The organism is Bradyrhizobium forestalis (assembly GCF_002795245.1).
In the GTDB taxonomy this organism is placed as follows: domain Bacteria; phylum Pseudomonadota; class Alphaproteobacteria; order Rhizobiales; family Xanthobacteraceae; genus Bradyrhizobium; species Bradyrhizobium forestalis.
In genome coordinates this window covers 225,008-449,664 of sequence record NZ_PGVG01000002.1, presented here as the reverse complement: position 1 = coordinate 449,664, position 224,657 = coordinate 225,008, and the positions used below count along the sequence as shown (strand labels likewise).

Below are 224,657 nucleotides of genomic sequence, written 5' to 3'. Positions count from 1 at the left end.
ATCGCCGGGCAAGGCCGACGAGCTCGCCGCGCTCGGCCGTCAGATCGCGATGCATGTCGCGGCCACCAACCCGCTGGCGCTCGATCCGTCCGGCCTCGACCCGGCCGTGGTCAAGCGCGAGAAGGACGTGCTTGCCGACAAATACCGTCAGCAGGGCAAGCCCGAGAACGTGATCGAGAAGATCGTCGAGTCCGGCCTCAAGACCTACTACAAGGAAGTCTGCCTGCTCGAGCAGGCCTTCATCCACGACACCGGCAAGTCGGTGGCGCAGGCGGTGAAGGAGGCCGAGGGCAAGGTCGGCGGCGCCGTGAAAATCGCGGGCTTTGTGCGCTATGCTCTCGGCGAGGGAATCGAGAAGCAGGAAAGCGACTTCGCGGCCGAGGTCGCCGCGGCCAGCGGCAAGAAGTAAGCGCCGGAACACCTCCTTCCGGCGTGCCGCCGGAGGCGGCGCCCGGACAAGGAAAGTGCTCATGACTGATCCGGTCTATCGTCGCGTCGTGATCAAGCTGTCCGGCGAATATCTCGCGGGACAGCAAGGCTTTGGCATCGATCAGCCGACCGTCGACCGGGTTGCGGACGATCTGATCGCGGCCCGCCATCTCGGGACCGAGGTCGCGGTCGTGATCGGCGGCGGCAACATGGTCCGCGGCGTCGAGGTCTCCTCCCGCGGGGTGTCGCGCACGACCGGCGACACCATGGGCATGCTCGCCACCGTGATGAACTGCCTCGCGCTGGAAGCGGCGATCGAGCGCAAGGGCACGCCGGCACGGACGCTGTCGGCCTTCGTCATGCCCGAGATTTCCGAGCTGTTCACCCGCGCTGCGACACACAAATACCTGGCCGAGGGCCGGATCGTGCTGCTCGGCGGCGGGACCGGCAATCCGTTCTTCACCACCGATACGACCGCGGTGCTGCGGGCCGCCGAGATCGGGGCGGAGGTGGTCCTGAAGGCGACCAATGTCGACGGGGTCTACTCGGCCGACCCGAAGAAGGATCCAACCGCCACGCGGTTCGACCGCCTGACGCATTCCCAGGCGATCGAGGGCGGCTACAAGGTGATGGATGCGACCGCCTTCGCGCTTGCCCGCGAGACATCGCTGCCTATCATCGTATTCTCGATCGCGGAGCCGGGGTCGATCGGCGCGATTCTGCGTGGCGTCGGCCACGGAACCATCGTCGCCGGCTGACAGCTCGTCTGGCGCGCCCGAAAGGGAAGGGCGCAGAGCGGTCGCCGGGATTTTGAAGGAGAAACGTGATGCCCACGGGTAATTTCGACCTCAACGAAGTGAAGCGCCGCATGCAAGGCGCCGTCCAGTCCCTCAAGCACGAGCTCGGCGGCCTGCGCACCGGCCGCGCCTCCGCCTCGATGCTCGATCCGGTGCAGGTCGAGGCCTATGGCAGTCACATGCCGCTCAATCAGCTCGCCACCGTCAGTGTGCCGGAGCCCCGGCTGATCTCGGTGCAGGTCTGGGACAAGTCGATGGTCAAGGCGGTGGAGAAGGCGATCGTCGATTCGAATCTCGGCCTATCGCCGGCGACCGAGGGGCAGGTGCTGCGCCTGCGCATCCCCGAGCTCAACGAGGAGCGGCGCAAGGAGCTGGTGAAGGTCGCACACAAATATGCCGAGGCCGCCAAGGTCGCCGCGCGCCATGTCCGCCGCGACGGTCTCGACGTGCTCAAGAAGCTCGAGAAGAATCACGAGATGTCGGAGGACGATCAGAAGCGTCACGCCGACGAGGTGCAGAAGGCGACCGACGGCACCATCGCCGAGATCGACCAGTTGCTGGCCGCCAAGGAAAAAGAAATTCTCACCGTTTAAGGCATCGCCTTCATGTCCAACGCCGCCGCGCCCGCAACGGAAGGGCCTGACAGGTCCGAGGCGCCTGCGCATGTCGCCATCATCATGGATGGCAACGGGCGTTGGGCGGCCGCGCGCGGCTTGCCGCGTGCGGAAGGACATCGCCGCGGCGTGGACGCGCTGCGCCGCGTGGTGCGCGCCTCGCACGAGCTCGGCATTCGCTATCTCACCATCTTCTCGTTCTCCTCGGAGAACTGGTCGCGCCCGGCGAGCGAGATCGGCGACCTGTTCGGCCTGCTACGGCGCTTCATCCGCAACGATCTGGCGAGCCTGCACCGCGACGGCGTCAAGGTTCGCATCATCGGCGAGCGCGAGGGGCTCGATAACGACATCTGCACGCTGCTCAACGAGGCCGAGGAGCTCACGCGCGACAACACGCGCCTGACGCTCGTCGTCGCCTTCAACTACGGCTCGCGGCAGGAGATCGCGAAAGCGGCGCAGAAGCTCGCCCGCGAGGTCGCGGAGGGCAGGCGCGATCCTGCCACGATCGACGCCGAGACCCTGGGCGCGCATCTCGACGCGCCCGACATTCCCGATCCCGATCTCATCATCCGCACCAGCGGCGAGCAGCGCCTGTCCAATTTCCTGATGTGGCAGGCCGCCTATAGCGAGCTCGTGTTCGTGCCGATCCACTGGCCCGACTTCGACAAGGCGGCACTGGAAAGTGCGATCGCCGAATTTGCCAGGCGCGAGCGCCGTTTCGGCGGCCTGGTCGCGAAAACCGCCTCGTGAGCGAACCCGACGCCGCACCGGCGGGCTCTCAGCCTGCCCCGAGCAATCTCGTGCTGCGAGTCCTCGCAGCTCTGGTGCTGGCGCCGCTTGCCATTGCGCTCGCCTACGCCGGCGGCTGGCTTTGGGCACTTCTCGTCACCCTGGTGTCGATCGGGCTGTTCGCGGAATGGCTGACGGTGGTGGGCGCAGGCTCGGCCGCGCTGACCGGGGCAGGGACCGTGGTCATCGCCATGATGGGGGCTTCCGTCGCTTTCGGTGCGCTCAAGACTTCCGTCATCGTTGGCTGTATCGGCGGCGCGATCGTCACGCTGATCGCGCGCGGCAAGTTCGTCTGGGCTGCCACCGGATTCGCGTATGCAGCGGCGGCGCTGCTGGCCTCGATCCTGGTGCGGAAGGATCTCGTCAACGGCTTCTCCGCGCTGATGTTCGTGCTGCTCGTGGTGTGGGCGACCGATATCGGTGGTTATTTCGCCGGCCGCAGCATCGGCGGGCCGAAGCTGTGGCCGCGCGTGAGCCCGAAGAAGACCTGGGCCGGAGCGCTCGGCGGCTTTGCGGCGAGCCTTGCGGTTGCGGCCGGCTTTGCCGCGGGTGGGATCGGGAAGGCGGTTCCACTGCTGCTCGTCAGCGCCGTCCTCTCGGTGGTCTCGCAACTCGGCGATCTGTTCGAATCCGCGGTGAAGCGGCGCTTCGGTGTCAAGGATTCCAGTCACTTAATTCCCGGCCATGGCGGGCTTATGGACCGCCTGGACGGTTTTGTCGCCGCCATCCTGGCGGCATGGATTATCGGCTTTGTCCGCCATGGTGTGCATAGCGCCGGAAGCGGTCTTATGGTTTGGTGAGGATATGAGCGCGGTCCCATTGCGTAACAACAAACTTGCTGCGTCCGACGTCCGCAGCGTCACGGTTCTCGGCGCCACCGGCTCGATCGGCGACAGCACGATGGATTTGCTGCGCGCTTCGCCCGAGCGCTACCGTGTCGAGGCGCTGACGGCGAACGGCAATGTCGCAGCGCTGGCCAAGCTCGCCAGGGAATTCTCCGCGCGCTTTGTGGCGATCGCCGACACATCCAAGCTCGCCGAGCTCAAGGCCGCACTGGCGGGCACCAGCACCGAATGCGGCGCCGGCGAAAGCGCGGTGATCGAGGCAGGCGCGCGTCCGGCCGACTGGGTGATGGCGGCCGTGAGCGGCGCTGCCGGACTGAAGCCGGCGCTGGCAGCAGTCGACCGCGGCGCCCATGTCGCGCTCGCCAACAAGGAGTGTCTGGTCTGCGCCGGCGATTTCTTCATGCAGCGCGCGGCAAAGGCGGGCGCCTGCATCCTGCCGGCCGATTCCGAGCACAATGCGCTGTTCCAGGCGCTGAGCTCAGGCAATCGCGACGAGCTCGTCCGTGTCATCATCACCGCGTCCGGCGGCCCGTTCCGGACCTGGAAGCCTGCCGACATCGAGCAGGCGACGCTCGAGCAGGCCCTGAAGCATCCGAACTGGAGCATGGGCCAGAAGATCACGATCGATTCCGCCTCGATGATGAACAAGGGGCTCGAGGTGATCGAGGCATCCTATCTGTTCGCGCTCTCGCCGGACGAGATCGACGTCCTCGTTCATCCGCAGTCGATCATCCACGGCATGGTCGAGTTTTCCGACTGCTCAGTGGTCGCCCAGCTCGGCGCGCCCGACATGAGGACGCCGATCGCCCATTGCCTCGGCTGGCCCGACCGCATCAAGGGACCGGCGGCCAAGCTCGACCTCGCCAAGATCGGCCAGCTGAGCTTCGAGGCGCCGGACTTCGAGCGCTTCCCCGGACTTCGCTTGGCTTACGATTCGCTCCGGATCGGGAAGGGCGCGACCACCGTTTTCAACGCCGCCAACGAGGTCGCGGTCGCGGCCTTCATCGCCGGCAAGATCCGGTTCGGCGCGATTGCCCGGCTGGTCGAGGCGACCCTTGACGACTGGGTCAAAGGCGGGAACCAGGCCCCCCTGACGTCCGCCGACGATGCAATCTCCGTTGACCATGTTGCTCGAAATAGGGCTGCCGCCCTATTGCCTCAAATTGCCTTAAAGGCATCCTAGTTGGTTCGGGACCAGGGCCTTGCGGCGCTGGGTGAGAGAAATCGATGATCGACTTTTTTGTCCATAGTTTCAATACGTTGAGCCATGGGCTCCTCGGCTACGCGGTTCCCTTCCTGTTCGTCCTGACCATCGTCGTGTTCTTCCACGAGCTCGGCCATTTCCTGGTCGCGCGCTGGGCGGGCGTGCGCGTGTTAACCTTTTCGCTCGGGTTCGGGCCTGAGCTGGTTGGTTTCAACGACCGCCATGGCACCCGCTGGAAGATCTCGGCCATCCCGCTCGGCGGCTACGTCAAGTTCTTCGGCGACGAGAGCGAGGCCTCGACCCCGTCGGCCCAGACGCTGGCGGCCATGACGGCCGAGGAGCGCGCCGGCAGCTTCCACCACAAGAAGGTCGGCCCGCGTGCGGCCATTGTCGCGGCCGGACCGATCGCCAATTTCATCCTGGGCGCGCTGATCTTCGCCGGCATGGCCCTCTATTACGGCAAGCCGAGCACGATCGCGCGCGTTGATGGTGTCGTCGCCGATGGCGCGGCGGCTGTGGCCGGCTTCAAGGTCGGGGACATCGTCGTCCAGATCGACGGCAAGCCGATCGAGAGCTTTGCGGACATGCAGCGAATCGTTGCGATGAACGCTGGTTCGGCGCTTACCTTCCAGGTGAAGCGCGACGGCGCCGTCGTCTCGCTGACCGCGACCCCGGCGCTGCTCGAGCGCAAGGATCCGTTCGGCAACAGCCATCGTCTCGGCGTGCTCGGCGTCGAGCACAAGTCGCAGGCCGGGGAGGCCTCGACCACGCCGGTCGGCATCGGTGAAGCGCTCAAGATCGGGGTCGACCAGGTCTGGTTCATCATCACCAGCACCTTCAAGTTCCTGGGCTCGCTGTTCGTCGGGCAGGGTAATCCGAATGAGGTCAGCGGCGTCCTGGGAATCGCGAAGATGTCGGGGCAGGCGGCCAGCGCCGGGTTCCAGTTCGTGATCAACCTCTGCGCGGTGCTGTCGGTCTCGATCGGCCTGTTGAACCTGTTCCCGATCCCGCTGCTCGATGGCGGCCACCTTATGTTCTATGCGGCCGAGGTGGTCCGGGGCCGGCCCTTGTCCGAGCGGACTCAGGAGATGGGGTTCCGAATCGGGCTCGGCTTGGTGCTGATGTTGATGGTGTTTGCGACCTACAACGACATCCTGCGGATGGCCGCTTCCTGATAGGGGCTTTTTTGTGGCGTTGCTGTTGAGCAACGTCTTGGAATGAATTTGAAATTACGGCGCTTTCGGCCGTTTGCGGCGTCGGCGAAATTGGCTACAAGCGGCCTGAACTTGGGGAATCTCCGGACCGGCGTTGGGGTTGGGTCTGGCACGGAATGATAAGGGCGCGTTGCGCGATGAAGTTTGGACTGCGACTCCGGGGGGGCTTGCTCGCAACCCTGATCTTGTTCGGCGCGCCGGTGGTTGCCCCGGTTGGGGCTGTTTTGGTGTCTTCGTCTGCGCTTGCTCAGACCGTTCAGTCGATTTCCGTCGAAGGAAATCGCCGCGTCGAGGTGGAGACGATCCGCTCCTATTTCAAGCCGGGTCCGGGCGGCCGCCTGGATCAGGCCGCCATCGACGACGGCCTCAAGGCGTTGATCGAGACCGGCCTGTTCCAGGACGTCAGGATCAATCGCGGTTCCGGCGGCCAGCTCATCGTCTCCGTGGTGGAAAACCCGGTGATCGGCCGCATCGCCTTCGAGGGCAACAAGAAGATCAAGGACGAGCAGCTCACCACTGAAGTCCAGTCCAAGGCGCGCGGCACCTTCTCCCGCGCCATGGTGCAGTCCGACACGCTGCGAATCGCCGAAATCTACCGCCGGTCCGGCCGCTATGACGTGCGCGTCACGCCGGAGATCATCGAGCAGCCGAACAACCGCGTCGACCTGATCTTCACGATCGAGGAGGGCGCCAAGACCGGCGTCAAGTCGATCGAGTTCGTCGGCAACAGTGCCTTCTCGTCCTACCGCCTGCGCGACGTCATCAAGACGCGTGAATCGAACCTTTTGAGCTTCCTCGCCAGCGGCGACATCTACGATCCCGACCGCGTCGAAGCCGATCGCGACCTGATTCGTCGCTTCTACCTCAAGAACGGCTTCGCCGACGTCCAGGTGGTGGCCGCGCTCACCGAATACGATCCGGAAAAGAAGGGCTTCAACGTCACCTTCAAGATCGAGGAAGGCGCGCAGTACCGCGTCGGCGCGGTCGACTTCCGCTCCAGCATTCCGAACTTCGATCCGTCCACGATGCGCGCCTATTCGCGCGTCAATGTGGGCTCGCTCTACAACGTCGAATCGGTCGAGAAGTCGGTCGAGGAGATGCAGATCGAGGCCTCGCGCCGCGGCTATGCCTTCGCCGTGGTCCGGCCGGGCGGCGACCGCAACTTCGAAGCGCACACCGTGTCCGTCGTGTTCAACATCGACGAGGGCCCGCGCACCTATATCGAGCGCATCAATCTGCGCGGCAACACCCGCACCCGCGACTACGTGATCCGCCGCGAGTTCGACATCTCGGAAGGTGACGCCTACAACCGCGCGCTGGTCGACCGCGCCGAGCGGCGCCTGAAGAACCTCGACTATTTCAAGAGCGTGAAGATCACGACCGAGCCGGGCTCCTCGAGCGACCGCGTCATCCTGATCGTCGACATGGAAGAGAAATCGACCGGCGACTTCTCGATCTCGGGCGGTTACTCCACCACCGACGGCGCGCTGGCCGAAGTCTCGATCTCCGAGCGCAACCTGCTCGGCCGCGGCCTGTTCGCGAAGGCGTCGGTGACCTATGGCCAGTACGCCCGCGGCTACTCGCTGTCGTTCGTCGAGCCGTATCTGCTCGACTACCGCGTCGCGCTCGGCCTCGACCTCTATCAGCGCCAGCAGCTGTCCAACAGCTACATCTCCTACGGCACCAAGACGCTCGGCTTCTCGCCGCGCCTCGGCTTCTCCTTGCGTGAAGATCTGGCGCTCCAGCTGCGCTACTCGATCTACCAGCAGGAAATCACGCTGCCGTACTACCTGGCGAACTGTAATAACAACCTGGGCACCTCGGCGTTCAACCCGAGCCCGGCCTTCGCTGCGTCGCAGACGCCGCCGATCGACCTGACCTCGACCGGCGGTCTCGGCTGCTACAGCGACGGTGAAGCCTCGCTGCCGGTGCGCAAGGAGCTTGCCAACGGCAAGACCCTGACCTCGGCGCTCGGTTACACGCTGACCTACAACACGCTGGACAACAACAAGAACCCGACCGACGGTCTGCTCATCGACTTCCGGCAGGATTTCGCCGGCGTCGGCGGCGACGTCTCCTATCTGAAGTCGGTCATCGATGCGAAGTACTACACTCCGCTGGTCTCCGACATCGTCGGCCTCGTGCGCCTGCAGAGCGGCATGCTGAACAAGATCGGTAGCGATCTGCGCATGCTCGACCACTTCCAGATGGGCCCGAACCTCGTCCGCGGCTTTGCCCCGAACGGCATCGGCCCGCGCGACCTGAACCCGTTCGGTACGCAGGACGCGCTCGGCGGCACCAAGTACTGGGGCGCTTCGCTCGAACTGCAGATGCCGTTCTGGTTCCTGCCCAAGGAAGTGGGTCTGAAGGGCGCGGTCTATGCCGACGCCGGCGGCCTCTACGATTACAAGGGACCGACGAGCTGGACCGCCACCAACGAGGTCAATGCGCCGGGCTGTATCCCGTCGACCATCAATCCGTCGAGCGCGGGGACCTGTACCGGCCTCGTGTATGACGACAGCAAGGTGGTCCGCTCCTCGGTCGGTGTCGGCCTGATCTGGCAGTCGCCGTTCGGTCCGCTGCGCTTCGACTACGCCGTGCCGCTCAGCAAGGGCAAGTACGACCGTACCCAGGAGTTCCGGTTCGGCGGCGGCACCACGTTCTAGTTCGATCAGCACGGCACGATCCGGATCACTGGAGCCGGTTTCCGAAAGGGATCGTGCCAATCCAAGACATGGGGCATGATGCGGCCTGACCGCTTCATGCCGAAGCCGGACCGCGACGGGGTGGAATGGCGCAGCCGACCTTCTTCACAAAGCCGCCTGCCACAGCGTTGGCCGAGATCGCCACGCTGACCAAGGCGCAGCTGGTCGACCCCGAGAGGGGCGGCCACGTCATCACGGGCCTTGCTTCGCTCGACGAAGCGGGCCCGATGCATCTGGCATTTTTCGACAACCTCAAATATGCCGATCAGCTCAGGGCGACCAAGGCGGGGGCTTGTCTGGTCAGCCCGCGCTTCGAGGCCGAGGTGCCTGCGCATGTGGCGGTGCTGCGGGTGACGCAGCCGTTCCGCGCCTTCGTCCGGATCGCGCGGGAGTGGCACGGCGACGCGCTGAGGCCGCAATCCTGGGTCGGCAATGACGGTATCGCCCCCTCGGCGATCATCGACCCCTCGGCCCGGCTCGAGGACGGCGTGATCGTCGATCCCCTGGCCGTGATCGGCCCGGAGGTCGAGATCGGCAGCGGCACCGTGATCGGCGTCGGAGCGGTGATCGGCCCCGGCGTCAAGATCGGCCGGGATTGCAATGTCGGCGCCCGCACGGCGATCCAGTGCGCCCTGATCGGCAACAATGTGCTGATCCATCCCGGCTGCTCGATCGGCCAGGACGGCTACGGCTTCATCTTCTTCGGCCCCGAGGGCCATCTGAAGGTGCCGCAGACCGGACGGGTGCTGATCCAGAACGATGTCGAGGTCGGGGCCAACACCACGATCGACCGTGGCTCCTTGCGCGACACCGTGATCGGCGAGGGGACCAAAATCGACAATCAGGTCCAGATCGGCCACAATGTGACGATCGGCCGGCACTGCCTGCTGGCGGCCCAGATCGGCCTCGCCGGCAGCCTGACCATCGGCGACAACGTGGCGCTGGGAGCGAAGGTTGGCATCAACAACCACCTCAAGATCGGTGACGGGGCTCAGGTGACGGCGATGAGCGCGGTCAAGGACGACATTCCGCCGGGCGGCCGCTGGGGCGGACATTTCGCCAAGCCGACCAAACAGTGGTTCAAGGAGATCATCGCGGTGGAGCGCCTGGTACGCGACAGCAAGGCCGATCCGAAGGACGAGGGACGGGAATGACGGCGGAATCACCTGTTAAGTTCGAGCTGGTGGATATCAACGCGATCCTCCAGACCCTGCCGCACCGCTTTCCGATGCTGCTGATCGACCGCGTGATCAACATCCGCGCCGATTACAGCGGCATCGGCATCAAGAACGTCACCTTCAACGAGCCGGCCTTCCAGGGGCATTTCCCCGAGCGCCCGGTCTATCCCGGCGTCATGATGATCGAGGCGATGGCGCAGACGGCGGGCGTAATCGGCATCAAGTCGGTCGAGGGTACCGAGAAGCCGCGGGCGGTGTATTTCCTCACCATCGACAAGTGCAAGTTCCGCAAGCCCGTGCTGCCCGGCGATACCATCGAGTATCACATGCGCTCGCTGGGCCGCCGCAAGTCCATGTGGTGGTTTCACGGCGACGCCAAGGTCAACGGCCAGGTCGTCGCGGAGGCCGACGTCGGCGCCATGCTGACGGACTGAGCGGGCTCAACCGTTCTGGACCGGCTCGCGCGTCGGGCATGTGTAGCGCCCGGCGGTCGTCTCGCGCTTGATATTCCGGTTGAAGAACTGGCCCATCGACGGCGCGCCCAGGAGGCGTTCGACCGTCTCGGCCGTCACGCCGCAATAACGGTCATAGGTGCCATTGCTCGCGACAATCAGGTCCTGCCGCGCGCGATCGTAACAGACGCGCTGAAGCACCGTGCTGCGGGTAATGTCCCGGCATTCGAATGGCCCGAGATCGACGAGACTGTGTTCGGCCGTCTCGACCGTCTCCGACACGATCGGCGTAGCCGCGAGCTGTGCAATCAGAAGGACCAGGGCCCTGACCACGACCGTTGAAGCTCCGCATGAACTTGTTGATGGGCGGGGACGGCCGCCTCATCCAGCACTTGAAACACGGCGAGATGATACGTCACTGGACAGATCGGGCATAGTCGCGCTAACCAGCCGAAAACCAAGCGACTTCAATACATAACCAGACCTTCTTGACGAGTAAGATTGGCTTGATGAGCAAGATTGATCCCACCGCACGGGTCGCGGACGGCGCCGTGATCGGCGAGGGCACCGAGATCGGACCTTATTGCATCATTGGCCCGAACGTCGTGATCGGCGAGAACTGCAAGCTGATCGGACAAGTCACCGTCATCGGCCACACCACGCTCGGCGATGGTTGCGTGATCTCGCCGTTCGCAGTGCTCGGCGGCGCCCCGCAGGACCTCAGCTACAAGGGGGAGCCGACCCGGCTCGAGATCGGTTCTGGCTGCACCATCCGGGAAGGTGCGACGATGAACGTCGGCACGATCAAGGGTGGTGGGCTGACGCGCGTCGGCAGCGGCGGCTACTTCATGAACAACAGCCATGTCGGCCATGACTGCATGGTCGGCGACAACGTGATCTTCGCGACGTCGGCGACGCTCGGCGGTCACTGCGAGATCGGCGATGCCGTTTACATCGGCGGCCTGTCCGCGGTGCATCAGTTCACGCGCATCGGCCCCTATGTCATGGTCGGAGGCGTGTGCGGCGTGCGCGACGACGTCATCCCCTATGGGCTGGTCAACGGCCAATATGCGGTGCTGGAGAGTCTCAACCTGATCGGCATGAAGCGTCGCAAATTCACCAAGCAGCGGCTCGCGACCGTGCGCGCTTTCTACCAGAGGCTCTTCCACGGGCCCGGCACCTTTGCCGAGCGGCTGGAGGCGGTGCGGCCGCTTGCGGGCGAGGACCCCGCCATCGCCGAGATTCTCGACTTCATCGGCAAGGGCAAGCGCCCGCTCTGTCTCCCTGCCATTTCGAAGTGAACCTGGGATGGCCGCGGGCATGACATCGGCGGCTGCGGAGATCTCATCGCCGGTCGGTATCGTCGCCGGCGGCGGCGCCATGCCGTTCGCGGTTGCCGAGTCGCTCGTCGCGCGCGGCATCACGCCGGTGCTGTTTCCGCTGCGCGGGGCCTGCGATCCGGCGCGGGTGGAGCAGTTCCGCCACCGCTGGATCTCGGTCGGCCAGCTCGGCCGCGCGATGCGGCTGTTTCGCCAGGAGGGCTGCCGCGACCTGATCTTCATCGGCACCTTGGTGCGGCCCTCGCTGTCCGAGATCCGTTTCGACGTCAAGACGCTGCGCCTGCTCGGCAATGTCATCCGCGCCTTCCGCGGCGGCGACGATCATCTGCTGTCGGGGGTCGGGCGCATCCTCGAGCAGGACGGCTTCCGCATGGTCGGCATCAAGGATGTCGCACCGGATCTCCTGATGCCCGAGGGCTGCATCAGCCGCGCCTGGCCGAGCGACACCAGCAAGACCGACATCGAGCGCGGCCGGGCGGTGCTGACCGCGCTCGGTCCGTTCGACATTGGCCAGGCTGCGGTGGTTATCGACGGCCATGTGGTCGCGGTCGAGGACATCGAGGGCACCGACGCTCTGCTCGCGCGCGTCGCACGGCTGCGTGAGGAGGGTCGCATCCGTGCCGCCACGGGACGTGGCGTGCTGGTGAAGGCGCCGAAGAGCGGCCAGGATCTGCGCTTCGACCTGCCGACGATCGGCCCGCGCACGATCGAGGGCGTCGCGGCCGCCGGCCTTGCGGGCATCGCTGTCATCGCCGGCAACACCATCGCCGCCGAGCCGCAAGCGATGATCGCGTTTGCCGACGCAAAATATCTCTTCATCATCGGCCTGCCCGCGTGATGAAGGACCGAGATCCCAAGCGCAAGATCTTCCTGATCGCGACGGAGGAATCCGGCGACAGGCTCGGCAGCGCCTTGATGAAGGTGCTGCGCCAGCGCCTCGGTGACGGCGTAGAGTTCGTCGGTGTCGGCGGCCGCACCATGGCGCGCGAGGGCCTGGACTCGCTGTTTCCGATCGAGGAGCTCTCGATCGTCGGGTTTGCCGCGGTGGTGCAGCAACTGCCGAAGATCCTGCGGCTGATCCGAAAGACGGTTGACGCCGTGACCGAGGCCGCGCCCGACGCGCTCGTCATCATCGACAGCCCCGACTTCACCCACCGCGTCGCCCGCCGCGTGCGGGCTCGCAGTCCCGCGATCCCGATCGTCGACTACGTCTCGCCGCAGCTCTGGGCATGGCGGCCGGGACGGGCGCGGACCATGCTCGGTTATGTCGACCACGTGCTCGGCCTGCTGCCGTTCGAGCCGGAGGAATACCGCAAGCTCGGCGGGCCGCCATGCAGCTATGTCGGCCATCCCCTGATCGAGCAATTGGGCTCGCTGCGTCCGAGCGCGGAGGAGCAGAAGCGCCGCGACAGTGAGCCGCCGGTGCTCCTGGTGCTGCCCGGCAGCCGCCGCAGCGAGATCAGGCATCACCTCGAGGTGTTCGGCGCAACGCTGGGCCGCTTGCAGGCGGAGCGGCGCGCGTTCGAATTGATGCTGCCGACCATGCCGCACCTCGAAGCCACCATCCGCGAAGGCATCGCGCATTGGCCGGTCAAGCCTCACATCGTGATCGGCGAGAACGAGAAGCGTGCCGCCTTCCGCATCGCGCATGCCGCGCTGGCCAAATCCGGCACGGTGACGCTCGAGCTCGCACTGTCGGGGATTCCGATGGTGACGGCCTATCGCGTCGGCGCGATCGAGGCCTTCATCCTGCGCCGCGCCATCCGCGTCTCCTCGGTGATCCTCGCCAATCTCGTAATCGGCAAGGATGTCATTCCGGAGTATTTGCAGGAGGAGTGCACGCCTGAGAAGCTGGCGCCGGCGCTCTCCGCGCTGCTGACGGATTCGCCGCTCCGCCGGGAGCAGGTCGAGGCATTCGCCAAGCTCGATCAGATCATGTCGACCGGCAACAAATCGCCGAGCGTGCTCGCTGCCGACATCGTGCTCGCGACCATGCGCAAGGGCAGGCGGGCGAGCTAGGGCGAGTACTTCTAAATTCCGCTTGCGACAGCCCAGCGGAAGTCACCTGGCTTGGCCGCGATCGGCGGCTCATGGACCCGGAAGGGGCTTTTGGTCGGCGGCAGGTGACCGCTAAGCCCCGGGCTCGAACGCGAAGTGCGGAGCTGGCCACTTCTGGGCGCCACGCAACTCACCACCGACACCGAGCGCATCGCCAAGTGTTCTATTTCGGAGGGCTGGTCTGGCCGCCCGCACCCGTGGTTTGCTCACTTCCCGGTCGGCCCGGAGGATGCGCAGACGCGGCCGGCTTGTCTTGATCGGCCACGTATCCGGACTCTCCGGAGTTGCGGGTCTTGATCCCTTTGTCCGCATCACGCTGCATCTGCTCGTTGGGCTCGCCAGCCTTGAGCCCTTGGTCTACATCACGGTTCATCTCCTCCTTGGTCTGCTCACTGGGGGCGGCCTTTTGCTGTTGGGCCGTTGCTTGGAACGTAATTGCGCTTCCGGCAACTACAATCAACGCGAGAATAGCTGTTCGCATGGTTCTCCTCCACGGCATGCTCCGGCCCCTAAACGCGCGAACTTCACAAGGTTTCCTAGTTCCAATCGCTATTCTCGAAAGGCACGTCTTGCGATCAGCTGGGCTGCGCTCAAGCCGCCGATTGGCCCTCACCCTCGGTGAGCAACGCGGACCCAAGCGATTTTATGAGCACACGCCCTAGCCGAGGCCCGCGTCGACCCGGAAACACTGGCTGGTGATACGCTGGCTCTCGTCGGAGGCGAGGAACAGCGCCATGTTCGCGATGTCCTCGGGCGTCACCGCATCGGGAACGGCCTGGCGCGCGCGCATCTCGGCGATGAGCTGCTCGTCGGGATACCACATCCGGCGCTGGCGCTCGGTGATCACCATGCCCGGCGCAATCGCGTTGACGCGAATGCGCTTGGAGCCGACCGACCGCGCCAGCGAGTTGGTGAAGCCGACGATGGCTGCCTTCGCCGCGGCATAGACCGGCAGCGCCGGCGCGCCGCGCATCCATGCGATCGACGACATGTTGATGATCGAGCCGCCGCCGCGCGCCTGCATCTGCGGCACCACCGCTTGCGCCGCGAAGAAGACGTGCTTGAGATTGACGCCGATCATCCAGTCGAACTCGGCCGGCGTCACCTCGGAGAGAACCTGGCGCTGATCGTTGGCGGCGTTGTTGACGAGCACCGCGGCGTCACCAAACGAACGATGAACCTCTGCCATCGCGCTGCGCAAGGCATCGATGTCGAGGAGATCGCAGGGCGCGAACAGCGGCGCCGTCCCGCCCGCGGCCGCTATCTCCCTCACCAGCGCTTCGCCGGCGTCCGTCTCGATGTCGAAGAAGGCGACCCGGGCGCCCTGGGCCGCGAAGGCCCGGACGAAGGCGGCGCCGATGCCGCTCGCGCCTCCGGTGATCAACACCACGCGGCCTGCAAGGCCTGAATAGGTCGTCTTCGTCATGCGATCAGTCGCTCCGTCTCGGGGTCGAATAGGCAAATGCGGCGTGTGTCGAGCGCGAAGGCGGCGGAGGTGCCGGGCGCGGGGCGGATATCCGGCGAGATCCGCGCCATTGCGGGCTCACCTCCGAGCCGCAGCAGCACCATCGTCTCGGCACCGGTCGGCTCGACCAGCTCCACCGGCGCCTCGACGCGGACAGGCGCGTCGCTGGAGAACGTGCGGCTGCCCTCGGCAATGCATTCCGGCCTGATCCCGAACACCACCTCTCGCCCAACAAAAGGGGCTGCGGCGTCGTATCCCCTGAGGCGCAGACGAACCTCGTCGGGCCGCCCCGCGCCGACCACGACCACCGGCCCGTCACTCGCGGCCTCGAGCCGCGCCGGGATCGTGTTCATCGGCGGCGAGCCCATGAAGCGCGCCACGAACAGATTGGCGGGATAGCGGTACACGGTATCGGGGTCGGCGAATTGCTGCACGCTGCCTTGATGCATCACGGCGATCCGCGTCGCCATCGTCATCGCCTCGATCTGGTCGTGGGTGACATAGACAATGGTGGCGCCGATGCGCTGGTGCAGGCGCTTGATCTCCATCCGCATCTCGACGCGCAGCTTGGCATCGAGATTGGAGAGCGGCTCGTCGAACAGGAAGAGCAGGGGGTTGCGCACCAGCGCGCGCCCCATCGCCACGCGCTGGCGCTGGCCGCCGGACAGTTGCGACGGCTTGCGGCCGAGCAGCGGTTCGATCTGGAGCAGCTTGGCCACGTTCGCGACCGCCTTCTCCTGCTCAGCCTTGGCGACGCGTCGGCATTCCATGCCGAAGGTGATGTTCTGGCGCACCGTCATGGACGGATAGAGCGCGTAGGACTGGAACACCATGGCGATGTCGCGGTCCTTGGGCGCGACGTCGTTGACGACGCGTCCGCCGATCTCGACCGTTCCCGCACTCGGGTGGTCGAGCCCGGCGACGATATTGAGCAGCGTGGACTTGCCGCAGCCTGACGGTCCGACCAGCACGGTGAACTCGCCGCTCTCGATGTCGAGATCGATGCCCTTCAGCACCTCCAGATTGGCGTAGCGCTTGGACAGGGCGCGAATGCTCAGTGCTGCCATGATGGCCTCATCATTTCACGGCCCCGGCGGTGAGGCCGCGGACGAAGTACTTGCCGCCGAGGAGGTAGATCAACAGAGTGGGCAGCGCCGCGATGATCACCGCAGCGCTCTGTACGCCGTGCTGCGGGATATCCGCGACTGCGGCTGATAGTGCGATCAGAGCCGCCGTGACCGGCTGCTGCTGGCCGGTCGTGAATGTCACGCCATAGAGAAACTCGTTCCAGATATGCGTGAACTGCCAGATCACGGTGACGATCAGGATCGGACCCGAGAGCGGCAGGATGATGCGCCAGAAGATGCGAAAGAAGCCGGCGCCATCGATGCGCGCGGCCCTGATCAATTCATGGGGAATGGCGACATAATAGTTCCGGCAGAACAGCGTGGTGAAGGAGAGCCCCTGGATGGTGTGAATCAGCACGAGGCCCGTCAGCGTGTTGATGAGACCGATGTCCCGCAGCACGATGGTCCAGGGCAAGAGGCGCATCTGCTGGGGAAGGAACAGGCCAAGGGTCACGATGCCGTAGATCCAGTTGTCGCCGCGAAAGCGCCAGAGCGACACGGCGTAACCGGCGATCGCACCCAGCAGCGTCGAGAAGATCGTCGCGGGGATCGTGACGAGCGCGGAGTTCAGCATGTACGGCCGGATGCCGGCGCAGGTCTCGGCGACGCAGAAACCGCTCCAGGCTGCGGCGTAATTGCTCCAGGCCCATTGTTGCGGCCAGCCGATCATCGAGCCCTGCGCGATCTCCTCGTTGCTGCGGAGCGAGTTCAGCACCACAACGACCAGCGGCGCGAGCCAGGCCGCGGCGATCAGCGAAACGGCGAGATAGATCAAAATCCGGCTTGGTGCGAAGCTGCGGTCAGGCATGATTGGCCCGCCGTCGCTGGATATATCGCCACGCCGCATACGGCAGCAGCACCGCGAGAAGGATGAGCAGCATCAGCACCGCCGCCGCCGCGCCCCGGCCGAGCAGGCTGCGCTGGAACATCAGGTCGTAGACGACGAGCGCCGGCAGCTGGGTCGCGATTCCCGGGCCACCGTTGGTGAGCGCGCGCACGAGGTCGAAGGTCGAAATCGCGAACTGCAACTGGATCACGACGACAGTGATGGTGATCGGCCAAAGCGATGGCAGAATGATGCGCCGGTAGATTCGGACCGCTCCCGCGCCGTCGATCTGCGCGGCCTTGATGATGTCGGCGTCGACGGACCGAAGGCCGGCAAGGAAGAGCGCCATGGCGAAGCCGGAGGATTGCCAGATCGCGGCGATCACGATGGTCCAGATCGCCATGTCGCGGTCGATCAGCCAGTCGAACTTGAAGGAGGTCCAGCCGAGGTCGTGAACCAGCTTCTGGATCCCGAGGCCAGGATTGAGCAGCCAGCTCCAGACCGTGCCCGTGACCACGAAGGACACGGCAAGGGGGTAGAGGAAGATGGATCGCAGCACGTTCTCGGCCCGAATGCGCTGATCGAGCAGGATCGCAAGGATGAGGCCGGTCGCCGCGCTCAGCAGCACGAAAGCGCTGCCAAACAACAGCAGATTGTCGAAGGCGATCTGCCAGTTCCGCGATGCCGCGACCGCCGTGTAGTTGCGCAAGCCCACCCAGCCCGAGACCGGGACCAGAGTGGACGGCGTGAACGATATCCAGAGCGTCCACAGCGAGAACGACACGAGATGCGCGGCAGACAGCAGCAGCGGCACCCAGATCATCAGATATTCGGGCAGCCGGCGCACCAATTCGGTAGCCGCCGACCGCCCCGGTCTTGTTAGGACGGCACTGGTCAACGTGCGCCCTCGACGGCCTCGGCGAGGCGGGTGGCCGCTTGCTCGGGCTTGATCGTCTTGTTCTTCACGTACTCCGTGATCACGTCGATCATCGCCGCGGTCATTCCGTTTTCCTGCGCCATGTTGTGCGCAAGGCTCAGGACCGCCTGATTGCTGGCGATAGCGTCTTTCAAAGCTGCTGCGGTCCGCCGCTGACCGTCCGACCAGCCTTCGCCGGAAAGGTCGACATCGGTGCGCACGGGGATCGATCCCGTGATCTGCGAATACATCGTCTGGATCGCCGGATCCATGACGAGCTGGGCCATCAGCGTCTGGCCGGCTTGCAGGTCGGGCTCCTTGCGCTGCCAGAAGATGAACGCATCGGCATTCAAAAGGAATACCGGCTTGCTGTTGTCGCTGGGGCCCGGCGCAATCATGAAGTCCTCGAACTTGAAGCCGGCGTTGCGCAACACGCCCTGCGCCCAGCCGCCCATGATCATCATGCCCATGTCGCCGTCGACGAAGCGCTTCAGGTTGGTCGAAAAATGTTGGGCGCCGACGTTGGGGTCCATCCAGTCGGCGATCTTGCGCACTTGCGCGAACGCGGCCTTGATCTCGGGACCGTCAAGAGCCTTCTTGTCGAGATTCATGATGGCCGCGCGGTATGCGAGGGGACTGATGCCGGCCAAGGCGGCCTCGAATTTTTGCCCGTCGTCCGGACGGGTCCCACCGTTGGCGACGGGATAGGCGACGCCAGCCGCCTTCATCTTCTCGGCAAGGTCATTGAAGTCTGCCCAGGTGACGGGAACCTTGTCGGCCTTGGCCTTGTCCATCGCGCGCTTGGAGAGAAACAGCATGTTGGTGCTGTAGATCTGCAGCGGCAGTGCAATCCATTTGCCTGCCGGCTTGTGCAAGCGCGCAAGATCGGGAGCGACGACCTTCTCGTAACCGGCGGCTGCGACGACGGCGTCGAGATCGACGGTCGGGGCAATCTTCGACCAGGCTGCAATCTCGGGACCCTTGAGTTGCGAGCAGGCCGGCGGATCGCCGGCCATGATCTGCGCGCGCAACTTGTTCATCATCTCGGTGGTGAAGCCGGGGACGGGCGAGTGCTGCCAAACGCCGCCTTTCTCCTCGAACTTCTTGCCGAGCGCCGTGATGGCCGCCCCGTCGCTGCCCGCCGACCATTGCGAGATCGCGGTCAGGCGCGGCTTGACCGCGCCCTGCGCGCGGGCAAATGCCGGCAGCGCGAGTGCGGCAGCAGATCCAGCGAGCAGACGACGCCTTGTTGTTGTGATCGGCATGGCAGGTTCCTCCCGGTGTGAAGTACTTTGCGCAGTTCTTGACGCAGTTTTTTGGCGCATTCAGGCCGCGCGGCTCAGGGCATGTCAGGCAGCCTCCGTCGAGGTGGCGGGCATGCCGCCGCGGCTGGCGAGACAAAACGCGGCGAAGGCAAGGGCGGCCTGCGGATCGTTGCCGGTCGAGGGCGGCACGAAGGCGAGGGATACTTGCGCCAGTTTGCGTCCGCCCAGCAGGCAGGCGTCGATGCCATCGACCACCGCCTTCCGATCTTCTTCAGAGAGAAGCGACGGCCAGCCGCTGATCGCGACGCCTCCGCACGGCTTCACGTTCAGGGTGTTGCCGATCGCAAGGCCAAGCCGGAACAACCGCCGCCGCAACTCCTGGCGCACGCGCGCCGAGAGCGGGATCGTGTGGACCCATTCGTTGCCGAGCTGGAGCAACTCGGCGCCGGACACGCCGAGGAGCTCGGCCAGAGCAGGAAGCGAGGTATAGGCCTCGACGCAGCCGTGATGGCCGCAGCGGCAGCGCGGTCCATCAGGCCCGAACACCATGTGGCCGAGTTCGATCGGTTGCAGGGCATCGGCCTCGACCGGATCATCCATCCACGCGCCGGCAACGCCGTGGCTGACGAGGACGAACAGATGCGTATCGCTGAACGGATAGTTTTGCGTGCGGCAGCGGTGAAAGGTGGCGTGCGCCACCACAGAATTGGTGAATTCCAGCGGCACGCCGGCAAACATCTCGCCGATCATGCCACTGAGGCGCCCGACATCGCAGGGGATAATCGGATTGCCGGATACGGTGAGCCGGCCAAGGCCCGGAATGGAGACGCCGATCTGTGAGAGCGTGATGTGGCGGCGGCGTGTCCAATCGCGCAGCAATGTCATCACCTCGCCGAACACGCGGCCGACCGTTTCGACCGTGGGCGCCTTCGGCAATGGCAGACGCTCGGTGTAGTGCAGTTCGCCCGAGAGGCTACCGACGCCGACGCTGAGCCATTGCGCGGTCAGCTCGACGGCGGCGAGCGCCACCGAGCCGTCGAGTGCCACCAGACCGGTCGGGCCGCCGACGTAAGGGGCAGGGCGCCGCACTTCCTCGATCAGGCCCTCGGCCTTCAGGTCGAACAGGATGCGCGACAGGCTCGCTTCCGACAGGCGCACGGCCTTCGCCAGCGGCGGACGAAATGAGCCGCCCGACTGGAGCAAGTGAGTCAAAATGGCAGCGCGCGTCTGCCGCCGACTTCTCGGCCGCTCCGGCATTTCCATCCCTGTCGTCATTCTTACTTAGTGTAAGAATTTGCGCGCGAAGCGTTTCGGCTGTCAAGCGGTGGCCGGCGCGATGTTCCAACTTGTTGTTGTGCACGGCAGCACGGTTGGCGGTGCAACCGCCAAGGAAATCGGTGGGCAGCTGCGCTTTGCCCATCCGACGGGGTCCCCGCAAACAAAAACGGCGCCATCATGAGATGGCGCCGTTTCGAAAGCTGGACCGTTGCGCTTAGCGCTTGTCGATCGGCACGTAGTCGCGCTTGGCGACGCCGGTATAGAGCTGGCGCGGGCGGCCGATCTTCTGATGCGGATCCTCGATCATCTCGCTCCACTGGCTGATCCAGCCGACGGTGCGGGCGACCGCGAACAGCACGGTGAACATCGAGACCGGGAAGCCCATCGCCTTCAGCGTGATGCCCGAATAGAAGTCGACGTTCGGGTAGAGCTTGCGATCGATGAAGTACTGGTCGCTGAGCGCGATCTTCTCGAGCTCCATCGCCACGTTCAGCATCGGATCGTTGCCATGGCCGGTCTCCTCGAGCACGGCGTGACACATCTTCTGCATGATCTTGGCGCGCGGATCGTAGTTCTTGTAGACGCGATGACCGAAGCCCATCAGGCGGACTTCAGAGTTCTTGTCCTTCACCTTGGCGATGAACTCGGGGATCTTGTCGACCGTACCGATCTCGTAGAGCATGTTGAGCGCGGCTTCGTTGGCGCCGCCGTGCGCCGGGCCCCACAGGCAGGCGATGCCCGCCGCGATGCAGGCGAACGGGTTGGCGCCCGAGGAGCCGGCGATGCGGACCGTCGAGGTCGAGGCGTTCTGCTCGTGGTCGGCGTGCAGGATGAAGATCTTCTCCAGCGCGTCGGCGAGAACCGGGCTGACCTTGTAATCCTCGCAGGGTACGGCGAAGCACATGTTCAGGAAGTTCTCGGCAAAGCGCAGCGAGTTCTTCGGATAAACGAAGGGCTGGCCGACGGTGTACTTGTAGGCCATCGCGGCCAGCGTCGGGATCTTGGCGATCATGCGCATGGAGGCGACCATGCGCTGCTTGGGATCGTTGATGTCAGTCGAGTCGTGATAGAACGCGGCCAGCGCGCCGACGGCCGCCACCATGATCGCCATCGGATGGGCATCGCGACGGAAGCCCTGGAAGAAGCGGGCCATCTGCTCGTGCACCATCGTGTGATGGGTCACGCGATAGTCGAAATCCTTCTTCTGCGCGGCGGTCGGCAGGTTCCCGTAGAGCAGGAGATAGCAGGTCTCCAGGAAGTCACCGTGCTCGGCGAGCTGCTCGATCGGGTAGCCGCGGTATTCCAGCACGCCCGCATCGCCGTCGATATAGGTGATCTTGGACTGGCAGCTCGCGGTCGAGGTGAAGCCCGGATCGTATGTGAAAAGGCCGGACTGGGCGTAGAGCTTGCCGATATCGACGACATCAGGCCCGATGCTGCCGCTGAGGATCGGGAGATCGTAATTCTTGTTTCCGACCGTCAGCGTCGCGGTCTTTGAGCTTGGTTTTGCGTCCATCAGAGGTCCCCGATGTGTGGTGAAACGGGCCGGAGCCGGAGGCCCCTAGGGAGATCATGGGGGCAGGCCGGATGTTCCAGAATGTACGGGGGAGATGGGTATATTATTGCTATGTGCGCTGCAAGATCGCCGCACGCATGGTCGACTTACGTCGTAGACTGATCCTTAAGCCGGGCGAGGCTTTCCTGGCGGCCCAGGACGTCCAAAACCTCAAATATGCCAGGCGATGTCGTCCGCCCGGTGAGCGCCGCCCGCAAGGGCTGGGCGACCGCGCCGAGCTTGAGACTATTTTCCTCGGCAAAGGCGCGCAGCGCGGCCTCGGTGCTGGTGCCGCTCCACGTCTCGGCTTTCTCCAGCGCGGAATGAAGCTGGCCGATCAGCTTGCGGTTCTCGGGTGTCAGCAACCCCTGCGCCTTGGGATCGAGCGTCAGGGGCCGGTCGGCGAAGATGAAATGGGCGCCATCGATCAGCTCGATCAGCGTCTTGGCGCGCTCCTTCAGCGCCGGCATGGCCTTGAGGAGCTGCGAGCGCGTGGCGTCGTTTAATTTGGCCTTAATCTCGTCGCGGCTCGGCACGATGTGGTCGAGCACGTCCTCGAACATCTTCACGAGCGATTGATCGTCGGCGTGGCGGATGTAGTGGCCGTTGAGGTTTTCCAGCTTGGCGAAATCGAAGCGGGCGGCAGCGCGGCCGACGCTGGCGAGGTCGAACGCCGCGATCATCTCCTCGGTCGAGAAGATCTCCTGGTCGCCATGGCTCCAGCCGAGCCGGACCAGATAGTTGCGCAGCGCGGCCGGGAGGTACCCCATGGCGCGGTAGGCATCGACGCCCAGCGCGCCGTGCCGCTTCGACAGCTTCGAGCCGTCCGGGCCGTGGATCAGCGGAATGTGGGACATGCTCGGCAGCGCCCAGCCCATCGCGTCGTAGATCTGCTTCTGGCGCGCAGCATTGATCAGATGGTCGTCGCCGCGGATCACATGGGTGACGCCCATGTCGTGGTCGTCGACGACCACCGCGAGCATATAGGTCGGGTTGCCATCGCCGCGCAGCAGGACGAGATCGTCGAGGTTCTCGTTCTGCCAGACCACGCGGCCCTGGACCTGGTCCTCGATCACGGTCTCGCCGGTCTGCGGCGCGCGCAGGCGGATGGTGGGCTTGACGTCGCTCGGAGCCGTGGCCGGGTCGCGGTCGCGCCACATGCCGTCATAGAGGCGGGTGCGCCCTCCCGCGCGCGCCTTCTCGCGCATGGCGGCGAGCTCCTCGGCCGTGGCGTAGCAGCGGTAGGCCTTGCCGTCGGCGAGCAACTGCTCGGCGACCTCGCGATGGCGGGCGGCACGGGCGAACTGGTAGATGACCTCGCCGTCCCAGCCGAGCTCGAGCCACTTCAATCCGTCGAGGATGGCGCCTATCGCAGCCTCCGTGGAGCGTTCCCGGTCGGTGTCCTCGATCCGGAGCAGCATCTTGCCGCCGTGCTTCTTCGCATAGAGCCAGTTGAACAGCGCCGTGCGGGCGCCCCCGATATGGAGGAAGCCGGTCGGCGAGGGGGCGAAGCGGGTGACGACGGAATCGGTCATTCTTGGCAGGGCCTATGCATTGGAGGCGGTGGTGTATAGCAGGACCGGAGCATAACTAAAGCCCGACCGCGGACGGCTGAAGGTCGTACTTAAGCCCTTGGCGCGGCCACGCGAATTTGGCAGAAGAACCGCTGATTTCCCTACAGGATTTTCGTAATGACAGAACCGGTGGCAGCTGAGGTTGGGCGCGATTTCATTCGTGACATCATCCAGGCCGACCTCGATCAGGGCAAATACAAGGAGATCGTGACCCGGTTCCCGCCGGAGCCGAACGGCTATTTGCATATCGGTCACGCCAAGTCGATCGCACTCAACTTCGGCATCGCCCAGGAGTTTCCGGGCCGCTGCCACCTGCGTTTCGACGACACCAACCCGGTCAAGGAGGAGCAGGAGTATATCGATTCCATCCAGGCGGACGTGCGCTGGCTCGGCTTCGACTGGGGCAAGAACCTGTTCTTTGCCTCGGATTATTTCGACCGCCTCTACGAATGGGCGGAGCAGCTGATCCGCGACGGCCTTGCCTATGTCGACGACCAGACCCAGGAGGAGATCCGCCTCTCGCGCGGCACGCTGACCGAGCCCGGCAAGCACTCGCCGTTCCGCGATCGCAGCGTGGAGGAGAACCTCGACCTGTTCCGCCGCATGAAGGCGGGCGAATTCCCCAACGGTGCGCGCGTGCTGCGGGCCAAGATCGACATGGCTGCGGGCAACATCAACCTGCGCGACCCCGTGCTGTATCGCATCCTGCATGCGCACCATCCGCGCACCGGCAACGCATGGTGCATCTATCCGAGCTACGACTATGCCCACGGCCAGTCGGACGCCATTGAAGGCATCACGCATTCGATCTGCACGCTGGAGTTCGAGGACCACCGGCCGCTCTACGACTGGTTCATCGAGAAGCTGCCGGTGCCCTCACAGCCGCATCAGTACGAGTTCGCGCGGCTCAACCTGACCTACACGCTGCTGTCCAAGCGCGTGCTGACGCAGCTGGTCCGCGACGGCCATGTCGCGGGCTGGGACGATCCACGCATGCCGACCATGGCGGGGATGCGCCGCCGCGGCGTGCCGCCGGCCGCTCTTCGCGAGTTCGTCAAGCGCATCGGCGTGGCGAAAGCCAACAGCGTGGTCGACGTCGGCATGCTCGAGTTCTGCATCCGCGAGGAGTTGAACCGCACGGCGCAGCGGCGCATGGCGGTGCTGAAGCCGCTGAAAGTGGTGATCGAGAACTATCCGGAAGGGCAGACCGAGGAGCTCGAGGCGATCAACCACCCGGACGATCCGTCGGCCGGCACGCGCAAGATCACGTTCGGCCGCGAGCTCTATATCGAGCAAGACGACTTCATGGAGAACCCGCCGAAGAAGTTCTTCCGCCTGTCGCCGGGCAATGAGGTGCGGCTGCGCTATGCCTATTTCGTCAAGTGCACCGGCGTGATCAAGGACGACAAGGGCGAAGTGGTGGAGCTGCGCTGCACCTACGATCCCGCGACCAGGGGCGGCAACGCGCCCGACGGCCGCAAGGTCAAGGCGACCATGCACTGGCTGCCGGCGGCGGCATCGAAGCCGGCTGAGATCCGCATCTACAACCAGCTCTTCTCGAACCCGAGCCCGGATGCCTCGAACTTTGCGGCCGATCTCAATCCGCAGTCGCTGGAGATCCTGGCTGATGCCCGGGTCGAGGCATCGGTCGCGGAAAGCAATTCGATGGAGCCGATGCAGTTCGAGCGCCAGGGCTATTTCGTGCGCGACAAGGATTCGACGCCGGGCAAGCCGGTATTCTCGCGGACCATCGGCCTGCGCGACACGTTCGCGAAGGAAGTCGCGAAGGCGTGAGCTTGGACATGGGCAACGAAGCCGACGCCATCGTTTCCGCCATCATCGCGAAATGGTGCGCCGGCTTCGCCAGCCTCGACGCGGCGGCGCTTGCCTCGCTGTATTCGAAAGACGCGTTCTTTTTCGGCTCCAACCCAAAGCTCTATCGCGGGCGCGATGGCGTTGCGGTCTATTTCAACGACCTGCCGCGCTGGCGCGCTCCGAGCGCCGTGTTTTCCGAGGTGAGGGTGGCGCCGGCCGGCCCTGACATCCTCAACATGGCCGCCATCATCTCATTCGATCTCGCCGGCGAACGCCCGCCGCTCGAGGTCAAGATGAGCTGGGTCATCATCCGCGAGGACGGCGACTGGAAGATCGCCAATCACCATGCCTCGTCACTGGAGCCGTTGATCTAGCCGATTTTGCGCCTACCGCCTGTCCCACCACGTTTCGTGACCCATTGTCGTCATTCACGGGAACGCGGACTCATGCGCTCAAGCCATGCGGTGAGCCTTGATCTTTCCCGGACCAAGCCGTTCTGGTTGAAGTGGTGAACACAAAAATGCGCCCATGAATCTTCGAACGCCATCTCCATATCACCCGTGATCGAGGTCGTACCCAGCCCGATCTCGGCATAGGTAAACTCGAAACTGCCACTGGGCCGCGCCAGCGCAATGTGGAATGGTTGACCGTTAAATTCGTTGATCATCGGCCTGCCGATGCTTCGCATGATCCCGGGTATATCTACGCTGGCGGTTCTGAGCTCCAAGTCCGCTTCAAGATGAATCGGCAGGAACAATGTCTCGCAACGGTCAGAGCATGTCGAGGCGAATACGGAGAAGAGATTGCTCAATGGTTCGCATGCGCCGCCCGAAATGATCGCCTCAAGCGCGATCCGTTGAGCTTCATCCGCACGCTCGTCGATGACTATCTGGCGCCGGCCGCTTCCGTCCTTGATTTCGCCGGGCCATTTGTACAGCGCCGCCCAGTTCAGGCCTGCGATCGGGGTACCGTCGAAGTGGCCTTCAACAACGTTGCCAACGAAAGCCGACTGACAATAGCCGTGGGTACTCGGCAAATTGAACTGGCAACCACAATTCATAGCGCAATTGCAGTTATCGTAAGTCTCGCTCTTGAATAGCCATTGATCAGCCATCCCTCCGGTCCTCCCAAAATGCGACACGATTTGTCGATGTGAGAGGCAGCTCTTCACGATGAGCACCTCGATGTGGCCATCGTGGCTGCTTCATCCTCTCGAATGGGGCCGTCTCTGACCGGCTGCGTCTGCGGCCAAGCTCCGCCCTACGCGCGCTTCGCTCAGGGGACGCGCTCCTACCTTGGGTACGGAATAGACGAAAGCCTAGCAGGGTTGGCATGTGACTTCAACGGGGACCCGGATTCCGGTTATGGCTTTCGAATGGTGCGACGAATGCCGCGCTCCTGTCGACAGAGCTGCATGTTAGGCCGCCTGAAGTGATTGCAAGCAGCACGGGTGGCCGGTTTCGTTCCTTACCGCGATGGCCCCACCCGATATTTGCTCGTGTAGTGCTTGCCGAGAAGCTTGCGGGTCTGATCGGCCAGCCGCTTGTTGCCAGTCGCCGGCGGCTTGGCGTGGCGCGTCTGCGGCTTTGGCCAATCCGTTCCTGATCTCTGCTTTCTTGGCGCGCGCATAGCCGCAGACCACGTTGCGACATATCTAAGGGACAATCTCAACCGGGCTGCCGGTCGAAAGGCCAAGATCGCGGTCGGCACGGCCTTGGTTGACGGCGATTTCGGCGAGCCCGTTCGAATTCTCGTACCAGAAGGCTGAGCCTGGCGGCCGATCGCTGAAGGTTCTCTCGCGCTCCAATATGTGACCCGCCAAGGCAAGCCTGGCGTTGGGCGGGAGCACGGCGGCTCTCAATCCAGTCATAGCATTGCCGAAGTGGTCGACGTAAACGATCTCGCAGAGGTCGTCGGGCCAGTCTGCGCGGCGATCCCTGTCATCCGCTCGCGGCTGGCCGGGCGGGGGCTCGCCGCGCGCCAGCATGGCTGCGACCGGTGCGAAGAGGTCGCGCCCGTGAAAGCTGGCCGAGAGGCGCTCCGGCCTCCAGTCGATGTCCCAACTGCGCGTCCTTGTGGCACGGCGCTGGACCAGCTCAAACAAGCCGTTGCCGGGGCCGACATACCACCGGCCGTCGGCCTCGAGCACAATGGCCGGGCGCGTCCCGCCGACGCCGGGATCAACGACGCAGAGAAAGACTGTTTCCGGCGGAAACCAGGCCGCATAAGCCGCCAGGAGGTACGCCGACGCCTTGGGATTGCCCATGGGCGCATCCGTGAAGAGGTCGAAAGCGGGTATGCTAGGCGCCATCTGGTGCAGCACGGCCTTCATCTGGCCCGTATAGGGGCCGTGCAATCCGAAATCCGTGAACAGAACAATCATGCCAGCTGCTCCACGCTATGACGGCGCCGCCGCCCGGGCCGCTTCGTGGAACCGGCGGACTCGATCCAGGTCCTTGGCATGCGATCCGTCCTGATCCGTTCTCGTCTTGGAATCAACACCGGCTGGACGGACGGTTCGGATCGCTTCTGCGACGTTATCCGGTCCGAGGCCGCCGGCAAGGACAACAGGAACAGGGGCGAGGTCCACGATCCGGCGGCTGATGCCCCAGTCGTGCGTCACGCCGAGCGCGCCGATCTGCTTGTCCGTGGGCCGATAGCTGTCGAGAAGCAGAAAGTCTGCAATGCCAACGTAGCTGCGGGCAATCGCGACGCTCTCCTCGCCGAACACCGGTATGCTTCTCATCACGACGATCCCGGGCAACATGCGTTTGAGCGAAGCAACGTCTTGCGGGGAAAGCAGCTCGGCGCTGGCTCCCAAATGGACGATCGAGGGGGTGAGGTCGCGCGCCCATGATGCAATCAAGGAGAGATCGCAGGTCAGAAACAGTGCTGAGAACTTCGATGGCGGTACAATCGCCCCGCCGATTTCGGAAGCTGCCGAGATCGGCAACTCGCGCGGAAATCGGCCGTCTCCGACGAGCACGCCGATATGATCGACACCAATGGCTGAAACAGCGGACGCCTCTTCGATGGTGGAGATTTCATAAACCTGGGTCAGCATGGGGCATAGCTCCCGCGGCGGACATTGAGCATAAGATATCCGAAGGCGGCGTTTGGAAAAGCCTCAGCGTGCTCGCCCAGAGCGGACATTGCGTCGGTTTCAAGCCTCTCGTTTCTTGACGAAGCCAAAATACAAACAGAGCAAGAAGAGAACAAAATGGACGATGGATCGGCCACCGCTGATCTGAGGCGTTTCGACGAAACCTGTCCCCAATAAAGGCACCGAAACATCGGCGAGATAAAGATAGAACAAAATGCCCGATGACACGAAGAACGCGCCTGCCGCTAGGGTCGGGAACGGCTTCAGCCCAGCGCCCGCTTCTGGCGGCCCTTGGCTGCCATCGTGACCATCGAAGATTAGGTCAGCTGCCGGGCGGGAAGCAGTCCCCGCTGCGCTGGCACGCCAATTTGATCGGGGAGTGCTTGTTACGAGGGCCAGGTCATTGCCTCTGCGCGACGCACGCAAGCTGCTGTTCGGATTCAAAAATGACCTTCGTTCCGAACGGCCGGCATTCCCTATCCAGGGTTTGCCGGATCCATTCAATGTCGCGCCGCGATGGAATGGAGAGACGAAAGTTCTTGATCTGCATGGGAACCAGTCTGAGCGCATGGAGGCTTCCGCTGGTTGGATCCAGGTCGGCGAAATACATCAACGCCAGGTCGTCGCGGTAGCACTCGTAACCACGGATCCCCTCATAGTCGTTTAGAAAATCACCGCAGCCATAGAGTATGAGGCGGTCTCGATAGATTTCGATCGCTCTCGGATGATGCGAAGAATGCCCGTGAACGATCGACACGCCTGCTTGGTCGATCAGGGAGTGGGCAAAAATCCTTTGCTCATCGGGAATGTGATATCCCCAATTGGATCCCCAATGGATCGACACCACTGTGAGATCGCCCGGCCTTCTGGCCGCCATGACCTGGTCAGCGACCTCGAACGCGCTCGCACTGCTGAGGTCAGGTAGCAGGTTGACGCCCGGAGTGTCTGACGCCGCAGCCCACTTGAACGGGATTCCGCTCGATGTCGATCCGAACGCAAAGATCAGGAGCCGGGCGCCGTCAAGGTTGAGCACTGCGGGTGCGCGCGCCTCCAGATCATTGCGGCCTGCGCCCGCCGCCCTGATGTTGAGCTTCTGCAAAATCGTCAGCGTCTCTACCAGGCCGGCGCGGCCATAATCGAGGACATGGTTGTTGGCCAATAGGCAGCAGTCGATTCCCGCAGCCGCGAGACAGTCTGCGTTCTGGGGGCTCATGCGGTAGTTGATGCCCTTGGTCGCGCGGTCGTTGCTGCCCGTGACAGCCGTTTCGAGATTGATGATCCGCGCGTCCGGCTGCATGGACTCCAATTGGTCCAGCCCAGCGCCCCAGACGTAGGACGATCCATTGCACCGCGGAATAGGCCCGTTCGCCTGCTCGGCGAGCAGCACATAGCCCGTCGCCGATCGCATGTAATCTTCGTAAATCTCGGGGCTACAGGGGTGTGCCAGCACCTGGTCGATGCCGCGGCCGCACATGACATCTCCGCATAGGAAGAGCCGCACCGGTTTCCGATACCCAGCTGGCAGATGTCGCTCCTTGGACATGACTTTCCTCTCAGGTCCTGCCGCTCAGGTCTTTGCGTCAGGCGCGAGATGCGCCGAAGGCCGCCATCACCTCGGCCAGCATCCGCTCCTGTTCTCCCGCATAGCGCGGGGAGAAGTGAAAAGGCTCGACGCGGCGTACATTGGCTTGCCGCGCGATTTCTCCGGCAGCCGTGGTTGTAAGATGGGCACGCTCCCTCGCCAATACCGAGTCTGCCCCCGCAAACGTCGCCTCGATGAAGAGGATGTCTGCGTTCTGAATCAGCGCCGCGATCGCGGCACGATTGGCCGGCGTGTCGGCGGCATCGGTTACATAGGCAATTTTCTGGCCGGCAGTGACCGTCAGGAGATCGCGCAGGCTCGCGAGCGGAACGAGGCGATCCGACGGTGCCGCTTCGTCGATACGGATCAAGTGATCGTCGGCGCGACGCTCGACGACGGCCTTCTTGAGGGAGTGCAGCCAGGGACCGACGGGCAGTCCGCGTTCCAACAGCCGGTTCTTCCATACGTTGACATGGGCCGCCTCCTGCAGCGCGAACGCGAGGCAGGGCGTGCCATGTTCGAGGATCGCGGCTGACACGCGATGGGTCGGCTCATCGCAGAGTACACCGGCAAAGGTCTTGCGAGACACTGATGCCTCTGCTGCGAAAGCCTTCCTCAGTCGGAACCGCGTGGTGGATATGGAATCTGTCGTGCCGAGTTCGCTGACGTCGAAAACAAGATCGCATGGATATTTCTCGACCAGGTTCCAGCGATAGGCCTGAAGCTTGTGAAAGACGCGCTCAGCAAAGCCGGACGGACCGAAGAGCTGCACCGATTTCTCGTGGCCGATGAGCAAACGAAGCAGATGGTCGAAACCAACGAAGTGATCGAGATGGGCATGCGAGACAAAGACCTGGTCGACGCGCCGTATCCTCCGCGGCGACAGTGAAGCAATCTCTCCGATATCGAACAGCAGACTTCGCCTTTCGAATAGCGTCTCCACATAGACTGTTGGGTCGCCGTAGCGACCGTTGACCAGGCTCGGATGGAAGATCGGCCGCATGGCGAACTATTCCGCTGCAATAGCGCCCGATGGATTTCCTCCATTTAGACAAGGTCGACGGATTCCGCACCGGGCAAGATCGAGCTAGAATACCCCAATCGGATCGAGGAGAGAGCCATGAAACTCGTTTCAAGCGCCTTCGCCGATGGTGCCGCAATTCCGCGACGGTTTACCTGTGATGGCGAAAATCTTTCGCCGCCTCTGCAATGGAGCGACGCGCCGGAGGGGGCGCGGAGTCTTGTCCTGCTCTGCGACGATCCCGATGCGCCCGCCGGCAAATGGCATCATTGGGCAGTCTACGACATTCCGCCGGCGGTCACGGAATTTGCGATCAACGCCGTGCAGAACGCCAGAATGAAGCAAGCCGTCAACGATTTTCGGAAGGTGGGCTATGGCGGCCCGTGTCCGCCGCATGGCCATGGGCCTCATCATTATCATTTCCGACTGCTTGCCCTCTCGATGGAGGGCCTGCCGGCAAAGGCCAATGCATCCTGCGCCGACATCGAGCGAGAGGCGCGCAAGCACGTGATCGCGGAAGCGACCCTCGTCGGTTGGTATGAGAGGTAGGCGAAAGAATGCCCTAGATGTCGTAATACAAATGGAACTCGTAAGGATGCGGTCGCAGCCGGATCGGGTCGACCTCCTTCTTGCGCTTGTAGTCGAGCCAGGTTTCGATCACGTCGGCGGTGAAGACATCGCCTCGCTGGAGGAATGCGTGGTCGCGCTCGAGCGCATCAAGTGCCTGATCCAGCGATCCCGGCGTCGACTTCACCTCCTTCGCCTCCGCAGGCGGGAGGTCATACAGGTTCTTGTCGATCGGGCTGCCCGGATCGATCCGGTTGTCAATGCCGTCGAGGCCGGCCATCAGCATCGCGGCAAAGGCCAGATAGGGATTGCAGGATGGATCTGGCGTACGAAACTCGACGCGCTTTGCGCGTGGGTTTGGCGAATACATCGGAATCCGGCAGCAGGCTGAGCGATTGCGCTGGGAATAGACCAGGTTGATCGGCGCTTCATAGCCCGGAACCAGACGCCGATAGGAGTTCGTGGTGGGGGCGCAAAGCGCGCACAATGCCCAGGCATGACTCAATAGCCCGCCGATATAGTAGCGGCCGAGCTGGCTCAACTCGGCGTAGTCACCTTTGTCGTAGAACAGATTGGTCTCGCCATTCCACAGCGATTGGTGAACGTGCATGCCCGAAGCGTTGTCCTCGAACAGCGGCTTCGGCATGAATGTCGCGGTCTTGCCGTGCTGGTGCGCGGTGTTCTTCACCACGTATTTGTAGATCATCAGATTGTCGGCCATGCGGGTGAGGGTGGTAAAGCGCATATCGATCTCGTTTTGGCCGCCGGTCGCGACCTCATGGTGATGGGCTTCGATCTGGATCTCCAGAGCTTCCATCGTCAGCACCATTTCGGTGCGCAGCGCCTGCATGCTGTCGGTCGGCGGAACGGGGAAGTATCCCTCCTTCGGGCGCGGTTTGTGGCCCAGATTCGGTGCTTCCTCCGTGCCGGTGTTCCAGCTGCCTTCGCTGGAGTCGATTTCGTGCATGGCGTAGTTGATGCCCTGTCCGTAACGTACGTCGTCGAAGACGAAGAACTCCGCTTCCGGGCCGAAGTAGCTCGTATCGGCGCGCCCGGTGCCCTTGAGGTAGGTTTCGGCTTTCTGGGCGATGTAGCGGGCATCCCGGCTATAGGATTGGCCGGTCACCGGGTCTCTGATGTTACAGATGAGGACCAGGGTCTTTGCCTGGCTATAGGGGTCGACGAAGGCCGTCGCCGGATCTGCGACAACCAGCATGTCGCTTTCCTGGATCTCCTGGAAGCCGCGGATCGATGAGCCATCGAATCCAATGCCCTCAGTGAGGGCGTCGGCATTCACCGCGCTTGGCGGCACGGAAAAATGTTGCCACACCCCCGGCAGGTCAGTGAACCGCAAATCGATCATCTGGACGTCGTCGTCCTTGATCGCCTTCACGAGGTCTTCGGCTGTCGCACATTTTGGAAACATGGCTCGCTCCCAGCATCGTGGAGATACTTGCGGGTCGCGTTGCCGTTCAGCCGCAGCCGAACGGCCTGCGACGGATTGTGGTCCACACTCTGTGTTGCCGCCCCTCCAGCCTCAATCCGGCATGGCGGCATTTTCGGTCAGGCGCCGGCTGCTTCAGCTTTGGTGAGGCCCGCGCATCATCTTCATGGCGTCTTCGATATGCCGCCAGGTCTTGGCGAGCTCGAGCTCGCCCTTCTGCTCGAGATCGATGGCGTTCTGGGCGGCTTCCGCAATGGCCTTGGGGCCATGTGCTTCCAGCAACTGCCGCGCATAGTCGTGGATTTCCATTTCTCGCATGGCGTCATCTCCCTCTTGTCCCGGGCGCGAACTGGGTGGGCCGGGAACGGTAGACATTGACACCTGTCAAGCTCCGACAATCTGCATCCTGGTGCGCCGCACTCGCAAGGGCCTTTCCAGGGCATTGGCGGCCAGGATTGATCGCCGGCGCGGCAACACAACGCGGGCCGGAGGGATGATTCTTCAACGGTGCGCCCCATATGAATAACAGAGGGGAGGTGAGCATTATGCGCATCCAACATTGGCAGGACGCTGCGAGCCTGTTGGTGGGCGTGTGGCTGGTCCTGTCGTCCTTCGTCCTCGGCTTGTCCGGGGCAGCCGTCTGGTTCACCATCGCGCTCGGGCTCGGCGTCATGCTGTTTGCCGTAGAAGGCTTTGTCATCCCATCCTACCTGGAAGAGTGGGGCGAAATGCTGCTGGGCCTGGCGCTGTTGCTGGCGCCTTGGACCGTCGGCTATGAGTCCGCATCGGCCACGGCGAGCAGCGCATTGTCTGGCATATTGGTGATCTTGTTCGCTGGCTGGGAATTGATGACCGATCGCGACTTCACCGCTTGGTGGGACGATTACTGGCATCACCGGCCCGGCTGAGAAGAGACGTCGCCGGCTTTTCTCCGACCGCCATCGGCTGGCGGTCGGAGGAGAGATGATTATGTCACTAAGCGGCTCTGGGTTCGACACCATCACTTCATCGACAAGAGCCTCGTCGCCGACGTCGAAGGCAACAAGGTCCCGCCTGTCGGCCAAGGCGTGGGTGGCGGTGACGATGGAAGAGGAAAAGTAGGGCTCGCCCGACCTCGTTCCTGATTTGTGCCGCTATTCGCACATCAGCACGTTCCGGTAGCCTCCGCACCCGTCGCGTATCGTAAGGTGCAGGGGAATGGCGGAGCCGGGGCGGCAAGTACGCTCCCAGGGAGTTGCCGGGACGTGGCCGGTCGGCCGCGCCGCTCCGGCTGGCGGCTTTGCGCCGGCGGGCTTTGGCATCTGGCCGGCAATCGTCGAAACGCTGCGCGAATGGGCGCGCGCCGAGGCCGGGCCTGGTCGGCTGTTGCCGTGGGTGCCGGTCGCCTTCGGCGGCGGCATCGCCCTTTATTTCGCTGCCGATCATGAGCCGGTGCTGTGGGTGGTCGTTGCGACCGCCGCCGTTCTCGCGCTTGGCGCCGTGCTGTTGCGACGGAGCCGGCTGTTCGCCCCCGCGATCATGATCGCGGCAGTCGCGGCCGGTTTTGCCATAGCGACCTGGAAGACGGCGCGCGTCGCTCACCCCGTGCTGGCCAAGCCACTCTATTCGGTGTCGCTGTCGGGCTTCGTGGAAGCGCGCGACATCCGCGAGCGCACCGATCGTTTCGTGCTGCGCGTCAGCGCGATGGAGGCGCAGCGCAGCGACGTCAAGCTCGAGCGCGTCCGCCTCTCGGTGCGCAAAGGCACGGCGCCGGAGGTCGGCAGCTTCGTGCAATTGAAGGCGCGGCTGTTGCCGCCGATCTCGCCGGTGCGCCCCGGCAGCTATGATTTCTCGCGCGACATGTTCTTCCAGGGCATCGGTGCCTCCGGTTTCGTGATGGGCGCGATCACGGCTTCAGTGCCGCCGGATGCCGGCGGCTTGCGGCTGCGCTACGCGGCCTTCATGCAGGGCCTGCGCGATGCGATCGACGCGCGCATCCGCTCAACGCTCGAAGGTGACAATCGCGCGATCGCGACCGCGCTGCTCACGGGGCGGCGCGATGCGATCACCGCACCTGTCAACGACGCGATGTTCGTCTCGGGGCTCGGCCATGTGCTGTCGATCTCCGGCTACCACATGGCGGTCGTGGCCGGCGTCGTCTTCTTCGCGGTGCGCGCGCTGCTGGCGCTGATCCCGGGGCTCGCAGCCGGCTTTGCGATCAAGAAATGGTCGGCGGCCGCCGCGCTGGTCGCGGCTGCGTTCTACCTGCTGCTTTCGGGCGCTGAGGTCGCAACGCAGAGATCGTTCTTCATGACGGCGGTGGTGCTGATCGCCGTGATGGTGGACCGCCGCGCCATCACTTTCCGGACGCTGGCGGTGGCCGCGCTGATCGTGCTCGCGGTCGCGCCCGAGGCGTTGGTGCATCCGAGCTTCCAAATGTCCTTCGCCGCGACGCTCGGGCTGGTGGCGCTGGTGCAGATCGGCATGCCGAACCTGCTCGCATCGCCTGATCATTCCGCGACGGCGCGGATCGCGCTGTGGGGCGGCCGCGAGATCGCGATGCTGTTCCTGGCCTCGTTGATCGCGGGGCTTGCGACCACGCCCTATGCCGCCTTCCACTTCCATCGCGTGACGCCATACGGCGTGCTCGCCAATCTCGGCGCGATGCCGGTGGTCTCGGCGCTGGTGATGCCGGCGGGGTTGTTGGGACTGCTCGCGGCTCCCTTCGGGCTCGACGGCGTGTTCTGGGGACTGATGGGGATCGGCATCGACTGGATGGTCGCGGTCTCGCGCTGGGTGGCGGCTCTGCCGGGCGCAGTTGGCCGCATTCCGGCGTTCGGGATCGCGCCGCTGGTCGTGGCCAGCCTCGGGATCATCGTGATGGGCTTGTTGCGCACGCCCTTGCGCTGGTCGGGTGGCCTGGTGCTGCTTGCAGCGCTCCTCTGGGGGCTGTCGGTGCGGCAGCCCGATATCCTGATTGCCGGGGATGGCGCGAGCGTCGCGGTCCGAGGCGGGGATGGGCGCCTGCATGTGATCCGCGCGAGCAAGGATGGCTTTCTGCTGGGGGAGTGGTGGGCCGCCGATGCCGATCCGCGCGATGCCGGCAACGCCTCGTTGGCGAGCGGCGTGTCATGTGACGAGTCCGGCTGCGTGGCGCCGCTTGCGGACGGACGACTGGTCGCGCTTTCTCTACGCATCGACGCGCTGGCTGATGATTGCAGCCGCGCCGCATTGGTGGTGACGGCGCGGCCCGCGCCGCCCGATTGCGCGGCGATGGTGGTCGATCGGCCGCGTCTTGCCAGTCAGGGCGCGCTGGCTCTGACGCTGAACGGGAAGGGTTTCTCGGTACAGGCGGTGAGGGCCAGAGGCACGAGCCGCCCCTGGCTGCCGGCCGGCGCCGGCGAGGGGGATTTCGACGGCAGCCTTGCGCCGAAGACGGCCGTGCCCCGCAACCGGGACGCAACGCCGTCGGAGGCCGACCTGCAGGCTGACGATTGAGGATAATGCGAGGGATGCCGGTCCGACGGGATTCCGTAGGACGCAAACCATACCATCTCGCCGGCCTCGGCCGGCGATGGCATTTCAATCCTGGCCCTCGACCCATCGGCCGGGGGCGACGACGTCAGCCGATCGGCAGGCGCGTGATCGTGGACCGCGTGTCGGCGACAATCTGCGGCTTGTGCTCGCGCTCGCCGAGGGGCTGGGTTACCGGCAGTTGCAGCACGGTCGCGCGCTGGCCTTCGACGAGCTGCGTCACCAGCACGTATTTGCCGTCGGGAAATTCGATCGCGTCATGATGGCGATCGGGAATGTGCGGGTCGATCTTGCCGAACTTGCCGACGCGGGAGTTGACGGTGCGCGTCCAGATCCAGCGGTTGTCGTAACGGACGTTGTCGGCGAAGGCGAGCTCCGTTCCCGGCAGCAGGCAGACCGCGACGGAGAGATCGGCTTCGGAGGCGAAGCCGCGTGTCGAGGTGCCGCGGAAGGTTGTCGTGACGATCGTCTCGCCAACTTCGGCGGGACGCGTTGCGACGGCATGCAGGCTGTAGTCACACATCGGGTGCTCCTCATGCGAAGATTGCGAAGATAGCGACCCGCACCTCCTTTGGAGGCGCAAGCCTCTATCAGGGTGGAAATATGCAACGCTCTGCTTGGTTGTAGGCAAATCTGCGGCTGGGCTCCGCAAACCACGATCACATTATCTTTCCCGGATTCAATAGGAACAAAACCGACGTCTGTGCATTTAGAAGGCGCATGTCAGCGCTCCGCGGGCGCCGACCACCCCGAATATTGCCAGCTCGATTGCAGAGGCCGCGCGATTGCATTCCGCGCGTTGCGGATATGCTCGTTGGTCGCCCATTGCTCGCGCGCATGGCGGTGCCATCGTGTGGCGCCGACTTGCGACGCTGATGCTGCGATCAGCGCGGCAATGATTGTCCATGAAACGATCTGGCGCATGGCGTCTCCTCGAACTCTCATGCCGCGAAGCGATGTCGCTTCGCGCGGCGTGCCGAGGATATAGCGCCCGAGGAGGGGCCGGATAATCTGAGCAGAACCGGAAAGACCATCCAGCCGGAGCGGATACTGATCCGCTCCAAGAGGTATCGAACGACCGCAGGAGCGCTCAGTACTTCCGGTAAAGCCCGATCAGCTTGCCCTGAATCTTCACGCGGTTCGGCGGAAGAATGCGCACCTCGTAGGCGGCATTGGCGGGCTCGAGTGCGATCGAGGCGCCGCGGCGGCGGAAGCGCTTGAGCGTGGCCTCCTCGTCGTCGATCAGTGCCACCACGATGTCGCCGGTGTCGGCGCTCTCGTTGCGCTGGATCAGCGCCATGTCGCCGTCGAGGATGCCGGCCTCGACCATCGAATCGCCGCGCACTTCGAGTGCGTAGTGCTCGCCCGAGCCGAGCATGTCGGGCGGCACGCTGATGGTGTGGCTGCGGGTCTGCAATGCCTCGATCGGCGTGCCGGCCGCGATGCGGCCCATCACGGGCACCGCGACGGGGCGCTCGCCCTCGTCCACAGGCGGGCTGGAGCTCGCGCGCACCTTGCCGAGATTGCCCTCGATGACGCTCGGCGTGAAGCCGCGCCGATTGCCGGCGGCGGCCTGGAGCTCGGGCAGCTTGATCACCTCGATGGCACGGGCGCGGTTGGGCAGGCGGCGGATGAAGCCGCGCTCCTCGAGCGCAGTGATCAGGCGATGAATGCCTGACTTCGAGCGCAGGTCGAGCGCATCCTTCATCTCGTCGAAGGACGGCGGCACGCCGCTTTCCTTCAGACGTTCGCTGATGAACCGCAGAAGCTCGTATTGTTTGCGCGTCAACATCTCGACCAAAGTCCCCCGGTTGATGTCGTTCGATTCCGAGACGATGAATTCAGCGATAAGCCGCTACATCCTCGAAACAAATCATGAACGGACACTATATGTTCGATATGTGTTCCGCAACTGCTTAATTTACGGTGAACAGAGCGAAACTCGCGGAATGCGTGTGGCGGCGCGGCTCAGACGGGGAGGCGCAACATCTCGCAAGGCGTGCCGGCCTCGGCCTTCGGCGCGAACGGTGCGCGCACGAGAAGTACCTGTGCCGCAGCGAGATTCGCAAGCAGGGAGGAGTCCTGATGGTTGACGGGAACGACGACGGGCGTGCCGTCGCCGCGCAGCTCCAGGCGCGCGCGGAGATAATCCTCGCGCTGGTCGTTGGCGGCGAGATCGCGACCCAGCACGGCGCGCTCGCGGAGATGATGAATCGCTGAACGGCCCGACAGGGCGCGAATCAGCGGCACCATGAACAGGAAGGCGCACACGTATGATGATACGGGATTGCCGGGCAGGCCGATCACGCGCATTGCGCCGAGCCGTCCGTGCATCATCGGCTTGCCAGGCCGAATCGCGATCTTCCAGAACGCCATCGAGATGCCTTCGCCCCTGAGCGCCTGCTGGACCAGATCGTGGTCACCGACCGACGCTCCGCCGGTCGTGATCAGGATGTCGGCACCGCTCTCGCGGGCGCGGCGGATGCCGGCGGAAGTGGCCTCCAGCGTATCGGCGGCAACGCCGAGGTCGGTGGTCTCGGCGCCCTCGCTGCGGGCGAGCGCGTGCAGCGCATAGCCGTTGGAATAGACGATCTGGCCGCGACCGGGCGCGGTGCCCGGCATCACCAGCTCGTCGCCGGTGGCGAGGATCGCGACCTTGGGACGGCGGCAGACGGCAAGCTGCGGGTGGTTCATTGCGGCGGCCAGCGCGAGATCGCGCTCGGTGAGACGGGTTCCTTTGCGCAGGAGCACGTCGCCCTCCCGGAAGTCGACGCCGGCGGGGCGGATGTGCCGTCCCGGAAGCGCGGCTTCCTTGATCGTGATGTGCCTGCCGTCTGCGACCGTGTTCTCCTGGATCACGACTGCATCGGCGCCGTCGGGAACGACGCCGCCAGTGAAGATCCGCACGGCTTCGCCGGGGCCGACCGTTCCCGCGAACGGCCGGCCGGCCGCGACCTCGCCGACGACCGTCAGCCTGGAATCGATCGTCGCCGCGTCGGCCGCGCGCACGGCATAGCCGTCCATCGCCGACATGGCCTCCGGCGGCTGCGTGCGCCGCGCCGCGACGTCGTGCGCGAGCACGCGATGGTAGGTTTGGTCGAGGGCGACCGTCTCCTCGGCCAGCGGCTCTGCGCCGGCGAGCACGGCGGCAAGCGCGTCGGATACCGGCATCAGGGCCACGGCGAACTCCCGCAACAAATCGAAGGACTCGGACTCGGTCCGGTTCTAGCCGAGCGGAGGAGCTGAAGCAAAAGGCCTCCTCAAGCCAGCGAGAAACCACCCTTCCTTTCGGCCCCAGCTCGGCTTATCTTCTATCGATGACAAAACTGCTCGAAAAGGCCCTCAAGGCCGTGCGGCAGCTTCCTGCGGATAGCCAGGACGAGATCGCGCGCGCGATGCTGGCTCTGACCGGCAATGGAGGGGAGCCCGAGGAGGTTGATTCCGGCCATCTTCCGGCGGTCCTTGAGGGGCTCGCACAAGCGAACCTCCGGCAGTTTGCGTCTGATGCCGAGGTCGAAGCCGCGTTCCGCCGCTTCGAGCGATGAAGCTCAGAATTCACACAACGCGCGGCCCACGATCTGATTAGCATTGCAGACCATGTTAGGGAGCACAGCCCGCAAGGCGCCTTGCGCGTGCGCGCTGCAATCCTTGAATCGCTTCAAAATCTCATTCGCTTTCCGCGACTTGGGAGACCACAGAAGGTCGAGGGCGTACGCAAGCTGGTGACGCGGCGGTACCCTTATCTGGTTTATTACCAGCTAGATGAGAGGGCTGGCGAAATCGTCATTCTCACAATCCAGCATCCCGCGCGGGAACGCGAGCACTCGGACGCCTAAGGAGGCTCAAGTCCGCCGCGGCATGATCCGGAAGGCGAGACAGACCGGCACGAGGACGGCCATGGCGAGCACAAGAAGAACGAGCGCCACGGCCAGCATCGGTCAACTCCCGCTCGGTCGGTCCGGGCCGTCGTCCAGTGTGACGTCGGGAGCTTTGGGACCTTGGTCCTTGTCGGGCAGCGGATCGGCCTGGGATTTCAGGTCGGCGGCCTTGCGGATCAGCTTGGCGGAAAGGTCAGAATCCGAGGTGGTTCTGGCGAATTCAAGCAGGAGTGAGGCTTGCTTGGTGAGATAGGTTTTGCCCAGCACGTCGATTAGCCCGATGTAGAAGTCCCAACGGACTCATGAGTCCGAAGGGTGGTAGTCCGTTCCCGGAGCTTGGTACAAAAATGCACAAAGTGATTGGGTTCCTCAGCTTCTGAAAGAATTGGGCTCCGGGAACCGCCGCGCGGGCTTCTCGCGGCCGGTTGGCCTCAGATGCCCAGCGCCTTCAACGCGTTCCCGACATCGCGCGGTGATGTGACATGCACGGCAGTCAAACCGCGCGCCCGCGCTCCCTCGACGTTCTCGGCGAGGTCATCGAAGAATACAATGCGCTCCGCCGGCACGCCGATCCTCGCGACGACATGGTCGAACGCCTCCGCATCCGGTTTGCGCAGGCCGATGCTGGACGACAAATACAGCTCGCGGAAATGGCCGAGCAGGTCGGCATATTCCTTCGAGAAATAGTCGACGTGCGGCCGATTGGTGTTGGAGAAGGCATAGAGCGGCATCTGTTTCGCCGCGCGCGGCAGCAGCTCGGCGATATCAGGCATCTCACCGGCGAAGATCGCATTCCAGCCCTCCAGGAACTGCGCGTCCGAGATGCCGATTCCGAGCGAGGCACGCAGCGAGGCGAAATAGTCCTCGTCGCTGATCTTGCCCATCTCGTGCAGCCGGTAGGCCTCGTCACGCACATAGCGCGCGACGATGGCCTCGGGCCGGCAGCCGGCATGCCCCGCCCAGCAGGCGATCGCCTTGGAGAAGTCGATGTCGAGCACCACGCGCCCGAGGTCGAACAGCAGCGCATCGGCGCTGCCGGGAGAGAGCGATGTCATTGCGTCCTTTTCACTTCAGTATCGGCGTCAGTAGCGATAGGGCTCATGGTCGAACAGCGGGAACGCGCTGAACACGCTGGGCGCGTTGGTGGCGGTCGCCGGATGCAGGCAGGATTTATCGATCTCGGCGAATGAGGTGGCGCCCAGGAGGCCAAGGCAGCGCAGCACCTCGTCCTCGATCAGCTCCAGCATCCGCGTGACTCCGGCTTCGCCGGCGGCCGCCAGCGCCCAGCATTGCAGCCGGCCGATGCCGACGAGGTCGGCGCCCGCCGCGATCGCCTTGACGATGTCGGTGCCGCGGCAAAAGCCGCCGTCGACCATGATCTTGGCGCGGCCCTTCACGGCATCGACGATTTCCGGCAGCACATGCATGGCGCCGCGGCCGTGGTCGAGCTGCCGGCCGCCGTGATTGGAGACGTAGATCCATTCGACACCGTGATCGACCGCGATCTCGGCGTCTTCGGCGGTGGCGATGCCCTTGAGGATCAGCGGAATCCTGAACTTGTCCTTGATCATCTTCACGGTCCGCCACTCCAGGCCCTTCTGGAAATCGCCGCCGGTGGCGCGCAGGCGGCTCTCGCGAACGTAGCGCTTGGCGATGTCACGTTCACGACGGCTGTAATGGGCGGTGTCGACGGTCAGGCAGAAGGCGGCATAGGCGTTCTTCTCGGCCCGGCTGACGACATCGGCGACAAAGGCATCGTCGCCGCGGACATAGAGCTGATAGAGCCGCAGCGCGTCGGGAGCAGCCTCGGCGGTCTGCTCGAGGCCGGGCTCCGACACCGAGCTCAGCATGTGTGCCGCACCGAAGATGCCGGCGGCGCGTGCCACGCTTGCCGCGCCATCCGGATCGAAGATCTCGAGGGCACCGACCGGGGCGAGCACCACCGGAAGGCGCATCCTGCGGCCGAGCTGCTCGACGGAACCATCGACCTTGCGGACATCGCGCAGCACGCGCGGGCGGAAGGCGATCTCGTCCAGCGCCATGCGGTTGCGGCGCATCGTGGTCTCGGTCTCGGCGGCGCCGACGATGTAGTCCCACGCATTTTGGTTCAGATTGGCGCGCGCCTTCCGGATGAACTCGTGCAGGTTCTGGAACGGCTCGTTGCTGGCGCCGAGTTCGACGTTCCGTTCCGGCCGGATGCGGGGCGCTTCGTTCATCGTTGTCCTCCCGAGAATTTGAAGTCTTATCGCCATCGCCTATCGCGTCTGGTCCTCCAAAACCATCCTAAAATCGCATAGCTGCGAGGCGTGGACGGCCCGACCGGCTTCCGCTTTGCGCGAAACAGTTTCGGAACGTTGCCAAAAGTTTAGCCCAAGGCGAAGGGATTTCTTCGGCGCAGCCGCCAGGTTCTGGAACGGTTCGGCGGCATCCCGGCCTTGAAGAAACCGGAATGCTATTGTGAGAAGCGGGCTGGATCGCCATTTGCATGGCGCTTCCCAGCCCCAAGAGAACCGCCAAGCAAAAGGCTACCTCACCCATGCGGAAAAACCTGCTGTTCCCCCTGGGCGCGCTCACCGGAGCGTGTCTGACCCTTCTGGTAGCCAGCCCGCACGGCGGAGTATGGGCGGCGCGGGCGGCAGCGAGCGCGGATGATGCCTATTCCCAGCTCAACTTGTTCGGCGCGGTGTTCGAGCGCGTCAAGGCCAGCTATGTCGAGAAGCCCGACAATGCCAAGCTGATCGAGGGTGCGATCACGGGCATGGTGACGTCGCTCGATCCGCATTCGCGCTACATGAATGCCAAGGCCTGGACCGAGATGCAGGAGACCACCTCCGGCGAGTTCGGCGGCCTCGGCATCGAGGTCACGATGGAGGACGGCCTCGTCAAGGTCGTCTCACCGATCGACGACACGCCGGCGTCGAAGGCCGGCATCATGTCCGGCGATCTCATCAGCAAGATCGACGGCGAGGCCGTGCAGGGCATGACGCTCGAGCAGGCGGTCAACAAGATGAAGGGACCGGTCGACACCAAGACCAAGCTCACCATCGTGCGCAAGGGCGCGGACGCGCCGCTCGACGTCGCGATCACGCGCGAGATCATCCATGTGCGCCCCGTGCGCTTCCACGTCGAGAACGGCGACATCGGCTATATCCGTATCACCTCCTTCAACGAGCAGACCACCGACGGGCTGAAGAAGGCGATCGCGTCGATCTCCAAGCAGGTCCAGCCCGAGAAGCTCACAGGCTACGTGTTGGATTTGCGCAACAATCCGGGCGGCCTGCTCGACCAGGCCGTGTCGGTGTCGAGCGCCTTCCTGCAGCGCGGCGAGGTCGTCTCGACCCGCGGCCGCAGTCCGGAAGAAACCCAGCGCTTCACCGCGCATGGCGGCGATCTCACCAAGGGCAAGCCGCTCGTGGTTCTGGTCAATGGTGGCTCGGCTTCGGCCTCGGAGATCGTGGCCGGTGCGCTGCATGACCACAAGCGTGCCACGATCGTCGGTACGCGCTCGTTCGGCAAGGGCTCGGTGCAGACGATCATTCCGCTCGGCTCCGGCAACGGCGCGCTGGCGCTGACCACGGCGCGCTACTACACCCCGTCGGGCCGCTCGATCCAGGCGCAAGGCATCGCGCCCGACATCGAGATCCTCCAGGACGTGCCGCCCGAGCTGAAGGGCCGCATGGACACCATGGCGGAGTCGCAGATGCGCGGGCATCTGCAGGCCGCCGACGGCACCGAGCAGACCGGCTCGCAATCCTATGTCCCGCCGGAAGAGAAGGACGACAAGGCCCTGCACGCGGCCTACGACTTCCTCCACGGCGTCACCGCGAATGCGGTCGCCGCCAAGCCCGCGACGAAGGCTGCAGTGCCGAACTAGACCTTACGAGATCCAGATCTGGATCGCCCGGGAGCGGATGACCGCTTCCGGGCGAATTCGTTTGTTGCGCTGTCTCGTAGACCTAACCGGCCTCGCGGCGGCGGCTCTCGCTGCCTTCGCGTCGGGCGAGCCGGCTGCGATGCAGAGCGAACAGCTCCAGCATCTTGTCGGCCGGCTTGGCGGCGCTGAACAGATAACCCTGCATCTCGGCGCAGCCGAGCGTGCGAAGCAGGCGCTGCTGCTCCTCGGTCTCGACGCCTTCGGCTGTCGTGGTCATGCGGCGGGCGGCCGCCAGATTGACGACGGCCTGAACGATGCTGGCGGAGCCGTCGGGGCGGGCGATGTCGTCGACGAAACAGCGGTCGATCTTGATCTTGTCGAACGGGAAGCGATGCAGATAGCTCAGGGATGAGTAACCGGTGCCGAAATCGTCGAGCGCGATGCGCACGCCGATGGCACGGAGCTGGTGCAGGATCGCGAGCGCGGCATCGTCGTCGCGGATCAGGACCGCCTCGGTGATCTCGAGCTCGAGCCGGCTCGCCGGCAGGTTCGACGCAGCGAGCGCGGCCATGATCTTCAGCGCCAGCGTACCGCTCTTGAACTGCACGGGCGAGACGTTGACGGCGAGGCGGATGTCGTCGGGCCAGCTTGCCGCGTCGCGGCACGCGGTCGCCAGCACCCATTCGCCGATCTCGTTGATCAGACCGGTGTCTTCAGCGATCGGGATGAATTCGGCCGGCGAGACCCAGCCGCGCTCGGGATGGCGCCAGCGCACCAGCGCCTCGCAGCCGGTGATGCGGTCGTCCTTGAGGCCGAGGCAGGGCTGGTAATAGACCTCGAGCCCGCCTTCGAGACCCCCTTGGACGATGGCGTGGCGCAGGTCGCTCTCGATCTGGCGGCGCTCGCGGACCTTGGCGTCCATGTCCGGCTCGAAGAAGCGGTAGGTGCGGCGTCCGGCGGACTTCGCCGCGTACATCGCCATGTCGGCGTTCTTCAGGATCTGGTCCAGCGCCGTGCCGTGTTCCGGCGCGAGCGCGATGCCGATGCTGGCATCGGCGGTGAGATGATGGCCCATGCAGTCGAACGGCGTGCGGATGGCTTCGAAGACCCGTGCGACGAGCTCGTCGACCTGGTCCAGCGACGTCACCGCGCTCTGTACGATGGCGAATTCGTCGCCGCCGAGCCGCGCCACGAAGTCCGCCGGGCCCGCACAGCGGCCGAGGTTCGCCGCGACCGATTTCAACAGCTCGTCGCCGACGAGATGGCCGAGCGCGTCGTTGACGCCCTTGAACTCGTCGATGTCGATGTAATGCACCGCGATCTGCTCGCCGCCGCCGACCGCGGCCAGCTCGTGCCGCAGATGCTCGTGGAACATGGCGCGGTTGGGCAGGTCCGTCAGTGCGTCGTAATGGGCGAGGTGGGTGATGCGCTCCTCGATGCGACGGCGCTCCGTGATGTCCTCATGGGTCGCGACCCAGCCGCCATCCGCGAGCGGTTCGTTGAGGATCTGGATCGAGCGGCCATCGGAGGTGTCGATCACCATGGAACTGCGGACGTGGATGTCCTTCAGCACGAGCGCGACGTAAGCGTCGACGTCGCCTGTGAACGAGCCGGTTGCCTTGCGATGGGCGATGATGTCGCGGAAGCTGGAGCCGGGCCTCACGATCTGTGCCGACAGCCCGTAGATCTCGATGTAGCGGTGGTTGCAGACCACGAGCCGCCGCTCGGCGTCGAACAGCAAAAGGCCCTGCGTCATGTTGTTGACGGCGCGGTCGAGCCGCTGCTTTTCCAGCGTCAGCCGCTCGCGCGAAAGGCGGTGCTGCTCCAGCAGTTTGCGCACGACCGCGATCAGCACGCCTGCGATGGCAAGCGCGGACGAGGCCGCGACCGAGATCAGGATGCCGATCTGCTCGCGCCAGTCCGCCAGGGCCGCCGCGCGCGTCGTGGTGGCCATCATCAGGATCGGGAAGTGGGGCAGGACCCGCGAGGAGATCAGCCGGTCCTCGCCGTCGACGGGGCTCGTGAAACGGCCGGCGAAATGATCGAGCCCGAACACTCTCTGATGCTCGAACGGACCGGTCTTGAAATTCCGTCCCATCAAATCGCTGGAATGGGGATAGCGCGCGAGCAGCGTGCCGTCCCGATGCAGCATCGAGATCGTCGCGCCTTCGCCGAGCACGACGGAGGCGAAGAATTTCTCGAAATTGGCGGGTTCGATCCCGCGTCCGACGACACCGAGGAACTCGCCGCTCGGCCCGACGATCCTCCGGGCCACCAGAATGGTCCATGCGCGGGAGATGCGGCTATGCAGCGGCTCGATCAGGACGTCGGGCGAATGGGGATCGTATTTGAAGGTGCGGAAGTAGGCGCGATCGGCAACGTTCACTTTTGGAGCCGGCCACGCCGTCGACGAGTTGATCAGATTGCCTTCGGCATCGATGATGTTGACGCCGCCCATGTAGGGCAGCGCCTCGATCTTCGATCGCAGCATCCGGTGGACGTCCTCGCCCGACAGGCGCTTGCGATAGGCTTCTCCGGTCGTGATACCGGTCGCGCGGACGTAGTCGACGAAATCCTTCTGGATGACGGCGAAGTCCTGCAATTGCTGATCGAAATGATGAGCGAGCAGCAGCACGGTGTTTTCCAGCTCGCGGCCGGAGTTGCGCAGCGCCCGCTCCCGGAAATTCTGCGCCATCAGGACCGAACCTATGGCGATGGCCGCGATCAGCAGCGTGCCGCCCACCACCAGCCAGCGGATCGGTCCGCTGCGCACGAAGACCTGGTCAAAGAGACGACTGCCGAATTTCATCTTCATGCTGGATCATTGCCGCGCACACGTCAGGATCAATTCATGAGCCTAAGAACACCCGCTGGTTTACGGGGACGGTGTGGAGGCAAAGTTAGGAAGCGCGGTTAACGCAACGTGAATGGCCGCGCACAAAAGCAATCGATGCGCGCGCTCGCAAGGGCGGTTCGTTGAAGCAAGCGCGCTTCAGGCGCGGTAATGGCCGGACTTGCCGCCGAGCTTCTCGACCAGATGGATGCCCTCGATGCGCACGCCGCGCTCGACCGCCTTGATCATGTCGTAGATGGTGAGGCAGGCGACCGAGACGGCCGTGAGGGCCTCCATCTCGACGCCGGTCGGGCCCGTGACCTTCACGCTGGCGCGAACGAGGCAGCCCGGCAGTTTTGCATCCGGCTCGATGTTGACCGTGACCTTCGACAGCGCGAGTGGATGGCAGAGCGGGATCAGCTCGGAGGTGCGCTTGGCGGCCATGATGCCGGCGATGCGCGCGGTGCCGAGCACGTCACCCTTCTTGGCGTTGCCGGACACGATCAGGTCGAGCGTTGCCTTTGTCATGACGACGCGGCCTTCCGCGACGGCGAGCCGCTCGGTCGCGGGCTTGTCCGAGACGTCGACCATTCGCGCCTCGCCGGAGGCGCCGATATGGGTGAGGGCGGGGCCGGCCTTGGATTTGGCCGTCTTCGTCTTCGCTGGCTTGCGCGCCATGTCAGCGCGTGCCCGTCGCGCGCGCCGTCGTCTTGCGCGCGAGCAGCGCGCGCGTCGCCGCGGTGACGTCGGCCTGCCGCATCAGGCTCTCGCCGACCAGGAACGTCGACATGCCGACCCGCTCGAGCCGGGCGAGATCTTCCGGCGTGAAGATGCCGCTCTCGCCGACCATCAGCCGGTCGCCCGGAATCAGCGGAGCCAGCGCCTCGCTGGTCGCCAGGGTGGTCTCGAAGGTGCGCAGATTCCGGTTGTTGACGCCGATCATCGGCGAGCGCAGCTTCAGCGCCCGATCGAGTTCGGCCCGGTCGTGGATCTCGATCAGCACATCCATGCCACAGGCGAGGGCGGCGTCTTCGATATCCCTGGCAGCGGCATCATCGAGCGCAGCCATGATGATCAGGATGCAGTCGGCGCCATGCGCGCGCGCCTCGACCACCTGATAGGTGTCGAACATGAAATCCTTGCGCAGCACCGGCAGCGACGTTGCCGCGCGCGCCGCCACCATGAAGTCGAGATGGCCCTGGAACGACGGTGTGTCGGTCAGCACCGAAAGGCAGGCCGCGCCGCCTGCCTCATAGGCTCTTGCGAGGGCCGGCGGGTCGAAATCGGCGCGAATGAGACCTTTGGAGGGCGAGGCCTTCTTCACTTCCGCGATCAGCGCGTAGTCGCCATCGGCGAGCTTGCTCTTGATCGCATGCAGGAAGCCACGCGGCGCGGACGCGGCCTTGGCTTGCGCCTCCAAGGTGGAGAGCGGGCGCGTCCGCTTCGCTGCCGCGATCTCCTCGCGCTTATAGGTCTCGATCTTGGTCAGGATGTCGGACATGCGCAATTCAGCTGTTGGAGACCGTGACCAGGTGCTTCAGCTTCGCCTTGGCCGCGCCGCTGTCGATGGAGCGGGCGCCGATCGCGACGCCTTCCTTGAGGTCCTTGGCACGGCCGGCCACGACCAGTGCGGCGGCGGCGTTGATCAGCGCCACGTCGCGATAGGGACTCGGCTTGCCGTCGAGCACGCTCTGCAGCGCGATCGCATTGGCGTCGGCGTCCCCGCCCTTCAGAGCCCCGGCCTCGCAACGCGAGAGCCCGGCTTCCTCCGGGGTCACCTCGAAATTCCGGATCTCGCCATTGTGGAGCGCGGAGACGAAGGTCGGGCCGGTGAGGGTGATCTCGTCGAGACCGTCGGAGCCGTGCACCACCCACGCGGATTCGGAGCCGAGATTCTTCAGCACCTGTGCCAGCGGCTGCACCCATTGCCTTGAGAACACGCCGACCATCTGCCGCTTCACACCGGCCGGGTTGGACAGCGGGCCGAGCAGATTGAAGATCGTGCGCGTGGCAAGCTCGACCCGGGTCGGGCCGACATTCTTCATGGCGGGATGGTGGGCGGGGGCGAACATGAAGCCGATGCCGCATTCGCGCACGCAGCGTCCGACCTGCTCCGGCTTGAGATCGATCTTCACCCCGAGCGAGGCCAGCACGTCGGCGGCGCCCGAGCGCGACGACAGCGCGCGGTTGCCGTGCTTGGCCACGGGCACGCCGGCGCCCGAGACGATGAAGGCGGCGCAGGTCGAGACGTTGACCGAGCCGGAACCGTCGCCGCCGGTGCCGACGATGTCCACGGCGTCAGGCGGCGCCGTCACGGTCAGCATCTTGGAGCGCATCGCCGCGACAGCGCCGGTGATCTCGTCCACGGTCTCGCCGCGCACCCTGAGCGCCATCAAGAGGCCGCCCATCTGCGAGGGCGTGGCCTCGCCGGACATCATGGCGTCGAAGGCGGAAGCGGCCTCGTCACGCGACAGGCTGGCGCCGGTCGCCACTTTTCCAATGATCGATTTCAGGTCGTCCATCGCGTGCTTTCAACTCACTGGTTCGCGCCGGTCACCTGCGCGAAGGCGGCCTGATTAATGGTGGTCCCGATGTCGGTTTCAAGCTTGTTGACGTAGGAAGCGACCTGCTCTTCGGTCTGGGCCCGGTCGAGGCTCTCCTTCAGCTTCTTGACCGGGTCGGAGGCGAAGTCGACCGCGGGATCGACGATGTCGGTGACGCGGAAGACGATCACCTCGCTGCCGCCGCTCACGGCCGTCTGTCCGACGCCATCCTTGGCAGTGCGGAACGCGGCCGCCACGACAGTGCCGGGCACGCCGGCGGGCGAGTCGTCGCGCTTGACGCCGGTGGCGGTCTCGACCTTGGCGCCGACCGCGGCGGCCTCGTCAGCGAGCTTGCCGCTGGCTTCGAGCTTCTGCACCATCTCGGTCGCCTTGGCCTTCAGCTTTGCCGCGATCTGGTCCTGGCGCCAGCGCGCCTCGACCTGGTCGCGGACCTCGTCGAGATTGCGGTCGCGCGAGGGGGTGATGGCGAGCACGTCGTACCAGACATAGCCGCCCTTGAATGAGATTGCGTCGTTGTCGACGCCGACATCGGTGTTGAAGGCCTGCGACACCACGTCGAGGCCCTGCGGGATGTTGGCGACCGGCTGGCCGTTCGGGGCGCGGCCGGAGCGGTCGACGGCGTCGATGGTCACGGCGGTGAGGCCGAGCTTCTGCGCCGCGTCGATCACGCTCGAGCCGCCGCCGCGCTCGTCTTCCATCTTGTCGCGGAGGTCGGCGACCTTGACGCGCGCACGGTCGGCCGCGATCTCGCGCTTGATGTCGCCGGCAAGCTTCGCGTAGTCGGCCTCATTGCCCGGCTCGATCTTGTCGACCTTGACGATGGAGGTGCCGAGGGCGCCCTGGATCGGCTGGCTGATCTCACCGACGGGAAGCGCAAAGGCGGCGTCGCCGACTGCGGAATCGAGCGAAGACTTGGTCACGAGGCCAAGGTCGACGTCGGAGGCACTCAGCCCGCGCTCCTTGCCGAGATCCTCGAACGACATTCCGCCGGCGAGCCGCTCGCGCGCGGCCTGCGCCTCGGCGGCATTGGGGAATACGATCTGATGGATCTGGCGCTTCTCCGGCGTGCCGAGCCGGTCCTTGCGCTGCTCGAACACCTTCTTGGCGTCCTCGTCGGAGACCTCGGTCCACTTGCCGATCTCTTCCGGCGAGATTACGACGAAGGCGATCTTGCGGTATTCGGGCGCGCGGAACTGGACCTTGTGATCCTCGAAATAGGTGGCGAGGGCTTCGGGCGAGGGCGCGTCGATGGTGCCTGCCTGTGCGGCGTCGAGCTTGACGAATTCGATGGCGCGCTGCTCGTTCTGGTAGCGTGTCAGCACGTCGATCATGGCCTTCGGCGGCTCCAGGCCGGCGCCGATCGTGCCGGTGATCTGGCGGCGCAGCGACACCTTGCGCTGCTCGGCGACGTAGCGCTGCTCGGTATAGCCGAAATTGCGGATCACGGCCTGGAAGCGGTTGGCATCGAAATTGCCGCCGACGCCCTTGAAGTTGGGATCGTTCATGATGACTTGGCGGATCTGCGCGTCGGACTGGCCGAGCCCGAGCCGGCGCGCCTCTTCGTCGAGGGCAGCTTCCGCGATGGTCTGCTGCAGCACCTGGCGGTCGAGGCCGAAGGCGCGCGCCTGGTCGGGCGTGAGCGGGCGGCCGAACTGGCGGCTGATCTGCTGCAGGCGGTCGGTGTAGATCTGCCGGAACTCGTTGAGCGAAATCTCGGTGCTGCCGATCTTGGCCACCGTGGACTGCCCGAAGCCGCGGAAGATGTCAGCGATGCCCCAAATGCCGAAACTGACGATCAACACGCCCATCACCACGGCCATAATGGTCTTGCCGAGCCAGTTTGATGAGGCCTTGCGCATTCCTCGAAGCATTTGGTCCAACTTGTTTGGTCAGGAGGGGAACGGGAGCGCGTCTTAATGCAGATTCCGCAAAAGCGCGTCACCAAATTGATAGATCATCATAAAGTGGCGGCTTTCCCCCCGCAACCTCGCCTCATGCGGCGGCGAGAAGCTGCGGTTAAATGCCCCCTGGTCTCTGGAACTGCAGGAGCACCTCTGCTAGCGCATGCACAAACCTCATATCGCTGGAATTTGACATGACCGACGCCATCCGACCGCTGATCGCCGGCAATTGGAAAATGAACGGGCTGAAGGCCCAGGCTGCCGAATTCGACGCCATGCTCAACGGCGCGGCAGACGTGGCTGGCAAGGCCGACCTGCTGGTCTGCCCGCCGGCGACCCTGATTGCGGCGTTCGCCGAGAAGGCGCGTGGCAAGAAGGCCGCGGTAGGGGCCCAGGACTGCCACCCCAAGGTCTCCGGCGCCCATACCGGCGATATCGCCGCCGAAATGCTGACGGATGCCGGGGCGACCGCCATCATCGTCGGCCATTCCGAGCGCCGCGCCGACCACGGCGAGAGCGATATCCTGGTCAAGCAGAAGGCGGAGGCCGCCTGGCGCGCCGGGGTGACGGCGATCGTCTGTATCGGCGAGACGCAAGCCCAGCGCGACGCCGGCCAGACTCTCGAGATCCTGCGCGGTCAGCTCAACCTCTCGCTGCCGGACGCATCGACCGCGGCCAACCTGATCGTGGCCTATGAGCCGGTCTGGGCGATCGGCACCGGCCTGACCCCCACGGCCAAGGATGTCGAGCAGATTCATGGCTTTATCCGGGAACTCCTGACCTCCAGGTTCAAGGACGAGGGGGCCAGGATGCGGATTCTCTACGGTGGTTCGGTCAAGCCCTCGAACGCAGCCGAGCTGATGGCGGTGAAAAACGTCAATGGTGCGCTGGTCGGTGGAGCCAGCCTGAAAGCGGCCGATTTCCTTGCCATCGCCAAGGGCTGCCCCTAGCTAACCCAAACCGTTGGTTCGGACCCGATCGGGGGTGGCAATACCCCCTCCGATCGTGTAACACCGCGCAACTTCAGGAAAACCCGCGAAGCGCGATCGGCCGCCGTCAGGCGCCGCCCGCTTGTGACGGAAGGATATTATGCAAACCGTTGTCATCGTCATCCACCTCATGATCGTCGCCGTCATGATCGGCGCCGTGCTGCTGCAGAAGTCGGAAGGCGGCGGGCTTGGCATGGGCGGAGGCGCGGGCTTCATGTCGAGCCGCGGCACTGCGAACCTTTTGACGCGGACCACCGCGATTCTGGCCGTCGGCTTCTTCCTCACCAGCCTGTTCCTGTCCTGGTATGCCGGCTACGACCGCAAGCCGTCGTCGATCATCGGCCAGCCGTCGCAGACCCAGCCGGCCGGCGGCTCGCCGATCGCGCCGCCGACCTCGGGCGGCATCCTGGATTCGCTGAAGAAGGTCGACGAGCAGCAGCAGAACCAGGCGCCATCGGGCCCGCAGGTGCCGCGCTCACAATAAAGCAAGGGGGCCATGCAGGTCGGCTGCTACCGTCCTGCATCAAAAATCCCCATCAAGGCACTGTTACCACTCTCAGTTCTGGATCACCCACAGGCCCGCAAAATCTTTGGGGCGGAATACGAATCGTTTTGGCGAATCGTATTCGAGGGATTAGAGGTTAAGTCCCATGGCGCGGTACATATTCATCACCGGCGGCGTGGTTTCCTCGCTCGGCAAGGGTCTGGCTTCGGCGGCACTGGGTGCCCTGTTGCAGGCCCGGGGCTACAAGGTCCGCCTCCGCAAGCTCGACCCTTATCTCAACCTCGATCCCGGAACGATGTCGCCGTATCAGCACGGCGAAGTGTTCGTGACCGACGACGGCGCGGAGACTGATCTCGATCTCGGTCACTACGAGCGCTTCACCGGCCGGCCGGCGACCAAGGCCGACAACATCACCACGGGACGCATCTACCAGGACATCATCTCCAAGGAGCGCCGCGGCGATTATCTCGGCGCGACCATCCAGGTGGTTCCGCACGTCACCAACGCGATCAAGGAATTCGTCCTCGACGGCAATGACGATTACGACTTCGTGCTGGTCGAGATCGGCGGCACCGTCGGCGACATCGAGGGCCTGCCGTTCTTCGAGGCGATCCGCCAGCTCAAGAACGAGCTGCCGCGCGATCACGCCGTCTACATCCACCTGACGCTGCTGCCCTACATTCCGAGCGCTGGCGAGCTCAAGACCAAGCCGACGCAGCACTCGGTCAAGGAGCTGCGCTCCATCGGCATCCAGCCGGACATCCTGCTCTGCCGCACCGATCGCGAGATCCCGAAGGAAGAGCGGCGCAAGCTCGGGCTGTTCTGCAACGTGCGCGAAAGCGCCGTGATCGAGGCGCGCGACGTCGACAACATCTACGCGGTGCCCGAGGCCTATCACAATGCGGGCCTCGATGACGAAGTGCTCGCGGCCTTCGGCATCGCCTCGCGGATTCCGCCGGAGCTGCGCAGCTGGCAGGAGATCAACGAGCGCATCCGCAACCCCGAGGGCAACGTCACCATCGCCATCGTCGGCAAATACACCGGCATGAAGGATGCGTATAAGTCGCTGATCGAGGCGCTCTCGCATGGCGGCATCGCCAACAAGGTGAAGGTCAATCTCGACTGGATCGAGAGCGAGATCTTCGAGAAGGAAGATCCGGCGCCGTTCCTCGAGCACGTCAACGGCATCCTGGTCCCGGGCGGTTTCGGCCAGCGCGGCGCCGAAGGCAAGATCAAGGCGGCGCAGTTCGCGCGCGAGCGCGACGTGCCCTATTTCGGCATCTGCTTCGGCATGCAGATGGCGGTGATCGAGGCCGCGCGGAACCTCGTCGGCATCGAGGACGCCAACTCCACCGAGTTCGGCCCGACCAAGGAGCCGCTGGTCGGCCTGATGACGGAGTGGCTGCGCGGCAATGAGCTCGAGAAGCGCTCGCAGGCGGGCGACCTCGGCGGCACGATGCGGCTCGGCGCCTATCCGGCAACGCTCAACCGCGGCAGCCGCGTCTCGCAGGTCTATGGCGGCGCGACCGAGATCTCCGAGCGTCACCGCCACCGCTACGAGGTCAACACCGCCTACAAGGACCGTCTCGAGCAGCACGGCCTGAAATTCTCAGGGCTGTCGCCCGACGGCGTGCTGCCTGAAATCGTCGAGTACGAGGATCATCCCTGGTTCATCGGCGTCCAATTCCACCCCGAGCTGAAGTCGCGTCCGTTCGAGCCGCATCCGCTGTTTGCGTCGTTCATCGAGGCGGCGGCGAAGCAGAGCCGGCTGGTCTGACGGCTCAGCGCGCGGCAGAATAGTCGCGCGCTTGATGCATCGGCTCCAACGCGGCCCGCGCTGATGGTTCAGGCGCAAGCGATCCCGTGATCAGCTTCATCTGTGGTCGCCGCGTCAGCCTGTACACGGCGGCGGGCGGTACGTTCAGCAGGGCGCGATCCACGAGCTTTGCGCGCAGGCCCAGCCGGTCGAGCACGGGCCGCGGCACCGGGCAGCTCATGCCATAGGTGAACTGGTAGAAGGCGCCACCGGGACGGACATAACTGAACGCGCCGCTGAGGATCGAGATGACCTTGCGCCTGGACATGTTGAGCAGCGGCAGGCCGCTCACGACCGCGCCGACGGGGGCGCCGTCATAGAGGCGCTCGGTCGTCAGCCGGCCTGCGTCCATCCACAGCACGCGTGCGCCGGGAAAGCGCAGTTGCAGCAGCTTCACGAAGTCGGAGCCGTATTCGATCAGCGTGAGATCCTGCGGCCGGACGCCGCGTTTGAGCAGCTTGTAGGTGAACGCGCCGGTGCCGGGCCCGAGCTCGAGAATCGGCCCCGTCGATGCGCTGATCTCGCGCGTGATGAGATCGGCGAGCGCCGCACCCGATGGTGCGACAGCTCCGACCCGACGCGGGGACGACATCCAGGACAGGAAGAAGGAAAGGAAATCGTTGGGCATGCGCACTCCGGCATCTTGGTTTGCACCTCCGGAAGAGCAGAGGTGAGACGGATGCAGTGTCGCGGAGGCGCATTGCGACAGCATTGCGCTGTCGGAAGCGGATGCGGATTGAATCAAGCCTGCCGGACCGGCGGCAGCGTCATCCGGAAACAGGCGCCACCTTCCGGCCCATCCGCCACCGAGACGTGGCCGCCATGCAGCTGCACGATCTCGCGCACCATGTTGAGGCCGAGGCCGGCACCGCGATCGAGCGGCGTCAGCCGATAGAACGGTTCGAAGATCTGCTCGCGCTGATCGGCGGGAATTCCGGCGCCTTCATCCGTGACCTCGATGTTTGCAGGCCTGCCGACGCGTATCCCGATCGTGCCGCGGCGAGGGCCGTGCTGGATCGCGTTCTGCACGAGATTGGTCAGTGCGCGCTCCAGGGCCGCCGCATCGCCGATCGTCTCGACCGGTGTCGACGGCGCATCGAGCGCGAGCTCGTAGCCGGCCGCGATCGCCAGCGGCGCGAGGTCGGCGGCGACGCTTTGCGCAACGGCGGCGAGATCGACGCGCGTGAAAGGATGGCCGCAGCGGTCGAGGCGCTGGATATCGAGCAATTGCTCGGCGAGCGTCGCCAGCCGCGCCGCATCCTCCAGCAGGCGATTCTTGTCCGGCCCAGGGGCAAGTGACTCCAGGCGCGTGTTCAGGATCGCGATCGGCGTGCGCAACTCATGTGCGGCGTCCGCGACGAAGCGCTTGTGGCGGGCATAGCCCTGGTCGAGCCGCGCCAGCGCGTCGTTGATCGCGGTCACGAGCGGCACGACCTCCAGCGGAATCCGTTCTATCGGGAGCCGCGCGCCGCGTTGATGGATATCGATGCGCCGCGCTTCGTCCGCCGCGGTATCGAGCCCCCTGAACGCGCGCCGTACGATCATTGGCGTGGCAATGAAGGTCGCCGTTCCCATCAGGAGCAGGCCGGGCAGGGCGATGCCGAGGAACGCAAGGGATGTCGTGAACAGTGCCTTGGCGCCGGTCAGGCGTCCTTGTGTCGCCGTGATGATTTGCACATTGCCCGCATCGGTATCGACCCGCTTCATCCGCGCCGCCGGCTTACGCGGATCGTCCTCGAACATCTGCCAGCCGAGCCGCGCCTGGCTGATCTGGTCGAGGCCACTGCCGATCGCGGCGAATTCGGCCGGTACGGTGCCTTCGCTGAGAAAACGACCCTGCCGGTCGCGCACCAGGAACCAGAGGTCCGGCGTCTCGCTGCGCAACTGCTGCAGCTCGGCCGTCGCCCGCAAGGCCAGTCCGCCTTGCGCCTCGCGCGTGAGCGCGCGCTGGACGACATCGATGACGCGGTCCTCGTCCCTCTCTGCCAGCACGAAGCCGGAGGCGCAAAGCCCGGCGAGGACGACTGCAACCAGCGCGACCAGGATCGCGGCCTGAAGCGAGAGCAGGCGCCAGCTCAAGCGCGAGCGCAGGCAATAGGGATCGTCGTGCTTGCTCATATTGGCGTCTTCAGGCTGGCAGCTTCTTGAGAAGATAGCCGACGCCGCGAATGCCGTGGATCTCGATACCCGCGTCGGCTTCCGCGAGCTTTCGCCTGAGACGCGAGACATGCGTGTCGAGCGCGTTGGACTGGATCTCGTCGTCGAAATTGTAGACCGCCTCTTCCAGGGCCGAGCGCAGCACGGTCCGGCCCATGCGGCGGACCAGGGCTTCGAGCACAAGGAGCTCGCGGCGCGGCAGCTCGAACGGCTGGCCGTCGATGCTGGCTTCGCGATGACTGAGGTCGAAGGCGAGGCGGCCGGCGCGGATGATTTCGGGGGAGAGGCCGGCGGGCCGCCGCAGCACGGCGCGCAGCCGCGCCAGCAGCTCCTCGACCGCGAACGGTTTTGCCAGATAGTCGTCGGCGCCGCCGTCGAGCCCGGCGATGCGGTCGGCGAGCTCGCCGCGCGCAGTCAGGACGATGATCGGCACGCCGTCGGCGCGCGCGCGGAGCTTTGGGATCAAGGCGAGGCCATCGCCGTCAGGAAGCTGGCGGTCGAGCAGGACCGCGGCATGGACGTCGGCGGAGATGGCTTCCTCCGCCTCGGCGAGCGTCGGGGCGTGGTCCACCACCATGTCGTAGCGCTTCAGCGCCGAAGCCAGCGCACCGGCCATTTCCGCTTCATCCTCGACGAGCAAAATCCGCATGTAAGGGCACCTGAACCGCAACTGAGCCCTTCTAGCGGCCCGATCATTGCGGCAGCATTGCGGGAGTCTGGCAGCCCCGGAAGCTTAAGCCATGCGCAGAACGCCACAGGGGCGAGCGAGCGGCGCTCAAGACACCGTCCTGGCCAGCCGTTATAACCGCCGCGCCTGTCCAGGGAGGAACACGAATGATTTACGAAATGCGTCAGTATCGTTGCGTGCCCGGCCGCCTGCCGGCCTTGCTCAAGCGGTTCGAGACCGCCACGCTCAAGATCTGGGAGAAGCACGGCATCAAGCAGGCCGGGTTCTTCACGACGCTGATAGGCGAATCCAACCAGGAGCTGACCTATTTCCTCGCCTGGGACTCGCTCGCCGAGCGCGAGAAGAAGTGGGGCGCGTTCACGACCGATCCGGACTGGCACGAGGCGCGGGCGAAGTCGGAGGCCGATGGCCAGATCGTTGCCAACATCGTCAGCCAGATTCTGGCGCCGACCGCCTTCTCGGCGGTGAAGTAGCGGGGCGGGCACCGGGCAGGGAACCCTGGCGCAACCCTGATATTCGAACACCCGGGTGAAATAGGGTTGATCCGACCCTCATGGCGGCTATGGTCGCGCCGAAACGAGGGATTTGCCTTGAGCTCTTCGACGTCAGCGGCGCCGGTCGTCACCATCGGCAGCGTCAAATTCGGCAATGATCTGCCGATCTCGATCATTGCCGGGCCGTGCCAGCTCGAGAGCCGCCAGCATGCGCTGGAGGTCGCGTCCGCGCTGAAGGAGATCGCGGCGCGGCTGCACATCGGCCTCGTCTACAAGACCTCGTTCGACAAGGCCAACCGCACCAGCGCATCCGCGGCGCGCGGGCTGGGCCTGGCGCAGTCGCTGCCGATCTTCGCGGAGATCCGATCCTCGCTCGGCCTGCCGGTGCTGACCGACGTGCACGAGGCCACGCAATGCGCCGAGGTGGCGCAGGCCGTGGACGTCTTGCAGATACCCGCCTTCCTATGCCGGCAGACCGATCTGCTTCTTGCTGCGGCCGCGACCGGCAAGGTCGTCAACGTCAAGAAGGGCCAGTTCCTGGCACCCTGGGACATGGCCAACGTCGTGACCAAGATCACCAGCACTGGCAATCCCAACGTGCTCGTCACCGAGCGCGGCGCCTCCTTCGGCTACAACACGCTCGTCTCCGACATGCGCGCATTGCCGATCCTGGCGCGCACCACCGGCGCGCCCGTGATCTTCGACGCCACCCATTCGGTGCAGCAGCCGGGCGGGAAGGGGACCTCGTCGGGCGGCGAGCGCGAATTCGTGCCGGTGCTCGCCCGCGCGGCCGTCGCCGTTGGCGTTGCCGGCGTCTTCATCGAGACCCATCCCGATCCCGATCGCGCGCCCTCCGACGGCCCCAACATGGTGCCGCTGCGCGAGTTCGAGGGGCTGATCCGCAGGCTGATGGCGTTCGACACGCTGGCAAAGAATCCGCGCTGATGCAGCAAGGCGAGGCGCGGCCGCACGATCACGGCTTGCCGGCAGCGCTCTACGTCATATCAGGCGCAAGCTTCGCCGCGGCTCTGTCGGCGCGCGCGCTCGATCCGGTGCTGCCGCACGTCGCCGAGGATTTCGGCGTCAGCATCGCCACCGCCGCCGGCTTTGCCGCGGTGTTCGCCTTCACCTTCTCGATCATCCAGCCGATTATCGGCGCCGCCGCCGACCTGTTCGGCAAGACGCGGCTGATGATCGGCTGCCTCGCGCTGCTCGGCCTCGCCAACATCCTCGGTGCGCTCTCGAGCTCGTTCTCGTTGCTGTTCGTGACTCGCATTCTGGCTGGTATCGGCTCCGGAGGCGTGTTTCCGGTGGCGCTCAGCCTCACCAGCGATCTCGTCGGGCCCGAGAAACGCCAGGTTGCGATCAGCCGCACGCTTGCAGGCGCCATGACCGGAAATCTGCTGGGCGCCTCGGCCTCCGGCCTGATCGGCGATTTCCTCGGCTGGCGCGGCGTGCTCGCGGTGCTCGGTGCGCTCGTGATCGTCGCTTCGATCGCCGTTGCGGCCGGCTTCCACGGCGCCAGGGTCAAGCATCCGCCGAAGACGAGCCTGTCGGCGCTGAAGGCCGGCTATCGCACCATCTTCACCAATCCGAACGCCTATGTCTGCTACTCGGCCGTGTTCATCGAGGGCTGCTGCGTGCTCGGCCTGTTTCCCTACATCGCCTCGTTCCTGTTCGAGCTTGGGCAGACCTCGCTGTCGATCGCCGGCATCGTCATCGCGGGCTTTGCGGTGGGTGGCCTGTTCTACACGCTGACGGTGTCGCGCATGCTGCCACGGCTCGGCGTCAAGGGCATGATGATCGCAGGCATGACGCTGGTCGCCTCGCAGCTCGTCGCGGTCGCCTTCGGCCCGCGCTGGGAGATCCAGGCGCTCAACCTCATCGTGATGGGCTGGGGTTTCTACATGGCCCATGGCTGCCTGCAAGTGTTTGCCAGCGAGCTCTCGGTCGAGGCGCGTGCCACCGCGATGTCGCTGCATTCGTTCTTCTTCTTCATGGGGCAGACGGTGGGGCCGCTCGCCTACGGCTTTGGCCTCCAGCATGGCGGCAAGCTGCCGACACTGCTTGTGAGCGCTGCGATCATGGTGGTGCTGGGGCTCGTCTGCGCCCGGCTGCTCAAGCCGCGTGCACCGGCGGATGCGCGCTGACGTGCATTCGGTGACTTCAGCGGGCGTTGCGCCCCACCACGACACCATCGGCCCGGTATACATGGCACATGAATTGCTTCGATTCTGGGCAAATCGAGGTGTGAGACCGTGGACGTCCAGACCAGTCATTCGGCCGGCGCAGCCGGTACGGCCCATTCGACCGGATATCTCACCAAGCCGCCGCTGCGGCGTTTCCTGGCCGATTGCCACGCCGAATTCCGGCTCGACAATTCCGGCGAGCTTGCCGACTACATTCCCGAACTGAAGCGCGTCAACCCCGATCATTTCGGCATCGCGCTCGTCACCATCGACGGTCATGTCTACGAGGTCGGCGACAGCGCCGTGCCGTTCACGATCCAGTCGGTGTCAAAGGCCTTCGTCTTCGCGCTGGCGCTGGAGATGGTCGGCGAGGCGCGCGTCGCAGCCACCATCGGCGTCGAGCCGAGCGGCGAGGCGTTCAACTCGATCCGGCTCACCAACGACAACCGTCCCTTCAACCCGATGGTCAATGCCGGCGCGATCGCCTGCTCGGGCCTGATCTATGGGGTGGACGGGAAGGGCGCTTTCGAGCGCGTCCGCACCAAGCTCGGCGAGTTCGCCGGACGCGAGCTCGGGGTGGACGAGGCCGTGCACGCCTCGGAGACCGCGACCGGCAATCGCAACCGCGCCATTGCCTGGCTGCTGCGGAATTACGCGGTGCTACCCGACGACGTCGACGCCGTGCTCGACGTCTATTTCCGCCAATGCGCGATCCTGGTCACCGCGCGCGACCTCGCGGTGATGGCGGCAACGCTCGCCAATCGCGGCATCAATCCGGTGACGGGCGTGCAGGTGATCACGCCGCATATCGTCGCGCGCACGCTATCGGTGATGACGAGCTCGGGCATGTACGACTATGCCGGCGAGTGGACCTATCGCGTTGGCATCCCCGCCAAGAGCGGGGTCGGCGGCGGCATCGTCGCGGCGCTGCCCTCGCAACTCGGACTCGGCACCTTCTCGCCGCTGCTCGACAGCCACTTCAACAGCGTGCGCGGCCTGAAGGTCTGCGAGGCGCTGTCGGCACGGTTCGACCTGCACATGCTCAATCGCAACGCCGATGTTCGCACCAGTATCATGGCGGATTACGATGTCTACGGCATCTCTTCGCGCCGTAGCCGTCAACCCCATGAGCAGCAGATTCTCGACGAGCGCCATCGCGACATCCGCGTGCTCGAGCTGGTCGGCGCAATGAATTTCGGCACGATCGACTACGTCACGCGGAGGCTCACCAGTGAGCCGCCGAACGCGCCGCTCCTGATCATCGATTTCCGTCGCGTCCCCGACGTCACCGCGGCCGGCGCGGAGCTTCTGGGCGAAACGCTGACCGCTCTTGGCAATGCCGGCGTCACCGCCATTCTATCCGGTTTCGAGGAGGCGTCCGCGGTGTGGACCGCGATCGCCGCGCGCACGGCCGATCCGCGCCGGCTGCGGCGCTTCGCGCTGCTCGACGATGCCATCGAATGGGCCGAGGACCAGGTGATCTACCGCTTCGGCGGCTTCACCGACGTGAAGGAGAATGCGCATCTCCACGAGCAGGCGCTGCTCGCCGAGCTCGACGCCGAGGAGATCGCTGCCATCGTTGAGCTGTCGACCACGCGACACTACGCGGCCGGCCGGCGCATCATTGCGGCCGGCGAGCCCGCCAGCTCGCTGTTCTTTCTCCAGAGCGGCATGGTGAGCGTGAAGCTGCCGAGCGGCGTGCGCCTCGCCTCGCTTGGCCCGGGCATGGAGTTCGGCGAGATGGCGATCCTGGAGCAAAGCCGCAGCGCCGATGTCTTCGCCGACACGCCCGTCACTTGCCTCGAACTGCCGCTCGACAGTTTTGCCGACTACCGCCGCCTGCACCCGGAAACGTCCCTGAAGATCATGCGCAACCTCGCCGCGATTCTGGCGCGACGGCTGGTGCTGGCGAACACGAAAGTCGATCTGCTGAGCGCGTATTAGGGGCTGGGCGCATCGACGCGCCCCACGGCTGACCGAAATTCCAGTCAGATCTCCCCGGGTGCCTGGTAAATATGCAACCCTCTGTTGCCCTACAATCACACCGCAGAGGAAATCGCCGGCTCATCCGGCGACGAACCCGATCATCGATGGTTCGCCGGTGGCGAAGCAGCTAGATATTTCCCGTTTGAAATAACTGGCAATCAAGGGCAGCGCAGGGCCCCAGCGGAATTTTCAATGATCCGGGCGGACGGGGTTGGGCCCACGCGTGGGGCGCTCTTGAGCAGGGCTTTTCTGGCCGGCACAGCTCTTGCGACAGTTCTGTTGTTGCCGTCCCTGGCGCGAGCGCAGGTCTGGCAGGATGGCGGCGTCGCCAACGGCAATTACAACGAGCCGACCAATTGGTCGACAAACACCGTCCCCGACACCGCCGGCGAAACCGCGACCTTTTCCGGCACGGGCACGGCGGCCGTCACGGTTACCCTTGGCCCCATCTCACCCCAGTCCTGGACTTTCGATGCTGCGTCCCAGGGCTACACGATAACCGGTCAGGCGGTGAATTTCGTCAGCGGCATCACCAACAATGCCGTCGGCGTCGGTACTTTCATCTCGATCAGCAACAACATGACGGGCACGACGATCTCGCAGGCGGGGTCCAGCCGGTTGACGCTGTCCGGCACCAATTCGTTCACCACCACCAGCGTTACAGCCGGGACCTTCGTCAACACCGGCACTCTGACGACGTCGCTGACCGTCAGTGCGATCGCGAGCAATCAAGGTACCCTGATCGGCGACATCACGACCACCAGCGGCTTCTCCAACACCCCGTCCGGCATCATCTCTGCGACGACGATCGCCAACAATGGTGGCACGTTCGGCAATAATGGCTCGATCACGACGACCGGCGGCACGACCAATGCCGCGGGCGCTACCTTCAACACGACGGGCACGGTCAACGGCGGGCTGACGAATTCGGGCACGGCCAACGCGAGGGGCGGGTTCAATGACGGCATCACCAATCAAGGCAGCGGCGTCTTCGCGCTGATCAACGACCTCACCACCAACGGTGCGGTGACCAACAACGCGACGTCGAGCCTGGCCGTGCAGTTCGGCAGCTTCACCGGCATTACGACGCTTACGAACAATTCGACCTCGGCCACCGCGGTCCAGGTCTCGACCGGCCGGACGCTGAGCGCGACCAGCATCGTCAACAACGCCGGCACGTTCACCAACGGCGGTACGGTGACGACGACTGCCGGGACGACGAACGCGGCCGGCGGCACCTTCACGACCACTGGAACGGTCAATGGCGGACTGACGAATTCCGGCACGGCGAACGCAGCCGGCACGATCAACGGGAACGTCGATCATCAAAGCGGTACTTTCACGGTGACCGGTGCGCTCACCGTCAACGGGACCCTGACGACCGGTGCAATATCCGACCTTTTTGTCTCAGGCGGCGATCTCACCGTAACGACGCTGATCAACCAGTCCAGTGCGATGATTCACGCCACCTGGGTCGACGCCGGCCGGACGGTCAATGCGACGACCGTGACCAACGACGGCAATCTTGGAGTCACGGGAACGCTGAATGCGACAAACACCATCAGCAACGCCATCGGCGCCAATATCGTCGTCGATCCCACCGGGACGATCAATGGATCGATCAACGCCGCCGGCGGATACACGCAGCTCTATGGGACGATCAACGGCAACGTGACACTGTCCGGCAGTCTCGCTTCGATGAACACCTATGGCGGCAGCGTCACGGGGCGGGTGGACATGACGGCTGCCGGCGCGAATGTCTACTCGACCTCCGGCGGCGCGACCTACGGGTCACTCGCCGGCGTGGCGGGCACCCAGCTGAATACGGGCGCGTTCGCCGCGACGGTCGGGGGCGACAATTCGACGTCTCTGTTCGCCGGATCTATCATTGGCACGGGTAGCTTCGTGAAGACCGGTTCCGGCGCCCTGATCCTCTCGGGCAATAGCGGCACCTACACCGGGAGCACCATCGTCAACGCTGGTGCCCTGGTTGTCGATGGGTCGCTTGCGTCGTCAGCCCTCACCACCGTGAACGCGAATGGCACGCTGGCCGGCAGCGGCACGGTGGGCGCCACCCAAGTCAACGCGGGCGGAGCATTGACGCCGGGTGGCATTACGCCGGGAACGTCCATGACCCTGGCCAGCCTCGCGATGCAATCGGGGGCGACGTATTATGTCTACGCGAATCCCGCGACCTCGACATTTGCCAACGTGACCGGCAATGCCACCCTTGGCGGTGCCAGCGTCGTCGCGTTCTTTGCAGCCGGTTCCTACGTTGCCAAGCAGTACACGATCCTGAATGCCGGCAGCATCACCGGTACATTCGATCCGACGGTCTCCAATTCGGGCCTGCCGTCCGGCTTCCACACCAGCCTGAGCTATGACACCATCGGGGGGCATGCCTATCTGAATCTGGCGCTGGATTTCGTGCCACCGTCCGGCAACCTCAACGGTAACCAGCAGAACGTCGGCAACGCGATCATCAACTACTTCAACAGCAACGGCACGATCCCGATCGCGTTCGGCGGCCTGACGCCCACCGGTCTGACCCAGCTCTCCGGCGAGGTCGGCAGCGCGCCGCAGCAGGCGACCTTCAACGCCATGAACCAGTTCATGGGCGTGATGACGGATCCGTTCATCGCGGGGCGCGGCGAGCCGATCAGCACCGACGGCGCACCGAACGCTTATGCCGACGAGAGCCTGGCTTATGCGGCAAAGAACGCCGGTCGCAGCAAGAGCGAGCGCGATGCCTATGCCGCGATCTACACCAAGGCGCCGGTTGCGCCCTCGTTCGCGCAGCGGTGGAGCGTCTGGGCAGCGGCGTTCGGCGGGGCGCAGCAAACCGACGGAAACACCACCATCGGTTCGAACACCACCACCAGCAGCCTCTATAGCACCGCTGTCGGCGCGGATTATCGCATCTCGCGCGATACCCTGGTCGGCTTCGCGCTTGCCGGCGGCGGCACCAACTTCACCGTGGCGAATGCACTCGGCGGCGGCCGCTCCGACCTGTTCCAGGCCGGCGCCTTCTTCCGGCACATCATCGGGCCTGCCTACATCACCGGCGCGCTGGCCTATGGCTGGCAGGACATCACCACCGATCGCACGGTGACAGTTGCCGGCGTCGATCGCCTGCGCGCCGAGTTCAATGCCAACACCTATTCCGGCCGGCTCGAAGGCGGCTATCGCTTCGTCACGCAGGGCGTCGGTCTCACGCCTTATGCCGCCGCGCAGTTCACGACGTTCGATCTGCCGGCCTACGCCGAGCAGGCCATCGTCGGCAGCAACCAGTTTGCGCTGGCCTACAATGCGAAGAGCGTCACCGACACCCGCACCGAGCTCGGCTTGCGCACCGACAAGGCCTTCGCTCAGGCCGACGGCATCGTCACGCTGCGCGGACGGCTTGCCTGGGCGCATGATTTCAGTCCGGACCGCGCCGTCGGGGCCACATTCCAGACGCTGCCCGGCGCGAGCTTCGTCGTGAACGGCGCGGCGATGGCCGCGGATGCCGCGCTGGTGACGGGATCGGTTGAGAAAAAGTGGCTGAACGGCTGGTCGGCCGCCGGCACGTTCGAGGGCGAATTCTCCGGTGTCACGCGCTCCTACGCAGGCAAGGGCGTGGTGCGGTACGCGTGGTGAACCGGATATGTGTAGGACCTAGCCGCGCCCCCGATAGGGCGCGACGCCCTGTTCTGGCACCCACAGTCCCTTGGGCACGCGGCCGGTCTGCCAGAACACGTCGATCGGGATGCCGCCGCGCGGATACCAGTAGCCGCCGATGCGCAGCCATTTCGGCTTGATCTCGGAAGCGATGCGCTTGCCGATCATCACTGTGCAGTCCTCGTGGAAGGCGCCGTGGTTGCGGAAGCTCGCGATGTAGAGCTTGAGGGATTTCGATTCCAGCAGCCACGCACCCGGCGCGTAGTCGATCATCAGATGGGCGAAATCCGGCTGGCCCGTGACCGGGCAGAGCGAGGTGAATTCCGGCACGGTGAAGCGCACCAGGTAATCGGTGCCCTTTTGCGGATTGGGCACGCGGTCGAGCTGGGCTTCTTCCGGTGTGTGCGGCCACTCGACCGCGCGGCCGAGCTGGAGGGATTTCTTCGCCATCGTGACGTCCTTTCAAGACGTCGGGATGGACGCAATTTTTGCCGTCGTCAACCAGCGGCCATCGTCTGAATCAGCACAATGCGGTCGTTGCCGGACTCGCAGCCCCACAGCTCGCCCGGCCTGCCGTCGAGCTGGCGCACAGCGGCATTGGCCTTGTCGCTCGCGAAGACGTTGAACCGCTCGGTCATGGGATCGAAGCGGACGATGGCGTTCGCAGAGAAATCGCTCAGCCAGACCTTGTCCTTGTCGTCGACGAAGACGGCGTAGGCGCGGGGGCGTTCGCCCGGGAGCTTCCAGGTCTTCCAGGAGCCGTCGGCGGGATCGTGCACCGAGACGTGGCCGCTGTTCCATTCGCTGACCCAGATCCGGCTCTTTGAATCCGACCAGACCCGTCGCGAGCCCGCGCCCGGCGTCGGCGGCTCGACCACGCCGGCGTTGCCCGTCGCGCGGTCAATCTTCGCGATGTAGCTGCCAGAGAGCGAGGCGTACCAGACATCGCCCTTGGGCGTGACCGTGATGCCGTAGGGGCCGACGCCCTTGGGCGCCTTGAAGACGTTCATCTCGCCGGTCTTCGGCGTGAGCCGGCCGTAATAGCCGGACTGGCCGGTGAACCAATAGGTGCCGTCCTTGTCGAACACGCCGGTGTTGAGATTGGCGGAGGCAAACTTTTCCGGCAGGCGGAACAGCGTCACCTTGAGATCGCCGGGATCGACCCGCGCGATCGCGTTCTGGCCGCCCTCGGTGATCCAGGGCGCGCCGTCGGGGCCGACAGTCACGCCGTGTGGGGCAGCGCCCTGGCCGAGGCTGACCGTCTTGAAAGTGCCGTTCTTCGGATCGAGCCTGCCGAGCAGGCCCTTGCCCTGTGCCGTGAACCAAATCGCGCCATCAGGGGCGGGCGTGAGATCGTGCAGGCCGATGCCGGCGCTGATCGGGAAATATTTTGTCCGGAACGGGCCTTCCTGGGCAAAACTTGGGCGGACCGCCAACAGGGCGGCGCTGGAGGCAAGAAACTGGCGGCGATTCATGGCGTTACCCCGACTGTTTGAGATTGAGGTTGGACGCGCAGATCCGGTGCCGTCGAGCATAGTCTGAGGCGCTTCACGCGTCAGTCGAAGCGGCTCGTCCAAGCGTTCACATTTGCTTGCGGCCCGTGTAAGACCCGCGGCACCGATCAGCCCTAACGAACGGAAGTGCACATCATGACCGCCATCATCGACATCATCGGCCGCGAAATTCTCGATAGCCGGGGCAATCCCACCGTCGAGGTCGATGTCGTGCTGGAGGACGGCGCGCTCGGCCGCGCCGCGGTGCCGTCCGGCGCCTCCACCGGCGCCCATGAGGCCGTGGAACTGCGTGACGGCGACAAGGCCCGCTATCTCGGCAAGGGCGTCTCCAAGGCGGTCGGCGCCGTCAACGGCGAGATCTTCGAAGCCCTGAGCGGCCTCGATGTCGAGCAGCAGGCCCAGATCGACCAGATCATGATCGACCTCGACGGCACCCCGAACAAGAGCCGGCTGGGCGCCAACGCCATCCTCGGCGTCTCGCTGGCCTGCGCCAAGGCGGCCGCGAACTCGCTCGACATGCCGCTCTATCGTTACGTCGGCGGCACCTCCGCGCGCCTGCTGCCGGTGCCGATGATGAACATCATCAATGGCGGCGTGCACGCCGACAACCCGATCGACTTCCAGGAATTCATGATCCTGCCCGTCGGCGCGTCCTCCTTTGCCGAAGGCCTGCGCTACGGCGCGGAGGTGTTCCATACGCTGAAGTCCGAATTGAAGAAGGCCGGTCACAACACCAATGTCGGCGACGAGGGCGGCTTCGCCCCGAACCTGCCGTCGGCCGACGCCGCGCTCGAATTCGTGATGAACGCGATCGGCAAGGCCGGCTTCAAGGCGGGCACCGACATCATGCTCGGCCTCGACTGTGCCTCGACCGAGTTCTTCAAGGACGGCAAATACGTCTATGAAGGCGAGGGCAAGACCCGCTCGATCTCCGAGCAGGCGAAGTATCTTGCAGACTTGGTCGCGCGCTATCCGATCGTGACGATCGAGGACGGCATGTCGGAAGACGACATGGATGGCTGGAAGGAGCTCACCGACCTCATCGGCAAGAAGTGCCAGCTGGTCGGTGACGACCTGTTCGTCACCAACGTCAAGCGCCTCGCCGAAGGCATCAAGACCGGCCGCGCCAACTCGATCCTGATCAAGGTCAACCAGATCGGCACGCTGACCGAGACGCTCGCCGCCGTCGAGATGGCGCACAAGGCCGGTTACACCTCGGTGATGTCGCACCGCTCGGGCGAGACCGAGGATTCCACCATCGCTGACCTCGCGGTGGCCACGAACTGCGGTCAGATCAAGACCGGCTCCCTTGCGCGGTCCGATCGCACCGCCAAATACAACCAGCTCCTGCGCATCGAGCAGCAACTCGGCAAGCAGGCGCTCTATGGTGGCAAGGCGGCATTGAAGGCGCTGGCATAAGCCGGCGCCTCGGCCGGCAAAAAAGATGGACAGGGGAGGATCGAGATGAGCGACGGCAAGTCGGGACTGGAATTGCGTTCGCTGCTGAAGAAGAGCGGCGAGCTGGAATTGTCTCTCGTGAACGTCCCGACGCCGGAGCCGGCCGATGATGAGGTCGTGGTTCGCGTCGAGGCCACCCCGATCAACCCATCCGACCTTGGTCTTCTGATCGGGGCCGCCGACATGTCGGCCGCCAAGGCCTCCGGCACCAAGGAGATGCCGGTCATCACCGCCAAGATGCCGGAAGCGGCGATGCGGATGATGGCGGCGAGGTTCGATCAGTCGCTGCCGGTCGGCAACGAGGGCGCCGGCACGGTGATCCGGACCGGCTCGTCGGATGCTGCGAAAGCGCTGATGGGCAAGACGGTGTCGATGATCGGCGGCGCGATGTACACGCAGCACCGTGTGCTCAAGGTCCGCGACGTCATGGAGCTGCCGGCGGGCACCACGGCCGCGGACGGTGCGTCCTGGTTCGTCAATCCGCTGACCGCGCTCGGCATGACCGAGACGATGCGTCGGGAGAACCACAAGGCGCTCGTGCATACGGCCGCCGCTTCCAATCTCGGCCAGATGCTCAACAAGATCTGCATCAAGGACGGCATCGGCCTCGTCAACATCGTGCGCAGCAAGGAGCAGGCCGACATCCTGCACAAGATCGGCGCCAAGCACGTCGTGGATTCCAGCGCGCCGAGCTTCATGGACGATCTCACCAACGCACTGGTCGAGACCGGCGCCACCATCGCCTTCGACGCCATCGGCGGCGGCAAGCTGGCGAGCCAGATTCTGACCGCGATGGAAATTGCAGCCAACAAGACCGCGAAGGAATACAGCCGCTACGGCTCCAACGTGTACAAGCAGATCTATATCTACGGCAGCCTCGACAATCGGCCGACCGAATTGAGCCGCTCGTTCGGTCTGACCTGGGGAGTCGGTGGCTGGCTGCTGACGCCGTTCCTCCAGAAGATCGGTCCGGCCGAGATCGGTCGCCTGCGCCAGCGCGTGGCGTCCGAGCTCAAGACCACCTTCGCCAGTCACTACACCAAGGTGGTGTCGCTGGCCGAGGCGCTCGATCCCGCCAACATCGCCGTGTACGCCAAACGTGCCACCGGCGAAAAATTCCTCATCAACCCAAATAAATAATCATGATGTGTGACGGCACGTCACCGAAAGAAGGACTTGCCTTCTGAGCGAAGCGGGGGATTATTCCCGCCGCCGTTGTAAGCGGAAAAACCGTAGGGCGCTCAGAAGGGGACCTCTCCATGACTGATCTCAATCGCCGTCATTTGCTCACAGGCGCCGCCGCCTTCAGTGCGGCTGCCGTAGCCGGCTTTCGGCCGACCACGGCCAATGCCTCGGTGCCGCCGACAGGCACGCAGGCGCCGGGCTTCTACCGCTACAAGGTTGGCAGCTTCGAGTGCACCTCGATCAATGACGGCGCGCGCACCTTCCCGATGCCGGACAAGTTCGTCGCCAACATTCCGAAGGACGAGGCGCTGGCGGCGGGCGAGGCGGCGTACATGCCGAAGGGCATGGTCACGGTGCCGTTCAATCCGCAGCTCATCAACACCGGCTCCAAGCTCGTGCTGATCGATACCGGCAACGGCGTCGCCAATCTCGAGCCGAGCAAGGGCGCCGTCGGCCGCACGCTGCAAAACCTTGCCGCCGCCGGCGTCGACGCGAAGAGCATCGACGTCGTGCTGCTGTCGCATCTGCACCCCGACCACACCAACGGCATCCGTCTCGCCGACGGCGCACTGACCTTCCCGAATGCGGAGATCATGGTGCCGGGCAAGGACTGGGAGTTCTGGACCAGCGAGGACAACGCCGCCAAGGCCGAGTCCAACCCGATGATGAAGAACTACTTCGCCAACGTGAAGAAGACCTTCGCCGGCCTCGAGTCCAAGGTGACCAAGTACGAATGGGGCAAGGAGGTCGCGCCCGGCATCACCTCGATCGCGACGCCGGGTCACACGCCGGGACACACCTCGTTCGCGGTCGCATCTGGCGATGCCAAGGTGCTGATCCAGTCCGACGTCACCAACATCCCGGAATTCTTCCTGCGCAATCCGGACTGGCACGTGATGTTCGACAACGATGCCGCGATGGCGCAGGCGACGCGCCACAAGTTCTACGACATGGCGGCGGCGGAGAAGGCGACCGTGATCGGCTTCCACTTCGCCTTCCCCTCGGTCGGCCATGTCGAGAAGGACGGCGCCAAATATCGCCTGATCCCGTCGGCTTGGAATCCGACGATCTGATCGGGGTTGCAGAGTTGCCGAAAACATCAGGCCGCCGCTTGGCGGCCTGATTGTTTTGGGACGGTCAATGTCGGCCGACGACATGCGACACGACGGGCTGCATTTGCGAAACGCAGCGTTTCCAAATCGAGCCAGTTCATGCACTTGCATCTATTGGTCTGGATAGCTTAAGTGCCTTGGCGGCATTTCCGCTCAAGCCCTCAAGGACAATCCATGGCCTACAACATCGTCACCATCGCCGGCAGCCTGCGCAAGGACGGCTTCTCGCTCAAGATCGCCAATGCGCTCGCCAAGCTCGCGCCCGGCTCGCTCAAGCTCGAAGTGATCACGCCGGCGGGCATCTCGTTCTTCAACCAGGACCTCGAGGGCGCGCCGCCCGCGGACTGGCTCGCCTTCCGCGAGAAGCTGCAGAGGTCGAACGGCGTCCTGTTCGTCACGCCCGAATATAACCGCTCGATCCCGGGCGCCCTCAAGAACGCCATCGACGTCGCCTCGCGGCCCTATGGCAAGAGCTCGTTCCTCGGCAAGCCGGTCGGCATCATCTCCAACTCGCCGGGTCCGCTCGGCGGCGTCAGCGCGGCCAAGCATCTGCAGACCATCCTGCCTGGCATTTCCGGTCCGATCCTTCAGCAGCCGGAAATCTATCTCAACGGCGTCGGCGACGCCTTCGATGCGGACGGCAGCCTGACCAAGGACTCCCTCAAGACCGTGCTGCAGCAGTACATCGACGCCTTCGCCGCGCATGTGGCGAAGAATCAGGGGTAAGGTCGAAGCCAAGGCTGCTCAACTCTCCGTCATGCCCGGGCTTGTCCCGGGCAGCTACGTTCTTCGTTATCGCAGGCAAAGCACTTGGATGGCCGGGACAAGCCCGGCCATGGCGCGCGCAGGGCAGGGGCAATTAGCACTCCCTTAACCAACCTGTCCCATCTTCCCAGGATGGTCTCCCGCGCCCGCCTGAAATCGATCCTGACTGGCCTTGCCCTCTACGCGATGGCGGCGGTGATCGTCGGCTATTTCGGCGTCAACGCCTATACCGGCAAGTACGGCCTCAATGCCCGCCAGGAGCTCGACCAGGAGATCATCGCGCTGACCAGCGAGCTGGCCCAGCTCAAGCGTGAGCGCGCCAGGAGCGAACAGCGGGTGTCGCTGCTGCGGACGTCGAGGATCGACCCCGACATGCTGGACGAGCGGGCGCGCTACCAGCTCGACTATGTCAATCCGCGCGATCTCGTTCGGATGATCCCGGCGAACTAGCGTTTTCCGCAAGCCTCGAAACCGGCAAGCGAAAGCCGCTGCCGAATTCCGACCACTGTGCGCTTTCTCCTGCGAAGGTCGTAAGCCCGGAACCCGCCGGTTGCCTTGACGGCAGCGCCGCGGCGGGGTCATGGCTTCTGTGGCGCTCGCCGAAGTTGACGCAGATCAAGCGGGCGGCACCGGCACGCTCTAGCCTGTCTTCCGGAGGAAACAGTGGTGAATGGGTCAATGCCCCGGCATCACGCGGCCCGCGTTGAGGCCGCCATCGCGTCTGGCCAGGCGGCTCGGTCCGCGCTCGTGGCCTCGTGGCGCCGTTCCTCGCGATTGCATCATCTCGATCCCGGCGGCCACACCGCGCCGATGCGGCTGACCGAAGCCGAGCTGCACCAGGCGCGCGAGCGCATCGCGCCGTTTCTGGCCGCCGCGCAAGGCGCGATGGACCGGCTTTATCAGGCCGTCGGCGCCGCGGGCTGCTGCGTGCTACTCGCCGACCGCGATGGCGTGCCGGTCGATCGCCGCGGCACGGTGGCCGACGACGCGACGTTTCAGTCCTGGGGCCTGTGGACCGGTGCGCTCTGGAGCGAGGAGCATGAGGGCACCAACGGCATCGGCACCTGCCTCGTCGAGCAGCGTCCGCTGACGATCGATCGCGACCAGCATTTCTTTGCCCGCAATACGCTTCTGAGCTGCACCGCCGTTCCGATCTACGACCATGAGGCGGCGCTCGCGGGCGTGCTCGACGTCTCCTCCTGCCGCGCCGACCGCACCGACGCGTTCGCCAGCCTGATCGCGCTCGCGGCAGGCGAGGCGGCCAAGCGGATCGAGGCCGACCTGTTTCGAAAGGCTTTTGCCCATACCCGTATCGTGCTGACGCAAGCTGCGGACGGAAGTTGCGGCGGCCTCGTTGCGGTCGATGCGGACGACCTCGTGATCGGCGCCACCCGCTCCGCCCGGGTGGCGCTCGGAATCGCGCCCGGCCGGGCCTTGCAGCCGGTGCCTGCCGCCGACCTTCTCGGCGGCGATACCGCGCGCGATCATCTTGTCGACGGCCAGCGCGCGGTGTTGCAGCGTGCGCTGCTGCGCGCCGGCGGCAATGTCTCCGCGGCCGCCAAGGCCCTCGGTGTCAGCCGCGCCACGCTGCACAGGAAGCTGAAGCGGTTCGAGCTGAACCACTGAGCTGCGCTGCTTAATCGAAACTCCGATCTCGTGCCCCGGACGCAGCGCAGCGCGTCGCTCCTGCGACGTGGTGCGCTGCCGAGCCGGGGCCCATGTCGCCGCATTCTTCAGTGCCGCCTGGGTCCCGGCTCTGCGCAGCAACGCGAAGAGCGTTGCGGCGCGTCCGGGACATGATGGTGATGCCTCGTCCGCGACTGTCGCAGAACTGCGACAGGTCGGCCCCGCCATCGCTTCCCGCCGGGCTGACAGAAAACACCTCCCGCGACATCGTCGGCGCAAGTCGCGACCAGGCGACGAATTGCGCAAACAGCAAACATCGGGAGTGATCAATGAACAAGGTGGAATTCCTCAATCTCACGAAGAATCCCTTCGCCGCGAGCTACGACAATTTCATCGGCGGCACATGGGTGGCCCCGCGTTCCGGCAAGTACTTCGACAACGTCTCGCCGGTGACCGGCCAGGCCGTCTGCAAGATCGCGCGCTCCGACGCACAGGACGTCGAGGCCGCGCTCGATGCGGCGCATGCGGCCAAGGGCGCCTGGGGGCGGACCAGCGTCGTGGAACGCGCGATCATCCTCAACAAGATCGCCGATCGCATGGAAGAGAACCTCGAGCGGCTCGCGATCGCCGAGACTTGGGACAACGGCAAGCCGATCCGCGAGACCCGCGCTGCCGACCTGCCGCTGGCGATCGACCACTTCCGCTATTTCGCCGGCGTCGTGCGCGGCCAGGAAGGCACGATCGGCGAGATCGATGATGACCCCGTCGCCTACCACTTCCACGAGCCGCTCGGCGTCGTCGGTCAGATCATCCCCTGGAACTTCCCGCTGCTGATGGCCTGCTGGAAGCTCGCGCCCGCCCTCGCTGCCGGCAACTGCGTGGTGCTCAAGCCGGCCGAACAGACACCTGCATCGATCCTGGTCTGGGCCGATATCATCGGTGACCTCCTGCCGCCCGGGGTCCTCAACATCGTCAACGGCTTCGGCCTCGAAGCCGGCAAGCCGCTGGCGTCGAGCCCGCGCATCGCCAAGATCGCCTTCACTGGCGAGACCACGACGGGCCGGCTGATCATGCAGTACGCCAGCCAGAACCTCATCCCCGTCACGCTCGAGCTCGGCGGCAAGTCGCCGAACATCTTCTTCAAGGACGTGATGGCCGAGGATGACGATTTCTTCGACAAGGCGATCGAAGGCTTCGTGATGTTTGCTCTCAACCAGGGCGAGGTCTGCACCTGTCCGAGCCGGGCGCTGATCCATGAGTCGATCTACGAGCGTTTCATGGAGCGAGCGCTCAAGCGCGTTGCCGCCATCATCCAGGGCGACCCGCGCGATGCCGCGACCATGATCGGCGCCCAGGCCTCCAGCGAGCAGTTGGAGAAAATTCTTTCCTACATCGACATCGGCAAGCAAGAAGGTGCCAAGATCCTGGCCGGCGGCGCGCGTGCGAACCTCTCCGGCGATCTCGCCGGCGGCTTTTACGTCCAGCCCACCGTGTTCCACGGTCACAACAAGATGCGGATCTTCCAGGAGGAGATCTTCGGACCGGTCGTGTCGGTCACGACCTTCAAGACCGACGAAGAAGCGCTGTCGATCGCCAACGACACGCTCTACGGTCTCGGGGCCGGCATCTGGAGCCGCGACGCCAACCGCTGCTACCGCTTCGGCCGCGCCATCCAGGCGGGCCGGGTCTGGACCAACTGCTACCACGCCTATCCCGCGCACGCGGCGTTCGGCGGCTACAAGCAGTCGGGCATCGGACGAGAGACCCACAAGATGATGCTCGATCACTATCAGCAGACCAAGAACCTCCTGGTCAGCTATAGCCCGAAGAAGCTCGGCTTCTTCTGATCGGGTAGCAGGGCGGCGCAGTCCATTCTCCCATTGCGCCGCCCGCGTACTGACGGGGCACGGCTCATGCACGACAAGGTCAGCGCCACGGACGCAGCACTCGAGCTCCTGGCCGAGATCTGTGCGGATCACGGCCCCGTCCTATTTCATCAGTCCGGCGGTTGCTGCGACGGCTCGTCGCCGATGTGCTATCCGGCCGGCGAGTTCGTCATCGGCGAGACCGACGTACTGCTTGGTCAGATCGGCGGCATGCCGGTCTATATCAGTGGCCCGCAATTTGAGGTCTGGAAGCACACCGACCTCATCATTGATGTCGTTGCCGGGCGCGGCGGAATGTTCTCATTAGACAACGGACGGGAAAGGAGGTTCTTGACCCGGTCCCGAATCTGTTCGTGCGGCGGCGGCGCATAGATTTGTTGCCCGATCAGCGCCAAAGATTGTCCAATATTTCGATCACGTTGCAGTGCGGCATAATGAAAGTCGTGCCATGCCGCCGCGGTGCTTTCGCACGCGATTGACTTGGGTTAGAGAGGGCGAAAGTTTTCTCTGACCCGGAATTCCTATGGCCGCACCCAAGAAAGCCGCCGCAAGCACCCCACAGGACAAGACCGACGGCGGTTCGCCCCCGGAATTTACCAGGGAGCAGGAGCTCAAGGCGCTCCGTGACATGCTCCTGATCCGGCGGTTCGAGGAAAAGGCCGGCCAGCTCTACGGCATGGGCGCGATCGGCGGCTTCTGCCATCTCTATATCGGCCAGGAAGCCGTGGTGGTCGGCATGCAGATGGCCCTGAAGGAGGGCGATCAGGTCATCACCGGCTATCGCGATCACGGTCACATGCTCGCCACCGGCATGGACGCCAACGGCGTCATGGCGGAGCTCACGGGCCGCCGCGGCGGCTATTCCAAGGGCAAGGGCGGCTCCATGCACATGTTCAGCAAGGAGAAGCACTTCTACGGCGGCCACGGCATCGTCGGCGCCCAGGTCTCGCTCGGCACCGGCCTCGCCTTCGCCAATCACTATCGCGGTAACGGCAATGTCAGCGTCACCTATTTCGGCGACGGCGCGGCCAACCAGGGCCAGGTCTACGAGAGCTTCAACATGGCGGAGCTCTGGAAGCTGCCGGTGATCTTCGTGATCGAGAACAACCGCTACGCCATGGGTACCTCGGTCTCGCGCGCCTCGGCGCAGCAGGATTTCTCCAAGCGCGGCGCGTCCTTCAACATCCCCGGCAAGCAGGTCGACGGCATGGACGTCCGCGCCGTCAAGGCCGCGGGCGAGGAGGCGGCGGCCTGGTGCCGCGCCGGCAAGGGTCCCTACATCCTGGAGATGCAGACCTACCGTTACCGCGGTCACTCGATGTCCGACCCTGCAAAATATCGCACGCGCGAGGAGGTCGAGAAGGTCCGCCACGACCAAGATCCGATCGAGCAGGTGCGCAACCGCCTGCTCGCGGCGAAGGTCAGCGAGCAGGATCTGAAGGCGATCGACGCCGAGGTGCGCGACATCGTCAATGCCTCCGCCGATTTCGCCCAGCATGATCCCGAGCCGGACGTCGCCGAGCTCTGGACCGACGTTTACCGCTGAACGCGCGCAAGCTTTCTTTTGGAGAAGATATGCCAATTCAAGTGCTGATGCCCGCGTTGTCGCCCACGATGGAGAAGGGCAACCTCGCCAAATGGCTGAAGAAAGAGGGCGAGACGATCAAGTCCGGCGACGTCATCGCCGAGATCGAGACCGACAAGGCGACGATGGAGGTCGAGGCGACCGATGAGGGGACGCTCGGCAAGATCCTGATCCCCGAGGGCACCGCCGACGTCGCGGTGAATACGCCGATCGCCACGATTCTCGCTGACGGCGAGAGCGCGGCCGACCTCGCGAAAGCTCCTGCTCCGGCCGCGAAGGCTGCGGAGTCGGCGCCGCCCGCCGCAGCAAAGGCCGAGGCGCCTGCGCCGAAGGCTGCGCCTGCCCCGCAGGCCGTTGCCGAACCTGATCCCGAAGTGCCTGCCGGCACCGAGATGGTGACGCAGACCATCCGCGAAGCGCTTCGCGACGCCATGGCCGAAGAGATGCGCCGCGACGCCGATGTGTTCGTGATGGGTGAAGAGGTCGCTGAGTATCAGGGCGCCTACAAGGTCACCCAGGGCCTGCTCCAGGAATTCGGCGCCAAGCGCGTCATCGACACCCCGATCACCGAGCACGGCTTCGCCGGCGTCGGCGTCGGCGCCGCGATGACGGGCCTCAAGCCCATCGTCGAGTTCATGACCTTCAACTTCGCCATGCAGGCGATCGACCAGATCATCAACTCCGCCGCCAAGACGCTCTACATGTCCGGCGGCCAGATGGGCTGCTCGATCGTGTTCCGCGGGCCCAACGGTGCGGCCGCGCGCGTCGCCGCCCAGCACAGCCAGGATTACTCGGCCTGGTACTCGCATATTCCGGGCCTCAAGGTGGTTGCGCCGTATTCGGCGGCTGATGCCAAGGGTCTTTTGAAGGCCGCGATCCGCGATCCCAATCCGGTGATCTTCCTCGAGAACGAGGTGCTCTACGGCCACACCGGCGAAGTGCCCAAGCTCGACGATTTCATCATTCCGATCGGCAAGGCCCGCATCGTGCGCTCTGGCAGCCATGTCACGATCGTCTCCTGGTCGAACGGCATGACCTACGCGCTGAAGGCGGCCGACGAGCTTGCCAAGGACGGCATCGAGGCCGAGGTGATCGACCTGCGCACGCTGCGGCCGATGGACACCGAGACCATCATCAACTCGGTCAAGAAGACCGGCCGCGCCGTCACGGTGGAAGAGGGCTGGGCGCAGAGCGGCGTCGGCGCCGAGATCGCCGCGCGCATCATGGAGAACGCCTTCGATTATCTGGACGCGCCGGTTGTGCGCGTCTCCGGCAAGGACGTGCCGATGCCCTATGCCGCCAACCTGGAGAAGCTCGCGCTGCCCTCGGCGGCAGAAGTCGTCGAGGCCGCCAAAGCCGTCTGCTACAGGTAGATCATGGCGGGCCCGAAGGAGCAGCCACTGCCGCCCGACGTCATGACCCGCGACGACGCGGTCGAGATCCTGCGCGTGTTCGTGCTGGACGGTGGGCTGTCGATGGCGTTCCAGCGCGCCTTCGAGGAGCCCGACATGTGGGGCCTCCTGCTCGTCGATCTCGCCCGCCACGCCGCGCGCGCCTATGCGCGCGAGAGCGAATACACCGAGGAGGACGCGCTGAACCGGATCCTCGACATGTTCCAGGCTGAGATCGAGCGTCCCACCGACACAGGTACCACGACGCCGCGCGGCAAGGGGCACTGACCATGGCGATCGAATCCTATCACTTCGATTTCATGCTCGAGGCGATCCGCGAGGCGGAAACCTCGATCGCGCAGGGCGGCCTGCCGATCGGTGCGGTGCTGACGCGCAACAACAAGATCATCGCCCGCGGCCACAACAACCGCGTGCAGGAGAACAACGTGATCCTGCACGGCGAGATGAGCTGCCTGCGCGAGGCCGGCGCGATCAAATTCCACGACACCGTCATGTACACCACGCTGTCGCCATGCTCGATGTGCGCCGGCGCGCTCGCGCTGTTCAAGGTCAAGCTGGTGGTGATCGGCGAATCCGTCACCTTCGAGGGCTCCAAGGACATCCTCGACAAGTTCGGCATCCCCTGGATCGACCTTGCCGACGACCGCTCCATCACCATGATGAAGAATTGGCGTTCCATCCCAGCCAATGAGCGCCTGTGGCAGGGCGACATCGGCAACTAAACCTGGTCTGTTCGTCTTCGGCTGTCGAAAGACGACGTTTTGCAAAGTTTCTTCTTGAGGTCAGCATGCCCATCAACATCCTGATGCCCGCTCTCTCGCCGACGATGGAGAAGGGTAACCTCGCCAAATGGCTGAAGAAGGAGGGCGACAAGGTCAAATCCGGCGACGTCATCGCCGAGATCGAGACCGACAAGGCGACCATGGAGGTCGAGGCGATCGACGAGGGCACGATCGCCAAGATCCTGGTGCCCGAGGGCACGCAGGACGTCCCGGTCAACGACGTGATCGCCGTGCTCGCCGGCGAGGGCGAGGATGTGAAGGCTGCAGGTAGCGCCAAGCCCAGCGCTTCGGCCGCGCCTCCAAAGTCTGCTCAAGCTCCCGCTGCTGCGCCTGCGCCTGCTGCACCCAAGCCTGTTTCGCCGCCCGCTGCTCCTGCGCCGCAGCCCGCCGCTCCGGCCGCGCAGGCCAACGGCCATGGCGGCCGCGTGTTCTCATCGCCACTGGCGCGCCGTCTCGCCAAGGAGGCCGGCATCGATGTTGCGATGGTTAGCGGCACCGGCCCGCACGGCCGGGTGGTCGCGCGCGACGTCGAGCAGGCCAAGTCCGGCAAGGGCCTCAAGGCGCCTGCCGCGGCGCCGTCAGGCGCGCCCGCGATCGCGCCGACCATGTCGGACAAGCAGATCCTGTCGCTGTTCGAGCCTGATACCTACGACATCGTCCCGCATGACGGCATGCGCCGCACCATCGCGCAGCGCCTGACCGCCTCGATCCAGAACGTCCCGCACTTCTACCTCACCATCGACTGCGACATCGGCAAGCTGCTCACTGCCCGCGAGGAGATCAACGTCGCCGCGCCGAAGGACAAGGAGAAGAAGCCGCTCTACAAGATCTCGGTCAACGACTTCGTCATCAAGGCGATGGCGGTCGCGCTGCAGAAGATCCCGAACTGCAACGTGAGCTGGACCGAAAGCGGCATGGTCAAGCATCACCATTCCGACGTCGGCGTCGCCGTGGCGATGCCCGGCGGCCTGATCACGCCGATCATCCGGAAAGCGGAGACCAAGACGCTGTCGACCATCTCCAATGAGATGAAGGATTTCGCCGCGCGCGCCCGCTCGCGCAAGCTCAAGCCCGAGGAATACCAGGGCGGCACGACGGCCGTGTCCAACCTCGGCATGTACGGCATCAGCCACTTCACCGCCGTGATCAATCCGCCGCATGCGACGATCCTTGCGGTCGGCACCAGCGAGGAGCGCCCCGTGGTGCGGAACGGCAAGATCGAGATCGCGAACATGATGAGCGTGACCTTGTCCTGCGATCACCGCGCCATCGACGGCGCGCTCGGCGCCGAGCTGATCGGCGCGTTCAAGCAGCTGATCGAAAACCCCGTCATGATGATGGTGTGACGGCGAGGGTCGCTTGAAATGCGCCACGTGGTCGCTGGTTGTGGTTTCTTGCTGACGCTCTACCTACCATTCTGGTGGAGCATCCCTTCCACGCATCCGAGTCAAGACGTCGGAGTGGTCTTCTTTCCATTCCTGCTGACGGTCTATGGCGGGCTGGCGATCGCAGCTCTTGCCATGTACTACGCCCTGTTTCGCGCTAGCGGTCCTGCAATGCTTCTGCTCGCCGTCCTGCTCTTCGCTGTTGTGACGTGCTGGTCTCTTCGTTGGATCGACGGAGTCACTAGTCTGGAAGCCGGTGCGCTTGCTGCCGCGATGCTGGCTCATCACTTGATCCTCAAAACCTTTGGCGCAACGTCGCCTGCCAGACAGATCTGACCCGGGAGCCGACATGGCCGATACATCTTTCGACGTCATCATCATCGGCTCCGGTCCCGGCGGCTATGTCACCGCGATCCGCGCCGCCCAACTCGGTTTCAAGGTCGCGATCGTCGAGAAGTCGTATCTCGGCGGCATCTGCTTGAACTGGGGCTGCATCCCGACCAAGGCGCTGCTGCGTTCGGCCGAGATCTACCATTACATGCAGCACGCCAAGGACTACGGTCTGTCGGCGGAGAAGGTCTCGTTCGATCCGAAGGCGGTGGTGCAGCGCTCACGCGGCGTCTCGAAGCGGCTGAACGACGGCGTCGGCTTCCTGATGAAGAAGAACAAGGTCAGCGTGATCTGGGGCGCCGCCTCGATCGACGCACCCGGCAAGGTCACCGTGAAGAAGTCCGACGTCGAGGGCCCGAAGGGCGCGCTGGGCGAGGGGACCTATCAGGCCAAGCACATCATCGTCGCGACCGGCGCACGGCCGCGCGTGCTGCCCGGGCTCGAGCCCGACAAGAATCTGGTCTGGACCTATTTCGAGGCGATGGTGCCGGACCGGATTCCGAAGTCGCTGCTGGTCGTCGGCTCCGGAGCCATCGGCATCGAGTTCGCGTCCTTCTTCCACACCATGGGCTCCGACGTCACCGTGGTCGAGGTGCTGCCGCAGATCCTCCCCGTGGAGGACGCGGAGATCGCAGGGCTCGCACGGAAACGCTTTGAGAAGATGGGCATGAAAATCATGTCCTCGACCAAAGTCACGAAACTCGAGAAGAAGGCCGACAGCGTCGTCGCCACCATCGATGACGGCAAGGGCAAGCCCGTCACGACCGAGTTCGAGCGCGTGATCTCGGCCGTCGGCGTCGTCGGCAATATCGAGAATCTCGGGCTCGAAAAGTTAGGGGTGAAGACCGACCGCGGCTGCATCGTCATCGACGGCTACGGCAAGACCAACATTCCCGGCATCTACGCGATCGGCGACGTCTCCGGCCCCCCGATGCTCGCCCACAAGGCCGAGCATGAGGGCGTGATCTGCGTCGAGGCGATCAAGGGCCTCAACCCGCACCCCATGGACAAGAATATGATCCCGGGCTGCACCTATTGCCATCCGCAGGTGGCATCAGTCGGTTTGACGGAAGCCAAGGCCAAGGAGAGCGGCCGCGAGATCCGCGTCGGCCGCTTCCCCTTCGTCGGCAACGGCAAGGCCATCGCACTCGGTGAGGACCAGGGCCTCGTCAAGGTGATCTTCGACAAGAAGACCGGTCAGCTGCTCGGCGCCCACATGGTCGGCGCGGAGGTCACCGAGCTGATCCAGGGCTATGTCGTCGCCATGAACCTGGAGACCACGGAAGAAGAGCTGATGCACACGGTCTTCCCACATCCGACGCTGTCGGAGATGATGAAGGAAGCCGTGCTGGATGCGTATGGACGGGTGCTGAATATTTGAGGGAAGAGGGACTGCGCGGCGGCGCGCGCCGCCAGTAGTTTCGTCATCCCTGCGCAAACGGCGAAGCCGTTTGTCGCTGGAGGTGCGAGGCCAGCGGTGCGGAGCACCGTTGACCGAGCCTTGAAGGATGAACGGACGAGATGCAGCAGCCGGGCTCGTCGCCCTTCGAGGCTCTTCACACGGCGCGTTGCGCCGTATGAAGAGCACCTCAGGGTGACGGGTCTGATAGTGAAACACGAAAACAAGAATAGGGACGAACCCATGCACGACAACGACAATCTCACCATCGAACGCCCGACCTTCGTCACCCATCTCGAATGCGCGATGGAAGGCGATCATTACGCCGCCGACCAGGTCCACAACCTCTCCAAGGCCGGCAAGCCGCTCTTGGTGCGCTACGACCTCGCCGGCGTGAAGAAGGCGCTGACCAAGGACGCTCTGGCGCAGCGGCCCGGCGACATGTGGCGCTATCGCGAGCTGCTGCCGGTGCGCAAATGCAAGGATATCGTGTCGCTCGGCGAGGTCACGACGCCGCTGATCCGGCTGCCCAAGCTCGGCACAAAGCTCGGCGGCGGCGAGATCATCGTCAAGGACGAGGGGCGCCTGCCGACCGGCTCGTTCAAGGCGCGGGGCCTCGTCATGGCGGTGTCGATGGGCAAGGCGCTCGGCATCAAGCACATGGCGATGCCGACCAACGGCAATGCCGGCGCGGCGCTGGCGGCCTACGCGACGAGCTGCGGCATCAAGACCACGATCTTCTGCCCGGCCGACACACCCGAAGTGAATGTCAGCGAGATCGAGCTGCAGGGCGCGACCGTCTACCGCGTCAACGGCTATATCGACGATTGCGGCAAGATCGTCGGCGAGGGGAAAGCGAAAGTCGGTTGGTTCGACACCTCGACCTTGAAGGAGCCTTACCGCATCGAAGGCAAGAAGACGATGGGCCTGGAGCTCGCCGAGCAGCTCGGCTGGGACGTGCCCGATGTGATCTTCTATCCGACCGGGGGCGGCACCGGCCTGATCGGCATGTGGAAGGCTTTCGACGAGCTCGAGAAGATCGGCTTCATCGGCTCCAAACGCCCGCGCATGGTTGCGGTGCAGGCCTCGGGCTGCGCGCCGATGGTGCGCGCTTACGAGGCCGGCACCGAGCATGCGACGCGTTGGGAGGACGCCCACACCATCGCGTCGGGCATCCGCGTGCCGCAGGCAATCGGCGATTTCCTGATCCTGCGCGCGGTGCGCGAGAGCAAGGGCTTTGCCATCGCGGTCGACGACGACAAGATCTCGGCGGCGCTGAACGAGGTCGCGCGCGAGGAGGGGCTCTTGCTGTGCCCCGAGGGCGCGGCCACCTATGCCGCTTACAAGGAGAGCCTCGCCGACGGCCGCGTCTCGAAGGGTGACCGCGTGATGCTGTTCAACTGCGCGACCGGCCTGAAATATCCGCTGCCGCCGGTCACCCGGACGCTCGACCGCCACAAGCCGATCGACTATTCGCAGTTCTGAGCGAGACCAACCCGGCGGAGCGCGATGGTCGTGCTCCGGCGCGTCGTTTCGTCTCTTCACGAACGATCCCTCTTCCCGTACGCGGGAAGAGACAAGAACAAAAACGACACGCTGGGGAGAAGACAATGACGAAGGCCGTCTGGGCTGCGCTGTTTGCTATTCTCGCTGTGACCGGCGCCGCGCGCGCCGATGACTATCCCACTCATCCCATCACCATCATCGTGCCCTTCGCGGCCGGCGGCCCGTCGGATGCGATGGCGCGCGTGCTCGCCGAGCGGATGCGCACCTCGCTTGGGCAGCCCGTCGTGATCGAGAACGTCACCGGGGCGGGCGGCTCGATCGGCGTCGGCCGCGCCGTGCAATCGCCGCCCGACGGCTACACCATCTCGTTCGGCCACCTCGGCACCCACGTGGCCAACGGTGCCGTCTACAAGCTCAAATACGACCTCGTCGCCGATCTCGAGCCGGTGGTGCTGCTGCCGAGCAACCCGATGATCGTGGTCAGCAAGAACGCGGTGCCCGCGACCTCGCTGAAGGAGCTGATCGCGTGGCTCAAGTCACGGCCGTCGCCGCCGACCGCAGGTACCGCCGGCGCGGGCTCCGGCAGTCACATCGCCGGCGTCTATTTCGAGAACATCTCCGGCATCAAGCTGCAATACGTGCCGTATCGCGGCACCGCGCCCGCGCTGAACGATCTCATCGCCGGCCAGATCGACCTCATCCTCGACCAGACCTCCAATTCCATCAATCAGGTCCGCGCCGGCACCATCCGCGCTTACGCCATCACCGACGACAAGCGCCTCGCCTCCGCACCCGAGATCCCGACCGCGGAGGAGGCGGGTCTCAAGGGCTTCAACATGACGCTATGGTCCGGCATGTGGGTGCCGAAGGGGACGCCGAAAGAGATCGTGACCAAGCTCAACGCCGCGGCCGTGGAAGCGCTGAACGATCCGGCGGTGAGGAAGCAGCTTGAAAGCCAGGGCCTGGAGATGACACCCAAGGATCAGCTCGCGCCCGAAGCGCTTGGCACCCGTCAGAAGGCCGAGATCGCCAAATGGTGGCCGATGATCAAGGCGGCGAATATCAAGGTGGATTGAACCCGGGCGGCGTATGCCTCGTGGTGCGTCGCCAGGTTCTTCGACCCATTCTGAGCAGGCCGGAACGCGGCTACCTCGCGAGAAGCGGGATTTGCCCTGCTCGCTGTCACCACCGCGTTTGCTGGCCGCCGGGCGCTCACAGCATGGTTTCGTGACCTGCTGCCAGCGCGCGGTTCAGGCATTGCATCAGATCCGAGGCGGCGAACGGCTTACCGAGAAAACAGATTGCGCCGGCATCTAGCGCACGCACACGTACACTCTCGTCCGGGAAAGCTGTGATGAAGATGAACGGCGTGGCCGAGCCCTGCGCGCGCATCTGCGTCAACAGATCGATTCCGGTCATCACCGGCATCTGCACGTCGGCGATCACGCACGAGGTGTCATTCGAATCGGTCGAGCTCAAGAACTCCTCGGCCGAGGCGAATGTGTGGACGACGTATCCACGCGATTCCAAGAGATTGTTGATCGCGGCCCGAACGTAAGGGTCGTCGTCAAGCACCGAGATGACCGAAGCCACTGACAAGACGTCCGCTCCTCGCCGGGAATTACGCTTGCCGTCGCCACGGCTACACATAAAGACGCAAGGTGGACCTGCCAGTCACGATTGGAAACTCATACTTAGGTTTGTGCGTCGGACTTGTTGGAGCCAATCCCGAGCGCCTCGCTCATTCTCACCAGATCGGCCAGCGACTTCGCGCCCATTTTCCGCATGATCTGGCCGCGATAGATTTTCACGGTGATTTCAGCCAATCCGAGCCGGGCGGCCACCTGTTTGTTCATCAGGCCGGACGTCACCAGTGACAATACGTCACGCTCCCGCGAGGACAGTGACTCGAAGCGTGATCTGACGGTCGAGACCGTCCTGTTGAGGTCGCGGCGCTTGCGGTCTCGCTCGATCGCGGCCTGGACTGCGTCCAGAATGTCCTGGTCGCGAACCGGCTTGGTCAGGAAATCGATCGCGCCGCTCTTCATGGCCCGAACCGTCATGGGGATATCGCCATGACCGGTAATGAAGATGATGGGCGTATGGATATTTGCCTTCGCGAGGTCGGCCTGCAGGTCGAGACCGCTAACTCCCGGTAGGCGGATGTCGAGCACGAGGCAGCTGGGGACGTCGGGCGGCTTGGCCTGCAGGAGTTGCGGAGCCGAGCCGAATGCTTCGACCTTGAGGCCGACCGATTCGAATAGATTGGTGAGCGCACGGCGCATGGATGCGTCGTCGTCGACGATGAAGACGATCGGCTGATCGCCATCCTCCCTGGGCGGCGAAGGCTGCGCGCGCTCGGTCACGATACGCCCTCGCGATGGAGCGGCAGGGTGATCTGAAAAGTCGCGCCGTGCTCCCGGTTCGGCATGGCGGAAAGTCGTCCGCCATGGGCCTCGATAATGGAGCGGCAGATCGACAGGCCCATGCCCATGCCGCTGGACTTCGTGGTAAAGAACGGCATGAACAGACGGTCCATTGCCTGTTCGTCGATGCCGACGCCGCAGTCGGATACGCTCACCAGCACTGCGCCATTGTCGTCGGCCACTGAACGGATCGCCAGCTCGCGCGGGCGGTCATCGACGCCTTCCATGGCCTCGATCCCGTTCTTGATCAGGTTGATCAGGACCTGCTGCAATTGAATTCGATCCCCAAAGATCCTGGGCAGTGCCGACGACAGCTCCATTCGAACCGACACGGCGTGGCTAGCCATCTCGCGCTGAACGAGCGCCACAGCCTCGCGCATGACCACGCTGATGTCGAGTGGAGCCATCTCGATGTCGGAACGCTTGGCGAGCGCCCGAACGTGACGGATCACGTCGCTGGCACGCTTGCCATCCTCGATAATCCACTCCACGGAGCGACGTGCTGCCTTGAGGTCGGGCGGACTGCGCTGCAGCCAGGCGAGGCAGGCGTCGGCGTTTGCGATCACTGCGGCGAGGGGCTGATTGATTTCATGGGCAATGGAAGCGGTCAGCTCACCCAGTGTCGTGACGCGCGTGACATGGGCGAGCTCGGCCTGGGCCTTGCGCAGCGAGTCTTCGGCTTGATTGGCCCGGATGGCCGCGGTTACGTCTGTGCAGACGCCGCGATAGCCCAGGAAAGTGCCGTCGGCGTCAAAGAACGGCTTGCCGCTGGTCCGGACGTAGATCGGCTGCCCGTTGCGGTCTTTGCTGCGATACACCAGGTCGCGGAACGGGACATGGGCGTCGAGCGCCGCCCGATGTTGTCGCCATTTTTCGGGTTCGAGATCGGCGTCCGGAGCGATGTCCCAGCGCGTCAATCCGATCAGGCCGACAGGGGCGGTGATGGTATCGGAGTGCTCCGATATCTGGGTGACGCGATGGTCTGGACCCGTTTCCCAGAACCAGTCAGACGCGGTTTCGGCGTAGTCGCGAAAGCGCTGCTCGCTGTCACGCAGCCTGCGCTCTGCCTCCTTGGTCGCCGTGATGTCGGATATCGATCCGACGAACTCCACGCGACCGCTGGAATCTCGCGTGGCCCGGGCCACCGCTCGGACGTACTTGATGGAGCCGTCGGGCATCACCAGCCGGTATTCGTGATCGTAATCTTTTCCCTCTTGGGCGGCCCGAGCCGTAGTCTGTTGCACCGCGAGCCGGTCGTCCGGATGGATCCGCTGGAGCATGAACGAGATCTTTGGCTTGGTTCCCTCGTCGCACTGGAAGATGCGATAGGTCTCCTTGGACCACGTGATCTCGCGGTTTGCGGCCTTCCAGCCGAAACTGCCGGTGTGGCTCAATTCCTGCGCCTGGGCGAGATAAGCCTCGCTCTGTCGGAGCGCATTCTCCGCTTCCTTGCGCTCGGTAATGTTCTCGCAGGCGACCAATACGATTGGTCCGCCATCAGCGCGCAGCATGGTCTTGGCATTCTCGCGCACCCATAGCACCGAGCCGTCCTTGCGAACCTTCCGGATTTCCCAGGTGTGTGACTGATCAACGGTCTCAAGGCACAGCGCGACACACGCGCGGACAGTAGCGCGATCCTCCTCGAAGAAGACATCCAGCACCGATCGGCCGATCAACTCCGCGGGCGTATAGCCCAGCTGCGCGGCGCCGAACGTGTTCACGTTGATGACAGTTCCGGCCGGGTCGACCATGAAGTACATGACCGGGTTGTGCTCGAAGACTTGCTGCCACTGCTTGACCGCCTCCAGCAGACCGGCATCACCGGGCTCAATGCGCGGCTTAGCAGTAACAGTGTGCCTGACGCACCCGACGAGGTATTGCGCGGCTGACTTCCCGAACGCTACTGCCCGGCCCGGCTTCATCGCAGACGCTCCCGGCGCTCTCTGCGTGAACGCAAGTAGAGCACGTTGCCGCGAGAGGGGCAATTCCGGCCAAGGTCGGATGGGCGGTTACGACGGTCGCCTTGGAATGGACTGCTCGCCGCCTTGTTCATTGCGGCGCATCAAGCACGCCGCGCCGGGCAAGTTTCTCGCGGTGACCGTGCAGCCAGCGCGTCGTGCACTGTCTCGTTGAACGCCGGCCGGTGCGAGAGTCCATCCGGGCAAGTACGGGACAAACCTAGGTATAGCTTCTCCAATCCTAGTCATGTCGGCGATTTACCTCCGTACAATTGAGCGCTTCGTGCCCGGCGGACTAGCCTCGTGACCATCGGGAGTGTCGACCGGCCAATCGCAGCGGTCGTACGGGTAGCGGGTCTCAGGCCTGCGGGCCTCTCACCGACGCGCATCGACCGAGCACAAGGCCGGTTCATTTCTCGACAGGCAGCTGCGATCGCGACAATTCACGACCCGTATGAGGTCGAACTGACAAAAGCGCAGGCAACAGAGGGAGACAACAATGTGCGATACATCGGTACTTCCTGAGCGTCGCCTATCGGAGTCCGAACGTTGCTCTTCAATCAACGGCTGTGCAGTGTGCGGCGGCAGGTTCGGCCTGATCCGCCACTATTCCTGGCGCACCGCGCTCTGCTCCAAAAAGTGCGTCGATCGCTTCCGCACACGCCGCGAGCGTGACCGCCGGTGGTTGTTCCAGGTTCAGGTCGCGTGAGGCCGGGCTGGAGAGCTGACATCGTTCCGAAGGTCTGATCCGGGAGCCCGTGCGTTGAACCGCTCATTCAAGCTCTTGTGCTCGATGGTTCTCCTCGGCTCCATTGCGACGGTCCAGGCCCAGGAGACGGGACACGGCGCCGTTCATCGCCAGCACCCACCCCAGGACCAGGCGCTGCACGAAAAATTCTATTCCACCTGGCACATGCCGGATAATCCGAGCCTCAGCTGTTGCAACAGCGCCGACTGCTATCCGACCGATATCAAGTACATCGACGGCCAGATCTATGCACGGCGCCGGGAGGACGGGCGATACATTCTGATCCCACCGCAAAAGGTGGAGCGAAACAGGGATAATCCGGACGGCCGAAACCATCTTTGCGCTCCACCGCCCGCACTGTCTCCGCTCGACAGCGTTTACTGCTTCTCCTTGGGAGGTGCCACATGAGATTCGCGTTCGTGCTGGTCAACGGCCGGACCCCGTTCCGGCAGACCTGGTGCATGCAGTGCTGTGAGCCAATCAGCGGCGGCTATCTCCGCGAGATCGCGACCCGTCTGCCTTACTGCGACCATCAGTGCTACGCGCTGTTCTGCGAGGCGCTCGCGAAGGATGGCGTGAGAGCGGTTTCATGAAGTTCGTGCTGGTCAATCACGAGCCTCCGTTGCACGCGGCCACGTGCAGCACATGCTCGCGGTTGCTCCGCTCCGGCTATGTCCGGCATGCGCGGACGCAGCGCCGCTACTGTGACTACGATTGCTACCGGCGCGACGAGCTCGTCACGTTGTTGATGCAATGGTCGGTGCCTGGGCGGACAGGGCCGGCCGCCGGGAACGTCGAGCTTGCCGCTGGCAACATGATCGAGACGCTGACGGTCCTGAGTGCCGTCTGGTGCTGGAGCTACACGATCAACGCCTGGACCTTCGCGAGAGCCTTGACCGGCGCATATTTGGACGGCCGCGATCTGATCACGATGGAAGGAGGTGACACCTAGCTGCGCGACTGCACTCGCGCGGAGGCCGCAGCGACGCAACCTTGCAGGCGCCGTGTCCAGCCCCGGCGGCGCCGCTAGGGAGCGGGTGCTGCGGCCGCCACGGGTGCTGCCGCACCGGCCTCGTGCGTGACCACGCGCTGGTCGCTCTTGCCTGCGACCATGCCGCTGCCCTCGAACCTTGCGCGGTAGACCAGCACGTTCTCCATCACGCGCTGGACGTAGTTGCGGGTCTCCGACAGCGGAATGCGCTCGACCCAGTCGACCGGATCGACGTTGGGATCCCTGGGATCGCCGCGCGCCTGCACCCATTCGCGCACCCGGCCGCGGCCGGCATTGTAGCCGGCGAAGGCCATGATCTGGTTGCCGCGATATTCCGACAGAAGCGCGCTGAGCTCGGCCGCGCCCATCTGGGTGTTGTAGACGGGATCGGAGACCATCCTGTCCCAGTCGTAAGCCAGGCCGAAGCGTTTGGCGGTGTCGCGGCCGGCTTCCGGCGTCACCTGCATCAAGCCGACTGCATTGGCCGGCGACTTGTCGCGCTGGTCGAACGAGCTCTCGGTGCGCGCCACCGAATAGATCACGCTGGTCTCGATCGCGGGCGCGACCTGCTTGTGCTCGGGAATACCGATGGTCGGGAAGGCGTAATGGTCGAGCGCGAGCCCGCGCGCCAGTGCGGACTTGCCGACCTCCAGCATCACGCGCGCATCGTTGCGCCGGCCGGCAAGCTCGCCGAGCGCTTCGAGTGCCGCGACGTCGGTGCTCTCCTTTGCAAAATCCTCGGCGTAATAGAACACCATGTCGCGCTCGCCGATGGCGTAGAGCATGTCGGCTGCGCGCACGCGTTCGTCCGCGGGGGACGTATCGGCCGAAGCCGGCACAGGCGAGGGCGCACGCAGCTCGATCCGGTCAAGCCCGAGCCTTGCGCGGGCGAGCTGGCCGTAATAGGCGGTCTGATAGCGCGCCGCCGCCCGATAGCTCATGCGCGCATCGGCCATTGCCCCCATGGCCTCGGCGGCGCGGCCGCGCCAGTAATGGGCCCGCGACAACGCGATTGGATTGGCCGAGCCTTCGTCGATCGCGGCGAAGTGCATCATCGCCGTCTTGGGATCGTCGAGAAAGCGCAGCGCGATCCAGCCGCACATGAAGTGGTAGTCGATGCGATAGACTTCCTTGTCCGGCACCGCGGCCGTGCGCACCACATCATAGGCGGTCCTAGGCTTGCCCTGGTCGAGCAGCTTGCGCGCGAGCAGGCGGCGCTCGCGCCACCAGGCATCGGTGTCCTGGGCGGCCATGGTGTCGGGTGCGGCAGCGAGGATCACCTCGGCAGCGTCGTCGATGCGGTCCTTCTGGAGATGCCATTGCGCGCGGCACAGCACGTAGCCGAGATCGCGGCGGGCGTCAGCGGAGACGTCATCGAGATAGTCCTTGGCCTTGTTCGCCTTGCCGGTGACCGCGGCGCAGGCCTTGACGATCGCGAGCGCATCCTCGCCGAGCCGTTTGGCGGCGCGCCTGGCGCCGGCGTAGTCCTTGGCGCCGAGGCGCTTGTCCATGCGGGCCCGATGATCGTCCGCCGTGAGGAGATCACGGAACGCCTCGTAAGCGTCCTCCTCACTGCGCTCCGACAATTCGTCGGTGCGCCAGGCGTCGCGCACGAGCCGCGCAGCCCTGTCGGCCTCGCCCTCAGTGAGCAGCGCGCGGGCGAGTGCGAACTTGCCCTTGGCGCTGGTCGGCCGGTCCATGGTGAACTTGTGCACAGTGGCCGCGTCGGCCTTCTCCTGCCACAGCCGCGCCTCCGCGCGGCGGCGGAGCAGGGCGCTGCTCGGCCAGTCCGGATTTGCGGCGAGGAAGGCGGCGTAGCGCTTGAAATTCGCGGTGCTCTCGGAATGGCGCAGCATGAACCAGTCGGCGAGCTTTTGCCCGGCGGGGTCGCCAATGCGGTCGCGCGCGGCGCTGGCGTCATCCGTCTTGCCCTTGCGCGCGAGATCGATGGCGTCCTTCAGCACGGCGAGATCGCCGGTCAGCGGCGGCGGTGCCGGCTTGTCCGCGGGCTCGTCGACCGTCTTCTTCGACTTGCGCTTGGCCTCGGCGTGCTTGCCGTGTCGCGCTTTGCCGGCGGAGGCATGGCGGTGCTTGCCGGCTTTCGCCTCATGCATCTTTTTCGGCGCGGACGATTTGTGACTGCTCTTCGCCGCCAGCTCAGTGGGAAGGAAGGCCATCGCGGCCACGGCAACGACACACGCGAGCGAGCGTAGGCACTGGTTCATTCGATGGTCCCCCTGCGAAACCACTACAAACCAAGGTCCGCGACGACATGCGGCTTGCGAATCAAAGCATCGAACGATGCATCAGCATCGTGTCGCATCCTCAAGCTGTCGCAACAATGCGGCAAAATACGGATTGGAACTCGGGAACTTCCGAAATGGCGGGGAGGGGTGGCGTCGTTAATCTTCGTTAACGATCAAGGCTCGCGCGACGGTAGTGCACGGTTCGGGACGTCAGAGCGGCCAGATTGCGCGTGTTCCCACGACCAAATCCGGTGTATGAGTTCCCTCGCTTCATCCTTTCAGCCTTTGCCTCCGCACCTATGCCGATTTTCAACCAGTCGATCCGGCGCAAGATCGTCGGGATCGCCCTCGGATTGATCGTCCTGATGCTGGTCACCGCGATCCTGTCGATGGTGATGTCGAGCCAGGTCGGCGTCCTCCTCGACGAGCTCACCAACCGTTACATCCCGGCCTATAGCCATCTGGCGCGTGCCAACATCCGCTCGCTGGAGCGGGGGCTGGCGTTGCGTCGGATGGTCATGACCAGGATGGAGGCTCCGTCGGACGAGGAGGCCTATGCGGCGCGCCTTCGCGACTTCGAGGCCTCGGACCGCAAGATCGAGGAGGAGGCGGAGGCCGCGCGCAAGCTCATCAACGCGATCATCGATGACCCCAGGACCTATTCCGACAATGCTGCGCTGGGGCGGATCGATATCCGCATCGAGACCGCCGTCGCTGAGCTGCGCCGCGACCTGAGCGAGGACCATGCGAAGCTCCTCAAGCAGGTCGACGCGAGGCAGATGACCGAGGCCCGCGGCACGCTGGAGCACATCGACGTGCTGCGCGACCAGTTCAACCGGAAGATCGATGCGATCCGCGCCGACATGCTGACGCAGGTCTTCTTCTCGACATCGCAGGTCATCAGCCGCCAGCATCAGGCGATCATCATCTCGGGTATCGTGACCTTGCTCGCGGCGATCGTCGGATTTGTCTTTGCGCTGCTGGTGAGTAGCGGCATCACGCGCCCGGTACGGCTGCTGCTGGCCGGCACCCGCGAGGTCGAGGCGGGCCGGTTCGACAAGCCCATCACTGTCTCGACGCAGGATGAGATCGGCGAGCTCGCCGCGGCCTTCAACCGCATGATCGAGCAGTTGCGGCAGAACGAGCGCATTCGTGAGACCTTTGGCCGCTATATCGATCCCAAGGTGGTGCAAGGGTTGATCGACCGGCCGGAGGTCGCCATCGACGGTGAGCGCCGGGTGATGACCATCATGTTCTGCGACATGAGCGGCTTCACCTCGATGAGCGAAGGCATGACCCCGCGCGGCCTCGTCAAGGTGATGAACCACTATTTCACCGTGATGTCCGCTCCCATCAGGAGCAATCGTGGCGTCATCGACAAATATATCGGCGACGCCATCATGGCCTATTGGGGGCCGCCCTTCATCGAGGAGGACGAGCAAGCGCTGCTCGCCGGGCTTGCCGCCGTCGAGATGGCCGACCAGGTGCCCGCGCTGCAGAAGCAGCTGCCGGATCTGCTCGGCATCCGCGCCATGCCGGCGCCGTGCGATCTGCGCATCGGCATCGCCACCGGCGAGGTCCTGACCGGCAGCATCGGTTCCGAGCTGATGATGAGCTTCACCGTGATGGGCGACGCAGTGAATCTCGCCTCCCGGCTCGAGGCCGTCAACAAGGTCTACGGCACCCGCATCCTGATCTCGCAGGCGACTGCGGATGCAATTGGATCGCGCCTCGAATTGCGTGAGATCGATCGTCTGGCGGTCGCGGGTCAAAGCGCCCCGCAGGCGATCTTCGAGGTGATGGCGAGACCGGGCGCACTCACCGATGCGCAAGCGAGCCTGCGCACGCACTATGCCGAAGGTCTCGCCGCCTATCGCGCCCGGCGCTTCGACGAGGCCCGTGCCGCCTTCAACGCGGCACTCGAGGCGATGCCTGGCGACGGCCCCTCGCGCGCGATGCTCGGGCGCATCACCCAGTTCGCGCCCAATCCGCCGGATGCCAATTGGGATGGCGCCTGGCGGCTGGAGCAGAAATAGCCGTGGCTGCGGTCCGGCATGCCGGACCGGAAAAAACGATTCTACTCCATAACGATGTTCGCCGTGACCTATTTCCCGGGCTTAGGTTTGACGTCCCTCAGGCGTCTTATGGGGACACGCCGATGACACATCTCGAGGACAGGCTCGAACGGTTCGAGACGCTCACCGCCGAATGCGAGCTGATTGCCAAGCTCGCCACCGACAGCACCAAGCGCGAGTTCTATCTGAGGCTCGCGGAGCAGTACCGCCAGCTGGCGGCAGATATGCGGCACGCGATCGCGACCAGGGCTGCGGCCTGAGCCGGCCTGCAATCCGTTCTTAACGTTTGGCGCGCATCCTTGAAGCATGCGGGCGCCGCTGATTCGCGATTGCTCGTTGTGGGAAGGCCGGGGTTCGCTGCAATGCAGCGCGCCTCGCGAGTGTCGCTTGCCATGCCTGACAGGGCAATCCCATGCGCCTCGTTGCAGTGATCATATTCGCGCTCATGACGGCGGCCTGCGATCAGGAGCAGGACATCACCGGCACGACGAATTCGACCTGTCCGATGCGAAACTACAGCTACAATCCACGCGACATGAACCAGTGCGTCAACGCCTGCAAAGCGTGCGACCGCGGCACAACGGTCACCTGCACGACCTCCTGCACCCTCAAGGGGGCTCGCTGAGCCCACCGCCTTGCCTTGCGGGAATCGCAACCGTGCGACGAGTCGGTGAGGTCGCAGCGCAATCGCCCACGAGACCTGACGCTTTGCGGATGCGGGGAACCGATAGCGGCCCCGAGGTCAAAGGCTGGCGGTGCGTGGGCACCGGAACGATTCACATGGATTAGTCATTGAATGAGGCGCGCAGGACGCGGAGTCCGATGGAATGGGTATGCTCGATCCCGGTCGATTTCTGGTGTCGTGCTCGCATTGCGATGCTTGGCCGATGGCCGCGAACGTGAGGCGGTCGAACTGGTCGGCGTTGCCGCAGGAGGTCCGCTTCGTCTGCACGCGCTGCCGCCGCGAAGAGACCGCGATCGTCTCCGCCTCCGGCGAATTGACACCTATCAAGCGCGTCGATGTCCCGCCGCACGATGTCGCTGTCGCCTGGGCCCAGGCCCAACGTTTGCGAGGGCGGACCTGAGCGGCCGGCAGCCCTCACATGGACCGGCATTGGCCGGTACGTTGATGCCAGACGCGGCGGTGACAATGGCCGCCGGTCGATTGACTCTCTGCTCCGGCGCCCCGTAGATTGGCTGCTGACGGTTCTCCTTTCGGAGATCAAAAGGGAACGTGGTGCGAGATTTCCCAACGCGGGGATCTTCTCAATGCCATGGCTGCCCCCGCAACTGTAAGCGGTGAATCTCTCGTCCTGTGCCACTGGGAATCTCGGTCCTGGGAAGGCGACGTAGAGGTAACGACCCGCGAGCCAGGAGACCTGCCGTCAGCCGTGGTCACACGCGAAGATGTCGGTCGGGGAGTACAGACATTAGCTTCACCGGAGCAATCGATCGCTCCGCCGTAAAGCCTCGTTCGCTGTGACGTGCCACTGACGTCATGCCGAGGTTAGAATTGTGTCCCGTTTTGTCATTGCCGCCAGGCGCTGCTGCGCCGGCATCGTTGCGGCCGTCTCCTTCCATTTGCTCGATCTCTCCGTTACCCACGCACAGCAGGCCGTCGCCGAGCAACTGCCGCCGGTCGAAGTGACGAGGCCCGACGACCAGAACCGTACGCGTGCCAGGGCGACCGGCGATGGCGATGCGGGGAGGCGCCGGGCGACGCCGAGCGGGACCGGCTCGTCCGGCTCTGGCAGCGAGGCGGTCGCCAACAATGGCGGCATCATCGGCGCGGCCACGACCGTCATCACGGCCGCGGACATCGCGCATGCGCCCTCGCAGACGCTGGCCGAGATCGTCGCGGGCCAAGTCCCGGGCGCCCAGATCACGACGTTCTATGGCGGCCAGATCGGTGCCAAGACCAATGTCGATCTGCGCGGCTTCGGCGCGTTCGCCACTGCCAACACCCTGGTGCTGGTCAATGGACGACGGCTGAACGACATCGATATGGCGCAGGTGGATCTGTCCACCATCCCGCTCAATTCGATCGAACGCATCGAAGTCACCCGCGGCAATTCCGGTGCAGTGCTCTATGGGGACAATGCGGTCGGCGGTGTGATCAACATCGTCACCAGGAACGGTGTCGGCGGCCCGCCCGCAACAGCGCGCATCGAGGCCGGTTTCGGCTCGTTCAAGACCAGGCTGGGCAACGTCTCGACCTCGCTCAATTCCGGTCCATGGTCGACCTCGTTCTATGGCAACGCCGTCGGGACCGATGGCTATCGCGACAACAATCGCTACTCCCAGGAGAACGGCGTCGGCAATCTGAACTACACGACGCCGGGCCTGACTGCTTTCCTGACCGTCACCGGTGACAATCAGGAGCTGCGACTGCCGGGCGGCCGCACGGTCGATCCGTCGATCGGCGTCGACGAGCTCGCGACCAACCGGCGAGGGACCAGCACGCCTTTCAACTACGCCAACCAGCAGGGTTTTGGCGCGACGGCGGGCTTCACCAAGACCCTGGTTAACGGCGTCGATCTCGTCGTCGACGGCGGACTGCGCGACAAGAGGCAGCAGAGCGCGTTCTTCTCGAGCCCGACGCCGGTCCCGGCTTTCTTCACGTCGACCTATGTCGACGCCGATCTGACGACATGGTCGATCACGCCGCGCCTCAGCGTGAAGAGCCTTCTGCTCGGGATGCCGTCGCAGCTCTTGACCGGCGTCGACTATTACGATGCGAGCTTTCGGCAGAACCGCGGCGCCGGCCAGGGCCTCGCTCCCTGGCACAATTACGACCTCAGGCAGCGGACGGTGGCGGGCTATATCCAGCACACGGTGGGCCTCGCGCCGACGACCGACGTCTCCTACGGCGCACGGGTGCAGAACATCAATCTCGCGGCACGCGACAATTTTGATCCGAGGGCTCCGTTCAATGCCGACATCGGCGCGCTTCCGCTGAGGACCGATGAGACTCAATATGCGCTGCACCTCGGTGCCGAGCATCGTCTCAGTGACAGCGTCGCGCTGTTCGGCCGGGCTGCGCGCGCCTTCCGCACGCCCGACGTCGACGAGCGGGTGTCGTCAGGCCCATCATTCGACCCGTTCTTCAATCCGCTTCCGCAGACGTTCCAGCTCAAGACCCAGACCTCGCAGGACATCGAGGGCGGGCTGCGCATCAGAGCGGGCGGACTGCAGATGCAGAGCAGTCTTTATCTGATGGACCTCGCCAACGAGATCCATTTCAATCCGGTCCTGTTCTACAACACCAATCTCGATCCGACCCGTCGTTACGGCTCGGAGACCAGTGTCTCCTATCGCATCAACGATGCACTGCTGCTGCGTTCCGGCATGGCCTATACGCGGGCTGTCTTCCGCGAAGGCATCTGGGCGGGCAACGACGTGCCGCTGGTGTCGCGCTACACCGCGAGTGCGGGCCTCACCTGGAACGTCTGGCAGAACTATCTTGTATTCGATGCCACCGCGCGCTTCTGGAGCGAGCGCCGCATGGACAACGACCAGGCCGGAACCCAGAAGCCGATCCCTGCCAATGGCACGATCGACCTCAAGCTCAGTGGTCAGTACGAGCGGTACTTCTGGTCGCTCAGCGTCAACAATCTGCTGAACGCGCTCTACTACGACTACGCCATCGCAAGCACCTTCACGGACGGACGCTTCAGCGCCTATCCGCTGCCCGGTCGCAGCTATCTGCTCAAGGCCGGCGCCAAATTCTGATCAAGGCTTTGACGTCAACGGGGCTGTCACTCGTCCCCAAATGAACTAGAATTCGAAAAGAAGGAGATCACCTATGGCTCTCAGCATCCTGCCGTCTCATACCGACGGTTTCCGGCTTCACCCGGTCGCGCCGCGCCTTGCGCCGATGTTCTGCTTTGTGCTGTTGACGGTGTCATGCGCGCTCGCAAGTCTTGCGTTCGCCTGCGCGACGCCGTTCGCGGCCTTCGCCGTCGCCGCGGCCGCGATGCTGTCGCTGCGGCCCGCGCTGCTCGTCGTCACCGGGGCCTGGCTCGTGAACCAGGCCATCGGCTTCGGCGTGCTGCATTATCCCATTGACGGCAGCACCATCGCCTGGGGTTTTGTGATCGGCGCAGCCGCGCTGCTGTCCACCGTGGCAGCGTCCGTCGTGCTTCGCAAGCTGCCGCAGGGCCGCACGCCAATGATGCTCGCGGTCCCGCTCGTCGTCGCCTACGCGGCCTATGAGATCGCGCTGCTGGCTGCAACGCCTTTCCTCGGCGGCGAGGGCGCCTTCACCGCCGCCGTCGTCACGCGCATCGGGCTGACCAGCGCCGCCTGGCTCGCCGGCCTCGTCGCCGCCTGCGAAATCGTCCGCCTGGTCGATCCGTTCGGGCTACGGCATCTTGCTGTGTCGCCTCCTGTCAATCCCATCGCATGAAAATATTCCGCTTTACCGAAATTCGGAAATATCGTATATCCCGCCCATCCCGGCTCATTCTTGAGGGGCGATCATGTGGTCGTCATTGTCGCGAGCTGGGCTTGCGGTGGACGCGGCAGCGTCGTGTGCGAGATGTCAAGCGCAGGGCGGATTGCTCTCCGTGAGCCCGAAGGCTTCGTGCGGACGAGCGGCGCTGTCAGGTTCGTCTCGTTTGTAAGTTTCCGGCTCTGTCGACGGGGCTGGGAAAACTGCGGCGAAATGGCGGGCCGTGCGTACGGCAAAACCGTGTGGTCCTGGCCGTCGTTGCTACGGTCAAGCTCTTGGCGGATGCGGCAGTCGCGTCAACCGGCGCGAAGGCTGGTGAATTTCGCAAGGGCGAGGGAGGCCAGAAGGAACTCGGCTCCCGGGAGAGCGCGGCATAAGCCGTCCGACCATCGCGCAGGGAAGGCCGAGTGATTGGCACCACCTGTATGCTGCTGTGCGGTTCTTCCTGCGTGTGCTCTCGCGCAGCGGACCGCGGGTGCGAGGTCAGCACCCGGTCTTCCCTGCGCCCTCTTGGACGAGAGGGCGGCGAGATCAAGCAAAGCTCGGGCGAAATCAGCCGCGAGGCTGCGAAGGCATGTCTGCAACACACACTCGCTGTCATCGCCCGCGAAGGCGGGCGATCCAGTACTCCGAGACGGTAGTGATTGAATCGAGAGGCCGCGGCGTACTGGATTCCCCGCCCCAGTGCGCGATTGCGCACAAGGCGGGGAATGACAACGATACTTGGAGGGCGAGCCGTCGCCTCATATGCCGTCATTGCACAGCAATGACGATGTTGAGAGAGCGCGCCTCAATCTCCTCTCGTGCCCCGGACGCGGCGCAGCGTCACTTCGACGGTGCGCTGCTGAGCCGGGGCCTATCTCTCCGAGAGTAATCCGTGTTGCTGTCTGGATCCCGGCTCTGCGCCGCAACGCCGAAGGCGTTGCAGCTTGTCCGGGACACAAGAGCTATCGGTGATGCAAAGGGCGGTGCCGACTCAGTCGTGCTGCCGTGTCGTCATCGCGGGGCGCGCTGCTGGTGCTATGAAATCAGAGATTGTGGATTGTCATCTTCGCGAGGTATCAAGGTAGGCCAACCCGTGTCTTCCCGGTAACGATTGTGCTGCTTGTGCAACACCCATCCCGGATTTAACCCTCATCACCGGCGGTTCGCATCGCCGCCGCTTTTTGGCCACACCCGATCATGAATAAAATCACTCTAATGTTTTGAGAGGCAGCGGCGGTCTTCGAAGGCGACGAGAAAATCCCAAGGTCGATTCAAATCTTGGCTCTGATTTTTCGGGTCTGAAAGGGTTGGCCGGGGAAACTGGTTGCGATGAACGCGAAGATTGACAAGCAGAGGCTGCCGAGCCGTCACGTGACGGAAGGCCCTGCGCGCGCGCCTCATCGCTCCTACTTCTACGCCATGGGTCTGACCACCGAGCAGATCCACCAGCCCTTCGTCGGCGTCGCCTCGTGCTGGAATGAAGCCGCTCCCTGCAACATCGCGCTGATGCGCCAGGCCCAGGCGGTGAAGAAGGGCGTGGCATCGGCTGGCGGCACGCCGCGCGAATTCTGCACCATCACCGTGACCGACGGCATCGCCATGGGCCATGACGGCATGCGCTCGTCGCTGCCGTCACGCGAATGCATCGCCGACTCGGTCGAGCTGACCGTGCGCGGCCACGCCTATGACGCACTGGTCGGGCTCGCCGGCTGCGACAAGTCGCTGCCGGGCATGATGATGGCGATGGTCCGCCTCAACGTGCCCTCGATCTTCATCTATGGCGGCTCGATCCTGCCCGGCAACTTCCGCGGGCAGCAGGTCACCGTGCAGGACATGTTCGAGGCGGTCGGCAAGCACTCGGTCGGCGCCATGTCGGACGAGGACCTCGACGAGATCGAGCGCGTGGCCTGCCCCTCCGCGGGTGCCTGCGGCGCGCAGTTCACCGCCAACACCATGGCGACCGTCTCCGAGGCGATCGGCCTCGCCTTGCCGTACTCGGCCGGCGCCCCGGCGCCTTACGAAATCCGCGATGCCTTCTGCATGACCGCGGGCGAGAAGGTGATGGACCTGATCGCCCAAAACATCCGGCCGCGCGATATCGTGACCCGCAAGGCGCTGGAGAATGCGGCTGCCGTGGTCGCGGCCTCCGGCGGCTCGACCAATGCTGCGCTGCACCTGCCGGCGATCGCGCACGAGGCCGGCATCAAGTTTGACTTATTCGACGTCGCCGAAATCTTCAAAAAGACACCATATGTCGCGGATTTGAAGCCCGGCGGCCGTTATGTCGCCAAAGACATGTTTGAAGTAGGTGGCATACCGCTTCTGATGAAGACGCTGCTCGACAACGGCTTCCTGCACGGTGATTGCCTTACCGTCACGGGCCGCACGATCGCCGAAAACCTCAAGAGCGTGAAATGGAATCCGCACCAGGACGTGGTGCACCCGGCAGACAAGCCCATCACCGTGACAGGCGGTGTGGTCGGTCTGAAGGGCAATTTGGCGCCAGAAGGTGCGATCGTGAAAGTCGCGGGAATGTCCAACCTCAGGTTTACCGGTCCGGCCAGGTGCTTCGACCGTGAGGAGGATGCTTTCGAGGCGGTCCAGAACCGCACCTACCGCGAAGGCGAAGTCATCGTGATCCGCTACGAGGGGCCGAAGGGCGGTCCCGGCATGCGGGAAATGCTCCAGACCACGGCAGCGCTGACCGGCCAGGGCATGGGCGGCAAGATCGCGCTCATCACCGACGGCCGCTTCTCCGGCGCCACCCGCGGCTTCTGCATCGGCCATGTCGGGCCGGAGGCGGCGATCGGCGGCCCGATCGGGCTGCTCGAGGACGGCGACATCATCGAGATCGACGCGGTCGCCGGTACCCTTAACGTAAAATTGAGCGACGCCGAGCTCGCCCAGCGCAAAACCAAATGGAGCGCCCGCGCGACTAATCATACGTCGGGTGCGCTCTGGAAATATGCTCAGCAGGTTGGACCAGCGGTCGGGGGGGCAGTGACCCATCCGGGCGGCGCGCACGAGAAACAGTGCTATGCGGACATCTAGGCGTGCCACAGTTGCGTTTGTGTTGGGGGCGGCTGCGCTGGCCGCGCCGGCGTTCGCCTTCGACGGCGCGCCGGTCAATCCGAAGGACGCGACCATCCCGGTCGTGACCACCTTGCCCGGCGCGGCAGGGGCGGTGCGCACCAAGGTTCCGCCGGCGGTCGCAACCCAGGAAACCTCGCTCAGCGCCCTGCAATATGCTGCCGAGGGTGGCCACCCCATCGCGCAGTGGAAGCTCGGCCGCATGTACGCCAACGGCGACGGCGTCGCCCAGGACGATTTGCGTGCCTTCGAATATTTCAGCCGGATCGCCAACGCGCATGCCGAGGACAGCCCATCGGCGCCGCAGGCGCAGATCGTGGCCAACGCCTTCGTCGCGCTCGGCCGCTACTATCTGGCCGGCATTCCGAATTCGAAGATCAAGGCCGATCCGGACCGCGCGCGGGAGATGTTCTCCTATGCCGCCTCCTATTTCGGCAATGCGGACGCGCAGTACGACCTCGCCCGTCTGTACCTGAAGACCCCGGACGCCTCGCGCGAGGACTTCCGCTACGGCGCGCGCTGGCTTGGCCTTGCCGCGCAGAAGGGCCAGCACCAGGCGCAGGCGTTGCTCGGACAGATGCTGTTCAACGGCGACCGCCTGCCGCGGCAGGCCGCGCGCGGCCTGATGTGGCTGACTTTGGCGCGCGACAGCGCAGGTCCGGAGGAGGTCTGGATCAAGGAAAGCTACAACCGCGCCTTCGCCAAGGCCTCCGACGACGACCGCGCCATGTGCCTGCAAATGCTGGAGCAGTGGGTGCAGGGCCGCCGGGAGTAGGTACAGGGTGGGCAAAAGCGCCTTGGCGCCGTGCCCACCATCATCTCGCCCCAGGCTACGCCGCCTCCAGATCCAGATCCGCCCATACCGGCACGTGGTCCGAGGGCTTTTCCCAGCCGCGCACATAGCTGTCGATGCCGACATTGGCGAGCCGGTCGCTGGCCTGCGGCGACAGCAAGAGATGGTCGATCCGCAGGCCCTGATTCTTCTGCCAGGCGCCGGCCTGGTAGTCCCAGAAGGTGTAGAGCCCGGGCTCGTCGGTGACGGCCCGCAAGGCGTCGGTGAGGCCGAGGCCGAGCAGGGACTGAAAGCTCTCCCGCGTCTCCGTCTTGAACAGGGCGTCCTCGGTCCAGGCGGCCGGATTGTGCACGTCGCGGGCATGCGGGATGACGTTGAAGTCGCCTGCGAGGATCAGCGGCTCCTCCGCCTTGAGGCGCTCTTTCGAATATTCAAGAAGCCGCGACATCCATTTGAGCTTGTAGGGATATTTGTCGGTGCCGACCGGATTGCCGTTGGGCAAATAAAGGCAGGCGATGCGCAGCACGCCGGACTTGAGCGTCACCACGCCCTCGAGGAAGCGGGCATGCGCATCCTCATCGTCCCCGGCGAGCCCAGACTTGGTCTCGTCGAACCTGAGCTTGGAGAGCAGGGCGACGCCGTTGAACGTCTTCTGCCCGTGCGTCACCACGTTGTAGCCCAGCGCCTCGATCTCCAGCCGCGGAAAGGCCTCGTCGACGCATTTGATCTCCTGCAGGCAGACGATGTCGGGCTGGCACTCCCTCAGCCAGGTCAGGAGCAGATCGATCCGCTGCCGGACCGAGTTCACGTTCCACGTAGCTACTCTGATGGGCATGTCGGCGGGCTCCGGGCAGGGGCCATGGTTAGAACAAACTGCAAACGCGCCCGTCAAGGACGCCGCAAAATCTCCCACAAAATTAACCCGGTCTAAGCAGGCGGCGGGCCATTGATCGTCAAAAGGTTCCGCGGATGGGATGGCCGGACAAGTCGATGAAGCGAACTCAGCCGCGTGACGGCCTGATCGGCGCGTTCCTGTATTGGCTCGGCGGCTTCGAGATCGAGGACGGCCTGACTGCCGATCTCAGCGAGCGCGAGATCGGCCGCATCCGCGCCAAGCAGATCGACGCCGTGACCCGGCTGATCCCGGTGACGATGGCGGTGACGATGCTGAACGTCGCCATCGTGCTGATCCTGTTCTGGGGCAGGGGCTGGAACGACTTCCTCGCGATCTGGGGCCTGACGCTCGCGGCCACCGCCTCGCTCGCGGTGCGCGCGTGGCACAAGTCGCATCAGAACCCGCCGCAGGAGGCTTCGCCCCGCGCGGCGCGGCAGATGCTGCGGCAGGCATTTTTCCTCGCCGCGATCTGGAGCACGCTGCCGCTCGCCTTGTTCAGTCGCATCGAGCCGACCAGCCAATTGATCCTGGCCTGCCTGATGGTCGGCATGATGTCGGGCGGCGCCTTCACGCTCTCGACCTTCCCGCGCGCCGGCCTCGTCTATCTCGCCACCATGACCGTCGCCTGCGCCGGCGCGCTGCTCTTGTGCGGCACCGGGCCATATCTGGTGACCTCGGTGTTCCTGCTGCTGTTCGCGTTTTTCATGGCGCGCAACATCGTCTCCCAGGGCAATCTGTTCCTCGGCAATCTCAAGGCCCAGCTCGAGCTCGAGCGCCAGACCGAGATCATCTCGCTGCTGCTGAAGGACTTTCAGGAGAACGCCAGCGATTGGCTGTGGCAGACCGATGCCGACGGGCGTCTGATCGACGTGCCCCAACGCTTCGCGGACGTCGCGCAGCTGCCGCTTCCGCTGCTGAAAGGATCGCAGTTCGCCGACGTGCTCGATATGCTGTGCCCCGAGGACAAGTCCGCGGCCTACAACATCGTCGGCCTGATGGAGCATGCCGAACCGCTGCACGAGATGAATCTCAAGGTCATCGCCGGCGGCGAGGCGCGGTTGTGGTCGCTGACGGCGAAGCCGGCCTATGATCGCGAGGGACAGTTCCTCGGCTATCGCGGCTTCGGCCGCGACGTGACCGAGCGGTGGCGCGCGGAAAAGGCCGAGGCCGAGAGCCGCGCCAAGTCGGACTTCCTGGCGGTGATGAGCCACGAGATCCGCACGCCGATGAACGGCGTGCTCGGGCTTGCCAGCATGCTGCTCGAAACCAGGCTTGATCCGGAGCAGCGCGAAGCCGTCACCACGATCCGCGAGTCCGGCGACAATCTCCAGCGTATCCTCAATGACATTCTCGACCTGTCCAAGCTCGAGGCTGGCCGCTTCCAGTTCGAGGCGATTGACTTCGCCCCGCAGGCGCTGGTCGAGACGGTTGCGACCGTGGTGCGGGCGAGCGCCAAGGGCAAGGGGCTATCCGTCAAGGTCGAGCTCGATCCGGCCCTGCCGCCGACGCTGCGCGGCGACGTCGCGCGTATTCGCCAGGTGCTGCTCAACCTCGCGTCCAATGCGGTGAAGTTCACCGACAAAGGCGAGGTGACGATATCAGTCATCTGCCAGGCGCGCCGCGACCTGCTAGCGACCGTCGAATGGACGGTGACCGACAGCGGCATCGGCATTGCGCCCGAGAAGCTCGGCCTGCTGTTCAGCGACTTCGCCCAGGCCGATGCCTCGATCAGCCGCCGCTTCGGCGGCACTGGCCTCGGCCTTGCGATCTCACGGCGCATCATCGAGCAGATGGGCGGCACGATCGGCGTCACCTCGACGCCGGGCGAAGGCTCGAACTTCCGCTTCACGCTGGTGCTGCCCTGGAGCCAGGCGGAGGCGTCCGATCAGGCAGGCGAGCGCGACGAAGCCGACGATCTCAAAGCCCGGATCGCCGGCCTCGATCGGCCGCTGAAGGTGCTGGTCGCGGAGGACGATGCCGTCAACCGCATGGTCGTGAGCAAGATGCTGGGGGCCTTCGACGTCGAGCTCCGCGTGGTCACCGACGGCGTCGAGGCCGTCGCGGCGGCCTCCGAAGGCGATTACGATCTGGTGCTGATGGACGTGCGCATGCCTGACATGGATGGGCTTGCTGCGACCCGAGCGATCCGCGCGCAAGGCGGGCGCTTCGCAGCCTTGCCGATCATCGCGCTCACCGCCAATGCCTTCCCCGAGGACATCAAGATCTGCCGCGAAGCGGGCCTGTCGGACTTCCTCGCCAAGCCGCTGCGCAAGCCGGCGCTGATCGCGGCCCTCCTGCGCGCGCTGGACGGCCATCTCATGTCCGAGGACGCGCCGCTCCAGCCGGAGCTGATGCCGGGCGACGTGGAGTGGACGGACGAGGAAAGGCAGATAACCGGCGCCTAGCCGGGCTAGACCGAGAAGCTGGTGCCGCAGCCGCAGGATGCGGTCGCGTTGGGATTGTTGACGCGGAACGAGGCGCCGATCAGGTCGTCCACGAAATCGACCTGCGAGCCCGCCAGGAACGGCTGCGAGGCGGAATCGACCAGCACCACGGCGTTGTCCTGCTCGATCACGAGATCGTCGTCGGTGCGGGCGCGGTCGATGTCGAACTTGTACTGGAAGCCGGAGCAGCCGCCGCCCTCGACGGAGATGCGCAGCATCGCGCCAGACCCTTCGCCCTTGAGGATCTCCCCAATCCGGCGTGCGGCCCGGTCACTGATGGTCACGGCAGTCGTCATTGCTGGTCTCCGATAGTCCCGCGTCATACCAAGTTCACTTGCCCAATTCATTTGGTATCCCGCATCCGACATAGTTAAGTGCCACCATACGCAGAATCAAATGGATAGGGACTAAATTCGCCGTGTCCGTCGGAATGGCAGCCCCCCGCGCGCCCTATGCCTGCGACCCCGATCGCAGCCGTGGCCGGCTGGTCGCCGAGCCCCCGAGCCGGACCCGCAGCCCGTTCCGGCGGGATTGCGACCGGGTGATCCATTCCACCGCGTTCCGCCGCCTGAAGTACAAGACCCAGGTGTTCGTGTTCCACGAGGGCGACCATTACCGCACCCGGCTGACCCATTCGCTGGAGGTGGCACAGATCGCTCGGGCGCTGGCCCGGCAGCTCGGACTGGACGAGGACCTCACCGAGACCCTCGCGCTCGCGCACGATCTCGGCCATCCGCCGTTCGGGCATGCCGGCGAGCGGGCCTTGGATGCCTGCCTGAAGGAGTTCGGCGGCTTCGACCACAATGCCCAGACGCTTCGCGTCGTGGCTTCGCTCGAGCACCGCTATCCCGAGTTCGATGGGCTCAACCTGACCTGGGAATCGCTGGAGGGCATCGTCAAGCACAACGGCCCGCTGACTGACCGCAGCGGCGCTCCGGTCGGGCGCTATCGCGAGCACGGCGTACCCGTTGGGATCGCCGACTACATCAAGACCTATGACCTCCAATTGTGGAGCTTTGCCTCGCTGGAAGCGCAGGTCGCCGCGATCGCCGACGACATCGCCTATGACGCGCACGACATCGATGATGGCCTGCGTGCCGGCCTGTTCCACCTCGACGATCTCAAGGCGATGCCGCTGACCGCGGAGATCATCGCCGAGACTGCGGCGCATTATCCCGATCTCGAGGACGTCCGGCGCGGTGCCGAGCTGGTGCGCGAGCTGATCTCGCATCTGATCGGTGCGGTGTTTGCGGAGGCGCAGAAGAACCTCACCGCCGTCAAGCCGCAATCGGCCCAGGACGTGCGCCAGCAGAGCCGGGCGCTGATCGCGTTTCCGGTCGAGGTCGCGGAGGAAGAGGCTGCTATCAAGACCTTCCTGTACCAGCACATGTACCGTCACGAGCGGGTGATGCGGGTGATGGGTGAGGCGGAGCAGATCCTGTTCGACCTGTTCGCAAAATACCTGACATCCCCTGGCGAGCTGCCGCCGGAATGGCTGCTGGGGGCGGAGGCGGACAATGAGGGCGACCGGGCACGCCGGATCGGCAATTTCATTGCCGGAATGACCGACCGTTTCGCCCTGACCGAGCATCAGCGGCTTTTTGACTCGACCCCGGATTTGCGTTAGGCGGCGGCCATGCCCCAGACATCCTCATCCCTGCATCTGTTCGCCGATGTGCTCGCACGAGTGCACGCCGCCTGCCGTGCGCTCGCGGCGGACGCCAATTGGCCCGAGGGCATCGATTTCTCGCGCGTGGTGGTCGAGCCGCCGCGCGATGCCACCCATGGCGACATGGCGACCAACGCCGCCATGGTGCTTGCGAAAGAGGCAAAGGCAAAGCCCCGCGATCTCGCCGAGCAGATCGCCGAGCGGCTGCGTGCCGACGCGCTGATCGCGAAGGTCGACGTCGCCGGTCCCGGCTTCATCAACCTGACGCTGAAGCCCGCCGCCTGGGCCGAGGCGCTGCGCACCGTGCTGCGTGAGGGCGCCGATTACGGCCGTGTCCTCGGCGGCTCCAAGGTCAATGTCGAATACGTCTCGGCCAATCCGACCGGGCCGATGCATGTCGGCCATTGCCGCGGCGCCGTGTTCGGCGACGCGCTGGCGAGCCTGCTCCAGTTCGCCGGCCACGACGTCACCCGCGAATATTACATCAACGATGCCGGCGCCCAGGTCGACGTGCTCGCGCGCTCCGCCTTCCTGCGATACCGTGAGGCGCTCGGCGAGGATATCGGCGCCATCCCGGAAGGCTTCTATCCGGGCGACTATCTGAAGCCGGTGGGTACGGCGCTGGCGACCGAGTACGGCGAAAAGCTGCGCGCGATGAGCGAGGCCGAGTGGCTGCCGACCGTGCGCGCAAAGGCAATCGCGATGATGATGGACGAGATCAGGGACGATCTCGCCGCCCTCAACATCCGCCATGACGTGTTCTTCTCGGAACGCTCGCTGATCGAGACCGGCAACAACAAGGTTGCCGAGACCATCGATTTCCTGAAGGCCAAGGGCGACATCTACGAGGGCCGCCTGCCGCCGCCGAAGGGCGCGCCGGTGGAGGACTGGGAGGACCGCGAGCAGCTGCTGTTCAAGGCGACCGCCTATGGCGACGACGTCGATCGTCCGCTGATCAAGTCGGACAATTCCTACACCTACTTCGCCTCCGACATCGCCTACCACAAGAACAAGTTCGACCGTGGCTTCGCGGAGATGATCGACGTCTGGGGCGCCGACCACGGCGGCTATATCAAGCGCATGCAGGCGGCGGTGAAGGCGACGACCTCGGGCAAGGGCGAGCTCGACGTCAAGATCGTCCAGCTGGTGAAGTTGCTGCGCAACGGCGAGCCGGTGAAAATGGGCAAGCGAGCCGGCAACTTCGTCACACTTCGCGATGTGGTGGATGAGGTCGGTCAGGACGCCGTCCGCTTCATGATGCTTTACCGCAAGAACGACGCGGTGCTCGACTTCGACCTCGCCAAGGTTATCGAGCAGTCGCGCGACAACCCGGTGTTCTACGTCCAGTACGGCCACGCCCGCGGCCACTCGATCTTCCGCAACGCGCGGGCGGAGGTGTTCCCGGAACTACCGGAGGACGCCGGAAAGCGCATCGCATGGCTCAGTGAGTCGGCGGTGGAACGGCTGTCGGACCCCGTCGAGCTCGACCTTCTCAAGCGCCTCGCAATTTATCCGCGCATGCTGGAAGCGGCCGCCAGCGCCCATGAGCCGCACCGAATTGCCTTTTATCTCTATGATTTAGCCAGCGAATTTCACGCACTTTGGACGAAAGGGCGCGATTTGCCCTATTTACGCTTCATTATCAATAATGATGCAGATCTTACAAAGGCGCGGCTGGCCATGGTCCAGGGCGTCGTCTCGGTCCTGGCATCGGGCCTCGCCATCCTCGGCGTCCATGCTCCGGACGAGATGCGGTAGTTTGGGGCGAACTACTTAAGGGGAATTCGGGGGTAACCGGCAGAAGCCGGATCGCTTAGACTTGGTTGAAAGCCTTGTGGGTCGAAAGCCGTGCCTTGGTCGAGGGGCGCGCGGCTTTCCCGAAGGGACGCATCATCACGATGGCCGAACGATATCAGGACAGACCGTTTCCTTCCGATGACTATGGTCGCGGTGGCGATCAGCATGGGAAGGCGGAAAATGATCCCTTGGCCGAACTCGCCCGTTTGATCGGACAGACCGATCCGTTCGCAACGCAGGGGCGACCGACTGCGCGTCCGCCGGCGGCGCCCGCCCAGAGCTATCATGAAGACGATTATCGCCGGGACGATGATCAGCAGGACTACGCCGAGCAGGCGCCGCCGCCCGGGCCGCCCTCATGGATGCGGCGCGCCAACGTGCAGCCGCAACCGGCACCCGCGCCGGAGCCTGACTATCCCGTCTCGGTCAGCCCGGTGCATCCGTTGCATCGCTATTCAGCCAAGCCTGCTGTGCCCGAGCCTGATGTTCATCAGCCGCAGGCCTATCAGGATCAAGGTTTTCAGGATCAGTCCTACCAGCAGCATGGCCAAGCCTATCAGGAGCAGGCCTATCAGGAGCCGTACGCGCAGCCCGACCCGTCGCGCTACGACGATGCGCTCTACGGCCGGCTGGAGGCAGGCGAGCAGGACTATCAGCGCGAGCCGGCGTATCCGGACGACCCTTACGCCTACCAGAGCGACTATCCCGAGGAAGAAGTCGAGGAGCCGAAGAAGCAGCGCGGCGGCATGATGACGGTCGCGGCGATCCTGGCGCTTGCCGTGGTCGGCACCGGTGCGGCGTTCGCCTACAAGACCTATATCGGCTCGCCCCGCAGCGGCGAGCCGCCGATCATCAAGGCCGACAACACGCCAACCAAGATCGGGCCAGCGCCGACGGACTCCGCGGCCAGGGGGCCGGACCGCATGGTCAGTGGTGACGGCACTGAAAAGATCGTGCCGCGCGAGGAGGGGCCCGTCGACGTCAACGCCAGGGCGAGCGGGCCCCGCGTCGTGTTCCCGCCGCTGAACCAGAATGCGAACCCGCCGTCGGTGGCCAGCGTATCGCCGTCTGCGGTGCCCCCGCCGAGCGCGGGTCCGAGCCCGAGCAACGGGACGCTGCCGAATAATTCGCCGCGCCCGATCAGGACCGTGGCCGTGAAGGGCGATCAAACCGATAGCGCCACCCCGCAGTCGGCTGCCGCCAAGCCAGTAGCGGCGCCGAAGCCCGTTGCCGCGCCGCCCGCACCGATCGCGTCGCGCAATCCGCCGACCTCGGCCAATGCCAGCGTCAACCAGCCCCTTTCGCTCGCCCCGCAATCGGGAGCGACGGCCGAGCCTCCGCAACGGATGGCTGCGACCAATCCGACGCAAATCGCGCCCACCAGCAGCGGCGGCGGCTACATCGTGCAGGTCTCCTCGCAGCAGAGCGAGGACAGCGCCGCCGCGTCCTACCGGGTGCTTCAGAGCAAGTACGGCAGCGTGCTCGGCTCCCGCTCGCCGGTGATCAAGCGGGTTGATCTGACCGACAAGGGCAAGGGGGTCGTCTACCGCGCCTTCGCTGGTCCCTACGCTTCGGCCGAGGAGGCGACGCAGGCTTGCAACAGCCTGAAGTCCGCAGGCCTGTCTGCCTGCTTCGTCCAGAGGAATTAACGGCCGTTTCCTTGACCCCTTCGCGGGGCAGGGTTAATCGGCCGTTATGAGCACGCGGGCCTTCATTACCGGCGTATCCGGAACGGAACTGACCGCCGCCGAGCGGGAGTTTATCCGCGTCCAGCGCCCATGGGGCTTCATCCTCTTCAAGCGCAATGTCGCGACACCAGCTCAAGTTGCTGCATTGGTTGCGGAATTGCGCGCGGTGGCGGATGCTGCCGACGCGCCTGTCCTGATCGATCAGGAGGGCGGACGGGTGCAGCGACTGGGCCCGCCGCACTGGCCGGTCTATCCGCCGGGGGCCGTATTCGCGAATCTGTACGACACTGATTCGGCGCTTGGGCTCGATGCCGCGCGCCTCAGTGCCCGCCTGATCGCGGCTGACCTTGCCGAACTCGGCATTACCGTGGATTGCCTGCCGCTGGCTGACGTGCCGGTGGCGGGCGCTGATGCGGTCATCGGCAACCGGGCCTACGGCACCGAGCCGGGCAAGGTCGCGGCGATCGCCCGTGCGGTCACCGAGGGACTGGAGCAGGGCGGCGTGCTGCCGGTGCTCAAGCACATTCCCGGTCACGGCCGGGCAACCGCCGACACCCACTTCAAGCTGCCGACCGTCGACACGCCCCGGGACGAGCTGGAACGCACCGATTTCGCCGCGTTCAAGCCGCTCGCGGATCTGCCGATGGCCATGACTGCACATGTTGTGTTTAGCGCGGTCGACCCCGCCCATCCGGCGACGACATCTGCGACAATGATTGCTGACGTGATTCGCGGCGCAATCGGGTTCCAGGGTTTGTTAATGAGTGATGACGTGTCGATGAACGCGCTGTCGGGGAATATCGCTGAGCGGACTCGCGCGATCTTCGCGGCCGGCTGCGATATCGCCCTGCATTGCAACGGCAACATCGAGGAGATGCGCGACGTTGCCGGCCAGACACCTGAACTGTCCGGCAGGGCACTGGAGCGGGCGGAAGCCGCGCTCGCCGCACGCAAGCCGCCGCAGCCATTCGACCGTGTGGCCGCGCGCGCCGAACTGGACGCATTGATCGCACGGGCAAACACGGCATCGGCATGACCGCAGAAATCCTATCGTTTGAAACCGGGCGGCCCGCAGAGCTCGCCGAGGGTGAGCCGGCGTTGGTGGTGGACGTCGAGGGCTATGAAGGCCCGCTCGACCTGCTGCTCGCACTGGCGCGGCAGCAGAAGGTCGACCTCGCCAAGATTTCGATCCTAGCGCTGGCAGACCAGTACCTCCACTTCATCGAGGCCGCGCGAAAGATCCGGCTGGAGCTTGCCGCTGACTACCTCGTCATGGCGGCCTGGCTCGCCTTCCTGAAGTCGCGCCTGCTGCTGCCGGAGCCGCCGAGTGCGGAAGGCCCGAGCGCGGAGCAGATGGCGACGGCGCTCGCCAACCGCCTGCGCCGGCTGGAAGCCATTCGCGAAGCCGCCAACCGGCTCATGAACAGGCCGCAATTGCAGCGCGACATCTTCCCGCGCGGCGAGCCCGAGCAGATCGCCGAGATCAAGCATCCGAAGTACACCGCAACGCTCTACGACCTGCTCACGGCCTACGCCGCGCAGCGCCAGTCGCGCGTGCTGGCGAGCGTGCATCTGGCCAAGCGCACGGTGTGGTCGCTCGCCGAAGCGCGCGCCACGCTCGAGCGGCTGGTCGGCAGCATCACCGAGCAGGACGACTGGGGCGTGCTCGACGACTTCCTGATCCGGCACGTCGCCGATCCGACACAGCGCGCGACGGTGTTCGCCTCGAGCTTTGCCGCCGCGCTCGAATTGGTGCGCGAAGGTCAGCTGGAGCTGAACCAGAAAGAAGCGTTTGCGCCGATCTATTTCCGGAAGGGGCGCCCAAAACCGGTCCCGGACGCAGCTCCTGCGCCCGATGCGCCGGTCGCTTAAGTGCAAGAAGGAGAATCTGCCATGGCAAGCCTGGCTGAAGTGCGGGTAGAAGAGGCCGAGCCGATGGAGAACGAATCCCAGGCGCGTCCCGAAGAATTGCGGCTGCTGGAAGCGCTGCTGTTTGCGTCGAGTGAGCCGCTGGATACCGCGACCCTGGCCAAGCGCATGCCCGAGGGCGTCGACGTCAAGGCTGCGCTCGAGCAATTGCAGGCCGATTATGCCTCACGTGGCGTCAACCTCGTCCGCGTCGCCAACAAATGGACGTTCCGCACCGCCGGCGATCTGGCTTGGCTGATGACGCGGGAGAGCACCGAGACCCGGCGCCTGTCGCGCGCCGCGATCGAGGTGCTGGCGATCATCGCCTATCACCAGCCGGTGACGCGGGCCGAGATCGAGGAGATCCGCGGCGTCGTCACCTCAAAGGGCACGCTCGACGTGCTGCTGGAGACCGGCTGGATCAAGCCGCGTGGCCGCCGCAAGACGCCCGGCCGTCCTTTGACCTTCGGAACCACCGAGGAGTTCCTGTCGCAATTCACCCTGGAACAGCTCGGCGACCTGCCGGGCCTGGAAGAGCTGAAGGGCACGGGCCTGTTGGATTCGCGCCTGCCCACCGGATTTAGCGTGCCGACGCCGTCCGATGACCCGGCTCTGCGCGAGGATGAGGATCCGCTGGAACCGGGCGAGGACCTCGATCTCGCGCTGGCGCCTGCGGTTGAGCCTGAGACGCCTGAGGGCGGCGGCGAGGGTGGCAGCGAAGGCGGCAGCGAGGAGTGACGCCCGTTCGTCTACGGGGCCTGCGACCGGTTAACACTAGCAAGATTGCGTAGCGCCGACAGCGAATTGGCGCTGCCTTGGTCCTTGTTTTTGAGCCCTGCCAAGCCTAGGTTTCGGTAAAGATCGGCCGGGTCCCCGGCCATGCGCGTTTGGAGGGTTGCAGGATGGGTTCACTCAGCATTTGGCACTGGATCTTGGTGATCGCAGTGGTCCTGCTGCTGTTCGGCCGCGGCAAGATTTCGGATCTGATGGGCGACGTGGCACAGGGCATCAAGGCGTTCAAGAAGGGCATGCAGGACGACGACAAGCCCGCCGAGAAGCCCGAGCCGGCCAAGTCGATCGAGCACAATGCTGCGCCGACCGCGGCACGGTCCGACGTCGGCAGCAAGGCCGTCTGAGCCAGAGAGCACGCGAGACACGGGTGGCGGCCCCGATCCTGCGCGCGAGGATTGGGCCGGCTCCGGCTGGCGTGAACGGAAGACCTCATGTTCGACATCGGGTGGAGTGAACTGGTCCTCATCGGGGTCGTGGCCCTGATCGCCATCGGCCCGAAAGAGCTGCCGGGCGTGTTGCGCATGGTCGGACAGTGGATGGGCAAGGCCCGCAAGATGGCCGCCGAATTCCAGGGCCAGTTCCAGGAAGCGATGCGCGAGGCCGAGATGGCCGACCTCAAGAAGAGCTTCGACGAGGTCAAGGAAGCCGCCACAGGGTTCAATCCGTTGACCTCGCTCCAGAAGGACGTCAGCGACGCGCTCCGCGTCGATGCGCTGGACAAGCCGGCAGAGACGCCGGCCGCCACAGCTGTCGAACCTCCTGTTACTCCGACCACTCCGGAAGCGCCGCCGCCCGCGACCTTCGTCGAGGCCGAGGCGCATGCGGCTGCGAACGAGCCACTCGCCATCACCCGTGAGGTCGAGCAGGCAAAGGTCGCGCAGGACACCGCACCATCCGAACCGATCAAGGACGCCAAAGCGTCATGACCGACGCCGATATCGAGGCCAGCAAAGCCCCGCTGATGGACCATCTGATCGAGCTGCGCTCGCGGCTGATCAAGGCGTTGCTCGGCTTTGGCGTGGCCTTCATCTTCTGCTTCTTCTTCGCCAAGCAGATCTACAACGTGCTGGTCTGGCCGTTCGTGTGGGTCGCGGGGCCGGAGAATTCCAAGTTCATCTACACCGCACTGCTGGAATATTTCATCACCCAGCTCAAGCTCGCGCTGTTCGGCGCCGGCTTCATCTCGTTCCCGATCGTGGCAACGCAGATCTACAAGTTCGTCGCGCCCGGGCTCTACAAGCACGAGAAGCAGGCCTTCCTGCCGTATCTGGTCGCGACCCCGTTCTTCTTCGTGCTGGGCGCGGCGCTGGTCTATTTCGTCGTGCTGCCGATGTTGGTGCGCTTCTCGCTCGGCATGCAGCAGGCCGGCAGCGACGAGACCGCGCAGATCCAGCTGCTGCCCAAGGTCGGTGAATATCTGTCGCTGATGATGTCGCTGATCTTCGCCTTCGGCATCGCCTTCCAGCTGCCGGTGATCCTGACGCTGCTCGGCCGCATCGGCATCGTGACCTCGAAAATGCTGCGCGAGAAGCGGCGCTATTTCATCGTCATCGCCTTCGTGATCGCGGCCGTGCTGACGCCGCCCGACGTGCTCAGCCAGTGCTCGCTCGCGATCCCCTTGCTGGCGCTGTACGAGGGCTCGATCATCGCGGTGGCGATGGTGGAGAAGAAGGTGGCAGCCGCGCAAGCGACCACCGGCACCGACGTGTCGACACCGGCCAAGCCGGCGGAGTAGGGCGGCCAAGCCCACCGCTGTCATTCCCCGCGAATGCGGGGAATCCAGTGCGCCGCGGCCTATCGTGGAATCACCGCCGTCTCTGGAATACTGGATCATCCGCCTTCGCGGATGATGACAGCTGTGCTAGTGGGAGCGGCCATTTGCATGCTTGCATGAATGCAAATCCACGATTTGCAGGCTTGCAACAAGCCCCAGGACCACAGCCATGCACGACATCAAATCGATCCGCGACAATCCGCAAGCCTTCGACGCCGGCCTCGCACGGCGCGGTTTGAAGCCGATGTCGGCCTCGCTGCTGGCGATCGACGAGAGGCGGCGTGCGGCGATCCTGGCTTCGGAGCAGGCGCAGGCGCGGCGCAATGCGGCCTCCAAGGAGATCGGCGACGCCAAGAAGGCCAAGGACGAGGCCCGCGCGGCCAAGCTGATGGCTGAAGTCGCCGAGCTCAAGACCACGATGCCGGAGCTCGAAGCGGCTGCGAAAGCCGCCGACGATGAGTTGACGAAAGAGCTGTCCGCGATCCCGAACATTCCGTTCGACGAAGTGCCCGACGGCGTCGACGAGCACGGTAACGTGCAGCGCCACGTGTTCGGCAACAAGCGCAACTACGGTTTTGCGCCGAAGCTGCACGACGATCTCGGCACCGCGCTCGGCTACATGGATTTCGAGGCGGCAGCAAAGCTCTCCGGCGCGCGTTTCGTCGTGCTGAAGAAGGGGCTGGCGCGGCTCGAGCGCGCGATCGGCCAGTTCATGCTCGACCTGCACACCACCGAGCACGGCTACACCGAGATCAATCCGCCGCTGCTGGTGCGCAACGAGGTGATGTTCGGCACCGGGCAATTGCCGAAGTTCGAGGACGACCAGTTCTGGGCGATCAAGGGCGAGCTGCTCGCCTCGCCCGACCATGAGCGGTTGAAGACCGAGCGCCTCGGTCTGATCCCCACCGCTGAAGTGTCGCTCACCAATCTCGTGCGCGAATCCATCCTCGACGAGAAGCAGTTACCGATGCGGCTTACCGCGCTGACGCCGTGCTTCCGCGCCGAGGCGGGCGCTGCGGGGCGCGACACCCGCGGCATGATCCGCCAGCACCAGTTCACCAAGGTCGAGCTGGTCTCGATCACGACGCCGGAAGTGAGCAAGGACGAGCTGGAGCGGATGCTGTCCTGCGCCGAGCAGGTGTTGCAGAAGCTCGACTTGCATTATCGCGTGATGACGCTCTGCGCAGGGGATATGGGTTTCTCGTCGCAAAAAACCTACGACATCGAGGTCTGGATGCCCGGGCAGGGTGAGGGCGGCATGTTCCGCGAGATCTCGAGCTGCTCGGTCTGCGGCGACTTCCAGGCGCGGCGCATGGATGCGCGCTCGCGCGGGCCCGACGGCAAGCCGCGCTTCGTGCACACGCTGAACGGCTCCGGCACTGCGGTCGGCCGCGCGCTGATCGCGGTGATGGAGACCTATCAGCAGGAGGACGGCTCGATCGCGGTCCCCAGCGTGCTCCAGCCCTATATGGGCGGGCTGAAGGTAATCGCGCGCGAGTAGGGTTGCGAAGATCGGGCGGCCGGCTATCCTGCCGGCCCCTCAACGCGAACCCCACCGTTCATGGCCTTGCACCGCGATATCTTCTGGGTCGGTAGACAATGGGCGGTGACGGGTGACGGCATCCAGGCCATCGATCAGCGCCTGCGCGGCGTGCTCGACATCGAGATCGCGCGGCTGTGGGACGAAGATCTCGTGCAGAGCCGACGGGCCAAGCCCGGAGTCAACGCTGCAGACTTCGACAAGGCGCTGACGGTGGCGCGCGAACGCTTTCCGCAGGCACCGGGCTCTGATCCGTTCGTCGCGCAGCTGGAGGCGCTCGGCGTCATCGAGGCTCCCGTCGTGAGTCCGGTTGTGCCGGCGATGCAACTGCGTGCGGAGGGCCGGCTCGCGCGCTTCCTGCCGCAATGGCGCATTCGCCGCTAGCGGGACCAGGCCGGGAACCTGCCGCTGGACCGCAATCGTCCGGTTTGCCTGATCGGCCACGGCCGGATATGACAGGTCAAACGGCTTCTGGGATCGACCTTTCGCATGCGCATTCTCTGCACCAATGACGACGGCATCCACGCTCCCGGCCTCAAGGTCGTGGAGGAGATCGCGCGCGCCTTGTCGGACGACGTGTGGGTGGTGGCGCCCGAGCTTGACCAGTCCGGCGTGTCGCATTCGCTGTCGCTGAACGATCCCTTGCGCCTGCGCGAGGTCGGCCCGCGGCACTTCGCCGTGCGCGGCACGCCGACGGACTGCGTCATCATGGGAGCCCGCCATATCCTGGGCGCCAAGCTGCCCGATGTCGTGCTGTCCGGCGTCAACAAGGGCCGCAATGTCGCCGAGGACGTCGTCTATTCCGGCACCATTGCCGGCGCGCTGGAGGGCACCATCCTAGGATTGCCGTCATTCGCATTGTCGCAGGAGTTCAGCGTCGAGACCCGCGAACGGCCGCCGTGGGACACCGCGCGCAAATTCGGGCCCGACATCCTGCGCAAGGTGATCGCCGCCGGCGTTCCGAAGGACACCGTCATCAACATCAACTTCCCGTCCTGCGCGCCGGAGGATGTGCTGGGCATCCGCGTCACGCGGCAAGGCAAGCGCAATCTCGGCTTCCTCAGGATCGACGAGCGCAGGGACGGTCGCGGCAATCCCTATTTCTGGATCGGCTTCGAGCGCACCGCGATGATGGATACGCCCGCCGACGGCACCGATCTCGCGGCGCTGCGCGAGCGCTACGTCTCGGTCACCCCGCTCAGGCTCGACCGCACGGACGAAGCGTTTTCGGAAGAGCTGAGCCTCACGTTGAAGTAGGGCTAGCCGCCGCGAAGCGCGGCTTCGATGGTCTTGCCGAGCGCGTCGAGCTGAAACGGCTTTTGGAGTGCCGGCCGGTCGCGGTACTGTTCGGGCAGGCCGGAGGAGCCGTATCCGGTGGCGAAGATGAACGGGCAGCCCTTCGCCCTGATGACATCGGCGACCGGCGAGATGACCTTGCCGTTGACGTTGACGTCCAAAATGGCGAGGTCGAACTCGGTGGATTGCGCAAGCCGCATGGCCTCGGTGATATCGCCCGCCTCGGCGGCAACCTTGTAGCCGAGCTCCTCCAGCATGTCCGCGACCATCATTCTGATCATGACCTCGTCCTCGACGAGGAAAACAGAGCGGCCCGAAAGCCCTGTCGCAGTCATAGGTGAGTCCTTGCCCATACTCGCGAACGTTCGCAGATAAAGATAAGCGACGCAATGCGCGTTTCGGCGAACCCAAACCTGCAAATGACTTAGCGCGTTGATAGCTCGACTGTGGTCAAATGCTGCACCGAAAGGCTATCATGAGTTCCTGAGCCGGAACAAGATTCTCGTCTCGGGTTCTTGCGGTGCAGTACGGCGATCCGCCAGCCGAGATCAGCAATAGCAGCAGCAATGACGTCCCATCAGCACCCGCCGGAGAAGATGATGTTTCAGCTGACGCTGAGGCGTCGGGGCATCAGCGATCAGGCCGTGCTGCGGACCATGGAGGAGGTGCCGCGCGAGCTTTTCGTCGACGAGGCCGATCGCGACGGTGCCTATCGTGACAGCGCGTTGCCGATCGCCTGTGGGCAGACCATCAGCCAGCCGTTCGTCGTCGCCTACATGACCGAGCAGCTCCAGCTCCAGAAGCAGCATCGGGTGCTCGAAATCGGCACCGGCTCCGGTTATCAGGCCGCCGTGCTATCGCGGCTCGCGGGGCAGGTGCTCACGGTCGAGCGCTACCGCAAGCTGGCGGATACGGCGCGCGCCAGGCTCGAGAAGCTCGGCTGCCACAATGTCGAGGTGATGCTGGGCGACGGCCTCAATCTGCCTCCCAATATCGGCCCGTTCGACCGCATCATCGTCACCGCCGCGATGGAGCAGATTCCGGAGAACCTGGTCGAGCGGCTGGAGGTCGGGGGCATCCTGATCGCCCCCGTCGGCCCGCATCAGGGCGTGCAGACGCTGACCCGCCTGACCCGCACAGAAGCCGGGATCGAGCGCAAGGAACTCGTCGAGGTCCGCTTCGTGCCGGCACTGCCCGGCGTGGCGCGGGAGCTGTAGAATCCCGGATTGGCTGTGCCGCCAACATCTTATTGGGAGGGTTAAGCCGTTATTTACTCGGCGCGTGTTTACTTAAAACATCAGTTCTGTTGCGTACGAGTGAGTAACCATGTCCGCTGTCGTCGAGTTGCTTTACTCGCGCCGCGTGCCGCAGGTCGCGGTGCTGGCGCTGATCTCCTTCAGCTTTGCTGGGTGCAGCGCCGACATGTCGTCGCGGCTGTCCCAGTCAAATTTTTCCAATCCCTTCGCTTCCGAACAGACGGGGTCGGTGCAGCAGGCGCCGCCGCCGCAGCGTGAGCTGCCGCAATATGCGCGGCCGCAGACGCAGCCCGGTTACTACCAGTCGCAGCCTCTGCCTCCCCCCGCGGTATCCGCCCCGCAATCCTATCCCGTTGCCTCTGGCGGCGGAGTGTCCGGCGGCGGACGCGGCGTCAGCTCGTATGCCCCTCCGGCTCAGCCGCACCTCGAAACCACGGCCACGGTGCCGCCGCGCTCGGTCGCGGCCGCCCAGCCGGCCGGCGGGACCAAGATCATCGTCGGCACCAGCGACACGCTCGACGTGCTCGCCAAGCGCTACCACGTCACGCCGCAGGCGATCCTTGCCGCCAACGGCTACAAGGGCCCGCGAGCGCTCTCGCCCGGCCAGCAGCTGATCATCCCGCATCCGGCGGCGGCCGCTGCACCGGCGCCCGCGATGGCTCCCGTTGCGGCAGTGCCTGCAGCGAAGCCGGTTGCGGCCGTCGCTGCACCGTCGAGCACGCACTTCGTGAACCGCGGCGACACGCTCGCCAGCATCGCCCGCAAGAACCATATCCCGGCGGCTGAACTCGCCCGTGCCAACGGTCTTGATCCGTCTGCAAAACTCAAGCTCGGCACCAAGCTGACCGTACCCGGCGCCAAGACCGCGGCTGTCGCGGCGCCGGTTGCCGCGGCTCCGGTCGGGGCTGCTCCGGTGGCCGGAACGCTCCAGCCCGTAGCGGCCGCTCCGGCGCCCGTCACCAAGATGGCCGCTGCTGCCGCGCCCGTGCAGAGCGCGCGCCTGGCTCAGGCCACGGCCAATGTCGAAGAGAAGCCCGCCGAGACGCCGGCGAAGGCCGCGGAGGCCACCGGCGCGCTGCCGACCTTCCGCTGGCCGGTGCGCGGCAAGGTGGTCACGAGCTACGGCGCCAAGACCAATGGCAAGTCCAATGACGGCATCAATCTCGCGGTGCCCGAGGGGACGCCGGTCAAGGCGGCTGAAGACGGCGTCGTTGCCTATTCCGGCAACGAGCTGAAAGGTTACGGCAATCTGGTCCTGGTTCGGCACTCCAACGGCTACGTCACCGCATATGCCCATGCGAGTGAGCTGTTGGTGAAGCGCGGCGATACCATCAAGCGCGGTCAGGTCATTGCCAAGTCGGGTCAATCCGGGGAGGTGGCGTCGCCGCAGCTCCACTTCGAGATCCGCAAGGGATCGAGCCCGGTTGACCCGCTTCAATTCCTGAATGGGGCGTGAGGCCGGCGCAGTCTCCGCACTGACGCTGTCGTCGTCCGGCTTGACCGGGCGACCCAGTATTCCAGAGACAGACATTGTTGAGCCGATAAGCCGCGGCGTACTGGATTCCCCGCCTGCGCGGGGAATGACAGTTGTGTGTGGGGCGATAGTGTTCGCTACGTCGCCGTCAGCTTCACGCCGAGCCGTCCGGCCAGCTCCTGCACGAACTGCCAGGCGACGCGGCCCGAGCGGGAGCCGCGCGTCGTCGACCATTCCAGCGCTTCGCGCTCCAGGGCCTCGTCGTCGATCTTGATGTCGAAATGGCTGCAATAGCCGCGCACCATGGCGAGGTATTCGTCCTGGCTGCAGCGGTGAAAGCCGAGCCAGAGGCCGAAACGATCCGACAGCGAAACCTTCTCCTCGACCGCTTCGCCCGGATTGATCGCGGTCGAGCGCTCGTTCTCGATCATCTCGCGCGCCAGCAGATGGCGGCGATTGGAGGTGGCGTAGAGGATGACGTTCTCGGGCCGGCCTTCGATGCCGCCTTCGAGCACGGCCTTGAGCGACTTGTAGGAGGCGTCGTTGCCGTCGAAGGAGAGGTCGTCGCAGAACACGATGAAGCGGAAGGACGAGGCCCGAAGCTGCTCCATCAGTGCTGGCAGGCTCTCGATGTCCTCGCGGTGGATCTCGATCAGCTTGAGCTTGTCGGCCGGTTTGCGCTCCGCGTTGAGGCTGGCATGCGCCGCTTTCACCAGCGATGACTTGCCCATGCCGCGCGCGCCCCAGAGCAGGGCGTTGTTGGCCGGCAGGCCATTGGCGAAGCGCTCGGTGTTCTCCATCAGGATGTCGCGCATCCGATCGACGCCCTTGAGCAGGAACAGCTCGACGCGGCTGACCCGCGGCACGGCCGCCAGGCGCCCGTCGGGGTGCCAGACATAGGCATCCGCCCGTTCGAACGACTCGGGCTCGAGGGCCGGGTTGCCCTGGGCCGAAAGGTGCGCCGCAATAGTCTCCAGCGCGCGGACGATGCGCTCTTGGGAGAGGTCCGGGGCTGTCTTGGCGATTGCTTTTGAGGCTGCCGTGGGGCGTTTTGCCGCGACGCGGGCGGGCTTCCTGGCGGGGGTGGGGAGGCCTTTGCCGGCCGGGCTTTTGTTTGGTTTTTTGGGCATGTCCGAAGTTCCTGAGAACGCAGCCTTATCGGGCCTCACGGCGCGCCGCAAGGTGGCCCAAAAGGGCGGTCTGGCAGCGTTGCAATTGGGGCAATGGCCGCTATAGTCCGCGCGAATTTGACCGAACCGGTCGCCCTCGAGGGCCTGACCGGCTTTCCCCCGTTCTCACGAGGATCGTCCGAATGCTGATTACCCCTGCGTATGCCCAGGCCGCGGGCGCCGGCGACACCAACAGCATGTTGATGTCGCTGCTGCCGTTCGCCCTAATCTTCGTGATCATGTACTTCCTGATTCTGCGTCCGCAGCAGAAGAAGGTGCGCGACCACGCCGAGCTCGTGAAGAACATCCGCCGCGGCGACACCGTCGTGACCTCGGGCGGCCTCGTCGGCAAGGTCACCAAGGTCGTCGACGACGACCAGATCGAGTTCGAGATCTCCGACGGCGTGCGTGTGCGGCAGATGCGCCAGATGATCTCGGGCGTGCGTGCCAAGGGCGAGCCGGCGAAAGAAAGCTCGAAGGAAAGCGCCAAGGACGACACCGCGGCGAAGTGAGAGCTTCACCGCGAGTCGCTCAAGTCTCCTGATCTGACAGGTCCAGTCGATGTTGTATTTCACGCGGTGGAAGGCGCTGGGGATCATCCTGACGGCGCTGATCGTGTGCCTCTGCGCGGTCCCCAACTTCTTCCCTGAGGCGCAGGTCAAGACCTGGCCCGCCTGGGCGCAGCGCCGGCTCGTGCTCGGCCTCGATCTCCAGGGCGGCTCCTATCTGCTGCTCGAAGTCGATTCTGCCTATGTGAAGAAGGAGCGGCTGGACCAGATCCGCGACGACGTTCGCCGGACGTTGCGCGACGCCAAGATCGGCTTCACCGGTGGCGTCACCGTGCGCAACGACGCGGTCGAGGTTCGCATCACCAAGGAGACCGATGCGCAGGTCGCACTCGCCAAGCTGCGGGAGCTGTCCCAGCCGCTGGGCGGCCTCATGGGATCCAGCGGTCAGCGCGACCTCGAGGTGGCTGATGCCAGCGGCGGCGTGATCCGCCTGAGCATCCCGCAAGCCGCGATGCTCGACCGCATGCGCAAGACCATCGAGCAGTCGATCCAGATCGTCGAACGCCGCGTCAACGAGCTCGGCACCGTCGAGCCCGTGATCCAGCGCCAGGGCAACGACCGAATCCTGGTGCAGGTCCCGGGTCTCCAGGACCCGACGCGCCTGAAGGAGCTGCTCGGCAAGACCGCGAAGATGGAATTCCGCATGGTCGACACCTCCGTGCCGCCGGATCAGGCGCAAGCGGGCAGGTTGCCGCCGGAGTCCGAGCTGCTGATGAGCGCATCGCCGCCGCCGACGCCCTACGTGGTCAAGAAGCAGGTGCTGGTCGCCGGCGGCGACCTGACCGACGCCCAGGCGAGCTTCGACCAGCGCACGGGTGAGCCGGTCGTCAGCTTCAAGTTCAATACGTCGGGCGCGCGCAAATTCTCGCAGGCCACGCAGGAGAACGTGGGGCTGCCGTTCGCGATCGTGCTCGACAACAAGGTGATCTCGGCGCCCGTCATCCGCGAGCCGATCACCGGCGGCCAGGGCCAGATCTCCGGCAATTTTACCGTGCAATCGGCCAATGACCTTGCCATCCTGCTGCGCGCCGGCGCGCTGCCGGCGCCGCTCACGGTGGTCGAGGAGCGCACCGTCGGTCCGGGCCTCGGCCAGGATTCGATTGAGAAGGGCGAGCTCGCCGCCTATGTCGGCTCGATCCTCGTCATCGTCTTCATGCTGTTGACCTACCGCCTGTTCGGCGTGTTCGCCAACATCGCGGTGGCCATCAATGTCGCCATGATCTTCGGCCTGTTGTCGCTGCTCAACGCCACGCTGACGCTGCCCGGCATCGCCGGCATCGTGCTCACCGTCGGCATCGCGGTCGACTCCAACGTGCTGATCTACGAACGCATCCGCGAGGAGCTGCGCGGCGGACGCAATGCGATCTCGGCGATCGACGCCGGCTTCAAGCGGGCGCTCGCGACCATCCTCGATTCCAACATCACCACCTTCATTGCCGCCGCAGTGCTGTTCTACATCGGCACCGGCCCGGTGCGCGGCTTTGCCGTGACGCTCGGCATCGGCATCATCACCACGGTGTTCACCGCCTTCACCCTGACCCGGCTGATCGTGGCATGGTGGGTGCGGTGGAAGCGGCCGCAGAGCGTGCCGATCTAGGAGCCTGATCGTGATTCACACCGTTCTCATCGGGCTCGGCGTCCTCATTGCCATTCTCACCGTGGTTGCGGCCCTCGGCCTGCTGCCCTCGTTGCGCATCGTCCCGGACGACACGCATTTCGACTTCACGCGCTTTCGCCGCATCAGCTTCCCGATCTCGGCGGCGCTGTCGATCGTCGCGATCACGCTGTTCTTCACCCATGGCCTGAACCTCGGTATCGACTTCAAGGGCGGCACGCTGTTGGAGGTGAAGGCGAGGTCAGGCACCGCCGACATCGCGGCGATGCGAACCACGCTCGACGCCCTGGGTCTCGGCGAAGTCCAGTTGCAGCAGTTCGGCGGCCCCGAGAACGTGCTGATCCGCGTTGCGGAACAGCCGGGTGGCGACGCCGCACAGCAGGCAGCCCTGCAGAAGCTTCGAGGCGCGCTCGGCGACAGCGTCGACATTCAGCGCACCGAGGTGCTCGGTCCGCGCGTCGCCGGCGAGCTCCTGGCCTACGGCATGCTCGGCCTGATGCTCGCGATCGTCGCGATCCTGATCTATCTCTGGTTCCGCTTCGAATGGCAGTTCGCGCTTGGCGCCATGATCGCCAACGTGCACGACATCGTGCTGACGATCGGCTTCATGTCGATCAGCCAGGTCGATTTCGACCTGACCAGCATCGCCGCGCTCCTGACGATCCTCGGTTATTCGCTCAACGACACCGTCGTCATCTACGACCGTATCCGCGAGATGCTGAGGCGTTACAAGAAGATGCCGATGCCGCAGCTGCTCAACGAGTCGATCAACTCGACGCTGTCGCGCTCGATCATCACTCACTTCACGGTGACGCTGGCGCTGCTCGCGCTGCTGTTGTTCGGCGGTCATGCCATCCACAGCTTTACCGCGGTGATGATGTTCGGCGTGGTGCTGGTCGGCACCTACACCTCGATCTTCATTGCGGCCCCGATCCTGATCTATCTCGGCGTCGGCGAGCATCGCGAAGATGCGCCCGATACCGCTACGCCGGCGAAGAAAAGCAAGGCATGATCCGAACCTCATGCCCTCGCAGGAGTTTGCGAGGGCAGTAAGCCCATTCGGACGAAGCTCATGGCCGGCGATCCCAACGCTCCGCATTTCCCGCGCTCGGCGCCGATCGATGCCTATGGCAAGGGCGGCTTCGCCTTTGCCGGCATGTCGCATCGTGGATCGCTGCTCTGCCTGCCGGACGCGATCTGGGCCTGGGACGTGACCGACCCCCAGAAGATCGACCGCTACTCGCTGGATCGGGTCTTCACGGCCGCCAACAGCATCGACACGCTCCTGGTCGGCACCGGAACCGGGCTGTGGCTGCCGCCGCCGGAGCTGCGCCAGGCGCTCAAGGCGGTGAGGGTGGTGCTGGACACGATGCAGACCGGCCCCGCCGTGCGGACCTACAACATCATGATCGGCGAGCGACGGCGGGTTGCTGCTGCGCTGATCGCCGTGCCATGAGCAACCCTGGGCCGCCGCCCGACTCCGTTGCCTTCTGCGCCGATCTCGTGCGCAGCTACGACTTTCCGCGCTACGCCGCGACCCTGTTCCTGCCCGCTGCCGAGCGCCGTGCGTTGCTGGCGCTGTATGCCTTCAACGTCGAGATCGTCCGCGTCCGCGACCAGGTGAGCCAGCCCTTGCCCGGTGAGATCCGCCTGCAATGGTGGACCGATATGCTGTCGGGCCATGCCCATGGCAGCGCCGAGGGCAATCCCGTGGCAGCCGAGCTGCTCCGCGCGATCCGCGACTTCGACCTGCCGGTCGAGCCGCTGTCGCTGCTTGCCGAGGAGCACCAGTTCGATCTCTACAACGATCCCATGCCGACCATGGCGGCGCTGGAGGGCTATCTGGCCGCGACGTCATCGGCGTTGTTCGGTCTGGCGGCGCTGGTTCTGGGACCGCCGTCGGAGGCGGTCGAGCATCTCGCCCGCCATGCCGGGCTGGCGCAGGGCATCGGGCAGGTCATCGCCAATTTGCCGCGCGATGCCGCGCATGGGCAGTTGTTCCTGCCGCAGCAGGTGATGGAGAGGCACAATTGCAGCATGGAGGATGTCTTCGCCGGCAAGGAGACACCCAATCTCCATGCAGTGCTGGAGCAGCTTGCGGCTGAAGCGCGGCAGCATATGACGGCGGCTTCGTCGCTGCTGGCGCAGGTGGCGCCGTCCGTGCGGCCGGCGTTTCTGCCGTTGAGCCAGGCGCAGGCCGATCTCAAGCGCCTGTCGCGCCCGGGACGCAATCCGTTTGCGCTGCAGCCGCCGTCGCGGCTGCGCACGCTCTGGACCCTGTGGCGCGCCTCGCGATCGCGTGAATTTACCAAATAGCGGCTGGCTTATCGCCTGGGCCGGCCAAATGCTCTATGCTGGCCTATGGCTGACTTGTCCCAAAGCACGTCCGATATCAGCGGCTTTCCGGTCGCACCGAGTGACATTCATGCCGCCGCCGAGACGATCCGGGGCGCCGTCATCGAGACGCCCTGCAACTACAGCCGCACGCTGAGCAGCATCTGCGGCTGCGACATCTGGCTCAAATTCGAGAACCTCCAGTTCACCTCCTCGTTCAAGGAGCGCGGCGCGCTCAACAGGCTCACCGCGCTGACGCCGGAAGAGCGCGCGGGGGGCGTGATCGCAATGTCCGCGGGCAACCACGCGCAGGGCGTCGCCTACCACGCCAAGCGGCTCGGCATTCCCGCCACCATCGTCATGCCGATCGGCACGCCCATGGTGAAGATCGAGAACACCAGGCATCACGGCGCCGAGGTGGTGGTCACGGGCGCGACGCTGGAAGAGGCGGCGGCCTTTGCGCGAAGCCACGGTGAAGCGCGCGGCATGATCTTCGTCCACCCTTACGACGATCCGCTCGTCATCGCGGGGCAGGGCACGATCGGGCTGGAAATGCTCAAGGCGGTCCCGGAGCTCGACACGCTGGTCGTTCCGATCGGCGGCGGCGGTTTGATCAGCGGCATTGCCATAGCCGCGAAGTCGATCAAGCCGTCGCTGCGGGTATTGGGCGTCGAGGCCTGGCTCTATCCCTCGATGTACAATGCCATCCATGACGGCAATCTGCCGGCGCGCGGCGACACGCTCGCCGAGGGCATCGCGGTGAAATCGCCGGGCAAGATCACCACCGAAATCGTCCGCCGCCTCGTCGACGACATTGCGCTCGTCAACGAAGCCGAGCTCGAGCGCGCGGTCGCGACCCTGATCTCGATCGAGAAGACTGTGGTCGAGGGCGCCGGCGCTGCCGGCCTTGCCGCGTTGATGTCCGATCCGTCCCGCTTCGCTGGTCAGAAGGTCGGCCTCGTCCTGAGCGGCGGCAACATCGATACGAGGCTGATTGCCTCCGTCCTCACACGCGAGCTTGCGCGGGAAGGGCGCCTGACCCAGCTCTCGCTCGATATTCCTGATCGCCCCGGGCAACTCGCAGCGGTGGCGGCGCTGCTGGCCGAAGCCGGCGCCAACATCATCGAGGTCTCGCACCAGCGGACCTTCTCCGACCTTCCGGCCAAGGCGACGCTGCTGCAGCTCGTCATCGAGACCCGCGACAGCGCGCATCTCAACGAGGTGATGGCGAGGCTCAGCGCATCCGGACTGAGCGCGCGCTGCACGTGAGTGACGTAAAGCGAACCTAAAGCCATTCCGCTCTAGCTATCGCGGCGCCAGCTCCCGTAGGTGACCGATCAGCCGATCGATCTCGGCTTCCGTGTTGTAATAGTGCGGGGACGCCCGCACGAGCAGCGGCAGCGCGCGGAGTTCGGCATCGATGCGGGTGCTCGCAGGATCTGAAGCGCCGATCGTGATGCCGTCGCCAGCGGCGCTGCTGACAATCGCATCCGCGTCATGCCCATCCATCGTGAAGCTGACGATGGCGCCCGGCGAGCGGCCGAGGTCGCGAATGGTGATGCCGCGAATGGAGGCGAGGCCGTTGCGAAGACGGCCCGCAAGCAGGCGGCAGCGCTGCTCGATGGGACCGAGGCCGATGTCGAGCGCATAATCGACGGCGGCGCCGAGCCCGAGCCGGGCCGCGTAGTTGTTCTCCCAGGTCTCGAAGCGCCGCGCATCGTCGCGCAGCCGATATTCATTGCGCGAGACCCAGGGCGCTGCGAAATGGTCGAGCATCGGTGGCTCGAGCTGCTGCAACAGGGCGCGGCGGACGTAGAGAAACCCGGTGCCGCGCGGGCCGCGCAGGAATTTGCGGCCCGTGGCGGACAGCATGTCGCAGCCGATGGCCTCGACGTCGACCGCCATCTGCCCGACCGCCTGGCAGGCGTCGAGCAGATAGGGAATGCCGTGCGCCCGCGCGATCCTGCCGATTGCCGTGGCGGGATTGACCAGCCCACCATTGGTCGGAACCCAGGTGATGGCGATCAGCTTCACGCGCTCATCGATCATGCGCTCGAGCGCGTGCACGTCGAGCTCGCCGCTGGCATCGCTGGGCACGACGTCGATCGTCGCGCCGGTTCGTTTCGCGACCTGAAGGAACGCGACATAGTTGGCGGCATATTCCGCCTCGGCTGTCAGGATGCGGTCGCCCTTGCGGAACGGCAGCGCGTAGAACGCCATCTGCCAGGCAACCGTTGCGTTCTCCACGAGCGCGATCTCGTCGGGGGCGGCATTCAGCAGGCGCGCGATCGAGCCATAGACCGCGTCGAGCCGATCGGACTCACGGTCGGCAGCGGCATAGCCGCCAATTTCGCTTTCGAGGTCGATATGCTGCTTCATCGCCGCGATCACGGGCGCCGGCATCAAGGCCGCGCCGGCGTTATGGAGATACGCGAGCCGCGAGGCGGCCGGCGTCTCGGCGCGTATCTGGTCGATGTCGATCACTTGCGCCTCCGCTTCTCGCGATTTTCGTGCAAGAATTAGACGCGTCGGGGACTGCGAGCAAGACAGCCCGGTCCTGCCTCAGATGCAGAGGCTGAGCAGCTTGATGTGGCAGCCGCTGGACTTTGGCTTGTTGGCAGGCGCCGCCTCGCGCTTCACGGCAACCAGCGGCTCCTTGTCCTTCTTGCCTTTGCCCTTGCCCTTTGGCTCGTAATCGCCGGCGATCACCATGGCCCAATAGGTGCGCTTGCCGCTGGCATTCTTGGCGCTCGCTATGCCGACGCGGGAGGCGTTGTGCAGCAACAGGTTCTTGCGGTGCCCGGAGGAATCGATCCACTGGCCCAGCGTCTTCTCGAAATTGTCGTAACCATAAGCGATGTTCTCGGCGGCGCGCCCCGCGCCCGCCGGTGCGACACGGCGGTTGAACGGGCCTAGCGGGTCGTGGCTGAGATCATCCTTCGCTGCCATCGCTCGGGCCTGGTCCATGGCGATGCGGTCGAGGGTGGCATCGCGGACGACGCGGACCTCACCATGCTTGAGACGGAAGCTGGAGATAAGCTCGGCCGGAGATTCGGCCATGGCTGGCACAGCCGTCAGCAGCAGGAAGCCGGCGATCAGGCCGCCAACCACACGATGCATCATCGTCCCCCGAGTCCCCATGATCCCGCCAAGCCCGAATGATCCGACCGCTTCTCTATCGCCAATGTGGAGGCTTCAAGGCACGGACCGCCACACTAGCTCGCCGGCAGGTTCGCCTCGAAATTGAAGCGGTCGCGCAGGTTCTTGCGCTGCTCCAGAATGTCCTTGAGGAAGGCACGGTCCTGCTCGTTCTTCATCATCGGCTCGATCAGGTCGAGCTGGTTCATGGCGACCAGTTGCAGGACCTCGGTACGCGGCTTGCCGCTGGTGTTGCGTGGCAGGGCGTGCACGACCTGGATGTGCTCAGGCGGCTTCGGTCCGTTGGCGGCGGCAAGCTCGCTGCGGAGCTGGCCTTCGAGCGCGGCCTGGTCGGCTTCGACGAAGGCATAGAGCCCGACGCCGGAGCGGCGGTCGGCAAAGGCGACGATGGCGGCGTCGCGCACGGCAGGATTGCGGCGGATCAGTTCGGCCAGCACCGGCGCGTCGTTGACGAGCCGGCGGCCGCCACCCTCGCGGTCGGTGAAGTTGAACAGGCCGCGGGTGATGGCGCGATAGACCTTCTTGCCGGTGGCAAGCCACAGGCTCGCGGCGAACGACTTCTTCGCCAGGATCCTTCGCTCCCGCGGCGTCAGCGTCTCCGGCGCGTAGGAGCGCTTGTGTTTGAGCAGATGCCGGAGGTCCTCATAGGCGAGGATGCGATAGAGCCGGCCGCGCCGGTTGAAGCACGCGGCGAGCTGGAAGTCGGTCACGTAGGCCCGGCCGTCGCGGCCAACCAGCCAGTTCTGCTCCTTGGCGAGATCGTTGTGGCAGATGCCGGCGCGGCGCAGCCGACGCAGCACGGCTTTGGCCGACCGGAAATAGGCGAGATCGCCATGGGGCTTGGCCAGATGCAGTGCGACGCCGTCGACGAAGCCGCGCGCCAGAGCGCGGCGTCCAGCCCACAGCAGCTCGGGACCGACGTTGAGGCCTTTGGCGCGGACCAGCGCATGCTTCTCGCGGGCGAACAGATGGCGTGCCAGTAGGAACGACCACCATGGCACCTCGTCGAGCCGGCGCAGCACCGCGTCGATCTCGCCGCTCTCGCTGCGGAAGCGGCCGCGCTCGACAGTCGAGAACACGTCGCGCTTGAGCAGCACGCCTTCGGTCCAGCGCGCCGACAGCTCTGCGGTGTCGTCTTTGGGGAGGCTCATCGAAAACTCACGCAGCGGCGGCAATGCGCAGGTGGTCGGCGATCCAGCGATCGAGGTCGGCGAGCGCTCGCGCGCTCAGCGCCTGCTTCTTGGCTACCGTTTTCTCGTTGCCGCGCAACCGCGTGCCGTCGGGCTTCTTCGTCGGTACCGCCGCGAGCGGCGGGAACAGGCCGAAATTGATGTTCATCGGCTGGAACGAGCGCGTGCCCGGCTCGACGGTCTCGATATGGCCGCCGGTGATGTGGCCGAGCAGCGATCCGAGCGCGGTCGTGCCCGGCGGACTGACGAGCGTCTCACCGCGCGCGTCCGCTGCGGCATAGAGACCGGCGACCAAGCCGACGCTGGCGGACTCCACATAGCCCTCACAGCCCGTCATCTGGCCGGCGAAGCGCAGCCGCGGCTGTGCGCGCAGGCGCAACTGGCCGTCGAGCAGCTTTGGCGAATTCAGGAAGGTGTTGCGATGCAGGCCGCCGAGGCGGGCGAACTCCGCGTTCTCCAGCCCGGGAATGGTGCGGAAGATGCGCTGCTGCTCGCCGTACTTCAGCTTGGTCTGGAAACCGACGATGTTGTAGAGCGTGCCGAGCTTGTTGTCCTGGCGCAGCTGCACGATCGCGTAAGGCTTTGTGGTCGGATCGTGCGGGTTGGTGAGGCCGACCGGCTTCATCGGGCCGTGGCGCAGCGTCTCGGGACCACGTTCCGCCATCACCTCGATCGGCAGGCAGCCGTCGAAATAGGGCGTGTTGGTCTCCCATTCCTTGAACTCGGTCTTCTCGCCTGACATCAGCGCGGCGACGAAGCCGTCATACTGCTCCTTGGTCATCGGGCAGTTGATGTAGTCGGCGCCGTTGCCGCCGGGGCCGACCTTGTCGTAGCGCGACTGGAACCAGGCCACCGACATGTCGATGGACTCGCGATGCACGATCGGCGCGATCGCATCGAAGAAGGCGAGCGCGTTTTCGTCGGTCAATTCGCGGATGGCGTCAGCAAGCGGCGCAGAGGTGAGGGGGCCGGTTGCAACGATCACATTGCTCCAGTCGGCCGGCGGAGGGCCGGCGACCTCGCCACGTGCGATCTCAATCAGGGGATGGTCGTTGAGGGCCTTGGTGACGGCCGCCGAGAAGCCGTCGCGGTCGACCGCCAGCGCGCCACCAGCAGGCACCTGATTGGCATCGGCCGCGCGCATGATCAGCGAGTCGAGCCGGCGCATCTCCGCGTGCAAGAGGCCGACGGCGTTGTTGGCGGCGTCGTCCGAGCGGAACGAATTCGAGCAGACGAGCTCGGCGAGCCCGTCGGTGCGGTGCGCCTCGGTCATGCGGGTCGGCCGCATCTCATGCAGCACCACGGGCACGCCCGATTTCGCCACCTGCCAAGCAGCTTCGGAACCGGCGAGGCCGGCGCCGATCACGTGTACGATGTTGGATTGGGGTCCTGTCATGGGGCGGACAGGTAGCGCTTTTCGGCGGAGAGTGGAATCGCCGAGATCGAGTTTTCTGCCACCAGATACGACAACGCCCGCACAAGGCGGGCGCTATCGGTTGGTCCGGTTGAGGGCTGAACGGTATCAGCCCTGATACTGACCGGCGGCAACGCGCGGGATGTCCGAGCGATCGAGGCCGATATCGGCCAGTTCGCGATCGCTGAGCTGGGACAGCTCGGCAACATTGCGCTGATAGTCCCGGAAGGCCTGGATCATGCGGATGAGCGAGAGCAGCATTGGTAGTCTCCTGTAGTTCGATTCAGCCCTTGCCGGGCGGCATCGTTGAAGTGAATATAGATGGGAGTGGTGCAGTGCGAAAGTTCCTATGTTGCGATGCAGCTAGGCGCTGAGTGCATGGCGCGGGTAAGATACACTTAACCCTTTGGCGGTTGGCCCGGACGCGCGAGTAGATCCGGCGCATCCAGCGGATAAATATCCGTGGAATCATGGTGTTAATGCAAACTGAGTGATGTCAACCATCGCCGGAATATATTGCCGATGAGTGGATCCGGCAGGCGACCTATCAGCATCTAAACTCAAGTCTTGCCTGCGTGATTCGCATGGATGGAAAAATACTAAAAATGAATTTGTATTCATTTTTAGTATTGGCCGCTGATGTCTGACCTGACCTTTGATGGTCAGTCAGCCGAGATCGCAGCGAGGTACATAGACAGATACGTCATCGCCTCTGGCGAGGCTGCCGAGCGGTCTGGAGCCAGGTGCAGCCCGTGGGCTTAAGGGGCGTGAGCGAGCTGGGTTGCGAAATAGGCGACGGTCTTGGAATAGACCTCGCTCTTGTTCCACTGCTGTAACACCGCAAAATTCGGGCTGCCCGGCTGCCAATCCTTGCCGCGCTGCCAGCCATAGCCCGCGAGATAATTGGCCGTGGAGGCGAGCACGTCGGGCGCGTTGCGTAGCAGATCGCGCTTGCCGTTGCCGTCGAAATCGACGGCGTATTTCATCCAGGAGGACGGCATGAACTGGGTCTGGCCGAGCTCGCCGGCCCAGGCGCCTTTCATGTCGGCTGGCGCAAGATCGCCGCGCTGGACGATGCGCAGCGCATCCATCAGCTCGGCGCGAAACTGCTCGGAGCGCCGGCAGTCGTAAGCAAGCGTTGCCAGCGAGCGGATCGTTGCGAACTTGCCGGTGTTGACGCCGAAATCGGTCTCCAGACCCCAGATCGCAACCAGGACCTCGCCGGGCACGCCATAGGCCTGCTCGATGCGCGACAGCACGGAGCCGTATTGCTTCATCATGTTGGAGCCGCGCTGCATGCGTGGCGGCACCATGCGGCCGGAAAACTCCTCGAAGGTTTGGGTAAAAACCTTCTGCGATCGGTCGCGGTTGAGCACGCTCTGATCGAGCGTCACGCCGGCCAGCCCGGCGGTGATGGCCTGCTGCGAGATGCCTTTCGCCGCAGCGTCGGTTTTGAGATCCGCAAGCCAGGCGTCGAAATTGCCCGAGCCGCAGGCAACAGCGGCGAGCGCTGGCTGGGCTGACAGGATTGACGCGGAGAGGGCGAAGGCTGCGAGAGCGAGACGAGAATTCGTCGGGGTCATTCGAGTAAATGAATTCCGTGAAGCGATCTGACCGGCGGGGCAATCTCGGTCGGAACCGCGGCCAAAGCAAGGCGCACGACAAGTGGCGATCCTGCCCCGAAGCAGGGCAGGACCGCATGTCACGATATCGTCAGGTGTCCGTGCGGTTTCGCCAAGGGAAGAGGTTGGCCGGGAAGTCGGCGGCCGGCTTGCGCGGACGATGCGGCGGAGGCGGCACCGGACGTGCCCCGGGCTCCGAGACGATCACCTTGCGATAGAGGTGCCAGGTGGCATGGCCGAGCAGGGGGATCACCACGGCAAGGCCAAGGAACGCCGGAATCGTGCCGAGCGCGAGCAGCACGGCTACGATCAGGCCCCAGGCCGCCATCGGCACCGGGTTTCTTGCGACAACGCGCAGCGAGGTCACCATCGACTCGAACGCGCCGGCATGACGGTCGAGCATCAAGGGGAACGACACGACGCTGATGCAAAGCGCGGCGAGCGCGAACAGGAAGCCTGTGCCGCAGCCAACCACGATCAGCCACCAGCCTTGCTGTGTCGTCAGCACGCGCATCATGAAGTCCGAGAGTCCGCTTACGCCCTCGTAGCCGAACGCCGCGACATAGATCGCCTGCGCGGTCGCAACCCAGGTGACGAACAGGGCGAGCAGCAACGTGCCGAGGCCGAGCATCGCACCGAACGAAGGCGAGCGCAGCACCTCCATGGCATCCCAGGCACTGGCTTCTTCATAGCGCTCGCGCCGGCTGGAGAGCTCGTAGAGCCCGAGCGCCGCAAAGGGTCCGATCAGGGCGAAGCCCGCGGCCAGCGGAAACAGCAGCGGCAATACGGAATAGCCCATCACCACGCGGGCGAGCACGAGACCGAGCACCGGGTAGATCACGCAGAGGATGATGGCGTGGCTCGGAACGGCCTTGAAGTCTTCCCAACCGCGCCTGAGCGCGTCGTGCAGATCGGACAGTTGGATGGTTCGGATCACCGGTCCAGCCGCATCCGCGGGCTGGGCCACCGTGGGGACATTGCCCTGGTAGAACGTAGCCATGGTCGCTAGCTCCCTTGCCAAGCGGCCGTAATCCGGCGCCGGCAAACGGCGCAAGCGGCCGCCATTCTCTGAAATCTCGCGATCCCGACCAGAGGCGAATTCCGGATGGCATCGCGAGTTGGATGGCAAGCATACCCCCAAGTCCGAGTCCTGTCCCCCACGCCTAGGTGAAATTCGATGCCGCGGCGCAACCACGACGATGTCATTCTGTCGTCATTTCGCCGCAGATAAGCTGATGCTGGTGGTCGTTCGCGGAACTTCGCGGGCGCGACGCAGTAACTTCGTCTATAAGTGCCACTCAAGGCCCTTCCAACGGATCCTTTTCGGGGAGCAGACATGAGCATTTTCGGGAAAATCATGAGCGCGATCTTCGGCAGCCAGCCGGCCTCCGCCGCGCCCCCCGGTGGCGCCGCTTCACCCGGCGCGCCCGCGGGGACGCCAGGTGCTTCGGCGCCGGCCGCCGCGCCCATGGCCGCGGTCGACGTCGCGGCGATCGTCGACAAGGCGGCGGCTGCACATAAGGGCGAGAAGCTGGAATGGCGCACCTCGATCGTCGATCTCATGAAGGCGCTCGACATCGATTCCAGCCTCGCTGCGCGCAAGGATCTCGCCAAGGAGCTGGGCTACAGCGGCGACATGAACGACTCGGCCAGCATGAACGTCTGGCTGCACAAGCAGGTGATGTCCAAGCTCGCCGCCAACGGCGGCAAGCTGCCGCCGGAGATCAAGCACTGATCGATCGCCAGGTCGTACTGCAAGGGCCCGCCATCCCGCGGGCCCTTTTGCGTTCAGGCCAGGAGATCCGCATCCTCCGGATGCCTGTCGAGATAGTCGACGACGAAGCCGCAGCCGGCGATCACCTTCTTACCGTCGCGGCGGATCAGGTCCAGCGCGCCCCTGACCAGCTCGGAGCCGATGCCGCGGCCGCGCAGCGCGCGCGGCGTCTCGGTGTGGGTGATGATCACGGCCGACGGCGTCAGCCGGTAGTTGGCGAAGGCGATGTCGCTGCCGAAATCGAGCTCGAAGCGGCTCCTGTCCTTGTTGTCGCGTACCGAAGCCGCCATGCGGGATCCTTCCGAAATGCAGATTGCCTCCTGATCTAGGAGACTAACTCCGCCCTTGCCAAGGTGAGCCCAAGGGGGATTGGTGCAGAGGAGACATCTGCAAATGCGCGTCGCTGCGACCGCAGTGCAGTATGGACATCGCGCCTTGCGAGCATGGTGCGGCGACCGCAAATAATCCCCGATTCCGCTCTTGCAAGCCGAGCTTCGGTTCCCACGTCCTAGAGAGGACATACGCCCGAATGCGGCCGGCAGGGTCGCTAGACATTCGGAGTGTCATGATCGCCAGCCGCAGACGTATGCCTCTTGTGTAGGAGGGTACGATGTCGGATTCTGGTTTCTTGAATACTCATCGAACATGGGAGGACTGGTGCGGGATGCTGCTTGGCGCGGTGATCGTGGCTTCGCCGTGGTTTCCGTTCCAGGATCAGGCGATCACCGGACACCAGACGGCCATCCTGAACACGGTCGCGATCGGTCTGGTCGTGTTTGGCATTAGCCAGCTCGAATATGTCGCCTTGCAGCGCTGGCAAGAGGTGACGACGATCCTGGTCGGACTGTGGCTCATCGCCTCGCCATACGCGATCGGCTATTCCGGTGAGGGCTTTCTCCGTATCTATCACACGAGCCTCGGTGCGGTGGTGGTGCTGCTCGGCATACTCCAGCTGTGGCAGGACTGGGATATGAGCGATCAGGACTTGCTCAAGCACGGACAATAGGCCGTAGATATCGGCAGGCCCGCCGGCCACAGGCGGCGGGCCTGCGCATTCATCGGGTCACGAGATCCGCATAGTCCGGGTGCTTGTCGATCCACGCCTTCACGAACGGGCATTGCGGGATCAGCTTCAATCCGCCGGCACGGACCTGGTCGAGCGCGCCTTGCACCAGCTTCGAGCCGATGCCCTTGCCTCCGAGCTCCTTTGGCACGTCGGTATGTTCGAACGTGATGACATTGCCGTCGAGCTTGTAGTGCTCGGTCGCAAGATGACCCTCCACCTCGAGCTCATAGCGGTGATGGGCTTCGTTGTTGACGACATCGCTCATGTTGTTGCCTTGCAGCTGCGCGCCTCGCGCACGAGGTCGTAACGCGCGGTGCGGTCGGCGGTTTCCGATCTGAAGCCGTTCAGTTCAATCGGTCGCTCTGGCCAGCCTGGAATCTTCGGCCTGAGGCTGCCGGCGGAGGCAGCCCTGGCAGATGACCAGGGAGCGGTTGACCCTGGCGTCCTGTTCGGCCTCGGTGCCGTCCTGCGCCTGCCACCATTCCTTGGAATAGGGCTGAAGCCCGGCTTGCGATCCGCCGCGCTCGGAATGTGCAGCGGTCCGTGTTGGCTGTGAGGGAGCGCGCGGCCGATTGGGATCCTCGCCGGCGCCGTCCCAGGCATAACGCGCAGGCTTGAAGGCGGGATCCGAAGCCAGATGCGTCTGCGGCGCCACGGCACATCCGGCGAGCGCCAGCGACAACAGGAGGAAGGCGGGCGCGTTGACCATGATGCGGCACTCTGTACGCGAGAACTGAGCGAGGTTGCGCCGATCATGTTTAAAATTCCCTGAACGATTGCTCTTGTGGCTGCGACCAACGCCAATGCGATATCTGATCCTCCTGCTCATCATCGCCCCGCCGGTGAAGCGCGGCGCCGCGCGCACCGTCCGCTTCGATCTGCATGGCAGCTTCTGCGGCGGCTTTGGTCCGCAAGCCTGCTGGAAGACGAAGGCCATCACGGCGGCGCCGTTTGCGTTCAAGCAGCCGTAGGGCTGGTCCGCGGCAGCTGGCCTTGCAGGGGCGCTGGCGTTGGCGATAAATGGGCTGCAATGAGCGGGCGGCTCGCGTGCCGCCCGCCACCCAAGAGGAAGCCCGATGCAGCCCCTGCGCATGTCCCGCCGCGTCATGAATCTCGCCTACATGCTGACCCAGAATGCGCGGCGGCATGGAGCGCGCCCCGGCTTCGTCTGGGGTGAGAAATCCTGGACCTGGCGCGAAATCGATGCGCAGGTCTCGGCGCTGGCCGCGGCGCTCGCCGCGCGCGGCATTGCCAAGGGGGACCGCATCCTCGTCCATTCCAAGAATGGCAACGAGATGTTCGTCTCGATGTTCGCCGCGTTCCGGCTCGGCGCGGTCTGGGTGCCCACCAATTTCCGCCTGATGCCGGATGAGGTCAGCTATCTCGCGCAGGCCTCCGGCGCGAAGGCGTTCCTGTGCCACGTCGATTTTCCCGAGCACGCCGCGGCGGTGAAGGGCGGAACGCTGGAATTCACCTGGAGCATCGACGGCAGGGCACCATTCGCGGGTACGTCGGTTGGCGAGGCCATGGCCTCGCAGGCGGGAACGGCGGTCGAGAACGTGGCTGTCGAGCACGACGATCCCTGCTGGTTCTTCTTCACCTCCGGCACCACCGGCCGCTCCAAGGCGGCGGTGCTGACCCACGGTCAGATGGGATTCGTCGTCACCAATCATCTCGCCGATCTCACCCCCGGCGTGACGGAAGCGGATGCCTCGCTGGTGGTGGCGCCGCTGTCGCATGGTGCCGGCGTGCATCAGCTGATGCAGACCGCGCGCGGCGCGCGCACCGTGCTGCTGCCGACCGAGAAATTCGACATCAACGAGGCGTTTCGCCTGATCGAGGCGCATCGCGTCAGCAATCTGTTCACGGTGCCGACCATCCTGAAGATGATGGTCGAGCATCCCGCCGCCGACAAATACGATCACTCCTCGCTGCGCCAGGTCATCTATGCCGGCGCGCCGATGTATCGCGAGGATCAGAAGGCGGCGCTGAAGAAGCTCGGCAAGGTGATCGTGCAGTATTTTGGCCTTGGCGAGGTCACCGGCAACATCACCGTGCTGCCGGCCGCGCTGCACGATCCCGAGGACGGCCCGCATGCGAAGATCGGCACCTGCGGTTTCGAGCGCACCGGCATGCAGGTCTCGATCCAGGACGACGAGGGCCGCGAGCTCAAAGCCAACCAGAGCGGCGAGATCTGCGTGATCGGGCCAGCCGTGTTCGCCGGCTACTACGACAATCCCGAAGCCAATGCCAAGGCGTTCCGCAACGGCTGGTTCCGCACCGGCGATCTCGGCCACATGGACGAGGAAGGCTTCGTCTACATCACGGGGCGCGCCTCCGACATGTACATCTCCGGCGGCTCCAATATCTATCCGCGCGAGATCGAGGAGAAGATATTGACCCATCCCGCGATCGGCGAAGTGGCCGTGCTCGGCGTGCCGGATGCGACCTGGGGCGAGGTCGGTGTCGCCGTCTGCGTCGCCCGCGAAGGCGCGAAGCCGGTGAGCGAAGCCGAGATGGCGGCGTTCCTGTCGCCAAAAGTGCCGCGCTACAAGATGCCGAAGCGGTTCTTCTTCTGGGAGGCGCTGCCGAAATCCGGCTACGGCAAGGTGCCGAAGCGCATGGTGTGCGATGAGCTCGAGGCGCGCGGTCTGCTCGATCTCGATAAGAAGCAGGCGGGCTGAGCGTACGAGATGCGGAGCATCAAGCAGCCAGGCCCGCCCGCCGCCGAACGAATTCAATGGGTGGAGGCGAGGGGACGTGCTTTCACGTTCACGCTTCAGGCAGGTGTGCCGCTGCTGGAGGCTGCGCGGCGCGGCTTTGCCGCGGAGGGCTTTGCCGGCGGCGTGCTGAATTTTCGCCGCGGCGCGCTCGGGCCGTTCGCCTATGTCATGCCGGCACTGTCGAAGACCGGTGAGAACGCGGCGTTCTACAGCGACACCTATCGGCCCGACGGCGTGACGCGCTTGAGGCTCGGCAGCATGACGCTCGGCACACGCGACGGCGCGCCGTTCTTTCATTGCCACGGGCTGTGGACCGAGGCGGACGGCAAGACGAGCGGCGGCCACATGCTGCCGGACGAGACCGTCATCGCCGAGCCGTTCGAGGTGGAGGCCTTCGGTCTCGATGGCGCGATGTTCACGGCCGCCCCCGATCCGGAGACCAATTTCAAGCTGTTCGGGCCGGTCGCGGCTGCAAGCACCGGCGCGCGCACGACGAGCCGGGCGTTTGCGATGCGGCTGCGGCCGAACCAGGATTTTTCCGAATGCCTCGAAGCGTTCTGTCGCGCGCATGGCATTGTCCGCGCCAAGATCCACGGCGGCGTCGGCTCGACCATTGGCGCGCGCTTCAGCCATGGCGGCGTGACCGAGCCGTTTGCGACGGAGCTGGCAATAACGTGCGGCGCGATCGAGGTCGGTCCGTCTGGCACGGTCGAAGCGGCACTCGATGTTGCGCTGGTCGACTACACCGGCGGTATCGCGGAGGGCCGTCTGATCCGCGGCGACAATCCCGTGCTGATGACGATGGAGTTGATGCTGGAGGTCCTGGGCTAGGGCACGACCGAAGCTTGCGATCTTCCGCAGATGCCACTTCCGTGTGGCTGATGTTCCTGATACGTTCCTTTGCGCATTTTGGTGGAGAGGGGCTGGAGCATGGGCCGGACAAGACGCCGTCAGACCACGTTGTGCGCGCCTTATCTCCGGCGCGTCTGGCTCGATCGCTCGCGCGTCGAGGACTGGGAGGCTTATCCGTTCTGTCTTCCCGTGTTCAGGGACGAGTTCGATCAGAGCTTCGATGCCGCGGTCACGATCATTGTCGGCGAGAACGGGACGGGCAAATCGACCATCCTCGAGGGCATCGCCGGGCTGGCCGGCTTTGCCAGCACCGGCGGCCGCAAGGGTTTTCAAGAGATCGACGGCGGCGGCATCGAGATCAGCGGCGATGAACTGTCCTCTGCGTTGCGGGCTGCCTGGGTGCCAAAGGTGACCGACGGCTGGTTCTTTCGTGCCGAGACATTCTTCTCCATCGCGCGCTATCTGGACCGCTCGGCCGTGGACGCTGCGCACGCCATGGAAGGCGTGTTCGGTGCGAGCGTTCAGGAAGCGCCGGACTATCTCTCCTTTTCGCACGGCGAGGGCTTTCTGGTTTTCTTCGAGGAGCGCTGTCAGAAGCAGGGCATTTACATCTTCGACGAGCCGGAATCCGCGCTGTCGCCGGCGCGGCAGATGGACTTTCTCAAGCTCCTGCATCGCATGGATCTCTCTGGGAATTGCCAGGTGATCATGGCGACCCACGCGCCGCTGCTGATGGCCTATCCCAATGCGCAGCTGCTGCGACTCGGGAAATACGGTTTGGAGCCCGTTACGGTGGAGCAGACCGATCATTACCGGGTCATGCGTGAGTTCTGCGAGGATCCGCGCGGGTTCGTGGAGGCCTCGCTGGCGGAGTGAATGCACCATCCATTGTCGTTCACCGATTTCCGTAGTATGTCTTTGCCGTGATCAGGTCGTGGCGGAATTCGGCGAGCCGCAAGATCTGGGATGGCGAGCGTCCGAACCAGTTTCGCGGGCTCGATTTCGAGGCAGCGGCTGAGCTGTTGCTCGCGCTGAACGTCGCGAAATCGCTCGGAGACTTGAGTCCGTTGAAGAGCGTCGGATTGCACAAGCTGAAAGGCGACCGCAGGGGACAATGGGCAATGACGGTCAACGAACGTTGGCGCATTTGTTTCGAATTCAGCAAGGGCGATGCCTACGAGGTTGAAATCGTCGACTATCACAAGGGGTGACATCCATGGCTCCACTCGTTCATCCTGGACGGTTGCTCAAGCGCGAATTGGTTGCGCGTGGGCTTAGCGCCAACAGGCTTTCGCTCGACATCGGCGTTCCCTCGGGGCGGATTACCGACATTTTGAACGGGCGCCGGGGCATTTCGGCGGATACCGCAGTGCGACTTGGTCGCTATTTCGGCAATAGCCCTCAGTTCTGGTTGGACTTGCAGGGGCAGTACGACATCGGTGTCGTTGAGCGGGAGAAAGGCGCTGAGATCGCTCGCCGGGTAAGACCGGCCGACGCGGCTTGATCGAGTTTCGGTTGGAGACTTCATCGTTCGTGGCCCGAGAAGCGGGAGGCGCGCGCAGGCATGCTCGCGGCACCTCGTGCCCGAGCTTTGCTGCATTCACCGCCCTCAGAAGTGCCGAGGGCGCAGGGAAGGCCGGGTGCCGGCTGGCACCCGCGGTCCACTGTGCGAAAGCGTGTGCTAAAAAAGCTGCACAGCGGCATACAGGTGAAGCCAAACATCCGGCCTTCCCTGCGCAGTGGTTTGACGGCTTATGTCGCGCTCTCCCCGGGGAGCGATGCACTATTGCCCCCGTCGCCTTGCGGATAAATGATGTGCGCGCCCGGTCGGGCACCACGCATCACCGCAAGCCTTGGCGCACAGACCCCGGGCGCCAGGACCACACGATTTTGCCGTACGCAGGCTGCATCCGTCGTATGCGCGCCTTGCCTGCTCACGGAGTGACCCGCCCTGCAAACCGACTGCGCGCGACGCTGCCTGCGTCCACCACGTCCCATCCCGCGTTCGTGACGATCGCGATCCGCCCCTCGGCCCGGGTTGGGATGACGGAAACATGCGATAATTCCGAATTCGAGTAAAGCGAATTGTTTTCGTCTGCGGGCGTTGACCCTGGCCTTGTGTGTTTTGCCCGTCGGGCACCGCAAGGGATGGTGTGAATGCGGAGGCGCCCCCGCCACAGCCGCGCCACGAACCGGTCGCCCCACGGTCCAAAAATGCGCTACGATGGTCCCAGCGCGCCTCAAGTCGCGCGGAATCAAGAGTGAGGAAACGGTATGAGGATGAGAAGCGGAACGGCGATCGCCGGGGTGGCGGCGCTGGCGGTGGCGGGGATGGCTCTGACGGTCGCTTTCGAGCCGGTGTGGGCCCACGGGCCGACCCGGCAGAAGGTGCGGGAATCCATCGAGATCAGTGCGCCACCGGCCAAGGTGTGGGCCGCGATCTCCAATTTCCAGGACATGAGCTGGCTCCCGATCGTCACCAAGACCGAGGGCCAGAAGGGCAACGAGATCGGCGCGACGCGGACGCTGATCCTGACGGGCGGTGCGACCGTCGAGGAGGAGCTCTACAAATACGAGCCCGACATGCAGAGCTATTCGTACCGGATCACCAAGGTCGACGTGAAGGTGTTGCCGGTGACCAATTACTCCTCGACCTTGACGGTATCGCCCGCGCCGGATGGCAAGGCGAAGCTGGAATGGGCCGGCGCGTTCTACCGCGGTTTTCCCAACAACGATCCGCCGCCGGAGCTGAGCGACGAGGCTGCCAAGACCGCGGTGAGCGGGCTGTACAAGGCCGGGCTCGAAGCGCTGAAGAAGAAGATCGAGAGCGGTAGCTGATCGTGCGAGCACTGGTCCTGGCGGCGCTGGTCTTGGCGGCGCTCGCCGCCAGCCTTTGCTTTGCCGGTCCGTCGCACGCGTCCGCCGAAGAGGCGTTCGTCACCAACCAGCTCAGCGATGATCTGATGGTCGTGGACCTCGCGACTGCGCGCGGCGTTGCGACCATCCCGATCGGCGGCAAGCCGGCGGGTGTCGCCGTCAGCGCGGACGGACGCTTTGCCTATGTGACGAGCCCCGACGCCAAGGCCGTGACGGTGGTGGATGCGGCCACGCGGCAGGTCGCCGGCCGCGTCGAGGTCGGCGGCGGGCCGCTCGGCATTGCGGTCGCGCCCGATGGCAAGACGGTCTACGTCGCCGACTGGTATGCCGCCGCGGTACGGGTGATCGATACGGCCTCGCGCAGCGTTGTCGCTAGCATCGCCGTCGGCGCCTCGCCGTCCGGGCTGGCAGTGACGCCCGACGGCAAGCTGCTGCTCTCGGCCGACCGCGACGACGACAGCATCTCGGTGGTGGACACCGCGACGCGGCAGCGCAAGGCGACCATCAAGGTCGGCACGCGTCCGTTCGGCGTCACCATCGATGCCGGCGGCAGGCGCGCCTACACCGCCAATGTCGGCTCCGACGATGTCTCCGTGATCGACATCGCTGAGGGGCGCGCGATCGGCCGCGTGCCGGTCGGAATGCGGCCCTATGCGGTGGCGCTGACGCAAGGACGGGGCTTCGTCACCGACCAATATGGCGGCACCGTCAGCGTGTTCGATATTGCGAGCCTGAAGCCCATCAAGCGCATCAACGTCGGCGACTATCCCGAAGGTATCGCCGCGACAGCGGACGGCAAGCGCGTCATCGTCGCCTGCTGGGAGAGCAACACGCTAAACATCATCGACGCGGCCGAGCTGAAGGTGATCGGCGAGATCAAGACCGGTGATGGCCCAAGGGCGTTCGGGGCGTTCTTACGCAAGACGGAGTAGGGGGACGACGCCTTCGTAGCCCGCATGAGCGGAGCGATATGCGGGACAGCGCCATCCTCATCTATCGGCGTTCCCGGATATCGCTCCGCTCATCCGGGCTACGGCACCGGGGCATAGCGTCGACGTAATCTCCTCCATCCGCTCGAACACGTGGTCCGGCCCCAGCGCCCGCAGGGCGGCCGGCGCCGCATAGCCCCAGCACACCGCACCGCAGGCAATGCCGACGCCCCGCGCCGCCTCGATGTCGCGGACCTCGTCGCCGATCGCGATGACCTTGCCTGGCTCGACGCCCGCGCGCCGGATGACCCGGCGGAATTTCGCGGGCTTGCCGAACAGTGACGCAGAGCAGTCGAAATGCGCGAACAACGACGCAGCCGGCCCAAGCTTCTCGCGCGCATTGGCCTCGCTGTCGGATGTCACCAGCGCGAGCTGCACGCCGTTGTCAGCCAGCGTCCGCAGCATCGCCTCGACACCCGCAAACAGCGCAATGTCAGCTGCTGCCTCCGCCTTCAGCCGCCGCGCATGCCGTGCGATCGCCGGCAGCTTCCACAAGGGCACCTCGAGCCGCGCGAGGATCTCGCGGCTGGACGCATGCCGCAGCTCTTCGATCTCCTCGTCCCGCACGCGGCGAAAGCCAAAGTGGTCGGCAACATCGTTGATGATGCGCAGGAACCACGGAAAGCTGTCGGCGAGGGTGCCGTCGAGGTCGAAGATGACGAGGGAGTAGGGCATGTGGGAGAGGTGCCGGGTGGACCTGCGCATCGGGTCCAGCCGGCGACGCGCTGACAGATGCGATCGGAGATGCTATATTAAGGTCCAGAGGTGACAGATGTCGGAGTTACTGGCAAGGATTACGGTCGATCCGCAGCGTATGCACGGACGCCCCTGTATTCGCGATCTGCGCATCACGGTTGCCGACATTCTGGGATTGTTGTCCGCGGGACAGTCGCGCGAGAGCATTCTCGAAGATTATCCATATTTGGAAGAGGCCGACATCGACGCGGTGCTTGCTTATGCCGCCCGTCAAGTCGACCACCCGATCATAGCGGCCAAATAGCTTGCCATACTTGATCGATGCTCAGCTTCCTCCGGCACTCGCCGAAGCCATGCGTCGCGCTGGATACGACGCGGCTCATGTGGCCGAGTTCGGGATGGCAAACGCGATCGACGGGGTGATTTGGAACGAAGCCATTTCTCGATCGGCCGTTCTCGTCACCAAGGATCGCGACTTTTCGCTTCTCCGCGTTGCGAAGAGTCAGGGACCGATCGTGCTATGGGTGCGCGTGGGCAACATCGACAATCGCGCGCTGATTCGCCGGTTTCTGAGCGCCATGCCGCAAATTGCCGAAGCCGTCGCGCGGGGCGAGGCGGTGATTGAATTCGTCGGCAGCTAGCGGGACCGCAACCCACGGACGTGAACATTGATGTCGAGATCGATGTCGCTGACGCAGGACTGAGTTGTCCGATGCGAGCGGCCCTCATGCCAGCGGCCATCCCGCGCCCGGGCACCGCTGACATTGGCCAGCTTCAGGCACCGCCATTGCGGCAGCGGACCGCTGCTCTCGCCGGCAAATTGCCAGGCCAGCACAGCTTCCTCGCCGCTCTTGCTGGTGCCGATAATGTGCGGGCAGAGCTCGCGGTAGCGGCCCTCGTAGACGCAAGTCACCTGTTGTTCGGCGAGGATGGCGCTCCGAAATAGCGTATAGGTCCGGCTTGGCATGGAGATCCCTCCACCTCGCCTTGATTCCGGCTGCTGAAGGCAGCGGAGTTACTCCGCCGCCTCGCTCGTGCTCCGCCGCTTCGGCTTCCGTGCCTTCTTCAGCACCGGCTCCAAAAACTTTCCCGTGTAGCTCCTTGGCGCCTTCGCAATATCCTCCGGCGGGCCCCAGGCGACGATCTCGCCGCCGCCGTCGCCGCCTTCGGGGCCGAGGTCGATGACCCAGTCGGCGGTCTTGATGACTTCGAGATTGTGCTCGATCACGACGACCGTGTTGCCCTGCGCGACCAGCTCGTGCAGCACCTCCAGCAGCTTCTTGACGTCGTGGAAGTGCAGGCCGGTGGTGGGCTCGTCCAGGATGTAGAGTGTGCGGCCGGTGGCGCGCTTTGACAGCTCTTTTGCGAGCTTGACGCGCTGCGCCTCACCGCCGGACAGCGTCGTCGCCTGCTGGCCGACATGGATGTAGTCGAGGCCGACGCGGTGCAGGGTCTGGAACGTCTCGCGCACGCGCGGCACCGCCTTGAAGAACTCGGCGGCTTCCTCGACGGTCATGTCGAGCACGTCGGCGATGCTCTTGCCCTTGAACAGGACCTCCAGCGTCTCGCGGTTGTAGCGCTTGCCCTTGCAGACGTCGCAGGTGACGTAGACGTCGGGCAAAAAGTGCATCTCGATCTTGATGACGCCGTCGCCCTGGCAAGCCTCGCAGCGGCCGCCCTTGACGTTGAAGGAGAAGCGGCCCGGCTCGTAGCCGCGCGCCTTGGCTTCGGGCAGGCCGGCGAACCATTCGCGGATCGGCGTGAAGGCGCCGGTGTAGGTCGCAGGATTCGAGCGCGGGGTGCGGCCGATCGGCGACTGGTCGATGTCGATGATCTTGTCGATGTGCTCGAGGCCCTCGATACGGTCGTGCGGCGCGGCGCCCTCGCTGGCGTTGTTCAGCTTGCGGGCGATGGCGCGGTAGAGCGTGTCGATCAGAAGCGTCGACTTGCCGCCGCCGGAGACGCCGGTGACGCAGGTGAACAGGCCGAGCGGAATTTCCGCGGTGACGTTCTTGAGATTATTGCCCCGGGCATTGACCACCTTGATGGTGCGGCGATGGTTCGGCGGGCGCCGCTCCGGCACCTCGACCTCGAGCTCGCCGGTCAGGTACTTGCCGGTCAGCGATTTCGGGTTGCGCATGATCTCGGCGGGCGTGCCTTCGGCGACGATGTTGCCGCCATGCATGCCGGCCCCGGGGCCGATGTCGAGCACGTAATCCGCAAGGCGAATGGCGTCCTCGTCATGCTCGACCACGACCACGGTGTTGCCGAGGTCGCGCAGCCGCTTCAGCGTGTCGAGCAGGCGGGCATTGTCGCGCTGGTGCAGGCCGATCGAGGGCTCGTCCAGCACGTAAAGCACGCCCGTCAGGCCCGAGCCGATCTGCGAAGCCAGGCGGATGCGCTGGCTCTCGCCGCCGGACAGCGTGCCGGAGGAGCGGGACAGCGTGAGATAGTTGAGGCCGACGTCGAGCAGGAAGGTGAGGCGCTCGCGGATCTCTTTCAGGATGCGGCCGGCGATCTCGTTCTGCTGTTTGTTCAGCGCATCGGGCACGGTCTCGAACCACGCGCCGGCCTTCTTGACCGACAGCTCCGAGATCTCGCCGATATGCTTGCCGCCGACCTTGACGCAGAGCGCCTCGGGCTTGAGCCGAAAGCCGCTGCACGCCTCGCAGGGCACGTCGTGGAAATACTTCGCCAGCTCCTCGCGGGCCCACTCGCTCTCGGTCTCGCGATAGCGGCGGTTGATGTTGGTGATGACGCCCTCGAACGGCTTCTTGGTGTCGTAGGAGCGCACGCCGTCCTCGTAGGAGAACTTGATTTCATCGTCACCGGAGCCGTAGAGAATCGCGTCTCTCGTCTTCTTCGGCAGATCCTTCCATTTGGTGTCGAGCGTGAACTTGTAGTGCTTGCCGAGCGCGGTCAGCGTCTGCACGTAATAGGGCGACGACGATTTGGCCCAAGGCGCGATCGCGCCTTTGCGCAGCGTCAGATCCTTCTCGGGGATGACGAGATCCTCGTCGACATGCTGCTCGACGCCGAGGCCGCCGCAGGCCGGGCAGGCGCCATAGGGATTGTTGAACGAGAACAGGCGCGGCTCGATCTCGGGGATGGTGAAGCCGGAGACCGGGCAGGCGAACTTTTCCGAGAACAGGATGCGCTCGGGCCCGCTCTTGTCGTGGATCTTGGCGGTCTTCTTCTTTTCCTCGACGGGCGCGGCCGCCGGAGCGTCGGCGAACTCGACGACGGCAAGGCCCTCGGCGAGCTTCAGCGCGGTCTCAAAGCTCTCGGCGAGGCGCTGGCCGATGTCGGCGCGCACCACGATGCGGTCGACGACGACGTCGATGTCGTGCGGGAATTTCTTGTCCAGGGTCGGTGCTTCCGCCAGCTCATAGAAGGTGCCGTCGATCTTGACGCGCTGAAAGCCCTTCTTCAGCCATTCGGCGAGCTCCTTCTTGTACTCGCCCTTGCGGCCGCGCACGACCGGCGCCAGCAGATAGAGGCGGGTGCCTTCGGGCAGCGCCAGCACGCGGTCGACCATCTGCGAGACGGTCTGGCTCTCGATCGGCAGGCCCGTGGCCGGCGAATAGGGAACGCCGACGCGTGCCCACAAGAGGCGCATGTAGTCGTAGATCTCGGTGACGGTGCCGACGGTGGAACGCGGGTTCTTCGACGTCGTCTTCTGCTCGATCGAGATCGCCGGCGAGAGGCCATCGATCTGGTCGACGTCAGGCTTCTGCATCATCTCCAGGAACTGGCGGGCATAGGCCGACAGCGATTCGACGTAGCGGCGCTGGCCCTCGGCATAGATGGTGTCGAAGGCAAGCGATGATTTGCCGGAGCCGGAGAGGCCGGTGAACACCACCAGCTTGTCGCGGGGAATCTCGACGTCGATGTTCTTGAGGTTGTGCTCGCGCGCGCCGCGGATCGTAATTGCGCGCAGGCTCGAGCCCGCGTTCTGTTGTTGGCGCTTCGCCCTGATCACTTCATCCATCCGAGTTGCCCTCAAGGAAGCCCAAAGGTGCGCGATCGCGCCAACAAAAAAGGCGCGCGTCGCCCGGAACCGGGATCGGCGCCACTGGGTATGGCAGCGAACGTAGGAAGAACGGAGACGGATTTCCAGAGGGAGTTGCGAATCGTCAACGGAATGTTGGCGCGCTGGCGGCACCTGGCAGCAGCGGCCGCGCGGAACTGCTCTGGAACGTGCCGCCCAAACAAAAAGGCCGGCGCGAAGCCGGCCTTTCGTGACGATGTGACGTCGGTAGCGATCAGTACTGGTAGGATCAGTACTTGGCGACGATCGGGCCGCCGAAGTGATAGTTCACGCCGACCTGCACGGTGTGGAGGTTGAGCGTGCCGGTGGGAATGGCGCCCGAGAAGTAGGTCTCGCCGCCGAGGCTGCGATAGAGGTACTCGCCCTTGACCGACCACTGCGGAGCGAAGAACGCCTCGATGCCCGCACCAACGGTCCAGCCCGAGTGCCACTTGCTGTCGGAGACCGAGGCGGCGCCCAAGGTGGCGGTGAGCTTGTTGTCGATCCAGGCGTAACCACCGGTGCCGTAGAACAGCACGTTGTTGACGGCCCAGCCGATGCGGCCGCGCACGGTGCCCATCGCGTCGGTCTTGGAGGTCAGCGAGGCGGGGATGCCACCGACGCCGGGGACGAAAACGACACCCGCGGCTGTCGCGCTGACGTCGGCCCAGGCGCCATCGGCCTCGATGCCGAACACGACGTTGCCGGTCTGCCAGTTGTAGCCGGCGGTGCCACCGACGAAGCCACCCTTCATCTTCGGGTCACCCGAACCGTTTTCCCAAGCGCCGCCGCCGACGATACCGAGATAGAAGCCGGTCCAGTTGTAGACAGCAGCGACCGGAGCGACCGGAGCCTTGGTGTACGGGCGGGCCGCGAGGTCAGCGGCCGAAGCCGGAGCAGCGAGAGCGAACAAACAGGCCGAAGCCAACAAAACCTTTTTCATCTTCAACTTAATCCCAGTCCCAGTTTCTGTTGTTGCCTTCCGTGACGGAAGGGCAGCGGACTCAACGGCCCAACTGACGCTGCATTTACACCACCAAAGCCGCAAGTTGTGTCTCCGAAAAGCCACAACAACTCCAAAAGGTGATGGTTACTGACTTATAGTTCTCAGACGAATTTGCGCCCGAACAAGAAAGGCCGGCGCGAAGCCGGCCTTTGATTTCCAAATGATATCAGCGAGATATCAGTATCTCGCGATCACCGGACCACCCCAGCGATAGTTCACGCGGATGAGGCCGATATCGACGTCCTGGCTGATGCGCTCGGAACGCGTGACAACACCGAGCGGGGCAGGGCCGAAATTGCCGGATCCGGTGAAGTTGATCGTGCGGTTGCCGAGGAAGATGTGATCGTACTCGAAGCCGACCGACCAGTTCGGCGCGAACCCGAATTCGATGCCTGCACCGACCGTGGCACCCCAACGGGTCTCGTTGGCCCGATCGAATTCGAGACCGGTGACGACGTCGTAACTCCGATAGCGATCGCCGACCACGGCGCCGCCGCCCTTCACGTAGAGCAGCACGTTATTCCATGCGTATCCGACCTGACCGGTGAGCAAACCGAAAGCGTTGATCTTGGAGCGATCGCGCAGGCCGGTCAGCGGGCTGATGTTGTCGCCGGAAAAGTCGGCCCAGTTGCCCTGGCCCTCTAAGCCGAACACCCAGTTCGCCGACTGCCAGCGATAGCCGACCTGGCCGCCGACCGTGCCGCCTGTCGCGTTATGGCAGCCTTCACCGACCAGCACGCCGCCGCCAGCATCGAAGTCCCAGCACTTGTGGCTCGTGCCGCCGCCGCCGTTGATGCCGATGTAGAAGCCGCTCCAGTCGTAGATGGCGGCGACCATCGGCGCCGGAGCCTTGGTATAGGGACGCGCCGCGAGATCCGCCGCACTTGCAGGAACCGACAGCCCCAACGCCATTGCACTGATTGCACTAAACAGAATCTTATTCATTGCAGTCTCCCCAGTTTCGTCCGTCTCGAAGTCCCCGAAGCGGCTGATCAGGCGCGACGCCCATATGAACTAATTCCAAGGCAACCGTAGCCTAAGGAAAGGGCAGAGTCCGTCTCCGAAATGCCACACTCGGCGACCGACAGAAGTGGTTCCAACTTGATGAATGTTAAGCGGTTTTCATCGTTCGCGGGAACCCGAAAAGGTTCCATCGGAGGACTGCTTTTTCCACCGGCGCATGGCCGAATGTTTTGGCGCGTTGCCGCGAAGAACAAATCTGGAACAGAGCCGAGGGCGATGCTATATGTGGGGATAACCTTGGGGGTGGCGGGCTGATTGGTGCCTGCAAGCGTATAGGGTCGCCTCGACAGGGCGCAGAGGAACGCGGGCAGCGGGTTCGCCCTTTTGAAATTCAGTGGCATTCGGAGTGGAGAGCGGCGATGGCGGGAAGCGTCAACAAGGTCATTCTGGTTGGAAATCTCGGCAAGGATCCTGAAATCCGCCGCACCCAGGACGGGCGGCCGATCGCGAATTTGAGCATCGCCACCTCGGAGACCTGGCGCGACAAGAACACCGGCGAGCGCAAGGAAAAGACCGAGTGGCATCGCGTCGTGATCTTCAGTGAAGGGCTCTGCAAGATCGCCGAGCAGTACCTGAAGAAGGGCGCGAAGGTTTACATCGAGGGCGCGCTTCAGACCCGCAAATATACCGACCAGAGCGGCGTCGAAAAGTACTCGACCGAGGTCGTGCTCCAGGGCTTCAACTCGACGCTGACGATGCTTGACGGCCGCGGCGGCGGGGGAGGCGGCAGCTTCGGCGACGAGCCGGGCAGCGATTTCGGCTCCTCCGGTCCGGTCAGCAGCGCACCGCGCCGTCCGGTCGCCGCGGGCGGCGGCCGCAACGGCGACATGGACGATGATATCCCGTTCTGAGCGGGCGGGACCGGAGGGCGCGCCGGCAGGGCTTCGGTGGCGCTTCCCGTGTCGGGTCAGCAAACCTTACTAATTGGCGGGGCGGGCTCGGATTTTCCGGGCCCGCTTCACGTTTAGGGTGAGGTCCGTGCTGCGCCACGCGAAGCCGGCTGACAGGGCCGCCTCCCGCGTGATCAGGCCGGCGTTGCCGGCGGTTCCGGAGGGCCGATTCCGGGGCCGTCCAGGGCGCTGCTCCAGAGCCTTAAGTTATTGGAAAAATAAGCGGAAAAAGCGCTTTCCGAGGGGGCTGCAAGGGTGGTTATCCGACCCCGGATGCGCTATATGATTCCCAGATAAAACCTCACCGGATTTCCCCTTGGCTGACGACGACAACAAGCCCGGCGACCAGCCGGCGCAACCCTCGGATATTCGCCCCGTCTCGATCTACGAGGAGATGAAGAAGTCCTATCTCGATTACGCCATGAGCGTGATCGTGTCGCGTGCGCTGCCCGATGCGCGCGACGGGTTGAAGCCGGTGCATCGCCGCATCCTGTTCTCGATGAACGAGGAAGGCTACACGCCCGACAAGAAGCACAAGAAGTCGGCCGGTATCGTCGGCGACGTCATGGGCCAATACCATCCGCACGGCGACCAGGCGATCTATGACGCGCTGGTGCGCATGGCGCAGCCGTTCTCGATGCGCGAACTGCTGGTGGACGGGCAGGGCAATTTCGGCTCGGTCGACGGCGATCCGCCAGCGGCGATGCGTTACACCGAGTCCCGCCTGACCAAGATCGCGCTCAAGCTGCTCGACGACATCGACAATGAGACGGTCGACTTCCAGGACAACTACGACGGCTCGACCAAAGAGCCGGTGGTTCTGCCGGCGCGGTTCCCGAACCTGCTGGTCAACGGCGCCGGTGGCATCGCGGTCGGAATGGCCACCAACATCCCGCCGCACAATCTCGGCGAAGTCATCGACGCTTGCCTGGCGCTGGTCGACAATCCGTCGCTGACGATCGACGAGCTCATCAGCATCATTCCGGGCCCGGATTTCCCGACCGGCGGCATCATTCTCGGACGCCAGGGCATCCGCAGCGCGTACCATCTCGGCCGCGGCTCCATCGTGATGCGGGGCAAGGTCACGTTCGAGACGATCCGGAAGGAGCGTGAGGCGATCGTCATCACCGAGCTTCCGTATCAGGTGAACAAGGCGACGATGGTCGAGCGCATCGCCGAGCTCTACAAGGAGAAGAAGATCGAGGGCATCTCCGATCTGCGCGACGAGTCCGACCGGGACGGCTACCGGGTCGTGATCGAGCTCAAGCGCGACGCGGTGCCTGATGTCGTGCTGAACCAGCTTTACAAGTTCACACCGCTGCAGACCTCGTTCGGCGTCAACGCCGTCGCGCTCGACAGCGGCCGTCCGCAGACGATGAACCTGAAGGACATGCTGACGATCTTCGTCGGCTTCCGCGAGCAGGTCGTCACCCGCCGCACCAAATACAAGCTGCGCAAGGCGCGCGAGCGCGCGCATGAGCAGGTTGGCCTCGCGATTGCGGTCGCCAATATCGACGAGATCATCAAGGTAATCCGGACCTCGCCGACACCGGCGGCTGCGCGCGACACCCTGATGACGCGCGACTGGCCCGCACGGGATGTCGAGGACATCATCACGCTGATCGACGATCCCCGCCATCGTATCAACGAGGACGGGACCATTCGGCTGTCACTGGATCAGGCGAAGGCCATCCTCGAATTGCGACTGGCGCGCCTCACCGCGCTTGGCCGCGACGAGATCGGCGATGAGCTCTCCAAGCTCGCTGGCGAGATCGGCGAGTATCTCGAGATCCTGCACTCGCGTGCCCGGATTCTCGACATCATCAAGACCGAGCTCGCCGAGGTGAAGGCCGAGTTCGCCACTCCGCGCCGCACCGTGATCATGGAGCAGGAGGGCGAGGTCGAGGACGAGGACCTGATCCAGCGCGAGGACATGGTCGTCACCGTCTCTCACGCCGGCTATGTCAAGCGCGTGCCGCTGTCGGCCTACAGGGCGCAGCGCCGCGGCGGCAAGGGCCGTTCCGGAATGCAGACCCGCGACGAGGATTTCGTCAGCCGCCTGTTCGTGGCCTCCACGCACACGCCGGTGCTGTTCTTCTCCTCGCGCGGCCAGGTCTACAAGGAGAAGGTCTGGCGGCTGCCGATGGCCGCGCCGAACGCACGCGGCAAGGCCATGATCAACATCCTGCCGCTGGAGCAGGGCGAGCGCATCACCACCATCATGCCGCTGCCGGAGGACGAATCGACCTGGGGCAATCTCGACGTGATGTTCGCCACCACGGGCGGCAACGTCCGCCGCAACAAGCTGTCCGACTTCGTCGACGTCCGCCGCTCCGGCATCATCGCGATGAAGCTCGACGACAACGAGGCGATCGTCGACGTGCAGATCTGCACCGAGCGCGACGACGTGCTGCTGACCGCTGCCGGCGGCCAGTGCATCCGCTTCCCTGTCACCGACGTGCGCGTGTTCACCGGACGCACCTCGATGGGTGTGCGCGGCATTGCGCTTGCCGAAGGCGACAAGGTGATTTCGCTGGCGATCCTGCGCCATGTCGAGACCACCTCGGACGAGCGTTCGGCTTACTTGAAGATGCGCCGCGCGGTTGCGGGCGAGGCCGCCACGGAAGAGGCGCCGGCGGACGCCGAGGCCGAGGAGGCCTCAGGCAGCTTCCAGCTGCCGCAGGAGCGGTATGTCGAGATGTCGGCGCAGGAGCAGGTCGTGCTGACGGTCTCCGTCAACGGCTACGGCAAGCGGACCTCGTCCTACGAGTACCGCACCACTGGCCGCGGCGGCAAAGGCATCGTCGCGATGAGCGTCAACAACCGCAACGGCAACCTCGTGGCATCCTTCCCCGTGGAGGAGGCCGACCAGATCATGCTGGTCACCGACAAGGGCCAGCTGATCCGCTGCCCGGTCGAAGGCATCCGCATCGCCGGCCGCTCGACGCAAGGCGTGATCGTGTTCGATACGGCCGAGGACGAGCATGTCGTCTCGGTCGAGCACATCACCGAAGAGGCGGAGAACGGGAATGGGGCGAACGGGGAGTAGCGTCAGCCCCGTAGCCCGAATTGCGCTGCACTCGATCCGGGCTGCGAACCGCTTTGCTGACACGAATTCGTCAGACCCCGACTATGGCGTGCGGTCAGCGGTCACGAGGCGAGCCTCGCGCACACTGGCCTTGCTGCCGGCGCGGCGCAGGCAGGACACCTCGAAATTCGGCCAGGCCTGCTCTGAGCAGTCCTTTCCGATGCTGCGGATGTCGAGCCGGTCGCTCTTGGCCAGCGGCTGCGGCACGCTGGCTTCGACGGTCGGGGCAAAGCCGGGCAGGAGGGTGAGGGCTGCGGCAACACACGCAGCGAGTGCGATCGCTGAAATGGTCTTGATCATTGACAGTCCCCTGTGATGCGGCCGCTCAACGCCCAGTGTGCGGCCCGTCATTCGTTGGCCGGATTAGTAACCATGGCCAGTTTCCGGACGTCTTCGCGGATGCTGGAAATGGTTTCGTTCGCGCTCCGTTTTGTTTCGTGGCTGCCCCAAGGACGAAACAAAACGGCCGTTGCCGACGTCCGGTGAGGCATTTTCCGGGCGAAGGGTCCGGAAACGGGCAAGGAACCTGCCCGGCTTGCCGGCCCGGGCCGGGCGCGGTAGGACGGGGCCATGCCGCGCATTGCCTTCTACCCAGGTTCCTTCGACCCCATCACCAACGGCCATCTGGACGTGGTCCGGCACAGCGTTTCGTTGTGCGACAGGCTCGTGGTCGCGATCGGGGTGCACCCCGGCAAGAAGCCGCTGTTCTCGACCGAGGAGCGGCTGAAGATGCTCGATGACGTCTGCGGTCCGATCGCGGCCCAGGCCGGCTGCGTGCTCGAGGCGACGACGTTTGACGATCTGTCGGTGACCGCGGCGCGCAAGCACGGCGCGACCATCATGATCCGGGGCCTGCGCGACGGCACCGACCTCGATTACGAGATGCAGCTCGCCGGCATGAACGAGGCCATGGCGCCCGAGGTGCATACAGTCTTCCTGCCGGCCTCTCCCATGGTCCGCCCGATCACCGCCACTTTGGTGCGCCAGATCGCCGGCATGGGCGGGGATGTCTCGGCCTTTGTCCCGCCGCAGGTCGCGGCACAACTCAAGGCCAAATTCGCCGGATAACGGCCCGCTTCCTTTCTCATCCTGACCGGAGTTGTCATGATCCGAATTCTCGCAGTTCTTGCCGCGCTTGTGTTCGCGGTGCCGGCGGTGGCGCAGCAATTGCCTGCAAACCTCGACAAGGCCAACGCCGTCGTCATCGATAGCACCAAGGGCCGCATCGTCATCAAGCTCAGGACCGATATCGCGCCGCAGCACGCCGAGCGCATCAAGCAGCTCGCCCGCGAGGGCTTTTACAACAACGTGCCGTTCCACCGCGTGATGGACGGCTTCATGGCGCAGACGGGCGACGGCCAGAACGGCAACGGCACCGGCGGATCGAAATATCCGAACCTGAAGCAGGAATTCTCCAAGGTGCATTTTGCCCGTGGCATCGTCGGCATGGCCCGGCGCGGCGACAGCGTCGACAGCGCCAACTCGCAGTTCTTCATCATGTTCGCCGACGGCGGCAGCCTCGATGGCCAGTACACCGTGATCGGTGAGGTCGTGCAGGGCATGGACGTCGTCGACAAGCTGAAGAAGGCGTCCCCCGGCTCGGCCGGCGGCTCCGTCACCGATCCCGACAAGATGGTGAAGGTGCAGGTCGCATCCGACATCAAGTAGGAAAACGCGATGGCGCGCTGCGGCATCAGGCTTCTGCTCGCTGTCGCGGTGCTGCTGCTCGGTGTCTCAGGCGCGAAGGCCGAGGACGCACAGGTCAACACCATCCAAGACATCTTCCGGCACTTGCGTACCTGCTGGAGACCGCCGTCGCCGGCCAAGGCGCGCCCCCTCGACATCACCGTCGTCGTGAGCTTTAACCGGGCCGGAAACATTCTGGGCCATCCAAGGATTACCTATGAGTCCGCGGAGGCCTCCGACAATGACCGGCTGCAATACCGAATCGCGGTGATGGAGGCGTTGCAACGCTGCACGCCGGTGCCATTTACCGAGGCAATGGCCGGCGCCGCCGCGGGACGTCCATTCGCAATCCAGTTCCGCAGCCGGAAGACTTCACCCCCAACGCAAGAGAGACGAGCATGAGCGTCACCGAAAACACCCTGATCCTCGAGACCACGCAGGGCCCCGTCACCATCGAGATGCGGCCCGACCTCGCGCCGAACCACGTCGCGCGCATCAAGGAGCTGGTGCGCGAGGGCTTCTATGACGGCATTGTATTCCACCGCGTGATCGAGGGCTTCATGGCGCAGACCGGCTGCCCGCACGGCACCGGCACCGGCGGCTCCGGCAAGAAGCTGAAGGCCGAGTTCAACAAGGAGCCGCATGTGCGCGGCACCGCTTCGATGGCCCGCGCCGCCAATCCCGATTCCGGCGACAGCCAGTTCTTCATCTGCTTCGACGACGCCCGCTTCCTCGACAACCAGTACACGGTCTGGGGCAAGGTCACCGAGGGCATGGAGAACGTCGACAAGATCAAGCGCGGCGAGCCCGTGATGAATCCGGACAAGATCGTCAAGGCGCGGATGGCTGCTGACCAGGAATAAGCGGCTTTGCCGGTGTCATGCCCCGCGCAGGCGGGGCATCCAGTAATCACCAGCGGTGGTTACAACAAAGATCGTGAGTACTGGATCGCCCGCCTGCGCGGGCGATGACAAGTTCTGGGTATGCGCACCGACCTCTTCGACTTCGATCTGCCGCCCGAGCGCATCGCCTTGCGCCCGGCGAGCCCGCGCGACTCCGCCAAGATGCTGGTCGTCGAAAACGGCGCGCTGCGCGACCAGGCCGTTTCCGACCTGCCGCAATGGCTGAAGCCCGGCGACCAGCTCGTCGTCAACGACACCAGGGTGATCGCGGCGCAGCTCAAGGGCCGCCGCATCGGCCGCGAGACCGAGCCGAAGATCGAGGCGACCCTGATCAAGCGGCTCGACGGCTCGCGCTGGCAGGCGCTGGTGAAGCCGGCCAAGAAGCTCGTTGCCGGCGACCGCATCCGCTTCGGCAACGAGGGCAGGGTCTGCCTGCTCGGCCATCTCGACGCCGAGGTCGAGGCCAAGGGCAGCGAGGGCGAGGTGACGTTGTCGTTCTCGTTCTACGGCCCGGCGCTCGACCAGGCCATCGCCGATCTCGGCAGCCCGCCGCTGCCGCCTTACATCGCCTCCAAGCGGACGCCCGACGATCAGGATTTTGCGGATTACCAGACCATGTTCGCGGCGAACGAAGGTGCGGTCGCGGCTCCCACCGCAGGCCTGCATTTCACGCCGGCGCTGGAGCAAGCGCTGCGCGCGCGCGATGTCGGCCTCAACCGCGTCACGCTGCATGTCGGGGCAGGGACGTTCCTGCCGGTCAAGGTCGACGACACCGAAGGCCACAAGATGCATGCCGAGTGGGGCACGATCTCGGCCGAGACGGCGGAGCGGCTTAACACGGCGCGAAAGAACGGCGGCCGTATCGTCGCCGTCGGCACCACGTCGCTTCGGCTGCTCGAGAGTGCAGCCGGCGAGGACGGCACGATCCGGCCGTTCGCGGCGGAGACGGCGATCTTCATCACCCCCGGCTATCGCTTCCGCGCCGTCGATCTCCTGCTGACCAATTTCCATTTGCCGAAGTCGACGCTGTTCATGCTGGTGTCGGCGTTTTCGGGGCTGGAGACGATGAAGCAGGCCTATGCGCACGCCATCGCGAGCGGGTATCGGTTCTATTCGTATGGCGACGCGTGCCTGCTGTTTCGGACGCGCTAGAAGCACGCTCGACTCTATCACCGTCACCCTGAGGCGCTCGCCTCTTCGGCGAGCCTCGAAGGGCGACGGCCCCGCTGCGACACCTCGGCCGTGCATCCTTCGAGGCTCGCTCAGCGGTGCTTTGCACCGCTGAACTCGCACCTCAGGATAACGGGTCGAGAGTTCGTCCCGCGTGCTACGCCATCACCCGCTGCGGCAACAGCTCGGCGATCTGCACCGCGTTCAGTGCCGCGCCCTTGAGCAGCTGGTCGGCCGCCACGAACATCGAGATCGAGTGGCCGCTAGCGTCGCTGAGATCCTTGCGGATGCGGCCGACCAGGACGTCGTCCTGGCCCGAGGCGTCGATCGGCATCGGGAAGTAGTTCCTGGCGCGGTCGTCGATCACCTTCACGCCGGGCGCCTGGGCCATGATGGCGCGGACCTGGTCCTCGGTGATCGGCTTCTCGCATTCGAAGGTGATGGCCTCGCAATGGGCGCGCAGCACCGGCACGCGCACGCAGGTAACGCCGACAGCGATGGTGTCGTCCTCGAAGATCTTGCGGGTCTCCTTGATGACCTTGGTCTCCTCGTCGTTGTAGCCGGTGTCAGGGTCGATGGCCGTGTTGTGGTTGAAGAGGTTGAAGGCGTAGGGGTGCGGCATCACCTTGGGCATATAGACCTGCCCGTTGAGATTGGCGCGGGTGGATTCGACGAGCTCCTCCATCGCGGCGGCGCCGGCGCCGGAGGCCGCCTGATAGGTCGAGATGATCACACGCTTGATGCGGTTCTTCCGGTGGATCGGCCAGAGCGGCACCAGCGCGGTGATGGCGGCGCAGTTCGGATTGGCGATGATGCCCTTGTGGTCGCGGATCCTGTTCGCGTTGATCTCGGGGATCACCAGCGGCACGTTGGGGTCCATGCGGAAGGCGGAGGAGTTGTCGACCACGACGGCGCCGGCCTTGACTGCGATCGGCGCATACTTCCTGGAGATGCTGCCGCCGGCGGAGAACAGGGCGATGTCGACGCCCTCGAAGGCGCGCTCGGTCAATTCCTCGATCACGACGTTCTGGCCCCGGAACGACACCGTCTTGCCGGCGGATCTGGCGCTGGCCAGGGCCTTCAGCTTGCCGACGCGAAAGCCGCGCTTGTCCATGGTGGCGATGAATTCGGCGCCCACCGCACCGGTGACGCCGACAATCGCGACGACGGGATCGTTACTCACTTTGTCCTCCATTCCATTTCAGTTGAGCATGATCTTGTCGGAAAACCGGATTCCACTTTTCCGGATCATGCGGTTGAGATTCAGACAACAAAAAAGCCCCGGACCATCGAGGGCGGGGCTTCGGTCAAGCTGATGCGTTTAAGTCGACGACCTACGCGCGCACGCCTCCCCGGGCCCCTGGGGCCGTGGTGGTTTTGGTCGTGCGTTTGGTGGTCGTGAACATGGCGGCGACTTATGCGGGAGAGTCTTGCGGCCGTCAATGGCTTTTCGCCCCGGTTGGCGCCGGGCAGCGGGCCACCGCTATTTGGCAGTCGCTATTTCGTCCTGGCGCCCGGCGGCTCCAGAATGACCTCCTTGAGGTCGTCGCCGCTGATCACGACGATCGCAAAATTGAGCCGGCCGCGTTCGCGGACCAGTCCGCCGCTGATGGCCTTGCCCGAGGCTGCGCGCTCGGCGACGCGTACGGCATCGGCGAGGCGGTGCCTGATCGCACCGAGCGCTGCGAGGTTGCTGCGGTCCTCATGGTCGAGCTCAGTGAGGGGGAGGGCGGCTTCGCCGCCGACGAGCTCCCCCGTCGCGGCATTGATGGTGTGGCGCCAGATCCGGTCGTTGTGCAGGGTCTTGACCCGGTAGACCGGCACGCCCGAGCCGCCGTCGAAGCTCACATCCGCCGTCCTGGCGCCGGCATGGCGGGCCTCCGCAATCGCCATGGCCTGGCTGATCGTGATCGACGATGAGCGGAATCGTTCGATCTCGCGGCTGACCGCCTGGCGATCCGCCTCAGCATCACCATCTGTGTCGCTGTGAAGCGCGGTCGGTGTGCCCGTGGTCACGATTGCCTGTGCCGGCGCGGCGATGAGCAGCGCGGGCAAGGCGAACGCAAGCAGTTGCGAGGTCCATCGTTTGGCTGTCGTCATGCTCGAAACCCTCGGCCAGCGAGTGTGCCGGATGATCGTAAAGAATTCGCGGCCGGCCTTGGGCATCGGCCGGCCGCGGAGCGCCGCGGCGGGCTGGACCCGCCGTGACGATCGAAGCGGTCCGGACCTCTTTGGGGCTGGTGAAAAAGCGGCCCGTACCGACTTATAACTAAACCATACCGTATCGTTTTATTTTGGTCAATGCGGCCACGCCGTCCGCTCTGGGGAAAGTCCGCGCGCTCACGGAATTGTCAGCGGGAGGAGCGGCGCCGCGGCGTGACTTTGGGGGCGTCCTGGACGCGGTCGGCTGGCCCCAGCGCGCCGGCCAGGAACAACTTGATCGCCGCACGCATGCGCTTTTCTGCGGCCTTCAGCTCCAGCGCCGTTCCGAACGTCGCCATGCGGTGGGTGTGACCGACGACGACGTCGAGGAACACCTCGGCTGCAATGGTGGTGTCTTCGACATCGAGCGCGCCTTGTGCCACCAGGTGGTCGAAGAAGCGTGCGGTGGTGGCGACGGCCTTGAGCCAGCCTTCCTCCTTGCCGAGCTTGGCGACGTCGGGGAAGTTGATGGCCTGCGACGTCATCATGCGGCTGAAGGCGACGGCGTCGGGACCGCAGGTGAACGTCAGCATCTCGCGTCCGATCTCGACCAGCCGCTGCTCGACCGAGATGTTCGAGGCGCTGGAGAGCTGCGTCTCCGCCGCCGCCGAGAGCGGCGCAAGCCAGCGCGCGATCTCGCGCCTCAGCACGGCCGCAAACAGCCCGCGCTTGTCGCCGTAGCGGGAATAGACCGTGGGCTTGCTGACCCGCGCCGCTTCCGCGACCGCGTCGAGCGAGGTGGCGTCGAAACCACGATCCAGGAACAGGCGGGTGGCGACCTCGATCAGCCGCTGATCGCGCTCGATCGCGGCTGACTTCGTCGGCCGGCCGCCGCGCGATTTCGGCACCTCGCGCCGTGGCGCTGCCGGTCTTGTCCTGGTCGCAGTCAATCCCATGCCCAATGATTCCTGCGCGTTTCTGACGTCGTCTTTGCTCTATAACGCGCAGCCACCGGGGCGTCATCGCGAATCTGGCCGAATTGGCCGTATCGTCAACGGTCTCGATACGGCCTCGTTCCCTTCACGCCCGCTTACGGAAGCGTCGAGGTCCAGGCCTGGCCGGATGCAGCCTTCTCGTAGCCGTACTGATACAGCGCCCGCATATAGGTGGTATCGAACCCTTCCGAGGGCGGGGCGGGGTAATCGCGCGCGATGTAGGAGAGATGGAAGCCCAGTCGGTTGCGCTTGGCGAAATCGTAAGTCGAGAAGATGATCGAGCGCGTCTGCGATTGGGTGATCGCCGACAGGCTCCGTGAGGCAACGTCGATGGTGCCGTTGGAGACGAGCTCGAAGTTGCGTTCGATCTTCTTGTTGACGAGGATGTAGATGTCCATCTTCGCGTTGCCGGGCAGGCGGCCGCTCTGGAACAACAGGGCTTCCGGCAAGGTCAGCACCGGGGCCGTCACGCCGCCGTCGACATGCATCTCCTGAAACTTGCGGCCCTGGCCTTCGGCGTCGATCATGATCGGCGGAAACACCAGGGGAATGCTGGCGGAGGCCGCCATCACGTCGCGAAACAGCTTCAGGGCCTCGGGCGTTCCGACCGCAGCGATCTTGCCCATGTCCCAGATCGCGGTCCGCTGGGTGTCGAGATCGGTCGTCACCACCAAGAGCTTGCGGCCTTTCGCGTGCTCGCGCGCGACCTGCACCATGATCTCCGGACCGACATAGCGTGCGACGAGCTCGCGCAGCCTTGTGTTGCCGAACAGGCCTGATCCGAACAGCACGCGCATGATGCTGGGATCGTTCAGGAGGCTCTCCGCGATGCCGCTGGTGTAGACCTCCTTCAGCGTGTCGTCGTATTGCGAGCCGAGAAACGCAAAGGGCGCGATCAGGCCGCCGGTGCTGACGCCCGAGACGACCGAGAAGGTCGGACGGGTTCTGGCCGCGGTCCAGCCGTTGAGCACGCCGACGCCATAGGCGCCATCGGCGCCGCCGCCGGAGAGCGCCAGATAGGTTTTCGTCGCGGTGCTGGTGTCCTTCTCGAAGCTGAATTTCGTGACGGGTTCGTCAGCGTAGCGCCGGAGGCCGTCGATATCCAGCACGCGCGATGTGCTGGCCTCCGTGGCCGTGTAGGGCGTGCGGGGCAGGGAGGTGCAGGCGCCGAGCGCCAGGCTGCACATCAGGACCAGCAATTCGATCAGGCCGACGCCTGTCTGCCTGATCCGGTCACGCGAGGAGACGGATGCGTCGGTCGAACACGAAGGATACGGCATTGTCGGTGGCTGGCGATCACGCATCTACCGCCGCCGGCAAATTCGCCGCGGCATCTCGTCCAGCCCCCAAAGAAAAAACTACACTGTATCGTTTTGTTTGGCAAGGGGGATAGTCACCATCCTCACGCTGGTTGGTGTCCCAGTCTGAAGCACAAACCGGCCAGACCGCGGCCTGGCGGGTTCTGGCGGGTTGATCGGCCTGCTCCGACACGCAATAAGCACCGCCATGAATCCCGACAATGACGTACCCAATCACTTTGAATTGCTCGCCACCGATGGCGCCGCGCGCACCGGGCGGCTGACCACGCCGCACGGCGTGGTGCGGACGCCGGCCTTCATGCCGGTCGGCACCGCCGGTGCCATGAAGGGTATGCACTGGCGCGATGTGCGCGATGCCGGCGCCGACATCGTGCTCGGCAACACCTACCACCTGATGCTGCGTCCGAGCGCCGAGCGGATCGCGGCCCTCGGCGGCCTGCAGCGGTTCACCGGCTGGAACGGGCCGATGCTGACGGATTCCGGCGGCTTCCAGGTGATGTCGCTGTCGGATCTGCGCAAGGTCAGCGAGAACGCCGTGACCTTCCGCTCGCATATCGACGGTGCCAAGGTCGAGTTGTCGCCGGAGCGCTCGATCGAGGTGCAGCGTTTGCTCGGCTCCGACATCGCCATGCAGATGGACGAATGCGTGCGGCTGCCCGCCGAGCGCGCCGACATCGAGCGCGCGATGCAATTGTCGCTGCGCTGGGCCGAGAGAAGCAAGCGCGCCTTTGCGAGCGCCCCGGACGGCTACATGCTGTTCGGCATCGTGCAGGGCGGCGACGTGCCGCAGCTTCGTCATGCTAGTGCCAGAGGCCTGGTCGCGATCGGCTTCCACGGCTATGCGATCGGCGGCCTTGCCGTCGGCGAGCCGCAGGCGGTGATGCTGGCGATGATCGATGAGACCGCACCGCTGCTGCCGAGAGAGCGGCCGCGCTATCTGATGGGCGTCGGCACGCCGGACGACATCCTCGAAGCGGTGAAGCGCGGCGTCGACATGTTCGATTGCGTGATGCCGACCCGCAATGGCCGGCACGGCGTCGCGTTCACGCGCTTCGGTCAGGTGAATTTGCGCAATGCGCGCCACGCCGACGATCCGCGTCCGCTCGATGAGGAGAGCTCATGGCCCGCGGCGCGCAACTACGCGCGCGCCTATCTGCACCATCTCGTCAAGGCGGGCGAGACGCTGGGGGCGATGCTGCTGTCCGAAATCAATGTCGCTTACTACCAGTTCCTGATGCAGGGCATCAGGGACGCGATCGCACAGGGAAGGTTCGACGAGTTCTACCAGCGCACGCGCGAGGACTGGGCGAGGGGCGACATCGCCCCGCGCTAGATCAGTTGCACAGGAAGCGCCGCTTCACGGCGTGCTTGGTTACGAAGCCGTAGCCGCAATTGTCGCAGGTCCAGAGATAGCTGATCATATGGTCCGAGACATAGGCAGAAGCTTCGGCGGCGACCATGGAGTCGGCGCAGACGGGACAGGTAGGCAACTCGCTGCAACGCGGATCGCGGTTGGTCGCGACGGTCGGCAACACTTCAGCAACTGCTGACATCGTGGTGACCTCCCTGCTTTGAGACCTAAGTCTAACATAAGCAGAATCAGTTGACGAGGTCGCAACACAAATGCGTTGGTTTTCTGATAATTGCAGCTCACGCGATTTTGCGATGCAGCGTATTTAACATGTGCCGCATTGTCGCTTGCGTGCCGTCACAAGCTGTCTGTAACTGCGCGGGAGCCGCGGCAAACGCGCAAATCGTCGCCACAGGGAGTTCAGCATGGACGCATCGTCCAACACGGGTGCAGCGCACCAAGCCGGCCGCGGCCGGATCTATGACTCGATCGTCGATGCCTTCGGCAACACGCCCATCGTGCGCTTGCGCCGGCTGCCCGGCATGCACGACGTGAACGCGACCATTTTGGCAAAACTTGAATATTTCAATCCGGCCGCAAGCGTGAAGGACCGCATCGGAGCGGCCATGATCATCGCGATGGAGAAGGCGGGCATCGTCAAGCCCGACACCGTGCTGATCGAGCCGACCTCCGGCAATACCGGCATTGCGCTCGCCTTCGTGGCGGCTTCGCGCGGCTACCGGCTGAAGCTGGTGATGCCGGAGTCGATGTCGATCGAGCGGCGCAAGATGCTGGCTTTTCTCGGTGCCGAGCTGGTCCTGACGCCGGCAGCCCAGGGCATGAAGGGCGCGATAGCGGCCGCCGAGGAGCTGTTGAAGACGACGCCGAACTCGGTGATGCCGCAGCAGTTCAAGAACCTAGCCAATCCCGAGGTGCACCGCCGCACCACCGCGGAGGAGATCTGGAACGACACCGGCGGCAAGATCGATTTCTTCGTGGCCGGCGTCGGCACCGGCGGTACGATCACCGGCGTCGGCCAGGTGCTCAAGCCGCGCAAGCCGTCGTTACGGGTGATCGCGGTTGAGCCGGAGGAGAGCCCGGTGCTGTCGGGGGGACAGCATACCCCGCACAAGATCCAGGGCATCGGCGCCGGTTTCGTCCCTGACATCCTCGACCGCTCCGTGATCGACGAGATCGTGAAGATCAACTCGACGACAGCGATCGAGACCTCGCGCGCGCTGGCGCGGCATGAGGGCATTCCGGGCGGCATCTCCTCGGGCGCGGCGATCGCGGCCGCGCTGCAAATCGGCAAGCGCCCCGAAGCTGCGGGAAGGACGATCCTGGCGATCGTACCGTCCTTCTCCGAGCGGTATCTTTCAACGGCTCTGTTCGAGGGAATCTAGGACATGGCGGATCAACCGAGACGACCGCGCACGCTTGGCGATGCCAGAACGGAAGCCGAGGCGGCGTTCAAGAAGGTGACGGCGAAGGTCGCCGCAGCACCACCCAAACAAAACGCCGTTCCCAGCATCAAGGAGCAGGTCACGCTCCGCATCGACCAGGATGTGCTGGAGTTCTTCCAGGAGGGCGGTCCCGGCTGGCAGGACCGCATCAACGAGGCGCTGCGGAAAGCAGCGGGGAAGTAGCCAACCTCGTCATTGCGAGCTACCGGGTTCGCGCGAAGCGCGGCCCGATGACAGGCTCCGCGAAGCAATCCAGAATCTCTCCGTCCGTGTCCCGGACAAGCCGCGACGCATGAGCGTTGCGGCGCAGAGCCGGGGCACGAGAAGCAGGGAGTAACACGCACTAATCCCGCAATGACGGAGCACGCGGCAACACCGTCGTGCCAACGAAAAAGCCCGGCGCGAGCCGGGCTTTTGTTTTGAAGTTGCCGTCGCTCTCAGCGGCGGAACATGCCGCCCATCATGCCGCCGACGACACCGCCGACGAAGGCCGCACCGGCAGCATCGCCGGGGCTGCTGCGTTGTTGAGGAGCGGGCGCCGGCGCGCTGCTCGGAGGAGCGCTGGCGGCGCGGCGAGGGGCCTTCTGGCTGCCGTCGCTGGCCGTCGCCGGAGCAGCCACGACTTCCGAGAGCAGGGCCTTGTGCTGATGCTTGTTGAGGTAGCCGGACGACGGATAGCCGCGCGCGGCCTGCCAGCGCTTGATCACCACGCGGGTCTCGTCGCTGAACACGCCGGTCTGCTTGGTGTCGAAGCCGAGGCCGGTGAGGCGGCGCTGCACGTCGCGGCGCCCGGTCTTGTCGAGGCCGATCTGGTCCTCGGTGACCTGGGTGGCCTCGTCGGTGAAGGTTGCGGGATCGACGCCGGCGTTGAGCGTGCGGGTCGCGGTCGAGGGGCCGCTCTTGATCGCCGCGAGGCGAGCCAGCGCCAGCGCCTTGAACTGACCATTCGGATAGGCGGAGAGATAGGCGTTGAGCTCCTCCGGCTTGTTGGACTCCTTCACAGAGCGCCAGTATTCGAGCTCGACACCGTCCGAGCTCCCGGTCGCTGCCGGCACGACGCCGGAAGCGGTCGGGGCCGCGTTGGCGACCTGGGTGGTCGGGGCCTGATTGAGATAGACGGAGCCCGTCAGGTTGGTGTGGCCCCAGGGCAGCTGGCCCTTGCGGGTCTCTTCATTGACCTGGGCGCGCACCGACGTCATCGCCTGCTGGATTTCGACGCCGGGCTTGGTGATGTTGTCGATCAGCGCGCGGGTGAACGGGCTGTTGTTGCCCTCCTGGCCGTCGAGCGCAGTCTGGCCGGGGCCGGTCGCGAACGCGATCAGCGTGCCTTCGCCGGACTTCATCTCGGCGAGACCGCTCTGGACGTTGACGCTGCGGGTTGCCGAGTTCGACTTGATCTTGGCGGCGAACGGATTGTCGCGGCAGGCATCGAGGAAGACCAGCTTGACCTTGGCATCGCCCATGGTCTGCTCGAGCGTCAGGTCGATGTTGATCGCGGCCCCGAGCTTGACGTCCATCTCCGACTTGATGTCGGCATCGACGGGCAGGAGATAGTTGGTGCCGCTGACGGCGATGCCGTGGCCGGCATAATAGAACAGCGCGATATCGGAGCCCTGCGCCTTGCGGCCGAAATCGAGCAGCTTCTCCGTCATCTGGTCGCGGCTGAGATTGGAGCCTTCGATCACCTCGAAGCCGACATTGCGCAGCGTGGCCGCCATCGCCTTGGCGTCGATCGGCGGGTTCGGCAATTGCGCGACGTTCTTGTAGGAGCCGTTGCCGACGACGAAGGCGACACGGCGGTCAGCCTTGGCGGCACTGATCGACAGCGCCATGCACATCAGCGAAGCGAGGAGGGTGAGATAGCGCATTCTGAAATCCCCAGAATCGAATTGCAGGCAGCAACAAATTGGCAACGAACCTACACGAAGTGCCCGACTTCGCGCCACCAAAACGGCAGTCCGCTGCGTCAACCCGCTGCTATGTGGCCGAATGTGCACGATGGAGTGGTCCTCCAACGTGATCCAAATCACACGGCCACTTCGTTTTGTCGCGCGAGGCGGCGCGAGGTTCACTGCGCGGGGGCAGGAACCGGCGACGCTGGCTTCAAATTCAGGAGATTGCCGAAAAGGATCAGCGCCGCGCCGAGCACGGTCCAGGCGTCGAGCCGCTCGGAATACAGCAGCCAGCCGGCAGTCGCGGTCAGTGGAACCCGTAGGAAGTCCATCGGAACGACGATCGTCGCGTCGGCGTAGCGCATCGCGCTGGCGAGGCAATAATGTGAGAATGTGCCGCAGATGGCGATCACGCCGACCCAGGCCCAGACATAGGCCGATGGCCAGGTCCAGACGAACAGCGTCGGCACGAAGCCTGCGACCGATTGCACCACCAGCATCCAGAACAGGATCGAGAGCGCGCTTTCAGTGCGGGTCAGCGATTTGACCAGCGCCATCGAGACGCCAAATCCCATGGCGGCCCCGAGAGCGATGAGCTGCCCCGGATTGATCTCCCCGGTCGCGGGTCGGACGATGACGATCACCCCGACGAGTCCGAGCACGATGGCGGCGATCTTCCATGACGTCATCCGCTCCGACAGGAAGCTTGCCGCGAGGAGGGCCGTCCAGATCGGCATGGTGAACTCGATCGCCACGACCTGGCCGATCGGGATCAGCGTCAGCGCGAAAAACCAGCCGAGCTGGGCAATATAGTGCACCAAATTGCGCCCGACATGTTGCGGCATGCGCGATGTCTTGAGCACCTTCAGGCCGCCAGCGCGGAAGATGATCGGCGAGAGCAACAGGAAGCCGACCAGCGACCTCACTTCCATGATCTGAAAAACATTCAGCTCGCGCGTGGTCTCGCGTCCCGCAACCGCCATGACCAGCATCAGCGACAGCCAGCCGGCCATCCACAGGGCAGCCATCGTTTTGGACGGTGTCGCGCTCATTGGGGCAGAATGCCGGAGGATGGAAATCGGAAGGGACGGCCGGTATCGGCGACATCGTCGGCGTTTGCAACGGTCAAATCTGCGGATGCAGCGATGCAGGATGTCGTGCTAGGCATCTCTGGATAACGAGGAGATCGGGAGAGCTTCGCTCATGCATATCTTGCAGCCGGCCGAGTGGAAAAAACCGCGCGGCTTCTCCCATGGTGTCGTGGCTGAGGGGCCGGGCCGGTGGGTGGTTCTGGCCGGCCAAACCGGCGGCGACGAGGCCGGCAATTACGCGCCCGACATGGCCGCGCAGGTCGCGACCGCGCTGAAGCGGATCATCAAGCTCCTGGGCGAAGCCGGCGCCGGCCCCGAGCACATCGTCCGCCTGACCTGGTACCTGACCAGCCGCAGCGAATATGAAGCGGCCGGTGCTGGCATTGGCGCGGCCTGGAAGGAAACGCTCGGACGCAATTTCCCGCCCTCGACGCTGCTCTATATCGGTGGCCTCGTCGACGACCGGGCCAAGGTCGAGATCGAGGTCACGGCATTCGTGCCGGACGCATAAAAAAGACCCGGCGAAGCCGCCGGGTCGATTTGTCGTAACTGCGGTTCGCCTTAGCGCGTCATCGAGATGCTGGCGCCGCGGAACTGGCTGTCCGCGCGCATCGTGACGGTCTGCTTGTTGCCGCTGGTCCTCAGCGCGATGTTGGCGTTGAAGCCTGCGGCGGAGGCGACCACCTCGAAGTTTCCGCCGCCGCCGCGGCCCTGGAGCGAGCCGGAGATGTTGCGGCTGGCCTCGGCCCAGCTTCCCGAAATGGCATTGCCCGCCGACTGAACGTTGGCGGAGAGGATGAACTTGTAGGCGTCGCTGGCACAGGTCAGCGTCATTTCCATCGTGGGCCCGATGGGAGCATATTTGGCGCGGCAGCGGATGCGTTCCGTCGATCCGTCCTCGAGGCTGACGGTGCCGCCGCCGCTCCAGCTCCCCGCCATCGGAGCGAACGGACCGGATTGCGCCTTGCTTTCGGAATTGGCGGCTGCGGCCGCAAAAAAACCGGCGGCCGCGATCAGCAACCGCCGGTTCCGGGCACGAACCTTCGTTGGTTTATTGGCGCGATGCTTCCCAGCGCCCGCTGCACGGTATGCCTGCTGATGCTCCATTCCACTTCCCCGATCCGGCGTTGCCGTTGAGTTGACCGTTGGCATATGCACCATTGATCGAAACTTTCACAAGTCCCCCGCTACCGATGGTGCCGGAAACGTTAGCGCCGGGCGCAGTGATCTTGCCATCGGCAACCGTCAGCATGGAGCTCGCGGTCGGTTCGCATGAACCGCTCTTGGTCACGATGGTGACGTGCCAGTTGCCGTCATAGGGGCTCTGGGCAAAGGCGGGGGCGGCGAGGGTGCCGGCGAAAACTGAGGCGGCACAGAACACCGCAATGCGACCAAAACGCATGAATTCGTCCTTGAATGTGTCTGATATGCTGACGGTTATTCGGTCGAAATGTGACGGAAATTTGTTGCAATGCCAAAGCGAAAATTGTTCCTGTGGGAACAATGGTTTATTTGCGCTTTTGGCCCCAATTTTCGAAGTGGAATCAAGGCGCCCTCACGTTAAGGGTAAACGTCAGGGCGACTCAGGAAAGGCTCGACTCAGGAAAAGCCGACTCAGGAAAGGCTTGGCGCGGAGGTCGCGAACTGTTCGTCCTGAGTCTTGGCGGGCAACGCCTTGTGGACCTTGACGTAGTCGATCACGTCGGCCAGCAGCTTGAGCCCGAGCGGCGCCAGCGCGCGCTCCCAGAGCTCCCGTGCGGTCTCGCCCTTCTTGACGAAGCACCAGTCCTGGGCGGCGATCGCGCCGGCGTCCATGCGGTCGGCGAGATGGTAGATCGTGCCGCCAGCGACCGGATCGCCTTCCTTGATGGTCCATTCCACCGCGGCCTTGCCACGATGGCGCGGCAGCAGCGAGGGGTGATAGCCGATCCCGCCGAACTTGGCGGCAGCGAGCGCGTCCTTGCCGATGCGGGCGTGGCTGTGCGCGGTGATGATCAGATCGGTGTCGGGGGCAATCTCGGACGCCACCACCAGTTTCGGATTGGCCTGGACCACGACCTCGATGCCGGCGGCCCTGGCTGTCGCGGCGAGGCGATCCTCGGCATCGGTCACCACGACCCGGACGACCGCGATGCTGTGCTCCCGCAGCATGTTCAGGGTGGTCACGCCGAAATGGCGGGAGCCGACGAGGGTAATGCGCATGGGTGTCCGATCCGTCTCGCAACTGCGTCATCCCCCGATAACACGTCCGTACGCCCTGTCACCACCCGCGCGGCGTTTGCGTGGGTTATCAACAATGCGCCGTGTGGCTGCGGCGAACTCAGGGATTGCGCAGTCGATCGCTCCGGTGCTTCCATGCGGGTATTGCACCGGCTCGGGAGCGAGCGCATGCGCAGCGTCCGGTTTTTCGTTTTCGCGACACTGATGGCGGCCACTTCGGCCCATGCTGGTGGGCCGTATCCGGCGGTCCCGCCCGAGACCGGGGTCGCGCCGTTCGTGGGGCCGACCTGGGACGCCTATCGTTGCGCCCAGGGGCCGGTGATCAATTTCTATCATCGCGCCTATTACGGCGAGGAGCCGCCGGCGCTCTATCGCGGCTATGCCTACCGGCCATATTACCGCTACGGCGCCTATCGCAGATTGCCGCGCACCTATTTCTGCGTCACCGACTAGCGTTAACCTGGTTTTGGCCGCTGGCGTGATCGCCGGCGGGCTTTTCATACCGTGCATCACGAAATCATCGGACGGTAACACGATCTCAACCAGCTAGGCGTATCGACGAATCCGTCGCGGATTTGTATTGCGTACCGCGACACGAAAACGTCCGCCGGCGTGGGCGCGCCGCCGGGCCTTTTCGCCGGGACAGATTTCATGCCGAGCGCAATCGAGCAGATCGTCGACGCCTATGTGCGTCTGAAGAACCGCCGTGGACTCGACGAGCTGATGATGCACAGGCAGCGGCTCGCGGTCGACCTGAAGAGCAGGTCCGGCTATGATTTCAGCCTGCCGATCGGCCAGATCAACGAGGAGATCGCGATCATCGAGGCGGGGCTCAACCGGCTCAAGGCGGAGAATTCCAAGGCGATCTAGAGGTCTGCGTCGTTGCGCGGGATCGGGGGCCGACGCATCGTCGCAGTCCGAGCCTGGTTCATGCACGGTTCAGGCCTGCCGTGTCTCAATCGTCAGATCGTTTCGTGGGACACGAATCCTGATAGGCTTGTCCCCGTGATTTGGAGGAGTCGTCATGATCGAGCTTGCGCTGGCCGGCCTGCTTGCGTTCGCAACCGTGCCTGCGGCACCGCCGGCGCCCATGGTGGAGCAAGTTCAGTTCAGAGGTGGTCCGGGCGGACAATGTCCGCACGGCTATGATTTCAACCACTCGAACGGCCGCTGCTATCCCAATGACTATCACGCGCCGGGTGTCTACACCCGGGATCCCGGGCCAGGCTACGGCTACGGGGGCGGCGGCCTCTGTCCGCACGGTTACGATTACAATTACGCGAATGGCCGTTGCTATCCGAACAGGGCGCATGCGCCCGGCGCTTACGGCGCTCCCGAATACTACGGACGACGCGGCGGGCTGTGTCCGGACGGCTACGATTACAACTATTCGCGCGGACAATGCTATCCGAACAGCGCACGCGCTCCCGGCATGTACGGGCGATAATCGATCGCCGTGCCAAGGCGGGCGCGCTCAGTCGCGCCGGCCGCCGTCAATCACCGTGAACAGCGGCCGCGCCGGCGTCGGCTCGACCAGCAGCTCCTCCACCAGTGCGGTTGCCGCATCGACATATTTGCGGGTCGGCTTGTCGAGAGGGCGCTTGGCCTCGTCGTCGAGCGCGACTTTTGCGGCTTCGACCAGCTTGCGCATGCGTGCCGCATGGTCGTCGCCCGCGGTCAGCGTCGCTCGCGCCAGCGAGCGCAGCACGAACAGCTCGCCCTCGAGGCGGAGCAGGCGGTCGTTAAGCCTGGTAAGGACGGCGTTGAGGTCGGCCATGGGGTTCGACGCGGAGGATCCATGCTGATCTAGCGGCGATCGGTGAACGGAGTCCAAACGGCGCCGGTGCAATTCGGCCGATCCTGTGACGCCGTGGACAGCTTACCACTCGACGTCCGCCCAACGCCTCCCGAACACAGGCGGCCTCGTCTTCACGGCTTGCCAGCCGAAGAAATGATGCTTGCCGGACCAGGTGTGCACGACGCCGCTACAGATGCCGCATTTGAAGCTGCCGGTGTGGGCCTCGCTGTGCTCCTCTCGGGTCGCGGTGTAGTTCATGCCGCAACCCGCACAGGTGAACTCTTCGATCGTCCAGATGCTGTTGGCCATTGCCCAGAATGTGTTTCGGTGACCTCGGTCCACAGTAGGCGCCAGCGTTTGCGGCGGGGTAAACTGGCGCGGGGAAATCCGGTTAACGGGCATTAGCCAAGCCGGGCTGGAGCGCAGGCGATGCGATATCCGCCGGCCCACCAGAGTCACGGGCAGGGGCGTCATCGTCTCGGAATGCGGAATGGCCCGATCTGTTCCCAATCGGGAGCATGGTCAGTTCCAGTCGCCTTGACGCAGGATGAGTTGCTGGCAATAACGGCTGGGCCTCGCAAGCGCCGGAAGTTGCGTTCATGCCGCAAGGAAAGCTGTGCCCGTGAAAAGCCTCCGTCAGCTCCTGACGGGAGAGGACGTCATCCAGCTCGTGATCCGGCTCGGCCTGCTCGCCCTGCTGATCATCTGGACCTTCCTGATCATCCGTCCGTTCGTGCCGATCCTGGCCTGGAGCGGCGTGCTGGCGGTCGCGTTCTATCCGGCGTTCAGCTGGGTTGCCAAGATCCTCGGCGGCCGGCCCAAGACCGCAGCGGCGATCCTGACCCTGATCACGCTGGGCATCGTCATTGGTCCGGCGACCTGGCTCGGCATCAGCGCGGTCGACGGCGTGCGCGAGCTGGCACACCAGCTCGGCACCGGTGACCTCGTGCTCCAGTCGGCGCCGGAGCAGCTCAAATCGTGGCCGCTCGTCGGCCCCTGGCTCTATGAGCTCTGGGACCAAGCCTACAATAACGTTCGGGCGGTGGTGCGCGAGGTGGCGCCGTATCTTCAGCCGCTGGCGGGTCCGCTGCTCTCGCTCGCGGGCGACGCCGGCGTCGGCACGCTCCAGTTTCTCGTCTCCGTGTTCGTCGCCGGCTTCCTGTTTCCGCATGGGCCGCGGCTGGTCGCGGCCGGGCGCAGCTTCCTGTTTCGCATCGTGCCGGAGCAGAGCGAGCATTTCCTATCGCTTGCGGGCGCGACCATCCGCGCCGTGGCGCAGGGCGTGATCGGCGTCGCGATCGTGCAGGCGCTGCTCGCCGGCATCGGCTTCAAGCTCGCTTCGGTGCCGAGCGCGGGCCTTCTCGCCTTCATCGTGCTGCTGCTCTCGATCGTGCAGATCGGTGCTTTCCTCGTGCTGCTGCCGGTGATCATCTGGATCTGGACCGCCAAGGACGTCACCACGGCGCTGCTCCTCACCGTGTTTCTCGTCGTCGTCGGTTTCATCGACACCATGTTGAAGCCGCTCGTCATGGGGCGCGGCCTGACCACACCGACCATCGTGATCTTCGTCGGCGTGATCGGCGGCACCCTGGCCCACGGCATCGTCGGACTGTTCATCGGACCGATCATCCTGTCGGTGGCCTGGGAAATGATGATGGCCTGGATCAGGACCGAGGATCGGGTGGAAGTCGGGAAGGACTGATCTCGCGCCCCGACGCCGCGGTCTGCCGGCCGTGCCAAGGCCCCGGTGGCTGGCGTCCTGTGATCAAGGCGTCCTGTGATCAAGGCGTGCCGCGAACTTGTCTATCCGACTAGACAAGTTACGATTGGCTCGATTCTGTTTTCGATGACGGCAGCAATGGCGAGGTCTTCCAAGCTGGTCGCCGCCAGGCGCGGCAAGGTACTGTTGGTCAGACGCCGGTCGGATGGCCTGTGGATGTTCCCGGGCGGCCGCAAGCGTGCGCGCGAGTCGGAGAAGGACTGCCTGCGGCGGGAGATCAAGGAGGAGCTGCCCAAGCTGAAGCTCGGCAGGATCAGCCTTTGGAAGGAAGTGAAGGCGAGGAACAAGCGCTCCGGCCGCAAGATGAGTGACGCGATCTTCATCGCCAAGTCCGCCAAGGGCAGGCTGGCGATCGGCGACAAGAAGGAGATCGACCGCGCCGCCTGGCAGAAGCCCCGCGGCATCCGCCTGACGCCGACCTCGCGCTACATCCGCGACCGCCTGTTTCCGAGGAAGCGGCGGCGGAGCTGAGCTAGTCCTCCCGCTCCGCCGATCGCGTTCGCCCGGCGAATGACCTCGACCGCCGGGCCGGGTGCAGCTCCGGAGCCGCGAGCCTGACGGCCTCGGCCTCCCGTATCTCTTTGCGGACCTTGCGCGCATTGCGCATCGCGCGCTTGATGAAGGGATGTTGGGAGTCCTCGGCGAAGAACAGCACCACTTCGCAACTCGGACATTGTCTGGAATAGCCGTCCTGCAACCGCCCGGCGCGATCGCGAAACACGTTCTTGCACCGCGTGCACTGAATCTGGACCGAACTCATGCGCGGACAACGATGGCTTTGAAAATGGATCGTCAGCTGATCCCAAATGTCTGAAGAAAGCTTGAATGCCTTCGTGGCTGGATGCTGGCGGAACGCGCGCGGCCGACCGCCACCGGCCGGCGACGGAAGACGCCAGTTGGAACAGTCAGCCAGCCGCTATTGCTTGGCCGCCATCGTCTCCAGGCAGTGGTTGAGAAAGGCGGTACGATCCCTGGGCAGCACCTTCTCGAGATCCGCTTTCAGCGCGCATTCACGCTGGCGCAACTGCTCGGCCCGGCGCTTCTCGGCTGCCTCGCGATATTCGGGAGCAACCTTGTTGGGATCGACCAGCGTCTGTGCGTGGGCGGGGGCCGTCGCAAGCAGCGCGATGGCGCCGATGAAAATGAATGGTTTCAAATGAGCCTCCGTCAAAGGAGGCATCCTAGCGCGCTGCTTGCGCAAGCCCAAACCGGAAGGATGTGGTACCCCGTTCCTGATAGATCGAGCCGACATTGCGCCGACCGCGCCGGCGGACTTCCCGCCCGTCTGCCTGGAACGACTCTGCGCCTCGTGCGTAGATTCTTGGCTCCCGGCCCATCCCCAACCCCAAAAGCCCCCGGGCCGCGAGAAAACCTTCCCCACAAAGGTTGGCGACCTCAGGGCCTTCGCACTGAGGTCGTTTGCGCACGCGTGTGAACTAGTTCACAAGCGCGCGGCGAAACCGCTGCTATGAAGACGTCATTGCTTAACCGCTTCATTTTGAACGAATGCCCCAGCGTGGCTCCAAGCGCTGGGGCTTTTTCGTGCCTGCTACTGCGGAGAGCGCCGCGATCGCATTGACCTTCGCATCGAGAGCACGGGCCGCATTTCACGCGCCGGAACGGAGCCAGTTCCGATGTGCTGGGCGATCGATGGCCAAGCTGGCGGGATCGCAATGGCGTCCCCGGACGTTGCCCGCGAGGGGTGCGTTCGCGGGGCAAATCCCATATGCATGGCGGCGAGCTGCCGATTCGAGATCAAGGCGGCTCGCATTCAGTTTGCGACGCTTCAAGAGAAACGGGTTCAAGTGAGGCTTTCCAAAAAGGCAGGGGTGGCCAAGAAGGCGCCGAAGAAGAGCAAAGGATCGCAGCGCGCCACGATCTCGTCCTCGTCGCCCCTCGGCATGATGGCCCTCCATCTGCTTGCGCAATGGAAGCAGTCCGGACGCCGTGGCATCGTCTTTCTCGCCGAGAACGAGAACAGGGCGGAGCGGCTGGGCAGCGTCATTCACGCGCTCGACCCATCCTGCGAGGTGCTGGTGTTTCCGCGATTGAACACTTTGCCGTTCGATCAGCTGGAGCCGTCGCACGAGCTCGCGGGGCGCAGAGCCTCCGTGCTGAGGCGCCTCGCAAGATCCAAGAACCCCCTGTTTCTGGTGTCGACCGCGGAAGCCGTGATGGAGCGCCTCCCGCCGCCGGCGAGCCTGTCGCGCCTGAGCCTGAGCTTGAAGGTGGGTGGCACGTTCTCCGAGCGGGACCTCGAGACCCGCCTCGAGGCCCTGGGATACGATCTCGACGATGAACCGGACTATCCAGGCGGGGCGCTGTTCCACGGGCAGACCTTCGAGATATTTCCCGCGGGCGCGCTGGGGCCATTCCGGATCGAGCATTCGCAACATGCGATCAAGCGGATCGTGGCGTTCGACCCGCATGAGCACAGGATCATCTTCGAGACCAGGGAGCTGCTCGTCGATCCCATGTCGGAGCGGCTTGGCCTTGCCGGCAAACGCGGCAAGCGCGCGAGCCTGTTCGACTATTGCGGGGGCGCGAAATGGATCGCGGATGCCGGGGTCCCGCTACACGCCGACGGATGGCTTGATACGATCGAGGAAGCCGCAGGCCGGGCGGAGCGGGAACGCGAATATCTCGGACGGCGCGACTGGAAGCAGCTCTCCAAGGGCATGAAGGTGCTGCCGCGGACGGCGTCCTTCCAACCCATCCCGGAGTTTTCGAAGCTGACGTCCTCCAGGAAGGCGCTGCGGGCCTTTGTCGAGGAGACACGCCGGGCCGGATCGCGACTGATCCTCGTCGCCGCGCACGAGGACGATCTGCGCGTGATGGAGCGGATGAGCGGCCTCAAGGCGGAGCGCTGCGAAGACTGGGACGAGGCGACGCGCAAGCGAGGCGGCGAGGCGGCGCTGCTGGCCGATCTCGATGCCGGCTTCGTCGTGCCAGGGAAGAAGCCCCTGGTCGTGGTGACGGCGTCCGACGTGCTCGGCAGCCGCGCGCATCATCCGCAGCCGATGGCGCGGGCCTGGAGTGCGGCCTTCGACCATGCCGATGTGCCCGAGCAGGGCACGGTGGTGGTCCATCTCCAGCGCGGCCTTGCCGTGCTCGACGGCTTGCAGACCGTCAACACCGGCGGCGGCGCCATGCGCGAGATGATCCGCCTGAAGTTCACCGGCGACAACGCGGTACTGGTGCCACCGCCCGATCTCGCCTTGATGTGGCCTTACGCAGCCGAGCTCGGCAAGCTGACGCTCGACAAGGCGGACGGCAGCACATGGTGGGCGCGCCGCGGCGAGGCCGAGCGCGAAATCCAGAGCGCCGGCAAGGTGCTCGCCAAGCACATCAGCCAGCGCCGCCGGCGGCGCGGCGAAAAGCTGGTGCCGCCGGGATCGGCCTACGAGAAGTTCGTCGCGCGCTTCCCTTACTTCACGACGATCGACCAGGCCAAGGCGATCAACGACGTGCTGGACGATCTTGCATCCGGTCATCCCATGGACCGGGTGATCTGCGGCGACGTCGGCTTTGGCAAGACCGAGGTGGCGCTGCGGGCCGCGGCCGCGGTGGTGCTGTCGGGCAAGCAGGTGGCGGTCGCGGTGCCGACGACGGTGCTGGCCCGGCAGCACGTCGCGACGTTCCAGAAGCGCTTCGCGCCGTTCGGCATCGAGGTGGGCAACCTGTCGCGCGCGACATCGGGCGCTGAGCTGCGGGAGACCAAGGAGGGACTGCGCAGCGGCCGCATCAAGGTCGTGATCGGCACGCAGGCGCTCACGGGCAAGGACGTCAAGTTCGACGATCTCGGCCTCGTCATCATCGACGAGGAGCAGCATTTTGGCGCGGCCGAGAAGGCCAAGCTCGCCGGCCTTGCCAAGAACGTCCATGTGCTGATGATGAGCGCGACGCCGATCCCGCGGACGCTCGCCGCCGGCCTTGCCGGCTTCCGCGACCTCAGCGTGATCGCTTCGCCTCCGGTGCACCGGCTTCCGGTCGCAACCAGGATCGCGCCGCTATCGGACGCGGCCATTGCCTCCGCACTGCTGCGCGAGCAGCGCCGCCACGGCCAGAGTTTTCTGATCTGTCCGCGCATCCATGATCTCGATCCGATGCTGGCTCGGGTGCAGGCGGTGGCGCCTGACCTGCGCATCGTCTGTCTGCATGGCAAACTGCCTGCCGACGAGCTCGACGACCGCATGATGAGCTTCGTCGAGGGCGGAGCCGACGTCCTGCTCGCGACAAACATCGTAGAGAGCGGCTTGGACATTCCCCGCGCCAACACCATCGTGGTGTGCTGGCCGGAAAAGTTCGGCCTTGCCCAGCTGCACCAGCTGCGCGGACGCGTTGGCCGCGGCGGCATCCGCGCCTTCGCACATCTCTTGACCGAGACGGAGTCCGGACAGTCCGAGAAGCGGCTCGCCGTGCTCGAGGAGTTCAGCCGGCCGGGCGCCGGCTTTGCCATCAGCGAGCGCGACCTCGATCTCAGGGGTGCGGGTGACCTGTTCTCCGAGCAGCAATCCGGCCACGTCCAGGTGTTCGGGCCGGTGCTCTACAGCCACCTCCTGAAAATGGCCTCCGAGAAGGCGGACGAAGAGCGCGCCGCAGTGTGGGTGCCCGACCTGAACCTGCCGGTCGGGGACATGTTGCCCGAGAGCTATGTGCAGTCCGAGCCGGTGCGGCTCGAGCTCTATGCGCGCGCCGCACGATGCAGCAGCGATGACGATCTCGACGACCTCGAGGAGGAAACCTCCCGCCGCTTCGGGCCCTTGCCGAAGGTCGCGCGCGACTTCTTCGCCGCGGCCAAGCTCAGGATCGAGTGCAAGCGCAGAGGCATCATCCGGCTGGACGTCGGCCCTGAAGCTGCGGCGGTGACGTTCCTGCCCGGACGCTTGCGGAAGTCGCGGGGCAAGTCGTTGCAGCGCGACGGCGACCGCGTCGTTTATCACAGCCCGATGCGCCATGCGCCGTTCGAGCGCGTGGAGGAGCTGTTCGAGCTGCTGGATGAGGGGTGAGGGGCTCGCGCCTTCGTCAGCGCGGATCATTGCGAATTCGTAGCGGGAACCCTGTTCCACGATTATAGTCAATTGGGCGTGGGCGAAGGAGATTGTCCGATGTCCCATGTCATCCCTCCGGTCATTGTCGCGATTGTCGCAAGCTCATGTCTGTTGGCTCTGGCGCAAGCAGGCGGCGCAAATGCCGGGTCCGCAGGAGCGGGCATGGGAACGGGGCCGGGTAGCGCCGGCGGCTCGGCACCTTCTGGAATGGGAACGAGTGCGGGCAATGCAGGTCCCTCAGCGCCTCCGGGCATGGGGACGAAAGACACCGCCATCGGCGGAAACCTGGGCACCAACAACGAGCCGATCAATCCGAACGTTCAGCCCGCCACGCCCGCGAGGTCGCGGGCGGCAGCCCAGGCCGCGAGAAATGCCGGGGTTGGTCACGCTCAAAATGGCCTGCCGATCGGCGCGATTGGAAGCGGCACCAGCAATGAGGACCAAATGGCCACTGGTTCGGCGGCCTCCCAAAACAGATTCCGGCCGGCAGCACAGGCTCAAGGAAACACCGGTGCTGGTTCAGAAAGTCTGTCCGGGAGAGGCTCGAGCCTTTCGGATCAGATCAGTCAGCCGCGAGCCGCACGAGCTGGAGACAAGGTGCTGGATGCCAAAGCGCAGGTCGACCGACGAACGAATGTGTCGCCCAGGCGCGTTCCGAGCCCGATAGGGCCAGGTCTGTAATCTGCGAGCGAAGGGCGAACGGACAGGCTCGGCGCAATGGACCATCGCGCGCTACCGCAGCCCGATGGGGAACGCGCGGCTCGAGCGGAGGAGGAGCTGTTCGAGCTGCTGGATGGGGGCAGGGCGCATCAAAATGCGAAAACAACCCCATGCACAGTAGCTAAGTGCTTCTGTCATAATGTCTTCTCCAGTGCGGGAAAGGCCGGCCGGGACCAATGGCGTGGGCCGAAGCGAATGCGGCCCACGATCCGGATCAGGTCCAGCTGCTCACGTCGTGTCGCGTCTCTGGACGACGGACCTCCGACACTTTGACCTGCAACGCCTGGCCCGTTTGACCCGTCGGGCAAAACAGTGGCATTATGCCAACTTCGGAAAATCCGTCGAGCGAAGGTTGCCGAGCAAGACGGGGTGACCCGCGGGCCGGGTGCTCGGTGGTGCAACGTAGCGTGCAGATCCGTAATCGACCGGGGTCGCCGGGTCGGTCAGCCGGCCGAGCCGCTAACGTGGAATTAATCCGAAAAGACCACAATTTTAGGCAGTTGGAGATGGGTGCTGCGTAAAGGAGCTGTCGCGAGGACGTTCCGGCGACGGCTTCCTGTTGCTCGCTCATTGGGGTCAAGAACGTGACCACGACCTTCGAAACGCCAAGCTTCGCCGAAGAACTCGACGCCGTAGCCCTTGCTGCCGCCGCAGCAGCGCACGAACCCGCAGGCCCGGAAGCTCCAGCGCCGATCAAACGGCCCAGCCGGAAAACGGTCCTGCTGCTAGCGGTATGTGCCCTGGCCATCAACGGCGCGGCGGCCATCTATACGTTGCCGTCCGGCTTGCCGTCGCTGAATGTCACCAGCCTGGCTGAGCTGCTTCCGCGCCAGCAAGCGCCCGCGCCGAAGCCGGATCCGGTTGCGGCCGCCTTGAAGGAGATCCAGTCGGCCCAGCAGCAACACACGGCTTCGCTGCAGGAGAACAATCAGGCCTTGCAGCAAAATGCAGCCCTGCTGCAGCAGGATTCAATGGTGCTGCTGTCCCTGCGGCAGAGCATCACGGACGAGCGGGTCGATGTGAAGAAGATCTCCTCGCAGCTGTCCACGCTGATCGCGAAGGTCGACTCGCTGCAGAATGTGATGATGTCGGACGTCACGTCCTCCATCCGACGAGCGAATGCCCGCTATGGACTGTCCGCAGCGATGCGCAAACGGCTGGTTCGGCAGCCGAAACCGGTAGGGCCGGTTTCGGTGGGAGGGGCACCGCTGAGCGTGCCGGCTGCGACGTCGGCGCCGGAAAGCTGAAGGGACGTCAAGCAAAGCAGCGCGTAGGATGGGTTGAGCCCTTGCGAAACCCATCGCCGGCAATCTGGTCGATCATTCCGCGGCAGTTTGACGGTTGCTCCGAATAATCGATCGCGGATCAGGGTGGCGCTGATCGCAACGAGTGAAGGGTTTCGCAAAGGGCTCAACCCGTCCTGCGTGGCGGGCTTGGTGCAATGTCACCGGCATCGAGGGCTTCAGTTGTTGGGCCTTAACCTCCAGCCGTATTCCTGATGCGAAATCGTGGCGGTGATGTCGGCCTCCTTGTCCGCTGAGAGGCGCCAGGCTGCCACTCCGAAGCACAGCGTCAAGATCAGGGCCGTCGCAAGCAGAAGCATCGAGACGAAATGGCTCACGCGCGTCACCAGCAATTTTGAAACTACGAGAGAGCGAACACGAGTTACCGATTCGGAAAATACAGACGCGCTGACCTAAAGGCCTGATTTCCACACCCAGTCACACAGGACCAAAGGCGCTCACGATCCCGATCGTGATCGGGACCAGCGCGACGATTGTCCATAAGGCGGGCGAGCTGGAGGATAGGCCGGCGAAGAAGATCAAGAGACCGAAGCCCACGAGGGCCGCTGAGATGGCATAGGCGAGTGCTTTTTCCATCGTTCGATCCACGAGGAATACCGGATGGATTTTGCCTGTAGGACTCAGGGCCGGTCGAAACGTTCCTATGCCCGCATCTGGATCAAGCGGTGCTCAGCACCCTTGATCCGTTTGAGTATGCTTTCGCGGCCAGAGCTTAGCCGGCCGTCGCCCGTCGCAAGTGTGAGGGGATGGGACGATGGTCTTCCTCGGCAGCCTCAATCCAACACGCGATCGCATCCTGAACATTCTGCGCCGCCGATTAAATATTAAAATGATAAGCTAAAATTAAATAGATTAAATGCTGGACGAGATTTAAATTTGGATTAAGATGAGAACGCTTGGCGCCGGACGAACGCGTCAAGGACCTCCTAGAAGCGGCCCCATCATCCTGCTCCTGCTTCCAGCCCTAAAGGATGCAGGGGCCGCTTCTAGGGCAAATTGTGAGGCGAATCATGCAGTTCCTGTCACTAGGTGATTTGTTTCTCATCTCAGCAGCAACGGGTACACTCCTACTGGTTGAGATCGGAGTCTTGATCATTGTGGGCGTGATCTGAGCCGGACGTTCTTCGGTCAATTTCAGCACTCCCTCAGCGCTCCCAATGTGATATCTCCGGGTTCGCGCCTGCGCCTTTGGCTGTATCCACCCGGGTTGAACACACGTCAGTTCCCTTAACTTTTAATGGAACCGCAAACTCGTTAGCGTGCCAAAGCCCGGTTGCACTCTCGCTGGAGAGGAGGAGGTGCAATGTGATCAAGCAGCCTCATTTTGACTCGTATTCAATACCGGCACGCATCTGTTTTGGCATTGCGATGTTTGGCGGCGCTGCGCTCGTCTTATTGACTATTACGAGCATGTATTTCCTGCACGACTGATCCTGGAACCGCTAACAAGCCTCGCCATTGGACCGGAATGCCTAGGCAAGTTGCAATTGCCCTATGGTCTCTAGGTGCCGCGTGCGTCGTCGCATTCGGTATAGCGGCGCTTGTCTCTCCTCATTAGCCCGGAACGGATCGCCTCAGTTGGCGGCCTCTTTCACGCCTATTTTCGCAAGTCGTGGGTTGCCCCGATCGAAGTTAGGCCGAACGTCAGAGCCGCGGCTTCCACAAGCTACGCAGACGAACCGCGGCTCGATATCAGACAGCCGCATCTCATCAGCCCAACGATTGGCATCCAAACCAACGTGATGACCGCAGTGGCAGTAGACCAGGATGCCGTGCACGCCCACGCTGCGCATCTCGCCGAAGGTGATCTTGATCAGCCGGCCGTCGGCGTGCGTAGGTGTGTAACGTCGAGGAGGGCGAGGCATCCAGCATCGAAGCGCGACGCCGGCCAGAGTCACATTATCAATCCCTCAGCGAATGGGATTACGCGTCCTTCCTTCATAACCGTTCAGTCGTGCGTTTCAGGAATTTGTGACTTGTTGCGGCGATGTCCGCATCCCAATTCCAGAATGTGCGATCAGATATGCGGAGTAGGAACAATGCGTATGTTGTTGGTGGCGTTCCTCACGGTGGCTTCGATTGCCCAGGCCCATGCGGAGGCGAAGACGAACGTCCCGGATGCCTCGTGTAGCTATACGTTGTCGAGCGGGGAAACGTACAAGATACCAGCGGGACAGAATCTCTGCTGGCGCGTCCCTCCGCCTTCTTACAAGGTGTACACGCTCCTGCGTTGTGATCCCCCATTTCAGGAGCTCAACCGGGTGCGCCTGGGTGATGGCCAATGCAATAGGTACGAGGAACGCCAGTAACCGCGGCCGGATAGGCAATCCCGGCTCGCGATTCTCTCTCGTGCTCGTGAAGTCGCTGTCGTTGTGGCGAACCGATCGGCGCATCAAGTAAGCGCGAGCGATTGCTCGATTGGAACTGGTGCGATGCGTTCTCTTCTTGCCATGGGTCTATTGCTCGTCCTCTGCACTTCGGCAAATGCCGCAACGGTGCATCACGCCCGCGCACGCCATCCGGCGGTGGACCGGACCGGCACGAATACCAGTCCGCCGGTGCGCTTCGCGGTCCCAGGCTGGAGCGACGAGGCAACGCAACGCTGGCTCAACAACGCCTCGTCAAACGTCGGCCGAGGCGGATAGCGGCGGAAACCGGCGCCGGCAATCATTTGGAATGGCCCCAAAGGACCGGGTGGCTAGTAAGTGCCTAGGATGGGTTGAGCCCTTGCAAAACCCATCGCCGGCAGCCACCGCAGAATTTGAATTGCATTGCTGCTATCAAGCTTAACCTCGACTTAAAGACTCCATCTGATTGCGTTGGTGCGCGTAAAGCAGGATCATACCGAGCGGTTATACGACGCTGTTCGAGAGGAGCCTGCCATGACACTGCAGGATGCTTTGGCGGTCTACCTGTATGCTTGGATGAGGGACAAATCTCTCGACGAGGGCCACGAGCGGGGCGTCGAGGCGGCGGTGAGGATCATCGAACAGCAGGCGCGGAAAGCACTGGCAGCGCATTCGCAGAGCGACGAAATGGAATAGCGCCGCGCGTGTGGTCGCCATACCCGGCGGTGCTGTAACGCGCAGGGCGGCCCCGCGCCTCGGCCCGGCCCACCGCGCTCCATCCCCCCTGAGGACGCCGACCTCCGCAGCTCGTAGTATGGGTTGAGCCCTTGCGAAACCCATCGCCGCAATTCGGTCGGTCGCTCCGCGGGCCTTTGAGGATTGCTCCGATTATCGATCGCGGATCGCGGCGGGCTGATCGCAAGACGCGGCCTCCCGCAAGTGCCATCGCCAATGGATTAGCCGGCCGCCGCTCGTCGCAGGTGCGAGGGGACGGGAACGGGACGATGCTCTTCCTCGGCAGCCTCAATCCAGCACGTGATTGCGTCCTGCACGTTCTGCACCGCCTCGAATTCGGTGGCGCCGTCGGACATGCAGCCGGGAAGGTCGGGCACGGTCGCAACAAATCCGCCGCCGTCTTCCTCCGAAAGCGGCTCGATGATGATCTTGTAGTGCGGACGCTCGCCCATGTGATCTCAATCTCGCAGGAAGGCTACCAGCTTCTTGATATATATTGGCTTAGTGGGCCGCTTGAAAGTTCGTAGGATGGGTTGAGCCCCTTGCGAAACCCATCGTTACTTCGCGGTCTTTTGAGGATTGCTCCGATGATCAATCGCGGATCGCAGTGGCGCCGATCGCACCGAGTGATGGGTTTCGCAAGAGCTCAACCCATCCTACGTGCTGGTGGTCGACAATACGAAGATCGAACCGGGACTGTGGACGCGCTACGACGGTAGCGCGGTCTGGGTGGGCACCCTGAGCTCCGTTCGGTGCGCGGGTGATCGGGCCAAAAGGCTGCCTTCTCAACGCTTTACGGCTGGGGCCCTATGGGGCGGTCCATTTCGTCGGCGTCGCCGCTAAGATGTACCCAGAATCAGGAGTAACTCGCGAGATGTGAGATGGGCGCTTCCGGCCCTCAACCCCACGTAGTAGGCTTTGAGCGTTTTGAGTGAGTCTTATTGTCGAAAGGTTTTCCATGGCGCCTTCTGCAAAGCGGCCAGCTCGGCTTGATGAACCTGTTCCTACCGGCAATTATCTTGTCCAGTTCGAGAAGGGACTCAATGTAAAGGACGAGATCAAGTTGCTTCATCGAGGCAACGGGCGCGTGGCCACGGCGAGTGATTTCAAGGAGGTGGAAATCGACATGGGACCTCTCGTCCAATATGGAGAAGCCGTGCTGCTTGACCATATTGGCGTGGCAGTGCTGCGTGGCGACGAAGGTGACAAGAATCGCCAGCTCAGCATCTTGGAGAAGAAGTCCGGTGTTCGGCGCATCTATCCAGAGTTCTATATCTTTGCGCATACCGACGTAAGCGAAGACGATTCTGGGACGCACGAAGATTCGTTGTCATGCACTTGGGGTATTGAAGCCGTCGGCGCGTGTGCCTCCAGGTATAGCGGTCGTGGAATAAAGGTTGCTGTGCTTGATACAGGGTTCGACCGGCGGCACCCCGATTACGCGGGGCGTTTGATCAAGTACTGGAGTGCATTCGGCTGTGATGCGAGAGATGTTCGTGGCCACGGCACGCATTGCGCCGGCACCGCGGCAGGTCCACGTGCCGCACACAATCGCATGCGCTATGGCGTTGCGCCCGAAGCCGACTTGCACGTGTACAAAGTACTCGACGATGGTGGAACTGGCGGCGAGGGTCAGCTGTTGCTTGGGATCAACCAGGCAATGGTCGATGGCTGTGACATCATGTCGATGTCTTGTGGTAGGAGCGCGGGTTCAGCGACTACATCGAACCCGATCTTTGACGATATAGGACAAGCTGCTCTCGACGAAGGGCGGCTGATGATCGCGGCCGCCGGCAACTCAAGCAGTCGTGATATCGGATACATAGCTCCGATCGACTTTCCGGCTAATTCGCCGACGATTATGTCAGTAGCAGCGGTTGATAGCCGGTTAGGCTTGACTAACTTCTCCTCCGGCGTTCCAGTGGGAACCACTGGGATCGACATCGCCGCGCCAGGGGCGGGCGTTTTCTCGTCCGTTCCGATGCCGCGGAAGTATCAGAGACTGCGAGGTACCAGCATGGCCGCTCCTCACGTCGCCGGTTCCGCGGCACTGTGGGCCGAGTCGGATCCGTCGCTCCGCGCGACGAAGCTCTGGGACAAGCTCGTTTCGAACGCGAAGGCGCTCCCGCACCACCAACGCGACGTCGGAGCGGGGCTAGTTCAGGCGCCTCGATGAAGGAATTTTGCCCCTTAACCAGGCGTTTACCATGATCTGGCAAGAGATTTATCATCATCCTTCGGTGTTCGTTCAGGAACTGGCTGGCATCCTCCTTAGCCCTTTGAGAAGGAGACGATCGGTGCAGATCGAGGTGACTGTGCTGCTACGCAACAGGGCCGCGGCCGAAGATGCCGGTGTCGTAGAGAAGCTCAAGCGGCTCGGTTTGCAGATCGAGCAGATCCTTCCCCGCCTTTCAGTCGTTTCGGGGAAGATTCACCGTTCGGAAATGGCTCGCCTGCAGTCGCTTCCCGAAGTGAAGGCTGTACGAGAGGCGGGATCCTATCACGTCGATCCCGTCGAAGGATAATCGTCTGGGTATTCGCGGTGGCGGCGCGACCGGACTCCATTCGTCGAGTCTCTTTCCTCGAGCCGAGCTGTGCCCCTCGGCGCATGCGAGCGTCTTCCCCAGCACCACATTCGCTGGCACCATGGCTGCCAATTCTGCAATCAACCTATCCACTTCGCTTTGGTGAGCGCGCTGGGGCTCGAACCCAGGACCCCGTGATTAAAAGTCAAAATCACCTTATTCTCCTAACCCATTGATCGAGAGTCGCTTTCCCGTGTCTGCACAGAAAACAGCAAGAAAATCAGTGATTTTGACGCCTGCCTCTTGATCTTTCGATCAGGTCGGTTGAGGCTCGCATCAGGTTCGATGTGCAGACATACTGCAGACACAGAGGGCGGGCAATGCCGAACATCAGCGAAAGGATCGTCGCCGATCTGGCGCCGAAGCTCGACAGCCGTGGGAAGCCGCGACCGAGCACGCTGCATTACTTCAGCGGGGCGACGCTGCAGGGCAAGAAAGCGCCGGCGGGCTTCGCTGTACGCGTCACTGCTGCGGGCACCAAAGCGTTTGTCTTGTTTCACCGGAAGGGTGGAAAGGGCTATCTCGAGACGCTCGGACGTTGGGACGCTAATGCCCAGGGTGGAAGCCTGACCGTCCGGGACGCGATCGTGAAGGCCGACAAACTGGTCAAGGACCTCGCCAGGGGCAACCGGGAGGACCCGAGGCCCGAGCGCACCAGGCGGATGGAGGACGGTGACAATCCCGAGGGCCTGAAGATCGGCGGAGCGTTCGATCCGGACGCGGATCCGTCCGATCGCGAGCAAAAGCACCCGGGCTTGCTCGACATGTTTGTCGACCGGTACTGCCGCAAGGAAGCGAAGCTGAAAAGCGCGGATCAGTACGCGAGCACGTTCCGACGCCTCGTTGCGCCTGATATCGGAGATTTGCCCGTGTTCGGTGAGGGACGCCTCCGACGCTCGCATATCGTGGACATGCTCGACGCGATCGAGGACGAAAGCGGGCCGGTCATGGCCGATCGGACGCTGGCTTACCTCCGCAAGGCATTCAATTGGTTCCAGGCCCGCGAGGAGGATTTCACAAACCCGATCGTGAAGGGGATCCGACAGGTCGGCACAAACTCGCGAGACCGTATCCTCAGTGACGAGGAATTACGCGACCTTTGGGCGGGACTGAGTACCGTCGAGGACGTGCCGGATTGCTACCCACGCTTCGTCAAGTCGCTGCTTCTGACGACTACCCGACGTACGGAGGCCGCGCTGATGCACTCCAGCGAGATCGACGGCGCCGACTGGACGATCCCGGCCGACCGCTACAAGACCGGTATTGACCATCTGATCCCAATGAGCGAGGCGGCGCGGGCACTGCTCGGCGAGAAACCCGCCGGCGCCAAAGGCAATTCGTGGTTCATCTTCACGACGACCGATGGCGCCAAAGGCTTCAGTGGCTTCAGCAAAGCGAAGCGCGAGCTCGACAAGACGATCGCGAAAATCCGATCGGAGGCCGGCCGCGAGCCCATGCCCCATTGGGTTCTGCACGACCTCCGACGCACGGGCCGTTCGCTGATGTCCCGTGCCGGCGTTCCTGCTGATCATGCCGAGCGCTGCCTGGGGCACGTGATCGGCGGCGTCCGTGGTGTTTACGATCGTTACGCCTACCTCGATGAGAAGCGCGCCGCGTTCGAGAAGCTGGCCGACCTCTTGGCGCTCATTCTCAGCCCGCAGCCGAACGCCACGGAATTGAGGGGCGCAAAGCCATGAGCAATAGTGATGAGGATCTGGCTGCATCGCTGAAGCGCGACGGTTATTTGCTCGAGCCAGGACCTTCACCGAGGTCGGACGCTGAGAAGATGGCCGACGAGTCCGCGGCTATCCGCCTGCTATCCGGCTACGATGTGGACCTTGGAAGGAACGTCGACAGCCCGAGCCACTTCAGCGCCGATGAGAACGAGATGCGGGCCGCGCTGGCACGCACTATTCGAGATCAGATGAAGGGCATTTCTGCAGAGCTCCTGGCGCTCGCAATCGATCCTTTTACCCCGTCGCCGTGGCCAACGATGCGGCCGACGGCGAAAGTCTATTTCATGCGCCAGGGCAGGCCATCGTCGCTGATCCTTGAGAGGCAGGTCGTGGACTATATCCGCCAGCTTCGCGCACGCAGCGAGAAGCCACAGGGTCAAAAATTCTACATTCAGTCCGCGATTGCAGAATTCAAGAAACGAGGCGTGACCCTCGGCAAGAGTAGGGTGCACGCGATCTGGACTGCCTATGAGCGGATGATCGAGGAAGACAATTCCAAGAAATAGGCCGGATATTCTGGACGGCCTTTTACTGCAAACGGCACGGCGTTCGCTCAACCTCCATGCAACTGCAACGCATGGACAGCGAAGATGCACGAGACGCAGAATGACTACCTCACCCGCAAGGCGCTAGCGAAGAAGCTAGGCGAGCAGGTCCGCGGCAAACCCTATAACGAACGCACGCTGATCGATTGGGAGCGGGACGGCAAGGGGCCGCCGGTCACGCGCGTCGGTCGTGATGTCACCTATTACTGGCCGAGCGTTGAACGCTGGCTGCGGTCGCAAGAGCGCACGCCTAGCCAGGCGGCCTGATCATGGGAGCCCGCAAGCCTGAATTGGCCGAGCCGGTCGTTGTCGACCAGTTTTGGGCCAACCGCCGTCACGACGCGATTGTCGTCGACCTCTCCACCTACCAGGGCCACAACTTGGTCAACGTGCGCAAGCACGCGATGGATCGCGACGGTAAGCTCAAGCCAACCCCGAAGGGCATCGCCATCAAGGTCACCCGGCTGCCCGATCTCGCCAAGGCCATCAACAAGGCTGTGGAAAAGGCGCGGGAGCTTGGCCTGCTCGATGGGGACGACGAATGAGCAGCGTCCCCGAATTCGAAGAGCTTTGCCGCGATTACGTCGGTTGGTGGCAGGGCGGCATCTTGGAGAAAGCCGCCGCCGTCGACTGCGTTCAGCATCACGCCGAGCTGTGGAGCATCGTTGCCGAGATCGGCCAGGACGAAGTCCAGGCGATCATGTCGGCCGCCTTCGCTCCGCCACAGGAACGGCCCTCGGAATATGCCTCGCAGCTTCTGATGCAGTGGGAGCTTGCCGATCCGCGGGACCGCTGGCGTTGGACCGGTGAGTTGCCGCCGGCGCCGGAAGTGATGCCGATCGCGAAGCCAGCCTATCGCCCGGCGCAATCCACCGTGGACGCCTTCCACTTCGTCCTGCGCGCGGGCGACCCGGAGCGGCTTGCAACGTGGCTCCGCAATCATCCGGACGATGCACCGGCCCTGCTCGAGATCCTGGAGGCAGCGTGATGCTGAAAATTCCAAATCGAGAGATGGGCCTGAGTGTGTTCGAGGACCTTGGCCTGCGAAGCAGCTTCCAATCCACGGAAGACGATGGCCGGCCGCTTGTCGACTCCTTCGACGCGTTCGGCGGTCGGACTATCGAACCCGAAGCACAGACAGCAGAGCCAGCCAGGGCCGCATATGCCGCAATCACGCCGGCGGTATGGAAAGGCATCGAGCAGGAGCAACAGCGCTGGCTGGCCTCCGCGCGCGTTCCGAGCGGCGATTTGACGATCATGTCGGGGAACGGGGGCAGCGGGAAAACCGAGATCATCACCCAGCTCCTGGTTTACGTCGCTGCCGGGCTGCCGGACTGGCTCGGTTGCACGATCGAAGGCGGCCCGGCGTTTTTCCTGAGCTGTGAGGAGCCGGAGCATAACATCCGTGACCGCGTGGAGCGCATCTGCAAGCACCGCTGCCTCGATCCCTACAATCTGCCCAGCCTGCACATGGTGTTCCCAGACCTGGAGAGCACGTGGCTGGTGCACGCCAACAAGGACGGTCGCCTGTCGCGCGCGCCGCTGTTGGACTGGCTGGAGGCCTGGATCATCGAGCACAAGCCGCGCCTGGTCGTGATCGACAACGTAGCCGCGGTTTTCGATGGCGAGGCAATCGCCCGCCGGCAGGTTCGCGCTTTCCTCGCAATGCTGCGCAAGATCGCGCGCGAGCATGACACAGCGATCGTGCTGCTCGACCACCCCTCGGTGCGCGGCATGGCCGACGGCAGCGGCACCGCCAATTCCGTCGACTGGCGCAACTCGGTGCGCTCGATGATGCATCTCAGCGACCCCGACAAGGACGACCAGGACGTCCGAACGCTCACGGTCACCAAATCGAACTACGGCCGCACCGGCGAGAAGGTGACCCTTCGCTGGGGCGGATTGACCTTCACGACCGCGATGGTCGGCGAGGCGTCGCCCTACCGCGTGGCGGCCGATCGGGACGTAGAGGAGCTGTTTCTGCGCCTGCTCGACAAGCGCAATGCACAGGGACGAAGGGTCAACCCTCATTCGGCAAAGGGCAGCGCTCCATCGGAGTTTGCAAGCGACCCCGAAGCCGGCGGCGTCACCGCAGAAGCCTTCCGGCGCGCCATGGAGCGCCTATTTACCCGCGGAGCGATCAGGACGGTCGAGACGGGCCCAGGCAGCAAGCGCCGTCAGCATGTCGAGAGGGGGCTCGGTTGACCTTCCAACACCCCTACCAACGCTCCTCTGCGCCTTCCAACACCCCTGCCAACTTGGGTGCCAACACCTATTCCAACATCTTCCAACACCCATTCCAACGCCTGTTCTCCAACCCCCCATACCCCCCAGCGTTGGAAGCGCCCAACGCCGCCTGTGGGGCGGCTAGGCGCTCCCGCCGCTTTGGAAGGGAAGGGCAGAGGGGAGCTCGTTTGACCCATGTGCGACGTAACCGCGAGATGCTGGCTTGCGACGTTGCATTATGCCCGGGCCCGGCTGACGACGTAACCGTTACGATCGCGATGTCCGCCGACATATTGCAGACACCGTTGCTTGCGGGTCAGCAGTGCATTGAAAAAGCGCTTGTTTGTGCCGTCGACTCCGTGACTGAAAATCACGGGGAAGGGATTTCGCGCGCGGGTGCCAACTCAGTCTTTCACTCTGTTGAAGCAGACCACGTGCGCGCGAGCGTGCCGATCACCGGCGAAATAGCTGAGCTCGCCGAAAAGGCCGGCTTGCCAAGCAAAAAGACCGGGGGTGGGTGGGGGTGGGGGCAAATCCAAACCCCGCGTGCTTTTTTGAAGGTCCCCGGTCTTTTTCGCGGCCTGCCCCAAAAATTCCGGTCCACCTCGTCGATCATCGTTATCGGGGGAAAACCGTGACCCCGAAGAAAGCGACATCCATGGCCGAGCTGGTCGAGGCCTTGCGTCAGCGGCGTGATGACCTGGACGTGAGCAACGAGACGATCGACGCGATCGCCGGCTTTCCGGAGCGCTACACCTCGAAGCTGCTGGCCCCGCGCGCGCCGCGGAATCTGTCCTACAACTCGCTGGGGCTGATCCTTGGCGCGCTCGGGGTTGCGCTGCAGGTGGTCGAGGACGAAGAGCAGATCAAGCGCGTGAAGGGGCGCTGGCAAAAGCGGAAGCCACAGGGGCCGCGGTACAAATCTCCGTTGTGCGTAGAAGATCGCGAGCATGTGCCGCAAACTGCCTTCAACTTCGAAAACCAAGAGAGCGTCCATGTCGATGGTGCAGGTCGGGGCGAAAGTCCCCTCGGAATTGAAGGACCAGATCGCAGCCCTGGCGGCGAAGGATCGGCGGAAGCCATCCGATTGGATGCGCCTTCGCCTGGAGGAAGCAGTGGCGAAGAGCCGCGGCGCCGAAGCGCCTGCGACTGAAGCGGCCTGAGGTGATCATGCTTGGGCAGAAGTCGGAGACCGGTTCAGAGACAGTTGGTGCGAAGCTCGCCGGCGCCATCGAGGTGCTCGCCGCGCTGGAGACCGAGCAAGCGGATCTCGCTTTGGCGGCGGTGCAGCGCCAGTTCGGGGCTGCTGAGAAGCTGACCGCGCATCGCGCCAAGGTGGCCGCTGCGAAGACCGCGGTGGAGGAGCTGCAGGCCGCTCAGGTCCGCGCTCAGGAGCTCGAGCGGATGGGGGCGTCGGCTCGCGTGATCGAGCTGCGCAATTCCGATGTCGACGACCTGCTCGTCGGTATCAGCGCGATTGACTGCTGCGAAGGCTGCTCAGCGAACGAATGCGTAATAGGCCCCGGGGTAGGTCGGTGCTGCCATCCGAACAAAGGTGGCTTGCCGGTGGCGTTCACGAACGATGAGACGTTGCGCCGCTTTCAGCAGGCCGCGCGCGCGGAAATCGTGGCCCTTGAGCGGGGTGACGTCGACGACGAAGACGACAGCGAAGAGGAGATAGCGTGATGCCCAGCAACGACGGTTCCGGCTCAGCCACGGTCGGCGAACTGCTGTTCGCGCAGCACGAGGCCGCAAATGCGGCCGCCTCGGCAGCTCTTGCGAAGGAGGCGCCTCCTGATCTGGTGATACCGACGGATGTCGGCGAGGCCGAGGCGCGGCTGAGTGCGGTGAAGGCCGATCCGAAGTGGCGAGATGAATATCTCGCGGGCAACCCGCGCCATGCCAAAGAGCTGCGCGAGCTGCAGGCGGCCGTCGACAAGGCGAAGAATACGCGGGTCGAGATGGCCGTTGCGGGCCAGTTGTTCGACGGAATTCAGCCGAGCGGCCATCTCGCAGCGGTTGGCGGCGCGCAGTACCTGAAGAACATCGGCCTGGGCGAAGCTGAGGTGCGGCAGGGCATAACGGGCGCCGCTGTCACCCCAGAAGAGCACGCGGCCGCGGTCGCGACAAAGGCACGGCTGCTCGAGGATCCCGACTTCGTCGCGAAATACATGAGCGGCGATGCTGAGGCCCGGCGCACTGTCACCCGGCTTAACATCATCGTCAGCGCGGGCCCCGTCAGGAGCGCAGCATGATTTCGCCGGCGGGGGCCGCGCTCGGAAGCACTCTTGGCCTGGGGGACAACCTTGCTGCCCAGGTGAAGGACGAAACCGAGGAAGTGCGGCGCAAGCGCATAGTAGCGGCGAAGACCGCGGGGTTCAGTCCGGCCGGCCAAGCGCTCGCGATCGATTTCGGCACGATGAGCGTGCCTGGTGCAGTGGCGTAGAGCGTAACGATCCCCGTAAGGGCAAGATCGACAAGGCGACGTTCGGGTCCCCGCGAGGGCAAGACCCCAATAATCGGGCCCCCGCCAAGGACAAGGCCGCAGAATTTCGAGCTCCAACGGCTCTGCGAAGCAGCCGGTGTCATCTGCGGCATGGCCGGGACCGCGGGGAGAAAAATCCCGGCCCGCTACTGGACGCAAGGAAAGTCGATGATCTTCCGTTCTATCGCTACCACTGGGCTGCTGATCGCGGGATTTGCGCCGGCATTGGCCGACGAACCTATCGTTCTTGGCCTCACGCCGGCGGAAGCCGTCGCGATCGTCCGCGCTATGGATCGATGGCCGATCAGTGAGCGCACGCCGCCCGGCTTCTTCGAGGTGCAGATCAAGATCGGTCGCGCGCTGGACCAAAATCCAAACCGTCGTGAGGAAGTCAAAGAATTGGAGCGCTCGCGATGAAACTCTTCGCCCGTTTTGCGCTGACGCTCGCGTTGGCCGCAGGCATTTCCTCCGCATCTGCCCAGCAGTTCAACACCATCCGCGACCAATCGGTGATCGGGCGCATCGGCTCCGGCAGCGGGTCGGGCCCCTCGCAGGCGATCACGTTCGATCAGCTCGCCGGACAGCTTGCGCTAAAGGGCTCGGTTTCCGCTCCGCTTGCGCGAGTGGCAAGTGCGACCGTGGCGTCGGCCGGAAGCTGCGCCGCCAACGGCGACTATACGGCCACTACGACTAGCGGCGCCGGAACGCAGGCAACCATTTCAGTTCATGCCACGGGCGGCCAGGTCACGTCGGTCAACTCGGTCGTCTCGCCCGGCGCCTGGTATCAAAACCCGCCATCGCCGAATGCGGTAACTATCGCGGGCTGCAACGGCGTCACATTGAATTTGACGTTCACCGGCGCCACTTCCGGCAACGCAATCGTCATCGGCGCAACACAGGGCACGCTTGCCGACGCAGGCGCGCCCCCGGCCTTGACAACGACCTCGATCAGCGCCGCTGCACCACTCGCAGGTGGCGGCACGCTTGCGAGCTCGCGCACGATCGGGTTGGCCGCCGGGACCCTCGACACCGTCCTCGGCTATTGGAATTCGACCACCGCGTCGGCGAGCGCGATACCCAATTGCAGCGGTGCGCTGACCTACTCGACGACCACGCACGCGATCGGTTGCAACGCCGGCGCGGGCACCGGCAACGTCGTCGTCTCGGGCACACCGTCTGCTAATCAGCTAGCGCAATGGACGAGCTCGACGCAGATCCAAGGTGTTGGTTTCGGTACTCTGCAGCTCACGAGCACTCATCAAAGCGCAACCCCTGTGAACCCGGGCGGCACGGCCAGTACGACGGGCGTGATGATTGGCATCGGAGCAACTTGCAAGGTCACACCGGCAACGACCGGCCGCGTCAGGTTCACCATCATTGGGAACGTCACGAATAACAACGCATCCAAGTTAACAACGATACAGGGTCGCTACGGGACGGGGTCGGCACCGAGCGGCGGCGCAGCGCTGACGGGAACACTATTCGATAACGGGCGCTCATACACGACCACGGTGGCTGGAAGCCCACTATCCGCCTTCATTGTCGAGGGGATCATCAGCGGCCTCTCGACTGGCGTGCAGGTCTGGTACGACGCGTCGGTCGCGACCAACGATTCCGGCACGACATCTTCGATATCGAGCATCCAGTGCCTGGCACAGGAGTTCTGAGCGCCGAAAGGGCGTCGTACCCACGTCGCCGGCCCCGCTCCATCGCAATGCTTCTAGCGGCCAGGAAACCGGCATGCTGCTTGAGGCGACGTATCTGGGGTGAGGAAGCCCTGGCCAAGCGCGGAAAAGGCAACCCGCCGAGCTTTCGCCGGGCGGGTCGTAAAAGAACCCTAACTCGCAGCCCTGAACTTCGGAGGCTTGCGGGCTGAGCCAATCTTCGGCCGGTGTGGCGGTAGCAGCTTCGGCAGATGCGGGAGAGCGGCGGGATCCCGAGTTCTGAAGTATTCCTCTGAATGTTTCGGTATCCAGACCTTGTCGACGAACTCGATATAAAGCGGCAGCATCGAGTTCGGATATTGCCGCGCCTCGCCCTCCCATTCGGGGGTGGTGTGCTGATAGTAGCTGATGTTGCCACACAGATCGGGATGCTTCTCCTTCAGCCAGTCGGAGAATCGACGGCCCACAGCGGTGTCAGGCCTGATTTCCTTGCCGTCAGGGGCCCGATCGGCCATCACATACCCGATCTGCTCCAGGCGACCCCAAAGCCGGACCGTCAGCTCGTTGATGACGGAGAAATATCCGCTGTTCACCCGGTCCCAATTCGCATTGTAACGACGGATAAAGGCCGGGACCTTGCTGCCGTAGCCACCCGTTTTGCGGATGGATGGCAGTACCTCGGATGTCACCCACTTCTTGAAACGCTTTGCTTCCGGCTTGTTCGATCGGAGGATGATCGAGTACAGGCCCGACTCGTTGATAATTACACGCTTTTGGCTTCTGCCGATGGTATCGGTAAAACCGAGAACATCTTTTTCATCATCATCAAGGCGAGACGCGGCGTCGCTTGGATTGGCAATTTCAAGCTTTGCGCAAACCTCGTTCAGGACGAACCAAGGCTCGCCGTCTCGATTGATGACGCTAAATTTCTCGTGCTGTTCGTATTCAAAAACCTGCATTGCGTATTGCATCGTAGTCGCATCTCCAGTGATTTGCGACCCTGGCGCTCTGGACATTTTGTCCTGTAGATGTACAACGACTCTTGTTAGGGGGAGTCGGAGCACGGTTCGCGCCGAGGTCTAGGCTTCAACATGAAGGGCAGCTTCCGGTGAGACGGGGCTGCCTTTCGGCTTTAGTGCTCAGTGACTGATCTGAAAGCAGTTACCGGACCGTTCCTCAGGCCCCTTTCGAATCAGCGCGAGCACATGACGATCATTGGACACCCGGGTGCCAACTCGACGCAACGCACAACGTAGGCACTTCGGGAGTTACGAACAGGCACATGCCCGTAATTTGTGCGAATCTTTGTCTATCTTGGCTCACTTCCGGCAAATGTCACGCGCCCGCAACATCCGGGCATTGCCGGGGGCGGCTTACGCCTCACGCCCCGTACGAGCCGAACTCACCTTGCAAAGTTCGGGCTGGTTGACCGGCCCGATTGAGGCTGGCGCCGGCGAGCCTGACAAGTCATCGGATTGACAACCGATCGCCCTTGCTCTGCCCCGACTCAGGCGCGCCCTTCCGCAGCGCAATTCTGCGCTCAGCGGAGGGTTCGATGGGTTTGAAATTCCCGCAAGAATTCATGTCTCGCTTGGAAGCCGGCTTTTCACTCGCGGCTGCCGTTACTGGAAGATTTACGCCAGATCGAAAGAGGCGCCGCGGCTCTGGTAGTCGGGAGGGGTTCGAAGCGCATTGCCGCGAATTCCCAGAGTGGGGCCAGCGCGCTAAGGAGCTCGTCGCGCGAAACGCCGTGTTGGCCCAAAACCGCAAGAGTGAGCTGCTGACGCGAACCTACTGTAGGCGTGGTCATCTGCTGGCGGGTGACAACATCGGGATAAAGCCTGTCAATGGTGTGCCTTATCGACGTTGCAAGCTTTGCCATCGGTGGCGAGAAACGTTCGCTCCTACTCCAATGACGCCGCGGCAAGAGCGGCGAGTGATTGAAGCCGCTGAGGCGGGCCTGACAATCAATCAGATAACACGCGGGACTCCTTCCCGACCTGCGATCTGCAGCTTCAACACCCTCAAGTTTAGGCGGATTGCCAATCCGGAGTTGGACCGGCTCATCATTGCGAACGCGAGAAATCCCTTGGCACGTAGTCAGTTGATGCGCTTCCGGATCGTGCCGGCGAACGCTCAGTTCTTCAATCTGGCGGAAACTCGCGCCGAGATCCCACCGTTCGAAATGCAGCCTGGCGATTACGATTGGATATTATCTCTCATCAGCTACGCCTATGACTATCAGATGCGGATGGACATAGCGCAGGACGTCCTAGAAGCCTTGGTACGGCGCGCGATAGGCCGTGAGCAGGTTTCTGGTCGAATAGTCGACTTCATCAGCCGGCACCGGCGCACCGTGGGCAACCCTCTCCACGATGAGGGCCTAGATGCCACCCTAAAGCCCGGCGGGAAGAAGACGTGGGTTGATGTGATTTCCCTGGAGCAGTGGAAGGCAGGGCGGGACTAAAGCGCGCCACGGCGCCCCCGGAAGGGGTTGGGATTTTAATTGCCCGGTAACCGCAAATCAGGGAAGCTGTCCGCTGGGCCTTAGAACCCGGACCTTGAGAAGGCGAACCTCGCTTGGCGGCGGGATCGACCTGCGCGACGAGCCTTGGCGGGCTCTGAGCGCGATGGCTGCACCTTGGCGGGTGCGCCGACCTGGCTGTGACCTATCACGGCCGGGGTGGCGTAGCAATGCCGAGGGCCGCCAAGCCCGCGGCTGATGTCCAAGGGGAAACCCCAAAGGCTGCGCCGCGAGTCCTCAAGGCTCGTTCTAAGACCCCGGCTTTGCCGTCCGTCACGGCAAGCGGCCCTTAGAAGCCAAACCTTGAGAGCACCACCATGACCATCGATAGACCCACGTTTCCGCCGCGAGCGGAGTCCGTGGATTCGTTTTCAGTCCGACCCACTATCCGACAGCGGCGACGCGCAAGCCCCCTCCGCGACCTCGCCAGACTCAGGAAAGAGGCGTCAGCTCAGATCGAGCGGCTGCTCGCCTTCCTCGACCGCACCGAACCGGATCCTGACCTGGAGCCATCGCTTGGCAGCCTCGGAGAGCATCATACCGACCAAAGGCGATGGGCAGCCGGTGATCGGCGCGACCTTGAGCAAGACCCCGCCGAATCTGGCGTCGGTGATCTTGACGGCTTGCTCGAGCAGGTTGGCTCGCAGGACTGGCAGCAAGGGGGAATGACATGAGCAACGTCATCGCTTTTCCCCGCGGCGGCTGCGTCTTGCGGCCGTCAAATGTCACTCCGATCGAGGTCCGCGTCGAGCGTGGCCGCCGGCGGACCGGTCCGAATATGCATACCTTCGTTTTCCGCAGCTATGAGCTCATCCTAGCCTCTTCCGAGGCGGATCTGGTCCGCGATGTCCGCTTCGACCTTGAGAAGGCTCAGACCAAACTCAAGACTATCCAGCAGCAACTGGAGCGGGACCGGGAGCACGCCGCCGCGCGCGCCGATCTCCTGAGTAGAGCGGAGGCTAGGCTAAGCGCTGCGATCGCCGCGGCCCATATCCCTGTGGATGTTTCCCACCGAATGCCAGCGGACGAGGCCTCGGCAACGAACCGCCAACGCGCAAGCCGCCGCCGCAATCCTCTTCGGCATCCGTGTCACAGCGTCGACCATGCCGTCACAGTGATCGGCATGCTGTTGCGGAGAGATCCTTTGCCAGAAGGTATCGACGGCCGAGCCATCATCCGAAAGGGCGCAGCTGCAGCTCGACACCTTGCTGAAGAACTGGAGCGGGTTGATCGGGGGGCAACCACATGAAGCGCCTCCGACTGCACAGAAAGCGCGACCGGCAGCAGCTGATGCCCCACCGCCGGCGGCTCGAGCGATAGGAATGAGGCCCGCCGGTTCGCGCTGACGGGCCTATCCATATTGGTCTATGTGACCGGTTGATTTCGCCCAGCGGTTGCGATTGGATACAGGGCGTTTCGTCCTTGGGGGAACAGTTTAATGCGCGTTGTCGTGATCTTGGCACTTGGCTTGTCTTTGGGCGGGTGCCTCACCGGCGAACAACTCATTGCGGAACGTAATGCCAAAGACGATCAGAAATGCCAGGGCTATGGGGCCCGGCCTGGCACTGATGCCTACGTTAATTGTCGCGCTCAATTGGACAGCGCGCGTACAACGGCAAGGGCCATTGACAACGCGACCCCGGCTCAAACGACAGTAGTTGTGCGATCTCCTGATGTGCCGACACCTATGCCCTCCACAGTCCCGGGACAGCGCTGTACGTCGCGCGGTCCATTTTGCTGAGCAGCAAAGATCGTCGCGTTCATCTAGGCTTGGTCGGGCCGGTTGATGCTGGCGGGCCCTATTTTATTTGTCCGGACGGCGTGTCGACCGGGGTTTGTTGGCCTCCTGCTGGGGCTGCTGGCGTTATTGGGCCAGGGACTACGATGGCAGGCGGCTGCTTTTTCCTCTGGCGAAGCGCCCAGCCATCCAGCTTTTTCTTCCAGCGCTTGTTGAGATCCAACATTGCGATGTACGCGGAAAGGTCGTCCGGATCCGATCGGCTGAAGTCGATGATTTCAGCTGCATCTTTGCAATGCCCGACGAGGGCACCCGACCAGTAGTTGTAGGCAACTTTCTCGTCAAAGACCTTGTTGTGGATTCCAACTGCGATGAGTTCATGGATATTCAAGCAGGCGTGTACTGTTTTGTATTCGGGGCTCTTGACGATTTCCTTGAGCGTCTTTCCTCCCCTGATTTCCTTGCTCACTGCCTCCACGTGATCATCGAAGGATTGGAACAGCTTAACAATCGAGCTGTCCACTTCGGTCTTTAAAAAGAAATCTATAGTCGCGCGTCTGCGCGCGATGCTCCTTGTTACGTGAATGGAATAAAACGCGATGCACCCTGCGATTATGCCGACTAGCGGCGTAATCAATGGCGCGTACGGCAAGAGCTTCCTCGCCGCGAAGTGGACAGCGTCGTACGCTGCCCAACCCCACAACGCGATCGCTTGACCGCCCATTGAACCCTGGCCTCAGTATCGCGGCGTTCTATGCCCTGTGGCTCCCGTGTAAGGGTTTATGTTGCCGCTCGTGCCGAAGTTGTCCCGCTGGGTCCCATTAGGATTGGTCGCAACGTAAGGCGCCACATAGGTGCCATTGCTACGAGTGTAGCCCGATGAGGTGTGTGTGCTCGGATTGGATCCGGTGCCGCTCAGATACTGCGCCTGGGCGGCAGTTGCGGTGAGTACAAACGCGATTGCAAAAGCGATGATCTTCATTTCCCAGCCTTTCCCCAATTGGTTTTATGAAACGCCTGATGCAACCACGGCTTATCCGCGGAGTCGAGTCCGACGAAGGAATGCCGGACAATCGTACCAGCCTTCGGTTGTTACCGACAAATTACCATCGCCGTCGAAGCGGCGCCGGCGAGAGTCAGATTATCAATCCATTGGGCCACGGAACCCGAGCAAGCCACAGGAGCTCGTGGATGTGAAAGAGTTGGACGAGTCGAATCAAGAAGATTTTTGATATACCGAATTTCGCTTGCTCCGTCGGGCAAAACAGGAGTTTATAGGGCGCTGGCTCAACCAAAAGAGGACCAGCGCAATGGCCGACGAAGTCGAGACTTCCGATCTGTCCAAGATCGCCAAGCTCAACGGAGACTTCAAACGGAACTACGGCCCGCTACTCGGTGCCTTTCTATATCTCCGTTCGATCAGCGCCGCTCGCGGCCGGTCCTGGTTTTGGTCTGGCTTCGCTTCAATCATAGGTTCACTTCTGCTTGGGTGGCTCGCGAAGTATGGTCCGTCTTGGTTTTCGGGTTGGTTGGGCTAGGCTGGACGTGGCCCAACGATAGGGGCGTTCCATGGGAACTGCGCTCACTGTCCAGAATGCCAGATTGCTCCGACGACGCGAAACTGAGCTCCGGGCGGCGCAATACATCCGAATGTCGACAGATCGACAACAATACTCGATCGCAAATCAGATGGCTTTGATCGCGAGCTACGCAGCCGAGCATCGGCTCGAGATCGTGCGCACGTATCTCGATGAGGGCATTAGCGGGCTGAGGATTAATAATCGCAAGGGGCTTATCGATCTGCTCAACGACGTGCAATCGGGAGCCGCTGACTTCGCCAACGTCCTTGTGCGCGACGTCAGCCGCTGGGGACGGTTCCAGGACACGGATGAAAGCGCCTACTATGAGTTCATCTGCAAATTGGCCGGCGTGAAGGTGATCTATTGCGCTGAAATCTTTGAGAACGATGGAAGCCCGATGTCTGGCCTCTGGAAAAGCATGAAGCGCCTGATGGCGGCCGAGGACAGCCGCGACAAGTCGGCAAAGGTCTTTGCGGGACATTGCCGGATCGTCGGGCTCGGCTATAGGGTCGGTGGTCGGCCGGGCTTTGCACTGCGCAGAGAACTGATCGACGCAACGGGCAAATCGAGGGGCTTTCTCCAGCCTGGCGAGCAGAAGGCATTGCACACCGACAGAGTGTTGCTACGGGCGGGGTCCAACGATGAGATCGCGACTGTGCGATGGATATTCGAGAGCTTCGTTGGCGGGAAAGGGGAAACCGACATCGCTCACGAGCTGAACGCAAGGGGCACAATCAACCATCGCGGCGTCCCGTGGAATCTCCAGATGATCGGCCGCATCCTTCGCAACGAAAACTACATCGGCAACGCCGTCTATTATCGGACGTCGAGCTACCTGCGGCAGCGTCGCGTCATCAACGGAAAGGCCAAGTGGATCCGAAAAGAGGGCGCCCTTGAACCAATTGTACCTCGCAACTTGTTCGATGACGCTCAGCGGATTATCGATCGTCGAGTGCGACAGCATCTGTCGTCCGATATGTTGCTCAAGAAGTTGCGCGTTCTCCAGCTCCGGCTAGGTACTTTGTCAGCCGATGCGATCAATCGGGCCAAAGGGGTACCCTGCGCCTCGATATATGAACGCCGTTTCGGCAGTCTTCGCAAAGCGTATGCGGCAATCGGTTTTGCTCCTCCGGGAGACTACAGCTATATCGATACGCATGGCGAACGCGTGAGCCTGATGCAGCAACTCGCCGCGGGAATTGGTGCTGGCGTGCCTAGCGTGGGCTCCGATCTCATTGCTGAGAGAGCGGGAGGCTGCTTGGCCGTGAAGGATGGGTCCTTCATATCATTGCGCGTCGTCCGATGCTGGCAGCATCCCCAACGGCACTGTCAGGTCTGGACGCTACGACGTAGCTCCAAGCAGCGTCCGGGTATCGCCGTTGTGGTCAGGCTGGATGAGCAGAATAAGGAGCCTCTCGACTACATCCTGACGTCGAGAGACCGCATTCCGGAGCGGCCGCTGATAATGACCGAGGCGGTCGTGAGGAAACGTTATCGAAACAGGTTTAGGCGCTCCACCGACTTGATCCGCGCGTTGAAGCGCCGACTGAACCGCTAGGTTAGGGGGCGAGCTACTGCCTGTCGTGGGTGGAGAGCTCATCCCGGCGGCTTCTGCCGGCGCTGCCGCCAGCCTGCGATCAGCATGGCAGCGACCGCCGCCAGCGTCACCATCAATCCGATGAGCTCAGTCTCCGGCGTGCCGCCGTCGATGCCGAGGCCCCAATCGGCAATCGGTTTGCAGACACGCTGCAGACACGCAGCAAATTCGAAGTTTGATATGCCCGCTGTAAGTACTTGATCCGGTTTGGTGAGCGCGCTGGGGCTCGAACCCAGGACCCCGTGATTAAAAGTCACGTGCTCTACCGGCTGAGCTACGCGCTCCCATGGCCGCTGATGGCTTTGACGAGATCGCCATCGTCGTCGGACATTCGAGAAGCATGTCTTGCCGCTGCGCTTAAGCTTGCGTCGCGGGGAAAAACCGGCTGTTTCCGGATCATGCCTTCGGCCCGCGCTGTGTAGGGGGAGTGGCTGCTGAGGTCAATAGTGCGGGTGGTTGCTGAAACTCGCGGCAGGAGCGGGGATTTGCTCGACGTCTCTACGGCTTAGGTCGGGATTTTCAAGCCGATTGGCGGCCGTCATCCACGCCGAACTGCTGGGGAGGGCGCCGGACGAGCTCGGCCTGCATGTTTCGCCCGGCGATGCGTAGCATCGTCCGGAGACGCCCGCTTTGACGGGCTCCTCACCATGAGGGTCTGACAATCTCGCCGCAGACGCGACCTCATCCCGAGGACCCGCCGCAGGCGGGCGTCTCGAAGGATGGCGAGCTACAGCTGGTCAGTTCGCCTCCCGCCGCACCTCGCTCGGCACCGGCTGCGGCGTTCCCGCCGGGGTCGGCAGGGCGACCGGGCGCAGGCCGATCAGCTCGGCGGTGCGGATCGCGCTGTCGCGCCAGAACTGGAACGAGTTGATGCGGCTGAGCTCGAGGATCGCGATGGCGACGGCGGCGAGGAACGGCAGGCTTTGCAGCACCAGGACGCCGGCGAAGATGTAGATCTCGGTGATCTGGCGGAAGCTGTTGGAGGCGATCAGGACGCCGGCGCCGATCACCAGCAGCGTGCCGATCACGGCCTCCCAGAATGCCTGGAACTCGATCGACATCCGCGACAGGCCGCCCTTGGAGGTGCGGGCGAAGGCGATGTGCTCGGTGATCAGGCCCTGCGCCACCGCGCGCGAGACCGTCCACTGCACGCTCATCGCCGCGATCATGGCGCCCAGCATCTGGCCGGGCCTGATCGCGACGCGGGCGCGGTACATCGACAGGAAGTGCGCCAGCGAGACGACGAAGGCGCCGATGATCGGCAGCGTCAGGATCTTGTCGGGGATGGCGATGTCGGCGAAGGCGACGATCGGCACCCAGACGAGGTTGAGCAGCGCCACGACGACGCCGAGGCTTTCGGCGCCCAGCCAGTTCAGCCAGCCGAGGCCGTATTCGCGCTTCTGGTCGGGCGTCAGCCGGCTCTTGCCGGGCAGGAAGTTGCGCCAGTGCTTCTTGACGATCTGGAGGCCGCCATAGGCCCAGCGGTGACGCTGCTTCTTGAAGGCTTCGTAGGTGTCGGGGAGCAGGCCCTGGCCGTAGCGGTAGCGGGTGTAGTGGGTGGTCCAGCCGAGCTGCTGAATCGATAGGCCGAGATCGGAGTCCTCGCAGATCGTGTCGGACGACCAGCCGCCGGCCATGTCCATCGCGGCGCGGCGGATCAGGCACATCGTGCCGTGCACGATGATGGCGTTGGCCTCGTTGCGCTGGACCATGCCGATGTCGAAGAAGCCGGCATATTCGCCGTTCATGATGTAGTGCATGATCGACAGATCGCCGTCACGATGCTCCTGCGGCGCCTGCACGAGGCCGACCCGCGGGTCGGCAAAGGCCGGCACGAGGTCCTTCAGCCAGTCGGGATCGACGACATAGTCGGCATCGAGGATGCCGATGATCTCGGCATCCGCCGCAGTGCGGTCCATGGCAATCCGGAGAGCGCCGGCCTTGAAACCCTGCACCTTCTCGGCGTTGATGAACTTGAAGCGTTCACCGAGCGCGCGGCAATGGTCCTGGATCGGCTGCCAGAAGGCGGGGTCGGGCGTGTTGTTGATGATGACCACGCATTCGTAGTTCGGATAGTTCAGCCGCGACAGCGCATCGAGCGTCTGCTTGAGCATGTCGACCGGCTCGAAATAGGCCGGGATATGGATCGAGACCTTGGGGCAGTAATTCTCGGGCACGCTCTCGACCGGCTTGTTCTTGGTGATCAGGCGCTGCGGCGGCCTGCCGAAGGCGACCGCGGCGATCTCGTCGATGCGCGCCATCGCGATCAGGACCAGCGGAACAAGGAGGATCATGCCGAGCGTCAGCGCGAAGGCCGAGCCGAAGATGAAATAATGTCCGTTCCAGAACGCGAACACGGTCGCGGCCCAGGCGCCGACGCCGTTGGCGGTTGCCGACAGCAGGAAGGCCTGTCTCGCGGTCGCTTTTTCAATCCGCAGGATCGGCAGTGACAGCAGGATGCCGACCAGCAGCGCGATGCCCATCAGCTTCCAATAGTCGGGATTCTCCACCGGGCCGGTCCAGGCGAATTTCGGCTCGCGGCTGGCGTTGAGGATGCCCCAATACGGACCGACGCCGCCTTCGAAGAACTTCCAGGGCTGATCGATGGCCTCGACGATGTTGTATTCCATGCCGATGGCTTCGGCGCGGGTGACGAAGTTGCGCAGGATCAGCGCCTGCTGGAACGGACCCGGGTCGGCGTTGCGCAAATTGTAGCCCTGGCTCGGCCAGCCGAACTCGGCGATCACGATGCGCTTGCCGGGGAACAGGTTGCGCAGCAGGTTGTAGCGGTCGACGGCCTGATCGACCGCCTGGTCCGAGCGGAAGTTCTCCCAGTAGGGCAGCACGTGCGCGGCGATGAAATCGACGTTGGAGGCAAGGTCCGGATTGTCGCGCCAGATGTTCCAGATCTCGCCGGTGGTGACGGGCACGCGGACCGAGCCCTTCACCTTCTTGATCATGTCGATGAGGTCTTCGACCTTCTGCTCGCCGCGGTAGATCACCTCGTTGCCGACGACGACGCCGACGACGTTGCTGTTCTTGCGGGCAAGCTCGATGGCGGCCTTGATCTCGCGCTCGTTGCGATCCTTGTCCTTGTCGATCCAGGCGCCGACGGTGACCTTGAGGCCGAACTCGGCCGCGATCGGCGGCACCAGTTCCACGCCGCCCGTGGACGAATAGAGGCGGATCGCGCGCGTCATGGTCGACAGCGTCTTCAGGTCGGCGCGGATTTTCTCGACCGTCGGGATGTTGTCGATGTCGGGGTGGGCCGAGCCTTCGAACGGCGCGTAGGAGACGCTGGGCAAGAGGCCCTTGAAATCAGGCGCGGGTTCCTTGTCGCGCAAGACCCCCCACAGCCCTGCATGAAGCGCAGACACGAGCAACAGAACGGCGGCGACAACGCGCATCGCGGCTAAACCAAAAGGGGCTGAGGTGGCAGGGAAGCGGATCCGACCCCGAGATCCGACCGAGTCCGCGGCAAAGGGAGCATACCTCTGCCGCGCGGTTTCACAACTGTCATGGCCTCATGTCCTTATGAGGGCATGGCCTTTTCGAACGACGCGCGGCAGTGCCAACCGCGTCTATGGCCGATCGTTCCTGAACGACAGCTGAAACGATCGCGGCTATTTCGAGGGCGCAGGGGATGGGCTCGCCGCAGGCGAGGGGCTTGCGGCCGGCTGCGGTGCCGGCGCATTGCCTGCTGCCGGTGCCGCCGGCTGGGAAGCCGCGGCCGACGCCTGCTGCGGCTGGGCGGCCGGATTGATCCAGCACGCGTGCACGCGGCTATCCAGGGTCTCAGCCACCTTGGGATCGATCTGGCCGCCGAATCGGGTCAGGCAGCGGAAGGCGGCCTGGATGTGGCCGCCGGGACAGCCGAAGCGGTCGTAGAGGTCGAGATGGCGGAACGCGGTATCGAGGTCGTCGCGCCACATCAGCCGGACCACGCGGCGGCCGAGCCAGACGCATTCGGGGTTGCCGGCCGGGCCGTTGATGACCTGGGCCGCTTCGGCGAATTCGTCGGTGCGGCGCTGGTTCTGGGCGGCATCCTTGGCGGCGTCGGCGGGCTGGGCGGCCGCCTTGCCCTGGTCAGGGGCCGGTGTGCCGCTCTGGGCGGAGGCACCACCAACACCCATCAGGACGAGCAAGGAAGAGACGGCCAAGGTGGCGGCGAACTGCCGCAGGACCGCATTTCGTGACTCGAACACCCGTTGCCGCATGAATTCCCCAATGTATCCGCTGGCCGTCCGCGTCAGGATCCCGCGGACGCGCCGGTGATGGCGTCCAAATGGGTCTCCAATGCGGCGGAAAAGTCTTTCGGAGTCCATGACCTGTATTTCGAATTTTGTCCAGCAAAGTCACAATCCTAGAGCACGATCGAACGGCCGCAGCCAGATTCCTTTGGGGGGAGGAGCGGATCCGCAGAGTGGATCGGCATTTGGACACCCGCTTGGACCCCCCTTGGCAGATGGCGTGCGAGCAGGTAATCGACGGACCCTTCGCGGAGGACGGAACCGATTTCTCTTCGTACGCCACTGGCGCTTCTGCTCGTTTCGTTGGGTGCGATCGCTGCCGTGTGGTGGTGGCTTGCCACGCCGATCACGCTCGCGCGCGCTCCGATCGACCCCGCCGACAAGGTCCAATGCGTCTCCTACGCGCCATTCCGCGGCGAGCAGTCGCCGCTGGACGCATGGACCCATATCGAGGCCGACCAGATCGAGCAGGACCTGCGCCAGCTCAAGCAAATCACCGACTGCATCCGCACCTATTCGATGGAGAACGGGCTCGACCAGGTGCCGGCGATCGCCGCCAAGGTCGGCGGGCTGAAAGTGCTCCAGGGCATCTGGCTCTCCAGCAACCGCACCAAGAACTTTGCGCAGGCCGCGCTCGCCGTTCGCCTCACCAAGGAATTCCCCGAGATCATCACCGCGGTCATCGTCGGCAACGAGGTGCTGCTGCGCGGCGAGATGACGACGGCCGACCTCGTCTCGATCATCCGCTCGGTGAAGGCGCAGGTCAGCGTGCCCGTCACCTATGCCGATGTCTGGGAATACTGGCTGAAGAACCGCGAGGTCCATGACGCCGTCGATTTCGTCACGATCCACATCCTGCCTTATTGGGAGGATTTCCCCGTGAAGGCGAAATTCGCCTCCGCCCATGTCGAGGCGATCCGCGAGCGCATGGCGGTGGCGTTCCCCGGCAAGGAGATCCTGATCGGCGAAACCGGCTGGCCGAGCGAGGGCCGCATGCGCGACGGCGCGTTGCCGTCGCGCACCAATCAGGCGCGTGTCGTCTCGGAAATCCTGAGCCTGGCGAAGGCGCAGAAGTTTCGCGTCAATCTGATCGAGTCCTACGACCAGCCGTGGAAGCGCAGGCTGGAAGGCACCGTCGGCGGCTATTGGGGCCTGTACGATTCGGTGCGCCGGAGCCTGAAATATCCGCCGGGCGAGCCGATCAGCAATTTCCCGTACTGGAAATGGTACATGGGGGCGGGTATGGGCCTCAGCGTTCTGGTGTTCACTGTTGCGCTCATCACGCTGCGTCGGCGGCCGTGGACGCCGCGCTTCTCGGCCTGGCTCGGCGTCGGCATCTCGGCGACCTCAGCGGGCATCCTGCTCGGGATCGGCGCCGACAAGATGTATTACGAGAGCTACGGCATCGGCGGCTGGCTGCTCTGGGGCGCGCTGCTGCTTGCCGGCATCCTGTCGCCGATCTTCTGCGCGCAGGCGATGGTGATCGGCCGCAGCCTTCCGACCTTCCTCGACCTGCTCGGCCCGCGCGGGGGCCGGAAATGGTCGAAGCTCACCGCGGTGCTCGGCCTGACGCTGGCGGTGACGGCGGTGATCGCGGCGGCGACCGCGCTCGGCTTCGTGTTCGACCCGCGCTACAAGGATTTTCCCTACGCCTCGCTGACGATGGCGGTGGTGCCGTTCGCGCTCTTGATGCTGAACCGCCCGCAGATCGGCCAGCGTCCGATCGCGGAAGCGGTGTTCGCGGGTGTGCTGGCGCTGTCGGCCGTCTTTGTGCTCTTCAACGAAGGCCGCGACAATTGGCAGTCGCTGTGGACCTGCGCGATCTATCTCTTGTTCGCCCTCACGCTGTGGCGGGCGCGGGCCGAGCAAACCCAAGAATGAACAGGCCGATCGCCAGGCCCGACAGCACGACATTGTAGAGCACGATGCCGAGACCGGCGGCGACGATGCCGACGGTGAGCAGCACGATCGACGGCCGCATCAGGTTCAGCGTCGCCACCACCAGCGCGACGATGCCGAACACCGAATTCTTGAACAGGACGGTCGCGACCGAACGCGCCTTGCAGATCGCGGTCTGAAGGCCGGCGTCGCAGGCAAGCGCAACCTGCGACAGCTCAATCGCGAGATAGCGCACATAAAGCGCATAGCCGACGGAGGCGAAGCCGACGACGATCAGGAACTGCACCTGGTAGGGCGTGAGGCGGAAGGGCTTTTTTGTCATGGCTGCAATATGGTCGGGATGGCGCGGGCAGGCAACAGGGCAGGTGACGTTTCCGTCGATCCGGCGCCCCAAGCCCCGAGGAACACGCGAGGACCAGGCTTGTTCTAGGCATTGTGACGCCAGGCTAGCGCGTGTTGCGTCGTGGATGAACGCAAACCTGCTGCGAAAGGGCAGCCCAGGTCCAAGTGTCCGATCGCCGCATGCAAGCAGCTTCCGTCCAGGGCAGGGCGCCTTATCGCCTGAAGAACGATGACAGCGTCGATCCTGCGGACGCTGACGCCGCCTCCGGTTTCGCCGGCGCCGGCGCCGGCTGCACCGCGGGAGCGGGCACGGGCTCCTCGCGCTTGGAGCGCTTCGAGGAGTAGCTGCGGCGGCGCTGCGGCTTCTCGGGCTTTGCGCTCGGCGCGGGCGCGGTTTCGGCTTGCGGGCCCGCGTCCTGGTTCTTCTCAGAACTCTTCTCTTGAACCCTGTCTTGAGTCTTCTCTTGCGCCTTGTCCTGACCCTTGTCCTGGCCGCCGCGCATCGACAGGCGCTGGCCATCGAATACGGTGGTCTCGCAGTGACGGTCGCTCTCGGCGAGGCTCGCGCAGAATTTTGCCGCGGCGGCGGCGTTGACCAGGGGGCCGGCCCCCAAGCGGAGCTGCATGCCGAGGCCGGTGGCGCCTTCCTTGATCATGATGATCGGCCGCAGCGCCGCGATCTCCGGATTGGACTTGGTCAGGCTGCGCCAGAGCGCGCGCAGGCCGTCGATCGAATTGGCGCCGCCGAGATCGATCGCAAAGCGCGTCTGCTGAACCGCGATCGCAGGGGATTCGCTCTCGGTTGCGTCCGCTGGCTTTGCTGCTGCCGCGACGACCTCGGCCGCGCCGGGCGCCGGCTCGGCCTTCTTCTCGGCAGCCTTCTCAGCTGCTTCGGGTTGAATCAGTTTCGATGCGGCCGGATCCGGCGGCGCCATGAGCGACTTGGACGGCACCAGCGGAATGGTCGGCAGCGCCGAATTCATCGCAGGCGCCTGTTGCACGAGCGAGGCGGCGGCCGCGGTCTGCGGCGGTGGGCTCGCCGGCTCCTTCAACGATTCCTTTGGGGTGTCCTTCTGAGAATCCCTGGCGGCTTCGGTGCGCGGCTTCTCGCTCGCCGGGGTAGGGGTCGAGGCGACTGGCGCGACGCTGGGAGCTGTGGGGGCTGGCGCTGCGTCCTGCGGCTTCGCGCCCTGCGGCGTGGCGGCTTGCTTGGCAATGGCTCCGGTGACGGAATCGAGCCCTTGCTCCAGCACGGTGACGCGCGAATACAGTCGGTCGCGGTCGCTGTTCAGCGTCTCGATGGCAGCGGCGAGTCGGCGCGCCTCGTTCTGGCTCTCCTTGGTCAGCAGCTGGAGCCGGTCGGCCTGGCGCGCGAGATCGGCGGACGCAACCTGGTCGCGCCGCCAGCCAAGCTGGGCCTGGTTGGCCATCACGGCAACGACGACGGCGCCGACCGCCGCCACGCCCCACGAGCCCAGCCGCCACATCATGCGCCGGTCGAAGGCGTTTTCCTCGGCCAGAAGTCCGGAGAACAGCCCGCCGGTCTCCTTGGTGCCGAAGGCATCCGCCAGTGGGTCGGAATCCTTTGCCATGTACGTTAAGTGCCCAGCCCTGTCCGGCTTCCCCGAATCAATCAGGGAACATTAACAGGAAATGCGCGCCGCACTTGAATTCCGGGCGTTTGCGGGGGTAGCAAGGCGATAGCTTCTGGGGGGCTCGCTGCCCGTTGTGCCAATTGATTCGACTATATCTGTCAGGATTTCGATGACCGCCCGTTCCAGCCTCACGATCGTGCTCGCCGCCGGCGAAGGCACGCGCATGCGATCGAGCCTGCCGAAGGTGCTGCATCCCGTCGCTTCCCAGACATTGCTCGCCCATGTGCTCGCGGCCGCACCCAAGGGAACCGGCACCGCGCTCGCCGTCGTGATCGGCCCCGATCACCAGGCGGTCGCGGATGAGGCAAAGCGCATCCGCCCCGACGCGCTCACCTTCGTGCAAGCCGAGCGGCTCGGCACCGCGCATGCGGTGCTGGCGGCGCGCGAGGCGATCGCGCGAGGCGCGGATGATCTCCTCATTGCCTTCGGCGACACGCCGCTGATCTCGGCCGAGACCTTTGCGCGGCTGCGCGCGCCGCTCGCGAAGGGTGCCGCGATTGCCGCGCTCGGCTTTCGCGCCGCCGATCCCACCGGCTATGGCCGCTTCATCGTCGAGGGCGACCGCCTGGTCGCGATCCGCGAGCAGGCCGACGCCAGTGCGGACGAGCGCAAGATCGATCTGTGCAACGCCGGCGTGATGGCGATCGACGGCCGCCGCGCGCTCGACATCCTCGAGCACATCGGCAACGCCAATTCCAAGGGCGAGTATTATCTGACGGACGCCGTCGAAATCGTCCGCAAGCAGGGATGGGAGTCCGTGGTGATCGAGACCAGCGAGGACGAGGTGCGCGGCATCAACACCAAGGCGCAGCTCGCGGAAGCAGAAAGCGTGATGCAGGCGCGCTTGCGCAAGGCGGCGATGGAGGCCGGCGTCACGCTGATCGCGCCGGAAACCGTTTATCTCTCCGCCGACACCGTGTTCGGCAAGGACGTGACGATCGAGCCGTTCGTGGTGATCGGCCCCGGCGTGTCGATCGCGGACGGCACCGTGATCCATTCCTTTTCACACATCGTGCAGACCACGCTCGGCAGGAACGTCTCGATCGGTCCCTATGCGCGGCTGCGTCCCGGCACCTCGCTCGGCGATGGCGCGCGCATCGGCAATTTCGTGGAGACCAAGGCGGCGACGCTGGAGGCCGGCGTTAAGGTCAACCATCTCTCCTACATCGGCGATGCCACCGTCGGCGCCAATTCCAACATCGGCGCCGGCACCATCACCTGCAACTACGATGGCTTCAAGAAGCACAAGACTGTCATCGGGCAGGGCGCCTTCGTCGGCACCAACTCCTCGCTGGTCGCACCGGTGACAATCGGCCGCGGCGCCTATATCGGCTCCGGCTCGGTGATCACGAAGGACGTACCCGACGACGCGATGGCGCTGGAGCGCAACCAGCAGACCATCCGGGAAGGCGGCGCTGTGCGCTATCGCGAGATGAAGACGGGCGGCAAGAAGCCGGAGAAGTGAGCGCCATTTCTGTTGTGTCGCAGCAAGCTTCGCCCTCATCGTGAGGGCCCGCTGAAAGCGGGCGTCTCGAAGGATGGCTGCGGGCGAGATGCGGGCCTTCATGGTTCGAGACGCGCTTCGCGCTCCTCACCATGAGGGTCTTCTTACTTGGTGGCTATTCGTCGTCGGCGAATTCGGAGAAGATCGCGCGGGTCAGGCGCCAGCCGCGCGGCTTAGCACGCTTCACCGGTTCGCCTTGTACATGCTTAACGAAGACCGGCTTGCTTTCCTTGCCGCGCTGGGGTGGCGGCCAATGCGCAAGGTGCGTGCCCGAGGTCTCGCTGGCGCGCAGATACATCGACGACAGACCCTTGCGGTCGGATGAGCCTTTCATGGCCTTGTTCTCCTGACCGGAATCGTTGGTCAAACTTGTTGACAACAAGTTAATGCGCGAGGTTTAAGGCCGGCCAATTCGACGCAGGCGAAGTAGGGGGCGCGGGCCCCGTGCTGTCTCAATCAGCAATAATTATTGAGTTTCTGGTTCCTTGGGAACTTCGCTAAAAACCGAGCGCGTCGTTTAGGCGATTTTTCGACGATTTGGGGGATAGTGATCCGCATGTGCGGGATTGTCGGCATTCTCGGGCGCGAACCGGTTGCAGAGCAACTGGTGGATTCGCTCAAACGTCTCGAATATCGCGGTTACGATTCCGCGGGCGTCGCGACGCTCGAAGGCAAGCACCTGGAGCGTCGCCGCGCCGAGGGCAAGCTGAAGAATCTGGAGAAGCGGCTCGAGGCCGAGCCGCTCAAGGGCACCACCGGCATTGGTCACACGCGCTGGGCCACCCACGGCAAGCCGACCGTCAACAACGCCCATCCGCACGCGACCGAACGCGTCGCCGTGGTCCACAACGGCATCATCGAGAATTTTCGCGAGCTGCGCGAGGAGCTCGAGGCGAAGGGCACGGTGTTCCACACCGAGACCGACACCGAGATCGTGCTGCATCTCGTCGACGATCTGCTCGCGCGCGGCAACAAGCCGGTCGAAGCCGTCAAGCTGACGCTGGCGCGCCTTCGCGGTGCCTTTGCGCTCGGCTTCATCTTCGCCGGCGACAATGACCTCATGATCGGTGCCCGCAGCGGACCGCCGCTGGCGATCGGTTACGGCGACGGCGAGATGTATCTCGGCTCCGATGCCATCGCGCTCGGGCCGTTCACCGATACGATCAGCTATCTCGAGGACGGCGACTGGGTCGTGCTGACCCGCAAGAGCGCAACGATCTTCGACAAGGACGGCTACACCGTCCAGCGTGACAAGATCAGGCACGCCGCCTCGACCTCGCTGGTCGACAAGGCCAATTACCGACACTTCATGGCCAAGGAGATCCACGAGCAGCCGGAAGTGGTTGGCCACACGCTGGCGCGCTACGTCGACATGGCGACCGAGCGCGTCGAGCTGCCGGTCAAGCTGCCGTTCGACTTCAAGAACATCCAGCGCATCAACATCACGGCGTGCGGCACCGCGAGCTATGCCGGTTTCGTCGCAAAATACTGGTTCGAGCGCTTCGCGCGCGTGCCGGTCGAGGTCGACGTCGCCTCCGAATTCCGCTACCGCGAGGCGCCCTTGCGCAAGGGCGACCTCGCCATCTTCATCTCGCAATCGGGCGAGACCGCCGACACCCTGGCCGCGCTGCGCTATGCCAAGGCTGAGGGCGTGCACACGATCGCCGTCGTCAACGTGCCGACCTCGACGATCGCGCGCGAGAGCGAAATCGTGCTGCCAACGCTGGCCGGTCCCGAGATCGGCGTTGCTTCAACCAAGGCCTTCACCTGTCAGCTCATGGTGCTGGCAAACCTTGCGATCGCGGCCGGCAAGGCCCGTGGCGAATTGTCCGACGAGGACGAGACCAAGCTGGTCCATGGCCTCGTCGAGGTCCCGCGTCTGATGGCGGACGCGCTCACCACCGAGCTCCAGATCGAAAAGCTCGCGCACCGGATCGCCAAGTCGCGCGACGTGCTCTATCTCGGTCGCGGCACCAGCTTCCCGCTGGCGCTCGAAGGCGCGCTGAAGCTGAAGGAGATCTCCTACATTCATGCCGAAGGCTATGCCGCCGGCGAGCTCAAGCACGGGCCGATCGCGCTGATCGACGAGACCATGCCGGTCGTCGTCATCGCACCCCACGACCGCGTGTTCGAGAAGACCGTCTCCAACATGCAGGAGGTCGCCGCGCGCGGCGGCAACATCATCCTGATGACCGACGCCAAGGGCGCGGCGGAGGCGACCGTCGAGTCCCTCGTCACCATCGTCATGCCGGACATGGCGGCGGCGTTCACGCCGATGGTCTATGCCGTCCCCGTGCAGCTGCTCGCCTATCACACGGCTGTCGTGATGGGGACCGACGTCGATCAGCCGCGCAACCTGGCCAAATCGGTGACCGTGGAATAGGCAGACGGGATATCGGCCGGTCGCAGTCTTCCAAAACCTGCTAGAAGACCCTAGCTTGTTTGTAGCGACCGACCTGGAACCCGAATGACCCCCCGCGACGACGCGCCTGCGCCTCTTGATCCCATTCCGGAACCGCATACCGGCCTGATGGGCCGTTTCCGCAACTACTTTCTCACCGGCCTCGTGGTGACGGGGCCGATCGCGATCACCCTCTATCTGGTCTGGTGGTTCGTCACCTGGGTCGACGGCGTGGTGCGGCCGTTCGTGCCGCTGGCCTATCGGCCGGAAACCTATCTGCCCTATGGCGTTCCCGGCTGGGGATTGATTGTCGCATTCTTCACGCTGACGCTGGTCGGCTTCCTCGCGGCCAATCTGATCGGCCGCACGCTGGTGGATGTCGGCGAGACTTTCCTGGGCCGGATCCCCGCGGTGCGCGCCATCTATCGCGGCCTCAAGCAGGTGTTCGAGACGCTGTTTTCGGGCAAGGGCTCGAGCTTCCGCAAAGTCGGCCTCGTCGAATTTCCCTCGCCGGGCATGTGGTCGATCGTGCTGATCTCGCAATCGCCGAACGAGGACATCGCGCGTAACCTGCCGGGGCAGGAGGAGCACGTCTCGGTGTTCCTGCCGTGCTCGCCGAACCCGACCACCGGCTTCTTCTTCTATGTCCCGAAGAGCAAGATCATCGAGGTCGATCTCACCGCTGAGGACGCAGCCACGCTGATCATGTCGGCCGGCGTGGTGCAGCCGGGCTCGGCACCCGATCCGAAGAAGGCGGCGGCGCTAGCCGGCGTGGCGAATGCCGCGCGTATTGCCAATGCCTCCAAGCTCCAGCCCGAGCCTGCGAAGGCGGAGTAGGGCCATTCCGTCGCGGGATGGCCGCGTTCACGCGCGCGCATTCGTCCTCTGCTATTCTCGGGTTGAACCGAGCGTGTCGCTCGGAAGTCGACCTGGAGTGCGCACGATGTCCAAGACCATTGCGATCCTCGCCCCCGGTGCCATGGGCAGCGCCGTGGCTCGCCGGCTCAGCGAGAACGGCGCACGCGTGCTGACGTCGCTGAAGGGCCGGAGCGAGGCGACGCTGAAACGGGCGGCGGACGCCGGCATGGTCGGTGCCGAGGACGATGCGATTGCGGACGCCGACATCATCCTCTCGATCGTGCCGCCGGGCGAGGCCGTCGCGCTGGCTGAACGGCTGGCCTCGCTGATCGTCAGGCGCGAGAAGAAGCCTGTGGTCGTCGATTGTAACGCCGTCAATGTCGATACGGTGCAAAGAATCGAGGAGATCATCGGCTCGGCGCAGGCGCCGTTCGTCGATGCCGGCATCATCGGCTTTCCGCCGCAGCCCGGCGGCAAGAGCCCGGCCTTCTACATGTCCGGCGAGCATGCCAAGGACGTCGCCGTGCTGAAGGATCTCGGCCTCGACGTGCGCATCGTCGAAGGCCCGGTCGGCGCGGCCTCTGCGCTCAAGATGTCCTATGCTGGTATCGTCAAGGGTCTCGCCGGCATCGGCTCGGCCATGGTGATTGCGGCCACGAAGGCCGGCGCGGCCGATGCGCTGCGTGATGAACTGGCACTGAGCCAGCCCGCGATCCTGGCGCGGCTCGAAGTCGCGCTGCCCGACATGATCCCGAAAGCCTATCGCTGGGTCGCGGAGATGCGGGAGATCTCCGGATTCCTAGGCTCGGATCATCCGGCCAGCCAGATCTACGAGGGTTTTGCGCGGTGGTTCGAGCATCTGGCGGAAGATGCGACGGGCGAGGCGGTGGAGGCGGAATTGATGAGAGCATTTGCTGCGCGCGTCACGCAGAAGAAACCCTAGTCGTCCGCATCCTCGAAGCAATCCAGAGTCCCTCCGCGGAAAGATTCTGGATGCTTCGCTGCGCTCGCAATGACGGGGAGAGAGCAAAGCGCATCAAACTCAGCCTTGTGCCCCGGACGCAGCGCAGCGCTTCTTCAGCGGTGCGCTGCAGAGCCGGGGCCCATGCCATAGCGTTCAGTGCGGCTTCCTGGGTCCCGGCTCCGCGCTGCAACGCCTTTGGCGTTGCAGCTTGTCCGGGACACGAAAGCAGAGCGAGCATCGTTGCCGAGCGCTTCCGTCATTGCAGGTCGACGGATCCGCACGCCTGTCGCCAACTTCAAGGCAGCGGCACTACGGCTAACCCGCCCCGATCAGCGGAATAGCCTCATCCCGCTCGTACAGATACAGCAGGCACCGTAGCGCCTCGCCGCGCTCGCCCTTCAACTTCGGATCGTCCTTCAGGATGCGCAGCGCTTCGTCGCGGGCCTGGGCGATCAGTTGGCCGTGCACCTCCGGGCGCGCGATGCGGTAGCCGGGCAGGCCGCTCTGGCGCACCCCCAGCACATCGCCTTCGCCGCGCAGCTTCAGGTCTTCCTCGGCGATGCGAAAACCGTCCGTGGTCTCGCGGATCACCTTCAGCCGCGCCTTCGACATCTCGCCGAGCGGCTCGCCATAGAGCAGAATGCAGGTCGAGGCTTCCGAGCCGCGTCCGATGCGGCCGCGCAGCTGGTGCAACTGGGCAAGGCCAAAACGCTCGGCGTTCTCGATCACCATGATGGTGGCGGCCGGCACGTCGACGCCGACCTCGACCACGGTGGTGGCGACCAGGAGCCCGATCTCGTGGGCGGCGAACTGGCCCATGACCCGGTCCTTCTCCGTGCCCTTCATCTGGCCATGGACGAGGCCGACGCGCTCGCCAAAGCGCTTTTGCAGGCTCTCGAAACGCTTGGTCGCATTGGTGAGGTGCTCGGTGCCCTCGGCCTCGGATTCCTCGACCAGCGGGCAGATCCAGTAGACCAGCTTGCCGGACTGGAGCGCGCGGCCGACGCCCTCCATGACTTCTGCGATCCGGCTCATCGGCACCGCGCGGGTATCGATCGGCTGGCGGCCGGCGGGTTTTTCGCGCAGCTCGGAGATGTCCATGTCGCCGAAATAGGTCAACACCAGCGTGCGCGGAATCGGGGTTGCGCTTAGCACCAGCACGTCGACCGCTTCGCCCTTGGACGTGAGCGCGAGGCGCTCGCGTACGCCGAAACGGTGCTGCTCGTCGACGATGGCGAGCGCGAGATCATGGAAGATGACGTCATCCTGGATCAGCGCATGGGTGCCGACGAGGAGATCGATCTCGCCCTCGGCGAGCTCAGTGATGAGCTCGCGGCGCTCCTTGCCCTTTTCCCGGCCGGTGAGGATCGCGACGCGCATGCCGGCGCGCTCGGCGAGTGGCGCGATGGTCTTGATGTGCTGGCGCGCCAGAATTTCCGTCGGCGCCATCAGCGCGGCCTGCTTGCCGACTTCGGCGACCGCGGCGGCAGCGAGCAGCGCTACGACCGTTTTGCCCGAGCCGACGTCGCCCTGGAGCAGGCGCAGCATGCGCACCGGCTGCTTCAGATCCTCGGCGATGGCGGCCGAGGCGGTGCGCTGCGAGGGCGTGAGGGCATAGGGCAGGGCGTCGATGATCTTGTTGCGCAGATGGCCGTCGCCGGCATTGCGCACGCCGGCGGGGCGGCGCAGTTGTGCGCGGATCAGCGCGAGCGCGAGCTGGCCGGCCAGCAATTCATCGAAAGCAAGTCGCGACCAGAACGGATGATCGGGCAAAATGTCCGTGAGCTCGACCGGCCGGTGCACGCGATTGAGCGCTTCCGCGACCGGGGGGAAGTGGCAGCGGCGCAGCACCTCGGGGCTGATCCATTCCGGCAGAGCGGGGAGCTTCTGCAGCGCCTGCGCGATCGCGCGGCGCAGCGAGCCGAGCGCGAGGCCCTCGGTCAGCGGATAGACCGGGTCGATCCCTGAGAGCTTTGAGATCGCCTCCTCGTCCAGCACGCGATCGGGATGCACGATCTGCGGGATGCCGTCATACATCTGCAGCGTGCCGGAGACGTAACGTTTCGCGCCCATCGGCAGCAGTTTTTCGACATAGCCGGGCTTGGCGCGGAAGAAGGTGAGCACGACGTCGCCGGTATCGTCGCTGGCATAGACGAGATAAGGCGCGCGCGCGTTGCGCGGCGGGGGCGGGCGGTGGCGATCGACGGTGACCTCCAGCGTCACCATGGTTCCAACCGCCGCGTCGCGGATCTTCGGCCGGGCCCGGCGGTCGATGACCTGGCTCGGCAGATGCAGCAGCAGGTCGACCAGCCGCGGCGTCTCGCTCCGGCTGAGCAGATACTGCAGCAGCTTGTCCTGCTTCGGACCGACGCCGGGCAGGCTGGTCACGGGAGCAAACAGCGGATTGAGCAGGCTGGGGCGCATCAGACGAATCTAGGATCGTTTCGGCCCGTCATGCCCGGCTTTATGCCGTGCATCCACGTCTTTTTTCGTGCCCTGCGCTGGCGGCGGGCCAAAACAAATCAGGAGCCAAATCGAGGGCTGACACCGGGGGTCCAAGTGGCTATACCACCCCCGCCCGGCACGTCCGGGCTTTCTGCGTTTGATTGGATTTGAGACATGACGGGAACGACACGATCGAGCAGCGGGCTGGACGACCGCCGCAAGCGGCTTTTGTTCCGCTGCTGGCACCGCGGCACGCGCGAGATGGACCTGATCCTCGGCCGTTTTGCGGACGCCGAGATCGGCAGCCTGTCCGACGCCGAGCTCGGCGAGCTCGAGCGGCTGCTCGAGGTCAACGATCCCGATCTCTATGCCGCCATCACCGGCGACAAGGTGCTGCCGGCTGACGTCACCGGCGCGCTGTTTGCCCGCATCAAGGCATTTCCGATCACGGACGGCAGCGCATGAAGCAGGGGATGAAATCGCCGGCCGAGCTGCTCGCGCCCGGCCGCGCGCTGACGCTCGCCAATGTCGCGGAAGGCGCGGAAGGCCTCATTGTCTCGGATCTCGCCCGTGCGATCGCGGCGCGGCCGAAGAAGCCGGCGGTCAGCCTTGCGGTGGTCTGCCGCGACGGTCCGCGCATGCAGCAGCTCGAACGCGCGCTGCAATTCTTTGCGCCCGATCTGCCGGTGCTGACCTTTCCGGCCTGGGACTGCCAACCCTATGACCGCGTCTCGCCGCATGGCGGCATTTTGGCCCAGCGCCTGACCACGCTGGCGCGGCTCGCCTCGCTCACCGGCAGCGACAAGCCGCTGATCGTGCTGACCACGGTGAACGCGGTGGTGCAGCGCGTGCCCGCGCGCGAGCTCGTCGCGGCGCAGGCGCTGTCGGTCGCACCGGGCAATGTCGTGCCGATGGACACCGTCGTCGCCTGGCTCGAGCACAACGGCTACAACCGCTCCTCCACCGTGCGCGAGCCCGGCGAATATGCCGTGCGCGGCGGTATCCTCGACCTGTTTCCGGCCGGCCTCGATCAGCCCGTCCGCTTCGACTTCTTCGGCGACAGCCTGGAATCGATCCGCTCCTTCGATGCCGAGACCCAGCGCACGCTGCTCGACATGCGCTCGCTCGACCTCGTGCCGGTCTCCGAGTTCCAGCTCGTCACCGATACCATCCGCCGTTTCCGCATGGGCTATGTCGCCGAGTTCGGCGCGCCCGAGCGCGACGATGCGCTGTACGAGGCCGTCAGCGAGGGCCGCCGCCATCCCGGCATGGAGCACTGGCTGCCGCTGTTCCAGGACCGGATGGACACGCTGTTCGACTATCTGCAAGGCGCAATTGTTGCGATCGAGCCGCAGGCCGAGGACGCCGTGCGCGAGCGCTTCAAGCAGATCCTCGACTATTACGAGGCTAGGCGTGAGGCTATGGAGCATCCCGGTGGCGGCGCCATCTACAAGCCGCTGCCGCCCGACCGGCTCTATCTCACCGATGAAGAGTGGACCAAGCGCCTCGGCGGCGTCCCGCTGGCACGGCTGACGCCGTTCTCCGTGCCGACCGACGGCACGAGCGTGGTCGATGCCGGTGCGCGCAAGGGCCGCGATTTCGCGCCGGAGCGCAACGACACCGCCGTCAACGTGTTCGAGTCCGTCGTCGCGCACGTGATGGCGCTACAGGCCCAGCGCAAGAAGGTCGTGATCGCGCTGTGGACCGAAGGCTCGCGCGATCGCATGACTTCGATGCTGCGCGACCACAAGCTCGCCCATACCACCAGCGTCAACAGCTGGCGCACGGTGCAGGCGACCCCGCGCAACGAGACCATGCTCGCCGTGCTTGGCCTCGAAAGCGGCTTCGAGACCGACGAGATCGCGCTGATCAGCGAGCAGGACATCCTTGGCGACCGCCTGGTGCGGCCGCGCAAGGCGAGCCGCAAGCTCGACAATTTCATCTCGGAAGTGACGAGCCTTGCCGCCGGCGACATCGTCGTCCACGTCGAGCACGGCATCGGCCGCTTCATCGGCCTGCAGACCTTGGACGTTGCCGGCGCGCCGCATGACTGCCTCGAGCTGCATTATGCCGCCGAGACGAAACTGTTCCTGCCGGTCGAGAACATCGAGCTGCTGTCGCGCTACGGCTCCGACCAGACCACGGTCGAGCTGGACCGCCTCGGCGGTTCGGGCTGGCAGACCCGAAAGGCAAAGCTGAAGAACCGCATCCGCGAGATCGCGGGCGAGCTGATCAAGATCGCGGCCGAGCGCATGCTGCACGAGGCGCCGAAATTGCCGGTGCAGCAGGGCGTCTACGACGAGTTCTGCGCGCGCTTCCCCTATGACGAGACCGAGGACCAGCTCGGTGCCATCGAATCCACCCTGAAGGACCTCGAGCTCGGCCGTCCCATGGATCGGCTGATTTGCGGTGACGTCGGCTTCGGCAAGACCGAGGTCGCGCTCCGCGCGGCGTTTGCCGTTGCGCTCGAAGGCAAGCAGGTTGCGGTCGTGGTGCCAACCACGCTGCTCGCGCGCCAGCACGCAAGAACCTTCACCGAGCGCTTCAAGGGCTTTCCGGTCAACGTGGCGCAGGCCTCGCGGCTGATTGCGACCAAGGAGCTGAACCAGGTCAAGAAGGGCATTGCCGACGGTTCGGTCGATATCGTCGTCGGCACCCACGCATTGCTTGGCAAGGCCATCAAATTCCGTGAACTCGGCCTCGTCATCGTCGACGAGGAGCAGCATTTTGGCGTCAGCCACAAGGAGCGGCTGAAGGCGCTTCGTTCCGAGGTGCACGTGCTGACGCTGTCGGCAACGCCGATCCCGCGCACGCTGCAGCTGGCGCTCACCGGCGTCCGCGAGCTCTCGATCATCGCCTCGCCCCCGGTCGATCGCCTCGCGGTGCGCACCTTCGTCGCCCCGCATGATCCGTTGATGATCCGCGAGGCGCTCTTGCGCGAGCGCTATCGCGGCGGCCAGGCGTTCTACGTGGTGCCGCGCATCGAGGATCTCGCCGAGGTCAAGGACTTCCTCGACAAGAACGTGCCGGAGATGAAGGTCGCGGTCGCGCACGGCCAGATGCCGCCCGCGGTGATCGAGGACATCATGACCGCGTTCTACGACGGCAAGTTCGACATCCTCTTGTCGACCACCATCGTTGAGTCCGGTCTCGACATCCCCAACGCCAATACGCTGGTCGTGCACCGCGCCGACATGTTCGGTCTTGCCCAGCTCTATCAGCTCCGCGGCCGAGTCGGCCGCTCCAAGCTGCGCGCCTATGCGCTGTTCACGCTGCCGGCGCAGCAGAAGATCACGGCGCAGGCCGAGCGCCGGCTCACCGTGCTGCAATCGCTGGAGACGCTGGGCGCCGGCTTCCAGCTCGCATCCCACGACCTCGACATCCGCGGCGCGGGCAACCTGCTCGGCGAGGAGCAGTCCGGCCACATCAAGGAGGTCGGCTTCGAGCTTTATCAATCGATGCTGGAGGAGGCGATCGTCAACCTCAAGGCCGGCGTCTCCGAGCCCGCCGCCGACCGCTGGTCGCCGCAGATCACCATCGGCATGCCCGTGCTCATTCCGGAGGACTATGTCAGTGATCTCTCGGTGCGGCTGTCGCTGTACCGGCGGCTCGCCGATCTCGACACCGAGGAGGAGATCGAGAATTTTGGCGCCGAGATGCGCGACCGCTTCGGCGTGCTGCCGGACGAGGTGCGCTATTTGTTCAAGGTCGCCGCGATCAAGGCGTTCTGCCGCCGGGCCAATGTCGAGAAGATCGACGCCGGCCCGAAGGGTGCCGTCATCGTCTTCCGCGACAATTCCTTCGCCTATCCCGATCGCCTCGTGAGCTTCATCCGCAGCTACGGCCAGGCCGCCAAGGTGCGCCCCGACATGAAGGTGGTGTTCCTGCAGGATTGGGAGACGCCGGAAGAGCGTCTCGTCGGCACCACGGAGATCATGCGGCAGCTGGCCCAGCTCGCCGAGAGCAAGAAGGCGGCGTAAAGGCTATCGCGGGTCGGAAAGCAGCGGCATATGGCCGCTTGCGGATTGATCGAACAATCGCCATGTTCGATTCCGAGTTCGGCCGAACGAGCCTGACTCCCGATTCGTGCGAA

The 224,657-nt window shown here is 64.4% G+C and carries 217 protein-coding genes, 1 tRNA gene, 2 pseudogenes and 1 riboswitch (1 of these 221 cut by a window edge); of the genes and pseudogenes, 135 read left to right on the top strand and 85 right to left on the bottom strand.

Annotation, left to right across the window (positions count from 1 at the left end; all coding sequences use genetic code 11):
* The 10 genes from tsf to fabZ form a co-directional block, all read left to right on the top strand.
* A protein-coding gene (tsf, locus tag CVM73_RS04505; protein ID WP_100230816.1) for a translation elongation factor Ts crosses the window boundary here: on the top strand, window positions 1-409 show its final stretch. Its footprint begins 515 nt before the window's first position; only the last 409 of its 924 coding nucleotides appear in the window; its start codon lies off the left edge, out of view; it ends in the stop codon at window positions 407-409.
* A 61-nt stretch (window positions 410-470) separates the two neighbouring features.
* Window positions 471-1,187, top strand: a complete 717-nt coding sequence (gene pyrH / locus CVM73_RS04500) for a UMP kinase (protein WP_100230775.1) — start codon at window positions 471-473, stop codon at window positions 1,185-1,187.
* Window positions 1,188-1,255: 68 nt separating this feature from the next.
* Entirely contained in the window at window positions 1,256-1,819 is a 564-nt protein-coding gene (frr, locus tag CVM73_RS04495) for a ribosome recycling factor (RefSeq protein ID WP_061879517.1), read from the top strand.
* A gap of 12 nt (window positions 1,820-1,831) precedes the next feature.
* Window positions 1,832-2,590: an isoprenyl transferase gene (locus CVM73_RS04490; RefSeq protein WP_100230774.1), complete on the top strand. Its 759-nt coding sequence runs from the start codon at window positions 1,832-1,834 to the stop codon at window positions 2,588-2,590.
* Window positions 2,587-3,429 carry a phosphatidate cytidylyltransferase gene (locus tag CVM73_RS04485; RefSeq protein ID WP_100230773.1) on the top strand — a complete coding sequence of 281 codons (843 nt, stop codon included), beginning with the start codon at window positions 2,587-2,589 and terminating at the stop codon, window positions 3,427-3,429. Before CVM73_RS04490 ends, CVM73_RS04485 begins: the two co-directional genes overlap by 4 nt.
* Before the next feature lie 4 nt (window positions 3,430-3,433).
* The gene (dxr, locus tag CVM73_RS04480) at window positions 3,434-4,657 is read left to right on the top strand and encodes a 1-deoxy-D-xylulose-5-phosphate reductoisomerase (RefSeq protein ID WP_100230772.1); all 1,224 of its coding nucleotides are present in this window, start codon (window positions 3,434-3,436) and stop codon (window positions 4,655-4,657) included.
* A 44-nt stretch (window positions 4,658-4,701) separates the two neighbouring features.
* Window positions 4,702-5,853, top strand: coding sequence for an RIP metalloprotease RseP (gene rseP, locus CVM73_RS04475; protein ID WP_100230771.1), 1,152 nt, complete (start codon window positions 4,702-4,704; stop codon window positions 5,851-5,853).
* 176 nt (window positions 5,854-6,029) lie between these two features.
* Window positions 6,030-8,558, top strand: a complete 2,529-nt coding sequence (bamA, locus tag CVM73_RS04470) for an outer membrane protein assembly factor BamA (protein ID WP_100230770.1) — start codon at window positions 6,030-6,032, stop codon at window positions 8,556-8,558.
* Between the two features lie 125 nt (window positions 8,559-8,683).
* Window positions 8,684-9,751 (top strand): UDP-3-O-(3-hydroxymyristoyl)glucosamine N-acyltransferase, encoded by a 1,068-nt coding sequence (gene lpxD, locus CVM73_RS04465; protein ID WP_100230769.1) that lies wholly within the window; start codon window positions 8,684-8,686, stop codon window positions 9,749-9,751.
* Window positions 9,748-10,209 carry a 3-hydroxyacyl-ACP dehydratase FabZ gene (fabZ, locus tag CVM73_RS04460; RefSeq protein ID WP_100230768.1) on the top strand — a complete coding sequence of 154 codons (462 nt, stop codon included), beginning with the start codon at window positions 9,748-9,750 and terminating at the stop codon, window positions 10,207-10,209. The genes lpxD and fabZ overlap by 4 nt, the downstream gene beginning before the upstream one ends.
* A gap of 6 nt (window positions 10,210-10,215) precedes the next feature.
* Here the strand turns inward: fabZ and CVM73_RS04455 are convergent, their stop codons facing one another.
* Window positions 10,216-10,560 (bottom strand): KTSC domain-containing protein, encoded by a 345-nt coding sequence (locus CVM73_RS04455; protein ID WP_100230767.1) that lies wholly within the window; start codon window positions 10,558-10,560, stop codon window positions 10,216-10,218.
* A gap of 176 nt (window positions 10,561-10,736) precedes the next feature.
* Between CVM73_RS04455 and lpxA the strand changes: the two genes are divergently transcribed.
* Genes lpxA through lpxB form a run of 3 tightly spaced genes read left to right on the top strand, consistent with a single transcriptional unit; the run spans window position 10,737 to window position 13,586 of the window.
* Entirely contained in the window at window positions 10,737-11,528 is a 792-nt protein-coding gene (lpxA, locus tag CVM73_RS04450; protein ID WP_100230766.1) for an acyl-ACP--UDP-N-acetylglucosamine O-acyltransferase, read from the top strand.
* A 19-nt stretch (window positions 11,529-11,547) separates the two neighbouring features.
* Window positions 11,548-12,405: an LpxI family protein gene (locus tag CVM73_RS04445; RefSeq protein ID WP_158237538.1), complete on the top strand. Its 858-nt coding sequence runs from the start codon at window positions 11,548-11,550 to the stop codon at window positions 12,403-12,405.
* Entirely contained in the window at window positions 12,402-13,586 is a 1,185-nt protein-coding gene (gene lpxB, locus CVM73_RS04440; protein WP_100230764.1) for a lipid-A-disaccharide synthase, read from the top strand. The genes CVM73_RS04445 and lpxB overlap by 4 nt, the downstream gene beginning before the upstream one ends.
* Window positions 13,587-13,788: 202 nt before the next feature.
* Here lpxB and CVM73_RS04435 read toward each other — a convergent pair whose 3' ends face one another.
* The 9 genes from CVM73_RS04435 to gltX form a co-directional block, all read right to left on the bottom strand.
* Entirely contained in the window at window positions 13,789-14,106 is a 318-nt protein-coding gene (locus CVM73_RS04435) for a hypothetical protein (RefSeq protein WP_100230763.1), read from the bottom strand.
* 177 nt (window positions 14,107-14,283) lie between these two features.
* Window positions 14,284-15,051, bottom strand: a complete 768-nt coding sequence (locus tag CVM73_RS04430) for an SDR family NAD(P)-dependent oxidoreductase (protein WP_100230762.1) — start codon at window positions 15,049-15,051, stop codon at window positions 14,284-14,286.
* Window positions 15,048-16,157: an ABC transporter ATP-binding protein gene (locus CVM73_RS04425; protein ID WP_100230761.1), complete on the bottom strand. Its 1,110-nt coding sequence runs from the start codon at window positions 16,155-16,157 to the stop codon at window positions 15,048-15,050. The genes CVM73_RS04430 and CVM73_RS04425 overlap by 4 nt, the downstream gene beginning before the upstream one ends.
* 10 nt (window positions 16,158-16,167) lie before the next feature.
* Complete coding sequence (locus CVM73_RS04420) at window positions 16,168-17,025, bottom strand: carbohydrate ABC transporter permease (protein WP_167406615.1); 858 nt, start codon at window positions 17,023-17,025, stop codon at window positions 16,168-16,170.
* Entirely contained in the window at window positions 17,018-17,941 is a 924-nt protein-coding gene (locus CVM73_RS04415; RefSeq protein ID WP_167406614.1) for a carbohydrate ABC transporter permease, read from the bottom strand. The genes CVM73_RS04420 and CVM73_RS04415 overlap by 8 nt, the downstream gene beginning before the upstream one ends.
* The gene (locus CVM73_RS04410; protein ID WP_100230758.1) at window positions 17,938-19,224 is read right to left on the bottom strand and encodes an ABC transporter substrate-binding protein; all 1,287 of its coding nucleotides are present in this window, start codon (window positions 19,222-19,224) and stop codon (window positions 17,938-17,940) included. The genes CVM73_RS04415 and CVM73_RS04410 overlap by 4 nt, the downstream gene beginning before the upstream one ends.
* A gap of 84 nt (window positions 19,225-19,308) precedes the next feature.
* On the bottom strand, window positions 19,309-20,487 hold the full coding sequence (locus tag CVM73_RS04405; protein WP_208639167.1) for an ROK family transcriptional regulator: 1,179 nt from the start codon (window positions 20,485-20,487) through the stop codon (window positions 19,309-19,311).
* Window positions 20,488-20,716: 229 nt separating this feature from the next.
* The gene (gene gltA, locus CVM73_RS04400) at window positions 20,717-22,018 is read right to left on the bottom strand and encodes a citrate synthase (RefSeq protein WP_100230756.1); all 1,302 of its coding nucleotides are present in this window, start codon (window positions 22,016-22,018) and stop codon (window positions 20,717-20,719) included.
* 146 nt (window positions 22,019-22,164) lie between these two features.
* Complete coding sequence (gltX, locus tag CVM73_RS04395) at window positions 22,165-23,592, bottom strand: glutamate--tRNA ligase (protein ID WP_100230755.1); 1,428 nt, start codon at window positions 23,590-23,592, stop codon at window positions 22,165-22,167.
* 156 nt (window positions 23,593-23,748) lie between these two features.
* Here gltX and CVM73_RS04390 point away from each other — a divergent pair, with 156 nt between their 5' ends.
* Together CVM73_RS04390 and CVM73_RS04385 are read left to right on the top strand one after the other, a co-directional pair.
* Window positions 23,749-25,425 carry a glutamine--tRNA ligase/YqeY domain fusion protein gene (locus CVM73_RS04390; protein ID WP_100230754.1) on the top strand — a complete coding sequence of 559 codons (1,677 nt, stop codon included), beginning with the start codon at window positions 23,749-23,751 and terminating at the stop codon, window positions 25,423-25,425.
* An 8-nt stretch (window positions 25,426-25,433) separates the two neighbouring features.
* Window positions 25,434-25,820, top strand: a complete 387-nt coding sequence (locus CVM73_RS04385) for an SgcJ/EcaC family oxidoreductase (protein ID WP_100230815.1) — start codon at window positions 25,434-25,436, stop codon at window positions 25,818-25,820.
* Between the two features lie 50 nt (window positions 25,821-25,870).
* Here the strand turns inward: CVM73_RS04385 and CVM73_RS04380 are convergent, their stop codons facing one another.
* The 5 genes from CVM73_RS04380 to CVM73_RS04355 form a co-directional block, all read right to left on the bottom strand.
* Window positions 25,871-26,560, bottom strand: coding sequence for a DUF1326 domain-containing protein (locus CVM73_RS04380; protein ID WP_100230753.1), 690 nt, complete (start codon window positions 26,558-26,560; stop codon window positions 25,871-25,873).
* Between the two features lie 540 nt (window positions 26,561-27,100).
* Window positions 27,101-27,829, bottom strand: coding sequence for an SAM hydrolase/SAM-dependent halogenase family protein (locus CVM73_RS04375; RefSeq protein ID WP_100230752.1), 729 nt, complete (start codon window positions 27,827-27,829; stop codon window positions 27,101-27,103).
* A gap of 15 nt (window positions 27,830-27,844) precedes the next feature.
* Window positions 27,845-28,510, bottom strand: coding sequence for a phosphoribosylanthranilate isomerase (locus CVM73_RS04370; RefSeq protein ID WP_100230751.1), 666 nt, complete (start codon window positions 28,508-28,510; stop codon window positions 27,845-27,847).
* 439 nt (window positions 28,511-28,949) lie between these two features.
* Window positions 28,950-30,092 carry a CapA family protein gene (locus tag CVM73_RS04360; RefSeq protein WP_100230750.1) on the bottom strand — a complete coding sequence of 381 codons (1,143 nt, stop codon included), beginning with the start codon at window positions 30,090-30,092 and terminating at the stop codon, window positions 28,950-28,952.
* 37 nt (window positions 30,093-30,129) lie between these two features.
* Window positions 30,130-31,134, bottom strand: coding sequence for a ribonuclease Z (locus CVM73_RS04355; RefSeq protein WP_100230749.1), 1,005 nt, complete (start codon window positions 31,132-31,134; stop codon window positions 30,130-30,132).
* A 117-nt stretch (window positions 31,135-31,251) separates the two neighbouring features.
* On the opposite strand from CVM73_RS04355, the gene CVM73_RS04350 reads away from it, so the two are divergent.
* On the top strand, window positions 31,252-31,701 hold the full coding sequence (locus CVM73_RS04350; protein ID WP_100230748.1) for a YbhB/YbcL family Raf kinase inhibitor-like protein: 450 nt from the start codon (window positions 31,252-31,254) through the stop codon (window positions 31,699-31,701).
* Window positions 31,702-31,714: 13 nt separating this feature from the next.
* Here the strand turns inward: CVM73_RS04350 and glnA are convergent, their stop codons facing one another.
* Both glnA and CVM73_RS04340 read right to left on the bottom strand, forming a co-directional pair.
* Window positions 31,715-33,145, bottom strand: a complete 1,431-nt coding sequence (gene glnA / locus CVM73_RS04345) for a type I glutamate--ammonia ligase (RefSeq protein WP_100230747.1) — start codon at window positions 33,143-33,145, stop codon at window positions 31,715-31,717.
* 153 nt (window positions 33,146-33,298) lie between these two features.
* Window positions 33,299-33,481 carry a hypothetical protein gene (locus CVM73_RS04340; protein ID WP_026311880.1) on the bottom strand — a complete coding sequence of 61 codons (183 nt, stop codon included), beginning with the start codon at window positions 33,479-33,481 and terminating at the stop codon, window positions 33,299-33,301.
* A 227-nt stretch (window positions 33,482-33,708) separates the two neighbouring features.
* On the opposite strand from CVM73_RS04340, the gene CVM73_RS04335 reads away from it, so the two are divergent.
* The 3 genes and pseudogenes from CVM73_RS04335 (at window position 33,709) to CVM73_RS04330 (ending at window position 36,640) form a co-directional block, all read left to right on the top strand.
* Window positions 33,709-34,071, top strand: a complete 363-nt coding sequence (locus CVM73_RS04335) for an SPW repeat domain-containing protein (RefSeq protein ID WP_167406613.1) — start codon at window positions 33,709-33,711, stop codon at window positions 34,069-34,071.
* 87 nt (window positions 34,072-34,158) lie between these two features.
* A pseudogene (locus tag CVM73_RS41605) lies at window positions 34,159-34,264 on the top strand (DUF2171 domain-containing protein); the annotation flags it as partial.
* 96 nt (window positions 34,265-34,360) lie between these two features.
* Window positions 34,361-36,640 carry a ComEC/Rec2 family competence protein gene (locus CVM73_RS04330; RefSeq protein ID WP_100230745.1) on the top strand — a complete coding sequence of 760 codons (2,280 nt, stop codon included), beginning with the start codon at window positions 34,361-34,363 and terminating at the stop codon, window positions 36,638-36,640.
* 124 nt (window positions 36,641-36,764) lie between these two features.
* On the opposite strand, the gene CVM73_RS40005 is transcribed toward CVM73_RS04330, so the two are convergent.
* The 4 genes from CVM73_RS40005 to CVM73_RS04310 form a co-directional block, all read right to left on the bottom strand.
* On the bottom strand, window positions 36,765-37,199 hold the full coding sequence (locus tag CVM73_RS40005) for a hypothetical protein (protein WP_167406612.1): 435 nt from the start codon (window positions 37,197-37,199) through the stop codon (window positions 36,765-36,767).
* A gap of 200 nt (window positions 37,200-37,399) precedes the next feature.
* On the bottom strand, window positions 37,400-37,600 hold the full coding sequence (locus CVM73_RS04320; RefSeq protein ID WP_100230744.1) for a hypothetical protein: 201 nt from the start codon (window positions 37,598-37,600) through the stop codon (window positions 37,400-37,402).
* 166 nt (window positions 37,601-37,766) lie between these two features.
* On the bottom strand, window positions 37,767-38,468 hold the full coding sequence (gene lexA, locus CVM73_RS04315; protein WP_100230812.1) for a transcriptional repressor LexA: 702 nt from the start codon (window positions 38,466-38,468) through the stop codon (window positions 37,767-37,769).
* A 176-nt stretch (window positions 38,469-38,644) separates the two neighbouring features.
* The gene (locus CVM73_RS04310; RefSeq protein WP_100230811.1) at window positions 38,645-39,856 is read right to left on the bottom strand and encodes a molybdopterin molybdotransferase MoeA; all 1,212 of its coding nucleotides are present in this window, start codon (window positions 39,854-39,856) and stop codon (window positions 38,645-38,647) included.
* A 137-nt stretch (window positions 39,857-39,993) separates the two neighbouring features.
* Between CVM73_RS04310 and CVM73_RS04305 the strand changes: the two genes are divergently transcribed.
* The gene (locus CVM73_RS04305) at window positions 39,994-40,221 is read left to right on the top strand and encodes a hypothetical protein (RefSeq protein WP_100230743.1); all 228 of its coding nucleotides are present in this window, start codon (window positions 39,994-39,996) and stop codon (window positions 40,219-40,221) included.
* A gap of 18 nt (window positions 40,222-40,239) precedes the next feature.
* A pseudogene (locus CVM73_RS04300) lies at window positions 40,240-40,512 on the top strand (type II toxin-antitoxin system RelE/ParE family toxin); the annotation flags it as partial.
* Between the two features lie 102 nt (window positions 40,513-40,614).
* On the opposite strand, the gene CVM73_RS04295 reads toward CVM73_RS04300, so the two are convergent.
* The 3 genes from CVM73_RS04295 to CVM73_RS04285 form a co-directional block, all read right to left on the bottom strand.
* Window positions 40,615-40,821 carry a hypothetical protein gene (locus CVM73_RS04295; protein WP_100230741.1) on the bottom strand — a complete coding sequence of 69 codons (207 nt, stop codon included), beginning with the start codon at window positions 40,819-40,821 and terminating at the stop codon, window positions 40,615-40,617.
* A 164-nt stretch (window positions 40,822-40,985) separates the two neighbouring features.
* A complete protein-coding gene (locus tag CVM73_RS04290; RefSeq protein ID WP_100230740.1) occupies window positions 40,986-41,609 on the bottom strand; it encodes an HAD family hydrolase in 624 nt (207 codons plus the stop codon).
* Between the two features lie 27 nt (window positions 41,610-41,636).
* A complete protein-coding gene (locus CVM73_RS04285) occupies window positions 41,637-42,770 on the bottom strand; it encodes an alpha-hydroxy acid oxidase (RefSeq protein ID WP_100230739.1) in 1,134 nt (377 codons plus the stop codon).
* Window positions 42,771-43,090: 320 nt separating this feature from the next.
* On the opposite strand from CVM73_RS04285, the gene CVM73_RS04280 reads away from it, so the two are divergent.
* Entirely contained in the window at window positions 43,091-44,428 is a 1,338-nt protein-coding gene (locus tag CVM73_RS04280; protein WP_100230810.1) for a S41 family peptidase, read from the top strand.
* Window positions 44,429-44,510: 82 nt separating this feature from the next.
* On the opposite strand, the gene CVM73_RS04275 is transcribed toward CVM73_RS04280, so the two are convergent.
* From CVM73_RS04275 to CVM73_RS04255, 5 genes are all read right to left on the bottom strand, one after another.
* On the bottom strand, window positions 44,511-47,243 hold the full coding sequence (locus tag CVM73_RS04275; protein ID WP_100230738.1) for a bifunctional diguanylate cyclase/phosphodiesterase: 2,733 nt from the start codon (window positions 47,241-47,243) through the stop codon (window positions 44,511-44,513).
* A gap of 177 nt (window positions 47,244-47,420) precedes the next feature.
* Window positions 47,421-47,939 carry a cyclic pyranopterin monophosphate synthase MoaC gene (gene moaC, locus CVM73_RS04270; RefSeq protein ID WP_100230737.1) on the bottom strand — a complete coding sequence of 173 codons (519 nt, stop codon included), beginning with the start codon at window positions 47,937-47,939 and terminating at the stop codon, window positions 47,421-47,423.
* A gap of 1 nt (window position 47,940) precedes the next feature.
* A complete protein-coding gene (trpC, locus tag CVM73_RS04265; protein ID WP_100230736.1) occupies window positions 47,941-48,762 on the bottom strand; it encodes an indole-3-glycerol phosphate synthase TrpC in 822 nt (273 codons plus the stop codon).
* A gap of 7 nt (window positions 48,763-48,769) precedes the next feature.
* Window positions 48,770-49,783 carry an anthranilate phosphoribosyltransferase gene (gene trpD, locus CVM73_RS04260; protein ID WP_100230735.1) on the bottom strand — a complete coding sequence of 338 codons (1,014 nt, stop codon included), beginning with the start codon at window positions 49,781-49,783 and terminating at the stop codon, window positions 48,770-48,772.
* 14 nt (window positions 49,784-49,797) lie between these two features.
* Window positions 49,798-51,696 (bottom strand): peptidylprolyl isomerase, encoded by a 1,899-nt coding sequence (locus tag CVM73_RS04255; RefSeq protein ID WP_100230734.1) that lies wholly within the window; start codon window positions 51,694-51,696, stop codon window positions 49,798-49,800.
* Window positions 51,697-51,920: 224 nt separating this feature from the next.
* Between CVM73_RS04255 and tpiA the strand changes: the two genes are divergently transcribed.
* From tpiA to pyrG, 3 genes are all read left to right on the top strand, one after another.
* Window positions 51,921-52,676 carry a triose-phosphate isomerase gene (gene tpiA / locus CVM73_RS04250; RefSeq protein ID WP_100230733.1) on the top strand — a complete coding sequence of 252 codons (756 nt, stop codon included), beginning with the start codon at window positions 51,921-51,923 and terminating at the stop codon, window positions 52,674-52,676.
* A 139-nt stretch (window positions 52,677-52,815) separates the two neighbouring features.
* Window positions 52,816-53,199, top strand: a complete 384-nt coding sequence (gene secG, locus CVM73_RS04245; protein WP_100230732.1) for a preprotein translocase subunit SecG — start codon at window positions 52,816-52,818, stop codon at window positions 53,197-53,199.
* 166 nt (window positions 53,200-53,365) lie between these two features.
* A complete protein-coding gene (gene pyrG / locus CVM73_RS04240; RefSeq protein ID WP_100230731.1) occupies window positions 53,366-54,997 on the top strand; it encodes a CTP synthase in 1,632 nt (543 codons plus the stop codon).
* A gap of 4 nt (window positions 54,998-55,001) precedes the next feature.
* Here pyrG and CVM73_RS04235 read toward each other — a convergent pair whose 3' ends face one another.
* The 3 genes from CVM73_RS04235 to CVM73_RS04225 form a co-directional block, all read right to left on the bottom strand.
* The gene (locus tag CVM73_RS04235) at window positions 55,002-55,664 is read right to left on the bottom strand and encodes a class I SAM-dependent methyltransferase (RefSeq protein WP_167406611.1); all 663 of its coding nucleotides are present in this window, start codon (window positions 55,662-55,664) and stop codon (window positions 55,002-55,004) included.
* Window positions 55,665-55,777: 113 nt separating this feature from the next.
* Window positions 55,778-57,154: a sensor histidine kinase gene (locus tag CVM73_RS04230; protein ID WP_100230729.1), complete on the bottom strand. Its 1,377-nt coding sequence runs from the start codon at window positions 57,152-57,154 to the stop codon at window positions 55,778-55,780.
* A 10-nt stretch (window positions 57,155-57,164) separates the two neighbouring features.
* Window positions 57,165-57,842, bottom strand: coding sequence for a response regulator (locus CVM73_RS04225; protein ID WP_100230728.1), 678 nt, complete (start codon window positions 57,840-57,842; stop codon window positions 57,165-57,167).
* A 185-nt stretch (window positions 57,843-58,027) separates the two neighbouring features.
* On the opposite strand from CVM73_RS04225, the gene CVM73_RS04220 reads away from it, so the two are divergent.
* The 5 genes from CVM73_RS04220 to CVM73_RS04200 all read left to right on the top strand — a co-directional run bounded on the left by CVM73_RS04220 (window position 58,028) and on the right by CVM73_RS04200 (window position 66,189).
* The gene (locus CVM73_RS04220) at window positions 58,028-58,354 is read left to right on the top strand and encodes an NIPSNAP family protein (RefSeq protein WP_100230727.1); all 327 of its coding nucleotides are present in this window, start codon (window positions 58,028-58,030) and stop codon (window positions 58,352-58,354) included.
* Between the two features lie 117 nt (window positions 58,355-58,471).
* Window positions 58,472-59,320: a 3-deoxy-8-phosphooctulonate synthase gene (kdsA, locus tag CVM73_RS04215; RefSeq protein ID WP_100230726.1), complete on the top strand. Its 849-nt coding sequence runs from the start codon at window positions 58,472-58,474 to the stop codon at window positions 59,318-59,320.
* A complete protein-coding gene (locus CVM73_RS04210; protein WP_100230725.1) occupies window positions 59,320-60,525 on the top strand; it encodes an MFS transporter in 1,206 nt (401 codons plus the stop codon). The genes kdsA and CVM73_RS04210 overlap by 1 nt, the downstream gene beginning before the upstream one ends.
* Before the next feature lie 108 nt (window positions 60,526-60,633).
* A complete protein-coding gene (gene glsA, locus CVM73_RS04205; protein WP_100230724.1) occupies window positions 60,634-62,508 on the top strand; it encodes a glutaminase A in 1,875 nt (624 codons plus the stop codon).
* Between the two features lie 276 nt (window positions 62,509-62,784).
* Window positions 62,785-66,189 (top strand): autotransporter domain-containing protein, encoded by a 3,405-nt coding sequence (locus CVM73_RS04200; protein WP_245452207.1) that lies wholly within the window; start codon window positions 62,785-62,787, stop codon window positions 66,187-66,189.
* Window positions 66,190-66,207: 18 nt separating this feature from the next.
* Here the strand turns inward: CVM73_RS04200 and queF are convergent, their stop codons facing one another.
* On the bottom strand, window positions 66,208-66,660 hold the full coding sequence (gene queF, locus CVM73_RS04195) for a preQ(1) synthase (RefSeq protein ID WP_100230722.1): 453 nt from the start codon (window positions 66,658-66,660) through the stop codon (window positions 66,208-66,210).
* A 47-nt stretch (window positions 66,661-66,707) separates the two neighbouring features.
* Entirely contained in the window at window positions 66,708-67,685 is a 978-nt protein-coding gene (locus tag CVM73_RS04190) for a Vgb family protein (protein ID WP_100230721.1), read from the bottom strand.
* A gap of 174 nt (window positions 67,686-67,859) precedes the next feature.
* Between CVM73_RS04190 and eno the strand changes: the two genes are divergently transcribed.
* The 17 genes from eno to CVM73_RS04105 all read left to right on the top strand — a co-directional run bounded on the left by eno (window position 67,860) and on the right by CVM73_RS04105 (window position 85,291).
* Window positions 67,860-69,143: a phosphopyruvate hydratase gene (gene eno / locus CVM73_RS04185; protein WP_100230720.1), complete on the top strand. Its 1,284-nt coding sequence runs from the start codon at window positions 67,860-67,862 to the stop codon at window positions 69,141-69,143.
* 45 nt (window positions 69,144-69,188) lie between these two features.
* Window positions 69,189-70,322, top strand: a complete 1,134-nt coding sequence (locus tag CVM73_RS04180) for a zinc-binding dehydrogenase (RefSeq protein ID WP_100230719.1) — start codon at window positions 69,189-69,191, stop codon at window positions 70,320-70,322.
* A 119-nt stretch (window positions 70,323-70,441) separates the two neighbouring features.
* The gene (locus CVM73_RS04175; RefSeq protein WP_100230718.1) at window positions 70,442-71,440 is read left to right on the top strand and encodes an MBL fold metallo-hydrolase; all 999 of its coding nucleotides are present in this window, start codon (window positions 70,442-70,444) and stop codon (window positions 71,438-71,440) included.
* A 213-nt stretch (window positions 71,441-71,653) separates the two neighbouring features.
* Window positions 71,654-72,205 carry an NADPH-dependent FMN reductase gene (locus CVM73_RS04170; RefSeq protein ID WP_100230717.1) on the top strand — a complete coding sequence of 184 codons (552 nt, stop codon included), beginning with the start codon at window positions 71,654-71,656 and terminating at the stop codon, window positions 72,203-72,205.
* A gap of 171 nt (window positions 72,206-72,376) precedes the next feature.
* Window positions 72,377-72,694: an FtsB family cell division protein gene (locus tag CVM73_RS04165; RefSeq protein ID WP_100230716.1), complete on the top strand. Its 318-nt coding sequence runs from the start codon at window positions 72,377-72,379 to the stop codon at window positions 72,692-72,694.
* 216 nt (window positions 72,695-72,910) lie between these two features.
* Window positions 72,911-73,870 (top strand): helix-turn-helix domain-containing protein, encoded by a 960-nt coding sequence (locus CVM73_RS04160; RefSeq protein ID WP_167406610.1) that lies wholly within the window; start codon window positions 72,911-72,913, stop codon window positions 73,868-73,870.
* A gap of 329 nt (window positions 73,871-74,199) precedes the next feature.
* Complete coding sequence (gene adh, locus CVM73_RS04155) at window positions 74,200-75,717, top strand: aldehyde dehydrogenase (RefSeq protein ID WP_100230714.1); 1,518 nt, start codon at window positions 74,200-74,202, stop codon at window positions 75,715-75,717.
* A 66-nt stretch (window positions 75,718-75,783) separates the two neighbouring features.
* Window positions 75,784-76,128 (top strand): DUF779 domain-containing protein, encoded by a 345-nt coding sequence (locus CVM73_RS04150; RefSeq protein ID WP_100230713.1) that lies wholly within the window; start codon window positions 75,784-75,786, stop codon window positions 76,126-76,128.
* Between the two features lie 151 nt (window positions 76,129-76,279).
* Window positions 76,280-77,302, top strand: coding sequence for a pyruvate dehydrogenase (acetyl-transferring) E1 component subunit alpha (gene pdhA / locus CVM73_RS04145; RefSeq protein ID WP_100230712.1), 1,023 nt, complete (start codon window positions 76,280-76,282; stop codon window positions 77,300-77,302).
* A gap of 29 nt (window positions 77,303-77,331) precedes the next feature.
* Entirely contained in the window at window positions 77,332-78,714 is a 1,383-nt protein-coding gene (locus tag CVM73_RS04140; protein ID WP_100230711.1) for a pyruvate dehydrogenase complex E1 component subunit beta, read from the top strand.
* A 3-nt stretch (window positions 78,715-78,717) separates the two neighbouring features.
* On the top strand, window positions 78,718-79,020 hold the full coding sequence (locus tag CVM73_RS04135; protein ID WP_008547332.1) for a DUF5076 domain-containing protein: 303 nt from the start codon (window positions 78,718-78,720) through the stop codon (window positions 79,018-79,020).
* 2 nt (window positions 79,021-79,022) lie between these two features.
* Window positions 79,023-79,475, top strand: a complete 453-nt coding sequence (locus CVM73_RS04130; protein ID WP_100230710.1) for a nucleoside deaminase — start codon at window positions 79,023-79,025, stop codon at window positions 79,473-79,475.
* Window positions 79,476-79,540: 65 nt separating this feature from the next.
* Window positions 79,541-80,881, top strand: coding sequence for a pyruvate dehydrogenase complex dihydrolipoamide acetyltransferase (locus tag CVM73_RS04125; protein WP_100230709.1), 1,341 nt, complete (start codon window positions 79,541-79,543; stop codon window positions 80,879-80,881).
* 18 nt (window positions 80,882-80,899) lie between these two features.
* Window positions 80,900-81,256: a hypothetical protein gene (locus CVM73_RS04120; protein WP_100230708.1), complete on the top strand. Its 357-nt coding sequence runs from the start codon at window positions 80,900-80,902 to the stop codon at window positions 81,254-81,256.
* Window positions 81,257-81,269: 13 nt separating this feature from the next.
* A complete protein-coding gene (gene lpdA / locus CVM73_RS04115; protein WP_100230707.1) occupies window positions 81,270-82,691 on the top strand; it encodes a dihydrolipoyl dehydrogenase in 1,422 nt (473 codons plus the stop codon).
* Window positions 82,692-82,952: 261 nt separating this feature from the next.
* A complete protein-coding gene (locus CVM73_RS04110) occupies window positions 82,953-84,194 on the top strand; it encodes a threonine synthase (protein WP_100230706.1) in 1,242 nt (413 codons plus the stop codon).
* Window positions 84,195-84,319: 125 nt separating this feature from the next.
* A complete protein-coding gene (locus CVM73_RS04105) occupies window positions 84,320-85,291 on the top strand; it encodes a tripartite tricarboxylate transporter substrate binding protein BugD (RefSeq protein ID WP_167406609.1) in 972 nt (323 codons plus the stop codon).
* Between the two features lie 136 nt (window positions 85,292-85,427).
* On the opposite strand, the gene CVM73_RS04100 is transcribed toward CVM73_RS04105, so the two are convergent.
* The 3 genes from CVM73_RS04100 to CVM73_RS04090 form a co-directional block, all read right to left on the bottom strand.
* On the bottom strand, window positions 85,428-85,814 hold the full coding sequence (locus tag CVM73_RS04100; RefSeq protein WP_167406629.1) for a response regulator transcription factor: 387 nt from the start codon (window positions 85,812-85,814) through the stop codon (window positions 85,428-85,430).
* 95 nt (window positions 85,815-85,909) lie between these two features.
* Entirely contained in the window at window positions 85,910-86,581 is a 672-nt protein-coding gene (locus tag CVM73_RS04095) for a response regulator transcription factor (protein ID WP_100230703.1), read from the bottom strand.
* Window positions 86,578-88,563, bottom strand: coding sequence for a PAS domain S-box protein (locus tag CVM73_RS04090; RefSeq protein WP_100230702.1), 1,986 nt, complete (start codon window positions 88,561-88,563; stop codon window positions 86,578-86,580). Before CVM73_RS04090 ends, CVM73_RS04095 begins: the two co-directional genes overlap by 4 nt.
* Before the next feature lie 799 nt (window positions 88,564-89,362).
* Between CVM73_RS04090 and CVM73_RS04080 the strand changes: the two genes are divergently transcribed.
* From CVM73_RS04080 to CVM73_RS04070, 3 genes are read left to right on the top strand one after another with little or no spacing between them, the layout of a single operon-like run.
* Window positions 89,363-89,755, top strand: coding sequence for a hypothetical protein (locus CVM73_RS04080; protein ID WP_100230700.1), 393 nt, complete (start codon window positions 89,363-89,365; stop codon window positions 89,753-89,755).
* Window positions 89,752-89,940 (top strand): hypothetical protein, encoded by a 189-nt coding sequence (locus tag CVM73_RS04075; protein WP_036017547.1) that lies wholly within the window; start codon window positions 89,752-89,754, stop codon window positions 89,938-89,940. The genes CVM73_RS04080 and CVM73_RS04075 overlap by 4 nt, the downstream gene beginning before the upstream one ends.
* Complete coding sequence (locus CVM73_RS04070; RefSeq protein ID WP_100230699.1) at window positions 89,937-90,299, top strand: hypothetical protein; 363 nt, start codon at window positions 89,937-89,939, stop codon at window positions 90,297-90,299. Before CVM73_RS04075 ends, CVM73_RS04070 begins: the two co-directional genes overlap by 4 nt.
* Before the next feature lie 74 nt (window positions 90,300-90,373).
* Here CVM73_RS04070 and CVM73_RS04065 read toward each other — a convergent pair whose 3' ends face one another.
* Window positions 90,374-92,563, bottom strand: coding sequence for a lytic transglycosylase domain-containing protein (locus CVM73_RS04065; RefSeq protein WP_100230698.1), 2,190 nt, complete (start codon window positions 92,561-92,563; stop codon window positions 90,374-90,376).
* A gap of 320 nt (window positions 92,564-92,883) precedes the next feature.
* On the opposite strand from CVM73_RS04065, the gene CVM73_RS04060 reads away from it, so the two are divergent.
* From CVM73_RS04060 to CVM73_RS04025, 8 genes are all read left to right on the top strand, one after another.
* The gene (locus CVM73_RS04060; protein WP_100230697.1) at window positions 92,884-94,620 is read left to right on the top strand and encodes an adenylate/guanylate cyclase domain-containing protein; all 1,737 of its coding nucleotides are present in this window, start codon (window positions 92,884-92,886) and stop codon (window positions 94,618-94,620) included.
* A gap of 122 nt (window positions 94,621-94,742) precedes the next feature.
* On the top strand, window positions 94,743-94,919 hold the full coding sequence (locus CVM73_RS40000; protein WP_167406608.1) for a hypothetical protein: 177 nt from the start codon (window positions 94,743-94,745) through the stop codon (window positions 94,917-94,919).
* A 152-nt stretch (window positions 94,920-95,071) separates the two neighbouring features.
* Window positions 95,072-95,284 carry a hypothetical protein gene (locus CVM73_RS04055; RefSeq protein WP_100230696.1) on the top strand — a complete coding sequence of 71 codons (213 nt, stop codon included), beginning with the start codon at window positions 95,072-95,074 and terminating at the stop codon, window positions 95,282-95,284.
* A gap of 202 nt (window positions 95,285-95,486) precedes the next feature.
* Window positions 95,487-95,744 carry a hypothetical protein gene (locus CVM73_RS04050; RefSeq protein WP_100230695.1) on the top strand — a complete coding sequence of 86 codons (258 nt, stop codon included), beginning with the start codon at window positions 95,487-95,489 and terminating at the stop codon, window positions 95,742-95,744.
* Between the two features lie 102 nt (window positions 95,745-95,846).
* A riboswitch (cobalamin riboswitch) is annotated at window positions 95,847-96,060 on the top strand.
* Window positions 96,061-96,174: 114 nt separating this feature from the next.
* Window positions 96,175-98,391: a TonB-dependent receptor gene (locus CVM73_RS04045; protein WP_100230694.1), complete on the top strand. Its 2,217-nt coding sequence runs from the start codon at window positions 96,175-96,177 to the stop codon at window positions 98,389-98,391.
* 73 nt (window positions 98,392-98,464) lie between these two features.
* A complete protein-coding gene (locus CVM73_RS04040) occupies window positions 98,465-99,067 on the top strand; it encodes a hypothetical protein (protein ID WP_100230693.1) in 603 nt (200 codons plus the stop codon).
* Between the two features lie 1,359 nt (window positions 99,068-100,426).
* Window positions 100,427-102,148 (top strand): dihydroxy-acid dehydratase, encoded by a 1,722-nt coding sequence (gene ilvD, locus CVM73_RS04030; RefSeq protein ID WP_100230692.1) that lies wholly within the window; start codon window positions 100,427-100,429, stop codon window positions 102,146-102,148.
* Window positions 102,135-102,962 (top strand): tetratricopeptide repeat protein, encoded by an 828-nt coding sequence (locus tag CVM73_RS04025; protein ID WP_100230691.1) that lies wholly within the window; start codon window positions 102,135-102,137, stop codon window positions 102,960-102,962. The genes ilvD and CVM73_RS04025 overlap by 14 nt, the downstream gene beginning before the upstream one ends.
* Before the next feature lie 55 nt (window positions 102,963-103,017).
* Here the strand turns inward: CVM73_RS04025 and xth are convergent, their stop codons facing one another.
* Window positions 103,018-103,815, bottom strand: coding sequence for an exodeoxyribonuclease III (gene xth / locus CVM73_RS04020; RefSeq protein ID WP_100230690.1), 798 nt, complete (start codon window positions 103,813-103,815; stop codon window positions 103,018-103,020).
* 134 nt (window positions 103,816-103,949) lie between these two features.
* On the opposite strand from xth, the gene CVM73_RS04015 reads away from it, so the two are divergent.
* Window positions 103,950-106,280: a hybrid sensor histidine kinase/response regulator gene (locus tag CVM73_RS04015; protein WP_100230689.1), complete on the top strand. Its 2,331-nt coding sequence runs from the start codon at window positions 103,950-103,952 to the stop codon at window positions 106,278-106,280.
* A 5-nt stretch (window positions 106,281-106,285) separates the two neighbouring features.
* Here the strand turns inward: CVM73_RS04015 and erpA are convergent, their stop codons facing one another.
* A complete protein-coding gene (erpA, locus tag CVM73_RS04010) occupies window positions 106,286-106,615 on the bottom strand; it encodes an iron-sulfur cluster insertion protein ErpA (protein ID WP_024342679.1) in 330 nt (109 codons plus the stop codon).
* A gap of 122 nt (window positions 106,616-106,737) precedes the next feature.
* On the opposite strand from erpA, the gene CVM73_RS04005 reads away from it, so the two are divergent.
* From CVM73_RS04005 to surE, 12 genes are all read left to right on the top strand, one after another.
* The gene (locus tag CVM73_RS04005; RefSeq protein ID WP_100230688.1) at window positions 106,738-107,946 is read left to right on the top strand and encodes a deoxyguanosinetriphosphate triphosphohydrolase; all 1,209 of its coding nucleotides are present in this window, start codon (window positions 106,738-106,740) and stop codon (window positions 107,944-107,946) included.
* A gap of 9 nt (window positions 107,947-107,955) precedes the next feature.
* A complete protein-coding gene (gene argS / locus CVM73_RS04000) occupies window positions 107,956-109,746 on the top strand; it encodes an arginine--tRNA ligase (protein WP_158237537.1) in 1,791 nt (596 codons plus the stop codon).
* Between the two features lie 140 nt (window positions 109,747-109,886).
* Complete coding sequence (locus tag CVM73_RS03990; protein WP_100230809.1) at window positions 109,887-111,434, top strand: SPOR domain-containing protein; 1,548 nt, start codon at window positions 109,887-109,889, stop codon at window positions 111,432-111,434.
* Window positions 111,435-111,480: 46 nt separating this feature from the next.
* Window positions 111,481-112,509 (top strand): beta-N-acetylhexosaminidase, encoded by a 1,029-nt coding sequence (gene nagZ, locus CVM73_RS03985; protein WP_100230686.1) that lies wholly within the window; start codon window positions 111,481-111,483, stop codon window positions 112,507-112,509.
* Window positions 112,506-113,345, top strand: coding sequence for a segregation and condensation protein A (locus tag CVM73_RS03980; RefSeq protein ID WP_025036467.1), 840 nt, complete (start codon window positions 112,506-112,508; stop codon window positions 113,343-113,345). The genes nagZ and CVM73_RS03980 overlap by 4 nt, the downstream gene beginning before the upstream one ends.
* Before the next feature lie 21 nt (window positions 113,346-113,366).
* Window positions 113,367-114,119 (top strand): SMC-Scp complex subunit ScpB, encoded by a 753-nt coding sequence (scpB, locus tag CVM73_RS03975; RefSeq protein ID WP_167406606.1) that lies wholly within the window; start codon window positions 113,367-113,369, stop codon window positions 114,117-114,119.
* 164 nt (window positions 114,120-114,283) lie between these two features.
* Entirely contained in the window at window positions 114,284-114,517 is a 234-nt protein-coding gene (locus tag CVM73_RS03970; protein ID WP_018642198.1) for a twin-arginine translocase TatA/TatE family subunit, read from the top strand.
* A gap of 87 nt (window positions 114,518-114,604) precedes the next feature.
* Window positions 114,605-115,099, top strand: coding sequence for a Sec-independent protein translocase protein TatB (gene tatB / locus CVM73_RS03965; RefSeq protein ID WP_100230684.1), 495 nt, complete (start codon window positions 114,605-114,607; stop codon window positions 115,097-115,099).
* Window positions 115,096-115,908: a twin-arginine translocase subunit TatC gene (tatC, locus tag CVM73_RS03960; protein WP_100230683.1), complete on the top strand. Its 813-nt coding sequence runs from the start codon at window positions 115,096-115,098 to the stop codon at window positions 115,906-115,908. The genes tatB and tatC overlap by 4 nt, the downstream gene beginning before the upstream one ends.
* A 208-nt stretch (window positions 115,909-116,116) precedes the next feature.
* The gene (serS, locus tag CVM73_RS03955; protein ID WP_100230682.1) at window positions 116,117-117,448 is read left to right on the top strand and encodes a serine--tRNA ligase; all 1,332 of its coding nucleotides are present in this window, start codon (window positions 116,117-116,119) and stop codon (window positions 117,446-117,448) included.
* 60 nt (window positions 117,449-117,508) lie between these two features.
* Window positions 117,509-117,871 carry a hypothetical protein gene (locus CVM73_RS03950; protein WP_100230681.1) on the top strand — a complete coding sequence of 121 codons (363 nt, stop codon included), beginning with the start codon at window positions 117,509-117,511 and terminating at the stop codon, window positions 117,869-117,871.
* Between the two features lie 105 nt (window positions 117,872-117,976).
* Window positions 117,977-118,744 (top strand): 5'/3'-nucleotidase SurE, encoded by a 768-nt coding sequence (gene surE, locus CVM73_RS03945; protein ID WP_100230680.1) that lies wholly within the window; start codon window positions 117,977-117,979, stop codon window positions 118,742-118,744.
* Window positions 118,745-118,746: 2 nt separating this feature from the next.
* Here surE and CVM73_RS03940 read toward each other — a convergent pair whose 3' ends face one another.
* Window positions 118,747-119,118: a response regulator gene (locus tag CVM73_RS03940; protein ID WP_100230808.1), complete on the bottom strand. Its 372-nt coding sequence runs from the start codon at window positions 119,116-119,118 to the stop codon at window positions 118,747-118,749.
* A 231-nt stretch (window positions 119,119-119,349) separates the two neighbouring features.
* On the opposite strand from CVM73_RS03940, the gene CVM73_RS03935 reads away from it, so the two are divergent.
* Both CVM73_RS03935 and CVM73_RS03930 read left to right on the top strand, forming a co-directional pair.
* A complete protein-coding gene (locus CVM73_RS03935) occupies window positions 119,350-120,000 on the top strand; it encodes a protein-L-isoaspartate(D-aspartate) O-methyltransferase (protein WP_100230679.1) in 651 nt (216 codons plus the stop codon).
* Window positions 120,001-120,109: 109 nt separating this feature from the next.
* Complete coding sequence (locus CVM73_RS03930) at window positions 120,110-121,495, top strand: LysM peptidoglycan-binding domain-containing M23 family metallopeptidase (RefSeq protein ID WP_100230678.1); 1,386 nt, start codon at window positions 120,110-120,112, stop codon at window positions 121,493-121,495.
* A gap of 155 nt (window positions 121,496-121,650) precedes the next feature.
* Here the strand turns inward: CVM73_RS03930 and CVM73_RS03925 are convergent, their stop codons facing one another.
* Window positions 121,651-122,643, bottom strand: a complete 993-nt coding sequence (locus CVM73_RS03925; protein WP_100230677.1) for an ATP-binding protein — start codon at window positions 122,641-122,643, stop codon at window positions 121,651-121,653.
* Between the two features lie 182 nt (window positions 122,644-122,825).
* On the opposite strand from CVM73_RS03925, the gene yajC reads away from it, so the two are divergent.
* The 6 genes from yajC to CVM73_RS03895 are packed head-to-tail and all read left to right on the top strand — an operon-like array spanning window position 122,826 to window position 128,469.
* On the top strand, window positions 122,826-123,194 hold the full coding sequence (gene yajC / locus CVM73_RS03920; protein ID WP_027576227.1) for a preprotein translocase subunit YajC: 369 nt from the start codon (window positions 122,826-122,828) through the stop codon (window positions 123,192-123,194).
* Window positions 123,195-123,243: 49 nt separating this feature from the next.
* Window positions 123,244-124,848 carry a protein translocase subunit SecD gene (gene secD, locus CVM73_RS03915; protein ID WP_100230676.1) on the top strand — a complete coding sequence of 535 codons (1,605 nt, stop codon included), beginning with the start codon at window positions 123,244-123,246 and terminating at the stop codon, window positions 124,846-124,848.
* 10 nt (window positions 124,849-124,858) lie between these two features.
* Complete coding sequence (gene secF, locus CVM73_RS03910; RefSeq protein WP_100230675.1) at window positions 124,859-125,878, top strand: protein translocase subunit SecF; 1,020 nt, start codon at window positions 124,859-124,861, stop codon at window positions 125,876-125,878.
* Window positions 125,879-125,938: 60 nt separating this feature from the next.
* Window positions 125,939-126,322, top strand: a complete 384-nt coding sequence (locus tag CVM73_RS03905; protein WP_061881784.1) for an Mth938-like domain-containing protein — start codon at window positions 125,939-125,941, stop codon at window positions 126,320-126,322.
* Window positions 126,319-127,182 (top strand): phytoene/squalene synthase family protein, encoded by an 864-nt coding sequence (locus CVM73_RS03900; RefSeq protein WP_100230674.1) that lies wholly within the window; start codon window positions 126,319-126,321, stop codon window positions 127,180-127,182. The genes CVM73_RS03905 and CVM73_RS03900 overlap by 4 nt, the downstream gene beginning before the upstream one ends.
* Before the next feature lie 45 nt (window positions 127,183-127,227).
* Complete coding sequence (locus tag CVM73_RS03895; protein ID WP_100230673.1) at window positions 127,228-128,469, top strand: threonine ammonia-lyase; 1,242 nt, start codon at window positions 127,228-127,230, stop codon at window positions 128,467-128,469.
* Window positions 128,470-128,505: 36 nt separating this feature from the next.
* Here CVM73_RS03895 and CVM73_RS03890 read toward each other — a convergent pair whose 3' ends face one another.
* The 7 genes from CVM73_RS03890 to CVM73_RS03860 all read right to left on the bottom strand — a co-directional run bounded on the left by CVM73_RS03890 (window position 128,506) and on the right by CVM73_RS03860 (window position 135,585).
* A complete protein-coding gene (locus CVM73_RS03890) occupies window positions 128,506-129,684 on the bottom strand; it encodes an aminotransferase class V-fold PLP-dependent enzyme (RefSeq protein WP_100230672.1) in 1,179 nt (392 codons plus the stop codon).
* Window positions 129,685-129,762: 78 nt separating this feature from the next.
* On the bottom strand, window positions 129,763-130,320 hold the full coding sequence (locus CVM73_RS03885) for a CAP domain-containing protein (RefSeq protein WP_167406626.1): 558 nt from the start codon (window positions 130,318-130,320) through the stop codon (window positions 129,763-129,765).
* A 95-nt stretch (window positions 130,321-130,415) separates the two neighbouring features.
* Entirely contained in the window at window positions 130,416-131,510 is a 1,095-nt protein-coding gene (locus CVM73_RS03880) for an AMP-binding enzyme (protein ID WP_100230807.1), read from the bottom strand.
* 7 nt (window positions 131,511-131,517) lie between these two features.
* Complete coding sequence (gene trmFO, locus CVM73_RS03875; RefSeq protein WP_100230670.1) at window positions 131,518-132,945, bottom strand: methylenetetrahydrofolate--tRNA-(uracil(54)-C(5))-methyltransferase (FADH(2)-oxidizing) TrmFO; 1,428 nt, start codon at window positions 132,943-132,945, stop codon at window positions 131,518-131,520.
* Between the two features lie 126 nt (window positions 132,946-133,071).
* A complete protein-coding gene (locus CVM73_RS03870; RefSeq protein WP_007590701.1) occupies window positions 133,072-133,224 on the bottom strand; it encodes a DUF1127 domain-containing protein in 153 nt (50 codons plus the stop codon).
* 497 nt (window positions 133,225-133,721) lie between these two features.
* Complete coding sequence (locus CVM73_RS03865; RefSeq protein WP_100230669.1) at window positions 133,722-134,546, bottom strand: lytic murein transglycosylase; 825 nt, start codon at window positions 134,544-134,546, stop codon at window positions 133,722-133,724.
* A 130-nt stretch (window positions 134,547-134,676) separates the two neighbouring features.
* Window positions 134,677-135,585 (bottom strand): DUF2189 domain-containing protein, encoded by a 909-nt coding sequence (locus CVM73_RS03860; RefSeq protein ID WP_167406605.1) that lies wholly within the window; start codon window positions 135,583-135,585, stop codon window positions 134,677-134,679.
* 336 nt (window positions 135,586-135,921) lie between these two features.
* On the opposite strand from CVM73_RS03860, the gene CVM73_RS03855 reads away from it, so the two are divergent.
* On the top strand, window positions 135,922-136,320 hold the full coding sequence (locus tag CVM73_RS03855; RefSeq protein ID WP_167406604.1) for a DUF3597 domain-containing protein: 399 nt from the start codon (window positions 135,922-135,924) through the stop codon (window positions 136,318-136,320).
* 53 nt (window positions 136,321-136,373) lie between these two features.
* Here CVM73_RS03855 and CVM73_RS03850 read toward each other — a convergent pair whose 3' ends face one another.
* On the bottom strand, window positions 136,374-136,649 hold the full coding sequence (locus CVM73_RS03850; RefSeq protein ID WP_100230667.1) for a GNAT family N-acetyltransferase: 276 nt from the start codon (window positions 136,647-136,649) through the stop codon (window positions 136,374-136,376).
* A gap of 320 nt (window positions 136,650-136,969) precedes the next feature.
* Between CVM73_RS03850 and CVM73_RS03845 the strand changes: the two genes are divergently transcribed.
* Window positions 136,970-137,365 (top strand): SPW repeat protein, encoded by a 396-nt coding sequence (locus CVM73_RS03845; protein WP_100230666.1) that lies wholly within the window; start codon window positions 136,970-136,972, stop codon window positions 137,363-137,365.
* 49 nt (window positions 137,366-137,414) lie between these two features.
* On the opposite strand, the gene CVM73_RS03840 is transcribed toward CVM73_RS03845, so the two are convergent.
* Together CVM73_RS03840 and CVM73_RS03835 are read right to left on the bottom strand one after the other, a co-directional pair.
* Entirely contained in the window at window positions 137,415-137,690 is a 276-nt protein-coding gene (locus CVM73_RS03840) for a GNAT family N-acetyltransferase (protein WP_100230665.1), read from the bottom strand.
* 84 nt (window positions 137,691-137,774) lie between these two features.
* Complete coding sequence (locus CVM73_RS03835; protein WP_100230664.1) at window positions 137,775-138,134, bottom strand: hypothetical protein; 360 nt, start codon at window positions 138,132-138,134, stop codon at window positions 137,775-137,777.
* A 94-nt stretch (window positions 138,135-138,228) separates the two neighbouring features.
* Here CVM73_RS03835 and CVM73_RS39995 point away from each other — a divergent pair, with 94 nt between their 5' ends.
* The 8 genes from CVM73_RS39995 (at window position 138,229) to CVM73_RS03790 (ending at window position 144,809) form a co-directional block, all read left to right on the top strand.
* A complete protein-coding gene (locus CVM73_RS39995) occupies window positions 138,229-138,396 on the top strand; it encodes a hypothetical protein (protein WP_167406603.1) in 168 nt (55 codons plus the stop codon).
* A 105-nt stretch (window positions 138,397-138,501) separates the two neighbouring features.
* Entirely contained in the window at window positions 138,502-140,109 is a 1,608-nt protein-coding gene (locus CVM73_RS03825) for an acyl-CoA synthetase (RefSeq protein WP_100230663.1), read from the top strand.
* Between the two features lie 9 nt (window positions 140,110-140,118).
* Window positions 140,119-140,979 carry a PCC domain-containing protein gene (locus CVM73_RS03820; RefSeq protein ID WP_100230662.1) on the top strand — a complete coding sequence of 287 codons (861 nt, stop codon included), beginning with the start codon at window positions 140,119-140,121 and terminating at the stop codon, window positions 140,977-140,979.
* A 99-nt stretch (window positions 140,980-141,078) separates the two neighbouring features.
* Entirely contained in the window at window positions 141,079-141,876 is a 798-nt protein-coding gene (locus CVM73_RS03815; protein WP_100230661.1) for an AAA family ATPase, read from the top strand.
* Window positions 141,877-141,923: 47 nt separating this feature from the next.
* The gene (locus CVM73_RS03810) at window positions 141,924-142,211 is read left to right on the top strand and encodes a type II toxin-antitoxin system RelE/ParE family toxin (RefSeq protein WP_100230660.1); all 288 of its coding nucleotides are present in this window, start codon (window positions 141,924-141,926) and stop codon (window positions 142,209-142,211) included.
* 5 nt (window positions 142,212-142,216) lie between these two features.
* Window positions 142,217-142,504, top strand: a complete 288-nt coding sequence (locus tag CVM73_RS03805) for a HigA family addiction module antitoxin (RefSeq protein WP_028136268.1) — start codon at window positions 142,217-142,219, stop codon at window positions 142,502-142,504.
* A 770-nt stretch (window positions 142,505-143,274) separates the two neighbouring features.
* Window positions 143,275-143,838 (top strand): SRPBCC family protein, encoded by a 564-nt coding sequence (locus CVM73_RS03795; RefSeq protein WP_100230659.1) that lies wholly within the window; start codon window positions 143,275-143,277, stop codon window positions 143,836-143,838.
* 17 nt (window positions 143,839-143,855) lie between these two features.
* Window positions 143,856-144,809: a YVTN family beta-propeller repeat protein gene (locus CVM73_RS03790; RefSeq protein ID WP_100230805.1), complete on the top strand. Its 954-nt coding sequence runs from the start codon at window positions 143,856-143,858 to the stop codon at window positions 144,807-144,809.
* Between the two features lie 57 nt (window positions 144,810-144,866).
* Here CVM73_RS03790 and CVM73_RS03785 read toward each other — a convergent pair whose 3' ends face one another.
* Window positions 144,867-145,541 (bottom strand): HAD family hydrolase, encoded by a 675-nt coding sequence (locus CVM73_RS03785; protein ID WP_167406625.1) that lies wholly within the window; start codon window positions 145,539-145,541, stop codon window positions 144,867-144,869.
* A gap of 97 nt (window positions 145,542-145,638) precedes the next feature.
* On the opposite strand from CVM73_RS03785, the gene CVM73_RS03780 reads away from it, so the two are divergent.
* Both CVM73_RS03780 and CVM73_RS03775 read left to right on the top strand, forming a co-directional pair.
* Window positions 145,639-145,866 (top strand): DUF433 domain-containing protein, encoded by a 228-nt coding sequence (locus CVM73_RS03780; RefSeq protein WP_100230657.1) that lies wholly within the window; start codon window positions 145,639-145,641, stop codon window positions 145,864-145,866.
* A gap of 10 nt (window positions 145,867-145,876) precedes the next feature.
* On the top strand, window positions 145,877-146,203 hold the full coding sequence (locus tag CVM73_RS03775; protein WP_100230656.1) for a DUF5615 family PIN-like protein: 327 nt from the start codon (window positions 145,877-145,879) through the stop codon (window positions 146,201-146,203).
* Here CVM73_RS03775 and CVM73_RS03770 read toward each other — a convergent pair.
* The 4 genes from CVM73_RS03770 to CVM73_RS03755 all read right to left on the bottom strand — a co-directional run bounded on the left by CVM73_RS03770 (window position 146,200) and on the right by CVM73_RS03755 (window position 151,543).
* Complete coding sequence (locus CVM73_RS03770) at window positions 146,200-146,529, bottom strand: hypothetical protein (protein ID WP_100230655.1); 330 nt, start codon at window positions 146,527-146,529, stop codon at window positions 146,200-146,202. The two genes, CVM73_RS03775 and CVM73_RS03770, sit on opposite strands and share 4 nt — an antisense overlap.
* A gap of 48 nt (window positions 146,530-146,577) precedes the next feature.
* Window positions 146,578-149,553 (bottom strand): excinuclease ABC subunit UvrA, encoded by a 2,976-nt coding sequence (gene uvrA, locus CVM73_RS03765; protein ID WP_100230654.1) that lies wholly within the window; start codon window positions 149,551-149,553, stop codon window positions 146,578-146,580.
* A 289-nt stretch (window positions 149,554-149,842) separates the two neighbouring features.
* Entirely contained in the window at window positions 149,843-150,535 is a 693-nt protein-coding gene (locus tag CVM73_RS03760; RefSeq protein WP_100230653.1) for an outer membrane protein, read from the bottom strand.
* Window positions 150,536-150,775: 240 nt separating this feature from the next.
* A complete protein-coding gene (locus tag CVM73_RS03755) occupies window positions 150,776-151,543 on the bottom strand; it encodes an outer membrane protein (RefSeq protein ID WP_100230652.1) in 768 nt (255 codons plus the stop codon).
* A gap of 437 nt (window positions 151,544-151,980) precedes the next feature.
* On the opposite strand from CVM73_RS03755, the gene CVM73_RS03750 reads away from it, so the two are divergent.
* The gene (locus CVM73_RS03750; RefSeq protein ID WP_100230651.1) at window positions 151,981-152,472 is read left to right on the top strand and encodes a single-stranded DNA-binding protein; all 492 of its coding nucleotides are present in this window, start codon (window positions 151,981-151,983) and stop codon (window positions 152,470-152,472) included.
* A 355-nt stretch (window positions 152,473-152,827) separates the two neighbouring features.
* The gene (gyrA, locus tag CVM73_RS03745; RefSeq protein ID WP_100230650.1) at window positions 152,828-155,560 is read left to right on the top strand and encodes a DNA gyrase subunit A; all 2,733 of its coding nucleotides are present in this window, start codon (window positions 152,828-152,830) and stop codon (window positions 155,558-155,560) included.
* 81 nt (window positions 155,561-155,641) lie between these two features.
* On the opposite strand, the gene CVM73_RS03740 is transcribed toward gyrA, so the two are convergent.
* Window positions 155,642-155,899: a hypothetical protein gene (locus tag CVM73_RS03740; RefSeq protein ID WP_100230649.1), complete on the bottom strand. Its 258-nt coding sequence runs from the start codon at window positions 155,897-155,899 to the stop codon at window positions 155,642-155,644.
* A 270-nt stretch (window positions 155,900-156,169) separates the two neighbouring features.
* On the opposite strand from CVM73_RS03740, the gene coaD reads away from it, so the two are divergent.
* From coaD to queA, 5 genes are all read left to right on the top strand, one after another.
* Complete coding sequence (gene coaD, locus CVM73_RS03735) at window positions 156,170-156,667, top strand: pantetheine-phosphate adenylyltransferase (protein ID WP_100230648.1); 498 nt, start codon at window positions 156,170-156,172, stop codon at window positions 156,665-156,667.
* Window positions 156,668-156,703: 36 nt separating this feature from the next.
* Complete coding sequence (locus CVM73_RS03730; RefSeq protein ID WP_100230647.1) at window positions 156,704-157,267, top strand: peptidylprolyl isomerase; 564 nt, start codon at window positions 156,704-156,706, stop codon at window positions 157,265-157,267.
* A 9-nt stretch (window positions 157,268-157,276) separates the two neighbouring features.
* Complete coding sequence (locus CVM73_RS03725) at window positions 157,277-157,687, top strand: hypothetical protein (RefSeq protein ID WP_100230646.1); 411 nt, start codon at window positions 157,277-157,279, stop codon at window positions 157,685-157,687.
* Window positions 157,684-158,148, top strand: coding sequence for a peptidylprolyl isomerase (locus CVM73_RS03720; RefSeq protein ID WP_100230645.1), 465 nt, complete (start codon window positions 157,684-157,686; stop codon window positions 158,146-158,148). The genes CVM73_RS03725 and CVM73_RS03720 overlap by 4 nt, the downstream gene beginning before the upstream one ends.
* A 120-nt stretch (window positions 158,149-158,268) precedes the next feature.
* A complete protein-coding gene (queA, locus tag CVM73_RS03715) occupies window positions 158,269-159,339 on the top strand; it encodes a tRNA preQ1(34) S-adenosylmethionine ribosyltransferase-isomerase QueA (RefSeq protein WP_100230644.1) in 1,071 nt (356 codons plus the stop codon).
* A gap of 175 nt (window positions 159,340-159,514) precedes the next feature.
* Here the strand turns inward: queA and CVM73_RS03710 are convergent, their stop codons facing one another.
* The 4 genes from CVM73_RS03710 to CVM73_RS03695 all read right to left on the bottom strand — a co-directional run bounded on the left by CVM73_RS03710 (window position 159,515) and on the right by CVM73_RS03695 (window position 163,798).
* On the bottom strand, window positions 159,515-160,552 hold the full coding sequence (locus CVM73_RS03710) for an aspartate-semialdehyde dehydrogenase (RefSeq protein ID WP_100230643.1): 1,038 nt from the start codon (window positions 160,550-160,552) through the stop codon (window positions 159,515-159,517).
* A gap of 302 nt (window positions 160,553-160,854) precedes the next feature.
* Window positions 160,855-161,457 carry a PepSY domain-containing protein gene (locus CVM73_RS03705; protein ID WP_167406601.1) on the bottom strand — a complete coding sequence of 201 codons (603 nt, stop codon included), beginning with the start codon at window positions 161,455-161,457 and terminating at the stop codon, window positions 160,855-160,857.
* Between the two features lie 251 nt (window positions 161,458-161,708).
* The gene (locus CVM73_RS03700; protein ID WP_100230641.1) at window positions 161,709-162,455 is read right to left on the bottom strand and encodes a TetR/AcrR family transcriptional regulator; all 747 of its coding nucleotides are present in this window, start codon (window positions 162,453-162,455) and stop codon (window positions 161,709-161,711) included.
* A 134-nt stretch (window positions 162,456-162,589) separates the two neighbouring features.
* Window positions 162,590-163,798 carry a patatin-like phospholipase family protein gene (locus CVM73_RS03695; RefSeq protein WP_100230640.1) on the bottom strand — a complete coding sequence of 403 codons (1,209 nt, stop codon included), beginning with the start codon at window positions 163,796-163,798 and terminating at the stop codon, window positions 162,590-162,592.
* 202 nt (window positions 163,799-164,000) lie between these two features.
* Between CVM73_RS03695 and tgt the strand changes: the two genes are divergently transcribed.
* A complete protein-coding gene (gene tgt / locus CVM73_RS03690; protein WP_100230639.1) occupies window positions 164,001-165,146 on the top strand; it encodes a tRNA guanosine(34) transglycosylase Tgt in 1,146 nt (381 codons plus the stop codon).
* A gap of 1 nt (window position 165,147) precedes the next feature.
* On the opposite strand, the gene CVM73_RS03685 is transcribed toward tgt, so the two are convergent.
* Window positions 165,148-165,366, bottom strand: coding sequence for a hypothetical protein (locus tag CVM73_RS03685; protein WP_100230638.1), 219 nt, complete (start codon window positions 165,364-165,366; stop codon window positions 165,148-165,150).
* 223 nt (window positions 165,367-165,589) lie between these two features.
* On the opposite strand from CVM73_RS03685, the gene cysK reads away from it, so the two are divergent.
* Window positions 165,590-166,567 carry a cysteine synthase A gene (gene cysK / locus CVM73_RS03680; protein WP_100230637.1) on the top strand — a complete coding sequence of 326 codons (978 nt, stop codon included), beginning with the start codon at window positions 165,590-165,592 and terminating at the stop codon, window positions 166,565-166,567.
* Between the two features lie 3 nt (window positions 166,568-166,570).
* On the top strand, window positions 166,571-166,810 hold the full coding sequence (locus CVM73_RS03675) for a BrnA antitoxin family protein (RefSeq protein WP_100230636.1): 240 nt from the start codon (window positions 166,571-166,573) through the stop codon (window positions 166,808-166,810).
* 254 nt (window positions 166,811-167,064) lie between these two features.
* Here CVM73_RS03675 and CVM73_RS03670 read toward each other — a convergent pair whose 3' ends face one another.
* Window positions 167,065-168,495: a caspase family protein gene (locus CVM73_RS03670; protein ID WP_100230635.1), complete on the bottom strand. Its 1,431-nt coding sequence runs from the start codon at window positions 168,493-168,495 to the stop codon at window positions 167,065-167,067.
* Between the two features lie 200 nt (window positions 168,496-168,695).
* Window positions 168,696-169,571, bottom strand: coding sequence for a DMT family transporter (locus CVM73_RS03665; protein WP_100230634.1), 876 nt, complete (start codon window positions 169,569-169,571; stop codon window positions 168,696-168,698).
* A gap of 151 nt (window positions 169,572-169,722) precedes the next feature.
* Here CVM73_RS03665 and CVM73_RS03660 point away from each other — a divergent pair, with 151 nt between their 5' ends.
* A complete protein-coding gene (locus CVM73_RS03660; RefSeq protein WP_100230633.1) occupies window positions 169,723-170,121 on the top strand; it encodes a RidA family protein in 399 nt (132 codons plus the stop codon).
* Window positions 170,122-170,171: 50 nt separating this feature from the next.
* Here CVM73_RS03660 and CVM73_RS03655 read toward each other — a convergent pair whose 3' ends face one another.
* From CVM73_RS03655 to CVM73_RS03645, 3 genes are all read right to left on the bottom strand, one after another.
* A complete protein-coding gene (locus CVM73_RS03655) occupies window positions 170,172-170,717 on the bottom strand; it encodes a hypothetical protein (protein WP_167406600.1) in 546 nt (181 codons plus the stop codon).
* Window positions 170,662-171,012 (bottom strand): hypothetical protein, encoded by a 351-nt coding sequence (locus CVM73_RS03650; protein ID WP_100230631.1) that lies wholly within the window; start codon window positions 171,010-171,012, stop codon window positions 170,662-170,664. Before CVM73_RS03650 ends, CVM73_RS03655 begins: the two co-directional genes overlap by 56 nt.
* A 212-nt stretch (window positions 171,013-171,224) precedes the next feature.
* Window positions 171,225-171,812: a formyltransferase family protein gene (locus CVM73_RS03645; protein ID WP_100230630.1), complete on the bottom strand. Its 588-nt coding sequence runs from the start codon at window positions 171,810-171,812 to the stop codon at window positions 171,225-171,227.
* Window positions 171,813-171,998: 186 nt separating this feature from the next.
* Here CVM73_RS03645 and CVM73_RS03640 point away from each other — a divergent pair, with 186 nt between their 5' ends.
* The 3 genes from CVM73_RS03640 to CVM73_RS03630 all read left to right on the top strand — a co-directional run bounded on the left by CVM73_RS03640 (window position 171,999) and on the right by CVM73_RS03630 (window position 173,277).
* Window positions 171,999-172,283: a hypothetical protein gene (locus CVM73_RS03640; RefSeq protein WP_100230804.1), complete on the top strand. Its 285-nt coding sequence runs from the start codon at window positions 171,999-172,001 to the stop codon at window positions 172,281-172,283.
* Between the two features lie 198 nt (window positions 172,284-172,481).
* Entirely contained in the window at window positions 172,482-172,700 is a 219-nt protein-coding gene (locus tag CVM73_RS03635) for a hypothetical protein (protein WP_100230803.1), read from the top strand.
* Window positions 172,701-172,854: 154 nt separating this feature from the next.
* The gene (locus CVM73_RS03630) at window positions 172,855-173,277 is read left to right on the top strand and encodes a hypothetical protein (RefSeq protein ID WP_100230629.1); all 423 of its coding nucleotides are present in this window, start codon (window positions 172,855-172,857) and stop codon (window positions 173,275-173,277) included.
* A gap of 27 nt (window positions 173,278-173,304) precedes the next feature.
* Here the strand turns inward: CVM73_RS03630 and CVM73_RS03625 are convergent, their stop codons facing one another.
* Window positions 173,305-173,607, bottom strand: coding sequence for a hypothetical protein (locus CVM73_RS03625; RefSeq protein WP_027575377.1), 303 nt, complete (start codon window positions 173,605-173,607; stop codon window positions 173,305-173,307).
* 102 nt (window positions 173,608-173,709) lie between these two features.
* Window positions 173,710-173,937 carry a hypothetical protein gene (locus tag CVM73_RS03620; protein WP_100230628.1) on the bottom strand — a complete coding sequence of 76 codons (228 nt, stop codon included), beginning with the start codon at window positions 173,935-173,937 and terminating at the stop codon, window positions 173,710-173,712.
* A gap of 307 nt (window positions 173,938-174,244) precedes the next feature.
* Here CVM73_RS03620 and CVM73_RS03615 point away from each other — a divergent pair, with 307 nt between their 5' ends.
* Both CVM73_RS03615 and CVM73_RS03610 read left to right on the top strand, forming a co-directional pair.
* On the top strand, window positions 174,245-175,330 hold the full coding sequence (locus CVM73_RS03615) for an AI-2E family transporter (RefSeq protein WP_100230627.1): 1,086 nt from the start codon (window positions 174,245-174,247) through the stop codon (window positions 175,328-175,330).
* 156 nt (window positions 175,331-175,486) lie between these two features.
* Window positions 175,487-175,879: an NUDIX hydrolase gene (locus CVM73_RS03610; protein WP_208639162.1), complete on the top strand. Its 393-nt coding sequence runs from the start codon at window positions 175,487-175,489 to the stop codon at window positions 175,877-175,879.
* A 1-nt stretch (window position 175,880) separates the two neighbouring features.
* Here the strand turns inward: CVM73_RS03610 and CVM73_RS03605 are convergent, their stop codons facing one another.
* Entirely contained in the window at window positions 175,881-176,168 is a 288-nt protein-coding gene (locus CVM73_RS03605) for a hypothetical protein (protein WP_100230625.1), read from the bottom strand.
* A 156-nt stretch (window positions 176,169-176,324) separates the two neighbouring features.
* Window positions 176,325-176,564 carry a hypothetical protein gene (locus tag CVM73_RS03600; RefSeq protein ID WP_100230624.1) on the bottom strand — a complete coding sequence of 80 codons (240 nt, stop codon included), beginning with the start codon at window positions 176,562-176,564 and terminating at the stop codon, window positions 176,325-176,327.
* A 745-nt stretch (window positions 176,565-177,309) separates the two neighbouring features.
* On the opposite strand from CVM73_RS03600, the gene CVM73_RS03595 reads away from it, so the two are divergent.
* Entirely contained in the window at window positions 177,310-180,417 is a 3,108-nt protein-coding gene (locus CVM73_RS03595; RefSeq protein WP_167406623.1) for a DEAD/DEAH box helicase, read from the top strand.
* Window positions 180,418-181,763: 1,346 nt separating this feature from the next.
* Window positions 181,764-182,426, top strand: a complete 663-nt coding sequence (locus CVM73_RS03585; protein WP_167406599.1) for a hypothetical protein — start codon at window positions 181,764-181,766, stop codon at window positions 182,424-182,426.
* Between the two features lie 215 nt (window positions 182,427-182,641).
* Here CVM73_RS03585 and CVM73_RS39990 read toward each other — a convergent pair whose 3' ends face one another.
* Window positions 182,642-182,800 carry a hypothetical protein gene (locus tag CVM73_RS39990; protein WP_167406574.1) on the bottom strand — a complete coding sequence of 53 codons (159 nt, stop codon included), beginning with the start codon at window positions 182,798-182,800 and terminating at the stop codon, window positions 182,642-182,644.
* Between the two features lie 100 nt (window positions 182,801-182,900).
* Window positions 182,901-183,059: a hypothetical protein gene (locus CVM73_RS39985; protein ID WP_164936882.1), complete on the bottom strand. Its 159-nt coding sequence runs from the start codon at window positions 183,057-183,059 to the stop codon at window positions 182,901-182,903.
* Between the two features lie 2,306 nt (window positions 183,060-185,365).
* Between CVM73_RS39985 and CVM73_RS39635 the strand changes: the two genes are divergently transcribed.
* Window positions 185,366-185,527, top strand: coding sequence for a hypothetical protein (locus CVM73_RS39635; protein ID WP_158237536.1), 162 nt, complete (start codon window positions 185,366-185,368; stop codon window positions 185,525-185,527).
* Window positions 185,528-185,787: 260 nt separating this feature from the next.
* Here the strand turns inward: CVM73_RS39635 and CVM73_RS03555 are convergent, their stop codons facing one another.
* Window positions 185,788-186,018, bottom strand: coding sequence for a type II toxin-antitoxin system HicB family antitoxin (locus CVM73_RS03555; RefSeq protein ID WP_100230617.1), 231 nt, complete (start codon window positions 186,016-186,018; stop codon window positions 185,788-185,790).
* A 506-nt stretch (window positions 186,019-186,524) separates the two neighbouring features.
* On the opposite strand from CVM73_RS03555, the gene CVM73_RS03550 reads away from it, so the two are divergent.
* The 15 genes from CVM73_RS03550 (at window position 186,525) to CVM73_RS03480 (ending at window position 196,810) form a co-directional block, all read left to right on the top strand.
* On the top strand, window positions 186,525-187,742 hold the full coding sequence (locus CVM73_RS03550) for a S8 family serine peptidase (RefSeq protein ID WP_100230616.1): 1,218 nt from the start codon (window positions 186,525-186,527) through the stop codon (window positions 187,740-187,742).
* 31 nt (window positions 187,743-187,773) lie between these two features.
* On the top strand, window positions 187,774-188,091 hold the full coding sequence (locus CVM73_RS03545; protein WP_100230615.1) for a hypothetical protein: 318 nt from the start codon (window positions 187,774-187,776) through the stop codon (window positions 188,089-188,091).
* Between the two features lie 380 nt (window positions 188,092-188,471).
* Window positions 188,472-189,848: a tyrosine-type recombinase/integrase gene (locus CVM73_RS03540; RefSeq protein ID WP_146006564.1), complete on the top strand. Its 1,377-nt coding sequence runs from the start codon at window positions 188,472-188,474 to the stop codon at window positions 189,846-189,848.
* Window positions 189,845-190,393, top strand: coding sequence for a hypothetical protein (locus CVM73_RS03535; RefSeq protein WP_100230614.1), 549 nt, complete (start codon window positions 189,845-189,847; stop codon window positions 190,391-190,393). The genes CVM73_RS03540 and CVM73_RS03535 overlap by 4 nt, the downstream gene beginning before the upstream one ends.
* A gap of 84 nt (window positions 190,394-190,477) precedes the next feature.
* A complete protein-coding gene (locus CVM73_RS03530; RefSeq protein ID WP_100230613.1) occupies window positions 190,478-190,699 on the top strand; it encodes a hypothetical protein in 222 nt (73 codons plus the stop codon).
* A gap of 2 nt (window positions 190,700-190,701) precedes the next feature.
* On the top strand, window positions 190,702-190,977 hold the full coding sequence (locus CVM73_RS03525) for a transcriptional coactivator p15/PC4 family protein (RefSeq protein ID WP_100230612.1): 276 nt from the start codon (window positions 190,702-190,704) through the stop codon (window positions 190,975-190,977).
* Window positions 190,974-191,420 (top strand): hypothetical protein, encoded by a 447-nt coding sequence (locus CVM73_RS03520; RefSeq protein ID WP_245452206.1) that lies wholly within the window; start codon window positions 190,974-190,976, stop codon window positions 191,418-191,420. Before CVM73_RS03525 ends, CVM73_RS03520 begins: the two co-directional genes overlap by 4 nt.
* Entirely contained in the window at window positions 191,420-192,637 is a 1,218-nt protein-coding gene (locus CVM73_RS03515; RefSeq protein WP_245452205.1) for an AAA family ATPase, read from the top strand. The genes CVM73_RS03520 and CVM73_RS03515 overlap by 1 nt, the downstream gene beginning before the upstream one ends.
* 299 nt (window positions 192,638-192,936) lie before the next feature.
* Window positions 192,937-193,296 (top strand): hypothetical protein, encoded by a 360-nt coding sequence (locus CVM73_RS03510; protein ID WP_146006563.1) that lies wholly within the window; start codon window positions 192,937-192,939, stop codon window positions 193,294-193,296.
* 20 nt (window positions 193,297-193,316) lie between these two features.
* Window positions 193,317-193,811 (top strand): hypothetical protein, encoded by a 495-nt coding sequence (locus CVM73_RS03505; protein WP_100230609.1) that lies wholly within the window; start codon window positions 193,317-193,319, stop codon window positions 193,809-193,811.
* A gap of 17 nt (window positions 193,812-193,828) precedes the next feature.
* A complete protein-coding gene (locus CVM73_RS03500; protein ID WP_100230608.1) occupies window positions 193,829-194,344 on the top strand; it encodes a hypothetical protein in 516 nt (171 codons plus the stop codon).
* Complete coding sequence (locus CVM73_RS03495; protein ID WP_100230607.1) at window positions 194,344-194,913, top strand: hypothetical protein; 570 nt, start codon at window positions 194,344-194,346, stop codon at window positions 194,911-194,913. The genes CVM73_RS03500 and CVM73_RS03495 overlap by 1 nt, the downstream gene beginning before the upstream one ends.
* A complete protein-coding gene (locus CVM73_RS03490) occupies window positions 194,910-195,104 on the top strand; it encodes a hypothetical protein (RefSeq protein WP_100230606.1) in 195 nt (64 codons plus the stop codon). The genes CVM73_RS03495 and CVM73_RS03490 overlap by 4 nt, the downstream gene beginning before the upstream one ends.
* 150 nt (window positions 195,105-195,254) lie before the next feature.
* Entirely contained in the window at window positions 195,255-195,560 is a 306-nt protein-coding gene (locus tag CVM73_RS03485; RefSeq protein WP_208639161.1) for a hypothetical protein, read from the top strand.
* Window positions 195,557-196,810, top strand: coding sequence for a hypothetical protein (locus CVM73_RS03480; protein ID WP_100230604.1), 1,254 nt, complete (start codon window positions 195,557-195,559; stop codon window positions 196,808-196,810). The genes CVM73_RS03485 and CVM73_RS03480 overlap by 4 nt, the downstream gene beginning before the upstream one ends.
* A 170-nt stretch (window positions 196,811-196,980) precedes the next feature.
* Here CVM73_RS03480 and CVM73_RS03475 read toward each other — a convergent pair whose 3' ends face one another.
* Window positions 196,981-197,778 (bottom strand): BRO-N domain-containing protein, encoded by a 798-nt coding sequence (locus CVM73_RS03475; protein WP_100230603.1) that lies wholly within the window; start codon window positions 197,776-197,778, stop codon window positions 196,981-196,983.
* A gap of 584 nt (window positions 197,779-198,362) precedes the next feature.
* On the opposite strand from CVM73_RS03475, the gene CVM73_RS39065 reads away from it, so the two are divergent.
* Entirely contained in the window at window positions 198,363-199,274 is a 912-nt protein-coding gene (locus CVM73_RS39065) for a hypothetical protein (protein ID WP_146006562.1), read from the top strand.
* Window positions 199,275-199,777: 503 nt separating this feature from the next.
* Here CVM73_RS39065 and CVM73_RS39630 read toward each other — a convergent pair.
* Window positions 199,778-199,990: a hypothetical protein gene (locus CVM73_RS39630; protein ID WP_158237535.1), complete on the bottom strand. Its 213-nt coding sequence runs from the start codon at window positions 199,988-199,990 to the stop codon at window positions 199,778-199,780.
* An 11-nt stretch (window positions 199,991-200,001) separates the two neighbouring features.
* Between CVM73_RS39630 and CVM73_RS03455 the strand changes: the two genes are divergently transcribed.
* Window positions 200,002-200,580, top strand: coding sequence for a hypothetical protein (locus CVM73_RS03455; RefSeq protein ID WP_100230600.1), 579 nt, complete (start codon window positions 200,002-200,004; stop codon window positions 200,578-200,580).
* Window positions 200,581-201,130: 550 nt separating this feature from the next.
* On the opposite strand, the gene CVM73_RS03445 is transcribed toward CVM73_RS03455, so the two are convergent.
* Window positions 201,131-201,793, bottom strand: coding sequence for a DUF4760 domain-containing protein (locus CVM73_RS03445; protein WP_100230598.1), 663 nt, complete (start codon window positions 201,791-201,793; stop codon window positions 201,131-201,133).
* A gap of 845 nt (window positions 201,794-202,638) precedes the next feature.
* Between CVM73_RS03445 and CVM73_RS03430 the strand changes: the two genes are divergently transcribed.
* A complete protein-coding gene (locus CVM73_RS03430; RefSeq protein ID WP_100230595.1) occupies window positions 202,639-204,207 on the top strand; it encodes a recombinase family protein in 1,569 nt (522 codons plus the stop codon).
* 247 nt (window positions 204,208-204,454) lie between these two features.
* On the opposite strand, the gene CVM73_RS03420 is transcribed toward CVM73_RS03430, so the two are convergent.
* From CVM73_RS03420 to CVM73_RS03410, 3 genes are all read right to left on the bottom strand, one after another.
* Window positions 204,455-204,530, bottom strand: a tRNA-Lys gene (locus CVM73_RS03420).
* A 453-nt stretch (window positions 204,531-204,983) separates the two neighbouring features.
* Window positions 204,984-207,653, bottom strand: a complete 2,670-nt coding sequence (locus tag CVM73_RS03415) for a glycosyltransferase (RefSeq protein ID WP_100230593.1) — start codon at window positions 207,651-207,653, stop codon at window positions 204,984-204,986.
* A gap of 216 nt (window positions 207,654-207,869) precedes the next feature.
* Window positions 207,870-208,463, bottom strand: coding sequence for a beta-1-3, beta-1-6-glucan biosynthesis protein (locus CVM73_RS03410; RefSeq protein WP_100230592.1), 594 nt, complete (start codon window positions 208,461-208,463; stop codon window positions 207,870-207,872).
* A 336-nt stretch (window positions 208,464-208,799) separates the two neighbouring features.
* On the opposite strand from CVM73_RS03410, the gene CVM73_RS03405 reads away from it, so the two are divergent.
* Window positions 208,800-210,377: a glycoside hydrolase family 17 protein gene (locus tag CVM73_RS03405; RefSeq protein WP_245452204.1), complete on the top strand. Its 1,578-nt coding sequence runs from the start codon at window positions 208,800-208,802 to the stop codon at window positions 210,375-210,377.
* On the opposite strand, the gene CVM73_RS03400 is transcribed toward CVM73_RS03405, so the two are convergent.
* Entirely contained in the window at window positions 210,337-210,717 is a 381-nt protein-coding gene (locus tag CVM73_RS03400) for a hypothetical protein (protein WP_027573458.1), read from the bottom strand. The two genes, CVM73_RS03405 and CVM73_RS03400, sit on opposite strands and share 41 nt — an antisense overlap.
* Before the next feature lie 232 nt (window positions 210,718-210,949).
* Complete coding sequence (locus CVM73_RS03395; protein WP_100230591.1) at window positions 210,950-212,329, bottom strand: hypothetical protein; 1,380 nt, start codon at window positions 212,327-212,329, stop codon at window positions 210,950-210,952.
* 172 nt (window positions 212,330-212,501) lie between these two features.
* On the opposite strand from CVM73_RS03395, the gene glmU reads away from it, so the two are divergent.
* Window positions 212,502-213,857 (top strand): bifunctional UDP-N-acetylglucosamine diphosphorylase/glucosamine-1-phosphate N-acetyltransferase GlmU, encoded by a 1,356-nt coding sequence (gene glmU, locus CVM73_RS03390; protein ID WP_100230590.1) that lies wholly within the window; start codon window positions 212,502-212,504, stop codon window positions 213,855-213,857.
* A 154-nt stretch (window positions 213,858-214,011) separates the two neighbouring features.
* On the opposite strand, the gene CVM73_RS03385 is transcribed toward glmU, so the two are convergent.
* Entirely contained in the window at window positions 214,012-214,230 is a 219-nt protein-coding gene (locus CVM73_RS03385) for a hypothetical protein (RefSeq protein WP_100230798.1), read from the bottom strand.
* Window positions 214,231-214,452: 222 nt separating this feature from the next.
* Here CVM73_RS03385 and glmS point away from each other — a divergent pair, with 222 nt between their 5' ends.
* The 3 genes from glmS (at window position 214,453) to CVM73_RS03370 (ending at window position 218,098) form a co-directional block, all read left to right on the top strand.
* Entirely contained in the window at window positions 214,453-216,279 is a 1,827-nt protein-coding gene (glmS, locus tag CVM73_RS03380) for a glutamine--fructose-6-phosphate transaminase (isomerizing) (RefSeq protein WP_100230589.1), read from the top strand.
* 84 nt (window positions 216,280-216,363) lie between these two features.
* Window positions 216,364-217,134 (top strand): DUF502 domain-containing protein, encoded by a 771-nt coding sequence (locus CVM73_RS03375; protein ID WP_100230588.1) that lies wholly within the window; start codon window positions 216,364-216,366, stop codon window positions 217,132-217,134.
* Window positions 217,135-217,240: 106 nt separating this feature from the next.
* Window positions 217,241-218,098, top strand: coding sequence for an NAD(P)-dependent oxidoreductase (locus CVM73_RS03370; RefSeq protein ID WP_100230797.1), 858 nt, complete (start codon window positions 217,241-217,243; stop codon window positions 218,096-218,098).
* Between the two features lie 336 nt (window positions 218,099-218,434).
* On the opposite strand, the gene recG is transcribed toward CVM73_RS03370, so the two are convergent.
* Entirely contained in the window at window positions 218,435-220,543 is a 2,109-nt protein-coding gene (gene recG, locus CVM73_RS03365; protein ID WP_100230587.1) for an ATP-dependent DNA helicase RecG, read from the bottom strand.
* A gap of 195 nt (window positions 220,544-220,738) precedes the next feature.
* Between recG and CVM73_RS03360 the strand changes: the two genes are divergently transcribed.
* Both CVM73_RS03360 and mfd read left to right on the top strand, forming a co-directional pair.
* Entirely contained in the window at window positions 220,739-221,029 is a 291-nt protein-coding gene (locus tag CVM73_RS03360) for an FAD assembly factor SdhE (RefSeq protein ID WP_100230586.1), read from the top strand.
* Window positions 221,026-224,544 carry a transcription-repair coupling factor gene (gene mfd, locus CVM73_RS03355; protein ID WP_100230585.1) on the top strand — a complete coding sequence of 1,173 codons (3,519 nt, stop codon included), beginning with the start codon at window positions 221,026-221,028 and terminating at the stop codon, window positions 224,542-224,544. The genes CVM73_RS03360 and mfd overlap by 4 nt, the downstream gene beginning before the upstream one ends.
* Window positions 224,545-224,657: the final 113 nt, after the last annotated feature.

What these genes read in the sequence shown, in the direction of transcription:
- CVM73_RS39985 (WP_164936882.1), bottom strand. Translation starts at nt 183,059, where the DNA reads ATGGAAAAAGCACTCGCCTATGCCATCTCAGCGGCCCTCGTGGGCTTC.
- CVM73_RS04210 (WP_100230725.1), top strand. Translation starts at nt 59,320, where the DNA reads ATGCAGCAAGGCGAGGCGCGGCCGCACGATCACGGCTTGCCGGCAGCG.
- CVM73_RS03785 (WP_167406625.1), bottom strand. Translation starts at nt 145,541, where the DNA reads ATGCCCTACTCCCTCGTCATCTTCGACCTCGACGGCACCCTCGCCGAC.
- CVM73_RS03795 (WP_100230659.1), top strand. Translation starts at nt 143,275, where the DNA reads ATGAGGATGAGAAGCGGAACGGCGATCGCCGGGGTGGCGGCGCTGGCG.
- CVM73_RS04360 (WP_100230750.1), bottom strand. Translation starts at nt 30,092, where the DNA reads ATGTCCAAGGAGCGACATCTGCCAGCTGGGTATCGGAAACCGGTGCGG.
- CVM73_RS03695 (WP_100230640.1), bottom strand. Translation starts at nt 163,798, where the DNA reads ATGCGTGATCGCCAGCCACCGACAATGCCGTATCCTTCGTGTTCGACC.
- CVM73_RS04060 (WP_100230697.1), top strand. Translation starts at nt 92,884, where the DNA reads ATGCCGATTTTCAACCAGTCGATCCGGCGCAAGATCGTCGGGATCGCC.
- pyrG (WP_100230731.1), top strand. Translation starts at nt 53,366, where the DNA reads ATGGCGCGGTACATATTCATCACCGGCGGCGTGGTTTCCTCGCTCGGC.
- ilvD (WP_100230692.1), top strand. Translation starts at nt 100,427, where the DNA reads ATGAACGCGAAGATTGACAAGCAGAGGCTGCCGAGCCGTCACGTGACG.
- coaD (WP_100230648.1), top strand. Translation starts at nt 156,170, where the DNA reads ATGCCGCGCATTGCCTTCTACCCAGGTTCCTTCGACCCCATCACCAAC.
- CVM73_RS03865 (WP_100230669.1), bottom strand. Translation starts at nt 134,546, where the DNA reads ATGACCCCGACGAATTCTCGTCTCGCTCTCGCAGCCTTCGCCCTCTCC.
- CVM73_RS03480 (WP_100230604.1), top strand. Translation starts at nt 195,557, where the DNA reads ATGAAACTCTTCGCCCGTTTTGCGCTGACGCTCGCGTTGGCCGCAGGC.
- CVM73_RS04370 (WP_100230751.1), bottom strand. Translation starts at nt 28,510, where the DNA reads ATGCTGACCCAGGTTTATGAAATCTCCACCATCGAAGAGGCGTCCGCT.
- pyrH (WP_100230775.1), top strand. Translation starts at nt 471, where the DNA reads ATGACTGATCCGGTCTATCGTCGCGTCGTGATCAAGCTGTCCGGCGAA.
- CVM73_RS03525 (WP_100230612.1), top strand. Translation starts at nt 190,702, where the DNA reads ATGGGAGCCCGCAAGCCTGAATTGGCCGAGCCGGTCGTTGTCGACCAG.
- CVM73_RS03805 (WP_028136268.1), top strand. Translation starts at nt 142,217, where the DNA reads ATGGCTCCACTCGTTCATCCTGGACGGTTGCTCAAGCGCGAATTGGTT.
- CVM73_RS04165 (WP_100230716.1), top strand. Translation starts at nt 72,377, where the DNA reads ATGGTCTCCCGCGCCCGCCTGAAATCGATCCTGACTGGCCTTGCCCTC.
- CVM73_RS04050 (WP_100230695.1), top strand. Translation starts at nt 95,487, where the DNA reads ATGGGTATGCTCGATCCCGGTCGATTTCTGGTGTCGTGCTCGCATTGC.
- CVM73_RS04110 (WP_100230706.1), top strand. Translation starts at nt 82,953, where the DNA reads ATGCACGACAACGACAATCTCACCATCGAACGCCCGACCTTCGTCACC.
- CVM73_RS04380 (WP_100230753.1), bottom strand. Translation starts at nt 26,560, where the DNA reads ATGGCTGATCAATGGCTATTCAAGAGCGAGACTTACGATAACTGCAAT.
- CVM73_RS04350 (WP_100230748.1), top strand. Translation starts at nt 31,252, where the DNA reads ATGAAACTCGTTTCAAGCGCCTTCGCCGATGGTGCCGCAATTCCGCGA.
- CVM73_RS04375 (WP_100230752.1), bottom strand. Translation starts at nt 27,829, where the DNA reads ATGATTGTTCTGTTCACGGATTTCGGATTGCACGGCCCCTATACGGGC.
- glmS (WP_100230589.1), top strand. Translation starts at nt 214,453, where the DNA reads ATGTGCGGGATTGTCGGCATTCTCGGGCGCGAACCGGTTGCAGAGCAA.
- CVM73_RS03400 (WP_027573458.1), bottom strand. Translation starts at nt 210,717, where the DNA reads ATGACAAAAAAGCCCTTCCGCCTCACGCCCTACCAGGTGCAGTTCCTG.
- trpD (WP_100230735.1), bottom strand. Translation starts at nt 49,783, where the DNA reads ATGGACGACCTGAAATCGATCATTGGAAAAGTGGCGACCGGCGCCAGC.
- secG (WP_100230732.1), top strand. Translation starts at nt 52,816, where the DNA reads ATGCAAACCGTTGTCATCGTCATCCACCTCATGATCGTCGCCGTCATG.
- CVM73_RS03855 (WP_167406604.1), top strand. Translation starts at nt 135,922, where the DNA reads ATGAGCATTTTCGGGAAAATCATGAGCGCGATCTTCGGCAGCCAGCCG.
- tatB (WP_100230684.1), top strand. Translation starts at nt 114,605, where the DNA reads ATGTTCGACATCGGGTGGAGTGAACTGGTCCTCATCGGGGTCGTGGCC.
- CVM73_RS03725 (WP_100230646.1), top strand. Translation starts at nt 157,277, where the DNA reads ATGGCGCGCTGCGGCATCAGGCTTCTGCTCGCTGTCGCGGTGCTGCTG.
- CVM73_RS04065 (WP_100230698.1), bottom strand. Translation starts at nt 92,563, where the DNA reads ATGAACCAGTGCCTACGCTCGCTCGCGTGTGTCGTTGCCGTGGCCGCG.
- CVM73_RS03895 (WP_100230673.1), top strand. Translation starts at nt 127,228, where the DNA reads ATGGCTGACTTGTCCCAAAGCACGTCCGATATCAGCGGCTTTCCGGTC.
- CVM73_RS03665 (WP_100230634.1), bottom strand. Translation starts at nt 169,571, where the DNA reads ATGAGCGCGACACCGTCCAAAACGATGGCTGCCCTGTGGATGGCCGGC.
- CVM73_RS04130 (WP_100230710.1), top strand. Translation starts at nt 79,023, where the DNA reads ATGGCGATCGAATCCTATCACTTCGATTTCATGCTCGAGGCGATCCGC.
- CVM73_RS40000 (WP_167406608.1), top strand. Translation starts at nt 94,743, where the DNA reads ATGACACATCTCGAGGACAGGCTCGAACGGTTCGAGACGCTCACCGCC.
- CVM73_RS03620 (WP_100230628.1), bottom strand. Translation starts at nt 173,937, where the DNA reads ATGGCCAACAGCATCTGGACGATCGAAGAGTTCACCTGTGCGGGTTGC.
- CVM73_RS03900 (WP_100230674.1), top strand. Translation starts at nt 126,319, where the DNA reads ATGAGCAACCCTGGGCCGCCGCCCGACTCCGTTGCCTTCTGCGCCGAT.
- CVM73_RS03750 (WP_100230651.1), top strand. Translation starts at nt 151,981, where the DNA reads ATGGCGGGAAGCGTCAACAAGGTCATTCTGGTTGGAAATCTCGGCAAG.
- CVM73_RS03860 (WP_167406605.1), bottom strand. Translation starts at nt 135,585, where the DNA reads ATGGCTACGTTCTACCAGGGCAATGTCCCCACGGTGGCCCAGCCCGCG.
- CVM73_RS03640 (WP_100230804.1), top strand. Translation starts at nt 171,999, where the DNA reads ATGCGCAGCGTCCGGTTTTTCGTTTTCGCGACACTGATGGCGGCCACT.
- trmFO (WP_100230670.1), bottom strand. Translation starts at nt 132,945, where the DNA reads ATGACAGGACCCCAATCCAACATCGTACACGTGATCGGCGCCGGCCTC.
- CVM73_RS04120 (WP_100230708.1), top strand. Translation starts at nt 80,900, where the DNA reads ATGCGCCACGTGGTCGCTGGTTGTGGTTTCTTGCTGACGCTCTACCTA.
- CVM73_RS03675 (WP_100230636.1), top strand. Translation starts at nt 166,571, where the DNA reads ATGGCGGATCAACCGAGACGACCGCGCACGCTTGGCGATGCCAGAACG.
- CVM73_RS04275 (WP_100230738.1), bottom strand. Translation starts at nt 47,243, where the DNA reads ATGAAGATGAAATTCGGCAGTCGTCTCTTTGACCAGGTCTTCGTGCGC.
- CVM73_RS04335 (WP_167406613.1), top strand. Translation starts at nt 33,709, where the DNA reads ATGCGCATCCAACATTGGCAGGACGCTGCGAGCCTGTTGGTGGGCGTG.
- CVM73_RS03885 (WP_167406626.1), bottom strand. Translation starts at nt 130,320, where the DNA reads ATGCATCGTGTGGTTGGCGGCCTGATCGCCGGCTTCCTGCTGCTGACG.
- CVM73_RS39065 (WP_146006562.1), top strand. Translation starts at nt 198,363, where the DNA reads ATGGGTTTGAAATTCCCGCAAGAATTCATGTCTCGCTTGGAAGCCGGC.
- lpdA (WP_100230707.1), top strand. Translation starts at nt 81,270, where the DNA reads ATGGCCGATACATCTTTCGACGTCATCATCATCGGCTCCGGTCCCGGC.
- CVM73_RS04070 (WP_100230699.1), top strand. Translation starts at nt 89,937, where the DNA reads ATGAAGTTCGTGCTGGTCAATCACGAGCCTCCGTTGCACGCGGCCACG.
- CVM73_RS03555 (WP_100230617.1), bottom strand. Translation starts at nt 186,018, where the DNA reads ATGGGCGAGCGTCCGCACTACAAGATCATCATCGAGCCGCTTTCGGAG.
- CVM73_RS04135 (WP_008547332.1), top strand. Translation starts at nt 78,718, where the DNA reads ATGGCGGGCCCGAAGGAGCAGCCACTGCCGCCCGACGTCATGACCCGC.
- scpB (WP_167406606.1), top strand. Translation starts at nt 113,367, where the DNA reads ATGGCAAGCCTGGCTGAAGTGCGGGTAGAAGAGGCCGAGCCGATGGAG.
- CVM73_RS04430 (WP_100230762.1), bottom strand. Translation starts at nt 15,051, where the DNA reads ATGACGAAGACGACCTATTCAGGCCTTGCAGGCCGCGTGGTGTTGATC.
- CVM73_RS04140 (WP_100230711.1), top strand. Translation starts at nt 77,332, where the DNA reads ATGCCAATTCAAGTGCTGATGCCCGCGTTGTCGCCCACGATGGAGAAG.
- fabZ (WP_100230768.1), top strand. Translation starts at nt 9,748, where the DNA reads ATGACGGCGGAATCACCTGTTAAGTTCGAGCTGGTGGATATCAACGCG.
- CVM73_RS03455 (WP_100230600.1), top strand. Translation starts at nt 200,002, where the DNA reads ATGAGCAACGTCATCGCTTTTCCCCGCGGCGGCTGCGTCTTGCGGCCG.
- CVM73_RS03705 (WP_167406601.1), bottom strand. Translation starts at nt 161,457, where the DNA reads ATGACGACAGCCAAACGATGGACCTCGCAACTGCTTGCGTTCGCCTTG.
- CVM73_RS04280 (WP_100230810.1), top strand. Translation starts at nt 43,091, where the DNA reads ATGCGGAAAAACCTGCTGTTCCCCCTGGGCGCGCTCACCGGAGCGTGT.
- queA (WP_100230644.1), top strand. Translation starts at nt 158,269, where the DNA reads ATGCGCACCGACCTCTTCGACTTCGATCTGCCGCCCGAGCGCATCGCC.
- eno (WP_100230720.1), top strand. Translation starts at nt 67,860, where the DNA reads ATGACCGCCATCATCGACATCATCGGCCGCGAAATTCTCGATAGCCGG.
- CVM73_RS04390 (WP_100230754.1), top strand. Translation starts at nt 23,749, where the DNA reads ATGACAGAACCGGTGGCAGCTGAGGTTGGGCGCGATTTCATTCGTGAC.
- CVM73_RS03760 (WP_100230653.1), bottom strand. Translation starts at nt 150,535, where the DNA reads ATGAAAAAGGTTTTGTTGGCTTCGGCCTGTTTGTTCGCTCTCGCTGCT.
- CVM73_RS03630 (WP_100230629.1), top strand. Translation starts at nt 172,855, where the DNA reads ATGATCGAGCTTGCGCTGGCCGGCCTGCTTGCGTTCGCAACCGTGCCT.
- nagZ (WP_100230686.1), top strand. Translation starts at nt 111,481, where the DNA reads ATGAGCACGCGGGCCTTCATTACCGGCGTATCCGGAACGGAACTGACC.
- CVM73_RS04190 (WP_100230721.1), bottom strand. Translation starts at nt 67,685, where the DNA reads ATGAATCGCCGCCAGTTTCTTGCCTCCAGCGCCGCCCTGTTGGCGGTC.
- CVM73_RS04410 (WP_100230758.1), bottom strand. Translation starts at nt 19,224, where the DNA reads ATGCCGATCACAACAACAAGGCGTCGTCTGCTCGCTGGATCTGCTGCC.
- CVM73_RS03710 (WP_100230643.1), bottom strand. Translation starts at nt 160,552, where the DNA reads ATGGAGGACAAAGTGAGTAACGATCCCGTCGTCGCGATTGTCGGCGTC.
- mfd (WP_100230585.1), top strand. Translation starts at nt 221,026, where the DNA reads ATGAAGCAGGGGATGAAATCGCCGGCCGAGCTGCTCGCGCCCGGCCGC.
- queF (WP_100230722.1), bottom strand. Translation starts at nt 66,660, where the DNA reads ATGGCGAAGAAATCCCTCCAGCTCGGCCGCGCGGTCGAGTGGCCGCAC.
- CVM73_RS03770 (WP_100230655.1), bottom strand. Translation starts at nt 146,529, where the DNA reads ATGCCAAGCCGGACCTATACGCTATTTCGGAGCGCCATCCTCGCCGAA.
- CVM73_RS03780 (WP_100230657.1), top strand. Translation starts at nt 145,639, where the DNA reads ATGTCGGAGTTACTGGCAAGGATTACGGTCGATCCGCAGCGTATGCAC.
- CVM73_RS03650 (WP_100230631.1), bottom strand. Translation starts at nt 171,012, where the DNA reads ATGCGTTTTGGTCGCATTGCGGTGTTCTGTGCCGCCTCAGTTTTCGCC.
- CVM73_RS04015 (WP_100230689.1), top strand. Translation starts at nt 103,950, where the DNA reads ATGGGATGGCCGGACAAGTCGATGAAGCGAACTCAGCCGCGTGACGGC.
- CVM73_RS04235 (WP_167406611.1), bottom strand. Translation starts at nt 55,664, where the DNA reads ATGCCCAACGATTTCCTTTCCTTCTTCCTGTCCTGGATGTCGTCCCCG.
- CVM73_RS04405 (WP_208639167.1), bottom strand. Translation starts at nt 20,487, where the DNA reads ATGGAAATGCCGGAGCGGCCGAGAAGTCGGCGGCAGACGCGCGCTGCC.
- CVM73_RS03660 (WP_100230633.1), top strand. Translation starts at nt 169,723, where the DNA reads ATGCATATCTTGCAGCCGGCCGAGTGGAAAAAACCGCGCGGCTTCTCC.
- rseP (WP_100230771.1), top strand. Translation starts at nt 4,702, where the DNA reads ATGATCGACTTTTTTGTCCATAGTTTCAATACGTTGAGCCATGGGCTC.
- CVM73_RS03520 (WP_245452206.1), top strand. Translation starts at nt 190,974, where the DNA reads ATGAGCAGCGTCCCCGAATTCGAAGAGCTTTGCCGCGATTACGTCGGT.
- uvrA (WP_100230654.1), bottom strand. Translation starts at nt 149,553, where the DNA reads ATGGATGAAGTGATCAGGGCGAAGCGCCAACAACAGAACGCGGGCTCG.
- CVM73_RS03395 (WP_100230591.1), bottom strand. Translation starts at nt 212,329, where the DNA reads ATGGCAAAGGATTCCGACCCACTGGCGGATGCCTTCGGCACCAAGGAG.
- CVM73_RS04355 (WP_100230749.1), bottom strand. Translation starts at nt 31,134, where the DNA reads ATGCGGCCGATCTTCCATCCGAGCCTGGTCAACGGTCGCTACGGCGAC.
- CVM73_RS03655 (WP_167406600.1), bottom strand. Translation starts at nt 170,717, where the DNA reads ATGGAGCATCAGCAGGCATACCGTGCAGCGGGCGCTGGGAAGCATCGC.
- CVM73_RS03685 (WP_100230638.1), bottom strand. Translation starts at nt 165,366, where the DNA reads ATGTCAGCAGTTGCTGAAGTGTTGCCGACCGTCGCGACCAACCGCGAT.
- CVM73_RS03445 (WP_100230598.1), bottom strand. Translation starts at nt 201,793, where the DNA reads ATGGGCGGTCAAGCGATCGCGTTGTGGGGTTGGGCAGCGTACGACGCT.
- lpxA (WP_100230766.1), top strand. Translation starts at nt 10,737, where the DNA reads ATGAGCAAGATTGATCCCACCGCACGGGTCGCGGACGGCGCCGTGATC.
- CVM73_RS03530 (WP_100230613.1), top strand. Translation starts at nt 190,478, where the DNA reads ATGCACGAGACGCAGAATGACTACCTCACCCGCAAGGCGCTAGCGAAG.
- gltX (WP_100230755.1), bottom strand. Translation starts at nt 23,592, where the DNA reads ATGACCGATTCCGTCGTCACCCGCTTCGCCCCCTCGCCGACCGGCTTC.
- CVM73_RS03880 (WP_100230807.1), bottom strand. Translation starts at nt 131,510, where the DNA reads ATGAGCCTCCCCAAAGACGACACCGCAGAGCTGTCGGCGCGCTGGACC.
- CVM73_RS04175 (WP_100230718.1), top strand. Translation starts at nt 70,442, where the DNA reads ATGACTGATCTCAATCGCCGTCATTTGCTCACAGGCGCCGCCGCCTTC.
- CVM73_RS03430 (WP_100230595.1), top strand. Translation starts at nt 202,639, where the DNA reads ATGGGAACTGCGCTCACTGTCCAGAATGCCAGATTGCTCCGACGACGC.
- yajC (WP_027576227.1), top strand. Translation starts at nt 122,826, where the DNA reads ATGCTGATTACCCCTGCGTATGCCCAGGCCGCGGGCGCCGGCGACACC.
- CVM73_RS03385 (WP_100230798.1), bottom strand. Translation starts at nt 214,230, where the DNA reads ATGAAAGGCTCATCCGACCGCAAGGGTCTGTCGTCGATGTATCTGCGC.
- CVM73_RS03540 (WP_146006564.1), top strand. Translation starts at nt 188,472, where the DNA reads ATGCCGAACATCAGCGAAAGGATCGTCGCCGATCTGGCGCCGAAGCTC.
- secD (WP_100230676.1), top strand. Translation starts at nt 123,244, where the DNA reads ATGTTGTATTTCACGCGGTGGAAGGCGCTGGGGATCATCCTGACGGCG.
- CVM73_RS03595 (WP_167406623.1), top strand. Translation starts at nt 177,310, where the DNA reads ATGATGGCCCTCCATCTGCTTGCGCAATGGAAGCAGTCCGGACGCCGT.
- CVM73_RS03485 (WP_208639161.1), top strand. Translation starts at nt 195,255, where the DNA reads ATGGCCGGGACCGCGGGGAGAAAAATCCCGGCCCGCTACTGGACGCAA.
- CVM73_RS03545 (WP_100230615.1), top strand. Translation starts at nt 187,774, where the DNA reads ATGATCTGGCAAGAGATTTATCATCATCCTTCGGTGTTCGTTCAGGAA.
- CVM73_RS03755 (WP_100230652.1), bottom strand. Translation starts at nt 151,543, where the DNA reads ATGAATAAGATTCTGTTTAGTGCAATCAGTGCAATGGCGTTGGGGCTG.
- CVM73_RS03535 (WP_100230614.1), top strand. Translation starts at nt 189,845, where the DNA reads ATGAGCAATAGTGATGAGGATCTGGCTGCATCGCTGAAGCGCGACGGT.
- CVM73_RS03605 (WP_100230625.1), bottom strand. Translation starts at nt 176,168, where the DNA reads ATGAGTTCGGTCCAGATTCAGTGCACGCGGTGCAAGAACGTGTTTCGC.
- CVM73_RS03820 (WP_100230662.1), top strand. Translation starts at nt 140,119, where the DNA reads ATGCGGAGCATCAAGCAGCCAGGCCCGCCCGCCGCCGAACGAATTCAA.
- CVM73_RS03370 (WP_100230797.1), top strand. Translation starts at nt 217,241, where the DNA reads ATGTCCAAGACCATTGCGATCCTCGCCCCCGGTGCCATGGGCAGCGCC.
- CVM73_RS03740 (WP_100230649.1), bottom strand. Translation starts at nt 155,899, where the DNA reads ATGATCAAGACCATTTCAGCGATCGCACTCGCTGCGTGTGTTGCCGCA.
- CVM73_RS03510 (WP_146006563.1), top strand. Translation starts at nt 192,937, where the DNA reads ATGTCCGCCGACATATTGCAGACACCGTTGCTTGCGGGTCAGCAGTGC.
- CVM73_RS03935 (WP_100230679.1), top strand. Translation starts at nt 119,350, where the DNA reads ATGACGTCCCATCAGCACCCGCCGGAGAAGATGATGTTTCAGCTGACG.
- CVM73_RS03415 (WP_100230593.1), bottom strand. Translation starts at nt 207,653, where the DNA reads ATGCGCGTTGTCGCCGCCGTTCTGTTGCTCGTGTCTGCGCTTCATGCA.
- CVM73_RS03700 (WP_100230641.1), bottom strand. Translation starts at nt 162,455, where the DNA reads ATGGGATTGACTGCGACCAGGACAAGACCGGCAGCGCCACGGCGCGAG.
- lpxD (WP_100230769.1), top strand. Translation starts at nt 8,684, where the DNA reads ATGGCGCAGCCGACCTTCTTCACAAAGCCGCCTGCCACAGCGTTGGCC.
- surE (WP_100230680.1), top strand. Translation starts at nt 117,977, where the DNA reads ATGCGCATTCTCTGCACCAATGACGACGGCATCCACGCTCCCGGCCTC.
- CVM73_RS04105 (WP_167406609.1), top strand. Translation starts at nt 84,320, where the DNA reads ATGACGAAGGCCGTCTGGGCTGCGCTGTTTGCTATTCTCGCTGTGACC.
- glmU (WP_100230590.1), top strand. Translation starts at nt 212,502, where the DNA reads ATGACCGCCCGTTCCAGCCTCACGATCGTGCTCGCCGCCGGCGAAGGC.
- CVM73_RS03970 (WP_018642198.1), top strand. Translation starts at nt 114,284, where the DNA reads ATGGGTTCACTCAGCATTTGGCACTGGATCTTGGTGATCGCAGTGGTC.
- CVM73_RS04220 (WP_100230727.1), top strand. Translation starts at nt 58,028, where the DNA reads ATGATTTACGAAATGCGTCAGTATCGTTGCGTGCCCGGCCGCCTGCCG.
- CVM73_RS04040 (WP_100230693.1), top strand. Translation starts at nt 98,465, where the DNA reads ATGGCTCTCAGCATCCTGCCGTCTCATACCGACGGTTTCCGGCTTCAC.
- CVM73_RS03980 (WP_025036467.1), top strand. Translation starts at nt 112,506, where the DNA reads ATGACCGCAGAAATCCTATCGTTTGAAACCGGGCGGCCCGCAGAGCTC.
- CVM73_RS04420 (WP_167406615.1), bottom strand. Translation starts at nt 17,025, where the DNA reads ATGCCTGACCGCAGCTTCGCACCAAGCCGGATTTTGATCTATCTCGCC.
- erpA (WP_024342679.1), bottom strand. Translation starts at nt 106,615, where the DNA reads ATGACGACTGCCGTGACCATCAGTGACCGGGCCGCACGCCGGATTGGG.
- CVM73_RS03940 (WP_100230808.1), bottom strand. Translation starts at nt 119,118, where the DNA reads ATGACTGCGACAGGGCTTTCGGGCCGCTCTGTTTTCCTCGTCGAGGAC.
- CVM73_RS04255 (WP_100230734.1), bottom strand. Translation starts at nt 51,696, where the DNA reads ATGCTTCGAGGAATGCGCAAGGCCTCATCAAACTGGCTCGGCAAGACC.
- CVM73_RS04055 (WP_100230696.1), top strand. Translation starts at nt 95,072, where the DNA reads ATGCGCCTCGTTGCAGTGATCATATTCGCGCTCATGACGGCGGCCTGC.
- CVM73_RS04025 (WP_100230691.1), top strand. Translation starts at nt 102,135, where the DNA reads ATGCGGACATCTAGGCGTGCCACAGTTGCGTTTGTGTTGGGGGCGGCT.
- xth (WP_100230690.1), bottom strand. Translation starts at nt 103,815, where the DNA reads ATGCCCATCAGAGTAGCTACGTGGAACGTGAACTCGGTCCGGCAGCGG.
- CVM73_RS40005 (WP_167406612.1), bottom strand. Translation starts at nt 37,199, where the DNA reads ATGTGTGACTACAGCCTGCATGCCGTCGCAACGCGTCCCGCCGAAGTT.
- CVM73_RS04150 (WP_100230713.1), top strand. Translation starts at nt 75,784, where the DNA reads ATGCACGACAAGGTCAGCGCCACGGACGCAGCACTCGAGCTCCTGGCC.
- CVM73_RS04225 (WP_100230728.1), bottom strand. Translation starts at nt 57,842, where the DNA reads ATGCGGATTTTGCTCGTCGAGGATGAAGCGGAAATGGCCGGTGCGCTG.
- dxr (WP_100230772.1), top strand. Translation starts at nt 3,434, where the DNA reads ATGAGCGCGGTCCCATTGCGTAACAACAAACTTGCTGCGTCCGACGTC.
- CVM73_RS04170 (WP_100230717.1), top strand. Translation starts at nt 71,654, where the DNA reads ATGGCCTACAACATCGTCACCATCGCCGGCAGCCTGCGCAAGGACGGC.
- tatC (WP_100230683.1), top strand. Translation starts at nt 115,096, where the DNA reads ATGACCGACGCCGATATCGAGGCCAGCAAAGCCCCGCTGATGGACCAT.
- CVM73_RS03360 (WP_100230586.1), top strand. Translation starts at nt 220,739, where the DNA reads ATGACGGGAACGACACGATCGAGCAGCGGGCTGGACGACCGCCGCAAG.
- CVM73_RS04385 (WP_100230815.1), top strand. Translation starts at nt 25,434, where the DNA reads ATGGGCAACGAAGCCGACGCCATCGTTTCCGCCATCATCGCGAAATGG.
- CVM73_RS03930 (WP_100230678.1), top strand. Translation starts at nt 120,110, where the DNA reads ATGTCCGCTGTCGTCGAGTTGCTTTACTCGCGCCGCGTGCCGCAGGTC.
- moaC (WP_100230737.1), bottom strand. Translation starts at nt 47,939, where the DNA reads ATGGCGCGCAAGCCAGCGAAGACGAAGACGGCCAAATCCAAGGCCGGC.
- bamA (WP_100230770.1), top strand. Translation starts at nt 6,030, where the DNA reads ATGAAGTTTGGACTGCGACTCCGGGGGGGCTTGCTCGCAACCCTGATC.
- CVM73_RS03925 (WP_100230677.1), bottom strand. Translation starts at nt 122,643, where the DNA reads ATGCCCAAAAAACCAAACAAAAGCCCGGCCGGCAAAGGCCTCCCCACC.
- CVM73_RS39995 (WP_167406603.1), top strand. Translation starts at nt 138,229, where the DNA reads ATGCGATATCTGATCCTCCTGCTCATCATCGCCCCGCCGGTGAAGCGC.
- CVM73_RS03550 (WP_100230616.1), top strand. Translation starts at nt 186,525, where the DNA reads ATGGCGCCTTCTGCAAAGCGGCCAGCTCGGCTTGATGAACCTGTTCCT.
- lexA (WP_100230812.1), bottom strand. Translation starts at nt 38,468, where the DNA reads ATGTTGACGCGCAAACAATACGAGCTTCTGCGGTTCATCAGCGAACGT.
- CVM73_RS03815 (WP_100230661.1), top strand. Translation starts at nt 141,079, where the DNA reads ATGGGCCGGACAAGACGCCGTCAGACCACGTTGTGCGCGCCTTATCTC.
- CVM73_RS03850 (WP_100230667.1), bottom strand. Translation starts at nt 136,649, where the DNA reads ATGGCGGCTTCGGTACGCGACAACAAGGACAGGAGCCGCTTCGAGCTC.
- tgt (WP_100230639.1), top strand. Translation starts at nt 164,001, where the DNA reads ATGAATCCCGACAATGACGTACCCAATCACTTTGAATTGCTCGCCACC.
- CVM73_RS39635 (WP_158237536.1), top strand. Translation starts at nt 185,366, where the DNA reads ATGACACTGCAGGATGCTTTGGCGGTCTACCTGTATGCTTGGATGAGG.
- CVM73_RS03730 (WP_100230647.1), top strand. Translation starts at nt 156,704, where the DNA reads ATGATCCGAATTCTCGCAGTTCTTGCCGCGCTTGTGTTCGCGGTGCCG.
- CVM73_RS03670 (WP_100230635.1), bottom strand. Translation starts at nt 168,495, where the DNA reads ATGCGCTATCTCACCCTCCTCGCTTCGCTGATGTGCATGGCGCTGTCG.
- tpiA (WP_100230733.1), top strand. Translation starts at nt 51,921, where the DNA reads ATGACCGACGCCATCCGACCGCTGATCGCCGGCAATTGGAAAATGAAC.
- CVM73_RS04330 (WP_100230745.1), top strand. Translation starts at nt 34,361, where the DNA reads ATGGCGGAGCCGGGGCGGCAAGTACGCTCCCAGGGAGTTGCCGGGACG.
- CVM73_RS03515 (WP_245452205.1), top strand. Translation starts at nt 191,420, where the DNA reads ATGCTGAAAATTCCAAATCGAGAGATGGGCCTGAGTGTGTTCGAGGAC.
- CVM73_RS04230 (WP_100230729.1), bottom strand. Translation starts at nt 57,154, where the DNA reads ATGAGCAAGCACGACGATCCCTATTGCCTGCGCTCGCGCTTGAGCTGG.
- CVM73_RS04490 (WP_100230774.1), top strand. Translation starts at nt 1,832, where the DNA reads ATGTCCAACGCCGCCGCGCCCGCAACGGAAGGGCCTGACAGGTCCGAG.
- CVM73_RS03840 (WP_100230665.1), bottom strand. Translation starts at nt 137,690, where the DNA reads ATGAGCGATGTCGTCAACAACGAAGCCCATCACCGCTATGAGCTCGAG.
- CVM73_RS03625 (WP_027575377.1), bottom strand. Translation starts at nt 173,607, where the DNA reads ATGGCCGACCTCAACGCCGTCCTTACCAGGCTTAACGACCGCCTGCTC.
- CVM73_RS04445 (WP_158237538.1), top strand. Translation starts at nt 11,548, where the DNA reads ATGACATCGGCGGCTGCGGAGATCTCATCGCCGGTCGGTATCGTCGCC.
- CVM73_RS03990 (WP_100230809.1), top strand. Translation starts at nt 109,887, where the DNA reads ATGGCCGAACGATATCAGGACAGACCGTTTCCTTCCGATGACTATGGT.
- CVM73_RS03375 (WP_100230588.1), top strand. Translation starts at nt 216,364, where the DNA reads ATGACCCCCCGCGACGACGCGCCTGCGCCTCTTGATCCCATTCCGGAA.
- trpC (WP_100230736.1), bottom strand. Translation starts at nt 48,762, where the DNA reads ATGTCCGACATCCTGACCAAGATCGAGACCTATAAGCGCGAGGAGATC.
- CVM73_RS03720 (WP_100230645.1), top strand. Translation starts at nt 157,684, where the DNA reads ATGAGCGTCACCGAAAACACCCTGATCCTCGAGACCACGCAGGGCCCC.
- CVM73_RS03845 (WP_100230666.1), top strand. Translation starts at nt 136,970, where the DNA reads ATGTCGGATTCTGGTTTCTTGAATACTCATCGAACATGGGAGGACTGG.
- CVM73_RS03870 (WP_007590701.1), bottom strand. Translation starts at nt 133,224, where the DNA reads ATGCTGCTCTCGCTCATCCGCATGATCCAGGCCTTCCGGGACTATCAG.
- CVM73_RS04285 (WP_100230739.1), bottom strand. Translation starts at nt 42,770, where the DNA reads ATGAACGAAGCGCCCCGCATCCGGCCGGAACGGAACGTCGAACTCGGC.
- CVM73_RS03495 (WP_100230607.1), top strand. Translation starts at nt 194,344, where the DNA reads ATGCCCAGCAACGACGGTTCCGGCTCAGCCACGGTCGGCGAACTGCTG.
- CVM73_RS03490 (WP_100230606.1), top strand. Translation starts at nt 194,910, where the DNA reads ATGATTTCGCCGGCGGGGGCCGCGCTCGGAAGCACTCTTGGCCTGGGG.
- CVM73_RS04340 (WP_026311880.1), bottom strand. Translation starts at nt 33,481, where the DNA reads ATGCGAGAAATGGAAATCCACGACTATGCGCGGCAGTTGCTGGAAGCA.
- recG (WP_100230587.1), bottom strand. Translation starts at nt 220,543, where the DNA reads ATGCGCCCCAGCCTGCTCAATCCGCTGTTTGCTCCCGTGACCAGCCTG.
- CVM73_RS03835 (WP_100230664.1), bottom strand. Translation starts at nt 138,134, where the DNA reads ATGGTCAACGCGCCCGCCTTCCTCCTGTTGTCGCTGGCGCTCGCCGGA.
- CVM73_RS03610 (WP_208639162.1), top strand. Translation starts at nt 175,487, where the DNA reads ATGGCGAGGTCTTCCAAGCTGGTCGCCGCCAGGCGCGGCAAGGTACTG.
- CVM73_RS03825 (WP_100230663.1), top strand. Translation starts at nt 138,502, where the DNA reads ATGCAGCCCCTGCGCATGTCCCGCCGCGTCATGAATCTCGCCTACATG.
- CVM73_RS03950 (WP_100230681.1), top strand. Translation starts at nt 117,509, where the DNA reads ATGGCCTTGCACCGCGATATCTTCTGGGTCGGTAGACAATGGGCGGTG.
- CVM73_RS04435 (WP_100230763.1), bottom strand. Translation starts at nt 14,106, where the DNA reads ATGCGAACAGCTATTCTCGCGTTGATTGTAGTTGCCGGAAGCGCAATT.
- serS (WP_100230682.1), top strand. Translation starts at nt 116,117, where the DNA reads ATGCACGACATCAAATCGATCCGCGACAATCCGCAAGCCTTCGACGCC.
- CVM73_RS04075 (WP_036017547.1), top strand. Translation starts at nt 89,752, where the DNA reads ATGAGATTCGCGTTCGTGCTGGTCAACGGCCGGACCCCGTTCCGGCAG.
- CVM73_RS04425 (WP_100230761.1), bottom strand. Translation starts at nt 16,157, where the DNA reads ATGGCAGCACTGAGCATTCGCGCCCTGTCCAAGCGCTACGCCAATCTG.
- CVM73_RS03645 (WP_100230630.1), bottom strand. Translation starts at nt 171,812, where the DNA reads ATGCGCATTACCCTCGTCGGCTCCCGCCATTTCGGCGTGACCACCCTG.
- CVM73_RS04090 (WP_100230702.1), bottom strand. Translation starts at nt 88,563, where the DNA reads ATGAAGCCGGGCCGGGCAGTAGCGTTCGGGAAGTCAGCCGCGCAATAC.
- CVM73_RS03905 (WP_061881784.1), top strand. Translation starts at nt 125,939, where the DNA reads ATGGCCGGCGATCCCAACGCTCCGCATTTCCCGCGCTCGGCGCCGATC.
- gltA (WP_100230756.1), bottom strand. Translation starts at nt 22,018, where the DNA reads ATGGACGCAAAACCAAGCTCAAAGACCGCGACGCTGACGGTCGGAAAC.
- CVM73_RS04320 (WP_100230744.1), bottom strand. Translation starts at nt 37,600, where the DNA reads ATGCGCCAGATCGTTTCATGGACAATCATTGCCGCGCTGATCGCAGCA.
- CVM73_RS04290 (WP_100230740.1), bottom strand. Translation starts at nt 41,609, where the DNA reads ATGACATCGCTCTCTCCCGGCAGCGCCGATGCGCTGCTGTTCGACCTC.
- adh (WP_100230714.1), top strand. Translation starts at nt 74,200, where the DNA reads ATGAACAAGGTGGAATTCCTCAATCTCACGAAGAATCCCTTCGCCGCG.
- argS (WP_158237537.1), top strand. Translation starts at nt 107,956, where the DNA reads ATGCCCCAGACATCCTCATCCCTGCATCTGTTCGCCGATGTGCTCGCA.
- pdhA (WP_100230712.1), top strand. Translation starts at nt 76,280, where the DNA reads ATGGCCGCACCCAAGAAAGCCGCCGCAAGCACCCCACAGGACAAGACC.
- CVM73_RS04125 (WP_100230709.1), top strand. Translation starts at nt 79,541, where the DNA reads ATGCCCATCAACATCCTGATGCCCGCTCTCTCGCCGACGATGGAGAAG.
- CVM73_RS04305 (WP_100230743.1), top strand. Translation starts at nt 39,994, where the DNA reads ATGACAAAACTGCTCGAAAAGGCCCTCAAGGCCGTGCGGCAGCTTCCT.
- CVM73_RS03505 (WP_100230609.1), top strand. Translation starts at nt 193,317, where the DNA reads ATGGCCGAGCTGGTCGAGGCCTTGCGTCAGCGGCGTGATGACCTGGAC.
- CVM73_RS03500 (WP_100230608.1), top strand. Translation starts at nt 193,829, where the DNA reads ATGCTTGGGCAGAAGTCGGAGACCGGTTCAGAGACAGTTGGTGCGAAG.
- CVM73_RS03635 (WP_100230803.1), top strand. Translation starts at nt 172,482, where the DNA reads ATGCCGAGCGCAATCGAGCAGATCGTCGACGCCTATGTGCGTCTGAAG.
- CVM73_RS03475 (WP_100230603.1), bottom strand. Translation starts at nt 197,778, where the DNA reads ATGCAATACGCAATGCAGGTTTTTGAATACGAACAGCACGAGAAATTT.
- cysK (WP_100230637.1), top strand. Translation starts at nt 165,590, where the DNA reads ATGGACGCATCGTCCAACACGGGTGCAGCGCACCAAGCCGGCCGCGGC.
- glnA (WP_100230747.1), bottom strand. Translation starts at nt 33,145, where the DNA reads ATGTTTCCAAAATGTGCGACAGCCGAAGACCTCGTGAAGGCGATCAAG.
- CVM73_RS03410 (WP_100230592.1), bottom strand. Translation starts at nt 208,463, where the DNA reads ATGCGGCAACGGGTGTTCGAGTCACGAAATGCGGTCCTGCGGCAGTTC.
- CVM73_RS04180 (WP_100230719.1), top strand. Translation starts at nt 69,189, where the DNA reads ATGAGCGACGGCAAGTCGGGACTGGAATTGCGTTCGCTGCTGAAGAAG.
- frr (WP_061879517.1), top strand. Translation starts at nt 1,256, where the DNA reads ATGCCCACGGGTAATTTCGACCTCAACGAAGTGAAGCGCCGCATGCAA.